We start from the raw sequence: 225809 nt of genomic DNA on the forward strand, positions 1-225809 counted from the left end.
CCCGCGCTTGAGGTGCCTCCCCAGTCGCAGCAGCGCGTCCTCGACCGGACCGTCGGACGTCGTCGTCATGCCGTGCCCCCGGCGCCTGCCGACGCGGTGGGCGCCACGCGCGCCCGCGAGGGCACGTGCACCGGCGACGCTGACGGCACGGACACGTACGACATACGAGCCTCCTGGGGCGAGCAGGGACGGCGGGGTCGGTCCACAGCCACTATGCCCAGACCGGGCGGATCGCGCGCGCGGAGCGCGTCCGCCCTGCGCCCGGCCGGGGACTGACCGGACGCGGCCCCGCGGATCGCTACCGTGGCGCCATGAGCGCACCCACCGGACGGCCCGCAGGCGCGACCGTCGCCGTCGTCACCGTGTCCGACCGCTGCTCGCGCGGCGAGGCGGAGGACCGCTCGGGGCCGTTGCTCGCGGGGCTCCTCGGGGCTGCGGGCTGGGCCGTCGTCACGGACCTCGTGCCCGACGGCGTCGCCTCCGTGCGCGACGCCGTCGCCCGGGCCGCGGCCGGGGGCGCGCGCGTCGTGCTCACGACCGGGGGGACCGGCGTCGGGCCGCGCGACCTCACGCCCGAGGGGACGCGCGAGGTCCTGGTGCAGGAGGTCCCGGGCATCGCGGAGGAGCTGCGTCGGCGCGGGGCCGCGCACGTGCCGGCTGCCGTGCTGTCGCGCGGGCTCGCGGGGATCGCGTCAGGCCCGGAGGGCCGGGTGCTCGTCGTGAACCTGCCCGGGTCGACGGGCGGGGTGCGCGACGGCTGGGCGGTCCTGGAGCCGCTCCTGCCGCACGTGCTCGCCCAGCTCGACGGCGGCGACCACTGACGGTGGTTCAGCCGCCGGCGAAGGGCGGCAGCACGTCGACGGTCTCGTCGGCGCCGACCGGGGTGGCGTCGGTGGACGCACGCACGCCGCCGACGAGGAGCGAGCAGCGCGGGAGCACGTCCGCGAGCGCCGCGTGGCGCGCGACGAGCGCCGCGTGGAGCTCTCCGACAGTCGCCGCGTCGACGGTCTCGGTCTCGGTGCCGGCGGCGTCGCGCGCCCCGGCGAAGTAGCGGACGGTCGCCATCTCAGTCCTGCGTCTCGGCCGGCGCCGCCGTGCCGGGCAGCTCGGGCTCCGGCGTCCACGCGAGCGCGAGCTCGGCCGCGCGGTCGAGGACGTCCTGCACGGTGCGGCCCGAGCCGTCGTGCGCGGCAAGCCCGGCGACGTAGCCCGCGACGAACGTCGTGAGCGGTGCGGCGGGACGCTCGATGCCGTGCGCGGCGTCGCGCGCGAGGTCGAGGATCGCGCCGATGTCCACCACCTGGGGGTCGAGGTCGAGGTCGCTCGCCAGCGCGTCGACCCAGCGCTCGAGGTTCGTCATCGTGGCCTCCTGCGGTCCGTCGGGGTGTCGTCGGGCGCCGGTACCGCACCCGCGCCCAGGCGGCGGTCCTGCTCGCGCGCATCCTCCCACGTGTCGACGTCGTCGGTGGCGCCGTCCTCGTCGGGGACGGCGAGCGCGGGCAGCCCGGCGAGCAGGCGCCGCACCGACGCGCCGTGCACCGTGGGGAGCGCCGCGAGCGCGACGGCGAGCGCCGCCCGCTCGTACAGCCCCACGAGCCACTGGTCGCGCCCGCCGCGTACCGCGTGCACCGCCACCTCGTCCGTCCGCCGGCGCGCGGCGGTGAGCAGCGCGGGCACCGCCTCCGCGGCCCGGGGGACGTCGCACGCGAGGACGAGCACCCAGGGCGCGCCGCCGTCGTCGGGCCCGGGGAGTGCGCTCAGCCCGGCCGCGATGCCCGCGACGGGCCCGCCGAACGGCGGGTCCTCGCGCGTCAGGGCGTACCGGGCGGGGTCGGCGAGCTCCTCCGGACCGACGACGACGGTCCGCCCCGCGCCGGCGGTCGCCGCGAGCGCGTGCTCCAGCAGCGGCCGCCCCCCGACGACGACGCCGGGCTTGGGCGTCCCCAGCCGCTCCGCCCGACCGCCGGCCAGCACGACGGCGTCGAACGGGAGGGACGGCGCCCCGGGGTGCCGACCCGGCGCGTCAGGTGCCGACCCGTCGTCGGGGTCGCGGCCGGTCACGGCTCGCGGTGCCAGTCGCCGGACTTGCCCCCGGTCTTGGCGACGAGGCGGACGTCCGTGAGCTCGACGGACTTGTCGAGACCTTTGACCATGTCGACGACCGCGAGCCCCGCGACGGCGACGGCGGTGAGCGCCTCCATCTCGACGCCCGTGCGGTCGGCAGTGCGCACGGTCGCGGTGACGTCGACGCCGTGGTCGCCCACGACGAGGTCGACGACCGCGCCGTGCACCCCGATCACGTGCGCGAGCGGCAGCAGCTCCGCCGTGCGCTTGGCGCCCGCGATGCCCGCGATCCGTGCGACGGCGAGGACGTCGCCCTTGGGGACGGTGCCGTCGCGCAGCGCGGCGACGATCTCCGGGGAGCACCGCACGACCCCGGTCGCCGTCGCGGAGCGGACGGTGGGCTGCTTGGCGGTGACGTCGACCATGCGCGCGTGGCCGCGCTCGTCGAGGTGCGTGAAGTCGTGCGTGGGGCTCATGGCGCCACTCTCGCACGCGCGACCCGCCGCGCGGACGGGCCGGAGGGCCCTCGCGTGCGGCCGGGTCCGGGAGCCGCGAGGATCGGTCCATGCGCAGCTCACTCCTCGACCACGCCGAGCGCTCCGTCGAGCCCGGCAGCTTCCAGCTCCAGAACGACCGCATGCTCAAGGTGGACCTCCGCGGCACGGGCGGGTTCTTCTTCGCCAAGCAGGGGTCGATGGTCGCCTACCAGGGCGACGTCGACTTCGCGTACGAGGGCAGCGGCGGCCTCGGCAAGATGTTCAAGAAGGCGTTCACGGGCGAGGGCATGTCCCTCATGAAGGTGTCCGGGAGCGGCGACGTCTTCCTCGCGCAGGAGGCGGACCAGGTGTTCGTGCTGCACCTGGAGGACGAGGGCGTGACCGTGAACGGCGCGAACGTGCTCGCGTTCGAGAGCTCGCTGACCTGGGACATCAACCGGGTCGAGGGCGCGTCGATGCTCAGCGGCGGGCTGTTCAACACGACGTTCACCGGGACCGGCGCGCTCGCCGTGACGGCGTTCGGCACGCCCGTCGTGCTCGACGTCGACGTCCCGACGTACGTCGACATGCAGGCCGCCGTGCTGTGGTCCACGTCGTTGCAGTCCTCGATCCGCAAGACGGCGAAGCTCGCCGCGGCGATCGGGCGCGGGTCGGGCGAGGCGTACCAGCTCGCGCTCTCCGGGCAGGGGATCGTCGTCGTGCAGGCCTCGGAGGGACACCCGCCGCCCGCGCAGAAGTGACCCCGCGGTCAGTCCAGGAGCAGCACCCGGACGGCGTCGCCGGGCTCGACGGCCGTGACGTCGGCCCCGACGACGGCGAGCGCGTCGGCGTGCGCGAGCGCGCTCACGCGGTGCGAGCCGGAGCCCCGCGCCTCCGCGGGGTCCGCCCCCCGGTCGCGGTGCCGGCCCGCGGGGACGACCTGACCGCCGTCGGGTGCGGTGTGCCGCACGAGCACCAGCTGCTCGCGCCCGGGCGGCGACGACCAGCCCTCCCCGGCGACGCGTCCCACGAGCGCGCGGCCCGTGCCGGGGACGCCCCGGAGCCGGTCGAGGACGGGCCGCACGAACAGCTCGAAGGAGACGAACGCGCTCACCGGGTTGCCGGGCAGCGCGAGCCAGGGGACGCCGCGCCAGCACGCGATCCCCTGCGGCTTGCCGGGCTGCATGCCGACCGCGACGAGCCGCGCGTCGTCGACCGCGCCCTCCCACGCGGTGCCGGCGCGCGTCGCGGGGTCGAGCACCTCGCGCACGACGTCGAACGCGCCGGCGCTCACCCCGCCCGTGCTGACGAGGAGGTCGGGCGGGGCGCCGTCGAACGCGGCCAGCAGGTCGTCGAGGGCCGTGACGAGCGCGGCGGCGGTGTCGCCGACAGCGCCCCGCCGCACCACGCGCGCTCCCGCCGCACGGGCCGACGCGGCGAGCAGGACGGAGTTGGAGTCGGGGATCCGGCCCGGGCCCGGAGCGGTCCCCGGCGCCACGAGCTCGCTGCCGGTGGAGAGCACGGCCACCCGTGGCGCGCGGTGCACGCGCACGGTCGCGTGCCCCGCGGACGCCGCGACGGACACGTGCCGCGCGGTGAGCACGACGCCTGCCGCGACGACGACGTCCCCGCGGCGCACGTCCTCGCCCCGCGCGCGCACGTTGCTGCGCGCCGCGTCGTGGATCTCGACGGTCGCGGCGCCGCTGCCGAGCGCCCCCGGCGTGAACCGCCCGGTCGACGTGCGCTCGACCGGGACCACGAGGTCGGCGCCGCGCGGCACCGGCGCCCCGGTCATGATCCGGACCGCCTCGCCGGCGCCGAGGAGGGACTCGAGGCCCGGCGCCCCCGCCGCGACGTCGCCGACCACGCGCAGCGCGACGGGCGAACCGGTCGCGGCGCCCGCCACGTCGGCCGACCGCACCGCGTACCCGTCCATCGCGGACGCGTCGAACGCGGGCGCGTCGAGCGTCGAGACGACGTCCGCGGCGAGGACCGTCCCGACCGCGTCCTCGAGCGGGACGTCCGTCGACGGCGTCGGCCGGACGAGCGCGAGCGCGTCGTCGGCGTGCTGGGCGATCGTCCGGCGCGGCTCGCGGGTCATGCCCCGCACCGTAGCCGAGCCCGGGTGCCGTCCGCCGGTGGGTGGGCTAGGTTGGGGACCGGAGTCATGAAGCGGCCCACCGCCCCCCGAACTTTGGGAGGACACCATGGCCTCGATCTCCGTGACCACCAACCACAGCCCTGAGCAGACCACGCCCGTGCGGCCCGCGGCCCTCGCCGAGGTGCTCGCCGTGGGCACGCACCTCCTCGTGGGGCAGTACCGCGTCGAGCTCGGCACGGGGACCTGGTGGTGGTCGGACGAGGTGTACACGATGCACGGCTGGACGCCGGGGGACGTCCAGCCGAGCCTGGACGCCCTGCGCTCGCGCAAGCACCCCGACGACCGCGCCCGCGTCGTCCGCGCCGCGACGGAGGCGATCCGCTCCGGCCGACCGTTCTCCTGCGCGCACCGCATCGTCGACGGGCACGGCAAGGCCCGCTCCGTCGTCGTGACGGGACAGGGACGCCGGGACGCCCGGGGCCGCGTCGTCGAGATCGCGGGCTACGTCGTCGACGTCAGCCCGACCCACAAGGAAGCGCTCGAGCGCGAGTCGCAGCGCGCCGTGACCCGTGCGTTCGTCAGCCAGGCCGCCGTCGAGCAGGTCAAGGGCGTCCTCATGGCCGTGCACGGCGTCGACGACGTCGCGGCGAGCCAGCTCCTCGCCGAGTCCGCCGGCGAGGCCGGCGTCCCGGTCCAGGAGACCGCCGCGCAGGTCATGCGCGCGCTGAGCAAGGCCGGCGGGGTGGGCCCGACGGCGGAGGCGACGCTCGCGGGGGCGTTCGCCGCCGTGCGCCCGGTCGCCCGGCCGCGAGCGCACGACGCGCAGCTCGCGCGCCGTCGCGAGCCGGCGCGCTCCTGACACCCCCGGTGACCGCACGTCGACAGGACGGAGGGACGAGATGACGGACGAGAAGGCCTTCCCGGCCCAGCAGCAGGAGCCGCCCGGCCTGACCGGGCCCATGGACCCCGCCCCCGACCACGGCGAGGAGTCGTACCGCGGCAGCGGGCGGCTCGAGGGGCGCCGCGCCCTCGTGACGGGCGGCGACTCGGGCATCGGGCGCGCCGTCGCCATCGCGTTCGCGCGGGAGGGCGCCGACGTCGCGATCGGCTACCTGCCCGAGGAGCAGGAGGACGCCGAGGAGACGGCGCGCTGGGTCCGCGAGGCGGGCCGCACGTGCGCCCTCCTGCCCGGCGACCTGACCGACGAGGCGACGGCGCGTGCCCTGCCCGGGCGTGCCGTCGCGGAGCTCGGCGGGCTCGACGTGCTCGTCAACAACGCCGGGTTCCAGATGGCGCGCCGCGAGTCGATCGAGGACGTCACGACGGACGAGATCGACCGCGTCCTCAAGACGAACCTCTACGCGCTGCTGTGGGTCACGCAGTCGGCGCTCGAGCACCTGGGGGAGGGGTCGGCGATCGTCAACAACTCGTCGATCCAAGCCTTCCAGCCCTCGACGTCGCTGCTCGACTACGCGTCGACCAAGGCCGCGATCAACAACCTCACGGTCAACCTCGCGGCCGAGCTCGGGCCCCGGGGCATCCGGGTCAACGCCGTCGCGCCGGGTCCCATCTGGACGCCGCTCCAGCCTGCGACCCAGCCCGAGGAGAAGATCGAGAAGTTCGGGCAGGACACGCCGCTGGGGCGGGCCGGACAGCCGGGCGAGGTCGCCCCGGCGTTCGTCTTCCTCGCCTCCCCGGCGGACGCGAGCTACGTCTCCGGCACCGTCCTCGGTGTGACGGGAGGAAAGCCCGTGTTCTAGGGCTGGGAGAGAGACCTCCCCGAGCGGGCCGCGGACGGATCGACCGAGGGCCGCGACCCGCCCGGGAGGGTCGGAGGGCGGGCGTGCGCGCCCGCCCGGGGGCGGGTCCGCCGCGAGAGCGACGGTGCCCGTGGGACCCAGCCGCCACGCCCTGTGCGGGCGAGACGGCCACCGCCCCCGACCCGCCCGGGCACCACGCCCGGGCGGGGCCTCCGGCACGATCGGTGAGGCGGGCCGCGCCGCGGTGCGCGGCCCGGTCGCCGGGTACCGGCCGCCGCGCGAGCGATCTACGCTGGGGCCGGGGAACCGTGAGGAGGCCGAGATGACGAGCATCGAGCAGAGCGTCGAGCAGGGGAGCGTCGGGATGCCGGCGGGCCCGGGTGCGACCGTCCCGACGCCGCAGGCCGAGACTGTCGCCGGGGTGCCGGAGGTCGTGGGCGGCACGCAGGAGCAGGGCGTCGCCGCGCTCGTCGCCGACGCCGCCCGGGCGCTCGCCGACGAGCCGACCCTCCAGCAGACCCTCGACCGCGTCGTCGAGCTCGCCGTGTCGATGGTGGACGGGTGCGAGTCCGCGGGCGTCTCGCTCGTCACGCGTGGGCGCATCGAGAGCCCGTCCGTGTCCGACCCGCTCGTCGCGCGCGGCGACGAGCTCCAGTACGAGTTCCGTGAAGGGCCGTGCCTGGACGCGGTGCACGACCACGCGCTCGTCGAGTCGGGCGACATCGAGACCGACGCGCGGTGGCCGCTGTGGGCGCCCACCGTCGCGCGCGAGCTCGGCGTCCGGTCGATGCTGTGCGTGCAGCTCTACACGTCGGAGAACGCGCACGGCGCCCTCAACATGTACTCGACGTCGCGCGACGCGTTCGACGCCGACGCCCACCACCTCGCGGCCACGTTCGCGGCCGTCGCCGCCGCGGCGATCTCGGCCGCGCGGACCGAGGAGCAGCTCCAGTCCGCGGTCCAGACCCGCACCCTCATCGGGCAGGCGCAGGGGATCGTCATGGAGCGCTACTCGCTCACGCCCGGGCGCGCGTTCGCCGTGCTGAGCCGCGTGTCCCAGGACGCGAACATCAAGCTCGTCGACATCGCGCGCCAGGTCGTGGAGACACGGCGCATCCCCGGGGTCGGGACGGACTGACACGCGGGTCGCGCCGGCGCTCGACGCGTCGGACGGCCCGGTCGCACAGCACCATCAGGCTGCGAGAGCGATCCTCACAGTCGGTCGAGCGCGCCCCGCGGCTCCTCGTCTCCCGCGTCGCCCGAGCCCTCGAGGAGCCGGTCGATGCGACGTCGGGCGGCGTCGTCGACCACCCCGGTGCCCGTGACCGACCCGTCGACGACACCCGCGACCAGCCGGCGCGCGAGCTCCCGCACGGGCACGTTGGCGTCGTTCGACCGACGGCGCAGCAGCTCGAACGCGTCGTCCGGCCCGATCGCGAACACCGTCATGAGGACGCCCTTCGCCTGCTCGATCACCGAACGGGACGCGTCTGCCGCGCGGATCGACGCCGTCGCCTCGCGGCGCGCCGCCTCCTCGTGCGCGGTCGTCAGGTCCACGAAGTACCCCACGACCGCCGCCCACGGCGCCCCGCCGTCGAGGCGGCGGCCCTGCGCAGCCACGGCGAGCGTGCGAGTACGTCCTGTCGCGTCCACGATGCGGTGCATGGACCCGAACGGTTCTCCGGTGCGCGCCGCCTGCGCGAGCTCGCTCGCGACGCGCTCGCGGTCCTCGGGGTGCTTGTGGGACAGGACGAGCGCCGTCGTCGGGACGACCTCGCCGGGCGCGAAGCCGTGCATCTCGTACACCTCGTCCGACCACCACCACGTGTCCGTGGCGACGTCGACGCGGAAGCGGCCGACCGGCTGGGGGTCACCCGGGCCGAGGGCGGCGAGGAGGTCGGCGAGAGCCGGAGGGACGACGTCGTCGGGTTCCGCGACGTCGGAGGGCAGGGCAGCGTCCATCGATGGGGGTCCCCGGAGATCGATCAGGACGGAGCCGATTCCTGACCCCAGCAGGAGGAAGATTATCCCAGCGGCGGCGAGACGGAGGACTCATGACCACGCAGGTCAGCGACGGACGTGACGAGTCGGCGGACGAACGGTCGGACCGCAACTGGGCCGAGCTGCTCCAGGAGCTGCGCGTCATGCAGATGGGCGTGCAGATCCTCACGGGGTTCCTGCTCACGCTGCCGTTCCAGCAGCGCTTCGGCGACCTCGACACGTTCCAGACCGGCGTCTACCTCACCCTGGTGGCGCTCGCCGTGCTCTCCACCGGCCTGTTCGTCACGCCCGTCAGCCTGCACCGCGCGCTGTTCCGCAAGCACCGCAAGACCGCGCTCGTCACGATGAGCGACCGCATCGCCCGCCTCGGCGTGCTCGTCCTCGCGTTCGTCGTCACCGGCACGGTGCTGCTCGTGGTCGACGTCGTCGTGAACCGCACCGCGGCGCTGTGGTCGAGCGGCTGCGCGCTCGTCCTGCTCGTCGGTCTCTGGTTCCTCCTGCCGCGTCTCGTCGCCCGGGGCCCGGCGTCTCCTGCCTCCGCCTGACCTCGCGAGCGAGAACCCTCGCCAGACCGGGGATCCTTCGGCACACCAGCGGTCGTGCTCGGGTGCTCAGGTCGAGGCGGCGGCGCGGGCCTGGACGCCGCGGCGGACGGGGCCGAGGGTGAACAACAGGGTGAGGAGCGCGGTGAGGGCGAGGAGGCCGAAGCCGAGGCCGTAGGTCCCCTCGAGCTGGTAGACGACGCCCATGAGCAGCGGCGGGATGAAGCCGCCGAGGCCGCCGGCCGCGCCGACGAGGCCGGTGACGGCCCCGACCTTCTCGACCGGCGCGACCCTCGAGACGAGCGCGAACGTGGCGCCCGACGACGCGCCCAGGGCCGCGGCGAGGCCGAGGAACGCGACCGTGCCGACCGGCACGAGCGAGGGCTGGAACGCGACGACCGCGGCGAGCGCCGTCACGACGGCGAAGCACGCGACGGAGACGGGCACGCCGCCGAACCGGTCGGACAGCGCCCCGCCCACGGGGCGCATGAGGACCGCGAGGACGACGAACCCGGCGGTGCGGGCGGCGGCGTCGGAGGCGGTGAGGTCGTAGGCGTTGACGAGGAACGTGGGCAGGTAGACGGAGAACGCGACGAACCCGCCGAACCCGACGGCGTAGAGCCACGAGAGCTGGAGGGTGGCGGGGAGGCGGAACGTCGCCCACGTGCGGGACCAGAACCCGCCGGCGGGGGCGGTCGCGCGGCCGGGCGGGACGCGCAGCAGCAGCCATGAGACGACGGCGAACACGGCGAGGACGGCGGCGACGAGGAGGAACGGCGCGGCGTCGCCCCACGCGTCGCGGATGCGGACGGTGGTGAACGCGGAGATCGCCGTGCCGCCCATGCCCATGCCGAAGATCCCGACGGCGGTGCCGCGGCGGGCGGGCGGGTACCAGGCGTTGACGAACGGGACGCCGACGGCGAACGCGGTCCCGCCGAGGCCGAGGAAGAAGCCACCGACGAGCAGCGCGACGAAGCTGTCCGCGACGAGCCCGACGAACAGCACGGGCACGATCGTCAGTGCGCTGACCAGGGGGAACATGATGCGGGCGCCGTACCGGTCGGTGAGCGCCCCCACCGGGATGCGGCCGAGCGACCCGACGACGACCGGGACGGCTACCAGCACGGACACCTGCACGTCGGTGAGGTCGTACTGCTGCCCGTACGCCGCACCGAGCGGGCTGATGAGCGCCCAGGCCCAGAAGTTCACCGCGAACCCGATGGTCGCGAGGACGAGCATGAGGGTCGGGGAGGTGGACCTCGACGTCGTCGTCGCGGCGGGTCCGACGGCCCTGCCCGCGTCCTGCTGCGCCATGGCGACTCCTGGGGGGAGGTGCCCGTCGTCGGGCACGGGGGAGATCGTTGCGTCGAGCACCTCCACGCTAACGACGCTCGTCGCGCCCCGCGCGGCGAACCCCCCGTACCGTGGGGGCGTGCTCGACTGGCTCTTCGGGGGCGTGGCCCTGCTCAACGTGTACGCGCTCGCCCTCGTGGTGCTGCGCGCCCCGCTCTACCGCACGCGGCTCTACCGGCCGATGCTGCTCAACATCGGGCTGTCGATCGCGCCGGTGATCGTGCTGGGCCTCGTCGTGCTCGTCGACGCGGTGCTCATCGCGGGCGGTGCCCCGTCCTGGGCGGTCGTGACGTGCGCCGTCCTCGGGTTCGGCGTCTGGCTGCTGCTCCTGCCGAACGCGGGCTACCTCGTCACGGAGCTGAACTACAGCCACCGCCAGGAGGGCGAGGAGGTCCCGCTCTGGTACGACATCGTGGCTGTGCTGACGCTCGCGCTGTCCGGGGTGATGAACACCCTCGTCAACGTGTTCCTCGCGCAGGCGCTGCTCGCGATCGTGCTCTACCCGGACGACGACGCCCCGTTCCGCCGGCCCGTGTCGTGGGTCGTGGTGCTCGTCGTCCTGGCGCTGGTGTCGGTGGGCATCTACCTGGGCCGGTACGTGCGCTTCAACAGCTGGGACCTGGCCCACCCGGTCCAGTTCGTGCGCAAGCTCGTGCGCCACTTCCGCGCCCGCGGCGCCGTCCGGGACGCGCTGCTCTTCGTGCTCCTGCACACGCTGTTCTTCGCCGTGATGTACGCGATCGTCATGGGGCCGGTCACGACGCTCCTCGTCCGCGGGGCCTGACGGGACGCCGCCCGCCCCGTAGGATGCGCGCCGTGACGTCGACCGCGCCGAGGGCTGCCCGCAGCGTCCCGCTGCTCCGCGCGGTCGTCGGGACGTGGCCGCGCCGCATCGCGCTGGCGGTCGTGCTCGGCCTCGTGGCGGGGACGGCGGCCGCGGGCGGGTTCGCGCAGCACGTCGCCGCCGAGGCGGGCCCGGCCCACGCCGCCGCGGGGGAGCCCGTCCCGACGGGACCGCTCGACCTGACGGTGCGGTCGTGGTCCGTGACGGACGCGGTGCAGGTCTCCGCTCTCGAGGACTCCGGCGCCGACGCGTGGCTGGTCGTGGTCGTGGGCGCGCTCGACACCGACCGGGAGCCGCGCCGTCTGGACCGCACCGCCGTGACGCTCCCGGACGAGCTGCCGGGTGGCCTGGCGCTGGCGGGCGACGCGGAGCCGGACCGTCCGGACCCGACGCTCCTCGTGCGCGACGCCTCGGTCTACCCCGTCCTCCAGCCGGGCCTGCCCGAGGACGTCGCGCTGCTGTGGCCGGTGACCGTCCCGGAGGGCGGCGCCGCGTCCGCCGCCCCGGACGAGCCGCTCACCGTCACCGTCCCGACGTTCCGCTACCGCGACATGACGGTCGGCGGCGGACGCCGGTGGGCCGAGACGGGCACGGTGGTGCTCGTGGACGTCCCGCCCGGGGACGTCCCGCCGGAGATCGTGGACCCGCCCGAGGACGAGGAGGCGTGGTGACCGAGCCCACCGTGGAGACGACGACCACCACGGCTGCGGCGGGCGAGCCCGCCGCAGCCGCGCGCCCGCGTCGGGCGGACGCGCTGGTGACCGTCGTCCTGCTCGTCCTCGCCGTGGGCGTCGGTGCGGCCGTGGCGCGCGTCGACGCGTGGTGGCCCACGCTCACGGCGACGACGTCGCGTGGCGACGTGGGCGACGTCGTCACCGCCGGCCCGCTGCGGGTGCGGGTCGACGACGTGCGCACCGGCGCGGTGCTCGAGGACGGGTTCGACACCCTGACGACCGACGGCGTCTGGGTCGCCGTCGACCTCGCGGTGTCCGGCACCACGACGGAGGCCGGCATCGAGGCGCTCGAGCTGCGCGACGCCGAGGGGCGCGACCACGCTGCGACGCACCGGGCGAGCAGCTCGATGATGAGCACGTTCGTGGACCCGGACGTCCCCGAGGCCGGGACGGTCGTCGTCGAGGTGCCGGCACGCGCGCTCGAGGGCGCCGTCGTGCTGAGGGTGCTCACGGAGCACGACGACGCGGACATCGACCGTCCGCAGGCGGTCGCCGAGATCGACCTCGGCCGGCTCGAGCTGCCCGCGGCGGACGCCGTCGTCGAGGTGCTGCCTCCCGCGCTCGTTCCCGGGGGGTGGGGCGGATGAGCGGGAGGCCGGGCGCGAGGCCGGGCGTGAGGTCGGGCGGGGGATCGAGCGTGGGATGGTGGCGCGCGAACCGCTGGTGGCTGGTCGTGCTGGCGGGAGCGCTCGCGGCGCTCGGCACGCTCACCTGGCGCTCCGACGCGGTACAGGGGTGGTGGGCGTCGGAGCCGCACCGCGCGCACACGGCCGACGCCGAGGGCTGGGCGCAGGTCGGCGACGTCCGGGCGCGTCTGGCCGGGATCGAGGAGGTCGACTGGCTCGACGACGGGTACGGGGGCCGCATCGAGGCCCCGGAGGGTTACACGCTCTGGGCCGCCGACGTGTCGCTGCGGTCGGACGCACCCGCCGCCCCGGCGAGCGAGGAGGAGACGTACTCGTCGTGCGAGGTCATGCTGCTCGACGCCGCCGGGCGCGAGTTCACGGCGGGTGCGTCGGCGCTGCCGGGCATGCCGTTCCCCGAGGCCCCGGTGTGCACGGGCGCCGTCTCGAGCCGCAGCACGCAGTACTTCCTCACGCCCGACGACGCCCGGCCGGCCGAGGTGCGCCTCGTGGAGCCGGAGCTGCTCCCCGCCTACTGGTCGCTGCCCGCACCCTGATCGGGTGCTCGATCCTGCCGGGCCCGCTGACCGAGCAGGACCTTGCAGGAACGGGCGATCGGGTCGAGCATCCGAGCCCGCAGCGCGCCGGCCGCGGGCTCGCCACGCTCGGCCTCGGCACGGAACGTGTCTGTCATCGCGTCGGGGAGCCGCTCGGCGAGGTCGAGAACCCTGCCGGTCACGGCGTCGGGGTCGAGGTCCGCCTCCCGGGCGAAACGGCTCCATCGGTCGAGGCCGATCTGCACGAACTCCCGCCGACCGCCGACGGCCATCGCCGAGGTGCGTAGGCCGGTCTGGTGCGTGGAGTCGTATGGAGCACCGGAGGCGACGTCGTACAGCGGGGCCAGCCTGACGGCGCTCTCAGCGAGGAGGACCGAGTAGTTCTTGGCGTGCGCGTCCGGTGCCTGGATCAAGACGTTGAAGGCGAGCGCATCGACGAACGCGTCCAGGTTGGCCTGGCGGAAGCGGCGCGTGCTCTGGGTCCGCAGCAGGTCGACGATCTGCACCGCCCGGGGACCCCCGTCGGACTCGTACTTGTCCGCTGGGTAGGTGCCCGTGGCCTGGCAGAGGTCTTCCTGGTGCAGGCGCCCGAGGGTCCCGGCGTCGTCACGTCGGCGGTCGTAGCGCTCGACGATCAGCGCCGTCTCGCCGCGGAACCGCTCGAAGCGCGAGAGGGCCGCCGGCAGGCCCGCGCGCCGCGCGGTCTGGAGACAGATGTGCTCGTTGAGCGCCTGGGAGCGGAAGCCGTCCACGCAGGGTTTGACGATGTGGGTGGTCGCCTCGGCGCCCGTGGCCTCGTACCAGGCGTCTCCTTCCCGTCGCAGCGCGAACTTGGCTTGTGCCCCGGCCAAGGACCATCGCTCGCGTGGGGCGAGCCAGCTGGCGCCGGGATTGGTCCGCAGCGTGGACAGCCGCTCCTCGATGTCGTCGTCGCTGAGCGCGACGAGGGTGCCTCGGCGGGCCAGGACGTCTGCTACCTCGTCCTCGCCGCAGAACTGCACGGCACCGGCGCAGTCCAGTCCCATGTGGGCCAGGAGGGCGAAGGGGTTGCGGGCGGACACGTCGAACTCGCGAGACATGGCCTCTCGGGCGGCCTGACGCTCCGGCAGCAGCCCGTCGAGGAACGGGTCGACGACTCGCTGGGCGAAGGGGCCGCCTGCGAGGGGCATCGTCAGGGAGATCGGCGTCGACCCCGGGTCTGAGCGGTAGCTCAGCAGGTGTTGTCCGCCCCGGGTCTGCTCGAGGTCGGCGACGTGCCGCCCGTAGAGCAGCACGGCCAGGTGTCGGTTGCTCACAGGTCCTCCAGGAGGTCCGCGAGACTGCTCGTCGCGCGCGGTGTCGTGGACACGGTGAGGTCGAGCCCGAGCGTGTCGAGCGTGTCGAGGACCTTCCCGAGCTCGGCACGCTCCGAGTGCCCGCTCTCGAGTGCGATCAACCATCGGCGGCTGACCCCGGCGCGCTCGGCCAGCTGTTGCTGGGTCAGGCCCGCACGCCTCCGGGCGCTGCGGATCGCTGCGCCGATCTGGGCGGGTGTCGTGAGCGCGATGCCAGCCATCGTGTCATCGTACGTGCACATTTGACCCAAGTGCAAGAACGGTGACGCCGCGCAGATGTGCACGATCGATAACATGGTGCGCAGCCGGAGGCCCGCCGCTGAGGCTGAGCCGCTTGACGGCGCGTAGATTATTGATCATAGTGCATGATCAATGCTCTCTCTCGGAGGTGGACATGAGCTGGGTGTCGTGGATGCTGGGGAACCCGTTGCCGTTCCCGGTCACCCTCGCGGTCGACGTCGCGCTGCTCGCCGCGGCCGTCGTCGCCGCGCTCCTGTGGTGGGACGGCCGACGTGCCGTCGTCCCGAGCTCGGCGGGGCGGCGCGCGGTGCGGCACGCGGCCGGCACGAGCGCCGGCGCGGGGATGCTCGTCGCCGCGGGGATCCTGCTGCCGCCCCTGTACCTGTTCCTCGGGCTCGTCCCGCTCGGCGCGAGGACGACGGCGGGGCTGCCGCTCGTCGCGCTCGTCGGCGCCCTGGCCGTCCACGCGGTGGGCGAGCTCACGTGGCCGCGCCCGACGCACCGCCAGCGCGAGGCGCGGCTCGTCGCGCGCTCGACGGCGGACGTCGTCCCGACGCTCACCCGTCGCCTGGCGTGGTCCTGGGCCGCGAGCGTCGCCGTCGCGAGCGTGGCGTTCGGCCTCCTGTCCGACGGCCCACGCTCGATCTCCCGCGTCGTCGGCCGGTACGAGGCCTACACCGTCGCACCCTTCCCCGGGTGGCTGTGGACGGTGCCGCTCCTGGTCGGGGCGGTCGTCGTCGTCGTGGCCTCGGAGGTGGTGCTGCGCCTCGTCGCGTCGCGACCGGCGGTCGAGGACGTGGACGAGCAGTGGGACATGTGGCTCCGCCGCCGGGTCGCCCGCCGCGTCGAGCGTGCCACCCAGCTCGTCCTGGGCCTGACGCTCGGCGGGCTCGTCGCGCTGGCCGGGCTCTCGCTGCGTTGGCTGGGGCTGGGGAACGGCGACGGCGTCAGGATGGGCCCCGGGCTCAGCCCGGGCCACGTCCAGGCCGGGAACGCCCTGCTCCTCGTGGCGCTGGCCGTCGTGGTCGTGTCGCTCGTGGTCCTGCTCTGGCCTGCTCGTGACCCCGCGCCGACGGCGGCGTCGGTGCGCGAGCCTGCGGCGGCGGTCGCGTGAGCCGCGCCGTCCGCATCGACCTGGACTCCCCGACGCCGCACTACGAGCAGCTCCGCGCCCAGCTCGCGGCCCTCGTCGCGGCGGGCGACCTCGCCGACGGGCAGCGCCTGCCCACGGTGCGGGCTCTCGCGAACGACCTGGGCATCGCGCCGGGCACGGTCGCGCGGACCTACCGCGACCTGGAGTCTGCGGGGCTCGTCACGACGCGTCGACGGGTCGGGACGCTCGTGACCGCACCGGCTGCGACGCTGTCGCGCGCGGCGGTGACGGACGCGGCGGCGCGCTTCGTGCGCCTGGCCCGGGACCACGCGCTGACGGACACCGAGATCCGTGACGTCGTCGCGGCGGCCCTGCTCGTCGAGGGTCGGCCAGACGACGACCGGTCCGGCGACGACCGGTCCGCGACGGTCTCAGCCGGCTGACGCGCCGTCCGCCGTCGTGCCGGCCACGGTGCTGACCTCTGCGCCGACCTCCACACCGGTCTCGGCCCCGACCCCGGTGCCGACCGCTGTCCGCGACCTGGCCACGCGCCGCGTGCGCAGCGCCGACGGCAGGCCGAGGCTCGCGAGGAGCGCGTCTGCGGCGGCCGCGAGCAGCACGGTCGTGAGCACCTGCACGACGACCGTCGCGACGATCTCGAGCGGGCCGACGAGCGCGCGCCAGGCGACGATCCCGGGCTGGCCGACGACGGCCTGTGCAGCCGTGTAGACGACCTGCTCGCCGAGCGTGAGGAGGGCGAACGCGACGCAGAAGAGCAGCACGGCGCTCCACCGGCTGCGCCACAGCATGCCGACCGCGCCGACGAGGCCGCCGAACCGCCGGCCGGGGTCGAGCATGAGCTCCCACGCCTTGCGCGCGCCGCTCTCGCCGAGCGCCCGGTTGAACCGGTCGACGACGCGCGTCGCGCGACCCGTGGGCTCGCCGCCGCCTGGCGTCGCGTGGGCCGGGTCGACGACGTCGATCGCCTCGACGCCGTAGACGATCGTGCCGAGGGTGAGCCAGGCGAGCGGCACGACGAGGCCGGTGACGACGCCGGCGAGGAGGAGGGACGTCGTCGGGCCCAGGGCGTCGACGAGCGGCTTGAGCACGTCCACGCGCGCGACGACGCCGTCCCACCACGTGGTGGTCTCGACGACGACCACGCGCGACGTCCACCACTCGCGCACCCGCCCGACGACGGCGGTGACGGTGAACGCGCCGACGACGATCCACACGACCTCGCAGTACCCCGCCGCGATGCGGACGGCGGCGGAGCGCGCGCTGCGCCGGGCGTCCCCGCCTGCCGCGGAGATGCCGCGGTCGACGCGCTTGGCGAGACGCTCGAGCAGCGTCCGGGCGAGCAGCGCGCCCGCGACGACGAGCACGACGGTGAGTCCGAAGCCCTCGGGGATCGGGCTCGCCGTCTCGATCCCGGAACCGGCCGCGAACGCGTGGTCGAGCGCCGCGGAGTCGATGTAGGACTGCCAGTCGGACGACAGGCCACCGTAGAACTCGTAGATGACGAGGTACGGGACCAGGACCGACGCGATCGAGCCGAGCAGCGCCCGGACCTCGAGCCGGTCGCGCTCGGTGCGCGGCTCGCGGCGCAGGACGTGCAGCATGACCACGATGCCGACCACGGTCGCGAGCGGCGAGAAGCACAGCACGAGCAGGCCGAGCATCCCGGACGACGGCGCGACGGCGAGCGCGGCCCGCAGCGCGAGCTCGTGGACGACCTCGGCGAGGACGGCGATGGCGACGAGCGCGGGCCAGTGCCGGGACAGCAGGCGGCCCGCGTCGGCGAGCACGCGCACGCCGGCTCGCAGCACGGAGTCCGAGTGGACCGTCGTCGCGCTCTCTGGGCTCTCAGGGGTCGCCGGTGGGGCCGTCACGCGCGCCAGGGTATCGGTGCGCTCCCGAACCCGGGGTCGTTCCCCGCGTCGTGGCGATCGTGAGGAACGACCCCGGGTTCGAGGGTGGTCTACGACGCGCGCGCCGCGAGGCGGGAGACGAACCGCTTGGCCTCCTTGCCGGCGAACCGGCGCGCGAGGACGCCGACGCCCGCGGCGACGGCGGCGAACGTGACGGCCGAGACGATGCCGACCTCGTCGTCGTCGAGGTCCTTGGGGGCGTCGTGACCGGTGACCTTCGCCCAGACGAACGTGACGAGCTTCTGCGCGGCCCAGCCCGCGGCGAAGGTGAGGGCGACGGTCCCGACCTTGAGGGCCAGGGTCTGCTCGGTCTCGGTCGTGTCGGCCACGAGGGTCCTCCGTGAGTCGGGGCGCCGGTCGGCGCGGGCGTGCTCCCACCGTAGTGCGAACCGTCGGCCCCTCGCCCGCCCGGCGCGCGTCGGGCGGGCGAGGGGACCCGTCACTCCTGGCTCACCGCGTCGAGCACGCGCAGCCGGGCCGCGCGCGTCGCGGGCCAGGCCGCCGCGACGACCCCGACGACGGTGGCGAGCGCGAGCATCGCGCCGAGCTGGGCCCAGGGCACCGCGAGGGTCGTGAAGCCCTCGTCCGCGAGGACGGACGGCAGCGCGGCGGCCAGGCCCGTCCCCACGACCAGCCCGGCCGCCGTCCCGAACACCGCGACGAGCACCGACTCGATGGCGATCGTCGTGGCGAGCTGGGCACGCCCCAGCCCGACGGCGCGCAGGAGCCCGATCTCGCGCGTCCGCTCGACGACGGACAGGGCCAGCGTGTTGACGATCCCGAGGACCGCGACGAGCACGGACAGGCCGAGCAGCGCGTAGACGATCGCGAGGATCGACTCGACCTGGGCCGCGACCTCTCCGGCGAACTCCTCGGCGTCGAGCACGCTCGCCACGACGTAGGGCGCGACGGCGTCCGTCACCGCGCCCCGCACGGCCGCGAGGTCGGCGCCCGGCTCGGCGTCGAGAAACAGCATCTCGGGTGTCGTCGCGCCGACGGCGGAGGCGACGTCCGGCGGCAGGAGCATGTCGACGGAGAACGCGTGGGAGTCGATCACCGCGCCGATGCGGACGTCGTGCGCCGGGAGATCGGGCCGGGTGGGGTCGGCGATCGTCACGACGTCGCCGAGCGCCCAGCCGTGCTCGTCGAGCGCGTCCTCCATGACGGCCGCCTCCCCGAGGGCGTACGCGCCGAGGTCGCCCTCGACCGCCGTCGTGCGGACCGAGCGGCCGAAGCCGTCGGCCGGGAACCCGACCACGAGCTGCGGCTCGTCGTCGACGAGGACCTGCCCGTACGTCGTGAGGTCGGCGGACGCGACGCCGGGCACGGCGCGGACGTCGGCCGCGACGCCCTCCGGGAGGTACGGGGTCGCCGACCGGACGACGAGGTCGGCGGCCGTCTCCTCGTCGACGATGCCGGTCACGGACTCGCGGGCCGAGAGCGCGAGGACCGACGTCGTCGACACGAGCGCCATGCCGACGACGAGCGCACCCGCGGTCGCAGCCGTGCGCCGCGGCTGGCGCGTGACGTTGCCGCGCGCGAGGCTGCCGAGGGGCCGGACCAGCGCGACGAACGGCGCGGCGAGGACGCCCAGCACGGGGCCGACCGCGAGGGGGGAGAGCAGCAGCACGCCCGCGATCACCCCGACCGCGCCGAGGCCGAGGAGCGGCGCGCCGCCGCTCCCGACCGCCGCGGCGCCCACCACGAGCCCGATGCCGGCGAGCAGGGTCAGCGTCCCCGCGACCACCCGGGCGACCCCTGGACCGGCGGGGCGCACGACGTCGGCCCGCATGGCCTCGACGGGCCGGACGAGCGCCGCGTGCCGCGCGGGCAGGGCCGCCGCGACGACGGACACCACGACCCCGACGACGAGGGGGACCACGATCCCGGCCGTCGTCACGGGCAGCGACCCGGCGAGCTCCATGCCCACCGCGCCGAGCCCGGCCCGCGCGAGCTCGGCGAGCCCGAACCCGGCGGCGACGCCCAGCACCGCCCCGACGACCCCGACGACCGCGGCCTGCCCCAGCACGGACGCGAACACCTGGGCCGGCGACGCCCCGACGGCGCGCAGGAGCGCGAGCTCGCGCGTGCGGCGGCGCACGTGCATCGCGAACGTGTTGGTGATGATGAACGTGCCGACGAACAGGGCGAGCGCGGCGAACACGAGCAGGAACGTCGACACGAAGCCGAGCTGGTCGGCGATCGCGCTGCTCGTCTCGTCGCGCAGGTCGGCACCCGTCACGGCCTCGGCACCGGCGGGGAGCGCCGTCGCGACGGCGTCGCGCAGCGCCTCGGGGGAGACGTCGTCGGCGGCGTGCAGGGCGATCGACGGCACCATGCCGTCCGGCGCGTACGTCGCGGCCGCGGTCGTCGCGTCGAGCAGGACGATGGTCGCGCCCGCCATCGGTGCGGACAGCGAGAGCTCGCCGACGACCCGCACGGGCCGCACCTCGTCCCCGAGCACGACGTCGGTCGTGTCGCCCACGGCGAGCCCGGACGCCTCGAGCGTCGCGGACTCGAGCGCGACCTCCCCGCCGTTCGCCGGTGCGCGGCCGTCGACCACGCGTGGCCCGGGGTCGCGCGGGTCGTACCCGACCGCCATGCTCGGCGCCTGGGTGCTCAGCACCGCGGTGCCGTCGGCGCCGACGAGGACGGCGGGGCCGCTCACCTCCGCGAGCGCGAGGTCGACGTCGTCGCGCGCGTCGAGCGTGTGGGCCAGGTCCGCCGGGACGAGGCTGCGGGTCCCGCCGAGCTGCGCCGGGTCCTCGAGCGCGGAACCGGCGGCGGTCCCGCCGCGCACGTACGCGTCGGCCTGGATCGACGACGCGACGATGCCGTCGAACGTCGACGCGAGCATCGCGCGCAGCGCGAACGTACCCGTGACGAACGCGACGCCGATCGTCACCGCGAGCACGGACAGCACGAGCTGTGCGCCGTGCGCGCGCACGCCGCGCAGCGCGATCCGGCCCATCATCGGGCGGCCGCCGGTGCGTGCGCCGGGTCGGTGGCGTGCGCGCCCGCGGGCGCGGGCGTGAGAGTACCGAGCGTGTCGAGGACGGCCTGCGGCGTGGGGTCGCGCAGCTCGGTGACGAGGCGGCCGTCGGCGAGGAACAGGACGCGGTGCGCGTAGGACGCCGCCGTGGGGTCGTGGGTGACCATGGCGACGGACTGGCCGAGGTCGTCCACCGAGGCGCGCAGGAAGCCGAGCACCTCGGCGGCCGCGCGCGAGTCGAGGTTGCCCGTCGGCTCGTCCGCGAACACGACCGCCGGCCGGGACACGAGCGCCCGCGCGCACGCGACGCGCTGCTGCTGCCCGCCCGAGAGCTCCGCCGGGCGGTGCCCGAGCCGCGGGCGCAGCCCGACGGCGTCGACCACCCGGTCGAACCACTCCTGGTCCACGGGCCGCCGCGCGATCGCGAGCGGGAGCACGATGTTCTCCTCCGCCGTGAGCGTCGGGACGAGGTTGAACGACTGGAAGACGAACCCGATGCGCGTGCGCCGCAGCCGCGTCAGGCGCCGCTCGCTCATCGCCGACACCGTCTCGCCGTCCACGACGACGGTCCCCGCCGTGGGGGAGTCGAGCCCCGCGAGGCAGTGCATGAGGGTCGACTTGCCCGACCCGGACGGGCCCATGATCGCGGTCAGACGTCCCCGCTCGAGGTCGACGTCGACGCCGTCGAGCGCACGCACCGCGGCCTCGCCGCGCCCGTACGTCTTCACCAGCCCGCGCGCGGTCGCGATCGCGGGTCGTGCACCGCCCTCAGCGCCTTCAGTGCCCTCGGCGCCCTCAGCGGGCGGGCCCTCGCGCGGGGTGCTCCGCTGTGCCGCACCTGTCGTCGTCACGTCCTCGTCCGTCCTCTCGTCGTGCCGCTGCGCGGGAGCGTCGTGGCTCGCCGGGCGGCGTCGTCCTGTGGCGGCCGCCGGGGCTCCCGGCGGTCGTACCGACCCTCCCGCGGCGCGCGTCCCCGCGGCATCGGGGGCGGGCCCCGAACCGTCCCTGGTCCGCGGTCGCTGGTGCTCAGGGTTCTCTCAGGGGACTCTCCGGGTGAGGGGCCGGTGTAGGCTCGCGGTGAACGACAGGGGAGCTCCTGGAGGAGCTGAGAGTGCGGACCACCGCAGACCCTCGAACCTGATCCGGTTAGCACCGGTGGAGGAAGTCGGGAATCTCGATCACCTGCTCGCGCGGTTCGTCGCGCCCACCCGGCGTACGGCTCGTCGGGCCGGTGGACCCCTCCTGAACGTCCAGGGAGGACACATGCAGCACACGACCACCGTCGCCCGCCGCGGCCGAGCCCTCGCGACCGGCGTGGGCGCGACGCTCGCGCTCCTCGCCCTCGCGGCCTGCTCGGGTGGTGACGGCGCCGGGGGCGACGACGCGTCGTCGGGCAGCGGGAGCACGGTCACGCTGGTGACCCACGACTCCTTCGCGGTGAGCGACGACGTGCTCGCCGCGTTCGAGGAGGAGAGCGGGCTCACCGTCGAGCAGGTCGCGCCCGGCGACGGCGGCGCGCTGGTCAACCAGCTGATCCTCACGAAGGACTCGCCCCTCGGCGACGTCGTGTTCGGGATCGACAACACCTTCGCGTCGCGCGCGATCGACGAGGGCGTCCTCGAGCCGTACACGCCCGCGGACGTCTCGGAGTCCGCCGCGTCGTACGCGGTCGGCGACGGCGGCGAGCTCACCGCCGTCGACCTCGGTGACGTGTGCGTCAACGTGGACCACGCGTGGTTCGCCGACGCCGGGATCCCGGAGCCCGTGACGCTCGAGGACCTGGCGAAGCCGGAGTACCGGGACCTCCTCGTCGTGACCAACCCCGCGACGTCGTCGCCGGGCCTCGCGTTCCTCCTCGCGACCGTCGGGGCGTTCGGCGAGGACGGCTGGGAGGACTACTGGGCCGACCTGCGCGCCAACGGCGTGAAGGTCGTGGACGGGTGGTCGGACGCCTACTACGTCGACTTCTCCGGCTCGGAGGGCGCCGGGCCGCGCCCGCTCGTGCTGTCGTACTCGACGTCGCCCGCCTTCACGCTCACCGAGGACGGCTCCGCGTCCACGACCGGCGCGCTGCTCGACACGTGCTTCCGCCAGGTCGAGTACGCGGGCGTGCTCGCGAACGCGAAGAACCCCGAGGGCGCGCAGCAGCTCGTCGACTTCCTCGTGAGCGAGGCGTTCCAGGCCGACGTACCGGGGCAGATGTACATGTACCCCGCCGACGACTCCGTCGCGCTCCCCGACGGCTGGGCCGAGTTCGCCCCGCTCGCCGACGAGCCCTTCGAGGTCGCCCCCGCCGACATCTCGGCGCACCGCGACGAGTGGATCAAGGCATGGACGGCGACGGTCGTCGACTGACGCCCGGTCCACGAGCGACCACGGCTCTACCTCGCGAGGTAGAGCCGTGGTGAGGGGCCGGGCCCTCTGGCGGGGCGGCGTCGGGCGCGCGGTGCTGTGGGGTCTGGCGGCGGCGGTGCCGCTGGTGTTCCTCGGGGTGTTCTTCGCGTGGCCGGTGGTCACGCTCGTGGCGCGCGGGTTCGTCGGGGACGACGGCGGCCTCGACCTGTCCGGGTTCGCGGAGGTCTTCTCCCAGCCGCGGACGTGGCGCATCCTCGGGCTGACGCTGTGGCAGGCCGTGCTCGGCACGGCGTTCTCGCTGCTGCTCGGCGTGCCCGGCGCCTACGTGCTGTACCGGTGCCGGTTCCCCGGGCGGCGGGTCGTGCGCGCGCTCGTCACCGTGCCGTTCGTGCTCCCGACCGTCGTCGTCGGCGTCGCGTTCCGGTCGCTGCTCGTGCAGGGCGGCCCCCTCGGGTTCCTGGGGCTCGACGAGACGTTCGCAGCGATCGTCGTCGCGCTCGTGTTCTTCAACTACTCGGTCGTCGTGCGCACGGTAGGCGGGCTGTGGGAGCACCTCGACCCGCGCGCCGAGCAGGCGGCGCGGGCGCTCGGCGCGACGCCGTGGCGCGCGTTCCGCACGGTGACGCTCCCCGCGCTGACGCCCGCCGTCGCGAGCGCCGCGTCGATCGTCTTCCTGTTCTGCGCGACGGCGTTCGGCGTCGTGCTCGTGCTCGGCGGCATCCGCTACGGGACGATCGAGACGGAGATCTGGATCCAGACCACGCAGTTCCTCGACCTGCGCACGGCCGCCGTGCTGTCGGTCGTGCAGCTCGTGGTCGTCGCGGCGGCGCTCACGGTGGCGAACCGCACGCGGGCCCGGCGCGAGCGCGCCCTGAACCTGTCGTCCTCGGCGTCGTCCGCGCACCCGCTGCGCCTGTGGCGCGACGGCCGCCCGACGGGCGACCTCGCGCCCGCGGCGCTCACCGCGGCCGTGGTCGTCGTGCTCGTCGGCCTGCCGCTCGGCACGCTCGTCGTGCGCTCGTTCCGCGTCCCGGGCGGCGGCTGGGGGCTCGACAACTACGCGAACCTCGGCACCACGGGCGGGCGCAACGCGCTGTCCGTGACGGTGTGGGAGGCGGCGGCCAACTCGCTGCGCACCGCCGCGCTCGCGACCGTGCTCGCCGTCGTGATCGGCGGGCTCGTCGCGCTCGTCGTGTCGCGGCGCCCGCGCTCGCGGGGCGGGCGACGGGCGATCTCCGTGCTCGACTCGGTCTTCATGCTGCCGCTCGGGGTCTCCGCCGTGACGGTCGGCTTCGGCTTCCTGATCACGCTCGACCGGCCGCTCGGCCTCGACGTCGACCTGCGTACGTCGGGCCTGCTCGTGCCGATCGCACAGGCGGTCGTCGCGATCCCGCTCGTCGTGCGGACGGTCCTGCCGACGCTGCGCGCGATCGACCCGCGCCTGCGCGAGGCCGCCGCGACCCTCGGCGCCGCGCCCGGTCGGGTGTTCCGCACCGTCGACGGCCCGATCGCCGCTCGCTCGCTCGGCCTCGCCGTCGGGTTCGCGTTCGCGGTCTCGCTCGGGGAGTTCGGTGCGACGTCCTTCCTCGCCCGTCCGGACAGCGCCACGCTGCCGGTCGTGATCTTCCGGCTCATCGGGCGCCCGGGGGCCGAGAACTACGGCATGGCGCTCGCGGCGAGCGTCGTGCTCGCGCTGCTCACCGCGACCGTCATGCTGCTCGCCGAGCGGTTGCGCGGCGACCGACCCGGAGGAGAGTTCTGATGGTGCAGACCGACCCCGCCCCGGCGCGCGCGGGCGCGCCGGAGCCGTCGCGCCCCGCCGCCGAGCCCGACGCGGCACCCGACGCCGTGCCCGGGGAGGGCGCCGGGCTCGCGGTGCGCGACGTCGTCGTGCGCTACGGCGGGGGTGCGCGCACGGACCCCGGCACGACGGCGGTCGCGGGCGTCACGCTCGACGTCGCGCCCGGCGAGGTGCTCGCCCTGCTCGGGCCGAGCGGCTGCGGCAAGTCGAGCCTGCTGCGCGCCGTCGCGGGGCTCGAGCCCGTCGCGGCGGGAGAGATCCGCTGGGACGGGCGCGACCTCACGGGCGTCCCCGTCCACCGGCGCGGGTTCGGTCTGATGTTCCAGGAGGGTCAGCTCTTCCCGCACCGCGACGTCGCGGGGAACGTCGCGTACGGCATCGCGGGGCTGCCCCGCGCCGAGCGCGACGCGCGCGTGACCGAGCTGCTCGACGTCGTCGGGCTCGCCGGGTACGAGCGCCGCGCCGTCGCGACGCTCAGCGGGGGAGAGCGCCAGCGGGTCGCGCTCGCGCGGTCGCTCGCGCCGCGGCCTCGGCTGCTCCTGCTCGACGAGCCGCTCTCCGCGCTCGACCGCGGGCTGCGCGAGCGCCTCGCGCTCGACCTGCGCGAGGCGCTGCGTGCCACCGGGACGACGGCCGTCTTCGTCACCCACGACCACGACGAGGCGTTCACCGTCGCCGACCGTGTCGCCGTCATGGACGCGGGCCGGCTCCTCCAGGTCGCGCCGCCGGAGGACCTGTGGCGCGCCCCTGCGTCGCTCCGCGTGGCGGAGTTCCTCGGCTACCAGGCGTTCGTCCCCCGCGGCGACGGGACCGTGCTCGCGGTCGGCCCGCGCGGGCTGCGGCTCGTGACCGAAGGTGTCCCCGCGTCGTCGGACGACACCTGGGCAGCGACCGTCGTCGGCAGCGTGTTCCGCCGGGGTGCGGTCGAGGTCACAGTCGACGTCGTCCTCCCCGGCGCCGACCACGGCGCACCGGTTCGCCTCGTGGCGCTCGCGGGCGGCGGCGCGGGGGGACTCGAGGAGGGGCCCGAGACCGGCGCCCGGGTGCACGTCGCGCCCGATCTGGCGGGCTGCGCCGTCGTCCCGGGCTGACGGCCCGCAGACGGAGCTCACAGACGATGCTCGCAGGTCGTGCGACGCGCGAGAGAGCCGGAGCCGACCTAGCGTCGAGGGATGAGCGACGACGTGACGGCGGGGACGCATCCCCCGGAGAAGACCGGCGGCAAGGCCGCGAAGATCCTCTACCGCCCCGTGGGGCTCGCCAGCTCGATCGTGGGCGGGCTGGTCGCGGGCCAGGTGTTCAAGCAGGTGTACAAGCGCGTCACCCCGGGGCACCGCTCCGACGCGCCCAAGCCGCTCGAGTCCGAGTACTCGCTGCGCGAGATCCTCGTCGCGGCGCTGATCCAGGGCGCGATCTTCGCCGCGGTGAAGGCGCTCATCGACCGCGGCGGCGCCCGGGCGTTCGAGCGCTGGACGGGGGAGTGGCCCGGCGACTGATCTCACCCTCTGGCCGAACACGACATGAGGGCCGTTATCGGGGGCAGAACGACCGCCAAGTCGTGCTCGACGGCGGGCCAAGTCGTGGTGGGCCACGGATCGGGTGGGAGGTCCGTGCTCAGTCCAGGCCGGCGGCGTGGACGAGCAGCGCGACCTGCGTCCGGTTCTCCAGGCCGAGCTTGAGCAGCACGTTCGACACGTGGGCCTTGACCGTCGGGACGCTGAGGAACAGGGCCGCCGCGATCTCCGCGTTCGCCGCGCCGCGGCCCAGCTCGACGGCGACGTCCCGCTCCCGGCCGGTGAGCGTGCCGAGCGCCGCCCGGGCGCGGTCGCGCTCGCCGCCCGCGTCTGCGACCGACGTCATGAGACGCCGCGCGATCTCCGGTGACAGCACCGGCTCGCCCGCGGCGGCCGCGCGGACGGCTGCCACGATCCGCTCGGGCGGCATGTCCTTGAGCAGGTAGCCGGCCGCCCCGGCGTGCAGCGCGCCGACGACCTCGTCGTCGCTGTCGAACGTCGTGAGCACGACGACGGCCGGGGCGCCCGGCCGCGACCGCACCCGCCGCGTGGCCTCGATCCCGTCGACCCGCGGCATGCGCAGGTCCATGAGCACGACGTCGGTCGGGTGCGCGTCGAGCACGGCCGGGACCTCGGCCCCGTCCGCGGCCTCGCCGACGACCTCGATGCCGTGGGCGCCGTCGAGCATGAGCCGCAGGCCGGCGCGGACGAGCGCGTCGTCGTCGACGATCACGAGCCGGGTCCGCGGCGCGTCCTGCGGGACCGCTCCGTCGTCGTGCCGATCGCGCACGCGGGCCCCGTCCCCGCGCCCACCCTGGTCGCTCACGCGTCCCACGGTAGCCGGACGTCGAGGACGAACCCGTCGTCCCGCGCCCCGGCGTCGAGGGTCCCGCCGAGCAGGGCGACGCGCTCGCGCAGCCCGACGAGCCCGGTGCCCGTCCCCTCGTCGGAGGCCACTCCGACGGCGCCGCCGACCGCGACGAGGCGAGGACCGCCGTCGGACACCGTGACGCGCACCTCGCCCGCCCGTGCCGCGACGCGCAGGACGACGGGGCTGCCGGGCGCGTGCCGGCGGGCGTTCGTCAGCCCTTCCTGCGCGACGCGGAAGGCCGCGACCTCGACGGTCCGTGGCACGTCCGCCGAGCCCGACCGCTCGTAGGTGACGTCGCCGCCCGCTTCGCGCGCCTCGGCGACGAGGCGGTCGACGTCGTCGAGCGTCGGCTGGGGGGCGGGGGCGCCCTCGACGTCGCCGGGTTCGGCGCGCAGCACCCGGACGACGTCGCGCAGGTCGCCGAGCGCGGAGCTCACCCCGGCCCGGACCAGGCCCGCGGCGCGAGCGAGCTGCGCCGGGTCGGCGTCGGGGCGGTACTTGAGCGCACCGGCCGTCGCGGCGAGGAGCGAGAGCCGATGGGCGAGGGTGTCGTGCATCTCGCGGGCGATCCGCGTGCGCTCCGCGACCCGCGCCTCGACGACGCGGCGCTCCTGCTCGCGCTCGGCGCGCCGGGCGCGGTCGCGCAGCGACCACATCAGCTGGGCCCGCGCCTGCCAGTACATGCCCCAACCGAGCAGGGCGGCGTGCACCGCGAGGTCGCACAGGAGCCACCAGCCGAGCGGCAGCGCCTGCGGCCGCCACAGCGCCTGCACGGCGTGGCCGACGAACCCGGCGACCGCGACCGGGACCGCCGTGCGTGCCGGGTACCAGCGCGCGACCTGGAGGGTCGCGACCGTCGAGGCGGGCGTCGCCGCGCCGGAGTACGCGGAGAGCGACGCGAGCACCAGGGCGCCGAGCACGGGGGCGTCGCGCGGGGACCGCGACCACAGGAGCGGGAGGGCCGCGAGGGCCAGCACCGCGACGGTGACGTCGATCGCGGGCTGCGCGCCGGGGTCGTCCTGGCCGACGATCCCGGCCGTCGCGAGCACGGTGAGCGCGGCGACGGCGAGCCACGCGACGGCGAACGTCCACCAGGGGACGAGCGGGCGGCTCCCGTCACGGCGGGCGGCGGCCGTCGCGAGGACGGGGCGTCCGGCGAGCGGAGGGCAGTCGGTCGGTGTGGTCATGCTCCGGACGCTAGGGCGCGGCGCGGCGGCCGACCACCGACCAAGGTCGGGGGTCGCCGTCCGGCGGGAGGGTCGGGGACCGACCGGGGTCGGGACGGCCGTCGACGTCCGGCCGGTGCGCCGGACGCGGCGCCGCCGCGAGCGTGGGGGACGTCGGCACCCTGCCGGCCGCGGCCCCGGCCGTGTGAGCACGCGGCCCTCGTCGCGTGACGAAGGAGAGGTCCCATGCCCACGACGCCGACCACCTCGAACGCCTCCCGCCACCCCGGCCCGTCCGCGGCCGACGGACGGCAGGTACCGGGCGCCGCGCCGGCCCGACGCCGCGTCCCCCGCTGGTCCGTCCCGCTCGTCGCCGCGGCGGTCGCCGCCGTCGTGCTGCTCGTCGGGACGGCGTTCGGCGTCGACCCGGAGGTGCGCACCGCGACAGGCACCCAGACCGTCGGCGTCGTCGCGGCGGTCGTCACCGCGCTCGTCGTCGGGTACGCCGCGTGGGGTGTGCGCGCCCTGCTCGGCCGGGTGTCGGCCCGTCGCCCCCGCCGGGGCGAGCCCGCGTGGCTGGTGACGTGCGCCGTCGCGCTGCTCGTCTCGCTCCTCGGCCCGCTCGGGGCGGCGACGCCCGGAGCGGTGGCGCTCCTCGCCGTCGAGCACCTCGCTGTGGGTGCCACCCTCGCGCTGCCCCTGCGCCGCTGACCCGCCACCCCTCTCCGCGCCGCGGACGACCCGCCGAACACGACATGGCGGTCGCTATCGCACGGATAACGACCGCCATGTCGTGCTCGACCGCGCGCGAGGTCGTGGTCGGCGGGACGATGAGTTCGGGTGGGCGCGAGGGTCTGCCCCGTCGTCTCGCACCCCGACCGGAAGGCCACACCCATGACCGCGACGCTCGTGTCCACCCTGTTCCTCTCGCTCGACGGCGTCGCCGAGATCGACCCGGCGTGGCACTTCCCGTACTTCGACGACAACATGGCCGCCGCCGTGGACGAGGACTACCAGGACGTCGACGCGCTGCTCCTCGGGCGGGTCACGTACGACAGCTTCGCCGGCGCATGGCCCGAGCGGGAGACCGCAGGGGGCGAGGACGCGTCGTTCGCGGCACGCCTCGGCGACATGCGCAAGATCGTCGCGACGCGCGGCGACCAGGAGCTCGGCTGGCGGCACGTCGAGCGGGTCGACGGCGACCTCGTCGAGGCCGTGCGCGCGCTCAAGGAGGAACCGGGCCTGGGCAAGGTGCTCGTCGCGGGGTCGATCTCGGTCGTCCGCCAGCTCCTCGCCGCCGGGCTGCTCGACGAGCTGCGGCTGCTCGTCCACCCCGTCGCGGCGCGCACGGGCGAGCGGCTCTTCGACGAGGGCGAGCCGTACTACCCGCTCACGCTCCTGCGGTCCGAGACCTTCCCGACGGGCGTCGTGCGCCTGGTCTACGCGCCCGCCGAGCCTCCGGCGGAGGTCACCTACGACGACGTCGCGGACAAGGTGCCGTCCGGGGACGCCTGACGCGCGACCGCCACCACGGCGACGTCGTCCTCGCGGCCGGGGTCGTCGAACGCGGCGACGAGCCGGTCGCACAGGACGGCGGGGCCGACGCCCGCGTTCTCGGAGGCGACCCGCGCCAACCGGTCGAGGGCGTCGACGAGCGACCCGCCGCGCCGCTCGACGAGCCCGTCGGTCACGAGCACCAGGAGGTCGCCCGGCCGCAGGACGTCGTGGTGGGCCGGGCGGTCGTCGGGCCTGGCCACCCCGAGGAGCCGCGAGCCGGACTTCGCCCGGTCGACGGTGCCGTCGGCCCGGACGAGGAACGCCGGCAGGTGCCCGGCGTCGGTGAGCTCCAGCGCACCGGAGGCCGGGTCGAGCACGCACACGCACACCGTGACGAACTCGGGGTGGTCGTCGCGCAGCGCCGCGTTGAGCAGGTCGAGCGCCGTGGCGGCCTCGTGCCCCTCGCGCAGGTACGCGCGGAGCGTCATGCGCACCTCGGCCATCACGGTCGCGGCACGCAACGAGTGGCCCTGCACGTCGCCGATGACCACGGCGACGCGCCCGTCCGGGAGGTCGAAGGCGTCGTAGAAGTCACCGCCCACGTCGAGGCGCGCGTCCGACGCCTCGTACCGTGCCGCCACCTCCACCCCGCCCCGCACGCGGAGGCTGGCCGGCAGGAACGCGCTCTGGAGCGCGAGGGCGATGCGGTGCTCCTCGGTGAACGTCCGCAGGTTCGCGAGGGCGACCGTCACCGCCTCGGCGAAGCGACCGGCGGCCTCGTGCTCCTCGTCGGACAGCGGCTCGTCACCGACCTCGACACCGAGCCCGCCGACGAGCGCCCCGGTGCCGTCGACGAGCCAGAAGGTGAACCACGACGAGCGACCGACCCCCGCCTCGGCCAGGAGCGGCCGCCACGGAGCGGGCACCTCGTCCGGCCCGAACAGGGCGGACGTCGCGCCCGTCGGCGGCAGGACCGCCGTCGGCCCCCGACCACGGACGAGCGCGGCGCCCTCCGTCGTGCACACGGAGCGCAGCACGACGCCGGCCTCGGCGACGACCATGGAGACGACCGCACGGCCGAGGACCGCGCACGCGCCGCGCGCCGCGTGGTCGGCGACGGCCTCCGGCGACCTGGCCTCGTGGAGGGGGACGAGCGCGTCCGTGAGCGCCTCGAGCCGCCGCGCCGTCCGGCCCGCGCCGCGCTGGGCGTCGACGCGCCGGCACAGGGCGCTGATGGTCGCCAGGAACTCGTCGCGGTCGAGCGGCTCCGGCAGGTAGGCGTCCGCCCCGCCCTCGAGCCCGGCGGTGCGGGCCGCGGCGTCGACGTCGGTCGCGGACACGTGCAGCACGGGGACGTGGGCCGTCGCCGGGTCGGCCTTGAGCCGGCTGCACACCTCGCGTCCCGGGACGTCCGGGAGGTTGACGTCGAGGACGACTGCGTCGACCTGCGCCGACGCCCGGGCCAGCGCCTCGCTCCCGGTGCCGGCCTCGACGACGTCGAACCCGGCGCGGCGCAACCAGCTCGCCATGACGTAGCGGTGCGCTGACGTGTCGTCGACCACGAGCACGGTGCGTTCGGCGGTCATCGAGCGCTCACCTCCCGGCGCAGGGTCGCGACGAGGCGGTCACGGTCGATGCCCGACTTCGCGAGGAACGGTGCGTCGCCGATCCCCGTGGGGGCAGGCGCGCTCGACATGAGCACCGTCGCCGTCGCGGGGTAGAGGCTCTGGATCGTCGACCGGAGGGCCAGCCCGTCCGTCCCCGGGAGGCACACGTCCAGGAGCGCGACGTCCGCCGCGCCGTCGTGCAGGAGAGCCAGGGCGTGCGACGCGTCGTGCGCGACGCTGACCCGCGCCGCGTCGTCGCGGAGCATCGAGGAGACGACGGAGGCGTAGGCGCGGTCGTCGTCGACGACGAGCACGTGCCCGAGGCCGCCGTCCGCCTCCTCGGGCTCGGGCCGCGGGTCCGTCGGGACAGCCTCGGCGACGGCCAGCGACGGGAGCCGGAGCGTGAACACGCTCCCCTCCCCGGGGCGCGACGCCGCGACGAGCGTCCCCCCGAGCGCCTCGGAGGTCCGGCGCGCGTAGGGCAGCCCGAGGCCCGTGCCCCGCACGGTCGGCTGGAGACGGTTGGGGACCTGGACGAACTCCTCGAACACGGCGTCGAGCTGGTCCGCGGGGATGCCGAGTCCGGTGTCGTGGACGTCGAACCGCACGACCTCCCCGTCGGCCTCGGCACGGAGCACGATCTCGCCGTGGTCCGTGAACTTCACGGCGTTCGTGAGCAGGTTGCGCAGCACGCGGGACAGGAGCCGGCGGTCGGTGACGAGCACGAGGCCGGGTGCGGCGACGGTCCGCAGCGCGACGCCGGGGCGCACCACGGGCAGCGTCGTGCCGCGCAGCTCGTCGAGCAGCTCCGCCACGTCCACCAGGCTGGGCGCGACGTCCTCGTGCCCGGCCTCGGCGCGCGCGAGGTCGAGCAGCTCGTCGACGAGGGTGAGGAGCGTCGCCGCGCTCTCCCGGAGGAACCCCACCTGCTGGGTCTGCTCGCCGTCGAGGTGGGAGTCGACGAGCAGCGAGGTCAGCCCGAGGATCGAGTTCACGGGCGAGCGGAGCTCGTGGCTCACGTTGCGCAGGAAGCGCGTCTTCGCCTCGTTCGCCGCGGCGAGCTCGCGCCCCCGCTCGTCGAGCTCGGCGTAGAGCGCGACGACGCCGGTGTTGGTCTCCTCGAGCTCCGAGGAGAGCTGGTCGTACATCGCGAGGACGCCCCGGTTCGTCTCCTCCAGCTCCACGTTCAGGCGCCGCTGCTCCTCCTGCTGGCGGGTGAGCTCGTCGAGGGTGCGGACGAGCTCCGCGTTCTGGACGCGCAGCTCGTCGACCGCGTCGGCCACGTGCGCGGCCGCGGTGGACCGCCGCACGGCCGCGAGCGTCACCTCGTCGGTGCGCGCGGTCGCGGGGAGCGCCTTGGTGAGCAGGACGCGCGTCCCGGTCGGGTCGACCTCGAGGCCACGGACGAGCCGGCGCGCCGCGGGGACGCCGCCGTCGCTCGAGTCGCCCTCGACGAGGAACGGCGTGCCGGCCACGATCTCGGCGCGCAGCGTCGCCTGAGGAAGACCGGGCAGGACCCCGACGACCACGTCCGCGGTGCCGGAGGCGACGGCGGACCGGCCGATCTCGGACAGCGCGGTCGCGACGCGGACCTGGTCCTGGGTGTCGAGCCCGAGCCGGTGGCAGATCTCCCGGCCCGCCCGCCGCAGCGCGATGACGTCGGAGTCGGAGCGGAGCTGGGTGACGAGGAGCGTCGTGCTCATGCCGCCTCCCGCCCGATCGGGAGCACGGCCACGCACGAGTCGTCCCGGCGCACCGCGTGGTCGCGCAGGACGACGCCGGCGACGACGAGCGGCGAGCGGGTCGCGAGCCCCGGGTAGTCGGCGAGGGACCACCGGTCGGTCAGCCCGTCGCTGTGCAGCACGACGACGTCCCCCGCCTCGACGGGGTACGTGGTCTCGCGCAGCGGGCGTCCCCGGGTGCCGGCGATGCCGGGATAGCTGACGAGCCCCCGCGTCCGGGTGCCGTGGACGGCCCCGGCGATGTTGCCCAGGCCCGCGTACCGCAGCACGCCGCCCCCTGCGAGCTGGGCGACGGCGACGGCGGCGCCGCGCGTGCCGCCGAGCGCCGCGTGCACGCGCTCGAGGAGGGCGACGGCCGACCCGGCCGGCGCGTCGAGGAACGCCCGCACGGCGGCCCCCGACGCCGCGGCGGCGAGCGGCCCGTGGCCCAGGCCGTCGGCGACGAGGAGGCTCGGGACGCCGTCGTCGTGGCGCACCGCGAGCGCGTCCCCGCACACCGACTGGCCCGTCATCGGCCGCGTGATGCCCGTGGGCTCGGCGAGCCCGACCACCGCCCCGTGCGCGGCGAACGTCGCCGCGATGACCGTCCCGCGGCCCGGCGACGTCCACGCGTCCCACGACGACGCGAGCCGCGGCAGCGTGCCCAGACCGATGCCGAGCGTGCCGCGGCTCGAGACGCCGTCGCGCATGGCGGCGCCGATGTCCCGCATGCCCGGGCCGGAGTCGACCGCGAGCACCTCCAGCGCGGTGTCGTCGCCGGTGCGTCGCACGCGGACCAGCATCGAGCCGGACCCGGCATGGCGGCACTGGTTGGTCGCGAGCTCCGAGACCACGAGGCCGATCTCGGCCGCGCGGTCGTCGTCGAGGCCGAGGCTCCGGGCCACGGTGCTCGCGCCGCGGCGCACGCTCCCGACCGCCGACGGGTGGTCGACGGTGTACCAGGTGCCGTCCTCGACGATGCTGCGGCGCTCGTCGGGACGGTCGGGGGCGGGGATCATCGGGACCAGGTAGCGATCTCGACGCGGGTGCCCGCACCCGGTGCGGTGTCGATCGCGAAGTGCTGGACGAGTCGGCGCGAGCCCGACAGACCCAGGCCGAGCCCGCTCCCGCTGGTCCAGCCGTCGGTGAGCGCGAGGTCGAGGTCCGGGATGCCCGGCCCCTCGTCCGAGAACACGGCGCGCACGCCGGTCCGCGGGCCGTCGGTGACGAGCTGGACCTCGGCCTCGCCGCCGCCGCCGTAGACGAGCGTGTTGCGCGCGAGCTCGCTGGCCGCGGTGACGAGCTTGGTCTGGTCGACGAGCGACAGGCGTGCCTGCTGCGCGAGCGTCCGGACGAGCTGGCGAACCCGGACGACGTCGGAGTCCGTGCGCACGGGCACGCGCTCGGCCGTCGACGTCGGCGGGGTCGTCGTCGTCATCTCTCCTCGCGCTCGGCGGCCGCGAGGAGCACGTCCTCGGCGGACCGCTCCTCGGGCGCGAGGAGCGCGAGGCCGCGCTCGACGTCGAGAGCCGTGCGGACGTCGCCGAGCGACAGCCCGAGCTCGACCATCGTGATCGCGACGGCGGGGCGCATCCCGACGACGACGGTCGTCGCGTCGAGCACGTGGGAGATGCCCGCGACGGACGCGAGCATGCGCCCGATGAAGGAGTCGACGATCTCCAGCCCGGAGATGTCGATGATCACTCCGCGCGCTCCGGTCTCCGTGATCCGCTGGGCGAGGTCCTCCTGGAGCCGCAGGGCGGTGTCGTCCTGGAGGTCGACCTGGATCGAGACGAGGAGCGTGGAGCCGATCTTGAGGATGGGGACGGCGTCGGTCATGCCGGGAGCCCGGCCCGCCGGGTGTCGCGGCCCGCGCGCAGCGCGTCCACGAGCGCGTCCGCGAGGCTCGCGCGCGTGCGGATGTCGCCGAACTCGATGCCGAGCGCGACGATCGTCTGGGCGATCTGCGGACGGATACCGCTGATCGTGCACTCGGCGCCCATGAGGCGTGCCGCGACGACCGTCTTGAGCAGGTGCTGCGCGACCTGGGTGTCCACCGCGGGGACGCCCGTGATGTCGATGATCGCGTGCTCGCTGCCCGTGTCGACGAGCGTGTTGAGCAGCTTCTCCATGACGACCTGGGTGCGCGCCGAGTCGAGCGTGCCGACGAGCGGCACCGCGACGATCCCCTCCCAGAGCTTCACGACGGGGGTCGAGAGCTCGAGGAGCTGCTCGGCCTGCTCGGCGATGATCGCCTCGCGCGCAGCGGCGAAGGTCTCGAACGTGAAGAGGCCGAGCTGGTCGACGAGGCGCAGGAGCGGGGTGACGTCCGCGTCCGCGTCCGTCACCGCGGCGAGCCGGTACAGGCCCTCCTTGAGCGCGAACACGCCGATCGCCGTCTCGCGCGGGGTGAACCCGAGGCGGGCTCGCGCGGAGGAGACGTCGGCGAGGATGCCGCGGAGCTGGTCGAACGCGGGGTCGGACAGGGAGCCGCCGCCCGACCGGAGACCGTCGAGGAGCGTGTCGAGGATCTCGCCCTGCTCCCGCTCGAGCTCGCCGCGCGACGTCCGGCCGTGCAGCTCGTGCGCGGCGGCCTCGAGCCAGGCGCTGCGCACGTCGTCGGCGTGCTCCGTCAGGGTGCGGGCGAGGGTTTGGGGTGTGGCGGCGTCGGCCATCGGTGTCCTTCCGGGTTGAACGACGCCGAACGGGCTCGCGGCTGTCGCGCCGTCAGTGTACGCAGGGCGCGCGCACACGCAGCACGACCGGAGGTCCGTCGTCCCGTGGACGACGGACCTCCGGTCGTGCTCGGCAGGGGCGGGTCAGTTGCGCAGGTCGAGGTAGCGGTCGATGAGGGCCGCGGTGGACGGGTCCTGCGCGGCGAGGGCGTCCTCGTCGCCCGCGACGGCGGGCGCGATCTCGAGCGCGAGCTTCTTGCCGAGCTCGACGCCCCACTGGTCGAAGCTGTCGATACCCCACACGACGCCCTGCACGAACGTGATGTGCTCGTAGAGCGCGATGAGCTGGCCCAGCACCGACGGAGTGAGCGCGGGGGCGAGGATCGACGTCGTCGGGCGGTTGCCCGGGAACGTCCGCGCGGACACGAGCTCCTCCGCCGTCCCCTCCGCGCGGACCTCGTCCGCGGTCTTGCCGAAGGCGAGCGCCTTGGTCTGGGCGAAGAAGTTCGCGAGGAACAGCCCGTGGACGTCCGCGCCGGGCTGGACGGCGCCGCCGTCGCCGACCTCGTCCGTGAGCGGGTGCGCGGGGTTCGCGACGGCGATGAAGTCCGCCGGGATGAGCCGGGTGCCCTGGTGGATGAGCTGGTAGAACGCGTGCTGGCCGTTCGTGCCCGGCTCGCCCCAGAAGATCTCGCCCGTCTCCGTGGTCACCGGGGAGCCGTCCCAGCGCACGCGCTTGCCGTTGGACTCCATGGTGAGCTGCTGGAGGTAGGCCGGGAAGCGGTGCAGGTACTGCGCGTACGGGAGCACCGCGTGCGTGTGGGCGTCGAGGAAGTTGACGTACCAGACGTTGAGCAGTCCCATGAGGACCGGCACGTTGCGCTCGAACGGCGTGCGGCGCACGTGCTCGTCGATCGCGTGGAAGCCCGCGAGCAGCTCGGCGAAGCGGTCGGGGCCGATCGCGATGGCGAGCGACGTGCCGATGGCCGAGTCGACGGAGTAGCGGCCGCCGACCCAGTCCCAGAAACCGAACGCGTTGGCCGGGTCGATGCCGAAGGCCGCGACCTTGTCGAGCGCGGTCGAGACGGCCACGAAGTGCTGCGCGACGGCGGCCTGCCGGGACTCGTCCGTGTCCTCGATCGCGCCGACCGCCGCGAGCTCCGTCCACAGCCAGTCGCGCGCGAGGCGCGCGTTCGTCAGGGTCTCGAGCGTGCCGAAGGTCTTGGACGCGACGATGAACAGCGTCGTGCGCGGGTCGAGGCCGGCCGTCTTCTCCGCGACGTCCGTCGGGTCGATGTTGGAGACGAACCGCACCTCGATGTCCTGGTGCTTGTAGGGCAGCAGCGCCTCGTACGCCATGACGGGGCCCAGGTCGGAGCCGCCGATGCCGATGTTCACGACCGTGCGCACGCGCTCGCCCGTGACGCCCGTCCACTCGCCCGAGCGGACCTTGTCCGCGAACGCGTAGACCTTCGCGAGCTCGGCGTGCACGTCCGCGTCCACGTCCTGGCCGTCGACCACGAGGTGCTCGTCGTCGCCCAGCGGCGTCGGACGGCGCAGGGCCGTGTGCAGGACGGCGCGGTCCTCGGTGACGTTGATGTGCTCGCCCGTGAACATCGCCTCGAGACGGTCGTCGAGGCGGACCTCCTCGGCGAGGCGCACGAGCAGCTCGAGCGTCTCGTCGGTGACGAGGTTCTTCGACAGGTCGACCGTGAGGTCGGCGGCCTGGTGCGTGAGACGGCGCGCGCGGTCCGGGTCGGCCGCGAACCAGGTGCGCAGGTCCGGCTCCACGGTGTCGCGGTGCACGGTCAGCGCGGTCCAGGACGGCGTGGTGGTGGGGTCGATCGGCGGCGGCACGGGCTGCGAGGTCATGACCACCAAACTACTGACCGACGTCGTCGCCCGCCCACCCCGACCGTCCCGCGGTCGATGGTCCGGTGGCCTCACGAACGGGCGCCGTCGGTCCCTGGACCTCGGCGCCGGGGCGAGCGTGGGCGGCACGCGCGACGATGGTCGGCGTGCGCCCGCGGGGCGCGCACCGGACGGCGACGGCGCCGCCGGGCCACCGACGGAACACCGGAGGAGGGGACCATGGCCGAGGTCGTGCTGTTCCACCACGTGCAGGGACTGACCGAGGGCGTGCGGACGATCGCGGAGTCGCTGCGGGGCGCGGGGAACGTCGTGCACACGCCGGACCTGTTCGAGGGGCGCACGTTCGCGACCCTCGACGAGGGGATGGCGCACGTGCAGGAGCTGGGCTTCGGCACCGTCCTGGAGCGTGGGCGGGCCGTCGCCGACGGCTACGACGCGGGCGTCGTCTACGCCGGGATCTCGCTCGGCGTGCTGCCCGCGCAGATGCTCGCCCAGACGCGCGCGGGCGCGAAGGGCGCGGTGCTCCTCGAGGCCTGCGTGCCCGTCTCGGAGTTCGGCGGGGCCTGGCCCGACGCCGTCCCCGTGCATGTGCACGGCATGGAGGCCGACCCGTCGTTCGCGGGGGAAGGCGACCTCGACGCCGCGCGCGAGCTCGTGGGCTCCACGCCCGACGCCGAGCTGTTCGTCTACCCCGGCGACCGGCACCTGTTCACCGACCCGAGCCTGCCGTCGTACGAGCCGGAGGCCGCCGCGCTCGTCACCGAGCGGGTGATCCGCTTCCTCGACGGCATCCGCTGAGCGGTCGACGTCGCGGCGGCCTCCTGGGTCAGAGGGTCGCGCCGGGCTGCTGGCCGGGCTCCGTGCCGGGTGCAGCGTCCAGCACGAGCTGCCACTCGGCGTCGACGCTCGCGGGCGTGAAGCCGAGCGCGACGTTGATCGCGAGCATGTGCGCGTTCTCCTGCGCGTTCCACGTGTGCACCCGGCGCGACGACGGGCGCGCCCGCGCGAGCTCGTCGAGCACGGCGACCTTGACGAGCATGCCGAGACTGCGGCCGCGGTGCTCGCGGAGCACGAGCGTGTCGTACTGGAAGACGACCTCCGGACGGTCGCGCGGGTACGAGACCATCGAGAACGCCGCGAGCGTGCCCGACGACGTGTCCTCCGCCGCGGCGATGACGTACCCCTGGCCGCGGTCGAGGATCTCCTGGGACGTCGTCCGGACGCGCTCGGCGTCCCACGGGTCCTCCTCGAGGTCGAGGCCACCGTTGGGGGCGTCGGTGCTCATGCGCGTCTCGAGCACCGCGAACTGGTCGATCCACTCTTCGGGGACCTCGTCCGTCCACACGTGCACCCGGTAGCCGTCGGACCGCTCCGTCGCGGCCGCGCGCAGCGGGTCGAGCACGCCGGGCGCCACCGGGAGGTCGAGCACCGAGTGGCGCATGACCTGCTCGAGCGTGAACCCGCGACGCAGCGCGAACGTCGTCCCGTCGTCGTGCGCCGGGACGCGGCCGCTGCCCGTCGGTGCCTCCAGCGCGTCCGGCCCCGGCGGCGGCTCCGGCGCGAACGACGAGTCGGACTGGATCACCCGCCGCCCCTCCGCGCGCGCGACCGCCAGCGCCGCGTCCCACAGCGCGGAGCCGACGCCCCGGCGCCGGTGCGCGGGGTCCACGCCCACGTAGACGACCGCCACGTGCGTGTTGCCCTGCTGCGGGAGCGCCACCATCGACCGCCCGACGACGTCCTCGGGTCGGGGCGCGGTGCCGTGCGGGGCGTCGTCGAGCACCGCGACCCAGCGCAGCACGCGGCGGTAGCCGGCGCTCGCCACCGTGCCCGCGACGGTCGCCGCGTCCAGGGCGAGATCCGTGTGGCCGTGGATCGCGCGGTCGATCGCGTCGCCCACCCGCACCGTGCCGTGGACGGCCCAGGCGCCCGGCGCGTCGAGGCTTCCCGGGACGGGCTCGATGCGCACGCGCACGTCGCGCGCGGTGGTCGCGGTCGGTCCTGCCTGCGGTGCGGTCACTCGCCGTCCTTCGGGGTCGTCCTGCGCTGCCACGCGGCCCACACGCCCGCGGGCCGGAACCCGAGAGCGACGTTGATCGCGAGCATGTGGTCGTTCTCCTGCGCGTTCCAGGTGTGGACGCGGCGGGTAGCGGGACGCTCGCGGGCGAGCGCGTCGAGGTTGGCCACCTTGACGAGCATCCCGAGCCGGCGCCCACGGTGCTCGCGGAGCACGAGGGTGTCCTCCTGGAACGCGAAGTCGTCGCGGTCGCGCGGGTACAGGAAGACGGTGAACGCGGCGAGCGTGCCGGTCGGCACGTGCTCCGCGGCGCTCAGGAGGAAGCCGTTCCGCTTCTCGACCTGCTCGCCCACCCAGGTGCGCACGCGCCGCGCGTCCCACGGGTCCTCGCCGTAGTCGACGCCTCCCGTCGGCGGGTCGGTGCTCATGCGGGTGAAGAGCACGGCCACCTGGTCGAGCCAGACGTCGGGGACCTCGTCGGTCCAGGTGTGCACCCGGTAGTCGGAGCCGGCGTGCTCCCGGGCGTCGGCGCGGTGCGCGTCGAGGGTCTCGGGGGCCACCGGGAGGTCGAGCACGGAGTGGCGCTCGACCTGCTCCAGCGCGTACCCGCGGTTGCTGAGGAAGCGCGGGCCCGGGGCGTCGGCGGGGACGCGGCCGGCGCCGGTCGTGGCGGCGAGCGCGCCCGGGCCGGGCGGAGGTTCCTCGCCGTGCGACGTGCTCGAGAGGAGCACCGTGCGTCCGGCCTCCGCGCCGAGACGCTCGGCGAGCGCGAGCAGGGAAGTCCCGACGCCGCGCCGGCGCTCGGACGGGCGGACGAGCACGAAGGACTCGCCGAGGCGCTCGTTGCTCGTGACGGGGTGAAGCACGAACAGGTGGGCGACGACGTCGCGCACCGCGGGAGGGACGCCCTCGGCGGTCAGGGCGCGGGCGGCCGCGGAGCGCACGACGACGAAGCGGCGCTTGGCCGCGTACTCCTGGTGGTCCATGCCCGAGAGCACGTCCCGGGGCCGGAGCGCGAGGTCGTCGTAGCCGTGGACCTCGAGCTCGTGCTCGCGCTCGAGGTCCGCGACGGCGTGGTACGCCCATGCGTCGGGGTCGTCGAGCGACGTGGGGTGCGGGGCCTCGACGAGCGTGTACCCCTCCGGGAGGGACACCTCGGGGGCGGTGCGGGCGACGCTGCTCATACCGTCCAGCGTTCCCGCGGCGACGGACGATGTCCACGTCTTTTGGTACGACGACGGCCCGGGCTCCCGCAGGAGCCCGGGCCGGGTGCGCCACCGGTCGTGGCGGTCGTCGCTGCCCTACTTGTGAGCCGAGCGTCGCGAGATCGCGCCCCAGATGAGCAGCACGAGCAGCGAGCCGACGAAGGCCCAGAACCACGTGGTGAGCGAGAAGAACTCGTCGTTGGCGTCCGCGCCGAACAGTGCGCCGCCGATCCACCCGCCGAGGAGGGCACCCAGCACACCCACGATCAGCGTGACGATCCAGCCTCCTGCTGCCTTGCCCGGCAGGATGGCGCGTGCGATCGCGCCCATGATGAGGCCGATGAGGATCCATCCGATGAAGCTCATCCCTGTCTCCGTTCTCTGGGGGACGAAACAGTCATAGAGGGCAACTGGCCCGTATGCCTGACTTCACGGTGGCACGGCGCCAGGCGGTTCGCACGCCGGGCGCCATGCTGCGGTCGTTAGGCTCGGGTGATGGCGACGACCGAGGCGACGAGCGCGCGCGTCGACAGCTGGCTCTGGGCGGTCCGGGTGTTCAAGAGCCGGTCGCAGGCGACGGCGGCGGTCAAGGCCGGGCACGTGCGGGTCAACGGCGAGCGCGCGAAGCCGGCGACGGGCGTCAAGGTGGGTGACCGCGTCGTCGTGCGGGGAGGTCCGGCGGAACGGATCCTCGTCGTCGAGAAGGTGCTGGTGAAGCGCGTCTCGGCGACCCTCGCCGCGCAGGCCGTGATCGACCAGAGCCCGCCCCCGCCGCCCCAGGAGCTCACCGTCCGCGTCGCCGTCCGCGAGCGCGGCGCCGGGCGCCCGACGAAGCGCGAGCGCCGCGACCTCGACCGCCTCCGGGGCCGCGGCTGACGCCGGTACACCGAGCGCTGCGTCTGCGCTCGAACGATGCGTTCACGGACGCAGCACTCGACTGTCGCCCTCGGTGCAGACCGGGGCGCGCGGCATGGGGCACCGTCCTCAGGGCGGGGGCCATCCGCCGGACGCGGTCGGCGACCTGCTGCTCGCTGCGCACGAGCGGAACGATGGCAGCGCCGCCGTGGCGATGCGGACGCCCTGTGGACAGAGCGGTCCTGTGGTCGGCGCAGACGGCCGGAGGTGGGCCGAACCGAGCCGGGAGCGAGAGATGCGTCAGCGGCCGACGGATGCGTCCGGGGACGCATCCGTCGGCCGCTGACGCAGCGTTCGGTGGGTCAGGTCAGCAGGCGCCGAGGTCCTTCCAGACGCCCCACTGGCCGCTCTGGGCGGGGTTCTCGCCCGTCGTCCACCACTTGGCCTGGTAGTTGCGGCCGTCGTGCGAGACGTTCGCGCCGCCGAGGTACACCCCGCCCGCGGTCCACGCCGGCGCCGTGCAGCTGCCGGGCTCCGGGTCGGTGGGCTCGGGGTCCGGGTCGCCCGGGTCCGTGCCGCCGCTGCCGATCTTCAGGTCGACGCAGTTGTAGAACGCGTTCACCGTGTTCGACACGTTCCAGCGCGCGAGGATCGTGTGGTTGCCCTCGGGCAGGCCGGTCAGCGTGTGGGAGATGTTGCTCGGGGGCTGCGCGCCGCCCTGGTTGAACGTCTTGAACAGCACGCCGTCGACGAAGTACTCCCACGTGCTCGTGTTGTGCGCCGCGGTGAGGTTCCACTGGAACGTCACCGACGTGCCGGTCTGCGTGCGCGGCCACGGCTTGCTCGCGTCGTCGAGGATGCTGAACCCGCTGCCGCCGGAACACTTCATCGAGCCCTTGGGGGCCTCGACGGACTGCGGCTCGTACTTGATGGACCCGCAGTCGAAGGACGTCGTCCCCTTCGCGCAGTGGTCCTGCCGGCTCGGCGGGGACGTGATCCAGCCGTGCGCGCTCGCGCTCGGGGCGATCGCCACGGGGGCGATGATCGCGACCGCGCCGACGACGGCCGCCAGGAGTACCGCTCTCAGTCTTCGCATGAGATGTCTCGCTCTCCATCCGGTGGTGCATGGGTCCTGCGGCGCGCTTCGTCGCGGGCCGCTCTCGGATCGGGCACTTTCGACGCTACGAAACGTGAGGAGTGCGGACAATTGGGCAAAGCCCGTACGTGCTTTCGCGTACCCGGCGCGCCGTCCACGCCCGGGACGCACGACGGCGGGTGCCCTCGCCCGTGCGGGCGAGGACACCCGCCGTCGCGGGACTCAGCGGGTCAGCAGGCGCCGATCAGCTTCCACGGACCCCATGCCTCGGAGCCGGGGACGTTGTTCTGCGTCCACCACTTCGCCTCGTAGACGTTGCCGTCGTGCGAGACCTTCGCGCCGCCCGTGTAGACGGAGGCCGAGGACCAGGCCGCGTCGGTGCAGGTGCCCGGCTCGCCGCCACCGGGGTTCTCGCCCTCGCCGCCGCCGGGGTTCTCCCCGCCGCCGGGGTTGGTGCCGTCGGCCGTGACGGTCAGGTCGACGCAGTTGTAGAACGCGTTCACCGTGTTCGACACGTTCCAGCGAGCGAGGATCGTGTGGTTGCCCAGCGGCAGGCCCTTCAGGGTGTGCGAGATGTCCTTGGGCGGCTGGACGCCGCCGCCGTCGAACGTCGCGAAGAGCTGGCCGTCCACGAAGTACTCCCACACGCTCGTCGCGTGGTTCGCGGTGAGGTTCCACTGGAACGTCACGTCGCGGCCGGTGGTCGTGCGCGGCCAGGGCTTGCTCGCGTCGTCGAGGATCGCGTAGCCGCTGCCGCCGGAGCACTTCATCGAGCCCTTGGGGGCCTCGACGGACTGCGGCTCGTACTTGATGGACCCGCAGTCGAAGGACGTGGTGCCCTTCGCGCAGTGGTCCTGCCGGGAGGCCGGAGAGGTGATCCAGCCGTGCGCCGAGGCGCTGGGGGCGATCGCGATCGGGGCGATGATCGCGGTCGCGCCCACGACGGCGGCGAGGAGCGCCGCGCGGAGTCGCTTCATGGGGGACTCGCTTCCTGTGTCGGGGAGGGCCGACACCGTGCGGAGCCCGCACCGTCGGCCGTGACGGGTGGACCGTAGGCAGCCGGCCGACGTCCGCTCAACGACTACGCACGACCGGCGTCGGGTACGGGAAGTCCCGTACCCGACGGGTCGATTCGCCGGGATCGTGCGCCTGCGCGGTCGAGCGTGCTCCCGCCGACGTGCCCGTTCGGACGCCTCGGCGGCCGAAACCATGTGGGGACCACGTATCCCCCGGGAACGCTCCGACGCCGGGCCCGGGTCGAGAGATGCGTCTGCGGTCGACGGATGCGTTCGGGACGCATCCGTCGACCGCGGACGCAGCGTTCGGTGGGTCAGGCGGCGGCCGCGTCCTCCTCGCGCAGGCGCGGCTCGGTGCGCAGGGCCGGGCGGAGGCCGGACTTGTCGGCGTAGAACGCGCGCACGACGTCCATGTCGGTGCGCACGTCGCCCGTGAGCTCGAGCGTCGGGCCGAGGCCGGTCGTCATGGTGGTGCGGTCGACGTACCCGAGGGTCACCGGCAGGTGCGCCTCGCGCGCGATCCGGTAGAAGCCCGACTTCCAGTACGACCCCGCGCCGCGCGTGCCCTCGGGCGTCACGACGAGCGAGAACACCTCGCCGGCCTGGAGGCGCGCGACGACGTCGGCCACGACCCGGCTCGGGTCGCGCCGGTCGACGGGGATGCCGCCGAGCGCGCGCATGAGCGGGCCTGCGGGGCCGGCGAACAGCGTGTGCTTGCCCAGCCAGCGCACGTGGATCCCCGTGCTCCAGGCGATGGCGAGCATGAGGACGAAGTCCCAGTTCGACGTGTGGGGGGCGCCGACGAGGAGCGTCGGGCGGCCGGTGTCGTACGGCTCGGAACGCAGGGACCACCGGCTGGTCGCCCAGTAGGCGCGGGCGAGGGCTCGGCGGATCACGACGCCACGGTACAGGGCCGTCCACCGGGAGACCGGTTGCCGTCGACAACCACAGGCAGCCCGGCTAGTCTCCGGGCGGGTAGGGAACTTCCCGCCCTACCTCCACGGCCCCGGACAAGTCGGCTCGACCCACCCACTGCTCGACGGAGACCAGATGGACACCACTCCCGCCGGTACACCCGCCCTCCTGCGCACCCTCAACGCGCGCGCCGTGCTCGACGTGCTCGGCACGGGCGCGCAGGTCGCGCGGCCCGACGTCGTCTCGGCGACCGGGCTGTCCAAGACGACCGTCGCGCAGACGCTGCGCGCGCTCGAGGCGACGGGCGTCGTCACGGAGGCCGGGCTCGACCGCGATCGCCGCGGGCCGGCCGCGACGCTGTACCGCGTGGACCCCGACTACGCGTTCGGGCTGGGGATCGACGTCGCGCGCGACCGGGTGCGGGTCGCGCTCGTCGACGTCACGGGCGCGATCCGCGCCCGTGCGGAGCGTCGGGACGTCAAGCCGACGACGACGGCCCGCGCGCGGGCGGCCGCGGAGCTCGCCCGCGCGTGCGTGAGCGACGTCGCCGCGCGGCTCCCCGAGGGCACCGCGGTCGAGGTGACGCGCGCCGTCGCGGCGGTCCCGCTGATCGTCGGGTCGGACCAGCGGACCATCCGCCGCGTCCCCGGCTACGAGAAGGGCGGGACCGACCTGGTCGAGGCGCTCGAGGACTCGCTGGGCTGCACGGTGTCGCTCGAGAACGACCTCAACCTCGCGGCGCTCGCCGAGCAGCGCGACGGGGTCGCCGTGGGCGTGCGCTCGTTCGCCGTGCTCGGTCTCGGCGACGGGTTCGGCGCGGGGCTGGTGCTCGACGGGAAGCTCCACCGCGGGTTCGCGGGCGGTGCCGGCGAGGTCTCGTTCCTGCCGCACCCCGCCCGGGCGCTGGGCTCGGAGGCGCTGGGTGCGTCGTCGCTCGCCGTGCTCGCGAAGGAGCACGGGCTGCCCGACGACGTGACGGTCAAGCAGCTCGTGGACCGCGCCGAGCACGGCGACGGCGCCTCGAACGATGCGCTCGACGAGGTCGCCGAGCGCATCGGGGTGGTCGCGGCGTCGGTCGCGCTCGTGGTCGAGCCCGAGCTGTTCGTGCTCACCAACCAGGCGGCGCGCGCGCCGATCGCGGACCGGGTGAAGCGCTTCCTCGCGGAGAAGATCGCCGTGCTCCCCATCCAGGTCGTGGCGTCGGAGCTCACGTGCGACGCCGTCGTCGTCGGCGCCGCGCGCTCGGCCAGCGACGCGCTGCGCGACGAGGTGTTCCGCTCCGCCGCGGCCCACCCGGCGTCGGGCGAGGGCGACGCCGCCGACGAGCGCGAGGAGGCGGCGTCGTGACCGCCGCCGCACCGGGTGGGGGGGTGCCGCCGTCGGACCTCGTCTCCCGGCTGGGCCTCCCTGCCGACGCGCGCGCCATCATCCTCAACGCGGACGACTACGGCATGTGCCGCGCCGCCAACCGCGCGGTCTCCGAGCTCCTCCTCGCCGGGCACATCGACTCCGCGACGGTCATGGTCCCGTGCGGGTGGGCCCCCGACGCGCTCGCCTTCGCGGCCGCGCACCCCGTCGACGTCGGGGTGCACCTCGTGCTGACGAGCGAGTGGACGCGGTACCGCTGGCGGCCGCTCACCGGGACGGGCACGTCCCTCGTCGACGACGCGGGCTACTTCCCGCGCGACGTCCTGTCCGTCGAGCGTCAGGCGCGCGTCGAGGACGTCGTCGCCGAGCTCACGGCCCAGCTCGACACGGCGCTCGCGGCCGGGGTCGACGTCTCGCACCTCGACAACCACATGGGCTCCGTCTACGGGCTCGAGACGGGCCGGTCGTTCCTGCCGCAGGTCTTCGAGCTCGCCGCCCGGTACCGCCTGCCGTTCCGGCTGCCCCGGACGACCGACGGGATGGTGCTGCCTCCTGGCGACTTCCAGCCCCTGCTCGACGAGGCGACGGCCGCCGCGGACGCGCTGGGCGTCGTCCTGATCGACCGGTTGTGGACCCACCCGTTCGAGCTCGACGGCGCCGGGACGGTCGAGGAGGAGGACTACGAGGACGTCCGGGCCGACTTCCTCGACCTGCTGCGCCGCGTCCCGTCCGGGGTGACCGAGATCTTCCTCCACCCGATGCTCGACGACGACGAGCTCGGCGACGTCGCCGACTACGGCGTCGCGAAGCGCGGCTTCGAGCGCCGCCTGCTCGCCGACCCGGCCGTGGCGGCCGTGATCGCCGAGGAGGGGATCGTCCGCGTCGGCTGGCGCGACCTGCGCGCGGTGCAGCGGGGCGAGCGGTGAGCGCCCCGTACGGGACGCCGGGTGCGACGGCCACGCGCGGGGGGCCGCTCGCACGTGTCCGGGACCGCCGGCTCATCGGTACGCCCTCGCGCGCGCAGACGGTCGCCTACGGCGCGTCCGCGTTCCCGTCGAACCTGCTCCTGCAGACGTTCTCCGCGTTCGTCGTCTACTTCTACGTCGACCACCTCGGCGTGCGCGCCGGCTGGGTCGCGGGCGCCATGGTCGCGCACGGCATCCTCAACGCCCTGCTCAACCCGCTCGTCGGCGCGGTCTCCGACCGTCGCCGCACGCGCTGGGGCCGGCGCGTCCCGTGGATCGTGCTGGGGATCGTCCCGCTCGTCGTCGCGTTCGCTCTCGTGTGGACGCCGCCCGCCGTGGGGCCGACCGGTCTCGTCGTGTGGTTCCTCGTCGTCGTGGCCCTGTTCGACGTCGCGTACGTCGTCGTCGCGCTCAACATCTCCGCGCTCTTCCCCGAGATCTTCCGCACGACGGCGGAGCGCGCCCGCGGCAACACGCCGCGCCAGATCTTCGGCCTGGTCGGGATGATCCTCGGCACCGCGGGCGCGCCGCTGCTGTACGGCACGCTCGGGTGGACCTGGATGGCGCTGCTGCTCGCCGTCGTGAGCCTCGCGTTCTTCGCCTGGTCGCTCGCCGGCATGGTCGAGCGTCCCGTCGACGTCGCGACGGTTCGCGAGCGCGAGGCCGCCGTCGGGCTGGGGGACCAGCTCCGGTACACGTTCGCCAACCGCGCGTTCGTCACCTACGTGCTCGGGTCGCTCCTGCTCCAGAGCACGACCGCCATCGTGCTCGCCGCGATCCCGTTCTACGTGCGCTACACGCTCGGCGGCGCCGAGGCCGACGCGACGCTCCTGCTCGCGCCGATCTTCGTCGCCGCGATCCCGTCGATCGTCGGATGGTCGTGGGTCGTGCGGAAGATCGGCCCGCGCTCGGCGATGCTGTGGGTCGTCGCGGTGTACGGCCTCGCGACGTGCCTCTACCTCGTCCCGTCCACCGTCCTGGGCGCCGCGCTCGCGGGGCTCGCCGTGGGTGTGGGCGTCGCGGGCCTCATGCAGGTGCTCGAGGTCGCGCTCGCGCAGGTCATCGACGACGACGAGCGCCGCACCGGCCTGCGTCGCGAGGGCATGTACTTCGGCGCCAACGGGTTCGTCGTGCGCGGGTCCGTCATCGTCCAGGCCGTGCTCGTCGCCGGCGTGCTCTCGGCGAGCGGCTACGTCGAGGGCGCGGGCGACGTCGCGCAGCCGGACAGCGTCGCGACGGGCGTGCGCTTCCTCCTCGGTGGCGTCCCCGTGGTCCTCGCCGCGCTCGCGTTCGTGTGCTTCTGGTTCTACCCCCTCCGCGGCCGCGACCCTGAGGACACCGACACCGCCCTCACCGAGGCCGACGCGTCACCGACCGCCGCGGACCCGCTCCCGAGGTAGCGCCCGCCCCCGCGAGGTAGAGCCCTGGTCGCGCGAGGTAGAGCCGTGGTCGCGCGAGGTAGAGCCGTGGTCGCGCGCGAGGTGCACCACGGCTCTACCTCGGCAGACCCTGCCTCTACCTGGGCGGGGTGGTGGTGCCGCGGAGGGTGTGCTCGGCGACGACGCACGGGTCGGTGCCGGCGTCGATGTCGCGGAGGCCGCACGCGACGCGGCGCATGAGGGTGCGGAAGGTGCCGCGCTCGTCGGGCGAGAGCATGTCGAGGAGCTCCTCCTCGGCGTCGTGCACGGCGGTGGCCCACCCGGCGAGACGACGGCGGCCCTCGGGCGTCGCGACGACGCGGCGCGCGCGACGGTCGGCGGGGTTCTGCTGCCGCTCGACGAGCCCCGCGGCGACGAGGTCGTCGACGAGGTAGGTCATGACGGTCCGGTCGATGCCGTGATGCTCGGCGAGCGCGAGCTGGGTGGGGTGGTCGCCCTGTGCGACGGTCACGAGGACCTGGTAGCCGCGCGTGCCGTGGGGAACGTCGTCGAGCGCCTGCTCGATCGTCGCGCGGTAGGCGCGCAGCAGCACGCCGAGGTGCCAGCCGAGGTCCTCGAGGCGGCCGGGGAGCTCGGCCGGGCCTGTCGCGGGTGCGGTCGTGGTGGTCGTGCCCATCGGCACAGCCTACCGCCGGGAATGCGGTTGCACCACCTATCTGTTACGGATATGTTCTGCACAGCAACGTATCTTGAGATCGCGAGGAGCCATGCCCGACTACGGCCACGACCTGCGCTTCGGGTCCTTCGTCACGCCCACCGCCGCGGCGCCCCAGCAGGCGGTCGCGCTCGCGCAGCTCTCCGAGGAGGTGGGGCTGGACCTCGTCACGTTCCAGGACCACCCGTACCAGGCGGCGTTCCTCGACACGTGGACGCTGATGTCCTGGGTCGCCGCGCGCACCGAGCGCATCCGGATCGCGGGGAACGTGCTCAACCTGCCGCTGCGCCCGCCGGCCGTGCTCGCGCGCGCCGTGGCGAGCCTCGACCGGCTCTCGGGCGGGCGCGTCGAGCTGGGGCTCGGCGCGGGCGGGTTCTGGGACCCGATCGTCGCGATGGGCGGCGAGCGCCTGACGCCGGGGGAGTCGGTCGACGCGCTCTCCGAGGGCATCGACGTCGTCCGCGGGCTGTGGGACACGTCCACGCGCGACCGCCTCGTCGCGGGCGGGGCGCACCACCGCGTCGACGGGGCCAAGCGTGGTCCGGCGCCCGCGCACGACGTCGAGATCTGGGTCGGCGCGCTCAAGCCCCGCATGCTGCGCCTCGTCGGCGCGAAGGCAGACGGCTGGCTCCCGTCGCTCGCGTACCTCCAGAGCTTCGAGGCGCTGGCGAAGGGCAACGCGACGATCGACGACGCCGCCGAGGACGCGGGTCGTGACCCGCGCGCCGTGCGTCGGCTGCTCAACGTCGGCGGCCGGTTCACCGCCGACGGCGGCGCAGGGTTCCTCCAGGGCTCGCCGCGCCAGTGGGCCGAGCAGGTCGCGGAGGTGACCCTCGAGCACGGCGTGTCCACGTGGATCGTCGCGGGCGACGACCCGACGACGCTCGCCGTCGTCGGTCAGGAGGTCGCCCCCGCGGCGCGCGAGCTCGTCGCGACCGCGCGCGGCACCGCGCCGGGCGGCCCGGCGTCGAGCACCACGACGGACGGCGAGGCCCGCGCATGACCGACTACGGCCACCCGCTCCGGTTCGGCACGTTCGTCACGCCCTCGGCGCAGGACCCGGAGGCGACGGTCGATCTTGCGCGCCTCGCCGAGGACCTGGGCTACGACCTCGTGACCTTCCAGGACCACCCGTACCAGCCGCGCTTCCTCGACACGTGGACGCTGCTGTCGTACGTCGCGTCCGCGACGGAGCGCATCCACGTCGCGCCCGACGTCGTCAACGTCCCCATGCGCCGGCCCGCCGTGCTCGCGCGCGCCGCGGCGAGCCTCGACCTGCTGTCCGACGGGCGCATCGACCTCGCCCTGGGCGCCGGCGCGTTCTGGGACGCCATGGTGTCGATGGGCGTCGAGCGGCTGACGCCGGGCGAGTCGGTCGACGCGCTCGCCGAGGCGATCGAGGTGATCCGGGCGATCTGGGGCGAGGACGGCGACGGCGAGCTGTTCGTCCCCGGGCGCCACCACCGGCTCGACGGCGCGACGCCCGGTCCGGGGACCACGCGGCGCATCCCGCTCTGGCTGGGCGCGCTCGGCCCTCGCATGCTGCGCCTCGTCGGCGAGAAGGCCGACGGCTGGCTCCCGTCTCTGGGCCGCGTCGGCCTGGACGGGCTGCGCGCGGGCAACGAGCGCATCGACGAGGCCGCGACCGCCGTCGGGCGCGACCCGCGCGAGGTGACGCGCCTGCTCAACGTGTCGGGCACGTTCGGAGACGCCCCCACGGCGTCGGGTCTCGGTGGCGTGCCCGACCTCGCCGGGCCGCCCGCGGCCTGGGTCGAGCGGCTCGTGCCGCTCGTCCTCGAGGAGGGTGTCTCGACGCTGATCCTCGCGACCGACGACGAGCGCGCGACGCGCCGGTTCGCCGAGGAGGTCGTGCCCGCGCTGCGCGACGCCGTCGCCGCCGGGCGAGCGTCGCACGGCACCGACACGTCGCGCGTCGTGCCGCTCGCGGTCCGCTCCGCGCGTCGCGAGGGCATCGCGTACGACGAGGTCCCCGCCTCGCTCGCCGACCGCGCGGTCGAGCCCGGGGACGCCGCGTACGCGGGCGTGCGCTCGAACTACCTGCGCGGCGGCTCGCCGGGGCTCGTGCTGCGGCCGCGCGACACCGCGGATGTCGTCGAGGCGCTCGCGTTCGCGCGCGCCCAGCCGGTGACGCGCCGGGTGCCGCTGTCCGTCCGCTCCGGTGGCCACGGGATCAGCGGACGCTCGACGAACGACGGCGGGATCGTCCTCGACCTCGGCGCGCTCGACGCGATCGAGGTGCTCGACGACGCCGCGCGCCTCGTGCGCGTCGGGCCCGGTGCGCGCTGGGGCGAGGTCGCGGCGGCGCTCGCGCCGCGCGGGTGGGCGATCACGTCGGGCGACTACGGCGGCGTGGGCGTGGGCGGGCTCGCGACCGCGGGCGGCATCGGCTTCCTCGGCCGCGCCCACGGTCTGACGATCGACCACGTGCGCGCCGTCGAGGTCGTGCTGGCGGACGGCTCGGTCGTGCGCGCGAGCGCGGAGGAGAACCCGGACCTGTTCTGGGCTGTCCGCGGCGCGGGGTCGCAGGTCGGCATCGTGACGGCGTTCGAGCTCGTCGCGGACGAGGTGTCTGCGGTGGGGTTCGCGCAGATGGTGCACGACGCGTCCGACCTCGCCGGGTTCCTCGAGCGCTGGGGCGCGACGGTCGAGGCCGCGCCGCGGGACACGACGAGCTTCCTGATCGTCGGGCGCCCGCGCCCCGGGCAGCCGGTCGTCGCGCAGTCCATGACCATGGTCGACTCCGACGACCCCGACACCGTCCTCGCCCGGCTCCAGCCGTTCGCGGCGATCTCGCCGCTGCTCGCTCAGGCGACGGCGCAGATCGTGCCGTACGACGCCGTCGTCTCCGCGCCCGCGCCCGGGCCGCACGGCGGCCAGGGGGAGCCCGTGTCGCGGTCCGGACTGCTGGAGCACCTCACGCCCGAGGCGTCGGCCCGGCTCGCGGGCCTCGTCGCGAGCGGCGACACGTACTTCTTCCAGATCCGCTCGACGGGTGGCGCGGCGTCCGACGTCCCCGCGGACGCGACGGCGTACGCGCACCGCTCGGCGAGCTTCTCCGTCGTGGCGATGGGAGCGAGCCGCTCGCGGCTCGACGCCCGGTGGGACGCGCTCGCCGACGTGTTCGAGGGCATGTACCTGAGCTTCGACACCGATCTGCGCCCCGAGCGCGTCGCCGACGCGTTCCCGCCCGCGACGTTGTCACGGCTGCGGGAGGTCAAGCGCCGCGTCGACCCGACGAACGTCTTCCGCGACAACCTGCCGGTCCTCGGGCCGGACCCGCTCGACCGGGAGCCCCGCGAGGCGGCACCGGCTCCCGCGAGGTAGAGCCCTGGTAGCGCGAGGTAGAGCCCTGGTAGCGCGAGGTAGAGCCCTGGTAGCGCGAGGTAGAGCCCTGGTCATGACCACGCCTCTACCTCGCGCTACCGGGCCTCTACCTCGCGCGGTGGGGTGTCGACCGGTGTCTCGGTCTCGCTCGGGGGCCCCGGTGCCCGACGGCGCACGGTGAGGACCGCGTGGACGGCCAGCCCGGCGAGGATCGCCCAGAACGCGGCGGCGATGCCCGCCACGACGACGCCGCTCGCGGCGACGAGGAACGTCACGACCGCAGCCTCGCGCCCGCGCGGTTCGGCGACCGCGCCCGCGACGGCGGCGCCGAGCGTGCCGACGAGCGCGAGACCGGCCGCCGCCTCGACGAGCCCCGCGGGCGCCGCGGCGACGAGCGCGGCGAGGCCCGCCGACCCGACGGCGAGCACGAGGTACGCCCACCCGGCGGTGTGGGCGGCGAGCCAGCGGCGTCGGGGGTCGGGGTGCGCCTCCGGCCCCGCGGCCAGCGCGGCGGAGATCGCCGCGAGGTTGATCGTGTGGCCGCCCGCGGTCGCTCCGGCGAGGGTCGCGAGCCCGGTGACGGTCATCGCCTCGCGCCACGGCACCCGATAGCCGAACGACGCCATGACGGCGACACCCGGCACGTTCTGCGACGCCATCGTCACGACGTAGAGCGGGACGGCGAGCCCGACGACGGCCTGCCACGAGAGCGTGGGCGCCGTGAGATCGAGGCGCGGGACGGCGTCGGACCAGGCGAGCGTGCCGCCGTGCACGGCCTCGTACCCGACGACCGCGAGAGTGACCGCGAGCGCGGCGGGCGCCGCCCAGCGCGGCGCGACGCGCAGCAGCACGAGCCAGGTGAGGATCACCGGCGCGACGAGCAGCGGCGTCGCGACGACCGCGCGCACGGGCGCGAGACACAGTGTGAGGAGCACGCCGGCGAGCATCGCCTGGGCGATCGGGGCGGGGATGGCGGCGACGAGGTCGCCGAGGCGCGGCCAGAGCGCGGTGAGCAGCACGAGCCCGCCGACGACGCAGAACGCCCCGACCGCGGCGGGCCACCCGCCCGCGACGGCGCCCGTGCTCACGAGCAGCGCGGCGCCGGGCGTGGACCACGCGAGCGTGAGCGGGGTGCGGTGCCGGGTCGTGAGCCAGAGGATGCCGACGGCCTGCGCGACGCACAGGGCCAGGAGCCCGGACGCGGCCTGGTCGGGCGTCGCGCCGACGGCGCGCAGCCCCGCGAGCACGACGGCGAACGAGCTCGTGAAGCCGACGAGGGCGGTCACGAGCCCGGCGAGGACGGGGCGCAGGCGGTCCGAGGCGGGGTCCATGCTGCTCCTGGCGGGCGGCGGAGGGAGAGCGTTCTGTTCACAGAACGCTACCAGAGGCCCCGCGATACTCGCGCCGGTAGGCTGCGGCCCGTGAGCGACGGGGCAGGGCGCGCGGAAGATCGGCCGGACGGGGATGCACGGGGAGTGCCCGGGCGCCCGCCGGAACGGGCCGGGGACGGGACGCTCGCGGCGGTCGCCGCACAGCTCCGCGCGCTGCGTGCCGAGCGCGGGCTCTCGCTGTCTGCCCTCGCCGCCGCGGCGGGCATCGGCAAGGGCTCGCTCTCCGAGATCGAGCACGGCGCGCGCAACCCCACGCTCGCGACCCTCTACGCGCTGGCCGGGGCGCTCGGCGTCCCGCTCGCGACGCTGCTCGCCGAGCGGGCCGGCACGGAGGTCTCGTCCGAGGGCGTCACCGCGCGCCTGCTCGACGCGCACCACCTGCCCGGCGGCACGGCCGTCGAGGTCTACCACCTGCACCTGGAGCCCCACGCGGACCGGACCTCGCCACCCCACGGGCCGGGCGTCGTCGAGCACCTGCTCATCACGCGCGGCCGCCTGCGGGCCGGGCGCCACGGCGCGGAGGCCGTCGTCGAGGAGGGCGACGAGCTGCGCTGGGTGTCAGACGCCGACCACTCCTACCGGGCGCTCGACGGCGCCCCGGTCGACGCGGTGCTCGTCATCCGGACGCCGCCCCGGGGCGGTGCGGGGTAGCCGTCGGCGGAGGCCGCCGGGCTAGTACGCGCCCTGGCCGGGCACCCACGCGTCGGTCGTGAAGCCGGACGGCGTGCCCGGCGACCACGGCGTGGGCGGCGGCTGCGGCGTCCGGACGAGGAACGCCCGGCGTGCCGTGAGCATGAGCTGGAGCAGCGCGCGGCGCTGACCCTCGACGCGCCACGCCTCGACCGCGCCGCGCGCGACGCGGTCGTGGAGCAGCGCGAGCTCCGTCGCCGCCTGCTGGTAGTCGCGCATCGCGTGCGCCGCGCCGGCGCCGCCCGTGCGGCGCGCCCAGTCGCGGGCCTGACGTCGCGACGCGAGCGTCGAGAGCATCGTGAGGTCCGCGGGCGTGACCAGGCCCGTCGGGACGTACGGGACGAGCTGTCGCTGGATCGTCGCGACCGTGCGACGCCGGTCCCGCACGAGCAGCACGATCAGCGTGATCAGGACACCGAGCCCGGCGAGGTAGGCGACCCCCAGCGCGAGGGTCCCGAAGCCGGTCGAGGCGTTCCACAGCATGTGGAGCGCGATGGCCGCCGCGAGGCCGCCGATCGGCGCGAGGACCCGGCGCGGGCCGGGCGGGCTCGTGGCCGCGCTCGCCACGCCGAGGCCGGTGAGCGCCGTGCACAGCGGGTGCAGCAGGGGAGTGACGAGCGCGCGGAGCACGAACGTCGGGCCGAGCGTGCCGTCCTGCGCGGCCATGATGAAGTAGGTGACGTTCTCGACCGCCGCGAACCCGAGCGCGACCATCGCCGCGTAGATGACGCCGTCGGTCCAGCCGTCGATCTCGTGCCGGCGGAACCACAGCATCCCGAACAGCACCGCGCCCTTGAGGATCTCCTCGACGAACGGGGCCCCGAACGAGGCGACGACGTACCAGCCCACCTCCTCGCCGAACAGCGGCGCGGTGAGCAGCTCGAGCCCGAGCGTGTTGAGGATCCCCGCGACGAGGGTCGCGATGCCCGCGCCCCACAGGAACGCCACGACGAGCGCGCTCGGCGGCTCCGGCTCGAGACGGTCGAGCGCGAGCACGACCGGCACCCAGATGCCGAGCGGCACGAGCGCCAGCAGGAGGCCGACCGTGAACGTCCCGACCCCGGACAGCGCCGCGAGCACGAGGCCGACGAGCAGGCACAGGCTCGCGACCGCGATCGTCACGATGACGCCGACGCGCGCCCGGCCCGGCGGTCGACCCTCCAGGACCGCGCGCGGGTCGAGCGGCACCGCGGCGCCCGCAGGACCCTGCGGGTGCGGGGGCACCGGCGTCGGCTGCGGGTGCGGCGGAGGGGCGGCGGGGCCGTGCGGCGGGTACGTCACGGGCGGTAAGGCTACGCACCCGGTCGCCGCGGGGAAAGGTGTCCACCGGCGATGGCGCCGAACCCGGGGTCACGGGCGGCGCCGTCGCCCGAACCCGGGAATGTCGCCGGGCTCGGCGCGGGACCCGCCGACGACCCAGGACACGCCGTGCGGGAAGAAGCGTCGGGCGGGCCGGGCCCGCCCGAGAGGGGTGGGCGCGTGCGGGTCGCTAGGCGGCGACGTCGTACCCGGAGCGCACGCCACCCCGGCGGCGCACGGTGGCGTCGTCGGGCACGATCTCGTCCGGCGGGACGACGGCGCCCGGCTCCACGAGCACGCGCCGCCCGACGCGCGCTCCGCTGCTCACCCGGGCGCGGTCGCCGACCCGGGTCTCGGGGGAGAGGCGCACGTTGTCGCCGATGCGGACGTCACGGCCGAGGACGACGTCGCGGTCGATCCAGCTCCCGGCGCCGAGCTGGCAGCCGTGCCCGACGACGGCCCCCTTCTCGACGTACGTGCCCGATCCGACGGGCACGGACTCGGGGACACGGGCGTGCGGCGACACGAGGCCGCCGCCGGTGTGGCGCTCGTAGTGCAGGATCTCGCCGTAGTCGTTCTCGACCTGGACGCGGCGTGCGAGGCGGGCCATGCGACCTCCTCAAGGTCTGTCGGCAGTGGTACTGCTGACATAACGTCGAGGAGGTGCCCAGGATTCCATCGCCGCTGACCTCGAGTGCGGACCCCGTCCGCGCGAGGTAGAGCCGTGGTCGCGTGAGGTAGAGCCGTGGTTGCGCGAGGTAGAGCCGTGGTTGCGCGAGGTAGAGCCATGGTCACCCTGCCCGGCGTCGTCTCACCCTGGTCGCCACGCACTCGGGCGGCCGCAGGGCTCCCGCGTGACCAGGGTTCTTTCTCGGCCGACCAGGGTTCTACCTCGGGTGACCAGGGCTCTATCTCGGCCGACCACGGCTCTACCTCGGTCGACGAGGGTTCCAGCTTGCGGTCGGCGGCCCGAAGGTCCGACGTCAGAGGGGACGGGTGGTGCCGCGGACGACGAGGGTCGTGGGGAGGCGGACGTGGGGTTCGCGGGCGTTGCCCTCGACGAGGTCGACGATGAGTCTCAGGGCTTCGGCGCCCATGCGGTGGATCGGCTGGTCGACGGTCGTCAGGGGCGGGGTGGTGAGCGCTGACTCGGGGACGTTGTCGAACCCGACGACCGAGACGTCGTCGGGCACGCGCAGGCCGAGCTCCGCGGCGACCTCCATGGTGCGGATCGCCGAGAGGTCGTTGGCGGCGAAGATCGCGGTGGGGCGCGCGGGGAGCGACAGCAGCTCGTGCGCGGGGGAGTCGGCGAGGTCGGGGCGGTAGCCGCCGACGCGCACGAGGTCCGGGTCGAACGGCACGCCGGCGTCGGCGAGGGCCTCGCGGTAGCCCTGCTCGCGCAGGCGCGCAGACTCGAGGTCCGGACGTCCGGCGAGGAAGCCGATGCGGCGGTGCCCGAGGGAGAGCAGGTGCTCGGTCGCGGCGCGGGCGCCGGCGAGGTTGTCGGAGTCGACGGTGGGCGGGCCCGAGGGGCCGCGGTGCGGGTCGACGGCGACGACGGGGATGGAGTTGCCCGGCGCGACGACGGTCGGGGTGACGAGGATGGCGCCGTCGATGAGGGTGCCGCCGAGGCGCGAGAGGTAGCGCTGCTCCCACCCGACGCGGTCGTCGCGGCGCAGCCCGCCGGAGTAGGCGAGCAGTTCGTAGCCCGTCCCGTCGACGGCCTCGGAGATGCCCTTGAGCAGCTCGGTCGAGAACGGCTCGAACTCGGCGACGAGGATGCCGATGACGTTCGTGCGGCTGCTGCGCAGGCTGCGCGCGACGATCGACGACTCGTACCCGAGCTGGTCGATGACCTCCTGGACGTGGCGGGAGGTCTCGAGGGCGACGCCGTAGCGGCCGTTGATCACCTTGGAGACCGTCGCGACGGAGACGCCGGCGGTCCGCGCGACGTCGCCGATCGTGACTCTTCCCGTGGAGCGCATGGGGAGACAGTAGCCCGTGCCGCGGTGCCTCGGCGGCGCACCGCCGAGTGCTCGTCCTGGTCGGTGGGCGCGTGGCGGGCTCGCGTGCGCACTCTCGCGCCGGCGCCCGTGGCCGCTCGCCCCGCATCGTATGTAAAACGTTATCGATAACGATTGACACGCCACCCTCTCGTTTGCCAGAGTCGCCCTGGCGGCACCGACGCGGAGCCGGCCTGGCGCGCTCGAGGCAGCGTGCGCCCTGTGCGACTCGACGAAGAGGACGGAACGATGAAGTCTCGGAAGCTCCTGGCGGCGACTGCCGTCGCGATGGCGGGCACGCTCGTGCTCTCGGCCTGCGGAGGCGGGGGCGACTCCGGCTCGGACGACGGCTCGGTCTCGATGACCTTCTGGCACAACTCCACGACCGGCCCCGGCATGGACTACTGGAAGGAGACGGCCGCGGCGTTCGAGGACGAGAACCCCGGCGTGAAGATCACGATCCAGTCGATCCAGAACGAGGACATGGACGGCAAGCTCCAGACCGCCCTGAACTCGGGTGACGCGCCCGACATCTTCATGGCGCGCGGTGGCGGCAAGCTCGCGGACGTCGTCGAGGCGGGTCAGGTCAAGGACCTGACCGACCTCATCGACCCGGCGGTCGAGGAGGCGGTCGGCGGGTCGCTGAGCGCGCTCTCGGTCGACGGCAAGGTCTACGGCATGCCGGTCTCGATCCTGCCCGGTGGCATGTTCTACAGCACCGACCTGTTCGACCAGGCCGGCATCACCGAGACCCCGGGGACGATCTCGGACCTCGAGGCGGCGACCGAGCAGCTCAAGGCCGCGGGCATCGCGCCCATCGCGCTCGGTGCCAAGGACGCGTGGCCCGCCGCGCACTGGTACTACTTCTTCGCCCTCCGGTACTGCTCCCAGGACGCGATGAACGAGGCCGCCGACACGCGGACGTTCGACGACCCGTGCTGGCTCGACGCCGGCAACGCGCTCGCGGACTTCGCGGCGACGGAGCCGTTCAACGAGGGCTTCCTCACCACGTCCGCGCAGCAGGGCGCCGGCTCGTCGGCCGGTCTGCTGGCGAACCACCAGGCGTCGATGGAGCTCATGGGCGCGTGGGACCCGGGCGTCATCGCGTCCCTCACGCCGGACGAGCAGCCCCTGCCCGACCTCCAGTGGTTCCCGTTCCCCGAGGTCGAGGACGGTGACGGCGAGCCCGGCGCGATGATGGGCGGCGTCGACGGCTACTCCTGCTACGTGGACGCCCCGGACGCGTGCGCCGACTTCCTCAACTTCGCCATGTCGAAGGAGTCGCAGGAGGCCTACGCCACCGCGTTCCAGACGCTGCCCGCGAGCAAGGAGGCCCAGGGCGCGGTCGTCGACCCGGCCCTCGTCTCGATCCTCGAGGCGTACAACGAGGCGCCGTACGTCTCCGTCTGGCTCGACACGCTCTACGGCCAGAACATCGGCAACGCCCTGAACACGGCCGTCGTCAACCTGCTCGCCGGCCAGGGCACGCCCGAGGACATCGTCACCGCGGTCAACGACGCGGCCGCCAAGGAGTAACCACTTCCATGAACGTGTCCCAGGGCGAGATCTCGCCGAGCACGACGACGCCCGAGGACAGGGCCGGGGGCGGCGTCACGCCGCCCCCGGCCGCCCCGGTCGCCGCGCGGCGCCCCCCGCGCGGCGGCCGGTGGGCGCAGCGAGCCGAGATCGCCGTGCTCGCCGGGCCCGCGCTCGTCGTCTTCCTGACGTTCGTCATCGTCCCCGTGGTGATGGCGGCGTACTACGGGTTCTTCAAGTGGAAGGGCTTCGGGCCGCCGACGGAGTTCGTCGGGTTCGACAACTACCTCATCATCTTCCGCGACCCCGAGTTCCTCGCGGCGCTGGGGCACAACGCGTTCATCGTCATCATGTCGCTCGTGCTCCAGGGCCCGGTCGCCGTGGTCGTGGCGCTCATGCTCAACCGGCGCATCCGCGGCCGCTCGGTGATCCGCGTGCTCGTGTTCGTGCCGTACGTGGTGTCCGAGGTGATCGTCGGGACGGGCTTCAGCCTCATGCTCGCGACGACGGGCGCCGTGAACGACCTGCTGGAACGCATCGGTCTCGGGTTCCTCACGGTCGACTGGCTCGCCGACCCGGACGTCGCGATCTGGACCCTGATGCTCATCATCACGTGGAAGTACATCGGCTTCGCCGTGATCCTCTTCCTCGCAGGCCTCCAGGGCATCCCCGACGAGCTGGGCGAGGCGGCCGCGATCGACGGCGCGTCGTACTGGAAGACGCAGCGCTACGTGACGCTCCCGCTGCTCGGCCCGACCGTCCGCATCTGGGCGTTCCTGTCGATCATCGGCTCGCTCCAGCTCTTCGACCTCGTCTACATCATCTGGGGCCAGTACGTGGCCTCGACGGCGGGGACGTCGACCATGGCGACCTACATGGTGGCGAACGGCCGCAACGCGGGGAACTACGGGTACGGCAGCGCGGTCGCCGTGGTGCTGTTCCTCATCTCGCTCGCGGTGGCGCTCGTCTACCAGCGGTACGTCCTGCGCCGTGACACCGAGGGCGCGATCACGGAAGGGAAGAAGTGATGGCCACCGTCACCGCGGCGCCCGCGCCCGAGCGCGCCCCCGACGCCCAGATCCCGAAGGAGCCGCGCGGCTCCGGCATCGGCCGGGGCGGTCCCCTGACCTACGTGGTCGCGTGGCTGCTCGTGGGCGTGTGCCTCGCCCCGATCGCATACATCGTGATCGGCGGGTTCCGCACGAACGCGCAGATCACGGCCGACCCGTCGGGCCTGCCCGACCCGTGGCAGATCGAGAACTACGTCGGTGTCCTGACGAGCTCGCTGTTCTGGCAGCAGCTCGGGAACTCGCTCGTGGCCGGGCTCCTCACGACCCTCGGGGTCGTCGTCCTCGGTCTCATGGCGAGCTACGTCATCGCGCGCTACTCGTTCGCCGGGCGCGGGGCGCTGTACGCGCTGTTCGCCGCGGGCCTCATGTTCCCCATGACCGTCGCGATCACCCCGCTCTACATCATGATCCGCTCGCTCGGGCTGATGAACTCGGTAGGCGGACTGGTGCTGCCGCAGATCGCGTTCGCCCTCCCGACGACCGTCATCATCCTCGTCCCGTTCCTGCGCGCCATCCCGCGCGAGATCGAGGAGGCGGCGTCGATCGACGGGGCGAGCCGACTCGGGTTCTTCTTCCGCATGGTCGTGCCGCTGTCCCTGCCAGGGGTCATCACCGTGGGGATCCTCGCGTTCGTCGCGAGCTGGAACAGCTACATGCTCCCGCTCTTCATCCTCAACGACGAGACGTCGTACACGCTCCCGCTGGGCGTGCAGGCGTTCGCGTCGCAGTACTCCGTGGACACCGCCCGCGTGCTCGCCTTCACCTCCCTGTCGATGATCCCCGCGCTCGTCTTCTTCTCGTTGTTCGAGCGGCGCATCGTCGGCGGCCTCTCCGGAGCCGTGAAGGGCTGACCGCCCGCCCCGTCCGCGCACCCCGTCCCTGCCCCGCGCCACGCGCGGGGCAGGGCCACCCATCGAAGGAGAACGGTCCCGTGACCGACGTCGTCCCTGCCGTCCCGACGGCACCCACCGGCTCCACGGAGCCGGCCGTCCAGGCGCCCCGCAGCGCGCGCCCGGCACCGCCGCACCCGCCCACGGTCTCGGAGCGCGTGCGCGCGCTGCACGCCCGCATGACGCTCGACGAGAAGCTCGCGCAGCTCGTGGGCTACTGGCTCGACCAGAACGGCACCGTCGCCCCGATGCAGTCGGAGATGACGGCGGGCCAGCAGGACGGCGGCCGGCTCGCCGAGATCACGCGGCACGGCATGGGCCACTACACGCGTGTCTACGGCACGCGGCCCGTCGAGCCGGCGGAGCGCGCCGCGTGGCTGTGGGCCGAGCAGCGCCGCCTGAAGGCGGAGACCCGGCTGGGGATCCCTGCGATCGTGCACGAGGAGTGCCTCACGGGTCTCGCCGCGTGGAAGGCCGCGACGTACCCGACGCCGCTCGCGTGGGGCGCGTCGTTCGACCCCGCGCTGGTCGAGGAGATGGCGCGCGAGGTCGGGGAGTCGATGCGCGCGCTCGGCGTGCACCAGGGCCTCGCGCCCGTGCTCGACGTGGTGCGCGACCCTCGCTGGGGCCGCGTCGACGAGTGCGTGGGCGAGGACCCGTACCTCGTGGGGACGGTCGGGACGGCATACGTGCGCGGCCTCCAGGACGCGGGCGTGCACGCGACCCTCAAGCACTTCGTCGGGTACTCGGGCTCGCGTGCCGGGCGCAACCACGCGCCCGTGAGCGCGGGCCCGCGGGAGCTCGCGGACGTCTACCTCCCGCCCTTCGAGATGGCGGTGCGCGACGGCGGCGCCAGGTCGGTCATGGCGTCCTACGTCGACGTCGACGGCGTGCCGCTGCACGGCAGCACGGAGTACCTCACCGAGGTCCTGCGCGAGCGCTGGGGGTTCGACGGCGTCGTGGTCGCCGACTACTTCGGCGTCGCGTTCCTCGAGGTCATGCACCGCGTCGCGGCCGACCGCGGCGAGGCCGCGGCACAGGCGCTCGAGGCCGGCCTCGACGTCGAGCTGCCGACGGGCGACGCCTACCTCGCGCCGCTCGCGGAGCGCGTGCGCTCCGGCGCGCTCGACGAGGCGTGGGTCGACCGCGCCGTCCTGCGGCTCCTCAACCAGAAGGAGGAGCTCGGCCTGCTCGACCCGGCCGCCTACGCGGAGGAGCCGCCGACGGCGGTCGACCTCGACACGCCGCGGCAGCGCGCGACCGCTCGTCGCCTCGCGCAGGAGTCGCTCGTGCTCCTCGCGAACGACGGCGTGCTGCCGCTCGTGCGCGGGCGTCGCGACAGCGCTGACGGCGCGGCGTCCGCCCCGCGGCGCGTCGCCGTCGTCGGGCCCAACGCGGACTCGTCCGAGGCGCTCATGGGCTGCTACTCGTTCGTCAACCACGTGCTCGCGCACCACCCCGGCACCCCTGCGGGCATCGCGTTGCCGACCGTCCTGGAGTCGCTGCGCGACGCGCTCGCCCCGACCGGCGCCGAGGTGACGTACGCCGTCGGCTGCGCGATCGACGACGACGACGTCTCCGAGATCCCCGGCGCGGTGGACGCGGTACGCGCCGCGGACGTCGCCGTGGTCGTCGTCGGCGACGAGGCGGGCCTGTTCGGGCGCGGCACGGTCGGCGAGGGCAACGACGTCGAGTCGCTCGAGCTCCCGGGCGTGCAGCGGCGGCTCGTCGAGGAGGTCGTCGCCACGGGGACGCCCGTCGTGCTCGTGCTGCTCACCGGTCGCCCGTACGCGATCGGCTGGGCGCTGGGTGACGACGCGGGGACGAACGGTGCGACGGCCGGTCGTCCAGCCGCCGTCGTGCAGGGCTTCTTCCCCGGTGAGGAGGGCGGGCGTGCCGTCGCGGACGTGCTCGTCGGCGCGGTGAACCCCTCGGGCCGCCTGCCCGTGTCGCTGCCCCGTGCGGGCGGCGCGCAGCCCTACTCGTACCTTCACCCGGTGCTCGGGGGGCCGTCCGACGTGACGTCGACCGACCCGACGCCGGTGCGGCCGTTCGGGTTCGGGCTGTCGTACACGCAGTTCGCGTACGCGGACCTCGAGGTCGACGCGACCGTCGCGACGGGCGGGACGTTCCGCGCCGTGGTCACCGTGACCAACACGGGCGCGGTGGCCGGGACGGACGTCGTGCAGCTCTACGCGCGCGACGTCGTGGGCTCCGTGCCGCGTCCCGTCGCGCAGCTCCTCGGGTACGCGCGCGTCGACCTGGCCGCGGGCGAGTCGCGTCGCGTGACCTTCCGCGTCCCGACGACGCGCCTCGCGTTCTCCGACCGTCGCCTCGTGCGCGTGGTCGAGCCGGGCGACGTCGAGGTGTGGGTCGGGGCGCACGCCGGCGCGTTCGACGCCGCGCCCGGCACCGACGACCTCGGGTCGACGACCGGCGGCGCGATCGTCAACGAGTCGGCACCGGCCGAGCGCCGGGTCGTGCCCGGTGCGGCGACGGCGCGCGCGACGCTCGCCGTCTCCGGGACGGTGCACGAGGTCACGGCCGCGGACGAGCGGCTCGTCGCGGTCGAGGTCTCCGAGCGGGTCGAGGCGGGGGAGCGCGCATGACCCTCGTCCCGAACCCGATCCTGCCCGGCTGCTTCCCCGACCCGTCGGTCTGCCGCGTCGGCGACGACTTCTACCTCGTCACCTCGACGTTCGAGTACCTGCCCGGCCTGCCCGTGCTGCGCAGCCGGGACCTCGCGACGTGGGAGCACGTCGGGGACGTCGTCGACCGGTCCGGTCAGCTGGACTACGACGGCATCCGGTCGTCGGGCGGCCTGTACGCGCCGACGCTGCGTCATCACGACGGCACGTTCTGGCTCGTGTGCACGCTCGTGGACCCGGAGGACGACTCCCGCGGCGGCAACTTCGTCATGACCGCGACCGACCCGGCCGGGCCGTGGTCCGACCCGGTGTGGCTGCGCGACGAGGACGGCGAGCGGGTCGCCGGGATCGACCCGTCGATCTTCTTCGACGACGACGGCCGCGCCTGGCTGCACGGGACGCGGCTCGCGGCGGAGCCGGAGTGGTTCCACCAGACCGAGGTGTGGGTGCGCGAGCTCGACCTCGCGACGCTCACGCTCGTCGGCCAGGAGCACGTCGTGTGGACGGGCGCCGTGCGGGGCGCGGTGTGGGCCGAGGGGCCGCACCTGTACAAGGTCGACGGAACGTACTACCTGCTCGCGGCCGAGGGCGGCACGGACTTCCACCACGCGGTGTCCGTCGCGCGCGCGTCGTCGGTCACGGGGCCGTACGAGGGCAACAAGGCCAACCCCGTGCTCACGCACCGGCACCTGGGCCGCGGCGTCGACGTCGTCGGCGTGGGCCACGCCGACCTCGTCCAGGCGCTCGACGGCTCGTGGTGGGCCGTGCTGCTCGCGATGCGCGTCTACGGCGGCTACCACTACCCGCTCGGGCGCGAGACGTTCCTCGTCCCCGTCGTGTGGGAGGACGGCTGGCCCGTCCTCGCGCCCGGCGAGGGGCGCGTGCCCGACGCCGTGAAGGTCCCGTTCGCGAGCGCGGCGGCCCGGCCGGCGATCCAGGGCGGGGCGAGCGGCGTCGTCGGCCCCGACGACCCGCGCTGGACGGCGGTGCGCGCCCTGCCCCGCGACGTCGCGACCCCGGCGGGCGAGGGCTGGGACCTCCCGGTGCGCCCGGCGACGCTCGCCGAACGGACCGCGCCGGCGTTCCTCGGGGTGCGCCAGCAGCACCGCGACGTCGACGTGACGGTCACGCTGCGCGTGCCGGACGCCGCGGGGGAGCGGGCGGGCGTCGTCGTGCGCCAGTCGGAGCGCGACCACGTGCGGCTGCTCGTCGAGGGCGGGCCGGGGGGCTCGCGGCGCGTCGTGGCCGTGCACCGACGTGGCGGCACGGACGAGGTGGTCGGCGAGACCACGGTGGTTGCCGCACCCGGCGAGCCGGTCGCCGTCGGGCTGCGCGTGCGCGGGCAGGACTACGGGCTCGTCGCCGGTCCGGCGGGGGACGAGTCCGGTGGCTCGCTCGAGCGCGTCGCGACGGTGGACGGCCGCACGCTCGACAGCGCCTCGGCGGGCGGGTTCCTCGGGCTCTGGCTCGGGGTGCACGCGACGAGCGAGGGCCGGCGTGCGACGTCCGTCGTGCGCGTGGAGCGGTTCGCGTACGAGCCCGTGGGCTGACGCGGCCGTCCCGCGTGCGGGACCGTCCGGCGGGGCTACGGTCGGGGCATGTCGAGCGAACGGACGCGTACCGAGGTGGACCTGCTGGGACCGAAGGAGGTCCCGGCGGACGCGTACTACGGCGTCCACACGGTGCGGGCGATGGAGAACTTCCGGATCTCGGGGACGACGGTGAGCGACGTCCCCGAGATGGTCCGGGGCATGGTCATGGTCAAGAAGGCGTCTGCGCTCGCGAACAGCGAGCTGCGCACGATCCAGCGCGACGTCGCCGACGCGATCGTCGCCGCGTGCGACCAGATCCTCGACCACGGGCGGTGCCTGGACCAGTTCCCCGTGGACGTGTTCCAGGGCGGTGCGGGCACGAGCGTCAACATGAACACCAACGAGGTCGTGGCCAACCTCGCGCTCGAGCTCGCCGGGTTCGAGAAGGGCCGCTACGACGTCATCAACCCCAACGACCACGTCAACCGGTCGCAGTCGACCAACGACGCCTACCCCACGGGCTTCCGGCTCGCGGTGCACGAGCTCGTCGGCGCGCTCCAGGGTGAGGTCCGACGGCTCGAGCGCGCGTTCGACGAGAAGGCGTCGGAGTTCGCCGACGTCCTGAAGATGGGCCGGACGCAGCTCCAGGACGCCGTCCCGATGAGCCTCGGCCAGGAGTTCGCGGGGTTCGCGGTGAACGTCGGCGAGGAGATCCGACGCCTCGAGGTCGCGGGCGAGCTGCTGCTCGAGGTCAACCTCGGCGCGACGGCGATCGGCACCGGGCTCAACACGCCGCCCGGCTACCCGAAGGTCGCGACGCGACGCCTCGCCGAGGTGAGCGGGCTCCCGACGGTCCCGGCCGAGAACCTCGTGGAGGCGACGTACGACAACGGCGCCTACCTCGCGGTGCACTCCGCCCTCAAGCGGCTCGCGGCCAAGCTGTCGAAGATCTGCAACGACCTGCGCCTGCTGTCCTCGGGGCCGCGCGCGGGGCTCGGGGAGATCAACCTGCCCGAGCTCCAGGCCGGGTCGTCGATCATGCCCGCCAAGGTGAACCCGGTGATCCCCGAGGTCGTCAACCAGGTGTGCTTCAAGGTCATGGGCAACGACGTGACCATCACCCACGCGGCCGAGGCCGGGCAGCTCCAGCTCAACGTCATGGAGCCGGGGCTCGCGCAGGCCATGTTCGAGTCGCTGCGCCTGCTCACCAACGCGTGCGTCGCGCTGCGCACCAAGTGCGTCACGGGCATCACCGCGAACGTCGAGGTGTGCCGCCGCCACGTGCTCGACTCGATCGGCATCGTCACGTACCTCAACGAGATCATCGGCCACCGCAACGGCGACCTCGTGGGCGCCGAGGCGGCGCGGACGGGCGCCTCCGTGCGCGACGTCGTCGTGGCGCGCGGCCTGCTCACGCCGGAGGAGGTGGACGCGGTGCTCACGACCGAGAACTTCCTGCGCCCGCGCTACACCGGCCGCTACTACGCCCCCGACGAGCGCGGCCTCCCCGTGGGTGGGGACGAGGGCGAGGCGTCACGCGTCGTGGAGTCCGACGACGCCACGGGCGCACCCCCAGAACCCGAGGCCTGACGCCGAGATCGACCTGCCCGTCGCCGGCCGGGTCGCGGGCCGGCACCGGGTCACGACCCCGCGAGGGCGCGCACCGCGCGCTCGATGGCGGGGCGCAGGTCGAGGCCGGGGTCGACGGTGAGCCGGTGCAGGAGCAGCCCGTCGCCGAGCGCCATGAGGGCCCGGGTGGCCGGGACGGGGTCGGCGATGCCGACGGCGGCCACGATCTGCTCGGTCCACCGCTCGAACGCGCGGCGCTGGCGACGCAGCGGCTCGCCGAGCTCGGGGTCGTCGGAGAGCTCGAGGAAGAGGGCGTAGCGCGCCCGGGTCCGCGCCGCGAACGGCCCGGACTGCGCCTCGGTCATGGCGCACAGCCCGTCGACCAGTGCGTCGACGCTCGTGATCGCCGGCATCGCGGTCACGTCGAAGTCGGCACGCTCCTGCTCGGCGATCCGGTCGACCACGCCGGCGAGGAGGGCACGGCGGGTGCGGAACCAGTTCGACGTCGACCCGGGCGGGAGGCCGGCCCGGCGGTCGACCCGCGCGTGGCTCAGCGCGCGCACGCCGTCCGCTCCGAGCACCTCCACGGCCGCGTCCAGCGCTCGTTCTCGGGTGGCTGCGGCCATGGACTCCCTCTCGCGACCGATCTACTATGAACATAGTAGTCGCTTGCACGAAGGAGTCGCCATGACTACGCCCCAGCCCCGCACCCCCCTTCCCGCCGGCGCCGCCGCATGGTCGCCCCCGCTCCCGGACGCACCGGGCTTCGACCACCTCGTGGTCGAGACGCCCGGCCTGCGCACCCACGTCGCGACCATCGGCGCCGGCGACCCGGTCGTGCTGCTGCACGGCTTCCCCGAGCACTGGTGGCAGTGGCACGAGGTCGCTCCCGTCCTCGCCGCCGCCGGCCACCGCGTCCTGTGCCCGGACCTCCGTGGCGCCGGGTGGACCGCCGCGGACGACCCGCGGATCGAGCGCGAGACCCGGCTCCACGACCTGCTGGCGCTCTTCGACGCACTCGGCGTCGAGCGTGCCCACCTCGTCTCCCACGACATGGGCGCCATCACGGCGATGCAGCTCTGCTACGACCACCCTGAGCGCGTCCGCACCGCCGTGCAGCTCTCCGTCCCGCCGGGCTTCTTCACCTTCAGCCCGCGGCTGCTGCCGGCCTTCCAGCACCTGCCGCCGTTCATCTGGCACCGGCCGGGCGCCTCGCTGCGCGGGACGTTCTCCGCGCGGTATGCCGCCCGGCCGATGTCCGCGGCGACGGTCGACGCGCACCTGGCCCCGTTGCGCCGGCCCGAGATCGACGCCGCGGTGCGTCCGCTCACCCGCCGGATGATCCTGCCCGAGGCGCTGCGCATCATGCGGGGTGCCTACCGTCGTCGTCGGCTCACGGTGCCGACGCTGGTCGTCTACGGCCGGCGCGACTACCCCACCACGGAGGAGCTCATGGGCCGCATCTGCCGCCGTCCGGAGCGCTACGCGGACCGCATCGAGTTCGCCTGGGTCGACGACGCGGCGCACTTCATCACCGACGACGCCCCGGGGCCGGTCGCGGAGCTCGCGCTCGACTGGTTCGACCGGGCCGCGTGACGGACCGATCCTCCGCGCCACCAGATCGACCCGTACGCCCGAGGTCGGCCCCCGGGAGGTCGACCTGGCGACGGGCGGGCCGACCTCGCGTCACGACCGCACGCGTACCGCCCGGAGGGCGACGCCTACCGCCAGCACCGCCGCTCCCGCCGCGACGCTCGTGAGCGGGAGCGTGGCGACGAGCGTGACGCACCCCAGAGCGCCCAGCACCTGCAGCGCGCGCGGGTACAGCCTGTGCGGGGCGGTCTGGCGCAGCGCGGACAGGTTCGCCACGAGGTAGTACACGAGCACGCCGAACGACGAGAACCCGATCGCCCCCCGCAGGTCCGTCGTGAGGACGAGCGCCACGACGACCGCCCCGACCGCGAGCTCGGCCCGGTGCGGCACCCGGTGCACGGGGTGCACGGCCGCGAACCACCCGGACAGGTCGCCCGTGCGCGCCATCGCGAGGCCCGTCCGGCTCACGCCCGCGAGCAGGGCGAGGAGGGCGCCGGCGCTCGCGGCGACGGCACCGACGCTCACGACCGGGCCGGCCCACGCCCACGACCCCGCGGCGACCGCGTCGGCGAGCGGCGCCGTGGACGCCGCGAGCCCGTCCGGCCCCAACACCGCGAGCAGGACCACGGCCACGACCGCGTACAGCACGACGACGGCCCCGAGCGACACGAGGACCGCGCGCGGGATCGTGCGGCGCGGGTCGCGCACCTCCTCGCCGAGGGTCGCGACGCGTGCATACCCCGCGAACGCGAAGAACAGCAGCCCGGCGGACTGGAGGACGCCGTACCAGCCGCCGTGCGCGCCGCCGGGGTCGAGCACCCCGGACCACGCGGGCGCCGTGCCCGCGAGGCTCGCGACGACGGCCGTCGCGATCGCGAGGAGCGCCACCGCGACGATCACCCGGGCGAGGCGCGCCGTCCGCGTCACGCCCCGGTAGCCCACGGCCGTGAGCAGCACGACCGCCGCGGCGGCGACGGGGCGCTCCCACCCGGGAGGGGCGGCGTAGGCCGCGAGCACGAGCGCCATGGCCGCGCAGCTCGCCGTCTTGCCGACGACGAACCCCCACCCCGCGAGGTAGCCCCACCAGGGGCCGAGGTGCTCGCGCCCGTACACGTACGTGCCGCCCGACGTGGAGTGCTGCGCCGCGAGCTGGGCCGACGACGTCGCGTTCGCGTACGCGACGACCGCCGCCAGACCCAGGCCGACGAGCAGCCCCGTCCCCGCGGCGGCGGCTGCCGGGGCGAACGCGGAGAACACGCCCGCACCGATCATCGACGCGAGCCCGACGATGACCGCGTCCGTCGTGCCGAGGCGTCGCACGAGCGAGGGTTGGCCCGGGGTGGTGGTCACCCGGACAGCGTGCCAGGGCAAGGTGTCCGGGAGGTGTCGACGCCCGTCCCGGCCAGTGGTCGGCGCGCCGTCCGGGAGCGGGTACAGTTCCCGCCGGCGTCGTCGTGCTGCTCGTCCGGCGCCGCGCACGACGTCGCGCGCAGCCCGAGGGCGAGCCCGCCGTCGACGGAGACCGGCCGGACGACGCGACGCCCGCCGACGACGGAGCGCGCCCGCTGAGGACGGAGCGCCCGCGGACGAGGAGCCGGAACCGGTGAAGGCGTAGCCCTCAGGGCGGTGAGACGCGAGAAGTGGCCTCCCGGAACACGCACCGAGGGGCCACTTCTCACCTCTCGTCCGAGGGCGGCGCGCGGTGACGGCATGCCGGCCAGGTGGGCGTCCACCGAGGTCGCGGTCACGACGGCCGGGTGCGGGACGGGCGTCCCCGGCGCGGTGTTCGTCAGGTGCTGCTCGCGGCGGACGCCGGGACCTGGGGGACAATGGGTGCCAGCACTGCCTGCCAAGACGAGGAGTACTCCGTGCCCCAGGGAACTGTCCGATGGTTCGACGCCGACCGAGGGTTCGGCTTCATCGACCTCGGGAACGAGGCGGAGGACCTGTTCGTCCACGCGTCGGAGATCGTCGGCGAGGACGGGCCGAAGCAGCTTCGCGAGGGGCAGGCCGTCGAGTTCGAGGTGGGCGAGGGTGACCGCGGCCCGCAGGCGCGCCGCGTCCGCGTCACGGGCGACCGGGCCGCCGACGCGCCGCTGGGCGTGCTCGGCACCGTCGCCTGGTACGAGCCGACCAAGGGGTACGGCTTCGTCACGCCCGACGGCGACAGCGCCCAGATCTTCCTGCACAGCTCGGCCATCGTCGGGGGCGGCGTGGTCTCCGAGGGCCAGCGGGTCGCGTTCCTCGTCGTCGAGGGGGAGAAGGGCCCGCAGGCGGACCACCTGCTCCCGCTCGGAGCACAGGCCGCGCAGCCCGCGACCGACGGCGCGGACGGCACCGTCTCCTGGTACGACGACGTCAAGGGCTTCGGCTTCGTCGTCCCCGACGGGGGCGGCGACGACGTCTTCGTGCACGTCAGCGCCCTGGGCCGTGGGCTGACCGAGCTCGCCGAGGGCGCGCGCGTGACGTACGACGTCGTCGCGGGCGACAAGGGGCCGAACGCCCGCAACGTGCAGCTCGTGCGCGGGTCGCGGGGTGCCCGGCCGGGAGCGGACCGCGGTCGTCCGGGCCGCTCGGCGAGCTCGGGCCGTCCCGCGTCGGGCAGGCCCGCGCGCGCAGGGGAGGGGACCGTCGCGCGCTACGACGAGGACCGCGGCTTCGGCTTCATCACACCCGACGCCGGGGGCGAGGACCTGTTCGTGCACGTCTCCGTCCTGCGGGACGAGACGTTCCTGGAGGAGGGCGACCGGGTCCGGTTCAGGATCCGCCAGAGCGACCGCGGGCCGCAGGCCGACGACGTCGAGCTGCTGTAGGGCCGGGGCCCTCCGGGGCGGTGTATTGCCCTGGAAGGTGGCGGGAGCGGTCCCTAGGGTCGTGGAGATGAACGCCCAGGAGATCCGCTCGGCCTATCTCGAGTTCTTCGCCGCACGAGGGCACGCCGTGATCGAGCGAGCGCCCCTGGTGCTGCGCGAGGATCCGACGACGCTGTTCACGGGTGCCGGGATGCAGCCGCTGATGCCCTACCTGCTGGGCGTCCGCGAGCACGACGCCGGACCCCTCCTGGTCGACTCGCAGCCGTGCGTGCGGGCGCAGGACATCGACGAGGTCGGGGACCGGCGGCACACGACCTTCTTCGAGATGCTGGGCAACTGGAGCCTGGGGTCGGCCGACGTGGAGCAGCAGGTCCGCTGGTTCGTCGAGTTCCTCGCGCACGTCGGCGTCGACCTCGAGCGCCTGTACATCACGTGCTTCCGCGGGTCGCCCGAGCACGGGATCCCTCGTGACGACGACGCGGCGCGGGCCTGGGTCACGGTGCTCGCGGAGCACGGGATCGCGGCTCCGCTCGTGGACGTGGGATCCCGTGCCGACGGCGACCGTGACGGGATGCGCGGCGGTCGGGTCTTCCTCTACGACGCCGAGGAGAACTGGTGGAGCCGGGGAGGGGGCCTGGACGGCACCCCCGTCGGCGACCCCTGCGGGCCTGACTCGGAGGTCTTCTACGACCTCGGCCCCGAGCACCACGACCCGTCGACCGGTGAGCCGCACCCCGCGAGCGAGGGCGGGCGGTTCGTCGAGATCGGCAACCAGGTGTTCATGCGCTACCGCCGCACGGGCGAGGGGTTCGTCCTCCTCGACGAGCCGAGCATCGACTTCGGGGGCGGGCTCGAGCGCATCGCCGCGGCCGCCCTGGCGACCTCCGACGTGTTCGACGTGAGCCTCCTGCGCCCGCTGGTCGACCGCCTCGAGGCGCTCAGCGGTCGCACGTACGAGGACGACCCGCGCCCGTTCCGCGTCATCGCGGACCACGTCCGGGCCGCGACGTTCCTCGCCGCCGACGGGGTGCGCCCGAGCAACAAGGCGCACGGGTACGTCCTGAGACGGCTCGTCCGCCGGGCCGTGGTGCACGCCGTCCGGCTCGGGCTGGAGGAGCGGTTCGCCGACGACCTCGTCGCCGTCGTGGCCGAGGTGTACGGCGACACGTACCCGGGCCTGGTCGAGCAGCGCGAGGAGCTGAGCACGGTCCTGCGTGACGAGGAGTCGCGCTTCCGTCGCACGGTGCACCGCGGGCTCCGGGAGCTCGAGAAGCTCCGGGGCACGACGGCCACGGGTGAGGACCTGTTCGTCCTCGCGGACACCTGGGGCTTCCCCGTCGAGCTGGCGGTCGACGAGGTCCGCCGCCGCGACATGGCTCTCGCCCCGGACTGGCGGGAGGGCTACGCGCTCCACCGCGAGCGCCAGCGGGCACGGTCGCGCGCGGCCGCCACGACGCGGGAATAGTTCGCCTCGAGTGAAGGTTGAGCCTGGTGGACTCAAGTTCTGGCGGGCGGGGTTGCGCGCGAGCGCACCGCGTGCCTACCTTGAGTGAAGCAGACTCAACCCGGTGTGTCCGGGCGCGCGTGCGCCGTCGGGCACCCCATCCACAACGGAGGCAGCACACATGGCACGAGCAGTCGGGATCGACCTCGGCACCACCAACTCGGTGGTCGCCGTCCTCGAGGGCGGAGAGCCCACCGTCATCGCGAACGCCGAGGGGTCGCGCACGACGCCGTCGGTGGTCGCCTTCTCCAAGACCGGCGAGGTCCTCGTCGGCGAGGTCGCCAAGCGTCAGGCGGTCACGAACGTCGACCGCACCATCAGCTCGGTGAAGCGCCACATGGGCACCGACTGGTCGGTGGAGATCGACGACAAGAAGTACACCGCGCAGGAGATCTCCGCGCGCATCCTGGGCAAGCTCAAGCGCGACGCCGAGGAGTACCTGGGCGAGCCCGTCACCGACGCGGTCGTCACCGTCCCGGCGTACTTCAACGACGCCGAGCGCCAGGCGACCAAGGACGCCGGGCAGATCGCGGGCCTCAACGTGACGCGCATCGTCAACGAGCCCACCGCGGCCGCGCTCGCGTACGGCCTGGAGAAGGGTAAGGAGGACGAGCTCATCCTCGTCTTCGACCTGGGCGGCGGCACGTTCGACGTCTCGCTCCTCGAGGTCGGCAAGGACGAGGACGACTTCTCCACGATCCAGGTCCGCGCGACCTCGGGCGACAACCGCCTGGGTGGCGACGACTGGGACCAGCGGATCGTCGAGCACCTCATCAAGCAGGTGAAGAACAGCTCGGGCGTCGACCTGTCGAAGGACAAGATCGCGCTCCAGCGTCTGCGCGAGGCCGCCGAGCAGGCGAAGAAGGAGCTCTCGTCCGCGACGAGCACCACCATCTCAATGCAGTACCTCTCGATGAGCGAGAACGGCCCCATCCACCTGGACGAGAAGCTCACGCGCGCCCAGTTCCAGCAGATGACGCAGGACCTGCTCGACCGGACGAAGGCCCCGTTCCACAAGGTCATCTCCGACGCCGGCGTCTCCGTCTCCGACATCGACCACGTCGTGCTCGTGGGTGGCTCCACCCGCATGCCGGCCGTGACCGACGTCGTCAAGGAGCTCACGGGCGGCAAGGAGCCCAACAAGGGCGTCAACCCGGACGAGGTCGTCGCCGTCGGCGCGGCTCTCCAGGCCGGCGTCATCTCGGGCGACCGCAAGGACGTCCTGCTCATCGACGTGACCCCGCTGTCCCTCGGCATCGAGACCAAGGGCGGCGTGATGACCAAGCTCATCGAGCGCAACACGGCCATCCCGACCAAGCGCAGCGAGATCTTCTCGACGGCCGAGGACAACCAGCCGTCGGTGCTCATCCAGGTGTTCCAGGGCGAGCGCGAGTTCGCGCGCGACAACAAGCCGCTCGGCACGTTCGAGCTGACCGGCATCGCGCCGGCCCCGCGCGGCGTGCCGCAGATCGAGGTCACCTTCGACATCGACGCGAACGGCATCGTCCACGTCGGCGCGAAGGACCGCGGCACCGGCAAGGAGCAGAAGATGACCATCACGGGTGGCTCGGCGCTGCCCAAGGAGGACATCGACCGCATGGTCAAGGAGGCCGAGGAGCACGCGGCCGAGGACAAGAAGCGTCGCGAGGAGGCGGAGACCCGCAACCAGGCCGAGGCGTTCGTGTACTCGACCGAGAAGCTCGTCTCCGAGAACAAGGAGAAGCTCCCGGCCGACGTCGTCACCGAGGTCGAGGCCGACATCGCGTCGGTCAAGTCCGCGCTCGAGGGCGAGGACGCCGACGCCGTGAAGACCGCGCACGAGAAGCTCGTCGCGTCCTCGCAGAAGATCGGCCAGGCGCTCTACGCCTCGGCCGAGCAGGAGCAGGCCGCCGGCAACCCCGGCGCCGCGCAGGACGACGCCACCGCCGCTGCGGGCGCGACGTCCGCTCCGGACGAGGACGTCGTCGACGCCGAGATCGTGGACGACGAGGACGACAAGAAGTGACGTCCCCCGAGGACCGGGGCCCCGAGGAGCAGGCCGGGCGCGAGCCCGGCCAGGGCCCCGAGGACAAGCCGTTCCAGTTCACCGACAAGCGCAAGGTCGACCCGGAGACCGCCCAGCCCCGCCCCTCGGGCGAGGCCGCGGCCGGGTCGGCCGGTGACGACGCGGAGACGGACCCGCTCGCGGGCCTCGACTTCGAGCCGTCGGACGAGGCCGAGGTCGACGCGGCCGTCCTGGCCGCGAAGGCCGAGGCGGCCGAGCACCTCGACGCGCTCCAGCGCGAGCGGGCCAGCTTCACGAACTACCGCAACCGGTCGCTGCGCGACCAGGAGGCCGCGCGCACGAAGGGGATCGAGGACGTGCTCACCGCGCTCCTCCCGGTCCTCGACGACATCGACCGCGCGCGGCAGCACGGCGAGCTGACGGGGCCGTTCGCGGCGATCTCCGACAAGCTCGACCAGTCGCTCGAGAAGTTCGGGATCGAGCGCTACGGCGCGGTCGGGGACGAGTTCGACCCCACCGTCCACGAGGCGCTCATGCACCAGCCCGACCCCGAGGCCACCGTCACCACGGTGAACCTCGTCATCGAGCCGGGCTACCGGATCGGGGAGCGGATCGTGCGCGCCGCGCGCGTCTCGGTCGTCGGCCCCGAGTAGGCCGGACCACCGGAGACCCCCACGTGCCCCGACGGCGCGGCGCACCTCCCGCGCGGAGGTGCGCTCCGCCGTCGGGCACGCGAGGATCACCAGCAGCAGCAGCACGACGACAGCAGCGACGACACGAAGGACCAGGACCACGACCACCGACAGGAGGGAGGCGCCGTGACCGGACAGGACTGGATGGAGAAGGACTTCTACGCCGCGCTCGGCGTCCCCAAGGACGCCGACGACGCCGCGATCAAGAAGGCCTACCGCAAGCTCGCGCGCAAGTACCACCCCGACCAGAACCAGGGTGACGCGAGCGCCGAGGCGAAGTTCAAGGAGATCGGCGAGGCGTACGCCGTGCTGTCGGACCCCAAGGAGCGCGAGCAGTACGACGCGATCCGGGCGATGGCGGGCGGGGGCGCGCGCTTCTCCGCGGGCCCCGGCGGTGCCGGGGGAGCGGGCTTCGAGGACGTGTTCGGCGGCATGTTCGGCGGCGGGGGCCCGGGTGGCACCCGGGTCCGGTACTCGACCGGTGGCCAGGGTGGCGGGTTCGAGGACATCCTCGGCTCGATGTTCGGCGGTGCGGGCGCGCAGCAGTTCGGCGGCGGACCCCGCCCGCGGGCCGGCGCGGACGTCGCCGCGGCCACGACCCTCCCGTTCCGCCAGGCGGTCGAGGGCTCGACCGTGACGTTCACCGTCGACGGCCGCAGCGTCACCACCCGCATCCCGCCGGGCGTGCGCGACGGCCAGAAGATCCGGCTGCGCGGCAAGGGCCGCCCGGGCATGGCCGGCGGTCCCGACGGCGACCTCGTCGTCACGGTGCACGTCACCCCGCACCCCGTCTTCTCCCTCGACGGCACCAACCTCCGCGCGACCGTCCCGGTGACGTTCGCCGAGGCCGCGCTCGGGGCGACCATCAGCGTGCCCACGCTCGACGGCTCGACCGTCAAGGTCAAGGTGCCGGCCGGGACGCCCTCGGGGCGCACGCTGCGCGTCAAGGGCCGGGGCGTGAAGACCGCGAAGGCGACCGGCGACCTGCTCGTCACCGTCCAGGTCGCGGTGCCGCAGAAGCTCTCGAAGGCCGCCCGCGAGGCGGTCGAGGCGTTCGCCGCCGAGACGGACGGTCAGGACGTGCGCGCCGACCTGGTCCGCCAGGCCGCGGAGTGAGGGAGGCCGTGATGGCCTACCAGAAGACTCGTCACCCGTCGGTCGGCGAGGACGCACGGAGCGCCGCCGGACGGGCTCCCGGAGGTGACGTCGACCAGGACGCCCCCGTCCTCGTCATCTCCCAGGCCGCGGCGCTCGCGGGCATGCACCCGCAGACGCTGCGTCAGTACGACCGCCTCGGCCTCGTGGTGCCGCGCCGCACCGCGGGCCGGGGACGGCGCTACTCGCTGCGCGACGTCGCGAAGCTGCTCGAGGTGCAGCGGCTCAGCCACGACGAGGGCATCAACCTCGCGGGCATCCAGCGCATCCTCGCGCTCGAGTCGCAGGTCGAGCGGCTGGAGCGCCGCATCGAGGCGCTCTCCGCGCGCGTCGAGCCCGGCGGCCGGGTGTTCGCGGCCGCGGCGAGCGGCGACGTCGTCGTCGTGCCGCGCGGGCGCAGCGTGCGCCGCGGGGTCGAGGAGGCGCTGCGCGAGACGCTCGTCGAGCACGGCGAGGCGCGTGCGCTCGTCATCTGGCGGCCCCGGCCCGACGACGCGGGGTCCTGACCTCGGCCGTCCCGCCCGGGTCTCAGCTCCGGCGGGCCTCGCGCGCGACGAGCGCCGCGGCGGCGGGGACGAGCGCGACCTCCGGGGGATCCAGGCCCGGGTCCGCGGCGCGGGTCCGCGCGGCGGCGTCGAGGTGCCGCAGGAGCACCGGGTCGGCGAGGTGGAGGAACGCGTCCAGCAGGACCCGTGCGCCCGGCGCGAGCTCGTCGTCCTCGTCGGCGGCGACCTCCGCGAGGACGACGGCGGTCACGGCGAGGTCGAGTCCGGCCGGTCCGAGCCGGGCGTTCGTCCAGTCGAGGACGGCCGGGCCGTCCGCGGTGAGCACGACGTTCGCCGGGTGCAGGTCGAGGTGCACGACGCACGGCGACCCGGAGGGCGCGTCGAGGGCCGCGAAGGACGGCGCGGTGAGCGCCGCGTACGCGGGCTCGTGCGGCGCCGGGGGCGGGACGGCGTGCAGCGCGTCGTGCAGCGCGACGAGGGTCCGGGCCGATCCGGCGAGCGACGTCCGCCCGCCGAGGATCGACTGGAGGAGCGTCGGGCCGCGCAGGAGCTCCATGGTGAGGTCGCCGTCCGTCGCGGCGTCGACGCGCGGGGCGGGGAAGCCCGCGGCACGCACGTGCCGCATGACCTCGGCGGTGCCGACCGTGTCGGCCCCCGAGCGCGAGCGCCGCAGGACGCGGTCGGCGCCGACCGCGTACAGGTCGGCGTCGGCACCCGAGAACAGCGGCGCGCCGAGCGAAGGGGCCATGAGCCGACGCTACGCCTCTCCCGCCCTCCTGACGAGGGTCGGGGCATCGGCCCTGGTCACGCATTTCCGCAAGAATGTCGTGCGCTAATACGGCGCTATTCCTGCATTTCTTAGCAAGGCCTTCCTTGCTATACATCGCGGAATTCCGGGAATACCGTGGACACGGAAGCCCGGCCCCCGAGGGGTCCTCGGAGAACAGGAGATCGCGATGAGCAGCCTCACGGAGATGCCCCAGGTCGTCGAGTGTTCCATCGACGGCTGCGGCTACAACCACGACCACGGGTGCCACGCCGGCGCCGTGACGATCGCCGGTCACGCGGGCGACGCCGAGTGCGCGACCTTCATCCCGCTGGGGACCAAGGGCGGTCTCGAGAAGGTGCTCGCGCACGTCGGCGCCTGCCAGCGCACCGAGTGCGTCCACAACTCCTCGCTCGAGTGCTCGGCCCCGTCGATCCGCGTGGGCGCGGGCGCGTCCGGCGAGGACAAGGCCGACTGCCTCACCTTCACCCCGCGCTGACGCCGACCGCGGACGCCCCCCGACACGACACGCCCCGGACCACGCGCTCACCCGCGTGGCCGGGGCGTCGTCGTGCGGTCAGCGCTGGAGCGCGTCGAGGAGCTGCACGGCGGCGGAGTGGGTGCGGGGGAGCGGTTCGAGCCAGACGCGGGGCGGTCGGCGCAGGATCGCCGTGACTCCCAGCGCGAGGCCCGTGCGCTCGATGTTGTGGCGGAGCACGGTGCGCAGGGTGTCGTCGTCGGCGCCGCGCTCCCCGAGCACGACGAAGAGCCCGTTGCCGAGGGAGGCCATCGGGTGGCCGTCGCCGAACGTGTGCGTGAGCGCGCGGCCCATCGCTGCCGACCGCGCGAAGCGCTGCCACCCGGTCAGGTGGTCGAGCGCGACGTCCACGACGAGCAGGCCGTGCGACGCCGCGGCGTCGACCCCCGCGCGCTGCGCGACGCCGTACGTCTCCCGGAGCCGTTGGACCAGGTACTGGGACGTCGCGAGACCGGACTCGGGGTCCATCACCTCGGGCGTCACGGGCGTCGCCTCGTAGCCGTCGGACCACCCGACCGCGACCGCGCGGAGCAGGTCGGTCCCGGGCTCGCGGTCGTGCGACCGGTACAGGCACACCACGTCGTCGATGGCCTCGCCGATCCCGACGCCCGCCTCGGCCCGCACGCGGCCGAGCCGCTCGGCGGCCGGTGCCCCGTCCCGCCCCTCGCACAGCGCCTCGGCGAGGGCGTCGACGGCAGGGTGGTACCAGTCGCCCGGTCGCAGCCAGACGCTCTCGGCGCTCGCGCGACGCCAGCGCTCGCGCACGGCGTCAGGAGCGGGCACGGTGTACCCGTGGAGGTGGTCCATGTAGATGAGACGGGCGAGCGGCCGATCCATGACGCGGGTCGGCGAAGGAGTTTCCGGGACGCCGGGTTCGGGGTGAAATCGGGCGAACAGGGACGACTCCGGCCGTTACCGTTCCGTCGTCGGAAGCCCTCTGCCCTGAAGTTGGACGGGCGTCTACTATGGCCACCGTACGCCTCGGAGCGGGGCGGTCTCCGGGGCGGGTGACATGACGCAGGCGCAGGAACGGGTGTGGAGCGAGGCGTTCAGCGACGCCGAGCTCATCACAGCCGTGCGCGAGGGCGACACGAGCGCCTACGGCGCGCTGTACGAGCGCCACGCCGCCGCCGCCCGCACGGTCGCGCGCCAGTACGTCCGCTCGACCGCCGACGCCGACGACGTCGTCTCCGACGCGTTCGCCCGCACGCTCTCCGTGCTCCAGGGCGGGGGCGGCCCCGACGTCACCTTCCGCGCCTATCTCTTCACGGTCGTCCGGCGCCTCTCCTACGACCTCGTCAACGGCGCTCGACGCACCCAGCCGACCGACGACGAGCGCACCTTCGAGACCGCGTTCGGACCCATGGCGTCCACGGAGGACCCGACCCTCGAGGGGTTCGAGCGCTCGACGGTGACGCGCGCCTACCAGGACCTCCCCGAGCGGTGGCGCGCCGTGCTCTGGTACACGGAGGTCGAGAACCTCTCGCCGGCGGACATCGCGCCGATCCTCGGCCTCACCGCGAACGGCGTCTCCGCGCTCGCCTACCGGGCGCGCGAGGGGCTGCGGCAGGCGTACCTCCAGCAGCACCTGACGTCCGTCCCCGCCGAGGAGTGCCGCACGGTCAACGCGCTCCTCGGCTCGTACGTGCGCGGCGGGCTCGCCAAGCGCGAGACGGCGCGCGTGGAGTCTCACCTCGAGGGCTGCGGCGAGTGCCGCGCGCTCGTGCTCGAGCTGGGCGACGTGTCGCACGGCATGCGCGCCGTCATCGCCCCGCTGGTCCTCGGCGTCGGCGCGCTCGGTCTCGTCGGGACCGCCCTCCCGACGTTCGGCGGCGCGGCCGTCGCCGGAGGCGTCGGTGCCGCCCTCCAGGGTTCGTCGAGCGGGGGCGCGGGATCGGCGGGCGGGTCCGCTGCCGCAGGCGGCTCCGGCGGTGCGGGCGCGAGCGCCGGCGGAGGCGCGGCCGGGACCGGTGCCGTCGGTGGCGCGGGTGCCGCTGCAGGCGCGGCCGGTGGTTCCGGCGGTGCGGTCGGGGCGGGAGCGGCGTCCGTCGGTGGCGCAGCGGCCGCGGCCGGCGGTGCGGCGGCCGGCGGCGGCGCGCTCGCCGCGGCCGGTGCCGGCGGCCTCGTCGCCCTCGTCACGTCGGCGCCGCTCGCTGCCGCGGCCGTCACGGTCGGCGTTCTCGCGGTCGCCGGGCTCGGCGTCGCGGGCGCCCTCGGCGTGTTCTCGCCGGAGCCCGCACCCACCCCGACCGCACAGACCTCCCCGTCCCCGTCCGAGTCGCCGACGCCGTCCACGGGGACCACGACGCCGGACCCGACCACCGACCCGACGTCGCCCACGAACATCCCGCCCGCCCCGACCGACGGGACCGCCGCCGGGGCGAGCGACACGACCGGGACCGGCGGTGGCTCGCCGACGGACGGCACCACGCCCGTCGGGTCGACGCCGGGCACCACGACGCCGGGCGGGTCCACCGACCCGGGCACCGGCACGCCGACGCCCCCCGACCCAGGGACCGGGACGCCCGGGCCGACGGACCCGGGAACGCCCGAGCCCGCCCCGGCGACCCTGGACCTCGCGCTCGGTGCGGACGTCGTCCTCGTCGCGCGACAGCCCGCCGACGTCCGCATGACGGTCTCGAACTCCGGAGGGCGCGCGGCGCAGAACGTCGCCGTCGAGGTCGACCTGCCACCGGGCGTCGAGACCGTCAGCTCGGCGCTCGTCCCCCGGGGCACCTCGTTCGTGCCTGCGCTCCGGACGGCGGCGCTGCCCTGCGGGCCGACGGCCGGTGGCGGCACGCTCACGTGCGCCATCGGCGCGCTCGCGCCCGGAGAGGTCCGAGACCTGGTCGTCACGGTCACGGCCCGGGGCGGTGGCGCCTACGAGTTCCCCGCGCGCGTGACGGCGGACGGGCTCCCGACGGTCAGGACCAGCCTGAAGCCGCCCCCGCTCGAGTACGTCGGCACCGAGGTCCGGCTGGACGAGGAGCGCGTCTCGGTACCGGCGAACCCGGGGGTCACGCCGCTCACGCTGACGGCGACCAACACAGGCGACCGGGCCGCCCGCGGCGTGAGCTTCACGGTGCCGCGGTTGCCGGAGGGCTTGTCCGTCCGGCCGGCGAGCGACGCGTGGACGTGCACCACCCAGGACTGGTCCCGCTCGCTGACGTGCGAGCGCGACGTCCCCCTGCCGGAGCCCACGCGCGGTGCGGGAGCGGGGCCCGAGGTGAGCCTCGACCTCGAGCTCAGGGCCGACGGGAGCTACGTGCCGTCCGCCCGGCAGGAGGCGGACGGGTCGATCCGCGTGGAGCCGGCCTCGTTCCCGGTGCAGGTGCGCGCGGGCAGCGCGAGCGCGGGCGTCACCGCGGAGCGGACGATGAGCGCGGCGGTGCCGCTCGCGTGGCTCGGCGCCGAGGACGTCCACGTCCGTGCGGAGAACGTCGGCGGCGAGGTGCGGTACGTCGCGGAGGTCGTGAACACGACCGGGGCCCCGGTCACGGTCGACGTCGTCGTACCCGACACCCCCGCGTGGTCGGACGCCGAGGTACCGGGGCGCACGAGCGTGGACGAGAAGGCCGGACTGACGGTCGACGTGAACGCGGCCGCGGTCCCCGAGAGCATGATCCTCCTCACCCAGGAACGGCTCCTCGCCGGCGACCCGGTTCCCGCCCGGCCCGCGAGCGACCTCGCTCTCACGCTCCCACCGCAGGCGATCGCGCCCACGGCTCCGGCACCGTCGGTCGGGCAGTGCGTGTTCGACCCCGCGACGGACACGTCGTCCGCGCCCGTGCGCCTGACCTACGACAACTCGGCGTCGACCCTGCCGGTCGTGTTCTCCGTCGACGGCCGGCCGGGCCTGACGGCGACGGTCGCGGGCGGGGAGACGCAGGTCGTGGACCTGCCGCGCGCCGGGGCACAGGCCGCCGCCTACACGGTGCGTGCCGACGGCCGCGAGCTCGGCACGCGCACGGTGGGCGCCGTCGACTGCTTCGAGTGGTCGGTGACGGGCAGCGCGACGGCGCGCTGGTCCGCGGAGACCCGGTCGGTCGTGGTGCAGGGCGAGCTCCGCAACGGTCACGCGGCGACGACGCTGCGCGTCACCATGGACGGCGGTGCGCTGGGCGTCACGAAGGCGGTGGACGTCGCACCGGGCGAGAGGGTGACGCTCACGCTCGACACCGGATCGCGCGAGGTGGCGGCCGGCAAGGTCGTCCTCCACGCGACACGGCTCGACGGGTCCGGGCGGTCGCACTCCGTGACCGCCTCGTACGACGCGGTCCGGCACGCACCCGCCGTGGGCTCGCCGGTCGTCGGGAAGTGCGTGCTCGACCCGAAGACCGAGCTGTCCTCCGCGACGGTCTCGCTGCGGTACGACAACACGCGCTCGACCGTCCCGGTCGTCTTCTCGGTCGAGGGGCGCGAGGACCTGAACCGGACCGTCGACGGCGGCGCGGCCGTGACGGTCGACGTGCCCGGAGGCGTGGCCCAGTCGCTGCTGCGGCTCGCGGTGCTCGCCGACGGCGCGCCGCTCGCCAGCCACGACGTCCCTGCCGTCGACTGCTTCGACTGGAAGAAGGTCGCGCACGCGGCCGACGCTGAGACGTCCTGGGCGGTGGCTCCCGGGACCGGCGTCGGCACTTCCGTCGTGACCGGCACGTTCCACAACCCGTACGCCGCGACGACGCTCCGCGTCGGGATGTCGACCCCGCACGGCGACGCCGCGCCGGTCGACGTCGCGCCGGGTGCCGAGGCGACGTTCACCGTGGACGCGAAGGCGCTGTCCGTCCCCGCCGGGACGGCGACGTTCACGGTCGAGCGCGCGGCGCCGTCGGGCCCGGGCGGGGAGGCGGTCGAGGCCCGCTACGGCGCCCTCGAGTACAGCCCGGAGTGGGCCCGGTCCGCGACGGTCGACGCGCGCTGGCAGGACGGCTCGGTCAAGCTCGTCGGCACGCTGACCAACGACTCTCCGGAGACGATCGACGTGGTCATGTCGGCCGTCGGCCACGGGGACTCGGCACCCGCGCGGCAGGTCGCGCCCGGCGCGACCGCGACGTTCACCGTGGACACGCGCGCGCTCGACGTGAAGCCCGGCTCCGTCACGTTCCGCCAGTCGCGAACCGTGCTCGGCACGACCTTCGCGGACGCACGCCTCACGGCGAGGTACCAGGGCGACCGGTACCAGCCCGACTGGACCGCCACCCCGACGGTGGTCGCGCAGTGCGCCGCCGGGAGCGACGGCGTCGTCCTCTCCGTGACCCTGCGCAACGACTCGCCCGAGGCGATGCACGTCGTCGCCCGCACGCCGTTCGGCGACCGCGACCTGGGCGACGTCGCCCCCGGCGCGAGCGTGCGCGAGGACGTCGCGGCGGACGCGCTCGCCGTCAAGGCCGGGAAGGTCGAGCTCGAGCTCTCGCGCACGGTGCTCGGGGTGTCGTTCACCGAGACCCTCTCGGAGCACTTCGACGCGGTCGACTGCACGGTCGAGGCGCCGACGGCGAGCCTCGTCCTCGGCGACCCGTACTACGACGCCCAGCGCGGCCACTCGTACCGCCCCGTGTCGATCCTGCTCGACAACTCCGGCTCGAACGTCCCGGTGACGTTCCGCGTCACGGGGCAGGCCAAGGGCGAGTGGACCGTCGCGGCCGGGGAGCGGCGCACGGAGGGGCTCGGTGAGGCGCCGTGGTCCGGGGCGTCCTACGTCGTCCACGCGGGCAGGTGGACCGGGCAGCTCAAGGTCGACGACTTCAGCGCGGCCCCCGCCTGCTACCCGGAGTGGGAGGCGGGCGTCTGGTACGACCACGACGCCGAGGTCTCCTACCGTGGCTGGAACTACACGGCGCGCAACGCCAGCGTCCTCGTGCGACCGGACCGCGACCCCCTCGGGCTGTTCTGGCAGCGCGGTTCGCGCTGCGGCGAGGGCTGACGGACGTCGTCGCCCCGGACGGCCACGCCGGCGGGGTGGGGCGGTCCGGCTACGGCAGGACGTCCGCGAGCGCGTCGTCGACGGGCTGGTCGCCGCCGACGAGATCGAGCACGAGGCCGGCCGACCGCGGTTCGTGGAGGACGGCGGCGAGCACGAGCGCGACGTCGTCGCGCGTCACGTCCGACCTCTCGCCCACGGCAGCCCCGGGCTTGCGTCGCTTGCCGCGCGGCTTGTCGCCGTCCCCGACGGGCGCGAGCGCGACGAGGCCGACGCCGGGGTCGTCGGTGAGGTGCCCGGGCCGCACGATGGTCCAGGCGAGGTCGGTCCGCGCACGCAGGTCGTCCTCGGCTGCTGCCTTGGCGCGCAGGTACGCCCAGAACACGTCGTCGACGTCGTCGGGCCGCTCGTCGGCACGCGCCGCCTCGACGCCGCGGGAGGAGAGGAGCACGTAGCGTCCGACGCCCGCGCGCTCGGCGGCGTCGGCGAGCAGCGCGGCGCCGGCCCGGTCGACCGCGTCCTTGCGCGGCGCTCCGCTGCCGGGACCGGCGCCGGCCGCGAACACGACGGCGTCCACGCCCTCCAGCTCGAACGACACCGCGACGGCGTCGTCCTTCTCGAGGTCGATGAGGGCGACGTGCGCGCCCAGCTCGGTGAGGTCCGTGATCTGCGCGGCGGACCGCACGAAGGCGACGACGTCGTCTCCGCGCTCCACCAAGGTTCGGGCCAGGCGACGGCCGACCTGGCCGTGACCTCCCGCGATGACTGTGCGCATGGGCCGAACGTATCGCCGTGGGGGCGTCCGCGCCCGGCGAAGCGGCGTCGGCCGGGTGCCTCGACGGCGTGCCGGCGGGCCGGGCCGGGCGGGGGTTGCGCTGCCGGGCGCGTGGTCCCCCACGTACCCCCACGTCGACCGCGGCCCGGCAGCGCTGGTCCTCAGGCGGCGTCCCCCGTGCCGCCGAGGACGACGGGGGTCTGCGGGTCGAACCGGTAGCCGAGCCCGCGGACCGTGGTGATGACGTGCTCCAGCCCGAGCTTCTCGCGCAGGCGGCGCACGTGGACGTCGATGGTGCGGCTGCCCGCGGCGACCTCGTGGTCGGCCCACACGGTCTCGAGCAGCTCGGCCCGGGTCACGACGCGGTGCGCCGTGCGGGCGAGGTAGGACAGGAGCTCGAGCTCCCGGAACGTCAGGCGCGCGGACCGGCCCTCGACCGTGACGGTGCGGCCCGCGGGGTCGATGACGACGCGCGGCACGGGGGAGAGCGTCGCGAGCCGCTCGCGGAACGCCGCGATGTCCTGCACGGGCGACGACGTCGCGGTCGTGGGCTCGGCGAGCGCGAGGGCCGTGTAGGTCTCGGCGCTCGGCAGCCAGTCGCGGGCGAGCTCACCCAGAGCCTCGGCGAGCTCGACGAGCTGTGCCTGGGGCTGCTCGCCCGGCGCGGCGTCCACGCCGACGTAGAGGACGAAGCCGGGGTTGCGGCGGGGCGCGGCGTCCGGCGCGACCGTGGCGTGCGGCGCGGCAGGGCGCTGCGGTGCGAGGGTCCGGGGTGCGGCGGCGCGCGTCGAGGTGCGGCGGGCGGGGCGGGTAGCGGTGAGCGTCATGGGTGGCTCCGGGTGCGTCGGGCCGACGGCGTCGCCGGGGAACCGGCGGGTCGGCAGGGGTCGAGGGCTGAACCGAGGTGCGGGAGAGGGTTCAGGCCTGACAACAGACGCACATGACCGCGCCCGGGAGCGCGCCGGACGGCGCGCTGGCGGGACGGGTCGAGGTGCTCACGGGAGCGAGCATGGCAGCGCACCGCGCGGTACGCCAAGGGGAGCGCGGGAACTTCTCAGCATGCGGAACGGCCGAGTCTCGCGTTCCGGGCTCGGGGGCCGACGGCGACCGGCGCGGCCGGGGTCGGCCACGCGTGTCCGCACAGGTGGGAGGCTGTCAGACGACGCCGTAGAGGCGGTCCCCGGCGTCGCCGAGGCCGGGGACGATGTACGCCTTCTCGTTGAGGCGCTCGTCGACCGCGGCGACCACGAGCTGGACGTCCACGCGGTCGCCGACCGCGTTCTCCAGCACCTGGATCCCCTCGGGAGCGGCGAGCAGGCAGACCGCCGTGACGTCGCGCGCCCCGCGCGCGAACACGTAGTCGATCGCTGCCACGAGCGTGCCGCCCGTCGCGAGCATCGGGTCCAGGAGGAACACGTGCCGACCCGTGAGGTCGTCGGGGAGGCGGTTCGCGTAGGTGACCGCCTCGAGCGTCTCCTCGTCGCGCTGCATGCCGAGGAACCCGACCTCCGCCGTCGGCAGGAGGCGCGTCATGCCCTCGAGCATCCCCAGGCCCGCGCGCAGGATGGGGACGACGAGGGGGCGGGGCTCCGCGAGGCGCACGCCGACCGTCGTCGTCACCGGCGTCTCGATCTCGTGCGGCTCGACCCGCACGTCGCGCGTGGCCTCGTAGGCGAGCAGCGTGACCAGCTCGTCGACGAGGAGCCGGAACGTCGGGGACGCCGTCTCCTTGTTCCGCAGGACGGTCAGCTTGTGGGCCACGAGCGGGTGGTCGGCGACGTGCAGGCGCATGGCGACAACGGTATCCGACCGCGGGACCTCCCGTACCGCCCGGTAACCGGCCGGGTCCGCCAGTTGTCAGGGCTGCACCGGTCTATAGCCTGGTGAGGCGCTGACGGCTCTCCGTACGTACCGCAGAGCGGTCAGCACCTCGTCGCGGCCTGGCGCGACGAGCCGCTGACACCTCGGAGGTCCCGTGCCCGACGACGTCGCTCACCTGCCGTGGGCGGACGGGACGTTCCCGCCGGCCACGGTCGCGGCCCGCCGCCAGGTCTGGGACGCGCTCATGGGCCTCGCGCTGCACGAGGCGACCCACGCGCTCGCGAGCGACGACGTGCCGGTGGGTGCGCTCGTCGTCGGGCGGGACGGGCGCCTGCTGGGCGTGGGGCGCAACCGGCGCGAGGAGACCGGCGACCCGACCGCGCACGCCGAGGTGCTCGCCCTGCGCCAGGCCGCCGCGACGCTGGGCGAGTGGCGGCTCGAGGGGTGCACGCTCGTCGTCACGCTCGAGCCGTGCGTCATGTGCGCCGGGGCGCTCGTGCTCGCGCGCGTCGAGCGGCTCGTGCTCGGCGCGTGGGACCCCAAGGCCGGCGCGACCGGCTCGGTGTGGGACCTCGTGCGCGACCAGCGCGCCAACCACGCCGTCGAGGTGGTCGGCGGAATCCGCGAGGACGAGTGCGCCCACCTCCTGCGCGCTTTCTTCGCCGCCCAGCGCTGACGGTCACCCCCGCACCCCGCCGAGCACGACATGAGGGTCGTCATCGAGCGGATGACGACCCTCACGTCGTGCTCGACGCGGGCTCGTGTCGTGCTCGTGCTCGGCGTCAGTGCGGGAGCGACTCCGCGAGCGTCGTGAGGGTCTCGGTGGTGCCGGCGTCGACCTTGAGCGTCGCGAGCGGGTCGCCGCGCGTCCAGCCGCGGTTGACGATGACGACCGGCTTGCCCGCCTTCGCCGCGTGCCGCACGAACCGCAGCCCGCTCATCACCGTCAGTGACGAGCCCGCCACGAGCAGCGCGTCGCCCTCGTCGACCATCGCGTACGCCCGGTCGACCCGCTCCCGCGGCACGTTCTCCCCGAAGTACACGATCTCCGGCTTGAGCACCCCGCCGCAGAACTCGCACGGCGCCGGGCGGAAGTGCGACGTCTGCTCGATCACGGCGTCCGCGTCCGGCGCGATCTCCACGTCCGCGACGTCGCCGATGCTCTCGATGAACCCCGGGTTGAGCGCCGTCAGCCGGTCGGCGAGGTGCTCGCGCGAGATGACGCGCCCGCACTGGAGACAGATCACGCGGTCGTAGCGGCCGTGCAGGTCGATGACGTTCCGGCTGCCCGCGTCCTCGTGGAGCAGGTCCACGTTCTGCGTGATCAGCCCCACGAGCACGCCCGCGTCCTCCAGTCGCGCCAGCGCGCGGTGGCCCGCGTTCGGCTGCGTGCGGTGCACGTGCTGCCAGCCCACGTGGTTGCGCGCCCAGTAGTGGCGCCGGAACGCCTCGTCCTGCACGAACTGCTGGTACGTCATCGGGTTGCGCGGCGGCGAGTCCGGGCCGCGGTAGTCCGGGATGCCCGAGTCCGTGGACAGACCCGCGCCCGTGAGCGCCGTGACCCGCAGCCCGCGCAGGAGCCGCACGGCGTCCTCCGCCGTCCCCAGCGGCGGCGCCGGCTCCGTGCCCGACGGCGGCGGCTGGCTCGGACGCCACGCGAGCCGCGAGGTCAGGGTCGGGACGGCCGACGGCGGCAGGTCCGCGGAGGACGTGGCCACGTGCGCGGGGGACGCGGTCGAGGGTTCGGTGGAGTCGCTCGGGTACGGCGCGGTCGGGTCGGTGGGCACGTCTCCCACGGTACGACGGTGCGCGAGGTAGAGCCGTGGTTGCGCGAGGTAGAGCCGTGGTTGGCCGAGGTAGTGCCGTGGTTGGGCGAGGTAGTGCCGTGGTTCTTGGGCTCGACGGCGTGTGGTTGCGTTGGGTGGTCGGGGTGGGTGGTGGTGCCGCGTCTACCATCCGCCGCTCGTTCCTCGCGGCTCCCGCCAGGCCCGCCACGACGCGGCACCACCACCCACCCCGCCCGGCGTCGTCTCGGCCCGGTCGGTGCTCACCCGGGCGACCGCCCGTGGTGCCGTCTTCGCCTCGCCTCGCCTCGCCTCGCCTCGCATGCCATGCCATGCCATGCCGAAGGCCAGCGCAGTCCTGGCCGAGCCCGTCAGCCCGCCGTCGTGCGAGAGACGAGCTCACCGCGGTGGGCGATCGACCGTCGTCGAGCACGCGCCGGGTTGCGCTGGACGCGAGCACGGCACGACTGTTCGAGAAGGGCTCTACCTCGCGCGACCAGAGCTCTACCTCGCGCGACCAGGGTTCTACCTCGCGCGACCAGGGCTCTACCTCGCGCGACCACGGTTCTCCCTGGCGCAACGGGGGGTCTACCTGGCGCAACCGGGGCTCTACCTCGCGGGACCAGGGTTCTACCTCGGCGGGCGGTGCTCTGCCCGGTGGCCGTGGTGGCCACCGGGCAGGGTGGTCGGGTCCGTCCGGCGTCGGGTCAGGACTCGGTGGTGCCGTCCTGGGTGCCCGGGCGGCCCCCGCCGGTCCGGCCGCCCATGCCGCCGCCGGTCCACTCGCCCGCGACGGCGGTCACCGCGCCCGCGGGGGTGGTCACCGTGTAGGTCTCGCCGGCTGTCACGTCGGGCGTGGAGACGACGACGTTCGCGGTGTCCTTGGTGACCGCGTACTCCGTGAGGACGGTGCCGTCGGCGGTCGCGACCGTGACGGTGTCGCCCGCGCTCGCGGACACGTCCGCCGCGAGCCAGCCCTGCTCCGAGTCGGTCGACGGCACGACGACCATGCCCGCGCTGCCCGCCGCGAGGAGAGACCCGCCGCTGATCGTGAACGTGCCGTTGACGTCCAGCGCGCCGTTGCCGTCGTTCGTCGGACCCTGGACGACGATCTCGCCGCCCGTGACGGTGAGCGAGCCGTTCGAGTCGATGCCGTCGCCGCCGGCGTCGACGGTGAGGGTGCCGCCGGAGATCGTCAGCGTCGAACCGTCGTCGGTGTCCATGCCGCCACCCATGCCGCCGCCGGGGCCGCCCTGGGGCATCTCCGTGCCGTCGGGGAGCTCGCCGCCCTGCGGAGGCTCCGGCATCTGGCCGTCGGACGGCATCTCCGGCGGGGTGCCGCCGGCCGCGGCGCCGTCCCGGGGCTCGGGCGTCGTGCCGTCCGCGGACGCGGTCCCGTCGGGCGCCGACCCGGCCGCGGCGTCACCGTCGGTCGAGCCGTCACCGTTCGTGGAGCCGTCACCAGCCGTCGAGCCGTCGGCGCTCGTCGCGCCATCGGCCGCGGTCGCCGTCTCGTCGGTCGTCGACCCCACGGTCGCGTTGAGGCCGTCGTCGCTCGCCGTCACGTCGGCGTCGCCGCCGGAGATCGTGATGGCTGCGCCCTCGATGCCCTCGACGGACGTCGTGACGGTGAGGTCGCCGCCCGAGACGGTGACGTCCCCGTCGGCGTGGACGCCGTCGTCGCCGGACGACAGCTCGACGGTCCCGCCCGAGACGGAGACGGCGCCGTTCGAGTGCAGCGCGTCGTCGGCGGCGTCGACCGTGACCGCCGCGTCGTCGCCGACCACGACGCCGACGTCGCCCTGGAGGCCCTTCGCGGAGGCGTCCTCGGCGACGGTCGCGCCGGCACCGCCCGCGGCGGTCACGGACAGCGCCCCGCCGGAGACGATCACGTCGGTGACGGCCTGCACACCGTCGTCGCCCGACGCGACGGTGATCGTCCCGCCGCGCACGTCGACGAACCCGAGGGTCTCGTCGCCGTCCTCGGTCGACTTCAGCCCGTCCTTCGCGGCGGTGACGTCGAGGGTCCCGCCCGTGACGACGAGGTAGTCCTTGCCGCGGATCCCGTCGTCGCCCGCGTCGACCGTCAGCTCGCCGCCCGCGACGACGAGGCCGTCCTTGGAGACGATGCCGTCGTTCGCGTGCGACGTCACGGTGAGCGCCCCGTCGCCGCCGATCAGGAGGTCGGCCGTCGAGAAGAGCGCGCCGTCGGGCTCGCCGTCGGCGTCCTGGGCGGAGTACGTCTCGGCGTCGGTGAGGCTGTTGCTCGACCCGTCCGCGAGGACCACGGCGACCTTCTCCGCGTCCTGCACGTTCACGGCGGCGTTGGTCGTCGAGGTGATGTCCGCGCCGTCGAGCACGAGCTGGACCAGCCCGTCCTCCGCGGTGTCCACGACGACCTGCCCCTCCAGCGTGCCGCTCAGCACGTACGTGCCGGGGGCGGTGATCGTGACGGTCGAGCCGTCGACGGTCACGCCGTCGCCGTCCGACGTCGCGGTGTCGCCGTCGAGCGCGACGGTCTCCGCGGAGGACTCGTCGTACGCGAGGTCGCCGTCGTCCACCGTCACCTCGGCGTTGTCCGCGCGGGCCTCGTCGGGGGTCAGCCCGGCGACGGCGTCGGAGACGACGCTCGCGGTGGTCGTCGCGTTCGTGTCGGTCGAGGCGGTGTCGGTGGTCGCGCTGCTGCCCAGCACGGAGCAGCTGGCGAGGACGGCGGCCGCCGCGGCGGCGGTGAGAGTGGTCAGGGGTCGGCGGATGCGCATCAGAGGCTCCTGTCGTCGTGCCCGGGGGTGCAGGCGGGAGGGGTCGTGGTCCCCGCGGGCGCTGTCGCGCCGGGGGAGGGGGAGAGGTGGCGGCGGATCACGCGCCGCCACGGTCCGTCGGGCAGGTCGGGGCGCAGGAGCGCCAGGCCGGTGCCGTACTTGGAGAGCCGCTCGGGCCGGTGGCCGTGCCGCCACAGCAGGCGGTCGAGGTCCGACGGCGTCGAGCCGCCCTTCGTCTCGACCACCACCAGGTGCGGGACGGACCAGGAGAGCGGCGCGTGCGCGCCCGGCTGCTCGAGCTGCCACGCGAGGCCGGTGTCGACGGTGGCGCGCGCCGCGCCGTCGGCCCGGGGGAGCAGGAGCGTCGTGCGGCGGTACCGCGACACGAGGCCGGGGGCGAGCGCGTGCTCCGGGACGCCGTCGATGCCCTCGGCCGCGAGAGTCCGGCCGACGAACGTGCGGCCCGCGCCGAGCGCCGTCGGGCACTCGTCGTGCGCGACGCGCTGCTTGAGCGTCGTGCCGCGCGCGGCGCGGGTCTTGACCTCGAGGAAGCTCGTGCCCGAGTCCAGGTAGGTGCGCGTGCGGACCTTGAACCGCCGACGGCGTCGCGTCGCCGTGAGGCGGAACGACGCGAGGTCGGGGGTGTCGAAGTACACCGACTCGTACGCCGAGCTGCGCGCGCCGTCGATCTCGAGGACGCGGGCGGCGGTCGCGCGGGCGAGCGCGTCGAGGACCTCCACGGCGTCGTCGACCGGGAGGACATACTTGCGGTCGACCCGGGTGAGGAGCGCGGCAGCGTCTACGAGCTCGTCCAGGCCGATGCCGTCGAGCGGGTAGAGGACGGCGCGGACGCGGTCGTCGGCCGTCACGGTCCGGGGGCTCACGCGCGCACCCCGGTCCGCTCGGGAAGTGCAGCCTGTGCGGTCGCCCGGGTGAGGGGCGCGGAGGGTGCGGCCTCGCGCGAGGCCGGGAGCGCGGCGTCGGGCACGGGGAGGGGTGCGGCAGCCGCCGGGGTGGGCACCGCCGTCGCCCGACGGCGGGCACGCGGCTCGGTGTAGCGGACGTCCACCCAGGTGGTGTCGTTGACGAGGTCGAGGCGCTGGACGCTCACGCCGCGGACCTCGGCGCCGAGGAGCTCCTCGAGGTAGCGGGTGAGCTCGGCGCGGTCGGTGAGGGCGCGGTCGACGACGACGGTCTGGCTCTGCGCACGGCGCAGGACCCGCGGGTGGTCGACGACGGCCATCACGCCGACGACGAGCGCCATGCCCGCGAGGGACAGCCAGCCGGTCGTCGCGCCGAGGCCGCCGAGGAGGCCGAGCGCGAGGGCGGCGAAGTAGTAGGCGACCTCCGTCTGCGACAGCTCGGTCGAGCGGAGCCGGATGATCGACAGGACGCCGAAGAGCCCGAGCCCCAGCCCGGCGCCGACGCTGCTCGTCGCGAGCGTCGCCGCGACCGCGAGCACCCCCACGTTCACGCCGAGGTACGCGACCACGAGGTCGCGCCGGCGGTGCCGGGGGAAGTAGAGGCCGAACGCGAGGACGGTGACCGCGACGAGGTCGACGAGGTACAGGACGGGCTGGGACACGAGGCCTCCGGGTGCCGGGGCGCTGGGCGCCGTGGTCGAGGACGTTCCCATTCCGCCGGGGGAGTCTGTGCGGTCGCTGTGGAGGGCACGGGGTGCGTGTATGAGTCCCGTTCGGCCGGGCGTCGGCCGGAGCTCACGCGGGCCGCAGCGGCGCTCGCGGCCGCGTGACCGGGGTCACGGCCGCGCGCACAGGGGGCGATGTTAGCCTCACCTAAGTCACCGACGAGAGGTTGTCATGTCGACCACCACCGCGCCCGCACCGCGGCGCGCCCGCCCCCAGACGGTCCTCGAGGTCCTCGAGACCGCGTGGCTCTCCCCGCACCTCGTGCGCGTCGTCGCCGGGGGCGACGGGTTCGCCGCGTTCACGACGAACGAGCACACCGACAAGTACGTCAAGATCTACTTCGCCAAGCCTGAGCTCGGGCTCGAGCCGCCCTACGACCTCGCGGCGCTGCGCGAGACGCTCGCGCCCGAGGACGTGCCCGTCACCCGCACGTACACGGTGCGGTGGGTCGACGAGGCGGCGCAGCGGCTCGCGATCGACTTCGTCGTGCACGGCGACGAGGGCCTCGCCGGGCCGTGGGCCGCACGCGCCAAGCCGGGCGAGCGCATCGTCCTCTCCGGCCCCGGCGGCGGGTACGCGCCCGACCCGGCCGCCGACTGGCACCTGCTCGCGGGCGACGACTCCGCGCTCCCGGCGGTCGCCGCCGCGCTCGAGGCCATGCCGCGGGACGCCGTCGGGCACGCGATCCTGGAGGTCGGCTCCGAGGCGGACCGCCTCCCGCTCGAGGCGCCCGCCGGCGTCGAGGTCACCTGGGTGCCGCGCGGCGACGCGCCCGCCGGGACGACGACGCTCCTGCCCGACGCCGTCGCCGACCTCGCGTGGCGCGCGGGCCGCGTGCACGTCTTCGCGCACGGCGAGCGCGAGGCCATGAAGGCCCTGCGCCGCGTGTTCGCGGAGCGCGGCGTCCCGCGCGCTGACCTGTCGCTCTCCGGCTACTGGGCCTACGGCCGCGCGGAGGACCGCTTCCAGGCGGAGAAGCGCGAGCCCGTCGGCCAGATCTTCGAGGACTGAGGAGTTCCATGCACCGCACCGCACGCACCGTCCGCACCCGCCGCACCCTCGTGGGTGCGGTCGCCGTCGCGACGCTCGCCCTCACCGCCGCCTGCTCGGGCACCGACTCGGGCGGCGACGCCGACCAGGGCGACCCGTCGCCGTCGGACGCCGAGAGCGCCGAGGCGTTCCCCGTCACCATCCCCACCGCGTTCGGCGACGTCGAGATCCCCGAGGAGCCGGAGCGCGTCGTCGCCCTCGGCTGGGGCGACGCCGAGACGGCGCTCGCGCTCGGCGTCCAGCCCGTCGGGGCGAGCGACTGGCTCGCGTTCGGCGGCGACGGCGTCGGCCCCTGGCTCGACGGCGCGTACGACGAGTCGCCCGAGATCATCGGCACGCTCGAGCCGTCGTACGAGCAGATCGCCGTGCTCGACCCCGACGTCATCCTCGACGTGAAGTCGTCCGGCGACCCCGAGCGGTACCAGCGGCTCTCCGAGATCGCCCCGACCGTCGCCATCCCCGAGGGCGGCGAGGCCTACCTCACGCCCATGGAGGACCAGGTCGGCATGATCGCCGCCGCCCTCGGACGCAGCGAGGCCGGCGACGAGCTGCTCGCCGAGGTCGACGACGCGTTCGCCGCCGCGCGCGACGAGCACCCCGAGTTCGCGGGCAAGACCGCCGTCATCGGGTCGTACTGGGCCGAGGGCTTCGGTGCGTACGTCTCGACGTCCAGCCGCGGCGAGTTCATGCAGGGCCTCGGGTTCGAGACCAAGCCCGAGATCGACGAGGCCGCCGGCGAGGAGTTCTCCGCGAACCTCGGCACCGAGAACGTCGACCTGCTCGACGCCGACCTCACGGTGATCCAGCCCATCGGCTTCACCGCCGCCGACGTCGAGGCGCTCCCGATCTTCCAGACGGTGCCGTCCGTCGCCGACGGCCGCTACGTCGTGTTCGACGACAAGGATCTCTCCAACGCCTTCTCGCTCGGCACGCCCACGGCCGTGATCTACGCGATCGACAACGTCACCCCGCTGTTCGCCGAGGCGCTCGGCGGGAAGTGACGCCCGTGCCTCCGGCGGGTGCGTGACGCCCGCGCGGTCCGGCGGCGGGTGTTGCTCGACGGCGCGGGGCGGGCCGGGTGGTCCGGCTCCGCGCGGGCGTCGAGCGGGGCGTGAGTGACCCGGCGCAGGACCGGCTGACCGGCCGATTCGGTGTCCGGGGGTGTGACCAGGTATCCTTCCTGGGCCGGGTATCCCGGCGAGGTAGCGTGTCCGAGCGGCCTAAGGAGCACGCCTCGAAAGCGTGTGTGGGTGAAAGTCCACCGTGGGTTCAAATCCCACCGCTACCGCCACCCGAAGGGCCCCACCCGCAGAATTCTGCGGCTGTGGGGCCCTTCGTCATGTGGAGGTCACCGGAAACTCACCTGTTTGGCGCTCGGTGGTCGTCGCCCCCATCGCCGAGATCAGCTGGTCGATGACGACCCGCGGGTCCGGCGCCACGTGGGTGCGCTTCACGTAGTGCCGGACGGTCGTGCCCTCGTCGGCGTGGCCGAGCAGCGCCGTCGCGTTGCCGATTGTCGTCGAGTTCGCGACCTGCGTCGCCACGGTCCGGCGGAAGTCGTGCGGGGTGACCGTGGTGCCGATGGACGCCTGCGCCTCGCGGAGCTGGTCGCGCACTCGGCTGGGGGAGCGCGGAGTGGCCCGCGTGGACGGGAACATCAGGGCGTCCGGGCCGCCGTCCAGCCCGAGGTCCAGCGCCTCGCGGATCGCGGTGACGACGAACGCGGGGAGCGTGATCGTGCGCCGCGACGAGTCGGACTTCGGCTTGGGCTGCCGCACGAGCCGACCCTCGGCCCGGACGACGGTCCCGGTCACGGTGAGCGTCGGGACCTCGGCGTCGAGGTCGACGTCCGCCTCCCGCAGCGCCAGGCACTCCCCGATCCGCAGCCCGGTGCCGAGCATCGTGTCGACGATCTGCGGCAGGAGCGTGACGTTGCGTCGACCGCGCGCGAGGGCGGGGCGGTCTTCCCACTCGCGCACGGCCTTGCGCAGCAGCGCGATGTCCTCGAGCCCGAGCGTGCGCACCTCGGCCCGGCGCGGCTTGCGGACGGTGACCGCGTCGCGGACGGGGTTGAACGGCGCGGCCCCGTAGCGGACGCACAGCATCATGACCTGGGACATGACGTTGCGCGCCTGCCGAGCGGTGTCGAACTTCTGCGCCGTGCTCAGCGCCATGAGCACCCGGTTCACCGCCACGGGCGTGACCTCTCGGACCCGCAGCAGGCCGAACGCAGGCCGTAGGTCGCGTTCGAGGACGCCGCGGTACGTCTCCAGCGACTGCATGGTGATTTGGCCCTCGACGCGCTTCTCGGCGATCCAGTGGTCGAACACGACGCCCATGCGGGTCGCCGGGGTGATGGTCGCCGTCCCGGGGACAGTGGCCTCGCTGCTCGCTTGGTGCAGCTTGTCCTCCAGAGCCCGCTGCGCTGCCGCTCCCGAGGGTCCACGCGACTCGTACTTGTGCAGCACGCCAGCGAAGTCCCGGTACTGCGCCTGTGCCCGCCACACGCCGGGCGAGATCTCCTTGCGGCTGATCCGGCCCCACCGACCGGGCTCGATGGGCTTGCGTGCCATGCCTCAGCCCGCCGTGCCGGAGTCCGTCACGCGGTCGAGCCACTGCTCGACGTCGGCAGGCCGGTACCGGAGTCGTGCGCCGACCCGCACGACCTTGGGACCGCCGCCGCGGCTGGACCACGCGTACACGCAGTGCAGGCTCACGCCGAGGTACTCGGCCAGCTCCTCGGGCGTCATGAGCCGTGGCCTGCCGCTCGGCCTGTCCATCGTCGGGGTGTTGGTGGTGGTGCTCGTCATCGTGCTGCCTCCCTGCTTCCGTTCCGAACCGATGCCGTCGTGTGCGCCTTCCACTGCGCGTACTCGCGGGCGCGTGCTGCGGCCGCGTCGGCCAGCGCCTTGTCGCCCGGGTTGGTCCACCCGGAGCCTTCGTAGATCCAGGAGCCGACGACGAGGGTCGTCTCGTCGTCCTCGGCTAGCAGGCGCGCTTCAAGGTCGGCGACGTCCATCGGCGTGCCGTCGCGCTCGGCGTCGGCCTTGAGCCGCTGGAACCTCATGCGAGCGCGGCGCAGCCGCCCGAGCGGGATCGAGTAGCGCCGCGACTTGCTCGAGAAGTGGCCGCGGAAGCCCAGCATGTGCGCCCACTTCGCGAGCAGCCGGTACGGGCTGTCCGCGCACTGCCCGCAGACGCAGCCGTCGTCGTCCTCCGGGTCCGGCCCAGCGAGACCACGGCAGGCGGTGCGGGCGCGCTCGGCGAGCCACCGGCACGTGCGGACCATGCGCTGGTGGTGCGGGCGCGGTGCCGCGAGATCCGTGCCTGTGCCCTTGGTCGAGTACTTCGCGAGGTAGCCGGCCACCTGCTCGGGTCGAAGGTCGTCGGAGCCGTCGTCGTTCACCGGTACGCCAGTGCGCACGCACCGCACGTCGAGCTGCGTACCGAAGCGCAGCACGCGCGGGACGTCCGCACCGTCCACCGGAGGAGCCGTGACGGCCACCGCCCGAGCGGCAGCCCGCGTCGCGTGCGCGAGGGTCGATCCGTCGAGGGGAGCGGGGCTGCCCGGGCCGTCGCGACCGTCGAGGCGGATGAGGGCGTGGAAGTGCACGAGGCCGCGCACCTGGTACTCGGCGACCTTCGCGAACTGCACCGAGGCGACGGTGCCGAGCGTCGACTCGCGCACACCCAGGGCCTCGGCGACCTGACGCCGCAGCGCGATCGTGAAGCGCCGCCACAGCTCCGGGGCGTGCCACTGCCACACGACGGCCGAGTGCCAGTCGTAGCAGGCCTCGCACAGCGGCGACCCGACGACAGGGTCGCTGTCCGCGTGGTGAGCGGTGCATGCGCGCGGGCGACCGTGCGCGCACGTCTCGGTGCCGTGCGGACGGCAGCGCGCGGACCTGCCGTGCTTGGCGCGGGTGCCGTGCACGTGACCGAAGGACGGCGCGGTGAGCGTCGCGAAGACGAGCGGGTTGTCTGCGACGGTCGTCGGGACGGTCTTGCCGCCCAGGAGGCCTGCCCGGATCATCTCGAAGGTGTCACGCGCGTAGACGCGGGAGCAGGCCGGGCAGACGGACTCGCGCCGGTTGCCGCACGCGCGGTACAGGACGCCGAGCGGCGCGTCGTCGGAGCTGAACTGCGACAGCACCTCGCCCGTGGCCGCGTCGACGGTGGTCGAGGAGCCGCGCAGCCGGATCGGGTGAGAGCAGAAGCCCGTGCGGGCGGCGGCGTCGGAGAACGCGGCAGCGGTGCGGTCGCGCAGCCGTGCAGCGATTCCGGCGACCGCCGCCGGGGTGAGGTTCCCGAGGTCGAGCGGGGCGTCCAGCCCGAACCCCGGGAACCCACCCTGCGCGGGAGCGACGTCAGTCATCCGACGCCTCAGCGGCGGACGTGGTGCGGGTCGCCGTCTCGCGCGGCTTGCGGGGAGACCGCGGCTTGCGCGGCGCCCGCGGGGCCCGCTGCTCCTCGGCCGGAACCCGCGTGGGCGTGGTCGCCTTGTCGTCGGCGTCGGGAGTCGGCGGTCCGACGAAGATCGGCGGCGGCACGTACCGGTCGGGCGCCGGGTAGGTCTCGGCGACCATCCGGATGAACGTGTCCTCCCAGAAGTCCGCCCGCACCCGCTCCACATTCCCGTCGTCCGCGACCACGTAGCCCGTGCCGGGGTGGGCCGGGCTGATCTGGTGTGCGGGCGCGACATCGGCCATGCCCTCGCCGAGCACCATCGCCGTCTCGGACGCCGACCGCAGCCGCAGCGCGACGGTCTGCGTGAACAGGCCACGCATCGCCACAGTCTCCTTGCGCGGGTCCTGCACGAACGCGACGACGAGCACGCCGAGCGCCCGGCCTTGCGTGAGGACGCGCCGCAGCAGGTCCGACGCCTCGCTCTGCACCTGCTTGGACGCGTACGCGGTGAGGACGGCGAGCTCGTCGATGAGGAGTACGTGCACCGGGTCCCCGGGTGTCGGCACGAAGTCCCGCGTCCGCCCGTACATGGCCCGCTGCCGCTGGTCGACGACGGCGAGCAGGTCGCGCAGCGCGTCCACGGCCTGGTGTTCGTCCGTGCTGACCCGGTAGAACAGGCGGTCACCCATGCCGATCTCGATGCCGCCCTTGAGGTCGATGCCCCACAGCCGCACGAGGCTTGCCTGAACGGCCGGGGCGAGGTTCCCGGCGATGCCCCAGAAGATGGACCCCTTGCCGGAGCCGGAGCAGCCGACGACGAGCGTTTGCAGGCCGCGCAGCGTGAGCCGCCACCGGTTGCCGTCCTGGATACGGCCGAGCTGCACCCCGGTCGGGTCGACGTCGTTCGGGACCGTCGCGTAGAGCGGCTGGTCGAGCAGGTCGGCCATCGTCAGCACGATGTCGAGCACCCCGGGCCGCACGCGACGGCTTGTCGAGGCCTCCGCTCCCATGATCGTGCCGACCGCCTCGACGGCACCGCGCAGGTCGTCGAGCGTCTGACCGGAGCGAGCGCGAACTCGGATGGTCAGCGTGTTGTCGCGTGCTCGGACACGAAGCAGCCGCGGGACGGTTCGGTTCTCTCGGACGACGCGATCGGCGAGCCCGCAGGACTCCGCCATCGACGGCCACTGCCGACGCACGTACCGGCGCCACCGATGACGACGCAGCGGGCCGCCGAGCAGCGGTTCGTACGTCATCGGGCTGAACACCGCCCAGAACGCGCGGGCCAGGTTCCACACCGGGACAGACCAGTAGAGCGCCACCGACAGCCCGTCGTAGCCAAGTAGGCCGACCACGCCGCCCATGAATAGCGTCGCCGCGATCCACCGCCACGCCCGCACGGTCCACCGCAGCGCGAGCCATAGCGCTGCGAGGACTCGGCGAACCCCCTGCCAGAGCCGCGCGGTGATCACGCCGCGGCCTTCGGGGTCGTCTTCGAGGCGTCGCGGGCCTGGCCGGGCGCGACGAGGTCGGACGCGCGGAACGACCAGGCGATGCGGGGCCGCATCCCGTTGTCGTCGACGTAGGGGAGGGCCGTGAGGCCCACGAACTCGACGGGCGTCCACGGGAACCCGGACTTGTTCTCCGGCGGAACCGGCTGGTACTTCGCCGCGAACTTCACCGTCACGCCGATCTCCTTGCGGCCGGCGTCCTCGTCGCCGTCGATGACGACGCACTGCCACAGCGGCAGGCCCGTCTCCTTGTCGTGCTGCTGCGGGCGCGTGCCGTCCGGTCGCTGCGCCGCGTTAAAGTCCGCCACGGGCTCGACCTCCCCGCGCAGGAACGCACCCTTCGGGAACGCCACCGAGTGCTCGATGTCGAACCGCTGCTTCATCGCCATGCTGGCCACCTCCGTTTATGCCCCTAAACCCTGAGGTCGAGTGCCTACGAGGTGAGGTATAGGGGTCTAAACGAGAGGCTAGGGCTCTGCGGCGCCCGCGTCAAGGGGTCTAAACTCGGGGCGTGTCATCCACGGACGAGTTTGCCGACGTGCGGCGGGATCCTGACCCGATCCGCCGGGGCCGTCGCGCGACCGAACTGCTCGCTCTGTACCAGCAGCGCTCGACGGAACTCGCTCGCCTGCGCCGCGAAGCCCTAGAGGAGGCGCACCGGGATCTCGGATTGCCGTATAGCCAGATCGCGACCTCGCTCGGGATCACGAAGGGGCGCGTCACGCAGATCCGATCGACCGCGCCCGCTGCGGCACGCGCCCTGTTCGGCGTCGGGCCGGTCACGATCGTGACTCCTTACCGCTACCAGGTGACCGACCGTGAGCGTCCGCTCCTTGCCGCGGAGGACGTGGCCGCAGGCGAGGCAGCGAAACAACTCCTAGAGTCGTTCGACTTCGTCACGCGCTCGGCACAGGTGGGCCCGGACGACACCGAGCTTCCGAGCGGTGACCTCTTCGTCATCTGTGGACCGAAGTCGTCGCCTGCTGTCAGGCAGCTGCTCAACACCGATCCTCGCCTCACCATCGCCCAGGATGAAGACGGTTGGTACATCAAGGACCGCCAGGCACAGGTACGCCACCACTCGCCGAGCGACACAGGACGCGAAAACGCCGACGTGGCCTACGTCTCCCGGCGTACCGAGGGGGGACGGACGATCACTCATGTGGCGGGGCTTCATGCGATCGGCTCTCTCGGAGCGGTCGAGTACCTGACCGCCAACGCCGCGAACCTCTACGCCGCTTCCGCAGGCGACGACTTCTCGCTCCTGGTCGTGAGCAACTTCGACGGGCTCGCCATCATCGGGAGTGCGGCGACCAGTGAACCGCTGTGGTGGGATCGCTGATGCGGACCGAAACAGCAATGCTCCCTGACGCCAGTTCGTCACAAGACCGCATCTTCACGACCCCAAACGCTGTGATCATTCTTGATGGGGCCTCGGCCTTCGTCCCGGTAGACGTGTCGCCGTCCGCGTATGTCGACACGCTCGGGCGTTTCCTCGTCGAGGGGCTCATGAGCGAGCCGCGAATCTCCCTCACCGACGTGCTGGCACAGGCGATCGAGGAGTCAGCCCTTCTACTCGATCTCCGCCCAGGATCCGCACCGTCGAGCACCGTCGCCATCGCACGGCAGGACTACGACGCCCTCGACCTCCTCCTCCTGGGGGATAGCCAGATCGCAACGCCCCGCGGAGTCTACTCTGACGATAGAATTGCAAGTATTGGGTCCGACCTACGGAGCGCGTACCGTTCACGCCTCGCGGCGGGGCATGGGTACGACGGAACCCATCGCGAAATTCTCAGGGCACTGCAGGTCGAGCAGGCTAAACACCGAAACGTCGACGGTGGATACTGGATCGCAGAGGCTGTTCCAGAAGCGGCCCGCCACGCGATTACGTTGCGCGAAAGCTGCAACGCAATACCCTGGCTCGTCCTTTCTACCGACGGCGCCTATCGACCTATGCAACACCTCATGCTAGACGACTGGCACGTTATCGCCGGAAAGAACCAAAGCGAGCTGAATCGTTTGCTGTGCACACTGCACCAATGGGAAGCGCATCAGGACCCAGGCGGCATACTCCTGCCACGGGCCAAGCTCCACGACGACATGGCCATCGCAAGCGCAGGACTCATACTGAGAGGGCCCAAATTGCACCGGCCGGAAGAACAGGAGTGAACAACCCGCATGAAACTAACGCAGGTTCGCATTAAGGACTTCCGGAGTTTCGCCGGAGAGCACATCTTTGAAATAGGCGAAAACGCTAACTTCTTCGTCGGCCCAAACAACTGCGGGAAGTCGAATCTCATCGCTGCTATCGAGATGTGTCTCGACACCGGAGTGCAGTACGTTGCGCAGCGAGACAGGCCGGCAATGGCAAGTTCGATGGGAGCGCCGCGCAAAACCCGCATTACGCTAACCTTCAAGGTCGGAAAGACGCAACCAGAAAAGACCCTGATCGACCGGGCGAGAAGGTATGAACTGGCGGTGATCGCCCAGCGCGCGCCAGGCAAGGAGACTACGGCCAAGACCTTTTCTGACGATTCAGAGGTCCGACTTGTCACGACGTTCGATAAACTCGGGGCGCGTATCACGAGCTTCGGCGTAGCAGGCGCGGGCGCCGCATCCCTCGCCACCTCGGACGAGAAGCACCTCAAACTCGAAAGCCAATTCAGGGATACGGTGCGATTTGCTGTTGTTCACAGCGGTGAGGATCTCCAGAGTCTCCTGCGCGGCAAATTCCGCGAAATCCTTCATCTGGTCATCCAAGATCATCTCGGGGCCGAAATGGCCGCGGCGGAAGCGGCGCGCCAAAAATACCTTGACGAACTCAAACTGCAACTGCTCGAGCCGCTTCGAGGGCAAATCGAGTCACGTGTCTCAAGTCTCTTCTCCGAAATTGGCATCGCGACACTAGTCCCCGACGTCCCAACGCTGGCGGAGACGCTATCGGCCGTCGACGTCCAGCTTAGCGACATCGCTACAACGCAGTTGCAAGGTAAGGGAACCGGCGTGCGGGGCACGGTCCTCTTGGCCATGCTCCAGTACTTGGCTGAACAGAGCAGGCGGTCGCTTGTGCTCGCGATCGAGGAACCAGAGGCATTTCTCCACCCGGGCGCTCAGGAGTCGATCCGTGATCTTCTCGATGAACTCGCTGGCAGGCGGGAGGTTTCGCTGCTCGTAACGAGTCACTCGCCCTACGTCATCTCGCGAAGCGACGGCGCGCTCGTAACTGAGCTGACGAAGTCGGGTGCTGGCGAGACATATGGGAAAGCCGTGTCTAAGGGACGCGAAGACCGTTGGCAGGTGCTTTCCTCGCTCTACCGAGACTCGGGATTGTCGCAAGTTGTCGAAAGGAGTCTCAGCGTCCCTCAAGAGGCTAGTGCCGTGCTTGTCACCGAGGGATACACCGATGGGCTATTCCTAGAACATGCCTGTAGGGCGGCAGGTAGGGCCGATCTAGTCGAGAATCTTCACATTGTCCCGGCTAACGGAGCCTCGAAGCTGGTGCCAATGGCCGTGCTGACTGACGCGGCAACATCCCTCCCCGTCGTCGCACTGCTTGACTTCGACGAAAACGGACGCGCAGCCGAATCTAAGCTCAAGAGCTTCAACTGGAGCGATAAAAAGGGCGTGCTGTCGCTCAAAAAGTCTTCGGCATGGTGCTCGAAGCACGATATCGAAATTGAGGATCTGCTGCCAGCTGCGTTTGTCAGTGGAGTGATCGATGCTATTGGCGAGGATCGAGCGCTCGACGGAAAAGTTAAATGCGGCGACGAATGGCATTACAGGTGCAGTGAGGAGTGGAAGGAACTGGCGATACAGCGAATCTCGCAGTTGACAAGCGAGCTCGATCTTTCCGCGCTCGTTGAGCTTGGCGAAATCATTGGTAAGCGTGGCGATTCGATGCGTGCATCGGCCTAACTCAGCTAGGCTATTCTGCGACGCCGTGCGGCTCGACTTGCGATCCGGAATGCGGCGCGATCCAGTCGGACGGCACCGCGATGTAGTATTTTCGCGACCGAGGACGTGGCGCCGCCAACGGATTCTGGCCAACGCGGCGAGTGGCTCCTTCCTGCCTCGTTGTCGTCGCCACACGTGTCTATGTTGGGCCCGGTGACGAGCACGAGCAGCGCTGCAGCGCGGAGCGTCAAGGCCGCTTGAAAGGCTGACGCGTGACCGAGAAGACCGTGAGCCGCGTCGTCGCGGAGGTTCATGCCATGTGGGCCTAGCAACGCGTACCGCAGGAAGTGGGCCCAATCCGGATCGAGGGCTGCTTGCTCCAACCCTTCGAGTAGCCCATAAAGTCCTATGTATGCCCCTTTACTCTTTCCTTGTTGCGTTCGGTATATGGCGATATCATACTCGCGCAAGAGCGATCTCGCGGCCGTCTCGATTCGAGGCACTGCTACATAAAGCGCGCTATCGAAATCGCGATTCCAATAATGACAGATTGCCCGCGCGAGGGCATCGGCCAATTCGATGTTCTCGGCACCGCGTTCCACTAAATGCCGTCGGACGTCAGCAGTTTCTGGGACCCCGTAGGTCTCAGCGACTCGAGAGAGACCAGAAGCTAGAAGTTCACCGAAAACTGCCACGGCGAAACTGGTGTGCCATCCGAGTGCGCGACCGTAGTCATTCCCGGGGCTAGAATAGTAGGGAAGTCCCTCGTTCGTCAGGCTGACGCTTTGGAAGAGGGTGTGCAGGTGTCCCTCTGCAAGGTACTCCCGCGTTCTCTTCTCGAGGTCTGCCTTTGAGCCGGTCGGCGATGGTGAGAAAAGAAACCGATCGAGCCCGTCGCGCCACGAACGCCCGCGTGTGTATCTGTCGAGCAATGACTCGCGCTCGTGAATCGGAACTTCTTGAATGGTCTCGATCCGCTCGAGTCCTAGGTCTTCCGCGTCGATATTCTGTAGCGCGACTGTCGCCCTGGTCGCAAGATCGGTATACCCGTACCTGCTGGCCACAGCGATCGCGTCCTGCAGTCGAATTTGTTTCAAAATTCCGTCAGGTGTCGTCTCCGCGAGCTGGACGAGCATTTCCGAATGGTGGCGCCGGATTCGATCGAGATCTGCTTCGTCCGACGCAGTCCGTTCCAAGAGGCGGCTAACGCGGCTGGAGTCGTGCATCATGTAGGCATGCAGAGCCTTTTCGAGGAGTTCCCGAGTTTTGGCTGTTTGGCCCTCCGGGTGCACCATCCCTTTCATAGGCTGGCTTGTAAGAATCTCGAGTAGCGGCAGCGTTACTCCCGGAATGTACTCACCACTTTCGATCCCAGTTTCTGCAGCGGAGATTGCCATCTTCTCGGCGGCGGCCACCCGCGGCCGATCGCGGAGCTTTCGGGCGATGTCCCATGCGCGCAGGATGGTCTCAGTCTGGTGCAGGCCCGGTTCGCGATCCTCGGCGTCTTCAAGATATGCGTCCACGGCACTCTTGCCATAAATGTGTCGAGTGCCTTCCGCATGTGTCCAAAGCAGGTCGTGGACGCGGGCCCTGGCTGCTGGCCCAGAGAGAAGGGGCGTCAGGTGCGCCCAGAATTGGAGGACCTCGGGCGTGATCGCGTCCACGAGTCGCGCGAGCGGAACCAGCTCGGTGGCCGTGGTTGGTTCCCCCACTAGTCTTATCTGGTGGTACCCAATCCTGACAGTCTCGACTGCCAGCGGCTCGCCATCAGGAATCCCGAGGCTCGTGAACTGACTCTGGATCTCCCGTGCGACGTGCCAGCGTTCAGCCGTTTGGAAGCCAGCCTCGACGGCAGGTGCGGCGATGCGCGCGTGCTCCGGGTCAAAGATGTAGGAGCGGGGGTTTGGCGTTTCCTCGCTGGCGTCGTCAGGGGATGAGGTCTCGTGCGCGGTCACGTGTGGAGGGTCCCATGCGCATCCCACGTGCGTGTAGGCGGGCCCACGTCGGGCGCGCGGGGTGATCCGTCCGTGACAACTTTCCATACTGTCTCAAGGAGCGCGCGCCCCGAGCTCGGCGCCCGCTCGGCGTCGTCCACGGACAGCGAGACGACGCGCGGCGGCTTGCCGCGCGTCGTCCATGGGTATTTGGTGGCGCCCCCGCCATCGTGCCGAAGGCGACGACGTCGCGACGGCCAGTTGCGCGGCCTCCCGGTGGGGCCCCGCGCTCCGCTCGCTGCGCTCGCTACGCGCACCCCACCGCTCGACCGCGCTGCCCGACCGCCGCGTCGTCGTCGCTGGGGAGCGGTACCGGGGTTGCGCTCCGTAACCTGCGGACGGTCACGGCGGGCGGCACCCGTAGCCCCGTGCGTGCCGCTGCCGCCTACCAACCGCCCGCGCGTCGGAGCCTTCGAGCTCCGGAAGCCATGGGTATTTGGTGGCGCCCCGTGTGCCTGAGGGGTTCCGCGATGCGTCTCCGCAGGTCAAGCCATGTTCATTTGGTGGCGCCCCACCTTGCTCCGGAGCCGGATGCCGGAAGATCGGGGCCACCGGACCGTGGGCGACGCGCACCGCCATGTCTCTTGCGCGACCCTTCTGGATCACGCTCGCCCCCATGTACATCTGGTGGCGCATCGCGAGGGCGACGTGGCCCGATCTCCGGTATATGCGCAGGTCGGGCCATGGGTATTTGGTGGCGCCCCCGGGCTTCGCCCCGAAGCCGGGGCGCCGCTCCGCAGGGGCGACCGGCTCTGCTTCCCTCCGGCTGTAGCCGGATGCCTCACCTCTTTCCCTCCGTTTTGGCGACAGATCCCGTGCCCCAAGACGCAGACCAGTCCAGACTGCTCCTGAGTATCGCCGCAGGTCAGCTGCGTTTCCTTCCGGGTTCGACCTACGACGTCGAAGGCGACCATCCAAGCCCACCGCTACCGCCACCCGAAGGGTCCCACCCGCAGAATCCTGCGGCTGTGGGGCCTTTCGTCGTACCCGAGCCGAACTCGACGAGCTTTCGTCGGCGTCGGGCTGGATCGACAACTGAGCCGTGTGACCTCCTGGAACTCCCGCGGGGCCGCGCTCAGGCTCTTCCGGCGAAGAGGTGGTGGAGGTGCTGGTCGATGGCTGCCATTGCGGCTTGGGGCTTGATCACCTCGAGCTCGAGCAGCGGAGTGAACCCGGTCAGCGCGAGGAGAAGATCCGTCTCGATGTCCGGGTCGCGGTCCGGTGCGATCTGGCCCTGGGTGATCGCGTCCCGGACGAGCTGTGTGACCAGGGCGCGGCCGTCGCGGAGCCCGAGGCTCGCCTGCTCGCGCAGTGCGGGGTCGTGCAGCGCCTCCAGGACGTACGCGGCGCTCATGCGACTCGACGCCCGCGCGTCGGGACCCAACGGAAGCATCTCGACGAGGACCAGCCGGAGCACGTCCCGCGGGTGCGGGGGCTGGTCGAGCGCGGCCAGCCCGCGTGCGACCCGGTCGGCGGTCTGCTCGGCGGCGAACTCCATCGCGAAGGTCAACAGCTCGGTGCGTGATGCGAAGTAGTGCTGCACGTGCCCCAGCGAGACTCCGGCTTCGCTCGCGACCTCGCGCATCGTGGCCTTGATCCAGCCCTGCTGGTCGACGACGCGCCACAGCGCACGCGCGATCGCCGCGCGACGCTCCTGGTGGTCCACCAGTTTCGGCACTCAGACCCTCCCTCGTTGACGATACCCGTGACACAATACAGCCGTATGGTCAATGACGGAACGGAGGAGCGATGACCGACCCGCACCCACCCCCGGCGTTCTTCAACCCCTACGCGGTCGCCATCGACGACGAGGTGGCGATCGCCCTGCTGGCCGACATGCACGTCCGCAGAGCGATCGAACGCGGCGAGTTCGACGACCTCCCAGGCAGCGGCAAGCCGCTCCCCATGCCCGACCGCTACGACCCCGACTGGTGGCTGAAGAACCTCGTCAAGCGCGAGCGGCTCGTGGTCCTGCCACCGTCCATCGAGCTGCGCAGAGAAGACGCCGCGCTCGACGAACGCCTCGACGAGATCTGGGTCGAGGAAGACGTGCGGCACGAGGTCGAGGAGTTCAACCGGCGCGTGCTGCGCGGCCGCTATCAGCCGCCCGCCGGCCCACCCCTGGTCACCATGCCCCGGGACGTCGACGAGACGGTCGCCGCATGGGCACGCCGCCGGGCGGCACGTGCCGCTGAGGCGGAGGCGAGGGCGCGCGCGAACGCGCCTGCCAAGGGTCGACGTCGTCGTCGGCGCTTACTGGCACGGCCCCGTTAGGGCACGTTCGCCTCAGAGACCGACCTCAGCCGCCGCGGCGCGCAGTGCGTCGGCGGACCGGTGTAGCGCGGTGAGCTCGGCGTCGGACATGGGCGTCGGTAGCAAGGTTCCGGCGCCGTCGTGGCTGACCATGGTCGGGACGGAGAGGCACACGTCGTCGATGCCTCGGTACCCGCTCACGAGCGAGGAGACCGGCATGATGCGGTGCTCGTCGTTGGTGATCGCCTCGACGATGCGGGAGGCCGCGAGGCCGATCGCGTAGGCGGTCGCGCCCTTGCCCGCGATGATGTCGTAGGCGGAGTGGACGACGTCGTGCGCGATGGCGTCGCGGACCTCCTGGGTCAGGGGTCCCCGACCGTCGAACGGGTCGAGCTCCAGGAGCGGCACGCCGCCGATCGTCGCGGACGACCACAGCGGCACGGCGGTGTCGCCGTGCTCGCCCGCGACGTAGGCGTGAACGTTCTGCACGGCCACGCCGACGTGGTCGGCGATGAGGTAGCGGAACCGCGAGGAGTCCAGCACTGCGCCGGAGCCGAGCACCTGCGCGCGCGGCAGCCCGGAGAACCGCAGGGCGGCGTAGGTGACGACGTCCACCGGGTTGGTGACCATGAGGTACACGGCCTGGGGTGCGACCTCGACGAGCTGGGGCATGAGCGTGCGCGCCAGGCCGACGGTCCGGGCCGCGAGGTCCATGCGCGTCTGGCCGGGCTGCTGCTTGGCGCCCGCCGTGACGACGACGACGTCCGCACCCGCGCACACCGCGACGTCGTCGGAGCCCTCCACGCGCGCCATGGGCATGAACTGGATGCCGTGCGCGAGGTCGAGGGCCTGTGCGCGGACCTTGGCCGTGTCGACGTCGTACAGCGCGACCTCGCGCGCCGCCCCGCGGATCAGGACGGCGTAGGCCAGGGTTGCCCCGACCGAGCCAGCCCCGACGACGGCGACCTTCGCCGTCGTGCCTGTCTGGATCCCGCCTGTCCCGGTCCTCGTCTCGCCGGTCTGGATGTCGCTCCGCTCCTGCCTCACCGCAGTCACTCCCTCGTCGCGTGCGTCGCATGAGAAGTACGGGCCGCTTCCAGGCTAGGTCGTCTCGGCGGACGGGCACGGGGAGCGTGTGATCGGCCGTCGGCCGTGCAGGCGCCCGTCGACTCCTGGACGGGTGTCCACCGGCCCCGAGTCGGCGGTCCAACGCAGCAATCTCCGCGACGCGAATTTCGTTCGGACTCTGGCGTAAACACCTCTGTCCAGGTACGTTGCAGGAGACCGAACAAATCCCGGGATCCCCAGCCCGGGCCGAAGAGCAACGAGGCCTTCATGAACGATCGATCGACACCCAGCGCGGCCTCCTCGGGCCGCTCGCTCGCCAAGACCTCGCCCGCACCGACCGCCCGCTCGCGCGTGGTCGCCGCCACCGCCGTCGCCGGGGCGCTCGCCCTGACCGCGGCCACCTTCGCGTCGCCAGCCGTCGCGGCGCCGCAGCCCACGGCCAAGCCGGCGGCGTCCGTCGCCGGACCGTCGGACATCAACGGGTTCCGCAGCGTCGGCTACGTCATGGCCGACTCGCGCGTGACCCGCGACTTCCACGTGGTCGACCTCCTCCGCACCGGCGCGATCGAGGACCTCACGCACATCAACTACGCGTTCGGGAACGTCACCACCGACCTGGTGTGCGACATCGCCGACGTCCCCGGCGAGGGCGACCCCCTCAACGACTTCGTCGCGCAGGTCGCGGCCAAGGACTCCGTCGACGGCAAGGCCGACAAGCCCGGCCAGAAGCTCGCGGGCAACTTCAACCAGCTCAAGAAGCTCAAGGCCGTCAGCCCCGACACCAAGATCCTCATCTCGCTCGGCGGCTGGACCTGGTCCGACAACTTCTCCGAGGCGGCGTCCACGGCCGAGGGCCGTACGGCGCTCGTCGACTCGTGCCTCGACCTGTACATCGACGGCGACCTGCCGGTCGTCGACGGCAAGGGTGGCCCGGGTGCCGCGGCCGGCATCTTCGACGGCATCGACATCGACTGGGAGTGGCCGGTCACCGGCGGCGAGACGGCGAACGCCCGCCCCGAGGACAAGGAGAACTTCCTGCTCCTCATGGAGGAGTTCCGCACCGAGCTCGACGCGCGCGGCGCGGCGAACGACGAGGACTATCTCCTGACGGCGTTCGCGCCGGCGGGTGGCTGGAACGCCGGGCAGGGCGGCTGGCTCGACCCGCGCCTGTTCGCGGTCGTGGACTTCCTCAACGTGCAGGGCTACGACTTCCACGGCGGCTGGGTGCCGAACCAGACGGGCCACCAGGGCAACCTGCACCCGGACGGCACGCAGAACTGGGGACTCGGGCTCGACGGCGCGCTCGGCATGTACGTCAACGCGGGGGCGGACCCGTCGCAGGTCAACGCCGGCCTCGCCGCCTACGGGCACGGCTGGTACGGCGTCGAGGACGGCACGCAGGGCTGGCAGCCCGCCGCCGGGTACGTCGGCACCAAGACGTACGCCGAGCTGCGCTCGTTCGGCGGGAAGAAGTTCTTCGACTCGGAGATCGGCGCGAGCTGGCTTTACGACGGCGACCAGTGGTGGAGCTACGACGACCCGGCGTCGGTCACGGCCAAGGCCGAGTTCGTCGCGACGCAGGGCTACGGCGGCGCGATGTGGTGGGACCTCTCGGGCGACTACCGCAACGAGCTGGGTGACGCGCTGGGCTCGACGCTCCGCGCAGCGACACCCGGCCCGGGCGTGGCCGACGAGTGCGCCGTGCCCTGGTACGGCACCGGCGTCTACACCGGTGGCGAGGTCGTCTCGCACGAGGGGTCGGAGTACAAGGCCCAGTGGTGGACCCGCAACCAGGAGCCCGGCGCGAGCAGCGCCTGGAAGAAGATCGGCCCGTGCGGCACGGCGCCCGAGGTCGCGGTCGCGGACTGTGCTCCCGCCTGGTCGCGCGAGGCCGTCTACACCGGCGGCCAGACCGTGTCCCGCGCGGGTGTGAACTACACGGCCCAGTGGTGGACCAAGGGCGAGCTGCCCGGGTCCGTGACGTGGGGCTCGTGGGACCCGGTGGGTCTCTGCGAGTGACCTGACGGGTCGCCGGGCGCGCGCATCGCCCGGACGGCCACCGCACGACGACGGCGGGCCCGGTCCTGAGACCGGGCCCGCCGTCGTCGTACGGGGACAGGGCGCACAGACCAGGTCTCTACCTCGTCAGACCAGGCCTCTACTTCGTCCGACCAGGGCTCTACCTCGTCCGACCAGGCCTCTATCTCGCGCGTCCGGTTTACTTCGCGCGGACGTCGCGGCGCAGGTAGTTCCAGGCGAGCACGCAGCAGACGATGCCGTTGATCAGGCCCACCACGACGTCGGCCGGGCCGTGGGCGCCGCGGTAGAGGCGGGACAGGCCCACCGCGAGCGGCACGAGGCAGCACAGGACCGTGACGACGACGCGCAGGACGGGGTGGGTGATGCGCTGCGCGAGCAGGGCGAGGGTCAGGTAGAACGCCGCGGAAGCACCAGTGTGGCCGCTCGGGAAGCTCGACGTGGGCGGCGCCTCGTCGAGCCGCGAGACGTCCGGGCGCTCGCGCCCCACGACGATCGACGACGTGAGGAAGATCAGGGCCTGGAGCGCGACGGCGAGCGCGGGCACGACGGCGAACCACCACTGCCGGGTGCGCCACCAGACGAGCAGGATCGTGAGCACCGTCCCGCCGATGATGAACTCGGTGGTCCCGATGAGGGAGAACAGGTCGGTCACGGTGTCCCAGAAGGGCGTGCGCCGCTCCTCCAGCCAGCGGTTCACCCCGACCTCGCCGGGCAGGTCGCCCAGCGGGCCCGTCACGAGGAACCCGGTCGCGACGATGAGCACCCACAGGACCGCGCCGGGGAGGAACGCCCGGAGCCCGACGTCGCGCAGCACCTCCTTCGCGGTGGGTCGGGTCGTGTCGAGCTCGTAGCGGTGCACGAAGGGATGCATCAGACCTCGTTCCTGGGAGCGGAGCCGGAAGAGCGGGCAGTCCGGGCGGACGTCCACCCGTGGTAGCCGACGGCGGACGCCCCCGCGACGGCGCCGCCGAAGAGGATCCCGCCGACGACGTCGGACGGGTAGTGCGCGCCGAGCAGCACACGGTCGGCCGCGGTGACGAGCGCGAGCACGGTCGCGCCGCTCACCACGGCGACGCGGCCGCGCCGCCCGAGCAGGGGCCACACCAGGACAGTGAGGCTCACCCCGACGGCGGCGGCGTTCATCGCGTGCCCGGACGGGAAGCTGGACCCGGGCACGACGGTCACTGCGTCCTCGACGACGGGCCGCGCGCGGTCGACGAGCTCCTTCGCGCCGAGGCTGAGCGCCCACGCGCCCCAGATGGTCCCCGCAGCCCAGGCCGCACGCGACCCGAGGCCGCGGCGTCGCCAGGCCCAGAGGCACACGCCCATCGCTGCGAGGTTCATCCACCGAGCGGCGAGCACCTCCTGGCCCACGAGCAGCGTGCGTTCGAACGCGGGCCGCTCGCCGGTGAACCGGGTCGCCGCAGCGACGGCAGCCCGGTCGGCGTCGACGACGAGCCCCGACTCCGCGCGCACGAGCCACGCGAGCACGAGGACGGGGACGGACGCCGCGACCCCGTACGCCGCGGCCCGACCCAGGGCGCGCCCGAGCGAGCGGCGTGGGGCAGGCTCGGCGGGCACCCCCGGACAGTAGCGGGGGGCGCGGAACCACGCCCGTGGAGACGGGGTCAGGTGAGGGGCGTCACGGCCGGAGTGCCGCGACCGCCTCGATCTCGACGAGCGCGCCGGGTCGGCCGATCCCGACCCGCAGGACCGTCACGGCGGCCGGGTGCGGGCCCCAGACCTCGCCGACGGCGGCGAAGCCCTCCATGAGGTCGGCCTCGGGGTCGAGGTAGACGGCGAGCCGCGCGACGTCCTCCGGCCCGGCGCCGGCCTCGGCCAGCACGGCGAGGACGTTGCGCAGCGCCTGCGCCGTCTGGGCCGCGATGCCGCCCTCGACGATCGCGCCGTCCGCGTCGGTGCCGTTCTGGCCGCCGACGTAGAGCGTGCGACCGGTCTCGACGATCGTGCCCTGGGAGAACGCCGGATTGCGGTGCAGCCCGGCAGGGTTGAGGTGCGTGACGCTCGGCGTGGTCATGGTCGTCCCCTCCTGCGTTCTGGTCCTGAGACGGCCGACGCTACGCCGCGCCACCCACACGCTCCGGGCGGGCGCGCACCGGTTCTGCGCCCCGGACCGGGCTCGCGGCTCACCCGCCGACGGGGCGGCGACCCGGCCCCGACGGGCCGTCCCGCCGTCGGCTGTGTAGGAAGGAGGGGTGAAGCAGTCAGCAGGGCTCGTGCTCTACCGGTTCCGTGACGACGTCGTCGAGGTGCTCCTCGGGCACATGGGCGGTCCGCTGTGGGCGCGCAAGGACGCGGGCGGCTGGACGATCCCCAAGGGCGAGGTGGAGCCGGGCGAGGACGGCCACGCCGCGGCGCTGCGCGAGTTCGCGGAGGAGCTCGGCGTCTCGGCCCCCGCGGCGGAGGCGCCTGACCTGGACCTCGGCACCGTGCGCCAGCGCGCCGGCAAGCTCGTCGCGGCGTGGGCGCGCGAGGCGGACCTCGACGTCACGGCGATCTCCAGCAACACGTTCGCGCTCGAGTGGCCGCCGCGCTCGGGGCGGATGCAGGAGTTCCCCGAGCTCGACCGGGCCGGCTGGTTCCCGCTCGCTCGAGCCCGCGGGCTCGTCGTCGCGGGCCAGGTCCCGCTGCTCGACCGCCTCGAGGAACGGCTCGCGCTGCGGGCACCGGGTTCGGCACGGCCGGGCGCCACGCCGGACGTCTGAGGAGCGCCCGACCCCCCCGGGGCGTACCGCGCGGGGGAGGGGGCGTACTGTCAGGCGATGGACTCCGCATGAGTGTCATCGAGAAGTGGGTCGGCGTGACGTGCCCGGACTGCGGTGCGCCTGCGCGCGCCCGCGTCCTGCACATCATCGCGTGGGGTGCGATCCCGGGTTCCGCGGTCCCGCACCACGTCAGCATCGTGTGCGAGCACCTGTGCCGGGTCACCGGCATCGCCGCGAGGGAGACCGTGTGCCTCTGCCCGCACTGCCGGGCTTTCATGGGGTGACGTCCGTGCGCGGGAGACCGCGCAGCTTCGCGACGGCCGACGTCGAGACACTGGACCGGCTGCAGCCGGTCCAGCGCCTCAACGGGCTCACGTCTGAGCCCCGGCAAGGGGCCCGAAGCCTCTTCTCAACGACGAGACCGTCACCACGACGATCCTTGCACGGCCCGCCGCCCCACACCGCGCTGGGCCCCGCCGTCGGCGGGTGGCCCGAACGTCAGCCGAGCAGGTACGGCGCGGCGGCGAAGCCGGCGGCGAGCCCGACGAGCGCGACGGCGACCGCGGACAGGTGCGAGTGGCGCGCTCGGCTCGCGGTGCGGCGGGCTGCCTCGGTCACGGTGGTCATGACGGTCCTCTCGTCGGGGGTGGTTCCAGGGAGAGAGACCGCGCCCGACGCGATCCATGACGCGGTTTCGGCCGACCTCGGCGCGATCTGCGTCACACCGCGGCGACCGAAGCGCGCCAACCCTGGTGCAGCATCGTGCACCAGGGTCGGATCGTTCGCGCGGGCAAGCGCGTGGGGCGGGATTGCGCTGCGCCCGACGAGGGCGTCAGGCGCGCAGGATCAGCGCGTCGCCCTGCCCGCCGCCGCCGCACAGCGCCGCCGCGCCGACGCCGCCGCCACGGCGCTTCAGCGCGAGCGCGAGGTGCAGCGCGAGGCGCGCGCCGGACGCGCCGACGGGGTGGCCGAGCGCGATGGCGCCGCCGTCGGTGTTCACGACGTCCGCGTCGATGCCGAGGTCCGCGACCGACTGCAGCGCGACGGCGGCGAACGCCTCGTTGATCTCCACGAGGTCGAGGTCCGCGGCGGCGATCCCCTCGCGCTTCACGGCGGCCTCGATGGCCCGCGCAGGCTGGGAGTGGAGCGAGTTGTCGGGTCCCGCGACCTGGCCCGCCGCACCGATCTCGGCGAGCCACTGCAGGCCGTTGCGCTTCGCGAAGGCACGGCTCGCGACGACGACCGCCGCGGCGCCGTCGGACAGCGGCGAGCTCGACCCGGCGGTGATGGTCCCGTCCTTCACGAAGGCGGGGCGCAGGCGCTCCAGGGCCTCGAGCGTGGTGTCGGCGCGCACGCCCTCGTCGTGCTCGACGACGACCGGCTCGCCCCGCCGCTGCGGCACCTCGACGGGCGCGATCTCCTCGGCGAGCCGCCCGGCGTCGCGCGCGGCGGCGGCCCGCTGGTGCGAGCGCAGCGCGAACGCGTCCTGCTCGGGGCGGCCGATGCCGCGCGTCGTGCAGCCGCGGTCGGTGAGCTCGCCCATGACCTCGCCGCTGAACGGGTCGTTGAGGCCGTCGTGCGTGAGCGAGTCCGCCATCGTCACGTCGCCGAACGCGAACCCGGCGCGCGACCCGACGACCAGGTGCGGCGCGTTCGTCATGGACTCCTGCCCGCCCGCGACGACGACGCTCGCCTCGCCGGTGCGGATCAGTCGGGCCGCGTCGATGATCGCCGTGAGTCCCGAGAGGCACAGCTTGTTGATCGTCACGGTGGGGACGTCCCAGCCGAGGCCCGCGAGGATCGCGGCCTGGCGGGCCGGCCCCTGCTTGGCGCCCGCCTGCACGACCTGCCCGACGATGACGGTGTCCACCTGCTCGGGCGCGACGCCCGACGCTGCGAGGGCGCCGCGGATCGCGTGCGCGCCGAGCTCGGCGGCCGAGAGCGAGGCCAGGCCCCCGCGGAAGCGCGCGAACGGGGTGCGCGCGCCGTGCAGGAGGACCGGGGTGACCTCGTCCTCGGGGGTGACGGCGGCGGCGTCGGGCAGGGGGGTGGCGTCGGTGCTCATGGGGCTCCGTCCGGGGAGAAGGCGGGAGGTCAGGGGCGAAGAGGGAAGCCCCGGCGCCGCGAGGAGGGGCGAGCGGCGCCGGGGAGCTGGGGAGGGCGTGCGCCCTCGGGGTCGTCAGACGAACGCGGAGACGCCTGTGATGTCGCGCCCGACGATGAGCGCCTGGACGGACTCGGTGCCCTCGTACGTGTGCAGGGCCTCGATGTCGGCGAAGTGCCGCGCGACGCGGTTCTGGAGCAGGATCCCGTTGCCGCCGAGCAGGTCGCGCGCGCTCGCGGCGACCTCGCGGGCGCCGCGCGTGCACGTGTACTTGGCGAGCGACGCCTGCGGCCCGGTGAGCGTCCCCGCCTCGTCGAGCCGCGTCATCTGGGCGACGAGGAGCTGGAGCTGCGTGATCGTCGAGAGCATCCGGGTGAGGCGCTCCTGCACCATCTGGTTCGCGGCGAGCGGGCGCCCGAACTGGACGCGCTGCTTCGCGTACGCGACCGCTGACTCGTAGCAGGCCACCGCGTGCCCGACGGCGGCCCACGCCACCCCGAGGCGCGTCGCGAAGAGCACGCGCGAGGTGTCCTTGAACGACCGTGCGCCGGGCAGCGCGTTCTCGGCCGGGACGAACACGTCGTCGAGCACGACGTGCGCCTGCCAGATCGCGCGCAGCGACACCTTGCCGGTGATGGTCGTGCCCGTGTAGCCCGGGGTGTCCTGCGGCACGACGAACCCGTGCACCTGGCCGTCGGCTCCGTCCTCGGCGTCGCCGACCAGCCGCGCCCACACGACCGTGATGTGCCCCGACGACCCGTTGCCGATCCACTTCTTCTCGCCGTTGAGCACGTAGCCCTCGACGCCGTCGCGCGTCTCCTTGCGCGCCGTCGTCTCGAGCGAGACGGAGTCCGAGCCGTGGGTGGGCTCGGTGAGCGCGAACGCGCCGAGGATCTCCCCGCGCGCCATGGGCTCGGCGTACTTCGCCCGCTGCTCGTCGGAGCCGAGCATCTGGATGCTGCGCAGCGCGAGACCGCCCTGGACGCCGCAGATCGTCGCGACGGAGCCGTCGCCGCGCGACATCTCCATCGCGGCGAGGCCCGCGCCGAGCAGGCTCACGCGCGGGCGGCCCTCGACGTCGACGCCGTCGCGCAGCAGATCGAGCTCGCCCATGCGCTTGACGAGGTCGAACGGGACCTCGGCGCGCTCCCAGTAGTCGTCGATGACCGGGAGCACCTCGTCCTGGACGAACTGCCGGACGCGCTGCTGGTGGGCGCGGTCCTCCTCGGTCGCGTCGGCGAACGCGCCGGCGTAGTCGAGGTCGAGCGGGGTCGCGAGGTCGTAGGTGGGCTCGGTGACGCCGGGCATGATCGGGGTGGTGGGCATCGGTGCTCCCCTGGGAGGGCGGCTGCGGTCGGTCCTGCGCGACCGTCCCCGGCGCCGGGGGTCCCGGGTGCGGGCCCGGCGTCGGCGGCGGTCTCTCCCATAGTGCAGCGATACCGGGTATCAGTCAATCTGAGACGGCGTATCGCCTCGGCGCTCGCAGCGCCGTGCGGGCACACGGCCCCCGTCCTACCGTCGAGAGATGGCCCTCGACCTGTTCGTGACGATGCACGTGCGCGACCACGACCCCGCGCGCGACTGGTACGTGCGCCTGCTCGGGGCGGAGCCGACGTTCGTCGCGACGCCCACCGAGTCCGTGTGGGAGCTCGCCGAGCACCGGTGGCTCGTCGTCGAGCAGGTGCCCGAGCACGCCGGGCACGGCGTCGTCACGGTGTTCCGTGAGGACGTCGACGCCTTCGTCGCCGCAGCGGCGGACCGCGGGATCGAGCCGGAGCGTCGGGAGACGTACGACGGCGGGGTCGTGAAGATCGTCTTCCGCGACCCCGACGGCAACGAGGTCGGGCTCAGCGGCGCGCTCCCGTCGTCGTAAGGTGCGCGCGTGACGATGACGGCCGGTCGGGTGACCTGGGACGACGACGCCTCCGCGGGCGCGTGGATCGCGGAGCGGCTCGGGGAGTTCGGCCCGCGCGTCGACGGCACGGTCCCGCGCGGGTTCGCGGCGTACGCGTGCGTCCCGCACCCGGGCTGGGACGACGACGTCGCGCTCGCGGCGCGCACCGACGCCCTGGCCGGGGCGCTCGCACCCTTCACGGGCGCCCAGCCGGTGCACCTCGCCCTGTGGACGGGCCACGCGTTCCTCTACGACCACGGCACCGACCCGCGCGCGAGCTCGGGCGTCGCACCGTTGGTCGGGTGGCCCGAGGACGAGCCGCGCCCGACCGCGGCGGAGATCGAGCGCGCGGTCGCCGAGGCGTGGGAGCACCTCGCGCCGACGCTCGTCGAGCGCCCGGCCGCCCCGATGCTCCTGCTCCCGCACCGCGAGTACCACCTGTGGACGGGGACGCTCACCGACGCCGACGCGTTCCGCGACCACGAGCAGCCGCCCAACCTGTGGTGGCCCGAGGACCGCTCGTGGTTCGTCGGGACCGAGATCGACGCCGCCGCGACCTACGTGGGCGGGAGCGGCGCGCTCGTCGAGGCGCTGTGCGCGGACCCGGCGCTGCGCGCGAGCCGGGTGGCGCCGTCGGACCCGATGCTGTTCGAGGACTGACCCGCGACCGCTGTCCGGGCCGCGGGCCCGGGTCAGGCGGGCGCGCCCGCCGCCTCTGCCTCGGCCGTCGCGCGACGGTTGACGCGCCACCACACGAAGAACCCGACGAGCGTGAACGCGCCGTAGAACACGTACATGAACGCCGACGCGTAGAAGCCGGCCGAGATCAGCAGCGGCACGCCCACGACGTCCACCGCGACCCAGATCAGCCAGAACTCGACCCAGCCCTTGGCCATGCCGTACGTCGCGAGCAGCGAGCCCATGAAGATCCAGGCGTCGGCCCAGACCGGCTCGTACGACTCGAGCGCGCGGAACACGGGGGTGAGCAGCGCCGTCCCGCCGACGAGCGCGACGACGAGGAACGCACGCTGACGCCACGACGCCCAGCGCGGCACGACCGCGACACCGTGGCTGTCCGCGTCGGCGTCGCCGAGCCGGGCCTGGGTCTTGCGCCACTGCACCCAGCCGTAGACCGACACGACGACGAACATCACCTGGCGTCCCGCCTGGCCCAGCAGGTTGACGGGATTGGGTGTCGCGAACACCGCGCCGAGGAACACCGTGAGCAGCAGCAGGTTGCCGACGATGCCCACCGGCCACGCCCACACCTTGCGCCGCATGCCGCCCAGCGCCGACGCCAGGCCGAACCCGTTGCCCACGATCTCGCGCCACAGCAGGTGCTGGTCGCCGATCGTCAGCTGCGCGTCGAACAGCGCGTGGATCAGGTCCATCGGATGTCCTCGTCCTCCCGGGCACGTCGGGCTCCGGGGTGAGGGGCGGGCGGCGGGGCCGGGCCACGAGGGCCCGACGGCGTCGCTCGCCACGGCGAGCCCGCGCCCCGTCGCGCGGGCTCGCGAGAGCCCGGCCGAGGACGGCCGCGCCGCACGTGCTTCCTCCCATCCGGACTGTCACCGTCGGTCCTGGAGTTCCACCAGGTCAACCGCGCGTGGGCGCGGGTCGCGGACTGTCACCGCCGGCTCGGAATTGCACCGACCCCGGAGCACGTTCGTGCGTACTGCGTTCTGCAACCGCCGATGCTACCTGCGCATTCCCCGACGCCGCGGCGATCGGTCACTCGACGCGACATCGGCACGTCCGACCGAGGTCGGCAGTCGCGATGACCGAGCTCGGCAGAAGCTGCCGATCTCAGCTGGTCACGCGAGCGCGTCGCGTACAGCGCGCGCGACGTCGTCCGCGACGCCCTGGGCGTCGGCCCCGGCGTCGACCACGGTGACGACGACGCGGCGCGCCGGGCCCCCGCCGTTCCCGGTGCTGTGCCGCTCGGCCGAGCCGCCGTCGCCGTCGGTCGCGGCGTACCGGCCGACGGCGGCGCGGCGCAGGTCCGCGAACGCCTCCTCGAGCTGGGGGCGCAGGTCCTGGTCAGGGGAGCGCAGCCACCGGCGCAGGAGCGCGTTGTGCACGGCGACGACCGACGCGGCGAACGCGATGGACGCGGTGGAGCGGCGCTCGTCCGGCGGGAGCGCGTCGCGCAGGTACGCGGTGAAGGCGCGCTCGTAGCGGTGCGTCGTGACGAGCTCGCGGTCGCGCAGCGCCGGCACCTGCTGGAGAAGCTGCCAGCGGGCCAGCGACGTCTCGCGCTGTCCCACGTGGTGGTCGAACACGAGTCGCGCCGCGCGGCAGACCTCGACGTACGGGTCGACGGCGGGGTCCGGCGTGAGCCGGCCCTCGGCGTCGGGCACGGGCCGAGTCGCTGCGAGCATGACGACGACCTCGTCGAGCAGGAGCTCGTGGTCCGCGAAGACCACGTCCTCCTTGGACCCGTAACGGCGGAAGAAGGTGGCGCGGCTGACCTGGGCGGCGTCGGCGATCTCCTCGACGGTCGTCTGCTCGTAGCCCTTGCGGGTGAAGAGCTCGATCGCTGCGTCGACGGCCTGGGCATGGGTGCGGCTGCGGACGTCGGTCATGCACCGGACGGTACACCGGTACCCGTCGCTCGCCCCGCCCAGGAGGTCAGGGCACGAGCCGGTAGAACCGGAAGAACGAGAAGTCATCCACGGGCAGCACCGCGACGTCCGCGAACCCGGCCTCGCGCGCGTAGCGGCGCAGGGTCGCAGGGCGCATGACGGTCCCGGTCCCGACGGACGGCCGCGACGACAGCCCGTCGGGCAGGCACACGAAGAGGCTGTACCCGTACATGACCCGGTCGACGTCGTCGGCGGGCGCGGTGAACTCCTCGCCGACGGCCTCGTCCATGACCACCACGACGCCGTCGGGCCGGACCGCGCGGCGCACGGCGTCGAGCACCGCGGCGGGGCGCGGCATGTCGTGGACGCACTCGAACGCGAACGCGGCGTCGAACGGCAGACCGGCCGGCTCGACGAGGCCGAGCTCGGCGGCGTCGGCGAGGTGGAACGTCACGCGGCCCGCGAGCCCCGCCTCCTCGGCCGCCGCGCGGGCCGCCGCGACCGACGGGCGGTCCACGTCGACGCCGTGGAGCACCGCGTCCGGGTAGGCGCGTGCGAGCGCGAGCGTCGACCACCCGAACCCGCACCCGACGTCGACGACCCGGGCCCCCGGCCGGCGCAGCACGTCGTGGACCGCCGGGACCCGCGCGAGCGTCGGGGCGAGCTCGCGCTCGAACCACGGCCGGTTGACCTCGGCCTGGGCCTCGCGCGCGTCGTCGCCGAGCTGGTCCCAGGAGACGCCGCCCCCCGTGCGGTAGGCGTCGAGCAGGTGCGGGAGCTGCGGGCCGATCGCGCCGACGAAGCGTGCGAGCGGTGCGACGTACGCGAGCGAGGTCGTGTCCGTGAGCACCTCCGCGTGCGCGGCCGGCAGGGCATACAGGCGCTCGCGGGCGGCCGCGACGGGGTCGGCCGCGAGCGCGGGCCCGGCGCCCGGGTCCTCCGCGGCGAGGATGCCGCTGGCCGCCTGCTGCTCCAGCCACTCGCGCGCGTACCGCTCGTGGGTGCCGGTGCGCTCGGCGAGCCCGGTCGACGTGAGGGGTCCGGCGTCGACGAGCGCGTGGTACCAGCCGAGCCGGTCGCCGACGTGGACGGCCAGGACGTCGATCGCGCCGAGCGTCGCGGCGAACAGGCGGTCGGCGAACGCGTCGGCGTCCGACGGCGCCGGGTCGCCCCCCGCGGGGTCGTCCCCCGGGCCCGGGGGTCCGTTCTCGGCTGTGGCGACCATGCGCGGCCTCCGGCTGGACGTTGGCCGGGCGCGTGCCGTGGGCAGCGGCGCCCGTGGTTCGACGGTAGACCTCCGGAGCGCCCGCGTCGATGGGTGGAGCGGCTGAAACGTGGACCGTCCACAGGGCGCTCGTCCGTCCACAATCCCGGTGCCCCGACCGGCGGCGGATGACACCATGACGGCCATGCTCATGACCCTCGCCGCGACGGCGTCCCCGGGGACGCTCGACGACGCCACCGACCTCGGGTTCCTCCTGCACAAGCACCCGGACCGCGCGCAGGTGTTCGACCTGCCCGTGGGCCGCGCGCACGTGTTCTACCCCGAGGCGACGGCGGAGCGGTGCGAGGTCGCGCTGCTGCTCGAGGTCGACCCGGTGGGGATCGTGCGGAACAAGCGCTTCGGCGGCGGGGACGCGTTCGCGCTCGCGCAGTACGTCAACGACCGCCCGTACGCGGCGTCGTCGATGGTCGCCGTCGCGCTGGGCAAGGTGTTCGCGACGGCGATGGCGGGCCGGTGCGACGCCCGGCCGGACCTCCCCGACGTCGAGCTCCCGCTCGACGTGCACGTCCCGTCCCTGCCCTGCCGCGGCGGCGCCGACCTGGCGCGCCGGCTCTTCGAGCCGCTGGGCTGGCACGTGACCGCGACCGCGGAGCCGCTCGACCCGACCGTCCCCGCGTGGGGCGCCTCGCGGTACGTCGACCTGCGCCTGCGCGGCACGCGTCGGCTCGCCGACGCGCTCGCGCAGCTCTACGTGCTGCTGCCCGTGCTCGACGACGCCAAGCACTACTGGGTCTCCACGGACGAGGTGGACAAGCTCGTGCGCGCGGGCGGCGGCTGGCTCGCCGACCACCCCGAGCGCGCGCAGATCCTGCGCCGCTACCTCGCGCACCAGCGCCGCTACGTCGAGGACGCGACGGCGCGCCTCGCCGCTCTCGACGGCGCCGCGCCCGCGGACGTCGCCGAGCCCGACGGCGGCGGCTCGTCCGACGCTGCGACGTCGCCCGAGGCGGACGCGGCGGAGCCGCCGCTCGCCCGGCAGCGCGCGGACGCGGTGCTCGGGGTGCTGCACGAGGTCGGCGCGCGGACCGTCGTCGACCTCGGCTGCGGGGAAGGCGCGCTCCTGCGCCGCCTCGCCGCCGACCGGACGTTCACGCGGGTCCTCGGCACCGACGTCTCGGCGCGCGAGCTCGAGCGCGCGGCCGCGCGGCTGCGCCTGCACGACGCGAGCGACGCCGAGCGCGAGCGCGTGCGCCTGCTCCAGTCGTCCCTCACGTACACCGACGACCGGGTCACGGGGTTCGACGCCGCGGTGCTCATGGAGGTCGTCGAGCACGTCGACCCGTCGCGCCTCGACGCCCTGGCGCAGGCGGTGCTGGGGCACGCGCGACCACGCGTCGTCGTCGTCACGACGCCCAACGCGGAGTACAACGTGCACTACCCGAACCTCCTGGACGGGCCGGGCGGGAGCCGGGTGCGGCACCCCGACCACCGGTTCGAGTGGACGCGCGCCGAGCTGCGCGCGTGGGCGGGCGCCGCCGCGCGCCGGTACGGGTACGCGGTCGAGCACCGCGACGTCGGGCCGCTCGCGCCGGACGTCGGCGCCCCCACGCAGCTGGTCGTCCTCACGCTGGACGCGACCACCCCGCCCGGTGGGACGGCCGCGGCACGTCCCGGCACGCACGACGGAGGGGAGGCGCGATGAGCGAGCACGTGACCGAGCAGGCCACCGAGCCGACGACCGAGCGTGCGACGGCGACGCGCGACCTGCGCGTCCCCGCGTCGAGCCTCGTGGTGCTCGTCGGCGTCTCCGGCTCGGGGAAGTCGACGTTCGCGCGCGCGCACTTCGGCCCGTACGAGACGGTGTCGTCGGACGTGTGCCGCGGCCTCGTGTCGAACGACGAGAACGACCAGGCGGCCACCAGGGCCGCGTTCGAGGTGCTCGAGACCATCGTGTCGAAGCGCCTCGAGGCGAACCTGCTCACCGTCGTCGACGCGACGAACGTGCAGCGCGAGGCCCGCAAGACCCTCGTCGCCCTCGCGCGCGCCCACGACGTGCTGCCCGTCGCGATCGTCCTCGACGTGCCCGAGAAGGTCGCGGTCGACCGCAACGCGGCGCGTGCGGACCGCGGGTTCGGCGCGCACGTCGTGACGCGTCAGCGCGCGGCGCTGCGGTCGTCGCTCAAGAGCCTGTCGCGCGAGGGGTTCCGCACCGTCCACGTCCTGCGCGGGGAGGAGGAGGTCGCGGCCGCGCGGATCGTGCGCACGCCGCTGCTCACCGACCGTCGCGACGAGCACGGCCCGTTCGACGCGATCGGCGACGTGCACGGCTGCCTCGACGAGCTGGTGACGTTGCTCGGAGACCTGGGCTACGCCGTCGTGCGCGACGACGCCGGCCGGCCCGTCGATGCCGCGCACCCTGCGGGGCGGCGCGTGATCTTCCTCGGGGACCTGGTCGACCGCGGCCCGGACTCCCCGGGCGTGCTGCGCCTCGCGATGGGCATGGTCCGGGCGGGCCACGCGCTCGCGGTGCCGGGCAACCACGAGCACAAGCTCGTGCGCGCGCTCGGCGGGCGCGACGTCAAGGTGTCCCACGGCCTCGAGGCGACGCTCGCCCAGCTCGCCGAGGAGCCCGACGAGTTCCGCCGCGAGGTCGCGGAGTTCTGCCGCGACCTCGTCTCCCACCTCGTGCTCGACGACGGCCGCCTCGTCGTCGCGCACGCCGGGCTCAAGGAGTCCTACCAGGGCCGGGCGTCCGGGCGGGTTCGCAGCTTCGCGCTCTACGGCGACACCACGGGTGAGACCGACGAGTTCGGGCTCCCCGTGCGCTACCCGTGGGCGGACGACTACCGGGGCAGCGCCACGGTCCTGTACGGCCACACGCCGACGCCCGAGGCCGAGTGGGTCAACAACACGATGTGCCTCGACACGGGCTGCGTGTTCGGCGGGAAGCTCTCCGCGCTGCGCTACCCGGAGAAGGAGGTCGTGCAGGTGGCGGCCGCGCGCGAGTACTACGCGCCCGCGCGCCCGTTCCTGCCCGACGGCTCGGACGGCTCGGCCTCGCCCGCGCGCGAGCCCGACCTGCTCTCCGTGTCCGACGTGCTCGGGCGCCGCGTCGTCGAGACCTCGACGCACGGGCGCGTGACCGTCGGCGAGGAGCAGGCGGCGGGCGCGCTCGAGGTCATGAGCCGGTTCGCCGTCGACCCGCGCCTGCTGCTGTACCTGCCGCCGACCATGAGCCCGGTCGCGACCTCGACCCTGCCCGGCCTGCTCGAGCACCCCGACGGCGCGTTCGCCGCGTACGCGCGCGACGGCGTCGACCGGGTCGTGTGCGAGGAGAAGCACATGGGCTCGCGCGCGGTCCTGCTCGTCGCGCGCGACTCGGGGCCGGACGGCTCGCGCGTCGTCGCCGAGCGGTTCGGCATCGAGGCGCCCGGCGCGGTGCACACGCGCACGGGGCGGTCGTTCCTCGACGAGCCGACGACGGCGCTGCTGCTCGGACGCGTCGCCGCGGCCCTCGACGCGGCCGGGACGTGGGACGCGCTCGGCGCCGACTGGGTGCTGCTCGACGCCGAGGTGCTCCCGTGGTCGCTCAAGGCCGACCAGCTCCTGCGCGACCAGTACGCGAGCGTCGGCGCGGCGGCGCGGGCCGTCATGCCGTCCGCGCTCGCGGCCTTGGCCGCCGCGGAGGCGCGCGGCGTCGACGTGGGCGAGCTGCGCGGTCGGACCGCGCGGCGCGCGACCGACGCCGAGCTGTTCGTCGAGTCGTACCGGCGCTACCGGTGGGACACGGGAACCGCCGCGGCCGGCGGCGACACGCTCGACCTGCTGCGCGGCGTGCAGGTCGCGCCGTTCCAGGTGCTCGCGAGCGGGATGTCCGCGCGACCGGGGTCTGCGGAGGCGACCGGGACGACGTACGCGGAGCGCGACCACCTGTGGCACCTCGACGTCGCGGACGGCCTCGTCGCCGCTGACCCGGCTCTGTTCCGCACGACGCGGCGCGTCGTCGTCGACCTCGCGGACGACGCGTCGCGCGCAGAGGGGACGGCGTGGTGGGAGGAGCTCACAGCGGCCGGGGGAGAGGGCATGGTGGTCAAGCCGCTCGCGAACCTCGTGCGGCGGCGGGGCGCGGCAGGCAAGGGCGGCGGGCTCGTGCAGCCCGGGCTCAAGGTCCGCGGCCGGGAGTACCTGCGCATCATCTACGGCCCCGAGTACACGGAGGAGAGCAACCTCGAACGGCTGCGTGAGCGGTCGCTCGGGCGCAAGCGCTCGCTCGCGCTGCGCGAGTACGCGCTCGGCATCGAGGCGCTCGACCGGGCGGCGCGCGGGGAGCCGACCTGGCGCGTCCACGAGCCGGTGTTCGCCGTGCTGGCGCTGGAGTCGGAGCCCGTCGACCCGCGGTTGTGAGCCGGGGCGTGCGAGGTCGTCAGCCGCCCATGAAGGCGTTCATCGCGAGGACGGAGAAGAGGACCGCGGCACCGAGCACCGCGACCGCGACGAGCCAGCCGTTCGCCCGCTCGACCGGCGGGACGGCCGGGCGCTGTGCGGGGTCGGCCTCGCGTCGTCGCGCACCGCGGCGCGCGGTGACGCGCAGGCCGCGGGCGGCCGCGCGCGCAGAGGGCTGCTCGGGGGACCGCGCGGGGAACTGCTCGGGGGACTGCTCGGGGAACGTAGCGTCCCGGGCGGGGGTCGGGGTCGTCACGGAGCGCCTCCGGGGTTCTCCGGCGCCGCTGCCCGACGCCGTACCGCCAGTCTTCCCGGCGACCCGCCCCCAGCGCGTCGCCCGTCCGGTGGATCCTGGGGTCCACCGGGGTGCGACCTCCGGATGACGAGCGGTCCCTCCCCGTGGGCCGCGCGGTCCACGCCCCCGGACTCAGCGCGGTGCGTTCTCCTGGTAGCGGGGTCGGCCGCCGCGCGCGGCGCGCTGGAGGTAGCGGACCTCGCGGAGCGCGACGGCGGCGGCGACGAGGAGCGGGAACCACGCCCAGACGCGGCCGCGGAGCACGAGGACGAGGCACACGACCGCGACGGCGACACCACCGAAGACCGTCGCGACGCTCGCCCAGCGCACGCCCGTGCGCACGTCGTCGGCACGCTGCCACCAGCGCCGGAGGCGCTCGCCGAGGCGGGGCCGCGGGGTCGGGCTCGGTGCGGGGCTCACGGGCGGGCCTCGCGGGCGAGCGCGACGCCCTCGATGCTGCGGACGGCCATGCGCAGCGCGTCGGCGCGCGTCGCCTCGCCCTCGTCGTGCATCGCCCAGGCGTTGAAGAGCATCCACCAGAGGGTGCGGACCAGCCACGACACCGTGAGCTGGTCGTCGAACACGCCCTCCGCCTGGCCCTGACGCAGGAGCTCGCGCACCGGCTCCTCGGCGGCTTCGGACTCCGCCCAGAACTCGGGTTCGCAGTCGGACAGCTCGTTGGACAGCACCATGTACCAGGGGCCGAGGTCGAAGTACTCGAACGCGAGGCGGCGCAGTGCGGCGACCGGGTCGCCGTCGTCGAGGCGGGCCGCGGTGATCGCGGCGCGCGTGCGCTCGACCGCCTCGGAACCGATCGCCTCGACGAGGTCGGCGCGCTCGGGGAAGTAGCGGTGCAGCGTCGTGCGCCCGACCTGTGCGGCCTGGGCGACGTCGCCGAGCGACGCGGACTTGTCCGTGCTGAGCACGGCGACGGCGGCGTCGAGGATCGCGCGCCGCGTGCGCGCGCGGGTTCCGCTCTCCGCGGGCACGCCGTCGTGCGCCGCTGCGGGGGCCGGCGCGGTGGTGGCGTCCCGCGCGCTGGTTCGTGCCGTCACGCGGCCCACGATAGCTCGCGACGCTGTGGAACACCTCTTGCCACTAGTGGAACAATCATGTTCCACTAGTGGCCAATCTCGTTCCACCTCGGATCCGCCCCCGCGTCAACCACGGTTGACACGAGAGAGGATGTCAACCATGGTTGACGCCATGTCCACGACCGACGCCCCCGGCCCGCCGACCACGCCGTCCGCCACGACCGACGCTCCGAAGGGCCCGTTCCTCCCGCGGCTCAAGGTGCTCTGGGAGTTCGTCCGACCGCACCGCCGCACGCTCCTGCTCGGGCTCGTCCTGGGGCTGGGCACCACCGCCGCTGCGCTGGCGACCCCGATGGTCACCAAGTGGGTCCTCGACACCCTCGGGACGGGAGAGTCGCTGACCCCGGCGGTCCTCACGCTCGTCGGGCTGCTCGTCGTGGGCCTCGTGCTCGGCCTGTGGCAGTGGGTCCTGCTCGGCACGCTCGCCGAGCGGGTCGTGCTCGACGCGCGGTCGTCCATGGTCCGGCGCTACTTCCGCGCGCGGATCGGCGCGCTCACCGGGCGCCCGACGGGCGAGCTCGTCACGCGCGTCACCTCGGACACCGTGCTGCTGCGCGAGGCCGCGTCGTCCAGCATCGTCAACCTCGTCAACTTCGCCGTGTCGCTCGTCGGGACGATCGTCCTCATGGGCGTGCTCGACATCGTGCTGCTCGGCACGACGCTCGGCGCGATCGTCGTCATCGCCGTGCTCGTGGGCGCGCTCATGCCGCGGATCGCCAAGGCGCAGGAGAAGGCGCAGGAGTCGCTCGGCAGCCTCGGCGGGACGCTCGAGGGCGGCCTCCGCGCGATCCGCACGATCAAGGCCAGCCGGGCCGAGGGCCGCCAGATCGACCGCGTGCTCGACGACGCGCAGGCCTCGGCGCGGCACAGCGTCCGGGCCGTGCGCACCGAGGCGGTCGCGTGGACCATCGCGGGCGGCGGGATCCAGCTCGCGATCATCGTCATCCTCGCGCTCGGCGCGTGGCGCGTCGACGAGGGGCTGCTCGCCGTGTCGAGCCTCGTCGCGTTCCTCCTCTACGCGTTCCAGATCGTCGAGCCCGTCACCGGCCTCACCATGAACGTCACCCAGCTCCAGGCCGGCATCGCCGCCGCGGGCCGCATCAGCGAGGTCCAGGCGATCGAGCCGGAGGAGGACGACGACGCGGCCCGGCCCGGGCGGGCCGGCTCGGCGCCGCTCGACCCGACCCGTGCGGAGGCGGGGCGGCCGGCGGAGGCGGTAGCGGCGTCGGGCACCGACGGGACCGAGACCGGGACGCCGCGGCTCTCCCTGCGGGGCGTCACGGCGCGCTACCTGCCGGGCGGCGAGCCCGTGGTCCGCGACCTCGACCTCGACGTGCCCCACCGCGGGCAGGTCGCCATCGTCGGGCCGTCCGGAGCGGGCAAGACCACGACGTTCTCGCTGCTCCTGCGGTTCCTCCAGCCCGAGTCCGGGCAGATCCTGCTCGACGGCGTGCCCTACGACGACCTCACGTTCGACGACGTCCGGCGCCGGTTCGCCTACGTCGAGCAGGAGACGCCCGTCGTTCCTGGCACGATCCGCGAGAACCTCCGGCTCTCCGACCCGGACGCGACCGACGAGGCCATGTGGGCGGCGCTCGCGAAGGTCCGCCTCGAGACCAAGGTGCGCTCGCTCGCCGACGGGCTCGACACGTCGCTCGTCGGGACGACCGTCTCGGGCGGCGAGAGGCAGCGCGTCGCCCTCGCGCGCGCCGTCCTGCACGCGCCTGACGTCCTGCTGCTCGACGAGGCGACGGCCCAGGTCGACGGGCTCACCGAGGCCGCCGTGCACGCGGTCATCGAGGACCTCGCGCGCGACCGCGCGGTCGTGACCATCGCGCACCGGCTGTCCACCGTGATCGACGCCGACCTCATCCTCGTCATGGAGGACGGCCGCGTCCGCGCCCGCGGCACGCACGCCGAGCTCCTCGCGACCGACGAGCTCTACCGCGAGCTCGTCGCCGCCCTGCGCATCGCGACCGAGGAGGCCGCCACGTCGAGGCAGGGGGTGCGATGAGTTCGACCGCCGGGGCCGGTCCGAGGTGTCGTCAGGTGGTGGACGACGGCGGCCGCGGATCGCGGACGCGGACGCGGAGGATGAGGGTGGCATGGGGAACGTGACGTGCGACGTGGCGGTGTCGGTGGACGGGTTCTCGTCCCGGCCCGACCAGACGCTGGAGCACCCGTTCGGCGAGGGCGTGGACCTGCACCGGTGGATGTTCGAGACGGCCGACGAGAACCGCGCGGAGCTCGACGCGATCCTCGCTGCGGGCGCGTTCGTGATGGGGCGCAACATGTTCAGCCCCGGCCGCGGCGAGTGGGACCTCGACTGGCACGGGTGGTGGGGGCCGGAGCCGCCGTACCACGGGCCGGTGTTCGTCCTCACGCACCACCCGCGCGAGCCGCTCGTCATGGAGGGCGGGACGACCTTCTTCTTCGTCACCGACGGCATCGAGTCCGCCGTCGCGCAGGCGCGAGAGGCGGCGGGGGGCCGCGACGTCTCGATCGCCGGCGGCGCCGCGACCATCAACCAGGCGCTCGCGGCGGGTCTCCTCGACGAGCTGCGGCTGCACGTCGTGCCGCAGGTCCTCGGGCACGGGGACCGCGTGCTCGACGGCGTCCCGCCCCTCGCGCTCGAGACGGTCGCCGTCCGCGCGGCGTCGCTCGTCACGCACGTGACGTACCGGGTGCTGGGGCCGCTCGGCTGACGGGACTCGTCGCCGGCGGTACCTCAGCCGAGCACGGCGAGCAGGAGCGGCGCCGCGACGACGAGCACGACGACGGCCCCGACGACGAGGACCCGGCGCCACGGCCCGGTGTCCTCCGACGCGCGGCGCGCGCGGGTGCGGTCGGTCCATTCCGCGCCGTCGTACCAGCGCTCGCTGCCCGATCCCGGCGCGTCCGCGTACCATCCCGCCGCTGCCTTGCCCACGTCGCCTCCTCGCGTCGCGTCCCGTGAGCCCCCTCGTACGGAACATGTGTCACGGGACCCCCACCTCTTACACGCAGCGGGGCGCTCGCAGGTTCCCTCGACACGATCGAAGGTCCCGCAACCGAGACGTCGAGCCGCTGGCACACTGTGCGGGTGGAGGACGGTCGAGAGGCGCGGCACAGCCGTGGAGACGACCCCGTGGCGGCCTGGGGTCTCGTCGTCAGCCTCGTGCTGGGCGCGGTCGCGGCGGCGCTGTCGGTGGCCGGCTACCTGGTCGACCTGCCGATGTGGCTCGTCGGAGTCTCTCTGGGCGCCGCGGTCCTGGGCGGGGTCGCGGCCGCGGTCTTCGCGGCCCGGCAGGCCCGGCTCGAGCACCGGTCCGCAGGACGCATCGTCTGGGAGACGGCGACCGCTCCGTTCCGGTTCCTGCTGGACGTCCTCTTCTAGCGGCTACAGCCCGCCGACCCGCGCGGCGCCGTCCGTCGCGATCCGTTCGAAGACGCGCTGGTCGGCCGCGAACTGCGTGCCCGGGATGGGCCAGTGGACGACGATCTCCGTGATCCCGGCCTCCGCGTAGCCGTGCGCGGTCTCGACGAACGCGTCGACCGACTCCAGCGCGGGGTCGGGCGTGAATCCCGTGAGCAGGATCCGCTCGACCGACGCGGGGTCACGCCCGGCGTCGGCGCAGGCGCCCTCGAGCCGCTCGACCTGGTCGCGGACCGCCGCCCGCGACTCCGCCGGGGTCGCGTCGTCGCCCAGGCGGCCGTCGCCCGTCGTCACCCACGCCTGGCCGTAGCGCGCGGCGAGCCGCAGCCCGCGCGGTCCCGTCGCGGCGATCGCGAACGGCACGCGCGGGGACTGGACCGGGCCCGGGATCGTCCGCGCCTCGTGCGCGCGGTAGTGGCCCTGGTCGTGCGTCACCGCGGGCTCGGTGAGCAGCCGGTCCAGCAGGACCGTGAAGTCGCGCAGCCGGTCGGCGCGCTCCCGGGCCGACCACGGCTCGCCGCCGAGGACGGTCGCGTCGAAGCCCGTCGTCCCCGCGCCGAGGCCGACGGTCACGCGCCCGCCCGACAGGTCGTCGAGCGTCATGACGTCCTTCGCGAACGTCACGGGCTCGCGGAAGTTCGGCGACGACACGAGCGTGCCCAGCCGCACGCGCTCCGTCACGCCCGCCGCGGCGGCGAGCGTCGGGACGGCGCCGAACCACGGCCCGTCACGGAACGTGCGCCACGACAGGTGGTCGTACGTGGAGGCGGCGTGGAACCCGAGGTCGTCGGCGGACCGCCACACGTCCCGGCCCTCGCGCCACGGGTAGATCGGCAGGATCACGGTGCTCACGCGCATGGTCGCCAGCCTAGGGTGGGGGAGTGATCCAGCACACCGTCGCCTTCCGCCTCGTCCACCCCGCCGGCAGCGCCGAGGAGGCCGAGTTCCTCGGCACCGCGCGTCGCACGCTCACCGCGATCCCGGGGGTGCGGGACTTCACGGTCTCGCGCCAGGTGAGCGCCAAGAGCCCGCTGACGTTCCAGTTCTCCATGGTGTTCGACGACGACGCCGCGTACGCCGCGTACGACGCCCACCCGGACCACCGCGGCTTCGTCGCCGACCGCTGGGTCCCCGAGGTCGCGGAGTTCCAGGAGCTCGACCTCGTCCCCCTCGCTGACTGATTCCGCGGCGCCCTCGCGCCGAGGTAGAGGCGTGGTCATGACCAGGCCTCTACCTCGCGCCACCAGGCCTCTACCTCGTGGGACCAGGGTTCTACCTCGCGCGACCAGGCCTCTACCTCGTGGGACCAGGGTTCTACCTCGCGGCATGGGGTGAACGCCCGGTGTGGCAGGGTGACGGCATGACCCAGATCGACCTGCGCATCTTCACCGAGCCCCAGCAGGGCGCGTCCTACGACGACCTCCTCGCGGTCGCGAAGGCGACGGAGGACCTCGGTTTCGACGCCTTCTTCCGCTCCGACCACTACCTCGTCATGGGCGACGGCGACGGCCTGCCCGGCCCGACCGACGCGTGGACGACGCTCGCGGGCCTGGCCCGGGAGACGAGCCGTATCCGGCTCGGCACGCTCGTGTCGTCGGCGACGTTCCGGCACCCGGGCGTGCTGGCGATCCAGGTCGCGCAGGTCGACCAGATGTCCGGCGGTCGCGTGGAGCTCGGGCTCGGCGCGGGCTGGTTCGCGCGCGAGCACGAGGCGTACGGCATCCCGTTCCCGGAGAAGCGGTTCGGGATCCTGGAGGAGCAGCTCGCGGTGATCACGGGGCTGTGGGAGACGCCGGTCGGCGAGACGTTCTCGTTCGGCGGCGAGCACTACACGCTCACCGACTCCCCGGCGCTGCCCAAGCCCGCGCAGGCGCGCGTCCCCGTGATCGTCGGCGGCCACGGTCCGCGGCGCACCCCGGCGCTCGCGGCCCGGTACGCGAGCGAGTTCAACGCCGCGTTCCCCGACCCGGGTGTGCTGCCCGAGCGGTTCGAGAACGTGCGCGCCGCGTGCCTCGACGCCGACCGTGACCCCGACTCGCTCGTGTACTCCGCCGCGTTCGTCGTCGCGGTGGGCAAGGACGAGGCGGAGTTCCGCCGTCGGGCCGAGGCGATCGGCCGCGAGCCCGACGAGGTGCGGCGCAACGGCCTGGCCGGGACGGTCTCCGAGGTCGCGGACAAGGTCGCGGCCGCCGCCGAGCAGGGCGCCACCCGGTTCTACCTCCAGGTGCTCGACCTGCACGACCTCGACCACCTCGACCTCATCGCGAGCGAGGTCGTGCCGCAGCTTCCCTGACGCCCACACCCGCGTCGCGATGGGCGGCCCGTCGCGACGCGGGGAGGGGTGCGGCCGCACCAGCGCGGCCGACGTCGACCGGGTGGTCGCTCAGCCCGCGGTGGTCGGCCCGTAGACGGTGGCCTGGAAGCTGCCGCCGACGACCAGGTCGACGCGTGCACAGGTGACGCTCTCGTCCGGCACGCTCGTCGTCGGGAACGGGCCGTCGACCGCCGTCAGGGCGTCGTCGGCGACGACCCGGGCCTCGTCGAGCGAGACGCACCGGTCGGTGATCCCGCTCCTCAGCGCTGCCACGATCCCGGCGACCAGCGGGTCCTCCAGGATCCCGTCCGAGCCCGTCGTCCCCCCGACGACGATCGCGCGCCCGCCGACGTCGACCGCCACCTCCGCGCAGACCTGCGCCTCGCCCACCGGCTCGGGCAGCGCGTCCCGCTCTTCGACGGACCAGTCGTCCAGGCCGAGCCGGTCGAGCTCGTCCTCGGCCCAGGCGACGCCCTCGGCGACGGTGCGGCACGTGCTCGCCCCGCCGTCGACCCGGTCGGTCGCGCTCTGCTGGAGCTCGACCACGGCGGGATCCAGTGCCGAGCGGCCCTCGAGCCGCTCGACGCCGTCGGGCACCTGGTCGGCCGGGGCGACGTACGTCTGGCCGTCCCAGGCGAAGGCCACCGGGTCATCGATCGGCGGCAGGCCCTGCTCCGCGAGGAGCGTGGTGCAGTCCGCGTACGGGTCGCCGGTGAGCCAGGGCCCGGCCGCGTCGACGTCGAGCCCGTCGGCGACGTCGGGGCTCCAGGCGCTCACGCAGGTGACGCCCTCGCCCGACGAGCCGCGGAACGCCTGGACCGCCGCGTACGCGACGCCCCCGCCCGCGAGCACCGTCGCCAGGCCGAGCGCGACCGCGCCGCGGCGCCCGAGCCGTCGCCGACGTGACGGGGGTGCGGCGGGTGCGGTGGTCGCCGTATCGAGCGTGGTGGTCATGAGGATCTCCTCCCGCAGGGCGGCGAACGCCGCCTCGTCCACGGCACCGAGACCCGCACGCCGAGCCGGGTCTACGCTGCGCAGCTGCATCATCGGGTCCGTCATCGTGCCTCCTCGGTTCCGGGGCGGGGTCGTCCCCACCCGGTGACCACGTGTCCGGTCGGGTCGTCCCGTTTCCGCTGCGGCGCTGACGCCGGTGCGCCGGGTGTGCCGGGCGCCACGAGTCCGTCGAGCTGCTCGGCCAGCCGCCGGCGCGCCCGGTGCAGGCGCACCCGGACCGCGGCGCGCGAGATGCCGAGCACCAGGGCGATCTCGTCGCGTGCGAGCTCCTCCCACGCCACGAGGCGCAGCAGCTCCTGGTCGTCGGGGCCGAGCCGCGCGAGCGCGCGCTCGACGTCGCTCACCTCGCCGGTCGGCGGCGGGACCGCTTCCGCGACCTCGGCGCGGAGCCTGTCGGCGAGGGCGAGCCGGCGCCGCGCGCCCCGGTGGAGGTTGGCCAGGACCCGGCGTGCGACGCCGAACATCCACGGTCGCGCGTCGTCTCCGACGGGGACGTCGTCGAGGCGTCGCCAGGCGACGAGGAACGCCTCGGCGACGACGTCGGCGGCGTCGGACGGGTCGGCCACGCGCCGCACCGCGTAGGCGAGCAGGGGGCGGTGCGTGGCCTCGAACAGGGCGGTGAACCGGGCCGCGCGGTCCTCGTCCGGCGGTGGGGCCGGCGGGATCCGCTCGGGCGGGCGGTCAGGGGCGGGCATCCGGGGTCCTCTCGACCGGGTGACGTGGACGACCGTCTCATGTCCGGTGCTCGCCGGTGCGTTACACCCTCCCCGTGCGTGGCGGTGACCGTCCTGCGGTGCGCGACGGCGCGACCCCGGTGGACGACCGGCTCGCCCTCCGGGGCGTCCGCCCGTCGGACGCGTGGCGCGTCGGCGCCGTGAATTCTCCGTTTCCGTCCGTGAACGGTGCGTTTCCGGGCCGTGCGGACCGCCGCTCGGGTGAGCGCTCACCGCGTGGGGCGGGACGGCGTCGGGCGGGGACGGGAGCGGCGCCGCGCCAACGATCCGGGCCGCGAGGACGGTGCAGCGCCGGGTCTCGACCGGTCCGTTCACATTCGCTGCCACGCGCCGAGACGGTGGCGGCCACCGCTCGCGCGACCCGTGACAACGACCGCCTCGTACCGCTACCTTCGGCGCAGACGACGAGGTGGCCCGCTCCGAGCGGGCCACCTCGATCCGTCTCCGGGCACCTCCGCGCGAGGGCGCCTGGCAGGGGGCTCGACAGAAGTGCCACGCACGCACTCACGACGCCGACGACGTCGCCGCACCCGGGCTCGGGAGCCGGCCGGCATCTGCCCGCCGACTCCCCCGTCCACTGCCCGACCCCCGGGGTCCTGCACGGGACCCGTCGAGAGCCGAGGACCCGCGATGGCCGTCTCCGAGTTCGACCGCCTGGTCGTCACCCCGCGCCGCACGCAGCACGTGCGGCCCGCCCCGTTCGGCCCGCGGGCCGACGCCGACCGTCCGACCGGCCCGCCGCGCGACGAGAACTCGGCCGCACGCTCGCCGTCGCTCGTCATGATCATGCTGCTCGCGACGCTCGGCGTCCTCGCGTACGCGGTGTTCCTGCTCAACCCCGCGAACCGCGGCGACGCGCTGCCGTACGTCATGGTCATCACGGCCGAGACGGTGCTCGTCGCCCAGGCGCTGCTGGCGATGTGGACCGTGCTGTCGAGCGGGCACGACCCGCGCGGGTTCTCGTTCCACCACGCCAAGGACCGCCTGTTCGACGTCCCCGAGATCATCCGCGACGGCGCCGAGGACGACCCGACGCGCTGGAACCTCTACCTCCACGACCGCCCCGTCGCCGTCGACGTCCTCATCACGACCTACGGCGAGGACCTCGACACCATCGCGCGCACGGTCCGCGCCGCCGTCGCGCTGCGCGGCACGCACCGCACGTGGGTGCTCGACGACGGCCGGTCCGACGACGTGCGCGACCTCGCCGCCCAGCTCGGCGCGCGGTACGTGCGGCGCCTGTCGAGCAACGGCGCGAAGGCCGGCAACGTCAACCACGCGCTCGCCATCGCCAAGGGCGACTTCTTCGTCATCCTCGACGCCGACTTCGTCGCGAGGCCCGAGCTCCTCGTGGAGACCGTGCCGTTCTTCGTCAAGGACGACGTCGCGTTCGTCCAGACGCCGCAGACGTACGGCAACCTCGACAACCTCATCTCGCGCGGCGCCGGGTACATGCAGGCCGTCTTCTACCGGTTCGTGCAGCCCGGCCGCAACCGCTTCAACGCCGCGTTCTGCGTCGGCACCAACGTGATCTTCCGCCGTGCCGCGATCGACGACATCGGCGGCATGCACACCGACTCCAAGTCCGAGGACGTGTGGACGTCGCTGATGCTCCACGAGCGTGGGTGGCGCACGATCTACATCCCCACGACGCTCGCCGTCGGCGACACCCCCGAGACCGTCGAGGCGTACACCAAGCAGCAGCTGCGCTGGGCGACCGGTGGGTTCGAGATCCTGCTCCAGCACAACCCGCTCAGCCCGCGCCGCACCCTCACGCTCGACCAGCGGCTCCAGTACACCGTCACCGCGACCCACTACCTCGCGGGCATCGCGCCGCTCGTGCTGCTGCTCGTGCCGCCGCTCCAGATCTACCTCGACCTCACGCCCATGAACCTCACCATCTCCTGGGGCACGTGGCTGCTCTACTACGCGGGGTTCTACGTCCTCCAGATCGCCATCGCGTTCTTCACGCTCGGGTCGTTCCGGTGGGAGGTGCTCATGCTCGCGTCCGTGTCGTTCCCCATCTACACCAAGGCCCTGTGGAACGCCCTGACCGGCAAGGAGCAGGCGTGGCACGTGACCGGCAGCAAGGGCAAGGTCACGTCGCCGTTCAACTACATGATCCCGCAGGTGCTGTTCTTCGCGTTCCTGCTCGTGACGTCGGTGGTGGGGGTCTGGAAGGAGTGGGGCGACCCGATGCCGAGCCTCGCGCTCGCGTGGAACGTCACCAACACTCTGATCCTCGGGGCGTTCGTCGTGACGGCTGGGCGTGAGTCGCGTGCTTCGCGGCGTGCTGTGCGTTCCGTCCGGCGGCGGGGAGGGGAGGCCGCGCCGGGTCTACCATCCGGCACCTCGTCCCTCGGCGCCTCCCGCCAGACCCGCCACGACCCGGCGCGGCCTCCCCTCCCCGCCGCCTCGAGGTCGAGTCACCCGGCGTCGTCCGCCCTCCCCGCCGCCACGCTGTCGTCTCACCTCGAGACGCACGGTCCCCTCGGAGGTGTCGCATGACCTGGTCGAACCGGTTCCGCCTCGTGGGCGGGCTGCTCGTGGTGGTGCTCGCGTGCGCGGCGCTCACGCTCGTGATGAACCGACGGCTCGGGCAGGCGACGAGCACGACGGCCACCATCCGGGCGGAGGTGCTCGACGTCGGCAGCGACTACGCGGGGACCGTCACCGCGGCGGAGGTCGCCGAGGGGGACGAGGTCGCCGCGGGCGACCCCTTGTTCACCGTGAGCAGCCTGACGCTCCAGCACGACATCGCGCTCGGGCTCGTCAGCGCGGACACGTCCGCGTACCAGGTCGCGCCCGACGGGACGATCACGCTCGTCGCTCCCTACGACGCCGTCGTCACCCACGTCGCGGCCCGCGAGGGCGGGTTCGTCCAGGCGGGAGAGGTCGTCGCGTCGCTCGAGCGGGAGGGGTCGCTGTTCGTCGACGCCCGCCTGACGCTCGACCCGAGCGACTTCGCGCGCGTCCGCCAGGGCGCGGAGGTCACGGTCGTCCTGCCGAACCAGGCGGAGGTCGCGGGCGAGGTCGCCTCGGTCGCGGTGCAGAACACCGCCAACCAGGCGGAGGCCACGGTCGAGGTGACGAGCGACGCGCTCGTGCGCGGGGCCGAGCACGGCCTCGTCGCGTCGGGCACGCCGGTCACGGCGAGCATCGAGCTGCACGACGACGGCCCGCTCGCCGGGGTCGACGAGTCGTTCGGCGAGTTCCTCCGCAAGGTGGGGCTGTGACGCCCCGCCGAGGACGGCCCCGCGCCGGGGCGGCCGTGGCGGTGCTCGCGTCGGCCGCGCTGGCCGCCGGGTGCGGGCTGTTCGAGACGGACGCGTCGCCCGCGGCGACGGGGCCGCCCGGGGCGGGCGCCGCCGTCGGGCACGCCGCCGCGGACCTGACCGGCACCGTGCCCGACGTCGACCCGTCGATCCTGCCGCAGGAGTCGGTCGCGCCGATGCCCGCCGCGCGGCTCGCCGACGGGCTCGTCCCGCCGACGAACCGGTGGTTCTCCGGGCTCGTCTTCGGTGACTCGCCGCTGCCCGTGTTCCCCGTGCCGCTCGCGTTCGGCGTGACCGACGGCGGCTACGCGTTCGGGTTCCCCGACGTCCAGGTCACCGAGCAGTCGATCCTCGGGCCGTACGTGCCGCAGGTCGGCGTGGACGTCGGGGCGTCGTCGGTCGTGGTCACCGCCTACGACACCGCGTCCGTCACGCTCGACCTGCTCGACGGCGCGGGCTCCGTCCTGGGGGCGGTGACCCTCGTCGAGGGGTCGCCCGTGCTGCGGTACACCGCCGCGACGGACCAGACGGCGGCGCTCACGGTCGCCTTCGCCGCGACGGAGGGGCTCGTGAGCGCCGAGGCCGGCGGGCGCGAGTACGTGCTCGTCGGGGCGGACGACGCGCTGTCGGACGGCGGCCGCTCGCTCGACCTTGCCGAGGGCGACTCCGTGGCCTGGTTCCCCGTGCCCGACGACGCCCCGGACGGCGCGGTCGCGACGCTCGCCGAGGCGGCGGCGAACCCCGTGACGGGCACGACGCTCGCCTACGGCGTGGCGGACGACGCCGTCACCACGGCGATCACGTACGAGACGGGAGACGACCCTTCCGGCGCGGCGACCGTCGTCGTGCGGCTGCCGCACCAGCGCGAGAGCGAGGGTGCCGCGTGCGGACTCGGCACCTACGCGACCGTGCGCGGGACGGTCGACGTGTGCACGGCGAGCACGCTCGCCTGGGCGAGCCCGGCCGTCGAACCTGCCGGGGCGCTCGACCTCTCGGGGCTGGGCGAGGACGCGCGGACCGAGCTCGCCGAGCAGGTGCGTGCCGACGCCTCTGGGCTCGAGCCGCGCCCGTCGGACACGTACTTCGGGGGCAAGGCCCTCGCGCGCGACGCGAACCTGCTCGCGCTCGCCGAGCAGCTCGGTCTCGACGACGTCGCGGCCCCGCTGCGTGACGACCTCGCCGCCGCCCTGCGCGAGTGGGCCGAGCCCTCCGGCTGCGAGGCGCGCGACGCGCGCTGCTTCGTCTACGACCCCGAGGTGCGCAGCGTCGTCGGCAGGACGCCGTCGTTCGGGTCGGACGAGCTCAACGACCACCACTTCCACTACGGGTACTTCCTCTACGCCGCGGGCGTGGTGGCGGCCGACGACCCGGCGCTCGCGGCCGACCTCGCGCCCGTGCTCGACCTGCTCGCGGCGGACGTCGCGTCCGGTGCGAGCGGCGAGGACTTCCCGGCGCTGCGGGTGTTCGACGCGTACGTCGGTCACTCCTGGGCGTCGGGGTACGCACCCTTCGCGGACGGGAACAACCAGGAGTCCGCGTCCGAGGCGGTGTCCGCGTGGAACGGGCTGGCGCTGTGGGCGCAGGCGTCGGGGGACGCGACGCTCGAGGCGCAGGCCCGCTGGCTGCTGTCCGCCGAGGCGGCGTCGGCGCGCGCGTACTGGACCGACTTCGACCGCGACGACCCGGCGATCGACGGCTTCGGGCACACCGTGACGTCGCTCGTGTGGGGCGGGAAGCGCGACTGGGCCACGTGGTTCAGCGCCGAGCCGAGCGCCATGCTCGGCATCCTCGTGCTGCCGATGCAGCCCGTCGCCGGGTACCTCGCGGGCGACCCGGAGCGCATCCGTTCCAACCTCGACGAAGCGCTCGCCGGCCCGCGCGACGACCCGGCGTCGTGGGACGTGCTGTTCGGCGACCAGCTGCTCATGTACGCGGCGCTCGCGGGCCCGGACGACGCCGCCGCAGCCCTGAAGGTCGCCCGCAGCCTGCCCGCCGAGCGCATCGACGACGGCAACACCCGCAGCTACCTCCTCGCGTGGCTCCAGGTGCACGCGGCCCCGTAGCACCGCCGACCGCCGAACCCGTGGTCGTCGCCGGCTCGGCGACCTGGCGCGCGACAAGCCCGGGTTCGGCGGGCACTACCCTGCTCCGGGGGTCTTCACACGAACTTCACGGACGGGAGAGACATGAGCGCCATCGGGTGGCGGTTGCACGGGAACGGGAAGACGGTCGCGCCGGGGGACGTCGTCGACCCGGACGAGCGGCTGACCTGGCCGCGGACCATCGGGATCGGCATGCAGCACGTCGTCGCCATGTTCGGCGCGACGTTCCTCGTGCCGCTGCTCACCGGGTTCTCGCCCGCGACGACGCTGTTCTTCTCCGCGATCGGCACCGTCGGGTTCCTGCTCATCACGCGCAACCGGCTGCCGAGCTACCTCGGGTCGAGCTTCGCGTTCATCGCCCCGATCGGCGCCGCGACGGCGTCGCAGGGCCAGTCCGTCGCCGTCGGCGGCATCCTCGTCACCGGTCTCGTGCTCGCCGCGGTCGGTCTGCTCGTGCACGTCGCGGGCGCGCGGTGGATCGACGTCGTCATGCCGCCGATCGTCACGGGCACGATCGTCGCGCTCATCGGTCTCAACCTCGCCCCCGCGGCGTGGGGAAACTTCCAGAAGGCGCCGGTCACGGCCGTCGTCACGCTGACCGCGATCATCCTCGTGAGCGTCCTGTTCAAGGGCATCATCGGGCGCCTGTCGATCCTCGTGGGGGTGGTCGTCGGGTACGTCGTCGCCGTGCTCCAGGGCGAGGTGGTGTTCGACGCGGTGCGCAAGGCCGCCTGGATCGGGCTCCCCGAGTTCGTCACGCCCACGTTCGACGTCGCCGTGCTCGGCCTGTTCGTGCCGGTCGTGCTCGTCCTCATCGCGGAGAACGTGGGGCACGTGAAGTCGGTCGCGGCGATGACCGGCAAGAACCTCGACGACCTCACCGGCCGCGCGCTCTTCGCGGACGGCCTCGCGACGACGTTCGCGGGCATCGGCGGCGGGTCGGGAACCACGACGTACGCCGAGAACATCGGCGTCATGGCCGCGACGCGCGTGTACTCGACGGCGGCGTACTGGGTCGCGGCGGCGACCGCGCTGGTGCTCTCGCTCTCGCCGAAGTTCGGCGCGCTCATCGCGACCATCCCCGAAGGGGTCCTGGGCGGCGCGGCGACGATGCTCTACGGCATGATCGGCATCCTCGGCGCGCGGATCTGGGTGCAGAACAAGGTCGACTTCTCCAACCCCGTCAACCTCACGACCGCCGCCGTGCCGCTCGTCGTCGGCATCGCCAACTTCACCTGGGCCGTCGGCGACCTGACGTTCGAGGGCATCGCGCTCGGCACCGCCGCGGCGCTCGTGATCTTCCACCTCATGCGGACCGTCGCGCGGTGGCGCGGCACCACCCAGGAGCCCGCCAGCCCGGCGTCGGCCCCCGGCGGCGACGAGCCGATCGTCCACGACGCGGTCGAGGATGCCCGCTGACGGAGCCTCCTCCTGATGCCGAACCCGGGATCTCTCCCCAACTGAAGCCTTCGCTGAGGAGCGGTCCCGGGTTCGGCGTCCTGACGTCACGCTGCACGACGGCGTCCCGTCGACAGGAGCGCGCGGCGGACCGTGGTCGCGGTGCGGCCCGGCACGCGGGTGTCCGCGGAGGTGAACCGAAGCACCGCAGCGACGTCCGCGGTCACGAGGTCGTTGTGACGTTCCCGGTCGGCGAACGCGGCGTTCGGCGTGTCGTGGAACTCCGCGCCGTCGGCCTCTGCGACGAGCCAGCGGCCGTCGTCGAGCACCCAGCCCAGGTCGCCGCGTCGTTCCCGTCCGCTCGACCCGACCAACGGGACCTGGAGCGTGTCCGGCGGGACACCGCCATCGACGCAGTCGAGCCGTACCCAGGTCTCCAACGGTGACTCCGCACGACCGTCCGCGAGATCCCACCACGAGTGCGTCCGCGCGACACCGCGCCGACCACGGGCGTGGTCGTGCGCGCGGTCGAGACCTTCGGTCGACACCCGCCCGAGGTGGAGAGCGGAGTCCATGACCGCCACGGCCCAGGGCCGGTCGAGCTCGGGCACCGCCTGGGCCAGAGCCCACTCGGGGGCGGCGACGTACCGGTCGCCCACCCGCACGACCGTCATCCCGTCGTCGAACATGCGCAGCCTGATGCCGTCGCGCGACTCGAGCCCGCTGGCACCGGGCAACGTCGCCTGCGGGACGACGCGTGAGGGCAGGCCGGCGACGCCGAGCAACGCGAGCGCGCACGGCCCGACGGCGATCGCTTCGGGACCGAAGGCGAGCAGCGCCGCCCAGGCAGCGCGGCGGCGTCGGGAGTCGGGCGGCCGGGTGGGCGGGGGTGTCGGGTCGAGGTCGTACACGCCGGCGGTGATCCGTGCCCAGGACCCTGAGCGGACGAGGCGGGTCAGCACGTTCGGACCGATCCCGACGTCGAGGCACTGCCTCGTGCAGACGAGCGACGCCTGCTGGGCGGCGACGGCGCGGAGGGCTTCCGGTACTGGAGAGCGGGGCGGCATGGGTCGCATCCCAGCGCACCTGACGTCGTGGCAGGAACACGCGGGACGGCCCTGTGGAAGGGACCCTCGGACCGAGGGACTGTGGAAGCCGACGACGGCGGGCCTGCCTCGCAGGAGGAGTGCCGAACCCCTGGATCGCTCCTCAGGCGGGCGCGTCGGTGGGGAGGGATCCAGAGTTGGGCGCCAACCCTGGATCTCTCCCCAGGTCGAGCCGCACGTGAGGAATGGTCCCGGGCTCGGCGCCGGGGAGAGTGGGGGCGGGGCGGGGGGCCCAGGACCGGGTTAGAGGCGGAGGCCTAGGACCAGGCCCTCCGTGACGTCGAGGCGGGTGAAGCCGAGGTGCTCGTAGAAGCCGATCGCGGAGACGTTGTCCTCCGAGACGCCGAGGTGGACGCCCGGGGCCCCGGCGGCGCGCAGGGCGTCGAACAGGGCGTCCATCAGCCGGCGGCCGTTGCCGCCGCCCTGCGCGGCGGGCAGCAGGTCGACGTGGAGGTGCGCCGGGTAGTCGGGGAGCACCGAGGGGTCCGTGAGGTGCGGGCGGTGGATCTGACGGACGAGCGCCTCGTCGCGAGAGCCCTCCGGAAAGCTGCCCAGCGGGTACCGCTCGCGCAGCGGTGGCCACCACTCGCGCTCCGACCGCGCCTCGAACGCGGCGGTGTCGCGCGCACCGAGCACGTAGCCCGCGGCGACGCCGTCGACCTCGACGACGAACGCGAGCGACGGCTCGAGGGCGAGGTACGCCCCGAGGTAGACCTCGCCGAGCAGCCGCGGGTCGGCGTACAGCGCGGTCGCGTCCGCGCCGGACGCGCCGGTCCGGAGGCAGATCTCGTACAGGCGGTCGACCTCGTCGGGGTCGGTGGTCCGGGCGGGCCGGAGGGGCAGGGTGCTCATGGGTACCGTTCGGCGGTCGTGAGGCTCGGCGGGGCGCCGGGCGAGGGACGTGCTCAGCCCTCCGCGGGCGGCACGGGCAGCGGCTGGGGGGTGATCTCCTCGATCGCGACGCACCCGGCGCGGCTCTCGAGCGGCACGTCGCCGGACAGGCCGACGAGCTCGGGGTCCACGACGTCCTCGAAGTCGGCGCCCACGTAGAGGTCGACGGTCGCGTCCTCGCGGGCGTCGAGCACGAGGCCGGGGTTGTCGTAGTGCGCGGCGAGCGTGTACGCCTGCGCCAGACCGGCGGCCCCGAAGTGGATCTGCGTCTGCGCCACCACGTCCGACTTCCCGTCGCCGTCGAGGTCTGGCGCGTTGCCGGTGGAGATCACGGCGAAGCCGCGCGACGTGAGGAGGTCCTGGTTCAGCCGCCCGAGGGGGGCGTCCTTGCCGGACGCGTTGTAGACGTTGACCTGGATGTCACCGGTCGCCACGGGGAGGGTGCCCTCGGGGAGGCAGGGGGCCTTGACGCCCGCGAGGTCGTCGACCGCCTCGGGCGACGACAGCGGCCGGTCGAACGGGGCGTCGATCGCCCCGGTGTAGACGGCCAGCGCACCGAGCCCGACGACGGCGAGCGCGGCGATGAGGAGCCCGAACACGACGGCCTGGCGCTCGTGCATGCGTCGGCGACGCTCGGCGCGTGCGGTGTCGGGGCGGGTGGTCACGCCAGAAACCTACCGGACCCCGCGCTCATCGCACGGTCAGGACGCGGGCGTGCAGGATGGCGCGCTGCTGGAGTGCGGCGCGCACCGCGCGGTGCAGTCCGTCCTCGAGGTAGAGCACGCCCTCGTACTCGACCACGTGCGCGAAGAGGTCGCCGAAGAAGGTGGAGTCCTCAGCGAGGAGCGCGTCGAGGTCGAGCGTGCGCTTGGTGGTGACGAGCTCGTCGAGGCGCACCTGACGCGGGGGCACCTCGGCCCAGTCCCGGGCGGTCACCCGACCGTGGTCCGGGTAGGGGCGCCCGTCGCCGACGGCCTTGAAGATCATGCGGCACATCCTAGAGGCCCGACGGCGTCCCTCGCCCCCGTCTGCGGGGTGCCGGTCACGCAGTCGTCACGATCTCCCCACGAGGAGCACCCGCGTCCTTCGCGTCAGCGGGGGTGCTGCCCGGCCGGGCCCGGCCGCCGACGTCCCACCCGGTCTCCCGGCCGGCGTCCCAGCCGACGTCCCAGGTGGAGCTGGACGAACAGGGTCACGACCCCGGCGACGAGCAGCCCGGCGACGTTCACGAGGAGCTGGACCCCCGCGCCGAGCGCCTCGTCCCACGCCCCGACGGCGAGGGTCAGCCCGATCGCCCCCACGGCGGGGACGGTCGTGATGGAGATGAAGACGCCGACGAGGGCCGCCGACTTGGAGGTGGTGAGAGAGAGCACACCCGCGACGCCCGCGAGGAGCGCGATGACGAACGACCACGCGTCGGGCGACACGATGAACTCGGTCTGCGGACCGGTCGTCGCCTGCTCGTCGGTGATGAGACCCGCCGCGTAGGCGAGGCTCCACACGGCCCACGCGACCGCCGCGCAGCCCGCGAACCCGCCGAGGAGCGTCGCCAGCGCCGACCCGGCGATCCCGCGCCGCCGCCGGACGACCGCGTAGCAGATGGCGGCGATGGGGGCGAACTCCGGCCCGACCACCATGGCCCCGATGATGAGGATGGGCTGGTCCAGCAGCCGCCCGATCCCCGCGATGAGTGTCGCGAGCAGCAGGAAGACGAAGAACGTGGCGGAGGGACGAGAGTCCTCGCGCGACGTGTCCGCGAGCTGCGCCCACAGGACCCCGTCGGCGGGGTGACCCGGGGCAGCCTCCTCGGCCGCGACCGCGGCGTCCGACACGACCGTCACCGGCTCCGTGACGACGATGCTCCCGTCGGCCGGGACGCCGGCGTGCCGGAGGGTCCGCATGACGTTGTTCGCGTTCTCGCGCGCCATCTCGAACCAGAGGACGTCGCCCCGGCCGTCGAGCGCCGCGCCGGGCAGGACCGCCAGGTCGCACACGGTCGGGTCGGCGTCGAGGACGGGACGCAGACGTTCGGCGAGGTCGTGCCCCGCGGTGACCCGGACGCTCAGCATGGCGCCATCGTGCCAGCCGGGAGCCGCCCGTCGGGCACGTGTCCCGTCAAGGTTCCGGCAGAGGGCGTCAAGGTTCCGTCAGAGCCCCGTCCGGGGCCCTCCCGCCGGGCGTAGAACGGCAGTGCGCCCGGGTTCCGGGCGCCGGCACCACGCCCCGCCGCGGGCGCCCGCCGACCCTCGTCGAGAAGGCGTTCCCACCATGGCCGACCTGGCCTTCCTCCTCCTCACCGTCGCGTTCTTCGCGACGGTCGCGCTCGTCGCGCGTCGTCACGGCTCCTCCGGAGGTGCCCGGTGATGGTCCTCGACTGGATCGCGCTCGGCGCCGTCGTCGCCGTGCTGGGCTACCTCTTCGTCGCGCTGCTCCGCAGCGACCGGGCCCGGTGAGCGCCGTGCCGACGACGGTCGACGCCGCGGTCGTGTGGGCGGCCGTGGGTCAGGTCGCGCTCCTCGTCGCGGCGCTCGCGGCGGTGCACGCGCCGCTCGGTGCGTACATGGCGCGCGTGTACACCTCGTCGCGCCACCTGCGGGTGGAGCGTGCGGGATACCGGCTGGCGCGCGTGGACCCCGACGCGGAGCAGCGGTGGAGCACCTACCTCTTCTCGCTGCTGGGCTTCTCGCTCGCCTCGGTCCTCCTCCTCTACGCCCTGGGCCGCCTCCAGGACCACCTGCCGATGAACCTCGGGTTCACGGGGCTGGACCCCGCAGGCGCCTGGAACACGGCGGTCTCGTTCGTGACGAACACGAACTGGCAGTGGTACTCGGGCGAGGCCGCGGCGGGCCACCTCCTCCAGATGGCAGGGCTTGCCGTGCAGAACTTCGTCTCGGCCGCCGTCGGGATGTCGGTCGCGATCGCGCTCGTGCGCGGGTTCGCGCGCTCCGGGACCGACGCGCGGATCGGGAACTTCTGGACCGACCTCACGCGGTCCGTGGTCCGGATCCTGCTCCCGATCGCGTTCGTCGCGGCGGTCGTGCTCGTGGCGAACGGCGTGATCCAGAACCTCGGCCCGCACACCGCGGTCGAGACGCTCGCCGGCGGGACGCAGCACGTCCTCGGCGGTCCCGTCGCATCCCAGGAGGCCATCAAGGAGCTCGGGACCAACGGCGGCGGATTCTTCAACGCGAACTCGGCGCACCCGCTGGAGAACCCGAACCCGTTCACCAACATCTTCGAGATCTTCCTCATCCTGCTGATCCCGTTCACCCTCCCGCGCACGTTCGGCCTCCTGGTCGGCGACCGCCGCCAGGGCTGGGCCGTCCTCGGCGCGATGGCCGGGCTGTTCGCCGTCGCGCTCGCGCTGACCACCTGGGCGGAGCTCGCCGGGCCGGGTGCCGCCCCGCAGGCCGCGGGCGCCGCGCTCGAGGGCAAGGAGACCCGGTTCGGCCTCGCCGCGAGCGCCCTCTTCGCGACCGCGACGACCGGCACGTCGACCGGCGCGGTCAACGCGATGCACGACTCGCTCACCGCACCGGGGGGTGGCGTGGTCCTCTTCAGCATGCTCCTCGGCGAGATCGCCCCGGGCGGCGTGGGCGCGGGGCTGTACGGGATGCTCGTGCTCGCCGTCGTCGCGGTGTTCGTCGCGGGGCTCATGGTCGGCCGCACGCCCGAGTACCTGGGCAAGAAGATCGGCCGCCAGGAGATCACGCTCGTCGCGCTGTACGTCCTGACGACCCCGGCGGTCGTGCTCGTCGGTACGGCGCTGTCGGTGGTCCTGCCCGACGGCCTCGCCGGGCAGCAGGAGGGTGGCCCGCACGGGCTGACCGAGGTGCTGTACGCGTTCGCGTCGGCCGGGAACAACAACGGCTCCGCGTTCGCGGGGCTGTCGGCCGGGACGCCGTACTACAACACGCTGCTCGGGCTCGCGATGCTCGTCGGCCGCTTCGTCCCCATCGCGCTCGTCCTCGCCCTCGCCGGTCGGCTCGCCTCCCAGCGGTCCGTGCCGCCGTCGGCCGGCACGCTGCCGACCCACCAGCCGCTGTTCGTCGGCCTGCTCGGCACGGTCGCGCTCGTCGTCGTCGGCCTCACGTTCGTCCCCGTCCTGTCCCTCGGTCCTGTCGTGGAGTCCCTGTCATGAGCACGCCGCTCGCTTCCGTCCCTCAGCTGCCCGGCACCCCGGCGTCCCCCGCGGGTGCGCCCGACGGCGGCCCGCACGGCGACCGTCCCGGCGGCGGCGGCCGTCGTGCCCCGCGGGCGCTGTCTCTCGCACAGGTGGGCGCGGCGCTTCCCGCCGCGGTGCGCAAGCTCGACCCGCGGGTGCTGTACCGGTCGCCGGTGCTGTTCGTCGTGGAGCTCGGCGCGGCCGCGACGACGGTGCTCGCGGCGTTGGACCCGGACCTGTTCTCGGTCCTCGTCGCGGCGTGGCTGTGGGCGACGGTCCTGTTCGCGACGCTCGCCGAGTCGGTCGCGGAGTCGCGCGGCAAGGCGCAGGCGTCGAGCCTGCGCGCGACGCAGCGCAGCACGACGGCGCGTCGCGTGGACGCACCGACCGACACGCTCGCGGCCGGGTCGAGCCTGCACCTGCTGCCGACGGTCGACGTGCCGTCGTCCAGCCTGCGGGTGGGCGACGTCGTCGTGGTCGTCGCGGGGGAGACGATCCCGGGTGACGGCGACGTGATCGAGGGCGTCGCGTCGGTCGACGAGTCGGCGATCACGGGCGAGTCCGCGCCGGTGATCCGCGAGTCGGGCGGCGACCGCTCGGCGGTCACGGGCGGGACGGTCGTCCTGTCCGACCGCATCGTCGTGCGGATCACCGCCCCGGCCGGCCAGACGTTCGTGGACCGGATGATCGCGCTCGTCGAGGGCAGCGAGCGCCAGCGCACCCCGAACGAGATCGCGCTCAACGTGCTGCTCACGTCGCTGACGATCGTGTTCGTCCTCGCGGTCGCGACGCTCCAGCCGTTCGCCGTCTACTCGGGTGCGCGGCAGTCGCTCGTGGTGCTCGTCGCGCTCCTCGTGTGCCTCATCCCCACGACGATCGGCGCGCTGCTGTCCGCGATCGGCATCGCGGGCATGGACCGCCTGGTCCGGCGCAACGTGCTCGCGATGTCCGGGCGCGCGGTCGAGGCGGCGGGCGACGTCGACGTGCTGCTCCTCGACAAGACCGGCACGATCACGCACGGCAACCGGTTCGCGACCGAGGTGCTGCCGGTGGGCCACGTGAGCGCGGCCGAGCTCGCCGACGCGGCGCGCCTGGCCTCGCTGTCCGACGAGACCCCGGAGGGGCGCAGCATCGTCGACCTCGTGACGTCGCTGGACGGGCGCCCCGCGAGCGACCTGGCGCGCGAGACGACGGGCGCGGAGTTCATCCCCTTCACGGCCCAGACCCGGATGTCGGGCGTGGACCTGCCGTCGCCCGACGGCGGCGTGCGGCGCGTGCGCAAGGGAGCCGGTTCGGCGGTGCAGCGGTGGGTGCACTCCACGGGCGGGAGCGTGACGGGGCCTGAGACGGACGAGCTCGCGGCCCACGTGGAGACGGTCAGCGGGCAGGGCGGCACGCCGCTGGTGGTCGCCGAGCAGGTGGGTGACGGCCCGGCGCGCGTGCTCGGCGTCGTCCGGCTCAAGGACGTCGTCAAGGACGGGCTGCGCGAGCGGTTCGACCAGCTCCGCGCGATGGGGATCCGCAGCGTCATGGTGACGGGCGACAACGCGATCACGGCGCGGGCCATCGCGGTCGAGGCGGGCGTGGACGACGTCCTTGCCGAGGCGACGCCGGAGGACAAGCTCGCCCTCATCCGGCGCGAGCAGGAGGGCGGGCGCCTCGTCGCGATGGCCGGCGACGGGACGAACGACGCGCCCGCGCTCGCGCAGTCCGACGTCGGGGTCGCGATGAACACGGGGACGACCGCCGCCAAGGAGGCGGGCAACATGGTCGACCTCGACTCGAACCCCACGAAGCTCCTGGAGATCGTCGAGATCGGCAAGCAGCTCCTCATCACGCGCGGCGCGCTGACCACGTTCTCCGTCGCGAACGACGTCGCGAAGTACTTCGCGATCCTGCCCGCGATGTTCCTGGGTGCGTTCCCCGCGCTCGAGGTGCTCAACGTCATGCACCTGTCGAGCCCTCAGTCCGCGATCCTCTCCGCGGTGATCTTCAACGCGCTGATCATCGTGGTCCTCGTCCCGCTGGCGCTGCGCGGGGTGCGGTACCGCCCGGCGTCCGCGTCGGCGCTGCTCCGGCGCAACCTGCTGGTCTACGGGCTCGGCGGCCTCGTGGCGCCGTTCGTCGGGATCAAGCTCGTCGACCTCCTCGTCTCCCTCCTCCCGGGCTTCTGAGCCCGGTGCCGAAAGGAACTCCCGTGCCCATCTCCTCGCAGGTCCCGTCCGGCGCCCGTCCGTCGACCGCCGGCGGCGCCGTCTCCTTCGTCCGGCAGTCGTGGGCGGGGCTGCGCGTCCTGCTCCTGATGACCGTCCTGCTCGGCGGGCTGTACCCGCTCGCGGTCACGGGGGTCGGCCAGGCCGCCTTCGGGTGGCAGGCGAACGGCTCGCTCGTCCGCGCGGACGGCACGCGTGCCGCGTCGGTCGACGACACGGGGGTCGACGGCGCCCCGGTCGTCGGGTCCGCCCTCGTCGGTCAGGCGTTCGGCGAGCCCGGGACCGCGCCCGAGTGGTTCCACGGTCGCCCGTCGGCGGCAGGGGACGGCTACGACACCCTTGCCTCTGCCGGGTCGAACCTGGGGCCGAACAACCCCGACCTGGTCGACGCGATCGAGGCACGCCGTGCGGCCGTCGCCGCGGAGGACGGCGTCGACCCGGCGAGCGTCCCGCCGGACGCGGTGACGGCGTCGGCCTCGGGCCTCGACCCGCACGTCTCGCCCGCCTACGCGGACCAGCAGGTCGAGCGCGTCGCCGCGGCGCGCGGGCTCGACCCCGCGACGGTGCGCGCGCTGGTCGACGAGGCCGCGGCCGGGCGCGTGGCCGGCGTGCTGGGCGACCCGCGCGTGAACGTCCTCGCGCTCAACCTCGCGCTCGAGAGCCTCGCGCCCGCCGGCTCGGACGCGTCCTGACGTGCGGCGTGATGGACTGCGCACATGAGTGCCGACACGCCTGACGGGCGGCGCCGGGGGAGGCTGACGGTCTACCTCGGCGCCGCGCCGGGCGTCGGCAAGACGTTCGCCATGCTCGACGAGGCACAGCGCCGTCGGTCCCGCGGGACCGACGTCGTGGTCGGCCTCGTCGAGACGCACGGGCGCCCGGCCACGGCCGCGAAGATCGGCGACCTCGAGGTCGTGCCGCGCCGCGCCGTCGGGCACCGGGGCGTCGAGCTCACCGAGCTCGACGTCGACGCCGTGGTCGCGCGCGACCCGGACGTCGCACTCGTCGACGAGCTCGCGCACACGAACGCGCCCGGCTCGCGCCACGCCAAGCGGTGGCAGGACGTGCACGACCTTCTCGCGGCGGGGATCGACGTCGTGACGACGGTGAACGTGCAGCACCTGGAGTCGCTCACGGAGGACGTCGAGGCGATCACGGGTGTGCGCCAGCGCGAGACCGTCCCCGACCGCGTGGTGCGCGAGGCCGACCAGATCCAGCTCGTCGACCTCTCGCCGCAGGCGCTGCGGCGCCGGCTCGCGCACGGCAACGTCTACCGGGCAGAGCAGATCGACGCGTCGCTCTCGTCCTACTTCCGCGAGGGCAACCTCACCGCGCTGCGCGAGCTCGCGCTCCTGTGGCTCGCGGACCGCGTGGACGACGCCCTCACCCGGTATCGCGCGGACCATGCGATCTCCGGGACGTGGCCGGCGCGCGAGCGCGTCGTCGTGGCCGTCACCGGTGGGCCGGAGAGCGCGACGCTGCTGCGCCGCGGCGCCCGCATCGCCGAGCGGGCGGCCGGGTCGGAGCTGCTCGCCGTGCACGTCCTCGCGACCGACGGCCTGCCCACCGCCTCGCCCGCGGCGATCGCGGCCGACCGCGCGCTCGTCGAGTCCCTCGGCGGCACGTTCCACACCGTCGTCGGGGAGGACGTCGCGTCGGCCGTCGTCGACTTCGCGCACGGCGCCAACGCGACGATGGTCGTCGTCGGCGTCTCGCGGCGCTCGCGGTGGCGCGAGGCCTTCCTCGGCTCGACGAGCGCGGAGATCGCCCGGCTCTCCGGCTCGCTCGACGTGCACCTGGTCACGCACGAGCGGGCCCGCTCGGGACGGGTCGCGCGGCGCGGCTGGAGCCCGTTGTCCGCCCGGCGGCGCGTCGCGGGGTTCGCGCTCGCGGTCGCCGGCCCCGTGGGTCTCACCGCCCTGCTCGACGCCGCCAGGGACGCGGTCGGGCTGCCGACGCAGGTCATGCTCTTCCTCGCCCTGTCGGTCGGGGTGGCTCTCGTCGGCGGCATGTGGCCTGCGCTGGCCTGCGCCGTCGTGTCCTTCGTGTGCCTCAACTGGTTCTTCACACCGCCCACGGGGCTGCTCACCGTCGCAGACCCGGAGAACCTGCTCGCCCTGCTCGTGTTCGTGCTCGTCGCGGCCGCCGTCGCGTCGGTCGTCGACCTCTCGGCACGCCGCACGGTCCAGGCGTACCGGGCGCGGGCCGAGGCGTCGACGCTCGCGGCCCTGTCCCGCTCGGTGCTGTCCGGGGAGGACACCGCCGAGGCCGTCGTCGGCCGCCTGGCCCAGACCTTCCAGCTCCGCCGCGTCGCGCTGGAGGAGCGGGCGCGCACGGACGGGCGCGCGCGGGAGTGGTCGACCATCGCGGTCGCGGACCGCGCGGTCGACACCGGGGGACCGGCCGGGAGCCGGTCCCGACGGCGCCCCGGGGGCGGTGACGAGACCCGGACCGTGGTGGGCGTCGACGACGACCTCCGGCTCGTGCTCGACGGCCGCCCCCTGCCCGCGGGCGACCGCCAGGTGCTCGAGGCGTTCGGGGCGCAGGCGGGCATCGTGCTGGAGTACCGCCGGCTGCGCGAGGAGGCGGCCCGCGCCGCGGTCCTGGCCGAGGCGGACGCGACCCGCACGGCCCTGCTCGCCGCGGTGTCGCACGACCTGCGCACGCCGCTCGCGGCGATCCGCGCCGCCGTCGACGGGCTGCGTTCGCCGGAGGCCGTCCTGGAGCCCCAGGACCGGACCGCGCTCGTCGAGACCGCGGCGTCGGAGACCGAGCGGCTGGAGCAGCTCATCGACAACCTGCTCGACCTCTCCCGCCTCCAGACGGGGTCGGTCGCCCCGGTCCTGCGGGACGTGTCGCTCGAGGAGATCGTGCCGGTCGCCGTCGAGCCGCACGGCGCGCGCGTCGCGCTCGACGTGCCCGAGGACCTGCCCCTCGTGCGCACGGACCCCGGGCTCCTCGAGCGCGTCGTCGCGAACGTCGTGGCCAACGCCGTGCGGTTCGCGCCCCCGGACGAGCCCGTCCACGTCCGGGCGTCCGCCTCGGGCGGGATCGTCGAGGTGCGGGTCGTCGACCTCGGGCCGGGGGTGCCCGACGACGCCAAGGAGCGGATGTTCGAGTCCTTCCAGCGGCTCGGGGACGCCGGCGGGCACGGCGTCGGGCTCGGGCTCGCCGTCGCGCGCGGGTTCTCCCGCGCCGTCGGTGCGACCCTCGTCCCCGAGGACACCCCGGGCGGAGGTCTCACCATGGTCCTGACCGTCCCCGTCGCGCCGCCGCGCGACCCGGCACGCACCGAGCGGGAGGAGCGCGCGTGAGCGACGACCCGACGACCCACCACGTCCTCGTCGTCGACGACGACCCCGGCCTGCTGCGTGCGATCGCCATCACGCTGCGCACCCACGGCTGGAAGGTCAGCACCGCCACGTCGGGCGGGGCGGGCATCGACCTCGTCGCGACCGACACCCCTGACGTGATCCTGCTCGACCTCGGCCTGCCCGACCTCAGCGGGTTCGACGTCATCCGGGCCGTGCGGGCCTGGAGCACGGTGCCGATCGTCGTGCTCTCCGCGCGTCACCTCGGCGACGACAAGGTCGACGCACTCGACGCCGGCGCCGACGACTACGTCACCAAGCCGTTCGCGATGCCCGAGCTCATGGCGCGGCTGCGTGCGGCCGTCCGGCGGTCGGCGGGCAGCACCCGCGACGGGTCCGCCGTCGTCGAGGCGGGCGACCTGCACGTCGACCTCGCCCGACGCCGCCTCCTGCGTCGCGGCGCCGAGGTGCGGCTGAGCCCCACGGAGTGGGCGCTCCTCGAGATCCTCGTCGCGCAGCGGGGCCGCGTCGTCGAGCGCGAGCACCTGCTGCGCGAGGTGTGGGGGCCGACCGCCACGCGCGACACCCACTACCTGCGCGTCTACCTCGCGCAGCTGCGCCGCAAGCTCGAGGACGACCCGGCGGCGCCGCGCCACCTCATCACGAGCCCCGGCATCGGCTACCGGTTCGAGGAGTGACCCGCCGCGTCGTCCACGAGGCGCGCGAGCTCACGCACGACGGCGCCCGGCAGCGCGGGCGGGAACAGCAGCGCGCGCTGGAGCTCGCCCGCGCGCCAGCCGTCGCACGCGAGCGCCGCGAGCACGAGCGACGACGGCGCGCCCTCCTCGCGCCACGCGCGCAGCACGAGCGCGTGCACCGCGTGCTGCCCCTCGGGGACGTCGTCGCGCGCGACCCCGCCCAGCGCGTACAGGCGCAGGAGCGCGGCGGCCTTGCGCGAGTCGTCGAGCGCCGCGACCGACGCCGCGACCGCCGCGCGCGACGGGTCGAGGCGCAGCGGCGAGAGGTCGTCGAACCCGGACTGGAGGACCTCGAGCGCGACGTCGTCGACGAGCGTCTCCGCGTCGCCGAACATCGAGCGCAGCGTCGACTCGCTGCGCTCGCAGCGGCGCGCGACCGCGGCGAGCGTGAGGTTCTCGACCCCCTCCTCGAGCGCGACCCGCAGCACGGCGTCCACGAGCGGGCGCTCGTCGTCGCGGAACGGGTCCTCGTCGAGGTCCACGTCGCGGAAGACGACGGCGCTCGCCGGTGGCCGCACGTCGGCGTACCGGGAGAGGTCGCCGATCAGGTCCTCCCACTCGGCCTCCGTGAGGTCGTACGCGTCCTGGTAGAGACCGAGCCACGTCCCCTCGAGCGCGAGCGCCGCGACCCAGGTGCGCGGGTCGGGGGCGCCCGAGGCGCCGTCCGGCTCCTGGGTGGGGATCGCGGCGACCCACTCGTGCAGGGTGGCCCTGGCCGAGCGCGTCGCGTCGCTCTGGTCGGGCGTGGACATGACCGTCACCTCCGTGGTCGGGCACAGTGGATCGAGCCTAACCGGAGGCCCCCACGGCGACGCGAGGTAGAGCCTTGGTCCGCCGAGGTAGAGGCGTGGTCAGGGGTATGGGTCGACCAGGCCTCTACCTCGCGCTACCAGGCCTCTACCTCGGCGTCAGAGGCGGGGGACGTCGCGGCGGCGGAAGCCCACCAGGCCCAGCGCGACGAGCACGACGGCGAGGAGCGAGAGCCAGACGAACGGCCACGGCTCGACGTCGGCCCCCGGGAGCTGGGGGACGTGCCAGAACGGCGAGACGCCGCTGGCCCAGGACGGCAGGTCGAGCAGGGCGCCGAACATCGTCACGACGAAGGAGTACGCGAGGAGCGTCCAGGCGAGCGCCGCAAGGCCCGGCCGCCAGCCGAACGCGGCGACGGCGACGCCGGTGACGACCGCGATCGCCGGGAGGTAGGCGAACGACGCGGCGAGGTAGTCGCCGAGCCCGAAGGTGTCCTCCCCGACGCTCAGCGCGCCGAGCCACAGCCCGACGGCGCTCACGGCGAGCAGCACCGACGTCCCGACCAGGGTCACGACGAGCTGGGACCCGAGCCAGCGGACGCGCCCGACCCCGGTCGCGAGCACGGGCTCGAGCCGCCCCGCCGTCTCCTCGCCGCGGGCGCGCTGCGCCGACGCGACCGCGAAGCCGCCCGCGCCGAGCCCGAGGAACAGGGCCATGACGGCGACGAACCCGCCCACGAGGTCGGAGGCGTCGCCCAGCATCTGCGCGATCTCGGGGTTGTCGGCGACCATGTCGCCCACGGAGTCGACGAACGTCCCGCACGCGAGGGCGGTGACGCCGATCCCGACGCCCCACGCGAGCACGGACGCGCGCTGCTGGCGCCACGCGAGGGCGAGCGGGCTCGCGAGCCATGCGCCGGCGTCGGGCCGGCCCGCGCGCGGCGGCACGAGCCCGGCGCCGAGGTCGCGCCGCGCGGCGAGCGCCGCGCCCAGGGCGAGGAGCAGCGCGACGAGCGCGACCGAGAGGCCGAGGGGCCACCAGCGCAGGTCGACGAACGCGCGGATCTGCTGCGCCCAGCCGATGGGGGAGAGCCACGAGACCCAGCTCCCGTGCTCCTCCTGGACGTCGCCGACGGCGCGGAGCAGGAACGCGACGCCGAGCACGGCGAGCGCGAGACCGCTCGCGGCGCGCGCGTGCTCGGTGACCTGGCTCGTCACGACGGCGACGGCGGCGAACACGAGCCCCGTGACGCCCACGGCGGCGCCGAGCGCGAACGAGTCGACGGCGGTGAGCCCGGTGGCGACGAGGACCGCGCCGGTCGCGAGGGCGATGGCCGCGTTCGCGACGAGCGCCGCGACGAACGCCGCCGTCGCGGGGGCGTGGCGCCCGACGACGCCGGCCCGGACGAGCTCCGCCCGCCCCGTCTCCTCCTCGGCGCGCGTGTGCCGCACGACGAGGGAGATGCTCATGATCGCGACGGCGACCATGACGGTGAGCGCCATCTCGTTCGCGATCATGGCGCCGAGCGTGTAGTCCTCGATCCCGTACTGGGGCCCGGACAGCATGATGCCGGCGGGGCTGGACACGAGCGCGGCACGCGCCTGGCGGTCGGCCGCGGTGGGGTAGAGCGTGTCGAGCGCGACGGCTGCGTACCCGAAGAGGAGCGCGACCGACGCCGTCCACACGGGGATGCGGACGCGGTCACGACGCAGCACGAAGCGCAGCAGCGTGGTCCAGCCCGTGGCCGCGCGCCCGCGCCGGTGCGGCTCGGGCCCGACGACGGTGGCGCGCCGCCCGCGCGGTGGTGCCGCCGTGCGGGCGGTCCCGGGGGCGCTCACAGCGCGCCCGCCCCGTCGAGCACGGCGAGCTCGTCGCCGTAGTGGCGCAGGAAGAGCTCCTCGAGGGACGGCGGGTTGACCGTCACGGAGCGCAGGCCGAGGTCGGTGAGCGCGCGCAGGACGGCCTCGACGTGGTCGTTGTCGACGTCGAACCGGGCCCGCGTCCCGTCCCCGCCGGGCTCGACGACGAGGTCGTGCACGCCGTCGAGCGCGTCGAGCGCCGACGGGTCGCGCTCGGTCACGGCGGTGACGGACGAGCGCGTGAGGTGCCGCAGCTCGGTGAGCGTCCCCGACTGGACCGTGCGGCCCGCGCGGATGATCGTGACGGTGTCGCACAGCTTCTCGACCTCCGCGAGGATGTGGCTCGAGAGCAGGACCGACCGCCCCTCCGCCGTGACCTCGCGCACGCACTGCGTGAACACGGACTCCATGAGGGGGTCGAGGCCCGACGTCGGCTCGTCGAGGACGAGCAGCTCGACGTCGGACGCGAACGCCGCTACGAGCGCCACCTTCTGCCGGTTCCCCTTGGAGTAGGTGCGCGCCTTCTTCGACGGGTCGAGCTCGAAGCGGTCGAGCAGCAGCTTCTTGCGCTGCGGGTCGACGCTCCCGCGCAGGCGGGTGAGCAGGTCGATCGCCTCGCCGCCGGTGAGGTTGGGCCACAGGTTGACGTCGCCGGGCACGTACGCGAGGCGCCGGTGGAGGTCGACGGCGTCGTGCCAGGGGTCGCCGCCGAGCAGCCGGGCGCTGCCGGAGTCGGGCCGCAGCAGCCCGAGCAGCACGCGGATGGTGGTGGACTTGCCCGCGCCGTTCGGTCCGAGGAACCCGGCGACCTCGCCCGCGCGGACGGTGAGGTCGAGGCCGTCGAGCGCCTGCACGTGGCCGAAGGCCTTGCGCAGGTCGTGCACCTCGACGGCAGGGGTCGTGCTCGTCATCGCGTCTCCTCCTGGTGGGTGGTGTGCTGCACGTAGGCGTCGAGCAGCGTGGGTTCGACGAAGAGTCCTTCGGTGAAGACCTCGAGCGCGGGGAGCATCACGCGCTCGACGTACTCGCGGAGGTCCGCCTCGGGGTCGCGCGGCTCGCTCCGCTCGCGCAGCGCGCCGTCGATCAGGAGCGAGCCGAGCGAGAGGGAGACGAGGTAGCGCGCCCGGGCGGCCTCGTCTCGGCTGGGGCGGATCACGCCGGCGGCGACGCCGGACTCCATGTACTCGAGCGTGACCTGCGTGAGGTGCTCGACGAACGACCGCGCGAGGTCCCCGCCGGCCTGGAGGCTGCGCAGCGTGTACTCGAACACGGGCGCGTAGTCCTCGATGCCGGCGAGCTGGGTGAACAGCGCCATCGGACCGGCGGCGGGGTCCTGGGGCGAGATGGCGTCGGTCTTGGCGGTGCGCACGGCGTCGAACACGTAGTCGTCGCACGCGCGGCGCAGCCCGTCCTTGGACCCGAAGTGGTGCACGACGAGCGCCGCGCTCACCCCGGCGTCGGCGGCGATGGTGCGCAGCGGGGCGCCGAACCCGTCGCGCGCGAAGCGCGAGATCGCGGCGTCGCGGATCCGGGCGCGGGTCGTGAGGTCGTCGGTGGCCGACGGCGCGGGGCGGGCGCGGCCGGTCGCGGAGGGTTGGTCTGAACGCACGTTCAACAGACTAAACACTCGTTCAACGCCTGTCCACCCACGGGGGAGCGCTCTGCCGTGGCTCACCCCTTGACGCCGTTGGCCGAGGCCGGTTGAGTGGAGGTCGCGACGCGATGGGAGCGCTTCCATCCGTCGTCCCGCACCCCGTGTCGATCGAAGGAGATCCGCATGAGACGTCGTGCCGTCCTGTCCGCCGTCGCCGGGCTCGCGCTCGCGACCCCGCTGCTCGTCGCCGGCGGGAGCGCCGGCGCCGCCCCCGTCCCCACCTCCGCCGCGCCCCCGGCGACGGCCGCCCCCGCGGCGGACGACGTCGTCGGGCCGGGGACCCGCCTCTACGTGGACCCCTTCTCCACGACCCTCCAGGCCGCCGCCACCCTCACGGGACAGGCGCGCGCGGACGCCCAGCTCCTCGGGTCGTTCCCGTCGGCCTCGTGGTTCACCGGCGGCACGCCCGACGAGGTGCGCGACGACGTCGCGTCCGTCGTGCAGGCGGCCGCGACGGACGGCGCGGTGCCCACCGTCGTCGTCTACAACCTGCCGTTCCGCGACTGCGCGCAGTACTCCGCGGGCGGCGCCGCGGACACGGCCGCCTACACGGCGTGGGTGGACGCCGTCGCCGAGGGGATCGGCGACGACCCGGCGATCGTGATCCTCGAGCCGGACGGGCTCGGGATCATCCCCTGGTACACCGACATCAACGGGAACCCCGAGTGGTGCCGCCCCGCCGAGCTCGACCCGGAGACCGCAGCGGCGGACCGGTTCGTCCAGCTCAACCACGCCGTCGACGCGCTCACGGCGCTCCCGGCCACGTCCGTGTACCTCGACGGGACGCACAGCGGGTGGCTCGGGGTCGGCGACATCGCCGACCGCCTGATCAAGGCGGGCGTCGAGCGTGCCGACGGCGTGTTCGTCAACGCGTCGAACTACGTCGAGACCGAGCGCCTCGTGAAGTACGGGACGTGGGTCAGCGACTGCGTCAACCTGTCGGTGAACAGCTGGTGGGAGCCCGCGTGGTGCGCGAGCCAGTACTACCCGGCGAACCCGGACGACTTCTCCACCTGGGAGCTCACCGACGCCGCGTACGCCCAGGCGTACGCGGACACGGGCGTCGTGCGCGACCCGGCGGCGCAGAAGCACGTCGTCATCGACACGAGCCGCAACGGCCAGGGTCCGTGGACCGCGCCGCCCGGCGCGTTCCCCGACCCGGAGGTGTGGTGCAACCCGCCCGACCGAGGCCTCGGCGAGCGGCCGACGACGGACACCGGCGACCCGTTCGTCGACGCCTACCTCTGGATCAAGGTGCCGGGGGAGTCCGACGGCAAGTGCTACCGCGGCACCGGCGGCCCGCTCGACCCCGCCCGCGGCATCGAGGACCCCGCCGCGGGGCAGTGGTTCGTCGAGCAGGCCGCGGAGCTCCTCGCGCTCGCCGCGCCCCGCGTCGAGCGTCCGACCTGCGAGGTCGCGTACACCGTCCACGGGACGTGGCAGGGCAAGAAGGGCAGCGGCTTCATCGCCCAGGTCGAGCTCCGCAACACCGGCACGGCACCGCTCGACGGGTGGGAGCTGCGCTGGACCCCCGACGGTGACCAGCGGCTCACCGACGTGTGGGGCGCCCAGGCCGGGCGTGACGGTGACGCGGTCACCGCGCACAGCCTGTCGTGGAACGCGACCGTACGGCCGGGCGCGACCACGACGTTCGGCTTCGTCGCGTCGGGCACCCCGGGTGCGGACCCGCAGCTCGTGACCCTCGGGGGGCGCCCGTGCCACGTCGTCTGATCCCTCGCCAGGGACTCCGGGCGGCCCAGGTCGTACAGATCACGGGCACTGGGGACGCGAGACCCCTGCCGTTCCGGGCCAGACACCCGTAGGCTGGGGGTAGCCGTCGGCGGCACCGCCGGCGCCACGTCCCGGCGCGTCGGACCGTCGGGACGTCGAGAGGCCCGTCGCACTCGTGCGACGGGCCTTTTCGTTCGGGTGCCCTGAGGGGGTGCGGCGGACGACGACGAGGGGCCCGCCGCGAGTGCGGCGGGCCCCTCGGTCTGCGGAGGATGGGGGATTCGAACCCCCGAGGGCTGTTAACCCAACACGCTTTCCAAGCGTGCGCCATAGGCCACTAGGCGAATCCTCCTGGTGCGACGGCCGGACGCGCACGGGGCGCACCGACAGCAGCGCAACGAGGATACCGGACCGCGGCGCCCGGGCCGAATCGCCCTCACGGGAGCGGGTTTCTGGTGGGGCGCCGACCTGGGCTAGGGTGGGCGCAGACCCCTCGTGCGGCATCATCTCGCCGAACTCCCCCAGGGCCGGAAGGCAGCAAGGGTAGGTGAGCTCTGGTGGGTGTGCGAGGGGTCCTTCACGTCTCCGGGTGCCGACGGCCCCGACGGGTCGAGGTGCAGTGCCGGTCCGGGCGTGGTTCCCTGCCCGTGTGACCGGGGAGCCGCAGCGCCCGCTGTCGACGATGAACCTGGTGCGCCTGGTCGTCCCGGCGCTCCTGGTCGGCGTGCTGTGCGCCCTGACCCTCGTCGCGCTCTCGGCGCTCGCGACCTGGATCCAGGACCTCGTGTGGGACCACCTGCCGACGGCGTGGGGCGTCGCCACGACCGAGACGTGGTGGACGGTCCTGGTGCTCACCGTCACAGGCCTGCTGGTCGGCGCGACGATCCGATGGGCACCCGGGCACGCAGGAGTCGACCCCGCGACCACGGACCTCGTGACCGCACCGCTTCCGCTGCGCGCGCTGCCCGGGCTCGCGGTCGCGCTCGTCCTCGGTCTCGCGGGCGGCGTCAGCCTCGGGCCGGAGAACCCGATCATCGCGATCAACGTCGCCCTCACGGCCTGGATCCTGTGCCGCCCGCGGCTCGGCGTGCCCGTGCAGGGCGCCGTCGGGCTGGCCATGGCCGCCACGATCGGGGCGATGTTCGCGACGCCGCTCGCCGCGGCGCTCATCCTCACCGAGACGTTCGCCGAGGGTGGCGACCGCTCCGGCCCGCTGTTCGACCGGCTCTTCGGGCCCCTGGTCGCCGCGGGTGCGGGGGCCGTGACGATGGTCGCGCTCGAGGCCCCGACCTTCGCCGTCGACCTCCCTGCGTACCCGGGTGTCCACGTCGGCGACGTGCTGAGCGCCGCGGTCGTGGCCGTCGCCGCGGCCGTGCTCACGCTGCTCGTGGTCCTCGCGTTCCCGGTCGTCCACCGGTTCTTCCACGGGTTGCGGCACCCCGTGCTCGCGCTCGGCCTGGGAGGGCTCGTCCTCGGGCTGCTGGGCGTCCTGGGCGGTCCGCTCACGCTCTTCAAGGGCCTGGACCAGATGAAGGAGCTGTCCGCCGACGCCGCGGACATGACCTGGACGGCGATCCTCGTCCTGGCCCTCGTCAAGCTCGCGGCCCTGCTCGTCGCGGCGGGAGCGGGGTTCCGGGGCGGGCGCATCTTCCCGGCGGTGTTCATCGGCGTCGCGGTCGGGTTCGCGGCGTCGTCGCTCGTGCCGAGCGTCCCCGCCGCGGTCGCCGTCTCGGCAGCGGTCCTCGGGACGGTGATCGTCGTGAGCCGCAGCGGTTGGCTCGCGCTGTTCATGGCCGCCGTGGTGGTCGACGACGCGCGACTGATCCCCGCGCTGTGCATCGCCGTCGTGCCGCTCTGGCTGGCGGTGCGCAGCATGCCGCCGTTGCGGGTCGAGCCACCTGCCGGCGGCGCGCCCGAGTTCGCCTCCCTGGCCCGCCGTGAGCACGGTGTGGCGTAGATCTCACCGACCGGGACCTCGGCAGGCTCGTACCCGCCGCCCGGTGCCCGCTCTGTCCGGGTTTGCGGCACGGGATTCCCGCCATGCGACCATTTCGGCGTCCACATCGTGGACGATCTGGCCCGGTGATTGGCGCGCGCGGCGCCGCCGTGCCCATGATGTCGGCATGGCCCGGAACCACGTCCTCACCACGACCCCGCGCGCAGCGTCCTGCGCCGGCGCGTCGTGCTGTCGTGGCGTGCGTACCGGGCGAATGTGCGGCTGCTGACGCCGTCGTGACCTGCAGGGAGACCTGCGCCGCACCCGCCGCGTCGTCCTGACGACGCCGCCCCGCTCGCCGCGTGGCTGATGGCCCGCCGGAAGCACCCGAACCCCACCGCCTCGCAGGGCCGCCCCTGCACCCCGGCCGCGCCGGTCGCCACCCGTGACCGTCGTCGCCGTCACCGGAAGGAAACCCCATGTCGTTCTCGACCACCCGCAAGCGTCTGACCTGGACCGCGATCGCCGCCACGGTCGCCCTCACCCTCACCGCCTGCGGCGGCGGCGACGACACCGCGGGCGGCGCCGCGAGCGGCGACGCGGCGGACCCGATCCGCGTCGGCGTCGTCGGCGCGTCCGACGACAAGTGGGCCGTGTTCCAGGAGCAGGCCGAGGCCGAGGGCATCGAGATCGAGCTCGTCGACCTCCAGGACTACACGCAGGCGAACCCGGCGCTGTCCCAGGGGGAGCTCGACGTCAACCAGTTCCAGCACCTGCAGTTCCTCGCGGGCTACAACGTGGATGCGGGCGACGACCTCCAGCCGATCGGCGCGACCGCCGTCTACCCGCTCGGCCTGTACTCGTCGAAGCACGCGTCGCTCGAGGAGATCCCCGACGGCGGCCAGGTCGCCGTGCCGAACGACCCGACCAACCTCGCCCGTGCGCTCCTCGTGCTCCAGGAGGCCGGCCTGGTCGAGCTCAAGGACGGCGGGAGCTCCATCTCCACCGAGGCCGACGTGCTGCCCAGCTCCAAGGTGACGGTCACGCCGGTCGACGCCGCGCAGACCCCCATCCAGCTCCAGTCCGTCGACGCGTCGATCATCAACAACGACTTCGTCGAGGACGCGGGCCTCAAGCCCGAGGACGCGCTGTTCCAGGACGACCCCGACTCCGACGCCGCCAAGCCCTACATCAACGTGTGGGTCGCGCGGGCAGAGGACTCCGGCGACGAGACGCTGCTCAAGCTCGCCGAGATCTCCCACTCGCCGGAGGTCGTCGAGGCGGAGAAGAAGGCCTCGGGCGGTACCGCCGTCATCAAGGAGAACTCGCCCGCCGAGCTCCAGGAGATCCTCGCCGGCATCGAGGACGACATCCGCAACTCCTGATGCCGTCGCCGCGAGGGCGGGCGCGCACGTCGCGTCCGCCCTCGCGCGCCGTCGTGCCCGGGGGAGGACGATGGCAGGCGAGCTGCACACCCCGACAGGCGGCCCTGACGACATGCCTGGTGATCCCAGGTGACCCAGGCCGCCCCGGCCCGGAGGCCCGGCCTCCGACGAGAGGAACCCGACGTGACCGACGTCCCCCGCGACGAGGGCGGTGACGAGCAGCCCGCGATCGAGCTGCGCCACGTGAGCAAGACGTTCGGCGAGGGCGACGGTGCCGTGCACGCCGTCGACGACGTCTCGCTGAGCATCCGCCGCGGCGAGATCTTCGGCGTCATCGGCTACTCGGGCGCCGGCAAGTCGACGCTCGTGCGGCTCGTCAACGCGCTCGAGACGGTGACGAGCGGCGAGGTCGTCGTCGACGGCCAGGTGATCACCGGGCTGCCCGAGCGGCGCGTGCGCGCGGTGCGCTCGCGCATCGGCATGGTCTTCCAGCAGTTCAACCTGCTGTCGTCGCGCACCGTCGCCGGCAACGTGGCCTACCCGCTCAAGGTGGCCGGCTGGCCGCGCGAGAAGCGGGCCGCGCGCGTCGCCGAGCTGCTCGCGTTCGTCGGCCTCGCGGACAAGGCGAAGGCGTACCCGCGCCAGCTCTCGGGCGGGCAGAAGCAGCGCGTCGGCATCGCGCGCGCGCTCGCCGCGCAGCCGACGATCCTCCTGGCCGACGAGGCGACGTCCGCGCTCGACCCCGAGACGACGCGCGAGGTGCTCGCGCTCCTGCGGCGCGTCAACGCCGAGCTCGGCATCACGATCGTGGTCATCACGCACGAGATGGAGGTCGTGCGCTCGACGTGCCACCGCGTGGCCGTCATGGAGCACGGCAGGGTCGTCGAGACGGGCGACGTGTACGACGTCTTCTCCGCGCCGAGCGCCGACGCCGCCCAGCGGTTCGTCGGCACGGCGCTGCACGACCGTCCGTCGCGCGAGACCCTGGCCCGCCTGCGCGAGCGCCACCCTGGCCGGCTCGTGACGGTCGGCGTGCGCGAGGGCGCGAGCACGGGGACGGACCTGTTCCGCCTCCTGCGCGAGCACGACGTCGACGGGTCCGTCGTCTACGGCGGCATCTCCGAGGTGGGGGAGCGCCCGTTCGGGTCGCTCACCGTCGAGCTCGACGCGCCCGAGGACCGCATCGCGCCGTTCCTCGTCGCGCTCGGCGAGCGCGCCGACGTCGTCGACCTCGGGACGGCGGAGCACCCGCTCGACGACCCGCGCGTCGCGCGCCTCGCCGCGGCTCCGGCCGACGAGGACGCCCCCGACCCGACCGACGACGACCCGGGCGACCCGTACGGCCTCGCCCGCGACACCCTCTTCCGTCACGGCAACCTCGGAGGTCGTTGATGAACCGCGACTGGTCCACGCTGTGGCCCATCCTCTGGGAGTCCTTCGGCCAGACGCTGCAGATGGTGTCGGTCGCGCTGCTCACGGGCGGGCTGGCGGGCCTCGCGCTCGGCATCGCGCTCTACGTGACGCGGCGGGGCAACCTGCTCGACAACCGCTGGGTGTTCGGCGTGCTCAACGTGCTCGTCAACATCGTGCGGCCCATCCCGTTCATCATCTTCGTCACGCTGCTCGGGCCGGTGACGCTCCAGGTGGTCGGGACCACGCTGGGCACCGAGGCGTTCATCTTCCCGCTGTCGGTGATGACGGCGTTCGGCACGAGCCGCATCGTCGAGCAGAACCTCGTGGGTATCGACCCGGGCGTCATCGAGGCGGCGCGGGCCATGGGGGCGTCGTCGTGGCGCATCATCACGACGGTGCTCGTCCCCGAGGCGCTCGCGCCGCTCATCCTCGGGTACACGTTCCTCTTCATCGCCGTGCTGGACATGTCCGCGATCGCGGGGATCATCGGCGGCGGCGGGCTCGGCAACTTCGCGATCGTCTACGGGTACCAGCGCTACAACTGGGGTGTCGTGGTGGTGACGGTCCTCGTCATCATCGGGATCGTGCAGGTCGCGCAGCTCCTCGGCAACTGGCTGGCCCGCAAGGCGCTCCACCGCTGAGGACCGGCCTCGTGCGTGTGGGTCGCGGCGTCTAGAGTGACCGGGGTGAGCACCGCCCTGTACCGCCGCTACCGGCCCGAGACCTTCGCCGAGGTGATCGGTCAGGACCACGTGACCGCGCCGCTCATGCAGGCGCTGCGCAGCGGTCGGGTGAACCACGCCTACCTCTTCTCGGGCCCGCGCGGGTGCGGCAAGACGACGAGCGCGCGCATCCTCGCGCGCACGCTCAACTGCGCGCAGAACACCCCGGACAACCCGATCGACACGCCCTGCGGCGAGTGCCCGTCGTGCGTCGACCTCGCACGCGGCGGCCCGGGCAGCCTCGACGTCGTCGAGATCGACGCGGCGTCGCACGGTGGCGTCGACGACGCGCGCGACCTACGTGAGCGTGCCACGTTCGCCCCCACGCGCGACCGCTACAAGATCTTCATCATCGACGAGGCCCACATGGTCTCGCCGGCGGGGTTCAACGCGCTGCTCAAGATCGTCGAGGAGCCGCCGGAGCACGTGAAGTTCGTCTTCGCGACGACGGAGCCGGACAAGGTGATCGGCACCATCCGCTCCCGCACGCACCACTACCCGTTCCGCCTCGTCCCCCCGGACGTGCTCGGCCCGTACCTCGAGCAGCTGTGCGCCGCGGAAGGGGTCTCGGTGGGGTCGGGCGTGCTCCCGCTCGTCACCCGCGCGGGCGGCGGCTCGGTCCGCGACTCGCTCTCGGTCATGGACCAGCTCATCGCGGGCGCGGAGGGCGGCGCGGTCGGCTACGAGCGCTCGGTCGCGCTGCTCGGCTTCACGCACGCGACCCTCCTCGACGACGTCGTGGACGCCCTCGCCGCGCGCGACGGCGCGAGCATCTTCCGGGTCGTGGACCACGTCGTCGCGACGGGTCACGAGCCCCGGCGCTTCGTCGAGGACGTGCTCGAGCGTCTGCGCGACCTCATCGTCATCGCCGTCTCCGGCGACGAGGCGCAGGCCGTGCTCCGCGACCAGCCCGCCGACCAGCTCGCGCGCATGCAGGCCCAGGCGCAGCACCTCGGCGTGGCCGAGCTCTCGCGCGCGGCCGACCTCGTCAACGCGGCGCTCACGGAGATGACGGGCGCCACCTCGCCGCGACTCCACCTGGAGCTCCTCATGGCGAGGCTGCTCCTTCCCGGGGCCGACGACGGCGCGGCCGGGTTCGCGGCGCGCCTCGACCGCCTCGAGCGCGGAGGGCTGGGCACGGTCGCTCTCGCCCCGGCGGCCGTCTCGACGGGGGCGGGAACAGCCGCTGGTCCCGGGGGTCCGGAGCCCGACGGCGCGGGGTCGGCCCTCGCCGCGACCGCACCGGCGTCCGGGCTCACCGGTGCTGCCGCCGTGCGCGCCGCCCTGCGCCCCACCCGGTCCACCCCGTCCGCACCCGCTGCGCAGCCGTCGGCCGTCACCGCCGCGCCGACCGACGCGCGGCCCTCCGCCGAGCCGGCCGAGCCCGGCCCCGCCGCGGCCGTCCCGGCAGGGACCGTCGAGGACGAGCAGGCCTCGGCGCCGGCACCCGGCGCCCCGTCGGCACCGGACACCCGGTCCGTCCCGAGCGGGGGCGACGTTCCGTCGGGCATGACCCAGCCCGCGCGCGCGGACGCCGCGCCGCCCGCCGTGACCACGTCGGCGTCGACCGCGGAGTCCGGCGGCGGCGCGTCGCAGGCGGCGCCGTCCGTCGAGCAGACCGGTCCCGCACATCGGACCGGCGAGCCGACCGGTCCGGCCGAGCAGGTCGCGGCGCACGCCGGTCCGGCGGCGCGGGACGACGCGGGCGCCGATGCAGCGACGCAGGACGGTGCCGTGTCGTCGACGAGCGAGGAGGCGGTGCCTCCCGCCCGTGCCGAGGCTGCCCCCGCGGAGCCGGCGGCCGGCCGTCCGGCACGGCCGACGGCGGCCGCCCCGTCCGGCGACGCGAGCCCGGCGCTCACGACCGAGGAGCTGCGGCGGCGCTGGCCGGAGGTCCTCGAGAACCTGCGCGCCAACCCCGTGACGTGGTCCCTCGTCAGCGCGAACGCGCAGGTGGCAGAGCTCGGCCCGGACGTCCTCTACCTCGCGTTCCCGTCGCCGGGGCTCGCGCGGACCTTCTCCTCCGCGCGGCACACGAGCGCGGTCCAGGACGTCGTCTACCAGACGCTCGGGCTCCAGGTGCGCGTCGAGCCGCGCCTTGACGAGGGCGGTGCGGGCGGTGGCGGTCCGGCCCCGGCCCAAGGCCCTGCCACCCCGGCACCGGGGTCTTCCGCTCCGGCTCCCGTCGCACCCGGACCCGGCGGATCGCGCCCCGAACCGGGTCCGGGGGAGAGCGGTGCGGACGTGCCCCTCGCGTCGGTCAGCGCACCGAGCCGTGTCGTGGCGTCGGGCGCGGGCACGGCCTCGACCGCGCTCGCTGCGGGAGCGGCCGCACCGCGCGGCGCCGTCGCGTTGCAGGAGCGGCCGGCCGCGACCGAGGCCGCCGCGGGCGACGACGGCGGCGTGCCGGTCGTCGACGCCGCGGACGAGGCCTGGCTCGCTGGAGCGTCCGTGCCTGCGTCCGTGCCTGAGCAGCGCATCGACGCGGCGGACGAGGCGTGGCTCGCCGGCGCGCCCGCCGAGCCGCCGGCCGACCTCGACGACGGCCCCGAGCCGGAGCCCGTCCTCGAGCGTGCGCCGGAGCGCACGACGTCCGCCGCCCAGGCACCGGTCTCGTCCGCCCGCCCCGCCCCGGCCACGCCGGCGACCCCGCCGCGGCAGGAGCCCCCTGCCCGTGCGGCGGCCCCCGTCGCTCCGGTGGACGCGGCGGGTGCCCCGTTGCGCGGGGTCTCCGCGGCGCGTGCGGCGATCGCGGCGGCCACGACGGCCCGCGTCTCTCGGCCTGCCGAGGCGCCCGCCCGGCGGGACGCGTCGTCGACGGTCGACCCGATGGACGACCTCCCCTCCGCGGACGACCCCGACATCGTCTCGACAGGACTCGTCGGGACGGCACTCGTCGTGAGCCTGCTCGACGGCAAGATCATCGAGGAGATCCAGGACCAGGTCTGACGCCGCCGGCGCGACGTCGTGGCGGTGACGCTCCGGCTCGCCGACGGCACGGCGGTCGAGACCACGCTTGCGGACGGCGTCTTCGTCGCCTGGTGGCCGGGCGAGGTCTTCGACCCGGCGATGGTCGGCGGCCTCAGCGGACAGGGCGGCCCGGAGCCCGCGATCACGTGCGAGGCGACGTACACGGTCGGGACACGCAGCCGGTGGCGCCCGAGTTCCCGGGACGATCGCCGGCCGTGCGTGGGCCCGGCCCGACGGCGGCGGGCCGGGCCCGGCGTGTGGGCCGCGCCCCGTAGGCTGGGGGGCGTGTACGAAGGCGCTGTCCAGGACCTGATCGACGAGCTCGGCCGACTCCCCGGCGTCGGGCCCAAGAGTGCGCAGCGCATCGCGTTCCACCTGCTCGCCGCGGACGCCGCGGACGTGCGCCGGCTCGCCGACGCGCTCACCGAGGTGAAGGCGCGCGTGCGCTTCTGCGAGACGTGCGGCAACGTCGCGGAGTCCGAGCAGTGCCGCATCTGCGCCGACCCGCGCCGGTCGCCCGAGGTGATCTGCGTCGTGGAGGAGCCCAAGGACGTCGTCGCGATCGAGCGCACACGCGAGTTCCGCGGGCGGTACCACGTGCTCGGCGGCGCCATCAACCCGATCGAGAACGTCGGTCCGGGCGACCTGCGGATCGCCGAGCTCATGGCCCGGCTCGCCGACGGGCAGGTCACCGAGGTGATCCTCGCGACGGACCCCAACGTCGAGGGCGAGGCCACGGCCACGTACCTCGCGCGCATGCTGGGCCCGATGGGCCTGCGCGTGACCCGTCTCGCGTCCGGGCTGCCGGTCGGGGGAGACTTGGAGTACGCGGACGAGGTGACGCTCGGCCGGGCTTTCGAGGGCCGACGTCTCGTCGGCGGCTGACGAGAGGTGACGACCATGGGGGAGATCGAGAACGACCCCGACCTGCGAGAGATCGCCGAGGGCATGGCCGCGCAGGCGCGCGCGTTCCTCACGACCGCGACGCAGGTCGCGTCGGGGGCCGCGCCCGGGGCCGTGCTGCCGCTGCTGCTGCTTGCGCTGTCCGACGCGCTCGCCGCGGGCGCACGGCTCGGGGCGATGGGCGACGTCGTCCCGGTCGAGCGCTTCGAGCCCGACGCCGGCCGCGACACCGACGTGGACCCGCTGCGGACCGCGCTCTCCCAGCTCTTCGACGGGTTCGACGACTACGCCGAGATCACGGACCCGCTCGTGGGCGCCGAGGTCGGGGCCGCGTCCCTCTCGGGCGACCTCGCGTGCGTCGCCGAGTGCCTCGCGAAGGGCCTCCAGCACTACGACGGCGGCCGCGAGCTCGAGGGCCTGTGGTGGTGGCAGTTCTCCTACGTCTCGCTCTGGGGGGAGCGCGCCGCGAGCGCGCTGCGCGTCCTGCAGCTCGCGCTCGCGCACCTGCGTCTCGACGTCGAGGACGACGTCGCGACCGAGGCGGAGTACGACGCCCTCCAGTCCTGAGGCACGCGTCGCAGCCGTGCGCCACGATCAGGCCGGTGCGCCCGCCGAGCCGTAGTGCGCCGCGAGGGCGGGGTAATAGCTGTCCCACACGACCGTCGCGGGGTCGCGCCCGGCGCGGGCCGCGGCCAGGCGGTCGAGGTAGTACTCCCATCCGGGGCCGATCGACCCGGCGTCCTCGTCCGGGGCCAGCGCCTGGCGGAACACGAGGGCGGTGGTGCCGCCGTCGTCGTCCAGGTCGACCTCCAGGTGCCACGACGTCTCGCCGACGGCGGTCTCGACCACGAGCCGGTGCGGTGGGTCGCAGCGCAGGACCCGGCACTCGTCGCCCTCCGTCGCGCCCTCGGCGGTCATGACGAAGCGGACGCTCCCCGTGGTCGGGTCCCCGTCCCACGTGCCGATCCAGGGCTCGAGCCCCGCCGGCTCGGTGAGGCTCGCCCAGACGTCGGCGACGGGTGCGGCGAAGGTCCGGCGCAGCACGATCCACCGGCCGTCGTCCTCGCGCACGACGGAGCCGGTCGGCTCGACCTCAGGGTGCTCGGTCATCACAGCAGCGTAGGCAGACCCGGGCCCCCGGGGAAGGGTGCGGCGTGGTACCACTAGGGGGTGCTGCCCGCCTTCTCCCTCCCGGTCTCCGGCGGGCTCGAGATCGACGGCCTGACCGTCGTCCTGCTCGTCCTCGCCGCTCTCACGGCGGGGTGGATCGACGCCGTCGTCGGTGGCGGCGGTCTGGTCCAGCTCCCCGCGCTGCTCCTCGTGCCCGGCATCAGCCCGGTCCAGGCGCTCGCGACGAACAAGCTCGCGAGCATCATGGGCACCTCGGTGAGCGCCGCGACGTACTACCGGCGGGTCGGACCCGACCTGCGGACGGCCGGCCCGATGGCGCTCGCGGCGCTGGTCGGGGCGATCGGCGGCGCCGCCCTCGCGTCGCGCATCCCGGCCGAGCTGTTCAAGCCGATCATCCTCGTGGTGCTCGTCGGGGTCGCGGCCTACACGATCGCGAAGCCGAAGCTGGGGCACACGACGAACCTGCGCTGGGAGGGCAACGGCCACCGCTGGGCCGCGGCCGGGATCGGCCTCGTCATCGGCACGTACGACGGCCTGCTGGGCCCGGGCACGGGCACGTTCTTCGTCATCGCGCTCGTGAGCATCCTCGGGTACGCGTTCCTGCCCGCGTCGGCACTCGCGAAGATCGCGAACTTCGCGACGAACGCGGGGGCGCTGATCTTCTTCGTGCCGTACGGCGCGGTGCTGTGGGGGCTGGGCCTCGTCATGGGCGCGGCCAACCTGCTCGGGGCGTACGTGGGCGCCCGGATGGCGGTCGCCAAGGGCAGCGCGTTCGTGCGCGTGGTGTTCGTGGTCGTCGTCGGCGCGCTCATCGTCAAGCTCGGGTACGACGTCGTCCACGACCTCACGGCCTGAGATCCCGGCGTCTCGAGGCGGGTGCCACCCGTGGTGTCATCGTGTTGTCGTCCAGGGGTTGTGGTGACACCACTTGTGGTGCCATGATGGCGTCATGGACCTCACCCCGTACGTCGACGACCTCCAGGACCGCCTCGCCGCTGCTGCGGACGCCGCCGGTGACGACGGCCGTCGGCTCGCCGAGCGCCTGACCGCCCCGCTGGACGCGGCCGTGCGCCTCGTCCTCCTCGACGCGCTCTCCGCCGCGGCGGGAGAGATCTCCGCGGAGCTCGCCCCCGGGTCGGTGGACGTGCGGCTGCGCGGTGGTACCCCTGAGTTCGTGGTCGCCGTCCCCGCCGTCGCGCCCGCCCCGACCGAGGCGCTCGTCCCGGCGAGCACCCCGGCCGCGCCGGCCGGCCCCGCGCCGGCCGACGTCGAGGCGGGGGCCACGACCCGCACGACCCTGCGCCTGCCCGACCACCTCAAGACGCAGGCCGAGACCGCCGCCGCGCGCGACGGCGTCTCCGTCAACACGTGGCTCGTGCGCGCGGTCGCCGCGGCGCTCGAGCAGTCCACCGGACGCCCTGCCGCGCAGGCCCGCCCGCAGCAGCGCGGCTCCGCCCGCGTCACCGGCTGGGTGCGCTGACCGCCTCGGTCCCCGCCCCGCCTCCTCCGACCGCACCTGACACCACCACGACACCACTCCTGGAGCTTCGTCATGCCCACTTTCTCCGCCCCTCAGCCCCTGCCCGTCGTCGTCGACGTGCCGTTCGCCCAGCTGCACGTGGTCGCCGGGGACCGCGACGACGTCGTCGTCACGGTCCTGCCGACCGACCCCGCGAAGTCCGGCAGCGTCCGCGCCGCCGAGGCGGTCCGCGTCGACGGCGACGGCAGCGCCCTGACGATCTCCTACCCCGGGTCGTGGAAGCAGTACGTGCTGCCGTTCGCGTCCGGCACCGCCGACATCACCGTCGAACTGCCCGCGGGCTCCGACGTGCGCGGCAAGGCGGGCTCGCTCTACGCCGAGGGCAGCCTCGGCACCGTCGAGATGGCGCTCTCCGCCGGGGACGCCCGCGTCGAGGACGTCGACCGGCTCGACGTCAAGGCCTCGGCGGGCTCCGTGGCGGCGCGCCGCGTGCGGGGTTCGCTGGACGCCCGCGTCAGCGCCGGGTCGGTCCGCGTCGAGGAGGTCCGTGGCGAGGGCACCATCAAGGCGACCAACGGCACGACGACGGTCGGCGCCGTCACCGGCTCGCTCGCCGTGCACGGCGCGCACGGCGACATCGCGGTGGCGCGCGTGAGCGGCACGCTCACGGCCAAGTCCGCGCACGCCGGCATCCGGGTCGAGCGCCTGGAGTCGGGGAGCGTCACCCTCGCGACGTCGTACGGCTCGATCGAGGTGGGCGTGCCCGAGGGCACCGCCGCGTTCCTCGACGCGAGCTCCGAGCACGGCAGCGTGCGCAACCACCTCACGCCCACGGAGGGCCCCGTCGAGGACGAGGCCACCGCGGAGATCCACGCCAGCACCGGGTTCGGCGACGTCGTCGTCCGCCGGCCCTGACCACACCGGAGAGAGACGGAGGCCTGGACATGTCTGTCGACCAGACCCTCGCACCCGCGGTACGGGTACGAGACATCGAGAAGTCGTTCGGCGACCTGCGCGTGCTGCGCGGGGTCGACCTGGAGGTGGCCCCGGGGAGCATCTTCGCGCTGCTGGGGTCCAACGGGGCGGGCAAGACCACGCTCGTGCGGATCCTGTCCACGCTGCTCGCGCCGGACGCCGGGACCGCGAGCGTCCACGGGCACGACGTCGTCGACCAGCCCGGGCAGGTCCGGGAGTCGATCTCCCTGACCGGGCAGTTCGCCGCGGTCGACGAGGTCCTCACGGGCCGGGAGAACCTCGTGCTCGTCGCCCGCCTGCGCCACCTGAAGGACCCCGGCCAGGTCGCGGACGATCTGCTCGCCCGCTTCTCCCTGACCGACGCGGGCTCGCGCCGGGCGGGGACGTACTCGGGCGGCATGCGCCGCCGCCTCGACATCGCGATGAGCCTGATCGGCGACCCGCCGGTCATCTTCCTCGACGAGCCGACGACCGGCCTGGACCCCCAGGCCCGCATCGAGGTCTGGGCCACGGTGCGCGAGCTCGCCCAGGGTGGCACGACCGTCCTGCTCACCACGCAGTACCTCGACGAGGCCGAGCAGCTCGCGGACCGGATCGCGATCCTGCACCGCGGCACCATCATCCAGAACGGCACCCTGGCCGAGCTCAAGGCGCTCCTGCCGCCCGCGCAGGTCGAGTACGTCGAGAAGCAGCCGTCCCTGGAGGACGTGTTCCTCACCCTCGTCGGCGAGACCGGCGAGGACCCCACGACCCCGACGACCGCCGAGGGCACCCAGCCCGCCGGAGAGGAGCTCCGATGACCACGCACGTCCTGGCCGACACCCGTGTCCTGACCGGCCGCTCGCTGCGCCACATCCTGCGCAGCCCGGACACGATCATCACGACCGCCGTCACCCCGATCGCGCTCATGCTGCTGTTCGTCTACGTCCTCGGCGGCGCGATCGACACCGGCGCCGCCGGGTCGTACATCGACTACATGCTGCCCGGCATCCTGCTCATCACCGTCGCCTCGGGCGTCGCGTACACGTCGTACCGGCTGTTCCTCGACCTCCAGGGCGGCATCTTCGAACGCTTCCAGTCGATGCCCGTCGCGCGGTCCAGCGTCCTGTGGGCGCACGTGCTGACGTCGCTCGTCGCGAACCTCGTCTCGGTGACGATCGTCGTCGGCGTCGCGCTCCTCATGGGGTTCCGCACCGGGGCGTCGGTGGGCGCGTGGCTCGCCGTGCTGGGCATCCTCGTCCTGTTCACGCTGGCCCTGACGTGGCTCGCGGTGGTCGCCGGCCTCTCGGCCAAGACGGTCGACGGCGCGTCGGCGTTCAGCTACCCGCTGATCTTCCTGCCGTTCATCAGCTCCGCGTTCGTCCCCACGGACACCATGCCGGCGCCCGTCGCGTGGTTCGCGGAGAACCAGCCGGTCACCGCGATCGTCGACACGCTGCGCGCGCTGTTCGGCGGGCAGCCCGTCGGCTCCGACATCTGGGTCGCGCTCGCGTGGCTCGTCGGGATCCTCGCCGTCGCGTACGCGTGGGCCGTCGCGATCTACCGGCGCAAGATGCGCTGACCCGGGGGACGCGAACGGTCCCGGCACGGTGGAGGCGTGCCGTCCGAGCCAGGGGCGTGGCGCGGACGGCGTCCCGTGCCGGGACCGTCTGCCGGTGAGGGGCCGTGGTGCGGCCCCTCACCTGTCTGTGCGGCGACCGCTACGCGGAGCGCTCCGGCCGGCCGGCCGGAATCACGTCCGGTCCGCCGGTCGCCTGGTCGGCCTCCGTCACCGCACCGATGTCGTCCCCGTGCACCGGTGCGCCCGGCAGGTCGACGTGCGGGGAGTCGGGCGGGGGCGGGGTGACGCTGCCCTCGAGCAGGTCGGGGCGGTCGGCGACGGTCGTGATGCCGCTCGAGACCTTGTAGCCCTTCTTGCGCATGGCGCGCGCCCGCTCGCCGGCCGAGCGGAGGCGCGGGTTCACGTACTCGTCGATCCCGAAGTTGATGAGCGACAGCGCCATGCCGAGCAGCGCGATGCACAGACCGGCGGGGACGTACCACCACCAGTAGTCGGGGAACGCGCCGTTCTGCTGCGCCCAGAAGAGGATCGTGCCCCAGTTGAGGTTGGTGATGGGGATGACCCCGATGAAGGCGAGCGTCGTCAGGCCAAGGACCGCGGCGGTCACCGTGCCGACGAAGCTCGATGCGATGATCGCGGTGAGGTTCGGCAGCATCTCGACGGCGATGATCCGGTGGATCGGCTCGCCGTTCGCCCGTGCCGCCTGGATGAAGTCGCGGTTCCGGAGCGACAGGGTCTGCGCCCGCAGGACGCGCGCGCCCCAGGCCCAGCCCGTGATCGCGAGCACCGTGGAGACGAGCAGGAGGCTCGGGTTCTCCTGCTGGGACGCCACGATGATCATGAGCGGCAGGCCCGGGAGCACGAGGAACACGTTCGTGAGCGCCGAGAGAGACTCGCTGCGCCAGCCCGCGATGTACCCGGCGGTCACCCCGATGATCACCGCGACGAGCGTCGCGATGATGCCGGAGACGAAGCCGACGACCAGCACACCCCGCGTGCCGTAGATGATCTGGCTGAGGACGTCCTCGCCCATGTGCGTCGTGCCGAGCAGGTGCTGCGCGGACGGCGGCTGCTTGAGCGCGGTGAAGTCCTTCTCGAGCGGGCCGTAGGGCGCGAGGAGGCCGCCGAAGATCGCGACGAGCGTGAACACGCCGAGGATGATGAGGCCGGTGAGCGACTTGCCGTTGCGGAACATCGCGAACGACGCCCCGGCGCGGCTCGCGAGGCCGCGTCCGGAGGATCCGCCCGGGGTGGCCGGCGGGGTCGCGGGCACGGTGGCCTCGCTCGTCGCGGTCGTGGTGGTGGACGTCATGGCTCAGGCCTCCGTCTGACGCGTGCGCGGGTCGAGGGCGGCGTAGGCGACGTCCGCCAGGATGTTCGCGACGAGGACCGAGAGCGTGATGACGAGGAAGAGTCCCTGCATCAGCGGGTAGTCCTTCGCGTTGGTGGCGTCGAGCAGCAGCTTGCCCACCCCGGGGTAGGAGAAGACGAGCTCCATGACGAGCGTGCCGCCGACGATGAAGCCGAGCGACAGGGCGAAGCTCGACAGCTGCGGCAGCACCGCGTTGCGAGACGCGTAGCGCGTGAGCACCTTGCGGGGCGGGAGGCCCTTGGCCTGGGCCACCGTCACGTAGTCCTCGTCGAGGACGGTGATCATCATGTTCCGCATCCCGAGCACCCAGCCCCCGAGCGACGCGACGACGATGGTCAGGGCGGGCAGCGTGCCGTGCTGGATCACGTCCCAGGCGAACTCCCACGACCACTCGGGCGACGCGCCCTTGCTGTACGCGTGGGATGCCGGGAACCAGCCGAGCATGCTCGAGAAGACCGCGATGGCGATGAGGCCCATCCAGAAGTACGGGACGGTCGAGAAGAACGTCGAGATGGGCACGATCGCGTCGGCCTTGCTCCCGCGGCGCCAGCCGATGATCGCGCCGAGGCCGCTGCCGAGGAAGAAGCTGAGGATCGTCGCGATGCCGACGAGCCCGAGCGTCCACGGCAGGGCGGCCGCGATCACGTCGCCCACGGGGGCGAGCCCCTTGGAGAACGAGCGGCCGAGATCGCCGCTGAGCATGAGGCCCCAGTAGTCGACGTACTGCTGGAAGAGCGACCGGCCGTCGTCGAGCCCGAAGAGGGTGCGCAGCGACTCGGCCGCCTCGGGGCTGATCTTCCCCTGGTTCTTCGCGAGGTACGCGGAGACCGGGTCGCCCTTCATCATGCGGGGCAGGAAGAAGTTGATCGTGATCGCCGCCCAGGCGGTGAACAGGTAGAAGGCGGTGCGGCGGGCGAAGAATCGCAACGGGATCAGCTCCTCGACGATGCGGCGCCGGTGCCGGAGAAGTGGACCTCCGGGTTGGGCGAGGCATCGCGTAGCGCGCGGGTGTAGGGATGCTGGGGCTCGAGGATCACGTCGTCGGCCGGGCCGTGCTCCACGACCTTGCCGTGGTGCAGGACCATGATCTCGTCGCTGAAGTGGCGTGCGGTCGCCAGGTCGTGCGTGATGTAGAGGACCCCGAGGTTCGCCTCGCGCTGGAGCTCGGCGAGGAGGTTGAGGACGCCGAGGCGGATCGACACGTCGAGCATCGAGACCGGCTCGTCCGCGACGAGCAGCGACGGGCGCGACGCGAGGGCGCGCGCGATCGCGACGCGCTGGCGCTGACCGCCGGACAGCTCGTGCGGGCGGCGTTCCACGACGCCGCCGTCCAGGTGGACGCGGTCGAGGAGGCGGTGCACCTCGGCGTCGACCTCGTCCTTCGGGACCACGTGGTCGAGGCGCAGCGGGCGCTCGAGGTGGTGGCGGATGGTGTGGTACGGGTTGAGCGACGCGAACGGGTCCTGGAAGACCATGCGGATCTGCTGCCGGTAGCGGCGCAGCGCCCGTCCCCGGCGGGGGATGGGGGCGCCGTCGAGCAGGATCTCGCCGGACGTGGCGCGCTCGAGCTGCGTGAGGATCTTCGCGATCGTCGACTTGCCGCTGCCGCTCTGCCCGACGAGCGCGATGGTGCGCCCCGAGGTGAGCGTGAAGCTGACGTCGTCGAGCGCGAGCAGGTCGCCGGAGCCCCGGACCTTGTACTTCTTGCTGACGTGCGAGAACTCGAGGGTGGTCATCAGGCCTGGCCTCCTGCGCTGGTCGTGGCAGTGCTCGCGGCCGTGGCTGCGGGCTCCGACCGGCCGCGCACGAACCCGCCCCGCTCCCCGGTGAGGCTCGGGAACGAGCCGAGGAGCTTGCGCGTGTACTCGTGCTGGGCGTGGTGGTAGATGTTCGACGCGGTGTCGAGCTCGACGATCCGGCCCTGTCGCATGACCGCGATCCGGTCGGAGATCTCGAGGAGCAGCGGGAGGTCGTGCGTGATGAAGATGACCGAGAAGCCGAACTGCTTCCGCAGGTCGGAGATCTGCTGGAGGATCTCGCGCTGCACGAGCACGTCGAGCGCCGTCGTCGGCTCGTCCATGATCATGAGCTGGGGCTTGAGCGCCAGGGCCATCGCGATCATGACGCGCTGGCGCATGCCGCCGGAGAGCTCGTGCGGGTAGGAGCGCAGCCGGTCGCGTCCGACGCCGACGAGGTCGAGGAGCTGGGCGCTCTCCTCGGTCCGCTCGGCCTTGCTCATGCGGGGGCGGTGCGTCTCGAACACGTCGCCGAGCTGCTTGCCGATGTTGGCGACCGGGTTGAGCGCGTTCATCGCCCCCTGGAACACCATCGACGCCTTGTCCCACCGGAACCGGCGCATCGCGTCGTCGTCGAGCGCGTTGAGGTCGACGTCCTCGCCCGACTCGTCGTGGAAGATCGCCGAGCCCGAGGGGATCACGGCCGGCGGCTTGAGCAGCCGCTGGATGCCGTACGCGAGCGACGTCTTGCCGCAGCCGGACTCGCCGGCGAGGCCCAGGATCTCCCCGCGGTGCAGCGTGAGGGAGACGTCGCTGACGGCCTCGACGGGCGGGTCGACGTCGTAGACCACGCTGAAGCGCGAGACGGTCAGCAGGGGTTCGGTGTTCACGGGTCCTACCTGTTTCTGTGCTGGGGCCGGGCCGCACCGAGGCTCGCGCGGCGCGCGCCGCGCGAGCCTCGGTGACCTCACTCGGCCGGCTTGAGCTGGGTGAGGATCAGCACCGCGGTCGGCTGCGTCGGGTCCGCGTTGATGTACGGGTCGTCGTCGCTCGGCCAGCCGACGTAGTTGCGCGTGTTGAACTCCGTGATGAACGGACGCGTGCCGATCGGCATGACCGGGACCTGGTCCACGAAGATCTTCTGCGCCTCGGCGATGGCCGTCGCGCGGTCCTCGTCCGTCGTCGCCGCGAGGTACGCGTCGAGGGCGGCCGTGGCCTCCGGGCTGTCGAAGCGGCCGAAGTTGTAGTCCGCGGCCTCGCCGATCGGCTTGAGCCAGCGGGCGTCCATCGTGTCGCTGTAGATGTCGTACGGCGTCGCGCCGGTCTCGGTCCAGTGCAGGATCGCGTCGAAGTCGCCCGTGCCCTTGGCGGCCCACCACGAGTCCGAGTCGGGCGTGTCGACCGTGGCCTCGACGCCGATCGCCTTGACCGACTCCGCGATGAGGCTGATGCCGGTGACGTAGTCGTTCCAGCCCTGCGGGACGCTGAGCTGGAAGGTGACGGGCTCGCCGTCGGGGTCGATCAGGGCGTCACCCTCGAACGTGTACCCGGCGTCGGTGAGGACCTTCTTGGCACCGTCGACGTCGACCTCGTACTCCTCACCCGCGAACTCGTCCGAGATGAACGGGTCGCCGGCCGGGGTCGGCAGACCCGTGACGGAGGTGAGCAGCGGGACGCCGCCCTCGCGGGCGATCTGCTGGTGCTGCTCGCGGTCGATGACCATGTTGACGGCCTGGCGGAACGCGACGTCGTCGAACGGCTTCTTGGTCGTGTTGACGAACATCGCGTCGATGCCCAGGCCGGCGGGAGCCCAGTACACGTTGTGCTCCGGGTCCTTGTCGACGAACGCCGACTGCACGTTCGGGAGGAACGCCTGCGCCCAGTCCGCGTCGCCGTTGGCGAGCGCGGTCGTCAGGGCGCTGTTGTCGTTGTACGACACGTAGTACAGCGTCGGGACCGCGAGCTCGCCGCCCCAGTAGTCGTCGCGCGCGTCGAGCTGGACGCTCTCCGTGCTGAAGCTCGTCAGCGTGTACGGGCCGGTGCCGACGGGGTCGGGGTTCGTCTCCGTCGTCGGGTCGGCGACGCCCTCCCACACGTGCTTCGGGACGACGAACCGGTGCAGCACCTTGTCCTGCTTGGCGAACATCGGCGTGCCGAACGTGACGGTGACCTTGTCGCCGTCCACGGCGACGTCCTTGATGTCGAGCGCCGCGGTGTTGAGCTCGGGCGTGTCGACCAGGATCTGGTACGAGTACGCGATGTCGTCGGCCGTGAGGTCCTTGCCGTCGCTCCACTTCACGCCCTCGCGGGTCGTGAGCGTGACCGAGGTGTAGTCCTCCGACCACGTGATCTCGGACGCGAGCCAGGGGCGGACCTCGTCCGACGGGTTGACGACGTTGACGATGCCGACGGGCTCGTAGATGGCGTTGACGTAGCCGAGCTTGAGCGCGGACGAGTCGCCGATCCACGGGTTGTTCGACTCGGTCGCGATCGCGCCGTCCGGCTTGGCGATGGTGAGGGCGGCGCCCGCGCCGGAGCCGGTCGTCTCGTCGTCGTTGTTGCCGCCCGTCGACGAGCAGCCGGTCAGCACGAGTGCTGTCGCGATGCCGAGGGCGATCGCGGAGGCCTTCAACCTCATGAATCTCTCTCCTTCGAGGGAACATCGTCCCCGGCGCGGTGCCGGGGCGGTGGAGCGTACGGGTGAAACGGAAGGGTGGCGTGGGGCGCTGGGTCACCCCGCGTGGACCGCGGTCCGGGCTACTCCTGTTCGGTGGTGCTCTCCTGCACCCGGACCGCGGTGTCCAGGCGGAGGTCGTGGACGGAACGCCCCACCCGGAGCCGGTAGGTCCCGGCCGGGAGGTGCCAGCGTCCGCCGTCGGTGTCCCACACCTCGAGCTGACGGCGGGGGACGGTCACGGTGACGTCGGCGGAGGCCCCCGCGGCGACGTCGACGACGGCGAACCCGCCGAGCCAGCGGACCGGGCGGTCACGCTCGGCGACCGGGGCCGACGCGGGCGCGACCGGGGGTTCGACGTAGACCTGGACGACCTCGCGGCCGTCGCGGGGCCCGGTGTTGGTGACGCGGACCGTGAGGGTCGCGTCGCCGTCGGGCGTGCGGACCGGGTCGGACGACGCGTCGTACGACCACGACGTCCACCCCAGCCCGTGCCCGAAGGGTGCGGCGGGGACGGCGCCCGAGCGCTCCCACGCGCGGTAGCCGACGTGGACGCCGTCGGCGTACTCGACGACCCCCTGGTCGGGGACCGCGTGCGGGACGGGGACGTCGGCCTCGGCGGCCGGGAGGGTCCAGGGGAGGCGGCCCGCCGCCTCGACGTCGCCCGCGAGCACGTCCGCGATCGAGTGCCCGGCCTCCTGGCCGGGGAACCAGACCCACAGCACCGTGCGCGCGCGGTCGAGCCAGGGGAGCAGCACGGGCGCGCCCGCGTTCACGACGACGACCGCGTCCGGGTCGACGTCGAGGACGCGCTCGACGAGCTCGTCCTGGCGGCCCGGCAGCACGAGCGACGTCCGGTCCCAGCCCTCGGACTCGACCTCCTCGTTCGTCCCGACGACGACGACGGTCAGGTCGGCGCCGCGGGCCGCCTCGACGGCGTCGGCGATCTCCTGCTCGACGCTCGGCGCGGGGACGCGGTGGCGCAGCTCCGCGCGGACGAGGTTGCCGTAGCCCTGGGCGCGGGTGACGAGGAGCGACGCGGTGATCCGCACGCGGCGTGGCGCGTCGACGTGCACGGTCGTGGGGACGCCCGCCGGGTTGTTGATCGACGAGTCGAGGATGACCTCGACGCCGGAGCGACGGTCGTCCTTCGCGACGACGACGCCGTCGATCTCGATCGTGTGGCCCGGGACCGTGCCGACCTCGAGCACGTGGTCGCCGGGCTCGCCGAGCAGGACGTCGACGTCGAGCACGACGGTGTCGACCTCGGCGGGCAGGTCGCGCAGGAACCCGTCCCAGCGGGGCAGGACGGACTTGCGGAGCGTCGTGCCCTCGGCGTCGAGCCAGGTCACCGCGACGGCGGCGCCGTCGGCGCTGCGTCCTTCCACGTCGAGGCGGGGGGCGAACCGGCGCGCGTCACCGCCGCGGGCGACCGTGAGCGTGGCGTCGGGCCAGCGCGCCGCCAGGCCCTCGGCGGGGGTGACGACGTGCGCGGGGTTGACGGTCGAGCTGCCGCCGCCGAGCACGTGCGGGCGCACGGCGTTGGGGCCGACGAGCGCGATCGACCGCGGCGCGGGCCGGTCCCAGACGGGGTTCTCGGCGTCGGAGCGCAGGACGACGGTGCCCGCGGCGGCGGTGCGGCGCACCAGGGCCCGCAGGTCGCCGTCGTGCGTGACCGGGCGGGCGGGCTCGTCGAGCGCACCGACGCGGCGCGCGAGCAGGAGGATGCGCGCGACCTTGTCGTCGATCTCGCTCTCGGGGACGCGGCCGTCCTCGACCGCGCGGACGAGGGCGTCCTCCCACGGACCGCCCGGGCCGGGCATGACGACGTCGAGGCCGCCGTTCGCGGAGAGCTCGGTCGTGTGCGTCGCGACCCAGTCGGAGACCACGGCGCCGTCGAACCCGAGCTCGTCCTTGAGGACGTCGGTGAGCAGGTGCCGGTGCCCGGTCATGGGGCCGGACTCCACGCCGTCGTCCACCTGGTTGTAGGCCGCCATGACGGACCACGCGCCCGCCGCGACCGCGTCCTCGAACGGTGCGAGGTAGACCTCGCGCAGCACGCGGGGGTCGACGTGCGACACGTAGGTCGTGCGCTGGGTCTCGGAGTCGTTGGCGACGTAGTGCTTGACGCACGCCGCGACGCCCTGGTCCTGGAGGCCGCGGACGACGCCCGTGCCGATCTGGGCCGTGAGGTACGGGTCCTCCGAGTAGCACTCGAAGTGCCGGCCGCCGACGGGCGTGCGCTGGATGTTGACCTGGGGGGCGAGGACGACGTCGACGCCGTGCGTGCGCGCCTCGCGGGCGAACGCCTGACCGGTCTCGTGCGCGGCGGCCCGGTCCCACGTCGCGCCGATCGCGCTGGGGGAGGGGAAGAGGATCGAGGTCTCGCCCTCGACCTCGCTCGTGCCGCGGACCCCGACGGGGCCGTCGGACATGACGACGGGGCGCAGCCCGAGCTCGTCCTGGGCGTGCAGGCGCCACATGGACTGGCCGGTGAGGAGGCGGACCTTCTCGCGGAGGGTCAGCCCCTGCGCACGGGTGCGCAGGGTGTCGAGCTCCGCGGGGTCGCGCTCTCCCGCGAGGGACTGCGATGTCACGAACGTGCTCCTCGTCGTCGAGTCGTCTGTCGAGCGGAGAACTTACCGTGCAGTCAGTAAGTTGGCAAGAATCTACGTTTCCGCAGGTCAGATCGATATCTCACCGTGACCTTGGGCGGGAGCGTGGCTCGGAGGTGTCGTCGCGTGCGTAGGATCACCCCCGGACGGCGACGGCCCGAGGACGTGCTCGGTGCCGGGGCGCCGACGTCGGCGCCGACGGTGGCGCACCGGGCACCACGACGAGGAAGTGACGAGGCGATGACCACGAGCAGGCGGCGCCCCCGCGTGCGGGAGGAGACCCTCCGGCGCCGCGAGGAGATCCTCAAGGCCGCCATGGCGACCTTCGGGAGCAAGGGCTACCACAACGGCCCCCTGGCGGAGATCGCGGAGCAGGTCGACATGACCCACGCCGGGATCCTGCACCACTTCGGGTCCAAGGACCACCTCCTCCTCGAGGTGCTGCGCTACCGCGACGAGAGCGACGTCGCCGGCCTCGACGGGCAGCACATCCCGGGCGGCATCGACATGTTCCGCCACCTGGTCCGCACGGCGTTCCTCAACGCGCAGCGCGCCGGGATCGTGCAGACGTACGCCGTGCTCTCCGCGGAGTCCGTGACCGACGACCACCCCGCGCGTGCCTTCTTCGAGGGCCGGTACCGCACGCTGCGGAGCGAGGCCGTCGAGGCGTTCGAGGCGCTGTGCGCGGAGCGGGGCGTCGCCGTCCCCGCGACCGTCCGGCACGCGTCGGCGTCGATCCTCGCCGTCATGGACGGGCTCCAGGTCCAGTGGCTCCTCGATCCCACGCAGGTGGACCTCGGCGAGGCGAGCCAGTTCGCGATCGAGGCGATCGTCGCCGCGGTGCTCGACCCGCGCCCGTCCCCGCTCGGCCTCGACGGCACGAGCGGCGGAGAGCAGCCCGTGGCGCTCGACGGCGTCGTGCCCGCCGAGGCGGCCGGGCAGCCCGTGGGGGCCGTGGGGGCCTGACCCCGGGGCGCGGCGCCCCGTCGCCCGCGGACCTTCGGTCCCGCGTGGTCACGACCACGGACCCTGTCCGGGCCGTCCGGCGACGGCGAGGATCGAGGTCGTGCAGACCCTCGCCCAGGCGTTGACCACTCAGTCGGAGGCGGCCCGGAAGAAGGTCGGTTCGGCGAGACGTCCGGCGCGCTACATCGTCGCCGCGATGCTCGCGGGCGCGTACATCGGCGTCGGCGTCGTGCTCATGGTCGCGACGGCCGGGCCCTTCCTCGCGGCCGGGTCGCCGGGGGAGCGGCTGGTCGCCGGGGGCGTGTTCGCCGCGGCGTTGACCCTCGTCGTGTTCGCCGGGGCCGAGCTCGCGACGTCCGCCATGATGATCCTCGCCCAGGGCGTCGCGACGCGCGCCGTCCGGGTGCGCGACGCCGTCCTCACCCTCGCCCTGTGCCTCGTCGGCAACCTCGCCGGCTCGATGCTCTTCGCGTTCGCCGTCACGAGGGCCGGCGTCCTGCACTCCAACGCGGCCGCAGGGGAGATGGTCGCGTCCATGCTGCGCGCGAAGGCCCACGAGACCGGCGGCGAGCTCTTCTTCCGCGGCGTCCTGTGCAACCTTCTCGTGTGCGCCGCGATCTGGGCCTGTGGTCGCCTGGCCTCCGAGGCGGGCAAGGCGATCGTCCTGTTCTGGGCGATCCTCGCGTTCATCGCCTCCGGGTTCGAGCACGTGGTCGCCAACATGACGACCTTCTCGCTCGGCCTCTTCGGCGACCTGGGCCCGACGACGTGGGCCGACTTCGCCCGCAACCTCACCTGGGTCGGCCTCGGCAACCTCGTCGGCGGCGCCCTCGTCGTCGGCCTCGCCTACGTCGTCGTCGCGGGCCCGACGCGAGACGCCGAGCGCGGTGCGCCCTCGACGGACGCGACCCCCCGGCCGGTCGTGCTCCCCGTGCCGGCGATCCGGCGCGCGACCGCGCCCCTCGACCGGAGCCACCGCGCGGGCTGACGCCGCGCCGCCCGGGCCCGCATGGCGGGACGGGCTTGGCCGGAACGCGGGACGCGTGCGTATCATCGATCGACCCACAAGCACCCGGCGGGCCGTTGAGAGAGACGGAGGCCGGCGACAGATGGAGCAGCACGTGGCACTTGTCGTGCAGAAGTACGGCGGTTCGTCGGTCTCGGACGCCGAGAGCATCAAGCGCGTGGCCAAGCGCATCGCGCAGACCAAGCGGGCCGGTCACGACGTCGTCGTCGTGGTCTCGGCGATGGGCGACACGACGGACGAGCTCATCGACCTCGCGCAGCAGGTCACCCCTCTCCCGCCGCAGCGCGAGATGGACATCCTCCTCACCGCGGGCGAGCGCATCTCGATGTCGCTGCTCGCGATGGCGATCAACAGCCTGGGCGTCAAGGCGAAGTCGTTCACGGGCCAGCAGGCCGGCGTGATCACCGACGCCGTGCACGGCAAGGCGCGCATCGTCGACGTCGTCCCGCACCGCATCCGGGAGACGATCGAGCGGGGCCAGGTCGCGATCGTCGCGGGCTTCCAGGGCGTCACGCAGTCGACGAACGACGTGACGACGCTCGGTCGCGGCGGGTCGGACACGACCGCCGTCGCGCTCGCGGCCGGTCTCGACGCCGACGTGTGCGAGATCTACACCGACGTGGACGGCATCTTCACGGCCGACCCGCGCATCGTGCCGAACGCACGCAAGATCGACCGCATCACGTACGAGGAGATGCTCGAGATGGCGGCGAGCGGGGCCAAGGTCCTCGCGCTGCGCTGCGTCGAGTACGGCCGCCGGTACGGCGTGCCGATCCACGTGCGCTCGTCGTTCAGCGGCAAGGAAGGCACGTTCGTCAGCGCGGACGCCTACTCCGCGCCCCGGCCCGCCGGCGCCGCTCCCAGCCCCGCAGACCTTCCCGAGGAGACCGTCATGGAAGACCCGATCATCTCCGGCGTCGCGCACGACCGCAGCGAGGCCAAGATCACCGTCGTCGGGGTGCCCGACGTGCCCGGGACGGCCGCGCGCATCTTCGAGGTCGTCGCGGGCTCGGGCGTGAACATCGACATGATCGTGCAGAACGTCTCGGCCGCCCGGACGGGCCTGACCGACATCTCGTTCTCGCTGCCCGAGGGCGACGGCCCGGCCGCGATGTCGGCGCTGTCCGCGCTCCAGGGCGAGATCGGGTTCGACTCGCTCCAGTTCGACGACCAGATCGGCAAGCTCTCGCTCGTCGGGGCGGGCATGAAGTCGCACCCGGGCGTCTCCGCGAAGCTCTTCGGTGCCTTGCGCGACGCAGGCATCAACATCGAGATGATCTCCACCTCGGAGATCCGCATCTCCGTCGTGACCCGCGAGGACTCGCTCGACGATGCGGTGCGCGCCGTGCACACCGCGTTCGAGCTCGACGCCGCCGACGGCGAGGCCGTCGTCTACGCCGGCACCGGCCGCTGAGAGGACGAGGAACCATGAGCACCGAGAACCGTCAGGGCCTGCACGTCGCCGTCGTCGGCGCGACCGGCCAGGTGGGCGCCGTCATGCGCCGGCTCCTCGACGAGCGCGACCTCCCCGTCGCGAGCATCCGCTACTTCGCGTCCGCCCGCTCCGCCGGGTCGACGCTCCCGTGGCGCGGGACCGACGTCGTCGTGGAGGACGTCGCCGCGACCTCGACCGACGACCTCCGGGGGATCGACGTCGCCCTGTTCTCCGCGGGCGGCGCGACCTCGAAGGCGCAGGCGGAGCGCTTCGCCGAGGCGGGCGCCGTCGTGATCGACAACTCGTCCGCGTGGCGCATGGACCCCGACGTCCCGCTCGTCGTGTCCGAGGTCAACCCCGCCGCACTGCGCGAGGCGCGCAAGGGCATCATCGCCAACCCGAACTGCACGACCATGGCCGCGATGCCGGTGCTCAAGCCGCTCGCGGACGAGGCCGGGCTGGAGCGCCTGATCGTCGCGACGTACCAGGCCGTGTCCGGCGCCGGGCTCGCCGGCGCGGAGGAGCTGCGCGCCCAGGCCGTCGCGGGGGCGGCGGCCGAGGGCACGGGCGCCGGGCTCGTCGGGCTCGTGCACGACGGCGGCGCGGTCGCCTTCCCCGAGCCCGCCGTCTTCCCGCGCAACGTCGCGTTCAACGTCGTCCCGCTCGCCGGGTCGATCGTCGACGACGGGCAGGAGGAGACGGACGAGGAGAAGAAGCTGCGCAACGAGTCGCGCAAGATCCTCGGCCTGCCCGAGCTCGCGGTCGCCGGGACCTGCGTGCGCGTCCCGGTGTTCACCGGCCACTCGCTCGCGATCCACGCCGAGTTCGGCGCCGCGATCACGCCCGACCGCGCGCGCGAGATCCTCGCCGCCGCGCCGGGTGTCGTGCTCGCGGACGTGCCGAACCCGCTCGAGGCGGCCGGCCAGGACCCGTCGTTCGTCGGCCGCATCCGTACCGACCAGTCCGTCCCCGGCGGGCGCGGCCTCGTGCTGTTCGTGTCGAACGACAACCTCCGCAAGGGCGCCGCGCTCAACGCGGTGCAGCTCGCCGAGCTCGTCGCGCAGGACCTCGACGCCGTCCGCGCGGCGTTCACCCCGGCCCTCGCGAAGTAGAGCCCTGGTACCGCGAGGTAGAGCCCTGGTACCGCGAGGTAGAGCCCTGGTCATCGACCAGGGCTCTACCTCGCGGCAGAAGGTCCGGGACTCAGCCCTCGACCATGCGAGCCATGTTCTCGCCGTCGGCGAGGCCGACGATGTTGCCGGCCGGGTCGGTGAACCAGGCTCCGTCGCCGCCCTCCATGAACCCGCGCACGATGCCCTTCTCGTCCTGGTCGAACCCCTCGTAGCGCTCGAACGTCACGCCCTTCGCGGTGAGCTCGTCGACGACCTGGTCCACGTCGTCGACGGTGAGGTGCATGACCGTGAAGGCGGCCGGCCGATGGTCCTCCTTCGGGTAGACGAACACGTCCGAGCCGCCGCCCAGGTGGAGCACCAGACCGCCCCCGTCGTCGAGTGCCGTGACGGGGAGCCCGAGGGTGCTCCCGTAGAAATCGCGCGCCGCGTCGAGGTCGTCCGCCGAGAAGCTGGAGAACCCGCGCCGAATGTTGACCATCGTCGTCTCACTCCTTCGTGACCGCCGGCGGCCGGAGGGCGTGACCCGCCGCGGACGCCGGATCTTTCCAGGGTCCCACCGGAGAGCCGCGGTGGGTACCGCACAGAGCGGGTGAACGGTCCGCCGTCAGGACGTCGTGCGGGTCCCGAGCGTCGGGGCGAGCAGCCACAGCGCGGTCGCGGCGAGCACGTGCCAGACGGCGTGCCCCTGGAGCGTGACGCCGAGCGGCCCGCCGGCGTCGCACAGCGGCCACCCGGGGCGGCTGAGCGTCCCGACCCCACCGCCCACGGCGAGCAGCACGAGCGCGGTGACGGTGCGGCGTCGGACGGCGGGGCGACGCCACGCCCGCAGGGTGCTCGCGCCCACGGCCACGACGGCCGCGACCACCTGGGCCGTGGTCGACCACGGGGGCGCCACGGCGGCGAGCGGCACGCCCAGCAGCGTCGGGGCGAGCCACCACCACGTCCGCAGCCGGCGCCCGGTCAGGTCCGCGACCGCGTCCGCGGCGACGAGCGCGAGCGCGCCGAGCAGCGGCGGGTCGTGCACGACCGGGTTCCACGACGGTGACGGCCCGTGCTGGACCACCGAGCCCGCGCCGACCAGGGCGACCAGGACCCCGAAGGCGACGTGCAGGCGTGTCGTCGCTGCGTCGTCGGGCCGGAGCGTGCCCGACGACGGCCCCGGGCGGGGGCGCAGCGCCGCCACCACGACGGCCGTGCCCGCGACGACGAACGCGAGGCTCGTCCAGGTGCTCAGCGGCTCGGCCCAGGGCGCCCCGCCCGCAAGCTCGCACGCTCCGTCCACACCGCCTCCCGCGAGGTAGAGCCCTGGTCACTCCCAGGGTGCCTCCTCGCGTGACCAGGGCTCTACCTCGCGAGACCAGGGCTCTACCTCGCGTGACCAGGGCTCTACCTCGCGAGACCAGGGCTCTACCTCGCGGAGGGGGTTGCAGGATCGATTGCATCTATGGTTCATTGGTGGAGTAATGAACCACAGAACACGCGAGGCGGGAGAGGATGGGGCCCATGTTCGACGGACCGGAGCCCATCTACCTCCAGATCGCGCAGATGATCCGGGCGCAGGTGCTCGCGGGCGAGCTCGCGGAGGAGGAGCAGGTCATGTCGACGACGCAGTTCGCGACGACGTTCCGCATCAACCCGGCGACGGCCGCCAAGGCGTTCGCCGGCCTGGTCGACGAGGGCGTCCTCTACAAGCGCCGCGGGCTCGGGATGTTCGTCGCGCCGGGGGCGCGGGAGCAGCTCCTCGCCGACCACCGCGCCCGGTTCTTCGACGAGGTCCTCGCGCCCGCGCTCGCGCAGGCCGACCTCCTCGACATCCCGACGGCCGAGATCGTGGACTACGTCCTCGGCCGGCCGCGACCCGCCGGCTCGTCCGGCGACCCTCGTACCGGCCCGACTACCGACCCCGCCCCGAGGTGAGACCCGTGACCGCCCGGCCCACCCGCCGCACCCCCGACCAGAAGCCGCCCGCCCCGACCGCGACCACGGCCCCGGCACCCTTCGCCGCCGAGGTGCGCGACGTCGTCGTGCGCTACCCGCGCAGCGACGACGTCCCCGCTCTGGACGGCGCGACGCTCACCGTCCGTCCCGGCGTCATCACCGGCCTGCTGGGGCGCAACGGCGCGGGCAAGACGACGCTCGCCGCCCTGCTCGCTGCCTTCCGCCGGCCCACCGCCGGGACGGTGCGCGTGGGCCGGCCGGGCGAGCTCGAGGACCCGTTCGAGAACGTGTGGGCGACCATGCACACCCAGCTCGTCCGCGAGAGCGGCGACGTGTGGGAGACGGACAAGGCGCGCGACACGCTCGAGTACTACGCCGACCTGCGCCCGCACTGGGACGCCGATCTCGCCGCGCGCCTGCTCGACGAGCTCGAGGTGGACGTCCGCAAGAAGCCGACCGAGATGTCGCGCGGCAAGCGGTCCGCGCTCGGCGCGGTCGTCGGCCTCGCGTCGCGCGCGCCCCTGACGATCTTCGACGAGGTCTACCTCGGCATGGACGCCCCGAGCCGCTACGCGTTCTACGACGCGCTCGTCGCCGACTACGCCGAGCACCCGCGCACGGTCCTGCTGTCGAGCCACCTCATCACCGAGGTGGAGCGCGTCTTCGAGGACGTCGTGATCATCGACCGAGGACGCGTCCTGCTCGCCGAGAACGCCGACGACGTCCGGGCCCGGGGCGTGAGCCTCACCGGCCCGGCCGAGGTCGTCGAGCGGCACGTTGTCGGTCGCGAGGTGCTCGCCCGGCAACGGCTCGGCGGCACGGCCCAGGTGACGCTCTTCGGCACGTTCGCCGAGGACGAGCGTGCCGCCGCGGTGGAGGCCGGGCTCGAGGTCGGCGCCGTGCCCGTGCAGGACCTGTTCGTCCACCTGACGCGCACCGGGCGCCCGGGTTCCGAGGCCGGGACGGAGACGACGCGATGACCGCCACGACCCGGCGCAGCGCCGAGCGCCGCGCCCTCGAGTCCGCCGCCCACCGGCGCGGCGTCAGGGCGGTCGCCTGGTACTTCATCGGCGGCACCTGGTACGTCGGGGTCTGGTTCTGGGCGATCGCGCTCGCCGTCGGAGCGCTGATCCTCTGGATCATGGAGCGCAACGACGACGTGAGCATCGAGGCGGTCGGGGGAGTCGCCGGCTCGGCGAAGTTCTTCCTCTTCGTGATGGGCATCATCCTGCCCCTCATGACGATCGCCGTGCACGTGGCGTCGGGCGGCACCCGCCGCTCGTACACGCACGGGCTGTGGATCGGCGCGGCCGTGTCGGGCATGACGTTCGGCGTCGCGACGGCGCTCGTGAAGTGGGGCGAGTGGGCGCTGTTCCGCCGCTCCGGGTGGGCGACCGAGCCGGAGCTCGCGCAGCTCTACGTCGACGGCTCGCAGGTGGGTCTGACGGTCCTCGTCGAGGGGCTCTTCTGCGTCGTGTACTACCTGGCCGGGATGGTGATCGCCGCCGGCTTCTACGGGTTCGGGTTCCTGCGCGGGGTGCTCCTCGTGCTCGTGTCGCTGGTGCCCGTGGTGATCAGCGAGATCTTCCTGCGGTCCGGGTTCTTCGGCCACGCGCTCGCGCGCGTCGTCGGTCTCGACGGCACCCCCGTCGCGCTCGCCGTCCTCGGCGGGGCGCTCGGGGTCGTGCTCGCCGCCCTGCTCCTGCGCGTCGTCCTGCGTGGCGTCGCGATCCAACCGGTCGAGTTCGCCGCCAGCGCGAGCGCCTGACCGGCCCGCAGCACCCCACACCGAAGCCCTCCCGGGCGGCGCGCCGCGCCGTCCGTGGGTGGCGCACACCCTCCAGGAGGCCACCATGAGCACCGCTCCACCGCCCGCCGGCGCCGCGACCTCCGCGTCGCCCGTCCCGACCGCCGTCGCGCTCGCCGAGACCGCGCCTGTCGTCGAGGTCCGGAACCTGCGCAAGACCTACCCGGGGCCCCGTGGCTCCGACGCCCGCAAGGTCGCCGTCGAGGACGTGAGCCTCTCCGTCGCGCCGGGCGAGATCTTCGGCATCCTCGGCCCGAACGGTGCCGGCAAGACGACGACCGTCGAGTGCCTCGCCGGCCTGCGCGAGGCGGACGGCGGCGCGATCCGCGTCCTCGGGGTCGACCCGCAGGCCGACCCGGCCGCGGTGCGCGACGCCGTCGGCGTCCAGCTCCAGGAGGCCGCGCTCCACGAGAAGATCACGGTCGAGGAGGCGCTGCGCCTCTTCGCGTCCTTCTACGAGGCGCCGTCGGACGTCGAGGAGCTGCTCGACCTCCTCGACCTCGCCGAGCACCGCCGCGTCGCGTTCGGCAAGCTCTCGGGCGGGCAGAAGCAGCGCCTGTCGATCGCCCTGGCGCTCGTCGGCGACCCGCGGGTCGCGGTCCTCGACGAGCTGACCACCGGCCTCGACCCGGCCGCCCGCCGGGCGACCTGGGAGCTCGTCGAGCGCGTGCGGGACCGGGGCGTGACGATCCTGCTCGTCACGCACTTCATGGAGGAGGCGGAGCGCCTGTGCGACCGGCTCGTCATCATCGACGGCGGCCGCGTCGTCGCGCAGGGCACGCCCGCCGAGCTCATCGACTCCGTCGACACGTCGCGCACGGTCCGCCTGCGCGTGCCCCCGGCCGACCACGACCTGACGCTGCACACGCTCGCCGGCCTGGCCGACGTCGAGCACGTCGAGGTGGACGGGCGCGAGATCGAGGTGACCGGGACGCGCCGGGTGCTGCTCGCCGTCGTGCTCGCGCTCGCCGAGCAGGAGGTCGTGCCCGACGACGTCCGGACCGTCACGCGGACGCTCGAGGACGTGTTCGTCGCCGTGACGGGCCGGACCTACGACCACGCCGCGGACTCCGTGGCCCTGCCCGAGGGAGCCTCCCGATGACCGCCGCGACGACGACCCTGACCCGCGTCCCCGCCACCCGGTCGGGGTGGCGCGGCTTCGGGACGCTCCTGCGGACCGAGGCCCGCCTGTTCCTGCGCGACGGCACGGCCGTGTTCTTCGCGCTCGTCTTCCCCACGGTCCTGCTGGTCGGCGTCGGGCTCGCGATCCCGGGCATGCGGGAGCCGATCACCGGGGCGGGCGCACCCTGGGACGGTCTGACGGCGATCGCGACCTACGTGCCGATCGTCCTCGCCGCCGCGGTGGCGACGCCTGCGCTGACGACGATGCCCGTGACCTTCGCGACGGCCCGCGAGAAGGGGCTGCTCCGCCGGCTGTCGACGACGCCGATGCGCCCGCAGGGCGTCGTCGTCGCCCACCTGCTCATCAACCTCGGCGCGATCGCCGTGTCCGCGGTGCTCGCGCTCGTCGTGGGCCAGGTCGTGTTCGGCCTCGCCGCGCCCGTCAGCCCGGCGACGGTCGTGCTGGCCTTCGGGCTCACCGTCCTGTCCATGCTCTCGCTCGGCATGGTCGTCGCGGCGGTCGCCGCCAAGGGGAGCACCGCGTCGGCGATCGGGAACCTCGTCTACTTCCCGATGCTCTTCCTCTCGGGCATGTGGACGCCGGGGCCGATCATGCCCGACGTCGTGCGGGACATCGGGCAGTTCTCCCCGCTCGGGGCCGCCGCCCAGGCGATGTCGGCGGGCTGGTTCGAGACGGAGGTCCCCACGCTCCAGCTCGTCGTGATGGTCGCGTGGACCGCCGTGCTCCTCCCGCTCGCGGTGAAGCTCTTCCGCTGGAGCTGAGCCTCAGATCGCCCGCGGGCCCAGCTCGCGGGCGATCTCGGCGAAGGCACGGACCTCGGGGGTCTCTCGGTCGCGCGACCAGACGAGCACCCACTCGGTGTCGGGGACGTCGACGATCGGCACGTACACGACACCCGGGTGCGTGTAGTACCGCCGGACGTGCGCGTTGAGCGGGGTGACAGCCACGCCCGAGGCGACCACGGTGAGCACCTCGTGGAACGTGCGCGCGACCGGCCCGCGCAGCACGGGTCGCCCGGCGGGCGTGCGGCGGGGCAGCATCGCCTCCTCCCAGTACGCGGGGACGCCGGTGCCGAGGTCGAGCACGGTGTGGTCCCCGAGGACCTCGATCGAGACCTCGTCCTCGCCCGCGAGCGGGTGGCCCGCCGCGACGGCGAGGACGCGGCCCTCCGTGAGCACGCGCGGCCCCACGACGACGTCGGGCTCGCGCACGGGCGTCCACGTCACCTGCAGGTCGGCCACGCTCTCGCGCAGCGACCCGAACGGGTCCGAGAAGTGGAACTCGCGGCGCTCGACCGAGCACCCCGGGTGCCGGGCGGTGAACTCGTCGACCACGGGCTGGAGCTCGTGGCCGACGATGCCCATCGCGGCGACGCGCAGGACCCCGGCGGGGGGCTCGCCGGTGCGGCTGGCCGCGGCGATGCCGGACTGGATGAGCTCGTACCCCTGGCGCAGGTCGTCGCGCAGGCGGGCGCCCACCGGCGTGAGCTCGACGCGACGGCTCGTGCGCTCGAACAGGGTGGTCCCCATGCGGCGCTCCTGCCGGCTGATCGCCTGGCTGACGCGCGCGGGGGAGACGTGGAGCCGCTCCGCGGTCCGGCCGAAGTGCAGCTCGTCCGCGAGCGTCAGGAAGATCTCGATGTCCCTCAGGTCCACGCAGCCACCTCTGCCTCCGTCTCCGCGCACCGTTCACGCCGGGTGAACGATCGCCCCAGCATGCGTCATTGATCACGTATCGGCGGAATCCGAGGCTGGAGCCATGAGACGACTCACCTACTTCGTGGCCCTGTCCATCGACGGCTTCCTCTCCGGTCCCGACGACGAGGTCGACTTCTACCCGTCCTCCGACGCCTACAGCGCCCGGATGATCGACACGTTCCCGGACGTCCTGCCCACGCACGGCCGCCGCCAGCTCGGGGTCGACGACCAGCCCAACCGGACGTTCGACACCATCGTCATGGGCCGGCGGACCTACGAGCCCGCGCTCGACCTCGGGATCACGAGCCCGTACGCGCACCTGCGCCAGTACGTCGTCTCGTCGTCGCAGCCCGAGCTCGACCCGGCGGTGACGATCGTGCGGGACGACCCGGTCGCGCTCGTGCGCGCGCTCAAGGCCGAGGACTCCTCGCTCGACATCTGCCTCGCGGGCGGCGGCGTCCTCGCGGGCGCGCTCCTCGACGAGATCGACCGGCTCGTCGTCAAGCTCTACCCGGTGGTCGCGGGCGCCGGGCGGAACGCGTTCGGCGCGGCCGCGTTCCGGCCCACGACCTACGACCTCACCGACGTCGCCACGTTCGACGGCGGCAACGCCGTCCTCACGTACGACCGTGCCTGAGCGCGTCCCGGCGCGCGTGCTCCGGCGTCGTGCGTCGCTCTTCACGGCTCGTGCGGTCGTGACGGTCCGGCTCCTGCGGCCGCACTGCCGGCGTCGTAAGCGCCGTCGGCACGGGGCGGGCGACGTCGCCGCCGTCGGCGGGCTCGACGACCTGGGCGAGCGGCCCCGGCGCGGACCTGCGCCCACCGCGGGCGTGGGCGCGCCCACGTGCCTAGCCTGACGCGCATGAGGCCGTTCCTGCTGCTCGCGTCGCGGGCGGAGGACCCCGCCGCGGACGGCGAGCACGCCGCCGTGCTCCGGTACTCCCGGCTCCGTCCTGACGCGCTGCACCGCGTCCGGATGGAGGCCGGGCCGCTGCCGGCGATCGACCTCGACGCGTACTCCGGGGTGATCGTCGGCGGCAGCCCGTTCGACTCGTCGCTGCCCGAGGCGGACAAGTCGACGACCCAGCGCCGCGTCGAGCGCGAGCTCGCGCCGCTCCTCGACGAGATCGTCGAGCGCGACGTCCCGTTCCTCGGCGCGTGCTACGGCGTCGGGACGCTCGGTCTGCACGAGGGGGCGGTCCTCGACGGCACCTACGCCGAGCCCATCTCGCCCGTGACGATCCGGCTCACCGCCGAGGGCCGCGCCGACCCGCTGCTCGCCGACCTGCCCGACGCGTTCGAGGCGTACGTCGGGCACAAGGAGGCCGTGCGGGAGCTGCCGGCGCACGCGGTGCTGCTCGCGACGTCGGACGCCTGCCCGGTCCAGATGTTCCGGGTGAAGGAGAACCTCTACGCGACGCAGTTCCACCCCGAGCTGGACCTGGAGGGGATCCTCACGCGCATCGGCGTCTACCGCGACTACGGGTACTTCGCGCCCGAGGCGGCAGGGGACGTCGAGGAGACCGTGCGCCGCGGCGACGTCTGGGCTCCGCACCGCATCCTGGCCGCGTTCGTCCGTCGCTACGCGCGCGACTGACGAGCATGCGCTCGGCGTGGGCCGGGTCAGCGTGCGGCGGGCTCCGCCTGCGGCTCGGGAGCGGTGGCCACCACGTCCACGGACGGCTCGGCGGCCTCGACCGGCTCGGTGGCAGCCAGGGCGACGGCGCGGCGGTGCGCCCGGACAGACCACGCGACCGCGGCGGCCCACACGACGGCGACGAGCCCGAGCGCGACGCCCTGGACGGCGCCGCTCGCGTCGACCCAGTCGGAGCGCAGCAGCGTGCGGACGTTGGTGAGGACGATGACGCCACCGACCGCCGAGCCGAGGATCCGCGGCGGCAGGAGCCGCACGAGCCAGGCCGCGATCGGCGCCGCGACCAGGCCGCCGAGCAGCAGCGCGCCCACCCACAGCAGGTCGATGCCCTGCGAGCCCAGCGAGACGAGGAACCCGAGCGACGCGGCGATCGCGACGAGGAACTCGCTCGTGTCGATCGAGCCGATGACCTTGCGCGGCTCGATGCGTCCCGACGCGAGCAGCGCCGGCGTCCCCACCGGGCCCCAGCCGCCACCGCCCGTGGCGTCGACGAAGCCCGCGACCAGGCCGAGCGGAGCGAGGAAACGCTTGCGCAGCGGCAGACCCTGGCGCCCCTTCGGCAGCCCGACGAACGTGAACCGCGACAGCACGTACACACCGAGCGCCAGGAGGAGCAGCGACATGACCGGCGCGGCGAGCTCCGTCGACAGGTTCGACAGGAACGTCGCGCCCGCGAACGCGCCGATCGCGCCGGGGACGCCGATCCGCACGACGACCTTCCAGTCCACGTTCCCGAACCGCCAGTGCGCCGCACCCGACGCGAGCGTCGTCCCGATCTCCGCCAGGTGGATCGTCGCCGACGCCGCCGCGGGGTTCGTGCCGATCGCGAGCAGGAGCGTCGTGGACGTCACGCCGTACGCCATGCCGAGGCTGCCGTCGACGAGCTGCGCACCGAGGCCGACGAGGGCCAGCAGGATGAGGGTCCGCACCGCGTCTCCTTGCTCGGGTGGCCGGGGCGGCCCCGACGTGTCCTGACAAGGTTGACCGAACGAGTCCAGTATGTGAAGCGCCGACCACATCGTGGGCCAGTGTTAACGGGGGCGTCTCGAGGTCGTCCGGTGGGCGACCAGCGTGGACCGGCCGCGGCGGCTGAGACCCGTGCGCGTGACGACGAGATGCGAGAAATGGCCCCTCGGACAAGGTTCGGAAGGGCAACTTCTCGCATCTCGGCTGGGACCACCCAGCACCGGGCGCCACCACAGCCCCGCGCCGGGCGCGACCCGAGCCGACCGGCGGACCGGACCCTGCGGCCGGAGGAGCCGTCGGACCGCGGGCTCAGCGGGTCAGGGGTTCTCCCAGGCGTCGGCGCGGGCGGCGAGCGCGTGGACGTCGTCGGGGAGGTCGCGGCGGACGACGTCGTCGATCGTGACGCGGTCGAGCACGTCACGGACGCTCGCCCGCAGGGCGACCCAGACCTCGAGGAGCGCGGCGGCGGAGCCCTCGTACTCGAGGCTCGGGGGGCGCTCGTCGCGCACGGTGACGAGCGGTCCGTCGACGGCACGGAAGACGTCGGCGAGGGTGATCTCGGACGCGGGGCGGGCTAGGCGGTGGCCGCCGGAGCGACCGCGGACGCTCGCGACGATGCCGGCGCGGCGCAGGTCGCCGAGGATCCGTTCGAGGAAGCTGACGGGCAGGCCCTGGCCCGCCGCGAGGTCCTCCGCCCGCACGGGGTCGCCGTGGGGTGACGCCGCGAGCTCGGCGCACGCCCGCACGGCATAGTCAGCCTTCGCCGAGACACGCATGAGGACATTGTGCCGTGCGCGGGGTGGCCGACCGCCGTGCCGGGCCCGGGCGGGAGCGATCTCACCCGCGCCTGCCCTGCTCTCCCGTTCGGGTTCCCCTCTACGCTGTGACCCGTGGACGTGCGCGAACGCAACAACGTGCGTGTCGCGGGGCCGTCGGGCGCACCGACGATGGTCCTCGCGCACGGCTTCGGTTGCGACCAGTCGATGTGGCGCTTCGTCGCGCCCGTCTTCGCGGCGGACCACCGGGTCGTGCTCTTCGACCACTCGGGGTGCGGCGCGTCCCACCCGGCGTCGTGGGACCCCGCGCGGCACGGGGAGCTCGCGGGCTACGTCGCGGACCTGGTCGAGATCGTGGAGGACGTCGCGGACGAGCCGGTGATACTTGTGGGCCACTCGGTGAGCGCGGTGATCGCGCTCCTCGCCGCGGCGGACCGGCCCGACCTCGTCGACCGCCTCGTGCTCGTCGGGCCGAGCCCCCGGTACATCGACGACGAGGGGTACCGCGGCGGGTTCACGGCGGAGGAGATCGACGAGCTCCTCGAGACGATGGACGCGAACTACCTGGGCTGGACGCAGGCGATGGCGCCGGTGATCGTCGGGAACCCCGACCGTCCGGCGCTGGGCGACGAGCTCGCGGAGGTCTTCCGCCGGAACGACCCGGCGATCGCACGCCAGTTCGCGCGCGTGACGTTCCTCGGGGACAACCGGGCGGACCTGGCGCGGGTACGGACGCCGAGCCTCGTCGTGCAGAGCCGGGAGGACGTCATCGCCCCGCCGACGGTGGGTCGGTACGTGCACGAGCACCTGCCGGGGAGCGAGCTGGTCGTCATCGACTCCGTCGGGCACTGTCCCAACCTGTCGCACCCGGCGCTCCTCGTCGCGGCGATGCGTGACTGGCTCGGGGGGCCTTGATGGTGATGTCGCGCGGCGAGCGCTGGGTGCTCGCGCCCGTCGCGCTCCTGCTCCTCGACGCGGAGGGGCGGGTGCTCGACGCGAACGACGAGCTCCTGCGGCTGCTGGACGTGCCGGACGTGGAGGCCGTCGCCGGGCGACGGCTCGCGGACCTGCTCACGGTGGGTGGCCGCATCTACTGGGAGACGCACCTGGGCCCGCGTCTGCACATCGAGGGGCGGGTCGACGAGGTCGCGGTCGAGCTGCGCACGCCGCGGGGCCGAGAGCCCGTGCTGCTCACGGCGATCGGGCGCGAGGCCCGGGGCGAGCGCCTCGTCGAGGTCGCCATGCTGGGGGCGCGCGAGCGGTCCCGGTTCGAGCAGGAGCTGGTGGGGGCGCGGCGCGCCGCGGAGGAGGCGGAGCGCCGCGTGCGCCTGCTGCACGGGATCGCCGCCGACCTGGCGAGCGTCGCCGGGCTCGACGGCGTCGCGTGGGTCCTGCTCCGTGCCGCGGTGACGATGCTCGGGGCGGGCGACGCTGCCCTCTGGACGCCTCAGGAGGGCGGGCCGCTCCGTCGCTGGGGCGGCGCGGCGGGGGTGACCGCACCGACGATCGACGAGCTGGCCGAGGCGGGCGTGCGCGCGGACGGGACCGTCGTCGTCCCGCTGCGCACGGCCGGGGCGCTGCTGGGCGTGCTCGCCCTGGAGCCGCGCCGGGCGGCGGGCTCGGACCCTGTCGACCTCGGCACGGCCGCCGCGGCCGGGCAGCTCGCGGCGCTCGCGCTGGCCCGGGCGACGACCCACGAGCAGAGCGTGTCGGTCGCGAGCGAGCTCCAGGGAGCGATGCTCTCGGACGGGATCGTCGCCGACCCCCACGTGGAGATCGCGGCCTGCTACCGCCCGGGGGTCCACGACCTCCAGGTCGGCGGCGACTGGTACGACACGTTCCGCGTCGCCCCGGACGTCGTCGCTCTCTCGGTCGGGGACGTGGTGGGGCGGGGGCTCAAGGCCGCGACCGCGATGGGGCAGCTCCGGACGGCGGTCCGCGCGGCGTCGGACACGGGCCTGCCGCCCGAGGAGGTCGTGGAGCGGCTCGACCGCTTCGTCGACCGGACCGGGACCGGCTTCATGGCGAGCCTCGTGTACGGGGAGCTCGAGCTGCTCGAGGGGGTGCTGCGCTACACGTGCGCCGGTCACCTGCCGCCCCTGCTCGTGCGCGCGGACGGGTCGGCGGGCTACCTGTGGGAGGCACGCTCCACCCCGCTGGGCGTGCGGGGGACGACCCCGCGCGTCGCCGACACGGTCACGCTCGCACCGGGCGACCTGCTGCTCCTCTTCACCGACGGCGTCGTCGAGCGCCGCGACCGACCGCTCGCGCTCGCGCTCGACGAGCTCGCGGAGATCGTCACGAACGCGCTCGGGGCCGGGCTGAGCGGCGCGGAGCTGCTGGAGGCGGTCGTCGCGCGCGCGCCGGAGGACGACGACGCGTGCCTGCTCGCGGTGCGCTGGCTCGGCCCGGCGCCGTCGGGCGCCCCCGCGACGGAGACGTCGCGCGTGGCGTCAGCGGACGAAGAAGGGGCCCACTGAGGGGTCGGCGAGCCGGCCCAGCGCGTGGCCGAGGCGCTCGACGGTGGAGCGCGCGAGGTCGCCCGGCAGGTCGTCCGGGGCGAACCACGCGACGGCGAGCGACTCGTCGTCCGCGACGTGCGCCGCCGCCGCGGCGGCGGGGGAGACCGGCCGGCACAGGAACGCGAGGTCGAGGTACTGCGAGCGGTCCCCGTTCGGGTACTCGACGGGCTCGGTGACGGTCACCGCGACGAGCGTGTCGACGACGACCTCGACCCCCGTCTCCTCGCGCACCTCGCGCGCGAGCCCGACCGCGGGGTCCTCGCCGGGCTCGAGGATCCCGCTGATCACGGCCCACTGCCCGGTGTCCGCCCGCTGCCCGAGCAGCAGGCGGCCGTCGTCGTCCACCACGACGGCGGACACCCCCGGCATCCACAGCAGGTCGGTCCCGACGCGGGAGCGGAGGGCGGCGACGAACTCGGGGATCGGCATGTCCCGAGCCTAGGCTCGCTCGCCGGTCCCGACCGACCGGCACGTGAGACGCGCTGTCCGACCCGCGGAGCCCCTGTGCTACGGTCACCTGGTGACTTCTCAGTGGTATTGGCGCTTTACGCAGGCTCCCGGTGGGGCCGTGCGGGCGTTCGCCTGACCACAGATCACCACCCGGAGCCAGCACAGGGCCTTGGACGCGGACCGCGTCCGGGCCCTTCGTCGTGAGACGGGCCGTTCCGGGACCACGGGCGGCAGCAGGCCGGTGAAGCGCCGCTGGGCACCGCTGAGCACTCCGATCTCACGGCGGCCCCCGACCACCGCCGCACAGACCAGGAGCCTCCCGTGACCAGCACGACCACCCAGCCCGAGACCGCGACGTCCGCAGCGTCGTCCGCCGCGTCGTCCGACCCGGTGACGAGTACCGTCGACCCCGTGGACAGCCCCGAGCTCCAGGCCCGCACGAGCGACCTGCGGGTCCGCGCGCTCGACGCGCTCCCCGCCCCGCGCACGATGCTCGCCGACCTGCCGCTCGGTGCGACGCGCAGCGACCTCGTGACGACGTCGCGCCGCGAGGTCCGCGACGTCCTCGCGGGCGACGACGACCGCCTCCTCGTCATCGTCGGCCCCTGCTCGGTGCACGACCCCGAGGCCGCGCTCGAGTACGCGGGCCGCCTGGCCGCCGTCGCGCACGAGCTCGCGGACGACCTCATGGTCGTCATGCGCGTCTACTTCGAGAAGCCGCGCACGACCGTGGGCTGGAAGGGCCTCATCAACGACCCGCACCTCGACGGGTCGCACGACGTGCACCACGGCCTGCGCCTCGCGCGCGAGGTGCTGCTCGGCGTGCTCGACGCCGGTGTCCCGGCTGCGTGCGAGTTCCTCGAGCCGACGAGCCCGCAGTACATCGCCGACGCGGTGTCGTGGGGCGCGATCGGCGCGCGCAACGCCGAGTCGCAGGTGCACCGCCAGCTCGCCTCGGGCCTGTCCATGCCCGTCGGGTTCAAGAACGCGACCGACGGCGACGTGCAGATCGCGGTCGACGGCTGCATCACCGCGGCGAGCGAGCACACGTTCTTCGGCATGGACTCGCTCGGCCGGGCCGCCGCCGTGGAGACCGCGGGCAACCCCGACTGCCACGTCATCCTGCGCGGCGGGCGCTCGGGCCCCAACTACGGGGCCGACGACGTCGCGGCGGCGCTCGCGGTCGCGCGCACCTCGGGCCGCGGCGGGGTCACGGAGCACGGGCTCGTGGTCGACGCGTCGCACGGCAACTCCGGCAAGAGCCACGTGCGCCAGGCGGAGGTCGTGCGCGAGGTGTCCGCGCGGCTGGCCGAGGGCGAGCAGGGCATCACGGGCCTCATGATGGAGAGCTTCCTCGTGGCGGGCGCGCAGAAGCCCGCGCCGAGCGGCCTCGTCTACGGGCAGTCCGTCACCGACGCGTGCATCGACTGGGACACGACGGCCGACCTCCTGCACGAGCTCGCGGCGGCGGTCCGCACCCGGCGCGCGCTCTGACCGGTGCCCGCGGGGCGAGGACCCATCCGTCCGCGCGTCGGCGTCGAACCCAGGGTGTCCCGGACGGACCGGGACGGCGCTGGCGACGGGAGGTCGGGTGCCGAGAGCCGTGGTCGACGCGCCGCAGCGCGTGGGGGAGGCGCCCGTGCTGCACACTGACCGGGTGCCACCTCCCGTGACGACGAACCCGACGGTCGACGCCGCCCTCGCGGCGTGCGCCGGCGGTGACCCTGCCGCGTTCGCGCCCGTCTACGACGCGCTCGCGCCGGTCGCGTACGGCACGTGCCTGGGAGTCCTGCGGGACCCGGACCACGCGGCGGAGGTCGTGCAGGAGGTGATGGTCGAGGTGTGGCAGACGGCGGCGCGCTACGACGCGACCCGCGGCTCGGCGCGCACGTGGGTCGCGACGCTCGCGCGGCGGCGCGCGGTGGACCGCGTGCGGGCGGAGCAGGCGCGCCGCGACCGCGACCAGCGCGACGTGGACGCCTCGACGGCCGCCGCACCGCGGGACGTGGTGGTGGAGGACGTCGAGCGGCGTCTCGAGGGCGCGGTCGTGCGGCGGTGCCTGGACTCGCTCACGGCGACGCAGCGGGAGGCGGTCGTGCAGGCGTACTACGGCGGGCTCACCTACCGGGAGGTCGCGGAGCGGCTCGACGCCGCGCTGCCGACCGTGAAGTCCCGCATCCGGGACGGGCTCCTGCGGCTCCGCGACTGCCTGGGGGTGCGTCGTGGCTGACCCGACCACGCCCCGCGGCGACGGCGCGGACGAGCGTCCGGACGTCCGCGACCTGCTGCCCGTCTACGCGCTCGACGCAGTGGACGACGTCGAGCGGCGCGCCGTCGAGCGCCTGCTCGCGACCGACCCCGACGCGCGGCGCGAGCTCGACGAGTACCGCGACGTCGTGGCGGCGTTCGCCGTCGAGAGCGCCCCGCCGCCCGCGCTGCGGGACGCCGTGCTGGCGCGGGTGGCCGCGTCCGCGGACGCGGTCCCGTCCGCCGGGGAGAGCACAGGCGGTGTGGTCGTCGACCTCGCGGCGGCGCGCCGCGCCCGCCGGCGGCGCTGGACCGGGCTCGCGGCGGCGGTGGCCGCGGTGGTCGCCGTGGCGGTCCCGACGACGGTCGCGGTCCGCGCGACGCAGGAGCAGTCGCGCCTGGAGGCGCGGGCTGATGCGATCGAGCGCATGCTCGCTGACCCCGACGCGACGATCCTGCACGGCGACGTGGCGGGCGGCGGGCAGGCGTCCGTCCTCGCGGCGGGCGACGACATGTACTTCCGCGCGTCGGACCTGCCGGACGCGGGCGACGACCGGGACTACCAGCTCTGGGTGGTCGAGCCCGACGGCGCCGTCGTCTCGGCGGGCGTCCTCGACGTCCAGGACGGCAGCACGTCGCGCCTCGTCCAGGGCGAGCCGGGCGTCGGCATGGCCGTGACGGTCGAGCCGGCGGGCGGCTCGGAGCAGCCCACGACGGACCCGGTGGTCGCGCTCGTCGGCTGAGCGCCGCGGCCCGGAGGGGTCGGGACGCGCGCGGGAAAACTCGTGCCGATCCCGACCCATCCGCCCGGGGCGACGCTCCGAACCCTCGGCATGACGCCCCGCACCGGCGGGGCGACGACCCGAGGAGAGACCGATGAACGTTCGCACCCGCACGTCGTACGCCGTCGCCGGCATCGCCACGCTCGCCGTGCTCGGCCTGTCCGCGTGCAGCTCGGACTCGGACACCGGGGCCGACTCGACGACGACCGACTCCCAGACCGACACCATGACGGACGACTCGACGTCCGACGACATGACCGACGACTCGACCGAGGGCTCGGACGACATGGCGGCCGACCCGGCCGCGAACCTCGTGGGTCCCGGCTGCGCGGCCTACGCGGAGCAGGTCCCCGACGGCGCCGGGTCGATCACGGGCATGTCGACCGACCCCGTCGCCGTGGCGGCGTCGAACAACCCGCTGCTCACGACGCTCACCGCGGCCGTCTCGGGTGAGCTCAACCCGGACGTCGACCTCGTCGACACGCTCAACGGCGGCGAGTTCACCGTGTTCGCCCCCGTCGACGACGCGTTCGCGAAGATCGACGCTGCGACGCTCGACTCGCTGAAGACGGACTCCGACACGCTGACGAAGATCCTCACGTACCACGTGGTGCCCGGCCAGCTCACGCCCGACCAGGTCGTCGGCGAGCACGAGACCGTCGAGGGCGGCACGGTCGAGGTGACCGGCTCGGGCGACGAGCTCATGGTCAACGACGCGGCCGTCGTGTGCGGTGGCGTGATGACGCAGAACGCGACCGTGTACCTCGTCGACTCGGTGCTCATGCCGACCATGTGACCCTCCCGGCGCGTCCAGAAGCGGGCGCGCGGTGGACTCGTGACAACGGGTCCCGACGGCCCCGACCGGACGGTCGGGGCCGTCGTCGTGCGCCCGGCGACGTGCCCTCGGTGCGTGGCGAACCCATCCGCGCGGGCCGCCGGTCCGAACCCCGGGCATGGAGACGCTCATCGTCATCGGCCTGCTCGGGGGACTCATCACGGGGATCTCGCCGTGCATCCTGCCCATGCTGCCCGTCATCTTCTTCGCGGGCGGCGTGCAGGGTGCGCGCACGGGGGAGGCGCCGTCGGGCACCGCGGAGACCGGGACGGGCGGCGTCTCCCCGGGGCTGTTCGCGGGCGTCCCGGACGCGGTCCGCGTCGGCGGCCGCCCGGCCGCGGGGTTGCGCGGCCGGGGCGGCCCGGGTGGGGCGCCGGAGGACACCGGGGCGCGGGAGGTCACGGCCCGGCCGACGCGCGGCGGGACGCTCGCGCTCGACCTGTCGACGGACGACGGGTCGCGTCCCGCCGTCCCGGCCGACGGCCGGCCCGGTCGCCGCGCGACCCGGCGGGCCGCGCGCCGCTCGTGGCGCCCCTACCTCGTCATCGCGGGCCTGGTCCTCAGCTTCAGCGTCTTCACGCTCCTCGGCTCCCTCCTGCTGACCGCGCTCGGGCTCCCGCAGGACCTGCTGCGCTGGGCGGGCATCGTGCTCCTCGTCGCGATCGGCGTGGGGATGATCGTGCCGCGCGTCGAGGAGGTCCTGGAGCGGCCGTTCCGGCGGATCGCGGCGCTCGGGGCACGGCGCGGCGCCGCCCGCCAGGACCGCGGGGCGTTCGTGCTGGGCCTCGGACTCGGCGTGCTGTACGTGCCGTGCGCCGGTCCCGTCCTCGCGGCGATCACCGTGGCCGGGGCGACGGGGAACATCGGCCCGGGCACGGTCGCCCTCACGGTGTCGTTCGCGGTCGGGGCGGCGGTCCCGCTCCTGGTCTTCGCGCTCGCGGGGCGCCGCGTCGCGGAGCGGGTCCGCGGGTTCCAGCGGCACACGCGCGGCATCCGCGTCACGGGCGGCGTCGTGATGATCGCGCTCGCGGGCGCGCTCGCGCTCAACCTCCCCGCCGCCCTCCAGCGGGCCCTGCCCGACTACACGGGCGCGCTCCAGCAGCGGGTCGACGAGAACGACGCCGTGCGCGAGGCCCTCGACCTCGGCGGGCTCGTCACCGACGAGAACCGCGAGCTGTCGAACTGCTCGAACGGCGCACCCGTGCTGGAGGACTGCGGCACCGCCCCGGAGCTGCGCGGCATCGACACGTGGCTGAACACCCCGGGCGGCGAGGCGCTGACGCTCGAGGGGCTGCGCGGCAAGGTCGTGCTCGTCGACTTCTGGACCTATTCCTGCATCAACTGCCAGCGCGCGATCCCGCACGTCAACGCCTGGTACGACCGCTACCGCGACGTCGGCGCGGGGTTCGAGGTCGTCGGGGTCCACACGCCCGAGTTCGCGTTCGAGCGCGAGACGCGCAACGTCGTCGCCGGCGCGCAGGACCTCGGCGTCACCTACCCCGTGGCCCAGGACAACGCGTACGCGACCTGGACCGCCTACCGGAACCGCTACTGGCCCGCGCAGTACCTCGTCGACGCCGACGGGACCGTGCGTCACATCCGCTTCGGGGAGGGCGGGTACGAGGACACCGAGCGCCTGGTGCGCGAGCTCCTCGAGGACGCGAACCCCGGCGTCGAGCTGCCCGCGCCCACCGCCGTCGGCGACACCACGCCGCAGGAGGAGACGACGCCCGAGACCTACTTCTCCATCAAGCGCGTCGTCAACTACGCGGGCGAGCCGCGCTACGCCGCGGGGCAGCAGGACTTCACGCTCGCCGACGACCAGCGGCGGGACACGTTCTCGCTCGGTGGCACGTGGGACGTCGACTTCCAGGGCGCGACCGCCGTGTCCGACGACGCGCGCGTGCGCCTCGCGTACCGCTCGACCGACGTGTTCACGGTGCTCGGCGGCGAGGGCACCGTCACGGCCCGCGTCACGACGGACGGTCGGACCACGACCCGCGAGATCGACGTCTCCGGCAGCCCGACGCTCTACCCCCTCCTGGAGGGCGACGGCCCGACCGAAGGGATCGTCGAGCTCGACGTCCCTGCCGGCGTCCAGGTGTTCACCGCCACCTTCGGGTGACGCGTCAGCTCGCGAGCTCCCGCGCGGGCGTCCACGACCCGATCGTCGCGGTCCCGCCGCCGAGCAGGTCGAGGCCGTCCCCGACGCCGGGGATCCCCGCGAGCCCGACGACGGACTCGGTGTCGCCCGGGTGCGGGGCCACGAGCAGCGTCGTGACGAGCGGCGGGTCGTCGGCCGTCGACCCGCCGCGCCACGAGAGCGCGGCCCAGGCGGTGGCGCCGGGTGCGAGCGCGAGCGGGGCGAGGCCGTCGTCGTCCGGCTCGAGGAGCACGTCCGTCTCCGCGCCGTCGTCCGCGACGAAGCGCACCGCGGGCGCGCCCGCGAGGACGCACTCCGCGCCGCCGTCGTTGCGGGCCGAGAGCGTGAGGAACCGGCGCCCCGCCGCGGCGTCGAACCCGAGGGCCCCGAGCGCGAGGTCGCCGGGCGCGCACGCGCCCGCGGGGCGCGTCCCGGCGGTCGGGGCGACCCCCGCGACGAACCCGGAGCGCGTCGCGGTCGCGCCGCCGTCGGTCGCGCCGTGGACCTGGTACGCGAGCACCGGGCCGGGGTAGGCCGCGCCGTCGAGGACGCGCGCGACCACGGCCGCGTCGCCCGAGGTGACCACCGTGAGCAGGGGGTGCTGCGGGAACGTGTCGCGGACGGCGTCGTGCACGACCTGCGTCACGCCGGGCTCCGTCGCGACGTCGGCCAGGAGCGTGAGCAGGGCGTCGTCGGGGACGGTCAGCCCGTCGCCGTCGTAGGTGCCGACACCGGAGCCCTGGACGCCGAGGCTCGTCAGCCCGCGGTCTTCGGCCCGCACGAGCGCGGCGACGGGGACGAGGTCGTCGGCCGAGCGGACGTCGACCGAGGCGGCGCCCGGGGCGAGGTGCACGCGTCGCACGGAGTCGTGGGCGACGAGGCGCACCGCGTCGGCGACCGCGTCGGCCCCGAGGAGGTCGGGGCGCGGCTCCCCGGTGACCGGGTCGACGTCGGGGACGGTGGGAGCTCCCGGACCGTGCTCGACGGCGAGCGTCCCGCCGCCGGTGCCCGTGCCCTCGACGCGGAGCGACCACGCGCCGCCGCCGGGTACGGCTGCGACGATCGCGCTCGCGTCCCTGGCGGTGCGCTGCGCGGCCTCGGGGGACGGGAGCGGTGTCACGAGCGTGATCTCGGCCGACGTGCCCACCCTTCCGTTCGTCTGCGCGTCCTCGACGCCCGGCAGGGCGAGGAGGAGCGCGATCATGTCCTCCGTCCCCTGTTCCGGATCGCCCGACCCGGGCGGCGTCGCCGCCGGCCCGTCCGGCGACGACGGGAGCGCGGCCGGGCCGACAGCACCGGCGGCGTCGAGGACCGCGGGGGCGAGGAGCGCGGCGACGACCGCGAGGCCCACGCCGGCGACCGACGCGACGACGGCGACCGTGCTCGGTGGGACCCGGTGCGCTCTCGCGGGTCGAGATCCGTCGGTGCCGTCCGCCGTCGGTGCGGTGCGCTCGTCGTCCACGGCCGAGACGCTACCCACGCGGGCGCCCCGGCGTGGCCGCGCCGACGCGGTCTGCGCGGGCTCGCCCCCGAGTCTTCACACCCGCCCGACGGCGGGCGGACGAGCGGCAGCCGGCGGTACGCAGGAGCCCTTCCGAATCGGTCTTTCAGCCCATCGGGGGACCTGCCGGGCGCCGCTTCATAGCAGGACTCCTGGATACCGGCAACATCTGGCATGATCCGGCCATGGCAGTGAGGACGGCAGCGGAGCTGGCGGCGGTCGACGACCCCGCCTGGCCGACGCTCTCCCGCATGCTCGGGCGCGGTGGCGTGGAGGTCGTCCCGGCCCCGGCGTGGTCGCTCGAGGTCCTCTTCCGGCTCCAGGTCACCGTCCGCTCGACGCTGGGCGCGCTCGCGCTGCACACCGGCGGGGTGCTCGTCGACGGCGGGTGGCTGCGGATCATCGGCGGGGGCGGGGCCGGGCTGCCCGACCTCGCGACCGTCAACGGGCTCGGCGAGCCGGGGGACGACAGCGTGGCGCCGTCGGTCCTCGTCGTCGCGTACGACGTGCTCGGCGGCACGTTCGCGATCAACGGCGGCGGTCTCCCGGGCCAGCTCGGCAACGTCAACTACTTCGCGCCCGACGCGCTCACGTGGGTGGACCTCGGGTTCGGCCAGGCCGCGTTCCTCGAGTGGGCGGTGAGCGGCGGGACGACGGAGTTCTACGCATCCGTCCGGTGGCCCGGCTGGTACGACGAGATCGGGGCGGTCCGCCTCGACGAGGGGCTGAGCCTCTACCCGCCGCTGTGGTCGGAGGAGGGGCGCGACGTCGCGCGGTCGTCGCGCACCCCCGTCCCGCTCGGCGAGCTGGTCGACTGGCACTTCGAGATGGCCGAGCGCATGACGCCGGTCGACGACTACGTGCGCGACGCCGACGAGCACCTCGACGGCTACGGCGGCTGGCCGGCCGAGGGTTACCGGCCGTAGCGGGTCAGGGCCACCACGGGCCGGCGTCGTCGAGGAGCCCCGGCGGCACCGTGCTCAGCTTGTCGGGGTTCCGCACGATGTCGAGCGCCGCGATGCGGCCGTCGGCGACCGTGAACGCCAGGACCGTGAGCACCCCCGAGCCGTCGACGAGCGCGAGCCCCGGACTGCCGTTGACGTCGACGGCCCCCGCGCCGCGCGGCCGGTTGCGGAGGTAGGAGAGCAGGACGTCCCCGACGCTCTGCGCCCCCTGGACGGGGTGCCGCAGCGCGCGGACCTTGCCGCCGCCGTCGCCCCGGAGCGTCACGTCGGGGTCGAGCAGGCCGAGCAGCGCCGGCAGGTCGTCGCCCGCGCACGCCGCGACGAACGCCTCGACGACGCGCTCCTGCTCGGCGCGCGACGTCCGACCGCGCGGCCGTCCCGCCTCGACGTCCTTGCGAGCGCGCGACGCGAGCTGGCGCACCGCCGCGGGGGAGCGCCCGACGACGTCGCCCACCTCCTCGAACGGCAGCCCGAAGACGTCGTGCAGGACGAACGCGACGCGCTGCGCGGGGGAGAGGCGCTCGAGCACGACGAGCAGGGCCATGCTCACCTCCTCGTCGAGCGTGGCGCGGTCGGCGGGATCGGCGGCGTCCAGCGCGGTCGCGGCGGACGACGCGACCGGGGAGCGCGCGCCGGGCGCCGTGACGACGGGTTCGGGCAGCCACGTCCCGACGTAGCGCTCGCGCCGCACGCGCGCGCTGCCGAGCACGTCGAGCGCGAGGCGGCCGACCGTCGTCGTGAGCCACGCCGCGAGGTTGCGGATCGACGCCGGGTCCTGGGTGCGCAGGCGCAGCCACGCGTCCTGCACGCAGTCCTCGGCGTCCGACCAGGACCCGGTCGTCGCGTAGGCGAGGCGCAGGAGGCGCGGCCGCTCGGCCTCGAAGGCGTGCGCGAGGTCGTCGGTGCTCATCGCGCGGCCGCCGCGGTGGGCTGGGCGGCGAGCCAGTCGCGGAAGGTCGTCGTGCCGCGCGCGTCGGGGTGCGGGTCGGTGAGGCCGCCCGCGCGCAGCGCGCGCCCGAGCTTCCCGGGCAGCGGGACCCGGACGGGGAGCGCCCGCGAGCCGGTCGCCGCGCGCCAGGTGCGCGCCGCGTCCCGCAGGTCCAGGACCTCCGGCCCGGCGACGGTCGTGGCCGAGCGGAGCGGCTCGCGTCCCGCGGCGTCGGCGACGGCCGAGGCCGCGTCCCGCGCCGCGACCGGCTGGACCGGCGCGCGCAGCAGCGGCAGGACACCGCGGCGCGCGGCGCCCGCGAGCGTCCCGGCGACGAACTCGTGGAACTGCGTCACGGCGACGACCGTCCACGGGACGTCGCCGGCGGCGACCGCCCGCTCCTGCTCGACTTTCACGCCGTAGTAGGCCATCGGCACATCGTGGCATCCCACGATCGAGACGAGCACGTGGTGCCGCACCCCGGCGTCGTGCTCGGCCGCCAGGAGCCGCCGCGTCCCGTCGACGAGCGTCGCGCGCGCGTCCGCCGTCGACGACGACGCGTTGCTCGCGTCCACGACCACGTCGACCCCGGCGAGCGCGGTGGAGAGCCCGGTGCCCGTCGTGAGGTCGACGGCGTACCGCTCCGCGTGCCGGCTCAGCGCGCGCACCTCGTGCCCGCGCGCGGTCAGCGCCGCGACGACGTGCCGACCGATCGTCCCTGTCCCACCTGTCACTGCGATCCTCATACCCGTACGACGCCACAGCACCCTCGAGTTGTGACATCGCCGCTCGCGGAGGCACTTGTATACAAGTGCGCAGGGCGTGTGGCACGATGGCCGGGTGACGACGACGCCCGACCTGCGCGCCGCCGTCGGGCAGGCCACGACGGCGCCCGGCGACGCGGGCCTCGCGCGCCGACAGTCCGGCGCCCGCGCGGTCTACGACCTCCTCCGCGACCGCATCATCGACGGTTCGCTCGCACCCGACGCACGCCTCACCGAGCCCGTGCTGTCCGCCGAGCTCGGCGTCTCCCGGACCCCGGTGCGCGAGGCGCTGCGCCTGCTCCAGGCGGAGGCGCTCGTCGTCGAGCTGCCTACCGGGGGAGTGCGCGTCGCGCCGCTCGACGTCGCGGACGCACGTCGCGTCTACGACGTGCGCGCCCGCCTCGAGGGCCTGCTCGCCCGGGACGCGTGCGAGCGCGCCACGCCCGACGACGTCGCCCGCCTCGTCCGGCTCGTGACGCTCATGGACGCCGTGCGCGACCACGAGGACGAGGTGCTGCGCGTCGGCGCGCAGTTCCACGGCGAGATCGAGACCCTCGCCGACAACCGCTGGGGGTCGGCGCTCCTGCGCCAGATCCGCGGCCACGTCGACCGGTACCGCGCGCTCGCCGCGCGTCGCCGCGTCGGTACCACCGACCACGTCGACGAGCACCGCGCCGTCGCCGACGCCATCGCGAGCCGCGACGCCGCCGCCGCCGAGGCGGCGATGCGCGCCCACATCGAGCGCAGCGCCGCCCTCGCCGAGCAGTCGCTGCGCGGCGCCGGGTCGGCGACCGACGACCTCCCCTGACCACCGCCCACCGCACGACGGAGACACCGATGCCGTACACCCACCACCTGCGCGTCTACCCCAGCGCGGAGCCGCTCGACCGCACCGACCAGCTCGCGTGGAAGCTCGCCGAGCTCGCGACCGACCCCGTCGAGGTCACGCCCGAGGTCGTCGACATGGTGATCAACCGGGTCATCGACAACGCGGCCGTCGCCGCGGCCAGCCTCACGCGCGGCCCCGCGGTCGCGGCGCGCGGTCAGGCGCTCGCGCACCCGTACACCCCGGGGTCGACGGTGTTCGGCTGCGGCCTCGACACCCGTACGAGCCCCGAGTGGGCGGCGTGGGCGAACGGCGTCGCGGTGCGCGAGCTCGACTTCCACGACACGTTCCTCGCCGCCGAGTACTCCCACCCGGGCGACAACATCCCGCCGATCCTCGCCGTCGCGCAGCACGCCGGGTCCGACGGCGCCGCGGTCGTGCGGGCGATCGCGACCGGCTACGAGATCCAGGTCGACCTCGTCCGCGCGATCAGCCTCCACAAGCACAAGATCGACCACGTCGCGCACCTCGGGCCGTCGGCCGCCGCGGGCATCGGGACGCTGCTCGGCCTCGACACCGAGACGGTGTTCCAGGCGATCGGCCAGGCCCTGCACACGACGACGGCCACGCGCCAGTCCCGCAAGGGCCAGATCTCCACGTGGAAGGCGCACGCCCCCGCGTTCGCGGGCAAGGTCGCGGTCGAGGCCGTCGACCGGGCGATGCGCGGCCAGACGTCGCCCGAGCCGATCTACGAGGGCGAGGACGGCGTCGTCGCCTGGCTGCTCGACGGCCCGGACGCGGCGTACGACGTCGTGCTCCCGGCCCCCGGCGAGCCGAAGACGGCGATCCTCGACACGTACACCAAGGAGCACTCCGCGGAGTACCAGTCGCAGGCGCTCATCGACCTCGCCCGGGCGCTGCACGACGAGCACCCGTGGCTCGCCGACCCGGACAACGTGACGAGCGTCGTCATCCACACGAGCCACCACACCCACTACGTCATCGGCTCGGGCGCGAACGACCCGCAGAAGTACGACCCGACGGCGTCGCGCGAGACGCTCGACCACTCGATCCCGTACATCTTCGCGGTCGCGCTCCAGGACGGCGGCTGGCACCACGTCGACTCGTACACGCCCGAGCGCGCGAGCCGACCCGACACGGTCGCGCTGTGGACCAAGGTCACGACGGCCGAGGACCCGGAGTGGACGCGCCGCTACCACTCGACGGACCCGGCCGAGAAGGCGTTCGGCGGGCGCGTCGAGATCGAGCTCGCCGACGGCGGCCGGCTCGTCCGCGAGATCGCTGTCGCCGACGCGCACCCGCTCGGCGCGCGGCCGTTCGGCCGCGATCAGTACGTGAAGAAGTTCCGCACGCTCGCGGCGGGGGTCCTCGAGGACGCCGAGATCGAGCGCTTCCTCGACCTCGCGCAGCGGCTCCCGTCGCTCACGCCGGCCGAGGTCCGCGAGCTGACGATCGTCGGGCGGCCCGGGCTCCTCGACTCCGTCCCGACCCCGACCGGCCTGTTCGAGCTCGGGCGCGACGGCACCCCCGCGCACCCTGAGGTCGAGGGCGAGGGGTTCACCATGCACGAGGCCGACGAGACGACCGAGGGAGAGGCGCGCTGATGCTGTACAGCCAGGTGACGGCGTCGGACAAGCGGCGCGCGTTCCGCGCGGCGCTCGACGCCGCGGCGACCACGGGAGATCCGCTGCGGCTCCCCGGCGCGTTCAACCCGCTGTCCGCGCGCCTGATCCAGGACAAGGGCTTCGAGGGCGTGTACGTGTCCGGGGCCGTGCTGTCGGCGGACCTCGGCCTGCCCGACATCGGCCTCACGACGCTCACCGAGGTCGCGGGGCGCTCGCAGCAGATCGCGCGCGTCACGGACCTGCCCGCGCTCGTCGACGCCGACACCGGCTTCGGCGAGCCGATGAACGTCGCGCGCACCGTCCAGGCGCTCGAGGACGCGGGCGTCGCGGGCGCGCACGTCGAGGACCAGGTCAACCCCAAGCGGTGCGGCCACCTCGACGGCAAGGAGGTCGTCGGGCTCGAGGAGGCGGCCAAGCGCGTCCGCGCGGCCGCCGACGCGCGCCGCGACCCGGGCTTCCTGGTCATGGCGCGCACCGACGTCCGTGGCACGATCCCCGGCGACGCCGGGCTGCGCGCCGCGATCGACCGTGCGAGGGCGCTCGTCGACGCGGGCGCCGACGCGATCTTCCCCGAGGCCATGAAGGACCTGTCGGAGTTCGAGGCCGTGGCGTCCGCCGTGGACGTGCCCGTGCTCGCCAACATGACCGAGTTCGGCAAGTCCGAGCTCTTCACGCGCCGCCAGCTCGGCGACGCCGGCGTCCGGCTGATCATCTACCCCGTCACGCTCCTGCGGGTCGCGATGGGCGCCGCCGAGCGCGCGCTCGACGAGATCGCCGAGGCCGGCACCCAGGCGGGGCAGGTCGAGGGCATGCAGACCCGCGCACGGCTCTACGAGCTGCTCGACTACGCCGCCTACAACACCTTCGACGAGGGCATCTTCACCTACCGGCCCTGACGACCGGCCGGTGCCGCGCGCCCGTCGGCCGCGGCACCGGCATCTCCCCGCGACCCGTGCTGCACGAAGGAGTGACCGCATGACCACCACCGCACCGACCACCGACGCGCCCGAGATCCGCAAGGGCCTCGCAGGCGTCGTCGTCGATGTCACCGCGATCTCGAAGGTCAACCCCGAGACGAACTCGCTCCTGTACCGCGGCTACCCGGTGCAGGACCTCGCCGCGCGCCGCAGCTTCGAGGAGGTCGCCCACCTCCTGTGGCACGGCGAGCTCCCGACGCCCGAGCAGCTCGCCGAGCAGACCGCCGTCGAGCGCGCGCACCGCGCCCTGCCCGGCAACGTGCGCAACGCGATCCTCGAGCTGCCGACGACGTGCCACCCCATGGACGTCGTCCGCACCGCGATCTCCCAGCTCGGCGCGCACGACCCGGACGCCGAGGACTCGTCGCCCGAGGCCGAGCAGGCCAAGGCCGTCCGCCTGTGGGCCGTGCTGCCCGCCGCCGTCGCGCTCGACCAGCGCCGTCGTCGGGGCCAGCAGATCGTCGAGCCGCGCGACGACCTCACGTACGCCGAGAACTTCCTGTGGATGACGTTCGGCGAGGTCCCCGAGCCCGCGGTCGTGCGCGCGTTCGAGGTCTCGATGGTGCTGTACGCCGAGCACTCCTTCAACGCCTCGACCTTCACCGCGCGCGTCATCACGTCGACGCTGTCGGACCTGCACTCCGCCGTGACCGGCGCCGTCGGCGCGCTCAAGGGCCCGCTCCACGGCGGCGCGAACGAGGCCGTCATGGCGACGTTCGCCGAGATCGGGACCGCTGACCGGGCCGAGGCCTGGCTCGACGACGCGCTCGCGCACAAGCGCAAGATCATGGGCTTCGGGCACCGCGTCTACAAGCACGGCGACTCGCGCGTGCCGACCATGCGCGCGACGCTCGACGACCTCGTCGCGCACTACGGCCGCCAGGACCTCCTCGACCTCTACGTCGCGCTCGAGGCCGCGATGACCGAGCGCAAGAACATCCTCCCCAACCTCGACTACCCGGCGGGCCCCGCGTACCACCTCATGGGCTTCGACACGCAGATCTTCACCCCGCTGTTCGTCGCCTCGCGCGTGGTGGGCTGGACCGCGCACGTCATGGAGCAGCGCGCCGCCAACGCCCTCATCCGCCCGCTCAGCGAGTACGTCGGCCCGCCCCAGCGCGACCTCCCCTGACACCGGGGCAGAACCCTGGCCGCGCGAGGTAGAGCCCTGGTCTGCCGAGGTAGAGCCGTGGTCGCGCGAGGTAGAGCCCTGGTCGGCCGAGGTAGAGCCGTGGTTCTTGTGCGCGACGGCGTGTGGTTGCGTCGGGTGGTCGCCCGGCGTCGTCTCGCCGTGGTCGTCGCTCACCCGGGCGGCTGCCCGCGGTGCCGGTCGGTTCCCGCCGTGCGGTGAGGGCGCGGGTCGGCGGGTCGCGACGGGAGATCCGGCTGGGGCGGCCGACCCGTCGCTGTCGGGCATGACCACGGCTCTACCTCGGCCGACCACGGCTCTACCTCGGCCGACCACGGCTCTACCTCGGCAGACCACGGCTCTACCTCGGGGGGTCAGATGGGCCTCTCGTTCAGCCGACGAACGACTCCAGCTCGGAGCGGTCGACGGCGTCGCGGTGGATGAGGGCCTTGACGTCCTCCATGCGGTCCCAGACGTTGACGGCCATGCCCGCCTCGACGCGGCCGTCCTTGACCCAGAACGCGACGAGCTCGCGGTCGGGGACGGAGCCGGAGACCACGACCTCGTCGTAGGCGTCGGGCCCGGCGACGAAGCCGAGGTACTCCATGCCGACGTCGTACTGGTCGGAGAAGAAGTAGGGCAGCTCGGGGTAGGGGTCCGTCGCGCCGAGCATCGCGCGCGCGGCGTGCGGGCCCTGGTTGAGCGCGGTCGCCCAGTGCTCGACGCGCACCGACCGCCCGTAGCGCGCGGTCGGCACGCTCGCGATGTCGCCGGCGACGAAGACGTCGGGCTCGGTGGTCTGGAGCGTCGTGGAGGCGACGACGCCGCCCGTCGCGGAGTCGAGCGCGAGGCCCGCGTCCCGGGCGAGCGCGACGTTCGGGACCGCGCCCACGGCGACGAGCACCAGGTCGGCGGCGACGTGCGTCCCGTCGGCGATGTCGACGCCGGTCGCCCGGCCGCCCTGGCCCGAGATGCCCGTGACCTGGGCGCGGCGGTGGAGGTGGACGCCGTGGTCGGTGTGGACCTGCCCGTACAGCTCGCCCATCTCCGGTCCCAGGACGCGCTCGAGGGGGTGGGTGCCGAGCCCGATCACCGTGACGTCGAGCCCCAGCGAGCGGGCGGAGGCCGCGACCTCGAGCCCGATCCAGCCGTCACCGACGATCGCGAGCCGGCCTGCGCCGCCGTCGTGGGCAGCACGCAGCGCGGCGGCGAGCGCGTCGCTGTCGTCGAGCGTGCGCAGCTCGTGGACCCCGTCCAGGTCGAGGCCGGGCATCTGGATCCGGCGCGGGTCCGAGCCGGTCGCGAGCAGCAGCTTCTCGTACGGCAGGTTCCGGCCGTCGGCGAGGGACACGCTCCGCCCCGCGAGGTCGACGGCGGTCGCCTCGGTCCCGGTGAGGAGCTCGACGTCGTGCTCGGCGTACCAGTCCGCGGAGAGGGGGAACACCGACTCGCGCTCGGCCTCGCCGCGCAGGTAGTCCTTGGAGAGCGGCGGCCGCTCGTACGGTCGGTGCGGCTCGCGCGCGACGACGGTCAGCCCGCCGTCGTAGCCCTCGTCGCGCAGCGTCTCGACCGCCTTCGCCGCGGCGAGCCCTCCTCCGACGACGACGTGACGACCAGCGCTCATGGCGACCTCCGCGGTGACTCGGGGGCCCGGGACTCGGGCGGACTGCCTCAGTCTCGCGCGATCTCGTGCGCCGTGCGAGGTGCGGGGCAGGTGCCGGGAGGCCCCTGGGCGCGGCGGACGCCAGGTCGCGACGCCACGCTGCCCCGGCGTTCATGCGTTTCGCGTGACGACCCCGCGCGGTGCCCCCGGGCAGGCTGGCCAGGACAGCACCCGCCGTGCACCGTGCGGCGGTTCCCGCGCGGAGGAGGTGCCGTGAGCATCGTCGTCGGCGCGATCGTGACCGTCGCCGTCGTCGCGGTGGCCGTCGGGGCGATGCTGCTCGTCCGGCGGCGCGCACCCGCCGGGAGCCGGTTCAGCGACGGCGACCGGGCGTCCGGGGTCTTCGGCGTGGTCGCCACCGGCTTCTCGGTGCTCCTGGGCTTCATCGTGTTCCTCGCGTTCGAGTCGTACGACGAGGCGCGGAGCGGCGCCGAGTCGGAGGCACGGATCGTCGTGCAGCAGCTCGAGACCGCGCAGTTCTTCGCCCCCGACGACGCGGCGCGGCTCTCCGGCGAGCTCGTCTGCTACGCCCGGTACGTCGTCGCGGATGAGTGGGAGCAGATGGCGGACGGCGAGCTCGGCGAGGCGGTGAACCCGTGGGGGGTCGCCCTCTACCGGACCGTCCGCGACGTCGTCCCCGCGTCGGACACCCAGCAGTCCGCCTACGACCGGTGGATGGACCAGACCGCGGCGCGCGAGGACGCACGCCAGTCCCGCGTGCACGGTGCGGAAGGCCTGATCCCCCTGCCGTTGTGGCTGGTGCTCTTCGTCGTCTCCGGGACTGTCTTCGTCTTCCTGCTGTTCTTCGCGGACTCCGCGGAGCGTGCCGCGACGCAGGGCCTGCTCATGGGCAGCGTCGCACTCGTCGTCACGCTCCTGCTGTGCCTGCTCGCGTTCTTCGACCACCCGCACGGGCACCAGGTCGGCAAGCTGCGCCCGACGGCGATGGAGCGCAGCCTCGTCCTCCTGGTGGGGGAGTCGGCGGCGGCGGGGGTGGAGATCGACCCGCCGTGCGACGACTCGGGGACGGCGGCCTAGCCTGCGGGCCTGCCAGCACCCGCCGCCTGACATGACGAAGGCCCGGAATCGTTGCGATTCCGGGCCTTCCGCCTGGTCGGGGTGACAGGATTTGAACCTGCGACCTCTTCGTCCCGAACGAAGCGCGCTACCAAGCTGCGCCACACCCCGGTTGCTCGTCCGCGCGATGGTCGACGAGGAGGCCTCGTCTTCCGCGCGGGAAGCCTGCCCAGAATAGCCGACGAAGTGCCGTGCCACGAAACTCGATCCCCGTGACCCCCGCGACACCCGCTGCGCGCGCCCGCGGGGACAGGATGTGCGGCCCGATCAGCGTGCCGCGAGGGTGAGCAGCGTCGCCTCGGGGCGGCACGCGAACCGCACCTGCGCGTACGGCGAGGTCCCCGCCCCGGCGGAGACGTGCAGCCACGTCGAGTCCTCGCCACCGGGGGCGTCGGGCCGAGCGCCGGGCCAGCCGTGCAGTCCCTTGGCCCGCTTGCGGTCGATGTCGCAGTTCGTCACGAGCGCCCCGAACCCCGGCACGCAGAGCTGCCCGCCGTGGGTGTGGCCGGCGAGGACCAGGTCCGCGGCGTCGTCGTGCATGGCGTCCAGGACGCGCCGGTACGGCGCGTGCGTGACCCCGACGCGGAGCACCGGGCCGTCGCTCGACGGCGTCTCGGAGCCGGCGCGGGGCGCGTCCGGCGCGGCGGGAGCAGGAAAGACGTCCCGGTCGAGGTGGGGGTCGTCCACGCCGACGAGGTCGAGGCGGACCCCGCCGACGTCGAGGACGTCGCGACGGTTCGTGAGGTCGACCCACCCTGCGTCACGCATCGCCGCCGCCAGCTCGCCGGCAGGGAGCAGCCGGGCCTCGCGGGCGAACGGAACGCGCGCGTCCGGCAGGAGGTACCGTGCGGGGTTCTTGGGGACGGGTGCGTAGTAGTCGTTCGACCCCATGACGAAGGCGCCGGGGGTGGACAGGAGCGGCTCGAGCGCGTGCAGCAGCGGGTCGAGGGAGTCGACGTGCGCGAGGTTGTCGCCCGTGTCCACGACGAGGTCCGGCTCGAGCTCGGCGAGCGAGCGCACCCACTCGATCTTGCGGCGCTGGCTGGGGACCAGGTGGAGGTCCGAGACGTGGAGCACGCGCAGGTCGGGCGTGCCGGCGGGCAGCACGGGCACGGTCACGCGGCGGAGCGTGAAGAGCTTGGTCTCGACGTGCGCGTACGCGACGCCCGCCGCACCGACAGCGGCGAGCGCGCCGAGCCCGCGCAGGGCCCGGCGCCGGCCGACGGCGCTCAGCCGTTCCCCCCGCCGTCGAGGTTGTCGAACCACTCGCCGAGGTCGACGTCGTCGCGGCCGGCCCCGTTCCCGCGGTCACCGCGGTCGCCACGCCCTCCACCGGCCTCGGCGTCGGGCTCGTCACCGCCGCCCTGGTCACCGCCACCGCCCTGGTCGCCACCGCCCTGGTCACCGTCGCCATCGTCCGGGTTGGAGGGCGCCGTGGGCGGCGGGGCTGGGGCGTTCACGCGCTTCCAGTCCGGGTCGGCGAAGCCGGGTGCGGGCTTGCCGGCGAGGATCTGGTTCATGTAGTCGCGCCAGGTCGGGGCGGCCAGGCTCGAGCCGTACCAGAAGGACCGTGACTTGCCGTTGATCGTGAACCATCGGCCCGTGTCGAGCATGTTCATCGGGATGTCGCTCTCGGCGTTGCCGATCCACACCGCGGTGACGACCTGCGGCGTGTACCCGATGAACCACGTGTGCGTGTTGTTGTTCGCCGTACCGGTCTTGCCGGCGGCGGGACGCCCGTCAGCGAGCTGGTTGCCCCGCCCCGAGCCTTGCGTGAGGACCTGCTGCAGCGCGTACGTGACCGTGTTCGCGATCGCCGGGTCGATGGCGTTGGGCTGGCAGTTCGCGGACGGCACGGGCAGCTCCTTGCCGTCGGAGTCGAGGACCTTGGTGATCGCGACGGGCGAGCAGTAGGTGCCGCCGCTCGCGAACGTCGCGTACGCCGCGGCCATCTGGAGCGGGGACGAGTTCTGCGTGCCCAGGATCATCGACGCCTGCACGTCCACGACCCCTTCGTCCTTGAGCATCGACGGCTGGAAGCCGGCGGCCTTGGCGGTGTTCGCGATGCCGCACAGGTCGAGCTGGCTCGCCATCGTCGTGTACGCGGTGTTGACCGAGTTGTACGTCGCCTTGAGGACCGACATGGAACCGCTGCCCGGGCCGTCGGAGTTGGCCGGCGTCCACTTGTCGGTGCCGAGCCGCTTGCAGCTCGCGTGGAAGTCGCGGTTGATGGTCCACGTGCGCTTGTTGGCGCTCACCGTCTCGTAGAGCGAGTGCCCCTGGTTGAGCCACTCGGCGAGCACGAACGGCTTCCACGTCGAGCCGGGGGAGAACCCGTTCGACGATCCGTGAGCCTGGTCGACGCTGTAGTTCACCGCGGTCGTGTTCGGTGCCGGGTCCTGGGTGTTGTCGAACGCGCGGTTCTGTGCCATGGCGAGGATCTTGCCGGTCCCCGGCTCGACGGTGACGATCGCGTCCTCGATCTTGCTCGGGTCGTCCGCCGGCACGGCCGCCGCCGCGTGCTGCTGCGCGGCCTTCTGCATCGCGGGGTCGAGCGTCGTGTAGATGTCGAGCCCACCCCGGTAGAGCCGCGTCTGGCGCTCCTCCTTGGTCTCGCCGAAGACCGGGTCGGACATGATGATCTTCGTGACGTAGTCGCAGAAGAACGCGGCGCCGTCCTGCGCGGCCTGGCAGCCGGCCTCGAGCGGCTGGATGGCCAGGGTGTCGGCGATCGGCTGGGCGCGGCCCGAGTCGTACTCCTCCCGCGTGATGTACCCCTGCTGGTACATCTGGTTGAGCACGATGTCGCGCCGCTTCTGGGCGTTCTCCGGCTGCGTCGTCGGGTCGTACGTGGACGGGGCCTTCGTGATCCCCGCGATCGTCGCGGCCTCGACGAAGTTCAGGTCGATCGCGCTCTTGTTGAAGTAGTGCCGCGCCGCCGTCTCCACGCCGTAGACCGAGCGGCCGAACTGCGCGATGTTGAGGTAGCCCTGGAGGATCTCCTCCTTGGTCATCTTCTTCTCGAGCGCGATGGCCAGCTTGGCCTCGCGCGCCTTGCGCCCGAGCGACTTCTCGTTGGCCTCGTAGAGGGCCATGGTGTCGTCCTCGCGGACCGCCTGCTCGATGAGCACGTTCTTCACGTACTGCTGCGTGAGCGTCGAGGCACCCTGGGTGTCGCCGCCCGTGATGTTGTTCACGACCGCGCGGGGGAGTCCCTCGACGTCGACACCGCCGTGGTCCCAGAAGCGCTTGTCCTCGATCGCGATGACCGCGTTCTTCATCGCGTCCGAGACCTGGTCCAGCGGGACCACGATGCGGTTCTCGGTGTAGAACGTCGCGAGGCGCGTGGTGCCGTCGTTCGCGTAGATGCGCGACTGCTCGGACAGCGGGCCGGGCTCGAGGTCCGCCGGCAGCTCGTCGAAGACCTCGACCGCGGTGTCGGTCGCCGTGTTCGCACCGGCGGCGAGCGGGACGAGCAGCCCGGCGGCGAGCACGCCGCCCACACCGGAGACCAGCACGAACGCCAGGAAGAGAGCGACGAGCTGGTACGCGTTGATCTGCCGGCCGCGAGGACGCACAGGGGAAGCCATGGTGACAACCCTACGGGAGCGACCCTGGGAGGGCCCCGGGATCCCGGGGCTCGTGGGTGTGCGGGTTGTGTAAGCATCCCGCGGCGGTGCTCGCGGGTGGCGCCCGCGGCGGCCGACTACGCTCGCCCCATGGCAACCACGTGGGAGTACGCGACCATCCCCCTCATCATCCACAACACCAAGGCCGTCCTCGACCAGTGGGGCTCCGACGGCTGGGAGCTCGTCCAGGTCGTCACCGGCCCCGACGGCAACGGCCTCGTCGCCTACCTCAAGCGCCCGACCGGGGAGAAGTAGTGGCGGGGTTCCCCACCGGGACGATCGCCGCGCGCCTGACGGAGCTCGGCCTCGCCCTCCCGCCGGTGGCGGCGCCCGTCGCCGCCTACGTCCCCGCGGTGCGCTCGGGCCGGTACGTCTACACGTCGGGTCAGCTCCCGTTCGTGGACGGCGCGCTACCCGCGACGGGCAAGGTGGGTGACGGCGAGGGCCTCGTCGCTCCCGCGGACGCCGCGGCGCTGGCCCGGCAGTGCGCGCTGAACGCGCTCGCGGCCGTGCACGACGTCGTCGGGAACCTCGACCAGGTCGCGCGCGTCGTGAAGGTCGTCGGGTTCGTCGCGAGCGACCCGTCGTTCACGGGCCAGCCCGCCGTGGTCAACGGCGCGAGCAACCTCCTCGGGGAGGTCTTCGGCGAGGCGGGCGTCCACGCTCGCAGCGCCGTCGGCGTCGCGGTCCTGCCGCTCGACGCCCCGGTCGAGGTCGAGATCGTCGTCGAGCTCGCGGAGTAGCACCTCTCCAGCACGAGAACGGGGTCGGCGGCCAGGTCCTCGTGGACCGGGTCGCCGACCCCGTTCTCGTCGGTGACGGTCGGTCAGCGCGCGCGGCGCTCCAGGCGGTCCATGTCGAGCAGGACGACGGCCCGGCCCTCGCGGCGGACCCAGCCGCGCGTCGCGAAGTCGGCGAGCGCCTTGTTCACGGTCTCGCGCGACGCGCCAACGAGCTGCGCGAGCTCCTCCTGCGTGAGGTCGTGCGCGACGCGGGTGCCCTCGTCCGTCTCCTCGCCGAAGCGGGTCGAGAGGTCCAGCAGCGCCTTGGCGACGCGGCCGGGGACGTCCGAGAAGACGAGGTCGGCCAGCGTCTCGTTGGTGCGGCGCAGGCGCCGCGCGAGGGCGTTGAGCAGGTGCTTCGCGACGCTCGGGTGCTTCTCGATCCACTCGACGAGCTGGTCGTGGCCGAGCTCGTAGATCACGGAGTCGGCGACGGAGCTCGCGGTCGCGGTGCGGGGGCCCGGGTCGAAGAGGGAGAGCTCGCCGAACATCTCGCCGGGGCCGAGGATCGACAGGAGGTTCTCGCGGCCGTCGTTGGAGCGGCGCCCCAGCTTGATCTTGCCGCTCGCGATCACGTAGAGGCGGTCGCCCGGCTCGCCCTCGCGGAACAGCACGTCTCCGCGCGAGAGCTCGATCTGCTGCATCGACTCGAAGAGGGTGCGCGTCTCGTCCGCGTCCATCGTCGCGAACAGGGGGGCGGAGAGCACAACGTCGTCGTCCACGCGGGGTGTCCTATCGTCTCGTCCTCGGAAATGTTCCAGGACAAGTCTGCCCTACCGCTGCAACTCGGGTGTCGGGGGCGGCGGCTACGGTGGGTCCGTGACCACCACGGAGCAGGCCCGCGCGGGGGCGCCGAAGCCCGAGTCGCACCTCGCCCTGGTCCGGCGCGCGCGCCGCACCAACCGCGAGCTCGCCGTCACCTATCCGGACGCCCACTGCGAGCTGGACTTCACGACGCCGCTCGAGCTGCTGATCGCGACGGTCCTGTCCGCGCAGACGACGGACAAGCGCGTGAACCTCACGACCCCCGCGCTGTTCGCGCGCTACCCGGACGCCGCGGCCTACGCGGGTGCCGACCGGGAGGAGCTCGAGGACCTGCTGCGTCCCACCGGCTTCTTCCGGGCGAAGGCGCAGTCCGTCATCGGCATCGGCCAGGCCCTCGTGGAGCGGTTCGACGGCGAGGTGCCCGCGCGACTGGAAGATCTCGTGACCCTGCCCGGTGTCGGCCGCAAGACGGCGAACGTCGTGCTCGGGAACGCGTTCGGCGTGCCGGGGCTCACCGTGGACACCCACTTCGGCCGCCTCGTGCGCCGCCTGGCGTGGACCACCGAGGAGGACCCGGTCAAGGTCGAGCAGGTGGTCGGCGGGCTCGTCGAGAAGTCCGAGTGGACGATGCTCTCGCACCGGCTGATCTTCCACGGCCGCCGGGTGTGCTTCGCGCGGAAGCCCGCGTGCGGCGCGTGCACGATCGCCCGGTGGTGCCCGTCGTTCGGCGTCGGCGAGGTCGACCCGGTCAAGGCGGCGAAGCTCGTCAAGACGGGCTGAGGGTCAGCGCTCGCGCTCGGCCCGCGCTGTCGTCGGGAGCCAGTCCAGCAGCAGGTCCGTCACGGCGTCGGGCGCCTCCTCGGGGAGGAAGTGGCCGGCGTCGTCCACGACCTCGAAGCGGAAGTCGCGGGCCAGCGCGGCACCGTCGGCGTCGGCGAGGTCGCGACGCACGAGCCCGTCCTTCTCGGCGTGGACCTGGAGCGCGGGGACCTCGACCGGCCGGCGGAGCGCGGCGAGGAAGCGACGGCCGTCGGGGCGGGGCGTCGACCGCACGGCCCAGCGCAGGGACTCCATCGCGGTGTGCGCCGCGAAGGGGATGCGCATGACGGTGCGGTAGGTCTCGACGACGTCGGGTGCGAAGGGCGTCGCCGCACCGGCCGCGAGCACCTCGGCCACGAGGTCGCCGCGGACGAGCGCCCGCTCCGGCAGGGTGGGCACCTGGTAGAACGCGAGCTGCCGCAGCGCGGCGGGCGTGAGCAGACGACGCGCGGAGGTGTGCATCCGTGCGGGGTGCGGGGCGGAGAAGGCGGCGACGCCGGCCGTGACGGCGGGCTGGAGCGCAGCCATCGCCCAGGCGAGGCTGCCGCCCGTGCCGTGCCCCACGACGACGGCGCGCCCGGACCCGAGGGAGCGCACGACCCCCGCGATGTCGCGCGTGCGGGTCGGGGCGTCGTAGCCGATCGGCGGCTTGTCGGAGGCGCCGACCCCGCGGATGTCCATCGCGGCGACGCGGTAGCCCGCGGCCGCGAGCGGCTCGATCTGGTGGCGCCAGGCCCACCAGAACTGCGGGAAGGAGTGCAGCAGGACCACGAGGGGCGGTCCCGGGTCGCGCACGCCGCGGTCCTCGGGACCCGCGAGCGCGACGTGGAACCGCGCGCCGTTGGCCGGGACGAACTCATGTCGCCACGGGCCGTCGGGCAGGGCGGACGTGAAGTCGGAGGGGTCGGGCGTCACCCGGACGAACCTACCGGGGTCCCGGGTCCGCTGTCGGCCGACGAGCCGGCGGAGTCTGCCCCGGCCTCGCCGGCGCCCTCGGCCGGGCGGCGGTCCTTCGGCGGGTCGAACCGGTACCCGACGTTGCGCACGGTCCCGATGAGCTGCTCGTGCTCGGGGCCGAGCTTGGCGCGCAGGCGCCGGACGTGGACGTCGACCGTGCGCGTGCCGCCGTAGTAGTCGTAGCCCCAGACCTCCTGGA

209 protein-coding genes, 3 tRNA genes, 1 other RNA gene and 2 riboswitches (1 of these 215 running past the window's edge) are annotated in these 225809 nt (G+C 73.9%); of the genes, 112 read left to right on the plus strand and 101 right to left on the minus strand.

The annotated features are described in order from the left end of the window. Positions 1-311: 311 nt before the first annotated feature. The gene (locus tag AC6CH9_RS11225; protein WP_498154960.1) at positions 312-821 is read left to right on the plus strand and encodes a MogA/MoaB family molybdenum cofactor biosynthesis protein; all 510 of its coding nucleotides are present in this window, start codon (positions 312-314) and stop codon (positions 819-821) included. A 7-nt stretch (positions 822-828) separates the two neighbouring features. Here AC6CH9_RS11225 and AC6CH9_RS11230 read toward each other — a convergent pair whose 3' ends face one another. The 4 genes from AC6CH9_RS11230 to moaC are packed head-to-tail and all read right to left on the minus strand — an operon-like array spanning position 829 to position 2540. Further along, the gene (locus AC6CH9_RS11230) at positions 829-1065 is read right to left on the minus strand and encodes a MoaD/ThiS family protein (protein WP_498154961.1); all 237 of its coding nucleotides are present in this window, start codon (positions 1063-1065) and stop codon (positions 829-831) included. A 1-nt stretch (position 1066) separates the two neighbouring features. Continuing rightward, positions 1067-1360 carry a DUF6457 domain-containing protein gene (locus AC6CH9_RS11235; RefSeq protein WP_047233670.1) on the minus strand — a complete coding sequence of 98 codons (294 nt, stop codon included), beginning with the start codon at positions 1358-1360 and terminating at the stop codon, positions 1067-1069. Continuing rightward, positions 1357-2061 (minus strand): molybdenum cofactor guanylyltransferase, encoded by a 705-nt coding sequence (gene mobA, locus AC6CH9_RS11240; RefSeq protein ID WP_498154962.1) that lies wholly within the window; start codon positions 2059-2061, stop codon positions 1357-1359. Before mobA ends, AC6CH9_RS11235 begins: the two co-directional genes overlap by 4 nt. Then, entirely contained in the window at positions 2058-2540 is a 483-nt protein-coding gene (gene moaC, locus AC6CH9_RS11245) for a cyclic pyranopterin monophosphate synthase MoaC (protein WP_047233669.1), read from the minus strand. The genes mobA and moaC overlap by 4 nt, the downstream gene beginning before the upstream one ends. An 89-nt stretch (positions 2541-2629) precedes the next feature. Between moaC and AC6CH9_RS11250 the strand changes: the two genes are divergently transcribed. Then, positions 2630-3301: an AIM24 family protein gene (locus tag AC6CH9_RS11250; RefSeq protein WP_047233668.1), complete on the plus strand. Its 672-nt coding sequence runs from the start codon at positions 2630-2632 to the stop codon at positions 3299-3301. Positions 3302-3309: 8 nt separating this feature from the next. On the opposite strand, the gene AC6CH9_RS11255 is transcribed toward AC6CH9_RS11250, so the two are convergent. Continuing rightward, on the minus strand, positions 3310-4641 hold the full coding sequence (locus AC6CH9_RS11255; RefSeq protein WP_498154963.1) for a molybdopterin molybdotransferase MoeA: 1332 nt from the start codon (positions 4639-4641) through the stop codon (positions 3310-3312). 106 nt (positions 4642-4747) lie between these two features. Here AC6CH9_RS11255 and AC6CH9_RS11260 point away from each other — a divergent pair, with 106 nt between their 5' ends. The 3 genes from AC6CH9_RS11260 (at position 4748) to AC6CH9_RS11270 (ending at position 7539) form a co-directional block, all read left to right on the plus strand. Continuing rightward, entirely contained in the window at positions 4748-5500 is a 753-nt protein-coding gene (locus tag AC6CH9_RS11260) for a PAS and ANTAR domain-containing protein (protein WP_498154964.1), read from the plus strand. A gap of 40 nt (positions 5501-5540) precedes the next feature. After that, positions 5541-6401 carry an SDR family oxidoreductase gene (locus AC6CH9_RS11265; protein ID WP_498154965.1) on the plus strand — a complete coding sequence of 287 codons (861 nt, stop codon included), beginning with the start codon at positions 5541-5543 and terminating at the stop codon, positions 6399-6401. 322 nt (positions 6402-6723) lie between these two features. Continuing rightward, complete coding sequence (locus tag AC6CH9_RS11270; RefSeq protein ID WP_498154966.1) at positions 6724-7539, plus strand: GAF and ANTAR domain-containing protein; 816 nt, start codon at positions 6724-6726, stop codon at positions 7537-7539. 74 nt (positions 7540-7613) lie between these two features. On the opposite strand, the gene AC6CH9_RS11275 is transcribed toward AC6CH9_RS11270, so the two are convergent. After that, positions 7614-8363: a PAS and ANTAR domain-containing protein gene (locus tag AC6CH9_RS11275; protein WP_498154967.1), complete on the minus strand. Its 750-nt coding sequence runs from the start codon at positions 8361-8363 to the stop codon at positions 7614-7616. 92 nt (positions 8364-8455) lie between these two features. On the opposite strand from AC6CH9_RS11275, the gene AC6CH9_RS11280 reads away from it, so the two are divergent. Continuing rightward, entirely contained in the window at positions 8456-8947 is a 492-nt protein-coding gene (locus tag AC6CH9_RS11280) for a DUF6328 family protein (protein ID WP_498154968.1), read from the plus strand. A 66-nt stretch (positions 8948-9013) separates the two neighbouring features. Here AC6CH9_RS11280 and AC6CH9_RS11285 read toward each other — a convergent pair whose 3' ends face one another. Continuing rightward, positions 9014-10258, minus strand: coding sequence for an MFS transporter (locus AC6CH9_RS11285; RefSeq protein WP_498154969.1), 1245 nt, complete (start codon positions 10256-10258; stop codon positions 9014-9016). 118 nt (positions 10259-10376) lie between these two features. Between AC6CH9_RS11285 and AC6CH9_RS11290 the strand changes: the two genes are divergently transcribed. The 4 genes from AC6CH9_RS11290 to AC6CH9_RS11305 are packed head-to-tail and all read left to right on the plus strand — an operon-like array spanning position 10377 to position 13055. Next, positions 10377-11081: a DUF1361 domain-containing protein gene (locus AC6CH9_RS11290; RefSeq protein ID WP_498154970.1), complete on the plus strand. Its 705-nt coding sequence runs from the start codon at positions 10377-10379 to the stop codon at positions 11079-11081. Between the two features lie 32 nt (positions 11082-11113). Continuing rightward, positions 11114-11812, plus strand: a complete 699-nt coding sequence (locus AC6CH9_RS11295; RefSeq protein ID WP_498154971.1) for a hypothetical protein — start codon at positions 11114-11116, stop codon at positions 11810-11812. Next, complete coding sequence (locus AC6CH9_RS11300) at positions 11809-12462, plus strand: hypothetical protein (protein ID WP_498154972.1); 654 nt, start codon at positions 11809-11811, stop codon at positions 12460-12462. Before AC6CH9_RS11295 ends, AC6CH9_RS11300 begins: the two co-directional genes overlap by 4 nt. 50 nt (positions 12463-12512) lie before the next feature. Beyond that, the gene (locus AC6CH9_RS11305) at positions 12513-13055 is read left to right on the plus strand and encodes a hypothetical protein (RefSeq protein WP_498154973.1); all 543 of its coding nucleotides are present in this window, start codon (positions 12513-12515) and stop codon (positions 13053-13055) included. Here the strand turns inward: AC6CH9_RS11305 and AC6CH9_RS11310 are convergent. Together AC6CH9_RS11310 and AC6CH9_RS11315 are read right to left on the minus strand one after the other, a co-directional pair. Further along, positions 13031-14350, minus strand: a complete 1320-nt coding sequence (locus AC6CH9_RS11310; protein ID WP_498154974.1) for a type II toxin-antitoxin system HipA family toxin — start codon at positions 14348-14350, stop codon at positions 13031-13033. The two genes, AC6CH9_RS11305 and AC6CH9_RS11310, sit on opposite strands and share 25 nt — an antisense overlap. Next, positions 14347-14610: a helix-turn-helix domain-containing protein gene (locus tag AC6CH9_RS11315; protein WP_498154975.1), complete on the minus strand. Its 264-nt coding sequence runs from the start codon at positions 14608-14610 to the stop codon at positions 14347-14349. Before AC6CH9_RS11315 ends, AC6CH9_RS11310 begins: the two co-directional genes overlap by 4 nt. Positions 14611-14783: 173 nt before the next feature. Here AC6CH9_RS11315 and AC6CH9_RS11320 point away from each other — a divergent pair, with 173 nt between their 5' ends. Both AC6CH9_RS11320 and AC6CH9_RS11325 read left to right on the plus strand, forming a co-directional pair. Then, positions 14784-15743 (plus strand): hypothetical protein, encoded by a 960-nt coding sequence (locus AC6CH9_RS11320; protein WP_498154976.1) that lies wholly within the window; start codon positions 14784-14786, stop codon positions 15741-15743. Beyond that, positions 15740-16165 carry a GntR family transcriptional regulator gene (locus tag AC6CH9_RS11325; protein WP_498154977.1) on the plus strand — a complete coding sequence of 142 codons (426 nt, stop codon included), beginning with the start codon at positions 15740-15742 and terminating at the stop codon, positions 16163-16165. The genes AC6CH9_RS11320 and AC6CH9_RS11325 overlap by 4 nt, the downstream gene beginning before the upstream one ends. Here the strand turns inward: AC6CH9_RS11325 and AC6CH9_RS11330 are convergent. From AC6CH9_RS11330 to AC6CH9_RS11345, 4 genes are all read right to left on the minus strand, one after another. Further along, positions 16154-17614: a hypothetical protein gene (locus AC6CH9_RS11330; protein ID WP_498154978.1), complete on the minus strand. Its 1461-nt coding sequence runs from the start codon at positions 17612-17614 to the stop codon at positions 16154-16156. The genes AC6CH9_RS11325 and AC6CH9_RS11330 overlap by 12 nt on opposite strands. 89 nt (positions 17615-17703) lie before the next feature. Beyond that, positions 17704-17982, minus strand: a complete 279-nt coding sequence (locus tag AC6CH9_RS11335; RefSeq protein WP_389355197.1) for a DUF4235 domain-containing protein — start codon at positions 17980-17982, stop codon at positions 17704-17706. A gap of 110 nt (positions 17983-18092) precedes the next feature. After that, entirely contained in the window at positions 18093-20627 is a 2535-nt protein-coding gene (locus AC6CH9_RS11340; RefSeq protein WP_498154979.1) for an ABC transporter permease, read from the minus strand. After that, positions 20624-21496 carry an ABC transporter ATP-binding protein gene (locus AC6CH9_RS11345; protein ID WP_498154980.1) on the minus strand — a complete coding sequence of 291 codons (873 nt, stop codon included), beginning with the start codon at positions 21494-21496 and terminating at the stop codon, positions 20624-20626. The genes AC6CH9_RS11340 and AC6CH9_RS11345 overlap by 4 nt, the downstream gene beginning before the upstream one ends. A gap of 225 nt (positions 21497-21721) precedes the next feature. Beyond that, a riboswitch (TPP riboswitch) is annotated at positions 21722-21826 on the plus strand. Positions 21827-21908: 82 nt separating this feature from the next. Here AC6CH9_RS11345 and AC6CH9_RS11350 point away from each other — a divergent pair. From AC6CH9_RS11350 to AC6CH9_RS11365, 4 genes are all read left to right on the plus strand, one after another. Next, a complete protein-coding gene (locus AC6CH9_RS11350) occupies positions 21909-23000 on the plus strand; it encodes a thiamine ABC transporter substrate-binding protein (RefSeq protein ID WP_498154981.1) in 1092 nt (363 codons plus the stop codon). Between the two features lie 46 nt (positions 23001-23046). Next, positions 23047-24762, plus strand: coding sequence for an ABC transporter permease (locus AC6CH9_RS11355; protein WP_498154982.1), 1716 nt, complete (start codon positions 23047-23049; stop codon positions 24760-24762). Positions 24763-24764: 2 nt separating this feature from the next. After that, positions 24765-25892, plus strand: a complete 1128-nt coding sequence (locus AC6CH9_RS11360; RefSeq protein ID WP_498155187.1) for an ABC transporter ATP-binding protein — start codon at positions 24765-24767, stop codon at positions 25890-25892. Positions 25893-25973: 81 nt separating this feature from the next. Then, positions 25974-26297: a DUF4235 domain-containing protein gene (locus AC6CH9_RS11365; protein WP_205206757.1), complete on the plus strand. Its 324-nt coding sequence runs from the start codon at positions 25974-25976 to the stop codon at positions 26295-26297. Between the two features lie 118 nt (positions 26298-26415). Here the strand turns inward: AC6CH9_RS11365 and AC6CH9_RS11370 are convergent, their stop codons facing one another. Then, entirely contained in the window at positions 26416-27048 is a 633-nt protein-coding gene (locus AC6CH9_RS11370) for a response regulator transcription factor (RefSeq protein ID WP_498155188.1), read from the minus strand. Between the two features lie 89 nt (positions 27049-27137). Continuing rightward, complete coding sequence (locus AC6CH9_RS11375) at positions 27138-28373, minus strand: sensor histidine kinase (protein WP_498154983.1); 1236 nt, start codon at positions 28371-28373, stop codon at positions 27138-27140. A gap of 225 nt (positions 28374-28598) precedes the next feature. Here AC6CH9_RS11375 and AC6CH9_RS11380 point away from each other — a divergent pair, with 225 nt between their 5' ends. Together AC6CH9_RS11380 and AC6CH9_RS11385 are read left to right on the plus strand one after the other, a co-directional pair. After that, positions 28599-29063, plus strand: a complete 465-nt coding sequence (locus tag AC6CH9_RS11380; protein ID WP_498154984.1) for a DUF6069 family protein — start codon at positions 28599-28601, stop codon at positions 29061-29063. Positions 29064-29246: 183 nt separating this feature from the next. Next, positions 29247-29867 (plus strand): dihydrofolate reductase family protein, encoded by a 621-nt coding sequence (locus tag AC6CH9_RS11385; protein WP_498154985.1) that lies wholly within the window; start codon positions 29247-29249, stop codon positions 29865-29867. Here the strand turns inward: AC6CH9_RS11385 and AC6CH9_RS11390 are convergent. The 7 genes from AC6CH9_RS11390 to pgi form a co-directional block, all read right to left on the minus strand. Beyond that, positions 29825-31435 carry a SpoIIE family protein phosphatase gene (locus AC6CH9_RS11390; protein WP_498154986.1) on the minus strand — a complete coding sequence of 537 codons (1611 nt, stop codon included), beginning with the start codon at positions 31433-31435 and terminating at the stop codon, positions 29825-29827. The two genes, AC6CH9_RS11385 and AC6CH9_RS11390, sit on opposite strands and share 43 nt — an antisense overlap. Continuing rightward, complete coding sequence (locus AC6CH9_RS11395) at positions 31432-33159, minus strand: ATP-binding protein (protein ID WP_498154987.1); 1728 nt, start codon at positions 33157-33159, stop codon at positions 31432-31434. Before AC6CH9_RS11395 ends, AC6CH9_RS11390 begins: the two co-directional genes overlap by 4 nt. Then, on the minus strand, positions 33156-34196 hold the full coding sequence (locus tag AC6CH9_RS11400; RefSeq protein ID WP_498154988.1) for an ATP-binding SpoIIE family protein phosphatase: 1041 nt from the start codon (positions 34194-34196) through the stop codon (positions 33156-33158). Before AC6CH9_RS11400 ends, AC6CH9_RS11395 begins: the two co-directional genes overlap by 4 nt. Next, on the minus strand, positions 34193-34615 hold the full coding sequence (locus tag AC6CH9_RS11405) for an ATP-binding protein (RefSeq protein WP_498154989.1): 423 nt from the start codon (positions 34613-34615) through the stop codon (positions 34193-34195). The genes AC6CH9_RS11400 and AC6CH9_RS11405 overlap by 4 nt, the downstream gene beginning before the upstream one ends. Beyond that, a complete protein-coding gene (locus AC6CH9_RS11410; RefSeq protein ID WP_498154990.1) occupies positions 34612-35016 on the minus strand; it encodes an STAS domain-containing protein in 405 nt (134 codons plus the stop codon). Before AC6CH9_RS11410 ends, AC6CH9_RS11405 begins: the two co-directional genes overlap by 4 nt. Further along, the gene (locus AC6CH9_RS11415; protein ID WP_498154991.1) at positions 35013-35852 is read right to left on the minus strand and encodes an STAS domain-containing protein; all 840 of its coding nucleotides are present in this window, start codon (positions 35850-35852) and stop codon (positions 35013-35015) included. Before AC6CH9_RS11415 ends, AC6CH9_RS11410 begins: the two co-directional genes overlap by 4 nt. A gap of 144 nt (positions 35853-35996) precedes the next feature. After that, positions 35997-37724, minus strand: coding sequence for a glucose-6-phosphate isomerase (pgi, locus tag AC6CH9_RS11420; RefSeq protein ID WP_498154992.1), 1728 nt, complete (start codon positions 37722-37724; stop codon positions 35997-35999). 57 nt (positions 37725-37781) lie between these two features. On the opposite strand from pgi, the gene AC6CH9_RS11425 reads away from it, so the two are divergent. Beyond that, the gene (locus tag AC6CH9_RS11425) at positions 37782-38522 is read left to right on the plus strand and encodes a dienelactone hydrolase family protein (protein WP_498154993.1); all 741 of its coding nucleotides are present in this window, start codon (positions 37782-37784) and stop codon (positions 38520-38522) included. Between the two features lie 28 nt (positions 38523-38550). On the opposite strand, the gene AC6CH9_RS11430 is transcribed toward AC6CH9_RS11425, so the two are convergent. The 3 genes from AC6CH9_RS11430 to AC6CH9_RS11440 form a co-directional block, all read right to left on the minus strand. Next, a complete protein-coding gene (locus tag AC6CH9_RS11430; protein ID WP_498154994.1) occupies positions 38551-39744 on the minus strand; it encodes a GNAT family N-acetyltransferase in 1194 nt (397 codons plus the stop codon). Further along, the gene (locus AC6CH9_RS11435) at positions 39741-40925 is read right to left on the minus strand and encodes a GNAT family N-acetyltransferase (protein ID WP_498154995.1); all 1185 of its coding nucleotides are present in this window, start codon (positions 40923-40925) and stop codon (positions 39741-39743) included. The genes AC6CH9_RS11430 and AC6CH9_RS11435 overlap by 4 nt, the downstream gene beginning before the upstream one ends. Positions 40926-41042: 117 nt before the next feature. Then, positions 41043-41312, minus strand: coding sequence for a GlsB/YeaQ/YmgE family stress response membrane protein (locus AC6CH9_RS11440; protein ID WP_389273204.1), 270 nt, complete (start codon positions 41310-41312; stop codon positions 41043-41045). A gap of 129 nt (positions 41313-41441) precedes the next feature. Between AC6CH9_RS11440 and AC6CH9_RS11445 the strand changes: the two genes are divergently transcribed. Beyond that, positions 41442-41822 (plus strand): RNA-binding S4 domain-containing protein, encoded by a 381-nt coding sequence (locus tag AC6CH9_RS11445; RefSeq protein WP_498154996.1) that lies wholly within the window; start codon positions 41442-41444, stop codon positions 41820-41822. A gap of 346 nt (positions 41823-42168) precedes the next feature. Here AC6CH9_RS11445 and AC6CH9_RS11450 read toward each other — a convergent pair whose 3' ends face one another. The 3 genes from AC6CH9_RS11450 to AC6CH9_RS11460 form a co-directional block, all read right to left on the minus strand. After that, positions 42169-42897: a lytic polysaccharide monooxygenase gene (locus AC6CH9_RS11450; RefSeq protein WP_498154997.1), complete on the minus strand. Its 729-nt coding sequence runs from the start codon at positions 42895-42897 to the stop codon at positions 42169-42171. Between the two features lie 230 nt (positions 42898-43127). Further along, positions 43128-43874 carry a lytic polysaccharide monooxygenase gene (locus AC6CH9_RS11455; RefSeq protein WP_378229360.1) on the minus strand — a complete coding sequence of 249 codons (747 nt, stop codon included), beginning with the start codon at positions 43872-43874 and terminating at the stop codon, positions 43128-43130. A gap of 353 nt (positions 43875-44227) precedes the next feature. Then, entirely contained in the window at positions 44228-44809 is a 582-nt protein-coding gene (locus tag AC6CH9_RS11460; RefSeq protein WP_498154998.1) for a 1-acyl-sn-glycerol-3-phosphate acyltransferase, read from the minus strand. A gap of 154 nt (positions 44810-44963) precedes the next feature. Between AC6CH9_RS11460 and AC6CH9_RS11465 the strand changes: the two genes are divergently transcribed. From AC6CH9_RS11465 to AC6CH9_RS11475, 3 genes are read left to right on the plus strand one after another with little or no spacing between them, the layout of a single operon-like run. Then, entirely contained in the window at positions 44964-46175 is a 1212-nt protein-coding gene (locus AC6CH9_RS11465; protein ID WP_498154999.1) for an ROK family transcriptional regulator, read from the plus strand. Further along, on the plus strand, positions 46172-47122 hold the full coding sequence (locus AC6CH9_RS11470) for a polysaccharide deacetylase family protein (protein WP_498155000.1): 951 nt from the start codon (positions 46172-46174) through the stop codon (positions 47120-47122). Before AC6CH9_RS11465 ends, AC6CH9_RS11470 begins: the two co-directional genes overlap by 4 nt. Next, positions 47119-48561 (plus strand): MFS transporter, encoded by a 1443-nt coding sequence (locus tag AC6CH9_RS11475; protein ID WP_498155001.1) that lies wholly within the window; start codon positions 47119-47121, stop codon positions 48559-48561. The genes AC6CH9_RS11470 and AC6CH9_RS11475 overlap by 4 nt, the downstream gene beginning before the upstream one ends. Positions 48562-48676: 115 nt before the next feature. Here AC6CH9_RS11475 and AC6CH9_RS11480 read toward each other — a convergent pair whose 3' ends face one another. Further along, entirely contained in the window at positions 48677-49216 is a 540-nt protein-coding gene (locus AC6CH9_RS11480) for a MarR family winged helix-turn-helix transcriptional regulator (RefSeq protein ID WP_498155002.1), read from the minus strand. A gap of 91 nt (positions 49217-49307) precedes the next feature. Between AC6CH9_RS11480 and AC6CH9_RS11485 the strand changes: the two genes are divergently transcribed. Next, positions 49308-50258, plus strand: a complete 951-nt coding sequence (locus tag AC6CH9_RS11485; protein ID WP_498155003.1) for an LLM class flavin-dependent oxidoreductase — start codon at positions 49308-49310, stop codon at positions 50256-50258. After that, positions 50255-52600, plus strand: coding sequence for an LLM class flavin-dependent oxidoreductase (locus tag AC6CH9_RS11490; protein ID WP_498155004.1), 2346 nt, complete (start codon positions 50255-50257; stop codon positions 52598-52600). Before AC6CH9_RS11485 ends, AC6CH9_RS11490 begins: the two co-directional genes overlap by 4 nt. A gap of 95 nt (positions 52601-52695) precedes the next feature. On the opposite strand, the gene AC6CH9_RS11495 is transcribed toward AC6CH9_RS11490, so the two are convergent. Further along, entirely contained in the window at positions 52696-53931 is a 1236-nt protein-coding gene (locus tag AC6CH9_RS11495) for a benzoate/H(+) symporter BenE family transporter (protein ID WP_498155005.1), read from the minus strand. 90 nt (positions 53932-54021) lie between these two features. Between AC6CH9_RS11495 and AC6CH9_RS11500 the strand changes: the two genes are divergently transcribed. Next, positions 54022-54642 carry a helix-turn-helix domain-containing protein gene (locus AC6CH9_RS11500; RefSeq protein ID WP_498155006.1) on the plus strand — a complete coding sequence of 207 codons (621 nt, stop codon included), beginning with the start codon at positions 54022-54024 and terminating at the stop codon, positions 54640-54642. Between the two features lie 21 nt (positions 54643-54663). On the opposite strand, the gene AC6CH9_RS11505 is transcribed toward AC6CH9_RS11500, so the two are convergent. The 3 genes from AC6CH9_RS11505 to AC6CH9_RS11515 form a co-directional block, all read right to left on the minus strand. Further along, positions 54664-55962 carry a PrsW family intramembrane metalloprotease gene (locus AC6CH9_RS11505; protein ID WP_498155007.1) on the minus strand — a complete coding sequence of 433 codons (1299 nt, stop codon included), beginning with the start codon at positions 55960-55962 and terminating at the stop codon, positions 54664-54666. A 208-nt stretch (positions 55963-56170) separates the two neighbouring features. Further along, on the minus strand, positions 56171-56590 hold the full coding sequence (locus tag AC6CH9_RS11510) for a transferase (RefSeq protein WP_498155008.1): 420 nt from the start codon (positions 56588-56590) through the stop codon (positions 56171-56173). Positions 56591-56963: 373 nt separating this feature from the next. After that, positions 56964-57965 carry a LacI family DNA-binding transcriptional regulator gene (locus AC6CH9_RS11515; protein WP_498155009.1) on the minus strand — a complete coding sequence of 334 codons (1002 nt, stop codon included), beginning with the start codon at positions 57963-57965 and terminating at the stop codon, positions 56964-56966. A 267-nt stretch (positions 57966-58232) separates the two neighbouring features. Between AC6CH9_RS11515 and AC6CH9_RS11520 the strand changes: the two genes are divergently transcribed. From AC6CH9_RS11520 to aspA, 6 genes are all read left to right on the plus strand, one after another. Continuing rightward, positions 58233-59519 carry an ABC transporter substrate-binding protein gene (locus AC6CH9_RS11520; protein ID WP_277513914.1) on the plus strand — a complete coding sequence of 429 codons (1287 nt, stop codon included), beginning with the start codon at positions 58233-58235 and terminating at the stop codon, positions 59517-59519. Between the two features lie 8 nt (positions 59520-59527). After that, the gene (locus tag AC6CH9_RS11525; RefSeq protein ID WP_498155010.1) at positions 59528-60547 is read left to right on the plus strand and encodes a carbohydrate ABC transporter permease; all 1020 of its coding nucleotides are present in this window, start codon (positions 59528-59530) and stop codon (positions 60545-60547) included. Beyond that, positions 60547-61440 (plus strand): carbohydrate ABC transporter permease, encoded by an 894-nt coding sequence (locus AC6CH9_RS11530; RefSeq protein ID WP_498155011.1) that lies wholly within the window; start codon positions 60547-60549, stop codon positions 61438-61440. The genes AC6CH9_RS11525 and AC6CH9_RS11530 overlap by 1 nt, the downstream gene beginning before the upstream one ends. 80 nt (positions 61441-61520) lie before the next feature. Next, a complete protein-coding gene (locus AC6CH9_RS11535; RefSeq protein ID WP_498155012.1) occupies positions 61521-64088 on the plus strand; it encodes a beta-xylosidase/alpha-l-arabinosidase in 2568 nt (855 codons plus the stop codon). Further along, positions 64085-65677, plus strand: coding sequence for a glycoside hydrolase family 43 protein (locus tag AC6CH9_RS11540; protein ID WP_498155013.1), 1593 nt, complete (start codon positions 64085-64087; stop codon positions 65675-65677). Before AC6CH9_RS11535 ends, AC6CH9_RS11540 begins: the two co-directional genes overlap by 4 nt. Before the next feature lie 48 nt (positions 65678-65725). Continuing rightward, on the plus strand, positions 65726-67249 hold the full coding sequence (aspA, locus tag AC6CH9_RS11545) for an aspartate ammonia-lyase (RefSeq protein WP_498155014.1): 1524 nt from the start codon (positions 65726-65728) through the stop codon (positions 67247-67249). 50 nt (positions 67250-67299) lie between these two features. Here aspA and AC6CH9_RS11550 read toward each other — a convergent pair whose 3' ends face one another. After that, on the minus strand, positions 67300-67854 hold the full coding sequence (locus tag AC6CH9_RS11550; protein WP_498155015.1) for a TetR/AcrR family transcriptional regulator: 555 nt from the start codon (positions 67852-67854) through the stop codon (positions 67300-67302). A gap of 61 nt (positions 67855-67915) precedes the next feature. On the opposite strand from AC6CH9_RS11550, the gene AC6CH9_RS11555 reads away from it, so the two are divergent. Further along, positions 67916-68824 carry an alpha/beta fold hydrolase gene (locus AC6CH9_RS11555; protein ID WP_498155016.1) on the plus strand — a complete coding sequence of 303 codons (909 nt, stop codon included), beginning with the start codon at positions 67916-67918 and terminating at the stop codon, positions 68822-68824. 90 nt (positions 68825-68914) lie between these two features. Here AC6CH9_RS11555 and AC6CH9_RS11560 read toward each other — a convergent pair whose 3' ends face one another. Then, positions 68915-70093 carry an APC family permease gene (locus tag AC6CH9_RS11560; protein WP_498155189.1) on the minus strand — a complete coding sequence of 393 codons (1179 nt, stop codon included), beginning with the start codon at positions 70091-70093 and terminating at the stop codon, positions 68915-68917. 596 nt (positions 70094-70689) lie between these two features. Here AC6CH9_RS11560 and AC6CH9_RS11565 point away from each other — a divergent pair. The 6 genes from AC6CH9_RS11565 to AC6CH9_RS11590 all read left to right on the plus strand — a co-directional run bounded on the left by AC6CH9_RS11565 (position 70690) and on the right by AC6CH9_RS11590 (position 77496). Further along, positions 70690-71634, plus strand: coding sequence for a cold-shock protein (locus tag AC6CH9_RS11565; protein ID WP_498155017.1), 945 nt, complete (start codon positions 70690-70692; stop codon positions 71632-71634). A 67-nt stretch (positions 71635-71701) separates the two neighbouring features. Next, positions 71702-73099, plus strand: coding sequence for an alanine--tRNA ligase-related protein (locus tag AC6CH9_RS11570; RefSeq protein WP_498155018.1), 1398 nt, complete (start codon positions 71702-71704; stop codon positions 73097-73099). A 160-nt stretch (positions 73100-73259) separates the two neighbouring features. Beyond that, positions 73260-75143 carry a molecular chaperone DnaK gene (gene dnaK, locus AC6CH9_RS11575; RefSeq protein WP_047234439.1) on the plus strand — a complete coding sequence of 628 codons (1884 nt, stop codon included), beginning with the start codon at positions 73260-73262 and terminating at the stop codon, positions 75141-75143. After that, positions 75140-75796, plus strand: coding sequence for a nucleotide exchange factor GrpE (grpE, locus tag AC6CH9_RS11580; protein ID WP_498155019.1), 657 nt, complete (start codon positions 75140-75142; stop codon positions 75794-75796). The genes dnaK and grpE overlap by 4 nt, the downstream gene beginning before the upstream one ends. Positions 75797-75961: 165 nt before the next feature. Beyond that, positions 75962-76951, plus strand: coding sequence for a DnaJ C-terminal domain-containing protein (locus AC6CH9_RS11585; RefSeq protein ID WP_498155020.1), 990 nt, complete (start codon positions 75962-75964; stop codon positions 76949-76951). Between the two features lie 143 nt (positions 76952-77094). Next, positions 77095-77496 carry a heat shock protein transcriptional repressor HspR gene (locus AC6CH9_RS11590; protein ID WP_440674888.1) on the plus strand — a complete coding sequence of 134 codons (402 nt, stop codon included), beginning with the start codon at positions 77095-77097 and terminating at the stop codon, positions 77494-77496. Between the two features lie 22 nt (positions 77497-77518). On the opposite strand, the gene AC6CH9_RS11595 is transcribed toward AC6CH9_RS11590, so the two are convergent. Then, on the minus strand, positions 77519-78244 hold the full coding sequence (locus AC6CH9_RS11595) for a phosphotransferase family protein (protein ID WP_498155021.1): 726 nt from the start codon (positions 78242-78244) through the stop codon (positions 77519-77521). Between the two features lie 208 nt (positions 78245-78452). Here AC6CH9_RS11595 and AC6CH9_RS11600 point away from each other — a divergent pair, with 208 nt between their 5' ends. Continuing rightward, positions 78453-78761, plus strand: a complete 309-nt coding sequence (locus AC6CH9_RS11600) for a DUF1540 domain-containing protein (protein WP_047234443.1) — start codon at positions 78453-78455, stop codon at positions 78759-78761. A 78-nt stretch (positions 78762-78839) separates the two neighbouring features. Here the strand turns inward: AC6CH9_RS11600 and AC6CH9_RS11605 are convergent, their stop codons facing one another. Further along, positions 78840-79637, minus strand: a complete 798-nt coding sequence (locus AC6CH9_RS11605) for a hypothetical protein (RefSeq protein WP_498155022.1) — start codon at positions 79635-79637, stop codon at positions 78840-78842. A 175-nt stretch (positions 79638-79812) separates the two neighbouring features. On the opposite strand from AC6CH9_RS11605, the gene AC6CH9_RS11610 reads away from it, so the two are divergent. Next, positions 79813-84723, plus strand: a complete 4911-nt coding sequence (locus AC6CH9_RS11610; protein ID WP_498155023.1) for a sigma-70 family RNA polymerase sigma factor — start codon at positions 79813-79815, stop codon at positions 84721-84723. Positions 84724-84772: 49 nt separating this feature from the next. Here the strand turns inward: AC6CH9_RS11610 and AC6CH9_RS11615 are convergent, their stop codons facing one another. From AC6CH9_RS11615 to upp, 3 genes are all read right to left on the minus strand, one after another. Then, positions 84773-85495 carry an SDR family oxidoreductase gene (locus AC6CH9_RS11615; RefSeq protein ID WP_498155024.1) on the minus strand — a complete coding sequence of 241 codons (723 nt, stop codon included), beginning with the start codon at positions 85493-85495 and terminating at the stop codon, positions 84773-84775. Between the two features lie 161 nt (positions 85496-85656). Beyond that, positions 85657-86322 carry a winged helix-turn-helix domain-containing protein gene (locus tag AC6CH9_RS11620; RefSeq protein WP_498155025.1) on the minus strand — a complete coding sequence of 222 codons (666 nt, stop codon included), beginning with the start codon at positions 86320-86322 and terminating at the stop codon, positions 85657-85659. A 328-nt stretch (positions 86323-86650) separates the two neighbouring features. Then, positions 86651-87286: a uracil phosphoribosyltransferase gene (upp, locus tag AC6CH9_RS11625; RefSeq protein WP_047232332.1), complete on the minus strand. Its 636-nt coding sequence runs from the start codon at positions 87284-87286 to the stop codon at positions 86651-86653. A gap of 274 nt (positions 87287-87560) precedes the next feature. On the opposite strand from upp, the gene AC6CH9_RS11630 reads away from it, so the two are divergent. After that, positions 87561-87992 carry a nucleoside deaminase gene (locus AC6CH9_RS11630; protein WP_498155190.1) on the plus strand — a complete coding sequence of 144 codons (432 nt, stop codon included), beginning with the start codon at positions 87561-87563 and terminating at the stop codon, positions 87990-87992. 106 nt (positions 87993-88098) lie between these two features. On the opposite strand, the gene AC6CH9_RS11635 is transcribed toward AC6CH9_RS11630, so the two are convergent. The 4 genes from AC6CH9_RS11635 to AC6CH9_RS11650 all read right to left on the minus strand — a co-directional run bounded on the left by AC6CH9_RS11635 (position 88099) and on the right by AC6CH9_RS11650 (position 93447). After that, entirely contained in the window at positions 88099-88923 is an 825-nt protein-coding gene (locus AC6CH9_RS11635; protein WP_498155191.1) for an NAD-dependent protein deacetylase, read from the minus strand. Between the two features lie 884 nt (positions 88924-89807). Then, the gene (locus tag AC6CH9_RS11640) at positions 89808-91862 is read right to left on the minus strand and encodes a carbohydrate-binding domain-containing protein (RefSeq protein WP_498155026.1); all 2055 of its coding nucleotides are present in this window, start codon (positions 91860-91862) and stop codon (positions 89808-89810) included. After that, positions 91862-92746 (minus strand): polyphosphate polymerase domain-containing protein, encoded by an 885-nt coding sequence (locus AC6CH9_RS11645; RefSeq protein ID WP_498155027.1) that lies wholly within the window; start codon positions 92744-92746, stop codon positions 91862-91864. Before AC6CH9_RS11645 ends, AC6CH9_RS11640 begins: the two co-directional genes overlap by 1 nt. Further along, positions 92743-93447: a DUF4956 domain-containing protein gene (locus AC6CH9_RS11650; RefSeq protein ID WP_498155028.1), complete on the minus strand. Its 705-nt coding sequence runs from the start codon at positions 93445-93447 to the stop codon at positions 92743-92745. Before AC6CH9_RS11650 ends, AC6CH9_RS11645 begins: the two co-directional genes overlap by 4 nt. A 235-nt stretch (positions 93448-93682) precedes the next feature. On the opposite strand from AC6CH9_RS11650, the gene AC6CH9_RS11655 reads away from it, so the two are divergent. The 3 genes from AC6CH9_RS11655 to AC6CH9_RS11665 all read left to right on the plus strand — a co-directional run bounded on the left by AC6CH9_RS11655 (position 93683) and on the right by AC6CH9_RS11665 (position 95852). Continuing rightward, positions 93683-94522: a siderophore-interacting protein gene (locus AC6CH9_RS11655; RefSeq protein ID WP_498155029.1), complete on the plus strand. Its 840-nt coding sequence runs from the start codon at positions 93683-93685 to the stop codon at positions 94520-94522. An 8-nt stretch (positions 94523-94530) separates the two neighbouring features. Further along, a complete protein-coding gene (locus AC6CH9_RS11660; protein ID WP_498155030.1) occupies positions 94531-95562 on the plus strand; it encodes an iron-siderophore ABC transporter substrate-binding protein in 1032 nt (343 codons plus the stop codon). 200 nt (positions 95563-95762) lie between these two features. Next, positions 95763-95852: transfer RNA gene (locus tag AC6CH9_RS11665), tRNA-Ser, on the plus strand. A 46-nt stretch (positions 95853-95898) separates the two neighbouring features. Here AC6CH9_RS11665 and AC6CH9_RS11670 read toward each other — a convergent pair. The 5 genes from AC6CH9_RS11670 to AC6CH9_RS11690 all read right to left on the minus strand — a co-directional run bounded on the left by AC6CH9_RS11670 (position 95899) and on the right by AC6CH9_RS11690 (position 100868). Next, positions 95899-97134, minus strand: a complete 1236-nt coding sequence (locus AC6CH9_RS11670) for a tyrosine-type recombinase/integrase (RefSeq protein WP_498155031.1) — start codon at positions 97132-97134, stop codon at positions 95899-95901. 3 nt (positions 97135-97137) lie between these two features. After that, entirely contained in the window at positions 97138-97371 is a 234-nt protein-coding gene (locus AC6CH9_RS11675) for a helix-turn-helix transcriptional regulator (protein ID WP_082379835.1), read from the minus strand. Next, a complete protein-coding gene (locus AC6CH9_RS11680; RefSeq protein ID WP_498155032.1) occupies positions 97368-98936 on the minus strand; it encodes a replication initiator in 1569 nt (522 codons plus the stop codon). Before AC6CH9_RS11680 ends, AC6CH9_RS11675 begins: the two co-directional genes overlap by 4 nt. After that, positions 98929-100332, minus strand: coding sequence for an FtsK/SpoIIIE domain-containing protein (locus AC6CH9_RS11685; RefSeq protein ID WP_498155033.1), 1404 nt, complete (start codon positions 100330-100332; stop codon positions 98929-98931). The genes AC6CH9_RS11680 and AC6CH9_RS11685 overlap by 8 nt, the downstream gene beginning before the upstream one ends. Before the next feature lie 104 nt (positions 100333-100436). Beyond that, positions 100437-100868, minus strand: coding sequence for a plasmid replication, integration and excision activator (locus AC6CH9_RS11690; protein ID WP_498155034.1), 432 nt, complete (start codon positions 100866-100868; stop codon positions 100437-100439). 122 nt (positions 100869-100990) lie between these two features. Between AC6CH9_RS11690 and AC6CH9_RS11695 the strand changes: the two genes are divergently transcribed. The 3 genes from AC6CH9_RS11695 (at position 100991) to AC6CH9_RS11705 (ending at position 104397) form a co-directional block, all read left to right on the plus strand. Beyond that, positions 100991-101821: a hypothetical protein gene (locus AC6CH9_RS11695; RefSeq protein ID WP_498155035.1), complete on the plus strand. Its 831-nt coding sequence runs from the start codon at positions 100991-100993 to the stop codon at positions 101819-101821. Positions 101822-101892: 71 nt separating this feature from the next. Next, positions 101893-102651: a hypothetical protein gene (locus tag AC6CH9_RS11700; protein ID WP_498155036.1), complete on the plus strand. Its 759-nt coding sequence runs from the start codon at positions 101893-101895 to the stop codon at positions 102649-102651. Between the two features lie 9 nt (positions 102652-102660). Further along, positions 102661-104397 carry an ATP-dependent nuclease gene (locus AC6CH9_RS11705; RefSeq protein WP_498155037.1) on the plus strand — a complete coding sequence of 579 codons (1737 nt, stop codon included), beginning with the start codon at positions 102661-102663 and terminating at the stop codon, positions 104395-104397. Between the two features lie 5 nt (positions 104398-104402). Here AC6CH9_RS11705 and AC6CH9_RS11710 read toward each other — a convergent pair whose 3' ends face one another. Next, a complete protein-coding gene (locus tag AC6CH9_RS11710) occupies positions 104403-106331 on the minus strand; it encodes a DUF7380 domain-containing protein (protein ID WP_498155038.1) in 1929 nt (642 codons plus the stop codon). Between the two features lie 1114 nt (positions 106332-107445). Continuing rightward, entirely contained in the window at positions 107446-108048 is a 603-nt protein-coding gene (locus AC6CH9_RS11715) for a TetR/AcrR family transcriptional regulator (RefSeq protein WP_498155039.1), read from the minus strand. A 71-nt stretch (positions 108049-108119) separates the two neighbouring features. Here AC6CH9_RS11715 and AC6CH9_RS11720 point away from each other — a divergent pair, with 71 nt between their 5' ends. Further along, entirely contained in the window at positions 108120-108644 is a 525-nt protein-coding gene (locus AC6CH9_RS11720) for a DnaJ family domain-containing protein (protein ID WP_498155040.1), read from the plus strand. A gap of 12 nt (positions 108645-108656) precedes the next feature. On the opposite strand, the gene AC6CH9_RS11725 is transcribed toward AC6CH9_RS11720, so the two are convergent. Then, positions 108657-109649, minus strand: coding sequence for an L-lactate dehydrogenase (locus tag AC6CH9_RS11725; RefSeq protein ID WP_498155192.1), 993 nt, complete (start codon positions 109647-109649; stop codon positions 108657-108659). 309 nt (positions 109650-109958) lie between these two features. On the opposite strand from AC6CH9_RS11725, the gene AC6CH9_RS11730 reads away from it, so the two are divergent. Continuing rightward, complete coding sequence (locus AC6CH9_RS11730) at positions 109959-111710, plus strand: glycosyl hydrolase family 18 protein (protein ID WP_498155041.1); 1752 nt, start codon at positions 109959-109961, stop codon at positions 111708-111710. Between the two features lie 199 nt (positions 111711-111909). Here AC6CH9_RS11730 and AC6CH9_RS11735 read toward each other — a convergent pair whose 3' ends face one another. From AC6CH9_RS11735 to AC6CH9_RS11745, 3 genes are all read right to left on the minus strand, one after another. Further along, positions 111910-112602 (minus strand): phosphatase PAP2 family protein, encoded by a 693-nt coding sequence (locus AC6CH9_RS11735; protein ID WP_498155042.1) that lies wholly within the window; start codon positions 112600-112602, stop codon positions 111910-111912. Then, a complete protein-coding gene (locus tag AC6CH9_RS11740; RefSeq protein ID WP_498155043.1) occupies positions 112602-113312 on the minus strand; it encodes a phosphatase PAP2 family protein in 711 nt (236 codons plus the stop codon). Before AC6CH9_RS11740 ends, AC6CH9_RS11735 begins: the two co-directional genes overlap by 1 nt. A 61-nt stretch (positions 113313-113373) precedes the next feature. Continuing rightward, entirely contained in the window at positions 113374-113769 is a 396-nt protein-coding gene (locus AC6CH9_RS11745; RefSeq protein WP_047232322.1) for a RidA family protein, read from the minus strand. A 178-nt stretch (positions 113770-113947) separates the two neighbouring features. Here AC6CH9_RS11745 and AC6CH9_RS11750 point away from each other — a divergent pair, with 178 nt between their 5' ends. Both AC6CH9_RS11750 and AC6CH9_RS11755 read left to right on the plus strand, forming a co-directional pair. Then, a complete protein-coding gene (locus AC6CH9_RS11750; RefSeq protein ID WP_053371812.1) occupies positions 113948-114457 on the plus strand; it encodes an NUDIX hydrolase in 510 nt (169 codons plus the stop codon). A gap of 68 nt (positions 114458-114525) precedes the next feature. Continuing rightward, positions 114526-114741 (plus strand): hypothetical protein, encoded by a 216-nt coding sequence (locus AC6CH9_RS11755; protein WP_047232320.1) that lies wholly within the window; start codon positions 114526-114528, stop codon positions 114739-114741. A 214-nt stretch (positions 114742-114955) separates the two neighbouring features. On the opposite strand, the gene AC6CH9_RS11760 is transcribed toward AC6CH9_RS11755, so the two are convergent. From AC6CH9_RS11760 to AC6CH9_RS11770, 3 genes are all read right to left on the minus strand, one after another. Continuing rightward, positions 114956-115084: a hypothetical protein gene (locus AC6CH9_RS11760; RefSeq protein ID WP_255318705.1), complete on the minus strand. Its 129-nt coding sequence runs from the start codon at positions 115082-115084 to the stop codon at positions 114956-114958. A 205-nt stretch (positions 115085-115289) separates the two neighbouring features. Continuing rightward, positions 115290-116522, minus strand: a complete 1233-nt coding sequence (locus AC6CH9_RS11765) for an acetyl-CoA C-acyltransferase (RefSeq protein ID WP_498155044.1) — start codon at positions 116520-116522, stop codon at positions 115290-115292. A 114-nt stretch (positions 116523-116636) separates the two neighbouring features. Next, on the minus strand, positions 116637-117887 hold the full coding sequence (locus tag AC6CH9_RS11770; RefSeq protein ID WP_498155045.1) for an acyl-CoA dehydrogenase family protein: 1251 nt from the start codon (positions 117885-117887) through the stop codon (positions 116637-116639). Positions 117888-118086: 199 nt separating this feature from the next. On the opposite strand from AC6CH9_RS11770, the gene AC6CH9_RS11775 reads away from it, so the two are divergent. Then, the gene (locus AC6CH9_RS11775) at positions 118087-118434 is read left to right on the plus strand and encodes a VOC family protein (protein ID WP_498155046.1); all 348 of its coding nucleotides are present in this window, start codon (positions 118087-118089) and stop codon (positions 118432-118434) included. A gap of 9 nt (positions 118435-118443) precedes the next feature. Then, positions 118444-119115, plus strand: a complete 672-nt coding sequence (locus AC6CH9_RS11780; protein WP_498155047.1) for a hypothetical protein — start codon at positions 118444-118446, stop codon at positions 119113-119115. Between the two features lie 32 nt (positions 119116-119147). Here AC6CH9_RS11780 and pnuC read toward each other — a convergent pair whose 3' ends face one another. From pnuC to AC6CH9_RS11795, 3 genes are all read right to left on the minus strand, one after another. Next, complete coding sequence (gene pnuC, locus AC6CH9_RS11785; protein WP_047232316.1) at positions 119148-119846, minus strand: nicotinamide riboside transporter PnuC; 699 nt, start codon at positions 119844-119846, stop codon at positions 119148-119150. Between the two features lie 152 nt (positions 119847-119998). Then, positions 119999-120122: riboswitch (FMN riboswitch) on the minus strand. A 147-nt stretch (positions 120123-120269) separates the two neighbouring features. Further along, on the minus strand, positions 120270-121040 hold the full coding sequence (locus tag AC6CH9_RS11790; RefSeq protein WP_498155048.1) for a TetR/AcrR family transcriptional regulator: 771 nt from the start codon (positions 121038-121040) through the stop codon (positions 120270-120272). 46 nt (positions 121041-121086) lie between these two features. Further along, positions 121087-122265: a class I SAM-dependent methyltransferase gene (locus AC6CH9_RS11795; protein WP_498155049.1), complete on the minus strand. Its 1179-nt coding sequence runs from the start codon at positions 122263-122265 to the stop codon at positions 121087-121089. Positions 122266-122449: 184 nt separating this feature from the next. Between AC6CH9_RS11795 and AC6CH9_RS11800 the strand changes: the two genes are divergently transcribed. Both AC6CH9_RS11800 and AC6CH9_RS11805 read left to right on the plus strand, forming a co-directional pair. Continuing rightward, the gene (locus tag AC6CH9_RS11800; protein WP_498155193.1) at positions 122450-123967 is read left to right on the plus strand and encodes a 3' terminal RNA ribose 2'-O-methyltransferase Hen1; all 1518 of its coding nucleotides are present in this window, start codon (positions 122450-122452) and stop codon (positions 123965-123967) included. Next, the gene (locus AC6CH9_RS11805; protein ID WP_498155050.1) at positions 123964-126669 is read left to right on the plus strand and encodes a polynucleotide kinase-phosphatase; all 2706 of its coding nucleotides are present in this window, start codon (positions 123964-123966) and stop codon (positions 126667-126669) included. The genes AC6CH9_RS11800 and AC6CH9_RS11805 overlap by 4 nt, the downstream gene beginning before the upstream one ends. Before the next feature lie 19 nt (positions 126670-126688). On the opposite strand, the gene AC6CH9_RS11810 is transcribed toward AC6CH9_RS11805, so the two are convergent. The 3 genes from AC6CH9_RS11810 to AC6CH9_RS11820 all read right to left on the minus strand — a co-directional run bounded on the left by AC6CH9_RS11810 (position 126689) and on the right by AC6CH9_RS11820 (position 128058). Then, complete coding sequence (locus tag AC6CH9_RS11810; RefSeq protein ID WP_498155051.1) at positions 126689-126964, minus strand: hypothetical protein; 276 nt, start codon at positions 126962-126964, stop codon at positions 126689-126691. A gap of 171 nt (positions 126965-127135) precedes the next feature. Continuing rightward, on the minus strand, positions 127136-127423 hold the full coding sequence (locus AC6CH9_RS11815; RefSeq protein ID WP_498155052.1) for a hypothetical protein: 288 nt from the start codon (positions 127421-127423) through the stop codon (positions 127136-127138). Next, positions 127420-128058 (minus strand): TetR/AcrR family transcriptional regulator, encoded by a 639-nt coding sequence (locus AC6CH9_RS11820; RefSeq protein ID WP_498155053.1) that lies wholly within the window; start codon positions 128056-128058, stop codon positions 127420-127422. The genes AC6CH9_RS11815 and AC6CH9_RS11820 overlap by 4 nt, the downstream gene beginning before the upstream one ends. Positions 128059-128209: 151 nt before the next feature. On the opposite strand from AC6CH9_RS11820, the gene AC6CH9_RS11825 reads away from it, so the two are divergent. After that, positions 128210-130111: an ABC transporter ATP-binding protein gene (locus AC6CH9_RS11825; protein WP_498155054.1), complete on the plus strand. Its 1902-nt coding sequence runs from the start codon at positions 128210-128212 to the stop codon at positions 130109-130111. 91 nt (positions 130112-130202) lie between these two features. Next, positions 130203-130802: a dihydrofolate reductase family protein gene (locus tag AC6CH9_RS11830; protein WP_498155055.1), complete on the plus strand. Its 600-nt coding sequence runs from the start codon at positions 130203-130205 to the stop codon at positions 130800-130802. A 23-nt stretch (positions 130803-130825) separates the two neighbouring features. Here AC6CH9_RS11830 and AC6CH9_RS11835 read toward each other — a convergent pair whose 3' ends face one another. After that, positions 130826-131026: a DUF2510 domain-containing protein gene (locus AC6CH9_RS11835; RefSeq protein ID WP_498155056.1), complete on the minus strand. Its 201-nt coding sequence runs from the start codon at positions 131024-131026 to the stop codon at positions 130826-130828. Positions 131027-131179: 153 nt separating this feature from the next. On the opposite strand from AC6CH9_RS11835, the gene AC6CH9_RS11840 reads away from it, so the two are divergent. Continuing rightward, on the plus strand, positions 131180-131473 hold the full coding sequence (locus tag AC6CH9_RS11840; protein ID WP_498155057.1) for a hypothetical protein: 294 nt from the start codon (positions 131180-131182) through the stop codon (positions 131471-131473). A gap of 3 nt (positions 131474-131476) precedes the next feature. On the opposite strand, the gene AC6CH9_RS11845 is transcribed toward AC6CH9_RS11840, so the two are convergent. Continuing rightward, positions 131477-132370 carry an LLM class flavin-dependent oxidoreductase gene (locus tag AC6CH9_RS11845; protein WP_498155058.1) on the minus strand — a complete coding sequence of 298 codons (894 nt, stop codon included), beginning with the start codon at positions 132368-132370 and terminating at the stop codon, positions 131477-131479. A gap of 23 nt (positions 132371-132393) precedes the next feature. Here AC6CH9_RS11845 and AC6CH9_RS11850 point away from each other — a divergent pair, with 23 nt between their 5' ends. Next, positions 132394-132693, plus strand: a complete 300-nt coding sequence (locus AC6CH9_RS11850; protein WP_253054032.1) for a Dabb family protein — start codon at positions 132394-132396, stop codon at positions 132691-132693. Positions 132694-132881: 188 nt separating this feature from the next. Further along, entirely contained in the window at positions 132882-133805 is a 924-nt protein-coding gene (locus AC6CH9_RS11855; protein ID WP_498155194.1) for an LLM class F420-dependent oxidoreductase, read from the plus strand. 90 nt (positions 133806-133895) lie between these two features. Here the strand turns inward: AC6CH9_RS11855 and AC6CH9_RS11860 are convergent, their stop codons facing one another. Together AC6CH9_RS11860 and AC6CH9_RS11865 are read right to left on the minus strand one after the other, a co-directional pair. Continuing rightward, on the minus strand, positions 133896-134885 hold the full coding sequence (locus tag AC6CH9_RS11860) for a hypothetical protein (RefSeq protein ID WP_498155059.1): 990 nt from the start codon (positions 134883-134885) through the stop codon (positions 133896-133898). After that, positions 134882-135535, minus strand: coding sequence for an RNA polymerase sigma factor (locus AC6CH9_RS11865; protein WP_498155060.1), 654 nt, complete (start codon positions 135533-135535; stop codon positions 134882-134884). Before AC6CH9_RS11865 ends, AC6CH9_RS11860 begins: the two co-directional genes overlap by 4 nt. 669 nt (positions 135536-136204) lie before the next feature. Between AC6CH9_RS11865 and AC6CH9_RS11870 the strand changes: the two genes are divergently transcribed. From AC6CH9_RS11870 to AC6CH9_RS11885, 4 genes are all read left to right on the plus strand, one after another. Then, a complete protein-coding gene (locus AC6CH9_RS11870) occupies positions 136205-138082 on the plus strand; it encodes a glycosyltransferase family 2 protein (protein ID WP_498155061.1) in 1878 nt (625 codons plus the stop codon). After that, on the plus strand, positions 138079-138810 hold the full coding sequence (locus AC6CH9_RS11875) for an efflux RND transporter periplasmic adaptor subunit (protein WP_498155062.1): 732 nt from the start codon (positions 138079-138081) through the stop codon (positions 138808-138810). Before AC6CH9_RS11870 ends, AC6CH9_RS11875 begins: the two co-directional genes overlap by 4 nt. Continuing rightward, complete coding sequence (locus tag AC6CH9_RS11880) at positions 138807-140912, plus strand: glycosyl hydrolase (protein ID WP_498155063.1); 2106 nt, start codon at positions 138807-138809, stop codon at positions 140910-140912. Before AC6CH9_RS11875 ends, AC6CH9_RS11880 begins: the two co-directional genes overlap by 4 nt. A 123-nt stretch (positions 140913-141035) precedes the next feature. Continuing rightward, on the plus strand, positions 141036-142370 hold the full coding sequence (locus AC6CH9_RS11885) for a uracil-xanthine permease family protein (protein ID WP_498155064.1): 1335 nt from the start codon (positions 141036-141038) through the stop codon (positions 142368-142370). 86 nt (positions 142371-142456) lie between these two features. Here AC6CH9_RS11885 and AC6CH9_RS11890 read toward each other — a convergent pair whose 3' ends face one another. The 5 genes from AC6CH9_RS11890 to AC6CH9_RS11910 form a co-directional block, all read right to left on the minus strand. Next, positions 142457-143425, minus strand: coding sequence for a type IV toxin-antitoxin system AbiEi family antitoxin domain-containing protein (locus AC6CH9_RS11890; RefSeq protein ID WP_498155065.1), 969 nt, complete (start codon positions 143423-143425; stop codon positions 142457-142459). A gap of 273 nt (positions 143426-143698) precedes the next feature. Beyond that, on the minus strand, positions 143699-144307 hold the full coding sequence (locus tag AC6CH9_RS11895; protein WP_498155066.1) for a GNAT family N-acetyltransferase: 609 nt from the start codon (positions 144305-144307) through the stop codon (positions 143699-143701). Between the two features lie 53 nt (positions 144308-144360). Beyond that, positions 144361-145011, minus strand: a complete 651-nt coding sequence (locus tag AC6CH9_RS11900) for a LytR C-terminal domain-containing protein (protein ID WP_389278001.1) — start codon at positions 145009-145011, stop codon at positions 144361-144363. A 25-nt stretch (positions 145012-145036) separates the two neighbouring features. Then, a complete protein-coding gene (locus tag AC6CH9_RS11905; protein ID WP_024841670.1) occupies positions 145037-145333 on the minus strand; it encodes a type II toxin-antitoxin system VapB family antitoxin in 297 nt (98 codons plus the stop codon). 104 nt (positions 145334-145437) lie between these two features. Beyond that, positions 145438-146415, minus strand: coding sequence for a DUF389 domain-containing protein (locus AC6CH9_RS11910; RefSeq protein ID WP_498155067.1), 978 nt, complete (start codon positions 146413-146415; stop codon positions 145438-145440). A gap of 294 nt (positions 146416-146709) precedes the next feature. On the opposite strand from AC6CH9_RS11910, the gene AC6CH9_RS11915 reads away from it, so the two are divergent. Genes AC6CH9_RS11915 through AC6CH9_RS11940 form a run of 6 tightly spaced genes read left to right on the plus strand, consistent with a single transcriptional unit; the run spans position 146710 to position 154733 of the window. Further along, positions 146710-146799, plus strand: coding sequence for a potassium-transporting ATPase subunit F (locus AC6CH9_RS11915; RefSeq protein ID WP_141389068.1), 90 nt, complete (start codon positions 146710-146712; stop codon positions 146797-146799). 5 nt (positions 146800-146804) lie between these two features. Further along, complete coding sequence (gene kdpA, locus AC6CH9_RS11920; RefSeq protein ID WP_498155195.1) at positions 146805-148487, plus strand: potassium-transporting ATPase subunit KdpA; 1683 nt, start codon at positions 146805-146807, stop codon at positions 148485-148487. Next, the gene (kdpB, locus tag AC6CH9_RS11925) at positions 148484-150685 is read left to right on the plus strand and encodes a potassium-transporting ATPase subunit KdpB (protein WP_498155068.1); all 2202 of its coding nucleotides are present in this window, start codon (positions 148484-148486) and stop codon (positions 150683-150685) included. The genes kdpA and kdpB overlap by 4 nt, the downstream gene beginning before the upstream one ends. Before the next feature lie 29 nt (positions 150686-150714). Then, complete coding sequence (gene kdpC / locus AC6CH9_RS11930) at positions 150715-151416, plus strand: potassium-transporting ATPase subunit KdpC (protein WP_498155196.1); 702 nt, start codon at positions 150715-150717, stop codon at positions 151414-151416. Between the two features lie 24 nt (positions 151417-151440). Beyond that, the gene (locus tag AC6CH9_RS11935; protein WP_498155069.1) at positions 151441-154038 is read left to right on the plus strand and encodes a DUF4118 domain-containing protein; all 2598 of its coding nucleotides are present in this window, start codon (positions 151441-151443) and stop codon (positions 154036-154038) included. After that, positions 154035-154733 carry a response regulator gene (locus tag AC6CH9_RS11940; protein ID WP_498155070.1) on the plus strand — a complete coding sequence of 233 codons (699 nt, stop codon included), beginning with the start codon at positions 154035-154037 and terminating at the stop codon, positions 154731-154733. The genes AC6CH9_RS11935 and AC6CH9_RS11940 overlap by 4 nt, the downstream gene beginning before the upstream one ends. Here the strand turns inward: AC6CH9_RS11940 and AC6CH9_RS11945 are convergent. The 4 genes from AC6CH9_RS11945 to AC6CH9_RS11960 form a co-directional block, all read right to left on the minus strand. Then, positions 154715-155545: a hypothetical protein gene (locus tag AC6CH9_RS11945; protein ID WP_498155071.1), complete on the minus strand. Its 831-nt coding sequence runs from the start codon at positions 155543-155545 to the stop codon at positions 154715-154717. The two genes, AC6CH9_RS11940 and AC6CH9_RS11945, sit on opposite strands and share 19 nt — an antisense overlap. Positions 155546-155701: 156 nt before the next feature. Beyond that, positions 155702-157381 (minus strand): ABC transporter permease, encoded by a 1680-nt coding sequence (locus AC6CH9_RS11950; protein WP_498155072.1) that lies wholly within the window; start codon positions 157379-157381, stop codon positions 155702-155704. Further along, complete coding sequence (locus tag AC6CH9_RS11955) at positions 157378-158313, minus strand: ABC transporter ATP-binding protein (protein WP_498155073.1); 936 nt, start codon at positions 158311-158313, stop codon at positions 157378-157380. The genes AC6CH9_RS11950 and AC6CH9_RS11955 overlap by 4 nt, the downstream gene beginning before the upstream one ends. Next, complete coding sequence (locus AC6CH9_RS11960) at positions 158310-159011, minus strand: TetR/AcrR family transcriptional regulator (protein WP_498155074.1); 702 nt, start codon at positions 159009-159011, stop codon at positions 158310-158312. The genes AC6CH9_RS11955 and AC6CH9_RS11960 overlap by 4 nt, the downstream gene beginning before the upstream one ends. A 168-nt stretch (positions 159012-159179) precedes the next feature. Between AC6CH9_RS11960 and AC6CH9_RS11965 the strand changes: the two genes are divergently transcribed. Continuing rightward, positions 159180-160787 carry a glycoside hydrolase family 6 protein gene (locus AC6CH9_RS11965; protein ID WP_498155075.1) on the plus strand — a complete coding sequence of 536 codons (1608 nt, stop codon included), beginning with the start codon at positions 159180-159182 and terminating at the stop codon, positions 160785-160787. A 266-nt stretch (positions 160788-161053) separates the two neighbouring features. Here AC6CH9_RS11965 and AC6CH9_RS11970 read toward each other — a convergent pair. Beyond that, positions 161054-161139: transfer RNA gene (locus AC6CH9_RS11970), tRNA-Ser, on the minus strand. Positions 161140-161271: 132 nt separating this feature from the next. On the opposite strand from AC6CH9_RS11970, the gene ffs reads away from it, so the two are divergent. The 8 genes from ffs (at position 161272) to AC6CH9_RS12010 (ending at position 170683) form a co-directional block, all read left to right on the plus strand. Then, positions 161272-161368: signal recognition particle sRNA small type (ffs, locus tag AC6CH9_RS11975), an RNA gene on the plus strand. A gap of 68 nt (positions 161369-161436) precedes the next feature. Further along, positions 161437-162744 carry an ion channel protein gene (locus AC6CH9_RS11980; protein ID WP_498155076.1) on the plus strand — a complete coding sequence of 436 codons (1308 nt, stop codon included), beginning with the start codon at positions 161437-161439 and terminating at the stop codon, positions 162742-162744. 458 nt (positions 162745-163202) lie between these two features. Continuing rightward, a complete protein-coding gene (locus AC6CH9_RS11985; protein WP_498155077.1) occupies positions 163203-164108 on the plus strand; it encodes a MetQ/NlpA family ABC transporter substrate-binding protein in 906 nt (301 codons plus the stop codon). Between the two features lie 183 nt (positions 164109-164291). Continuing rightward, positions 164292-165500, plus strand: a complete 1209-nt coding sequence (locus tag AC6CH9_RS11990) for a methionine ABC transporter ATP-binding protein (protein ID WP_498155078.1) — start codon at positions 164292-164294, stop codon at positions 165498-165500. Beyond that, positions 165500-166162 carry a methionine ABC transporter permease gene (locus AC6CH9_RS11995; protein WP_498155079.1) on the plus strand — a complete coding sequence of 221 codons (663 nt, stop codon included), beginning with the start codon at positions 165500-165502 and terminating at the stop codon, positions 166160-166162. Before AC6CH9_RS11990 ends, AC6CH9_RS11995 begins: the two co-directional genes overlap by 1 nt. Positions 166163-166207: 45 nt before the next feature. Beyond that, positions 166208-169192: a DNA polymerase III subunit gamma and tau gene (locus tag AC6CH9_RS12000; RefSeq protein ID WP_498155080.1), complete on the plus strand. Its 2985-nt coding sequence runs from the start codon at positions 166208-166210 to the stop codon at positions 169190-169192. A gap of 306 nt (positions 169193-169498) precedes the next feature. Continuing rightward, complete coding sequence (gene recR, locus AC6CH9_RS12005) at positions 169499-170098, plus strand: recombination mediator RecR (protein ID WP_024841680.1); 600 nt, start codon at positions 169499-169501, stop codon at positions 170096-170098. Between the two features lie 15 nt (positions 170099-170113). Further along, positions 170114-170683 (plus strand): DUF5063 domain-containing protein, encoded by a 570-nt coding sequence (locus tag AC6CH9_RS12010; protein ID WP_498155081.1) that lies wholly within the window; start codon positions 170114-170116, stop codon positions 170681-170683. 27 nt (positions 170684-170710) lie between these two features. On the opposite strand, the gene AC6CH9_RS12015 is transcribed toward AC6CH9_RS12010, so the two are convergent. Next, positions 170711-171226 carry an SRPBCC family protein gene (locus AC6CH9_RS12015; protein WP_498155082.1) on the minus strand — a complete coding sequence of 172 codons (516 nt, stop codon included), beginning with the start codon at positions 171224-171226 and terminating at the stop codon, positions 170711-170713. 60 nt (positions 171227-171286) lie between these two features. On the opposite strand from AC6CH9_RS12015, the gene AC6CH9_RS12020 reads away from it, so the two are divergent. The 5 genes from AC6CH9_RS12020 (at position 171287) to AC6CH9_RS12040 (ending at position 175263) form a co-directional block, all read left to right on the plus strand. Continuing rightward, on the plus strand, positions 171287-172102 hold the full coding sequence (locus AC6CH9_RS12020) for a TSUP family transporter (protein ID WP_498155083.1): 816 nt from the start codon (positions 171287-171289) through the stop codon (positions 172100-172102). A gap of 94 nt (positions 172103-172196) precedes the next feature. Beyond that, positions 172197-172727, plus strand: a complete 531-nt coding sequence (locus AC6CH9_RS12025; RefSeq protein ID WP_498155084.1) for a histidine kinase — start codon at positions 172197-172199, stop codon at positions 172725-172727. A gap of 72 nt (positions 172728-172799) precedes the next feature. Next, the gene (locus tag AC6CH9_RS12030; protein WP_498155085.1) at positions 172800-173642 is read left to right on the plus strand and encodes a DUF4097 family beta strand repeat-containing protein; all 843 of its coding nucleotides are present in this window, start codon (positions 172800-172802) and stop codon (positions 173640-173642) included. Between the two features lie 29 nt (positions 173643-173671). Beyond that, complete coding sequence (locus AC6CH9_RS12035; protein WP_498155086.1) at positions 173672-174502, plus strand: ABC transporter ATP-binding protein; 831 nt, start codon at positions 173672-173674, stop codon at positions 174500-174502. Further along, on the plus strand, positions 174499-175263 hold the full coding sequence (locus AC6CH9_RS12040) for an ABC transporter permease (protein ID WP_047232285.1): 765 nt from the start codon (positions 174499-174501) through the stop codon (positions 175261-175263). Before AC6CH9_RS12035 ends, AC6CH9_RS12040 begins: the two co-directional genes overlap by 4 nt. Positions 175264-175402: 139 nt before the next feature. On the opposite strand, the gene AC6CH9_RS12045 is transcribed toward AC6CH9_RS12040, so the two are convergent. The 6 genes from AC6CH9_RS12045 to AC6CH9_RS12070 all read right to left on the minus strand — a co-directional run bounded on the left by AC6CH9_RS12045 (position 175403) and on the right by AC6CH9_RS12070 (position 183642). Beyond that, positions 175403-176575, minus strand: a complete 1173-nt coding sequence (locus AC6CH9_RS12045; protein ID WP_498155087.1) for an ABC transporter permease — start codon at positions 176573-176575, stop codon at positions 175403-175405. Positions 176576-176578: 3 nt separating this feature from the next. After that, entirely contained in the window at positions 176579-177562 is a 984-nt protein-coding gene (locus AC6CH9_RS12050) for an ABC transporter permease (RefSeq protein ID WP_141389086.1), read from the minus strand. A gap of 5 nt (positions 177563-177567) precedes the next feature. Next, the gene (locus tag AC6CH9_RS12055) at positions 177568-178371 is read right to left on the minus strand and encodes an ABC transporter ATP-binding protein (RefSeq protein ID WP_498155088.1); all 804 of its coding nucleotides are present in this window, start codon (positions 178369-178371) and stop codon (positions 177568-177570) included. Next, positions 178371-179261 (minus strand): ABC transporter ATP-binding protein, encoded by an 891-nt coding sequence (locus tag AC6CH9_RS12060; protein WP_498155089.1) that lies wholly within the window; start codon positions 179259-179261, stop codon positions 178371-178373. The genes AC6CH9_RS12055 and AC6CH9_RS12060 overlap by 1 nt, the downstream gene beginning before the upstream one ends. Before the next feature lie 77 nt (positions 179262-179338). Continuing rightward, complete coding sequence (locus AC6CH9_RS12065; protein WP_498155090.1) at positions 179339-181009, minus strand: ABC transporter substrate-binding protein; 1671 nt, start codon at positions 181007-181009, stop codon at positions 179339-179341. Positions 181010-181128: 119 nt separating this feature from the next. Next, positions 181129-183642: a beta-glucosidase family protein gene (locus AC6CH9_RS12070; RefSeq protein WP_498155091.1), complete on the minus strand. Its 2514-nt coding sequence runs from the start codon at positions 183640-183642 to the stop codon at positions 181129-181131. 258 nt (positions 183643-183900) lie between these two features. Here AC6CH9_RS12070 and AC6CH9_RS12075 point away from each other — a divergent pair, with 258 nt between their 5' ends. The 4 genes from AC6CH9_RS12075 (at position 183901) to AC6CH9_RS12090 (ending at position 188200) form a co-directional block, all read left to right on the plus strand. Next, complete coding sequence (locus AC6CH9_RS12075; RefSeq protein ID WP_498155092.1) at positions 183901-184626, plus strand: TetR/AcrR family transcriptional regulator; 726 nt, start codon at positions 183901-183903, stop codon at positions 184624-184626. A 100-nt stretch (positions 184627-184726) separates the two neighbouring features. Then, the gene (locus AC6CH9_RS12080) at positions 184727-185614 is read left to right on the plus strand and encodes a formate/nitrite transporter family protein (RefSeq protein ID WP_498155093.1); all 888 of its coding nucleotides are present in this window, start codon (positions 184727-184729) and stop codon (positions 185612-185614) included. A 133-nt stretch (positions 185615-185747) separates the two neighbouring features. Beyond that, on the plus strand, positions 185748-187067 hold the full coding sequence (locus tag AC6CH9_RS12085) for an aspartate kinase (protein WP_378233516.1): 1320 nt from the start codon (positions 185748-185750) through the stop codon (positions 187065-187067). 14 nt (positions 187068-187081) lie between these two features. After that, on the plus strand, positions 187082-188200 hold the full coding sequence (locus AC6CH9_RS12090) for an aspartate-semialdehyde dehydrogenase (protein ID WP_498155094.1): 1119 nt from the start codon (positions 187082-187084) through the stop codon (positions 188198-188200). 91 nt (positions 188201-188291) lie between these two features. Here the strand turns inward: AC6CH9_RS12090 and AC6CH9_RS12095 are convergent, their stop codons facing one another. Together AC6CH9_RS12095 and AC6CH9_RS12100 are read right to left on the minus strand one after the other, a co-directional pair. Beyond that, complete coding sequence (locus tag AC6CH9_RS12095; protein ID WP_498155095.1) at positions 188292-188699, minus strand: VOC family protein; 408 nt, start codon at positions 188697-188699, stop codon at positions 188292-188294. Between the two features lie 126 nt (positions 188700-188825). Then, on the minus strand, positions 188826-189503 hold the full coding sequence (locus tag AC6CH9_RS12100) for a hypothetical protein (RefSeq protein WP_498155096.1): 678 nt from the start codon (positions 189501-189503) through the stop codon (positions 188826-188828). A gap of 221 nt (positions 189504-189724) precedes the next feature. Here AC6CH9_RS12100 and AC6CH9_RS12105 point away from each other — a divergent pair, with 221 nt between their 5' ends. The 5 genes from AC6CH9_RS12105 (at position 189725) to AC6CH9_RS12125 (ending at position 193871) form a co-directional block, all read left to right on the plus strand. Beyond that, positions 189725-190138 (plus strand): GntR family transcriptional regulator, encoded by a 414-nt coding sequence (locus tag AC6CH9_RS12105; RefSeq protein WP_053371777.1) that lies wholly within the window; start codon positions 189725-189727, stop codon positions 190136-190138. 5 nt (positions 190139-190143) lie between these two features. Further along, complete coding sequence (locus AC6CH9_RS12110; protein WP_498155097.1) at positions 190144-191139, plus strand: ATP-binding cassette domain-containing protein; 996 nt, start codon at positions 190144-190146, stop codon at positions 191137-191139. After that, a complete protein-coding gene (locus AC6CH9_RS12115) occupies positions 191136-191927 on the plus strand; it encodes a hypothetical protein (protein ID WP_498155098.1) in 792 nt (263 codons plus the stop codon). Before AC6CH9_RS12110 ends, AC6CH9_RS12115 begins: the two co-directional genes overlap by 4 nt. 85 nt (positions 191928-192012) lie before the next feature. After that, positions 192013-193068, plus strand: a complete 1056-nt coding sequence (locus tag AC6CH9_RS12120; protein ID WP_498155099.1) for an ABC transporter ATP-binding protein — start codon at positions 192013-192015, stop codon at positions 193066-193068. Next, positions 193065-193871, plus strand: a complete 807-nt coding sequence (locus AC6CH9_RS12125) for an ABC transporter permease (RefSeq protein WP_498155100.1) — start codon at positions 193065-193067, stop codon at positions 193869-193871. The genes AC6CH9_RS12120 and AC6CH9_RS12125 overlap by 4 nt, the downstream gene beginning before the upstream one ends. A gap of 3 nt (positions 193872-193874) precedes the next feature. On the opposite strand, the gene AC6CH9_RS12130 is transcribed toward AC6CH9_RS12125, so the two are convergent. Then, on the minus strand, positions 193875-194765 hold the full coding sequence (locus AC6CH9_RS12130) for a LysR family transcriptional regulator (RefSeq protein ID WP_498155101.1): 891 nt from the start codon (positions 194763-194765) through the stop codon (positions 193875-193877). 103 nt (positions 194766-194868) lie between these two features. Between AC6CH9_RS12130 and AC6CH9_RS12135 the strand changes: the two genes are divergently transcribed. Then, positions 194869-195444, plus strand: coding sequence for a dihydrofolate reductase family protein (locus AC6CH9_RS12135; protein WP_498155102.1), 576 nt, complete (start codon positions 194869-194871; stop codon positions 195442-195444). Positions 195445-195669: 225 nt separating this feature from the next. After that, on the plus strand, positions 195670-196404 hold the full coding sequence (locus AC6CH9_RS12140) for a glutamine amidotransferase (protein WP_498155103.1): 735 nt from the start codon (positions 195670-195672) through the stop codon (positions 196402-196404). Positions 196405-196430: 26 nt separating this feature from the next. On the opposite strand, the gene AC6CH9_RS12145 is transcribed toward AC6CH9_RS12140, so the two are convergent. Together AC6CH9_RS12145 and AC6CH9_RS12150 are read right to left on the minus strand one after the other, a co-directional pair. Beyond that, positions 196431-197390, minus strand: a complete 960-nt coding sequence (locus tag AC6CH9_RS12145; RefSeq protein WP_498155104.1) for a sulfite exporter TauE/SafE family protein — start codon at positions 197388-197390, stop codon at positions 196431-196433. A 354-nt stretch (positions 197391-197744) separates the two neighbouring features. After that, on the minus strand, positions 197745-198203 hold the full coding sequence (locus AC6CH9_RS12150; protein ID WP_498155105.1) for an RrF2 family transcriptional regulator: 459 nt from the start codon (positions 198201-198203) through the stop codon (positions 197745-197747). Positions 198204-198317: 114 nt separating this feature from the next. On the opposite strand from AC6CH9_RS12150, the gene AC6CH9_RS12155 reads away from it, so the two are divergent. After that, positions 198318-199118, plus strand: a complete 801-nt coding sequence (locus AC6CH9_RS12155) for an alpha/beta fold hydrolase (RefSeq protein ID WP_498155106.1) — start codon at positions 198318-198320, stop codon at positions 199116-199118. Then, positions 199118-200683 (plus strand): SpoIIE family protein phosphatase, encoded by a 1566-nt coding sequence (locus AC6CH9_RS12160; RefSeq protein WP_498155107.1) that lies wholly within the window; start codon positions 199118-199120, stop codon positions 200681-200683. The genes AC6CH9_RS12155 and AC6CH9_RS12160 overlap by 1 nt, the downstream gene beginning before the upstream one ends. On the opposite strand, the gene AC6CH9_RS12165 is transcribed toward AC6CH9_RS12160, so the two are convergent. Continuing rightward, complete coding sequence (locus AC6CH9_RS12165; RefSeq protein WP_498155108.1) at positions 200657-201154, minus strand: NUDIX hydrolase; 498 nt, start codon at positions 201152-201154, stop codon at positions 200657-200659. The genes AC6CH9_RS12160 and AC6CH9_RS12165 overlap by 27 nt on opposite strands. A 411-nt stretch (positions 201155-201565) precedes the next feature. Between AC6CH9_RS12165 and AC6CH9_RS12170 the strand changes: the two genes are divergently transcribed. The 5 genes from AC6CH9_RS12170 to AC6CH9_RS12190 all read left to right on the plus strand — a co-directional run bounded on the left by AC6CH9_RS12170 (position 201566) and on the right by AC6CH9_RS12190 (position 207164). Beyond that, complete coding sequence (locus AC6CH9_RS12170; protein ID WP_498155197.1) at positions 201566-202669, plus strand: 3-deoxy-7-phosphoheptulonate synthase; 1104 nt, start codon at positions 201566-201568, stop codon at positions 202667-202669. Between the two features lie 97 nt (positions 202670-202766). Then, on the plus strand, positions 202767-203405 hold the full coding sequence (gene sigK / locus AC6CH9_RS12175) for an ECF RNA polymerase sigma factor SigK (RefSeq protein ID WP_498155109.1): 639 nt from the start codon (positions 202767-202769) through the stop codon (positions 203403-203405). Beyond that, positions 203398-204165, plus strand: coding sequence for an anti-sigma factor (locus tag AC6CH9_RS12180; RefSeq protein ID WP_498155110.1), 768 nt, complete (start codon positions 203398-203400; stop codon positions 204163-204165). The genes sigK and AC6CH9_RS12180 overlap by 8 nt, the downstream gene beginning before the upstream one ends. Positions 204166-204298: 133 nt before the next feature. Beyond that, positions 204299-205000, plus strand: coding sequence for a fasciclin domain-containing protein (locus tag AC6CH9_RS12185; RefSeq protein WP_498155111.1), 702 nt, complete (start codon positions 204299-204301; stop codon positions 204998-205000). Positions 205001-205157: 157 nt separating this feature from the next. Then, positions 205158-207164: a cytochrome c biogenesis protein DipZ gene (locus tag AC6CH9_RS12190; RefSeq protein ID WP_498155112.1), complete on the plus strand. Its 2007-nt coding sequence runs from the start codon at positions 205158-205160 to the stop codon at positions 207162-207164. 4 nt (positions 207165-207168) lie between these two features. Here AC6CH9_RS12190 and AC6CH9_RS12195 read toward each other — a convergent pair whose 3' ends face one another. Further along, complete coding sequence (locus AC6CH9_RS12195; protein WP_498155113.1) at positions 207169-208644, minus strand: DUF4232 domain-containing protein; 1476 nt, start codon at positions 208642-208644, stop codon at positions 207169-207171. Between the two features lie 224 nt (positions 208645-208868). Between AC6CH9_RS12195 and AC6CH9_RS12200 the strand changes: the two genes are divergently transcribed. After that, positions 208869-209609: a DUF2625 family protein gene (locus AC6CH9_RS12200; protein WP_498155114.1), complete on the plus strand. Its 741-nt coding sequence runs from the start codon at positions 208869-208871 to the stop codon at positions 209607-209609. 4 nt (positions 209610-209613) lie between these two features. Here the strand turns inward: AC6CH9_RS12200 and sigJ are convergent, their stop codons facing one another. Both sigJ and AC6CH9_RS12210 read right to left on the minus strand, forming a co-directional pair. Continuing rightward, positions 209614-210558 (minus strand): RNA polymerase sigma factor SigJ, encoded by a 945-nt coding sequence (gene sigJ / locus AC6CH9_RS12205; RefSeq protein ID WP_498155115.1) that lies wholly within the window; start codon positions 210556-210558, stop codon positions 209614-209616. Further along, positions 210555-211310, minus strand: coding sequence for an SDR family oxidoreductase (locus AC6CH9_RS12210; protein ID WP_498155116.1), 756 nt, complete (start codon positions 211308-211310; stop codon positions 210555-210557). The genes sigJ and AC6CH9_RS12210 overlap by 4 nt, the downstream gene beginning before the upstream one ends. Positions 211311-211416: 106 nt before the next feature. On the opposite strand from AC6CH9_RS12210, the gene AC6CH9_RS12215 reads away from it, so the two are divergent. From AC6CH9_RS12215 to AC6CH9_RS12230, 4 genes are all read left to right on the plus strand, one after another. Next, positions 211417-212148 (plus strand): GntR family transcriptional regulator, encoded by a 732-nt coding sequence (locus AC6CH9_RS12215; RefSeq protein WP_498155117.1) that lies wholly within the window; start codon positions 211417-211419, stop codon positions 212146-212148. A gap of 29 nt (positions 212149-212177) precedes the next feature. Beyond that, positions 212178-213791 carry an MmgE/PrpD family protein gene (locus AC6CH9_RS12220; RefSeq protein ID WP_498155118.1) on the plus strand — a complete coding sequence of 538 codons (1614 nt, stop codon included), beginning with the start codon at positions 212178-212180 and terminating at the stop codon, positions 213789-213791. Then, positions 213791-214708, plus strand: coding sequence for a methylisocitrate lyase (prpB, locus tag AC6CH9_RS12225; protein WP_498155119.1), 918 nt, complete (start codon positions 213791-213793; stop codon positions 214706-214708). Before AC6CH9_RS12220 ends, prpB begins: the two co-directional genes overlap by 1 nt. A gap of 79 nt (positions 214709-214787) precedes the next feature. Next, positions 214788-215921, plus strand: a complete 1134-nt coding sequence (locus tag AC6CH9_RS12230; protein WP_498155120.1) for a bifunctional 2-methylcitrate synthase/citrate synthase — start codon at positions 214788-214790, stop codon at positions 215919-215921. A 388-nt stretch (positions 215922-216309) separates the two neighbouring features. Here the strand turns inward: AC6CH9_RS12230 and AC6CH9_RS12235 are convergent, their stop codons facing one another. Next, positions 216310-217542: an NAD(P)/FAD-dependent oxidoreductase gene (locus AC6CH9_RS12235; protein WP_498155121.1), complete on the minus strand. Its 1233-nt coding sequence runs from the start codon at positions 217540-217542 to the stop codon at positions 216310-216312. 252 nt (positions 217543-217794) lie between these two features. On the opposite strand from AC6CH9_RS12235, the gene AC6CH9_RS12240 reads away from it, so the two are divergent. Beyond that, positions 217795-218619: a bestrophin-like domain gene (locus tag AC6CH9_RS12240; protein ID WP_498155122.1), complete on the plus strand. Its 825-nt coding sequence runs from the start codon at positions 217795-217797 to the stop codon at positions 218617-218619. A 73-nt stretch (positions 218620-218692) separates the two neighbouring features. Here the strand turns inward: AC6CH9_RS12240 and AC6CH9_RS12245 are convergent. The 3 genes from AC6CH9_RS12245 to AC6CH9_RS12255 form a co-directional block, all read right to left on the minus strand. Beyond that, positions 218693-218769 (minus strand) — tRNA-Pro (locus tag AC6CH9_RS12245). A gap of 156 nt (positions 218770-218925) precedes the next feature. After that, positions 218926-219924 carry a metallophosphoesterase gene (locus AC6CH9_RS12250; RefSeq protein ID WP_498155123.1) on the minus strand — a complete coding sequence of 333 codons (999 nt, stop codon included), beginning with the start codon at positions 219922-219924 and terminating at the stop codon, positions 218926-218928. After that, complete coding sequence (locus AC6CH9_RS12255; protein ID WP_498155124.1) at positions 219888-222248, minus strand: transglycosylase domain-containing protein; 2361 nt, start codon at positions 222246-222248, stop codon at positions 219888-219890. Before AC6CH9_RS12255 ends, AC6CH9_RS12250 begins: the two co-directional genes overlap by 37 nt. A gap of 129 nt (positions 222249-222377) precedes the next feature. Here AC6CH9_RS12255 and sp36 point away from each other — a divergent pair, with 129 nt between their 5' ends. Both sp36 and AC6CH9_RS12265 read left to right on the plus strand, forming a co-directional pair. Beyond that, positions 222378-222542 carry a Sp36 family protein gene (sp36, locus tag AC6CH9_RS12260; RefSeq protein WP_021481786.1) on the plus strand — a complete coding sequence of 55 codons (165 nt, stop codon included), beginning with the start codon at positions 222378-222380 and terminating at the stop codon, positions 222540-222542. Beyond that, positions 222542-223030, plus strand: a complete 489-nt coding sequence (locus AC6CH9_RS12265) for a RidA family protein (protein ID WP_498155125.1) — start codon at positions 222542-222544, stop codon at positions 223028-223030. Before sp36 ends, AC6CH9_RS12265 begins: the two co-directional genes overlap by 1 nt. Before the next feature lie 83 nt (positions 223031-223113). Here the strand turns inward: AC6CH9_RS12265 and AC6CH9_RS12270 are convergent, their stop codons facing one another. Continuing rightward, complete coding sequence (locus AC6CH9_RS12270) at positions 223114-223791, minus strand: Crp/Fnr family transcriptional regulator (RefSeq protein WP_426309629.1); 678 nt, start codon at positions 223789-223791, stop codon at positions 223114-223116. A gap of 97 nt (positions 223792-223888) precedes the next feature. Here AC6CH9_RS12270 and nth point away from each other — a divergent pair, with 97 nt between their 5' ends. Further along, a complete protein-coding gene (gene nth, locus AC6CH9_RS12275; protein WP_498155126.1) occupies positions 223889-224614 on the plus strand; it encodes an endonuclease III in 726 nt (241 codons plus the stop codon). 3 nt (positions 224615-224617) lie between these two features. Here nth and AC6CH9_RS12280 read toward each other — a convergent pair whose 3' ends face one another. Both AC6CH9_RS12280 and AC6CH9_RS12285 read right to left on the minus strand, forming a co-directional pair. Next, complete coding sequence (locus AC6CH9_RS12280; RefSeq protein ID WP_498155127.1) at positions 224618-225568, minus strand: alpha/beta fold hydrolase; 951 nt, start codon at positions 225566-225568, stop codon at positions 224618-224620. Further along, positions 225565-225809, minus strand: partial view of a winged helix-turn-helix transcriptional regulator gene (locus tag AC6CH9_RS12285; protein WP_498155128.1) — the final stretch only. Its footprint extends 526 nt past the window's final position; the window shows 245 of its 771 coding nt (coding positions 527-771); its start codon lies beyond the right edge, outside the window; its stop codon occupies positions 225565-225567. Before AC6CH9_RS12285 ends, AC6CH9_RS12280 begins: the two co-directional genes overlap by 4 nt.

This window comes from Cellulosimicrobium sp. GQ32, from assembly GCF_059758455.1.

Coding starts and splice junctions, on each gene's coding strand:
- AC6CH9_RS11790 (WP_498155048.1), bottom strand. CDS start 121,040: ATGACCGACGTCCGCAGCCGCACCCATGCCCAGGCCGTCGACGCAGCG.
- AC6CH9_RS11435 (WP_498154995.1), bottom strand. CDS start 40,925: ATGAGCAGCGTCGCCCGCACCGCCCCCGAGGTGTCCCTCCCGGAGGGG.
- AC6CH9_RS11825 (WP_498155054.1), top strand. CDS start 128,210: ATGTCCACGACCGACGCCCCCGGCCCGCCGACCACGCCGTCCGCCACG.
- AC6CH9_RS11395 (WP_498154987.1), bottom strand. CDS start 33,159: ATGAGCACGACGCTCCTCGTCACCCAGCTCCGCTCCGACTCCGACGTC.
- AC6CH9_RS12035 (WP_498155086.1), top strand. CDS start 173,672: ATGTCTGTCGACCAGACCCTCGCACCCGCGGTACGGGTACGAGACATC.
- AC6CH9_RS11720 (WP_498155040.1), top strand. CDS start 108,120: ATGACCGACCCGCACCCACCCCCGGCGTTCTTCAACCCCTACGCGGTC.
- AC6CH9_RS11440 (WP_389273204.1), bottom strand. CDS start 41,312: ATGAGCTTCATCGGATGGATCCTCATCGGCCTCATCATGGGCGCGATC.
- AC6CH9_RS12230 (WP_498155120.1), top strand. CDS start 214,788: ATGACCACCACCGCACCGACCACCGACGCGCCCGAGATCCGCAAGGGC.
- AC6CH9_RS11910 (WP_498155067.1), bottom strand. CDS start 146,415: ATGCTGAGCGTCCGGGTCACCGCGGGGCACGACCTCGCCGAACGTCTG.
- AC6CH9_RS12150 (WP_498155105.1), bottom strand. CDS start 198,203: ATGCGTGTCTCGGCGAAGGCTGACTATGCCGTGCGGGCGTGCGCCGAG.
- AC6CH9_RS11640 (WP_498155026.1), bottom strand. CDS start 91,862: ATGCGCATCCGCCGACCCCTGACCACTCTCACCGCCGCCGCGGCGGCC.
- AC6CH9_RS12095 (WP_498155095.1), bottom strand. CDS start 188,699: ATGGTCAACATTCGGCGCGGGTTCTCCAGCTTCTCGGCGGACGACCTC.
- AC6CH9_RS12030 (WP_498155085.1), top strand. CDS start 172,800: ATGCCCACTTTCTCCGCCCCTCAGCCCCTGCCCGTCGTCGTCGACGTG.
- pgi (WP_498154992.1), bottom strand. CDS start 37,724: ATGACCTCGCAGCCCGTGCCGCCGCCGATCGACCCCACCACCACGCCG.
- AC6CH9_RS11525 (WP_498155010.1), top strand. CDS start 59,528: ATGAACGTGTCCCAGGGCGAGATCTCGCCGAGCACGACGACGCCCGAG.
- AC6CH9_RS12075 (WP_498155092.1), top strand. CDS start 183,901: ATGACCACGAGCAGGCGGCGCCCCCGCGTGCGGGAGGAGACCCTCCGG.
- AC6CH9_RS12160 (WP_498155107.1), top strand. CDS start 199,118: ATGGTGATGTCGCGCGGCGAGCGCTGGGTGCTCGCGCCCGTCGCGCTC.
- AC6CH9_RS11450 (WP_498154997.1), bottom strand. CDS start 42,897: ATGCGAAGACTGAGAGCGGTACTCCTGGCGGCCGTCGTCGGCGCGGTC.
- AC6CH9_RS11670 (WP_498155031.1), bottom strand. CDS start 97,134: ATGGCACGCAAGCCCATCGAGCCCGGTCGGTGGGGCCGGATCAGCCGC.
- AC6CH9_RS11775 (WP_498155046.1), top strand. CDS start 118,087: ATGGCCCTCGACCTGTTCGTGACGATGCACGTGCGCGACCACGACCCC.
- AC6CH9_RS12125 (WP_498155100.1), top strand. CDS start 193,065: ATGACCGCCGCGACGACGACCCTGACCCGCGTCCCCGCCACCCGGTCG.
- AC6CH9_RS11495 (WP_498155005.1), bottom strand. CDS start 53,931: ATGGACCCCGCCTCGGACCGCCTGCGCCCCGTCCTCGCCGGGCTCGTG.
- AC6CH9_RS11685 (WP_498155033.1), bottom strand. CDS start 100,332: ATGGGCGGCGTGGTCGGCCTACTTGGCTACGACGGGCTGTCGGTGGCG.
- AC6CH9_RS12200 (WP_498155114.1), top strand. CDS start 208,869: ATGGCAGTGAGGACGGCAGCGGAGCTGGCGGCGGTCGACGACCCCGCC.
- AC6CH9_RS11865 (WP_498155060.1), bottom strand. CDS start 135,535: ATGCCCGCCCCTGACCGCCCGCCCGAGCGGATCCCGCCGGCCCCACCG.
- AC6CH9_RS11520 (WP_277513914.1), top strand. CDS start 58,233: ATGAAGTCTCGGAAGCTCCTGGCGGCGACTGCCGTCGCGATGGCGGGC.
- AC6CH9_RS11885 (WP_498155064.1), top strand. CDS start 141,036: ATGAGCGCCATCGGGTGGCGGTTGCACGGGAACGGGAAGACGGTCGCG.
- AC6CH9_RS11225 (WP_498154960.1), top strand. CDS start 312: ATGAGCGCACCCACCGGACGGCCCGCAGGCGCGACCGTCGCCGTCGTC.
- AC6CH9_RS12090 (WP_498155094.1), top strand. CDS start 187,082: ATGAGCACCGAGAACCGTCAGGGCCTGCACGTCGCCGTCGTCGGCGCG.
- AC6CH9_RS12255 (WP_498155124.1), bottom strand. CDS start 222,248: ATGGCTTCCCCTGTGCGTCCTCGCGGCCGGCAGATCAACGCGTACCAG.
- AC6CH9_RS11610 (WP_498155023.1), top strand. CDS start 79,813: ATGACGCAGGCGCAGGAACGGGTGTGGAGCGAGGCGTTCAGCGACGCC.
- AC6CH9_RS12165 (WP_498155108.1), bottom strand. CDS start 201,154: ATGCCGATCCCCGAGTTCGTCGCCGCCCTCCGCTCCCGCGTCGGGACC.
- AC6CH9_RS11590 (WP_440674888.1), top strand. CDS start 77,095: ATGCACCCGCAGACGCTGCGTCAGTACGACCGCCTCGGCCTCGTGGTG.
- AC6CH9_RS11510 (WP_498155008.1), bottom strand. CDS start 56,590: ATGGCCCGCCTCGCACGCCGCGTCCAGGTCGAGAACGACTACGGCGAG.
- AC6CH9_RS11280 (WP_498154968.1), top strand. CDS start 8,456: ATGACCACGCAGGTCAGCGACGGACGTGACGAGTCGGCGGACGAACGG.
- AC6CH9_RS11615 (WP_498155024.1), bottom strand. CDS start 85,495: ATGCGCACAGTCATCGCGGGAGGTCACGGCCAGGTCGGCCGTCGCCTG.
- AC6CH9_RS11655 (WP_498155029.1), top strand. CDS start 93,683: ATGTCGACCACCACCGCGCCCGCACCGCGGCGCGCCCGCCCCCAGACG.
- AC6CH9_RS11765 (WP_498155044.1), bottom strand. CDS start 116,522: ATGAGCACCGACGCCACCCCCCTGCCCGACGCCGCCGCCGTCACCCCC.
- moaC (WP_047233669.1), bottom strand. CDS start 2,540: ATGAGCCCCACGCACGACTTCACGCACCTCGACGAGCGCGGCCACGCG.
- AC6CH9_RS11860 (WP_498155059.1), bottom strand. CDS start 134,885: ATGACGGACCCGATGATGCAGCTGCGCAGCGTAGACCCGGCTCGGCGT.
- AC6CH9_RS11340 (WP_498154979.1), bottom strand. CDS start 20,627: ATGATGGGCCGGATCGCGCTGCGCGGCGTGCGCGCGCACGGCGCACAG.
- AC6CH9_RS12025 (WP_498155084.1), top strand. CDS start 172,197: ATGGACCTCACCCCGTACGTCGACGACCTCCAGGACCGCCTCGCCGCT.
- AC6CH9_RS11660 (WP_498155030.1), top strand. CDS start 94,531: ATGCACCGCACCGCACGCACCGTCCGCACCCGCCGCACCCTCGTGGGT.
- AC6CH9_RS11550 (WP_498155015.1), bottom strand. CDS start 67,854: ATGGCCGCAGCCACCCGAGAACGAGCGCTGGACGCGGCCGTGGAGGTG.
- AC6CH9_RS11560 (WP_498155189.1), bottom strand. CDS start 70,093: ATGATCGGTGCGGGCGTGTTCTCCGCGTTCGCCCCGGCAGCCGCCGCC.
- AC6CH9_RS11490 (WP_498155004.1), top strand. CDS start 50,255: ATGACCGACTACGGCCACCCGCTCCGGTTCGGCACGTTCGTCACGCCC.
- sigJ (WP_498155115.1), bottom strand. CDS start 210,558: ATGAGCACCGACGACCTCGCGCACGCCTTCGAGGCCGAGCGGCCGCGC.
- AC6CH9_RS11895 (WP_498155066.1), bottom strand. CDS start 144,307: ATGAGCACCCTGCCCCTCCGGCCCGCCCGGACCACCGACCCCGACGAG.
- AC6CH9_RS11405 (WP_498154989.1), bottom strand. CDS start 34,615: ATGACGACGACGACCCCGCCGACGTCGACGGCCGAGCGCGTGCCCGTG.
- AC6CH9_RS11285 (WP_498154969.1), bottom strand. CDS start 10,258: ATGGCGCAGCAGGACGCGGGCAGGGCCGTCGGACCCGCCGCGACGACG.
- AC6CH9_RS11945 (WP_498155071.1), bottom strand. CDS start 155,545: ATGTCCACGCCCGACCAGAGCGACGCGACGCGCTCGGCCAGGGCCACC.
- AC6CH9_RS11705 (WP_498155037.1), top strand. CDS start 102,661: ATGAAACTAACGCAGGTTCGCATTAAGGACTTCCGGAGTTTCGCCGGA.
- AC6CH9_RS11365 (WP_205206757.1), top strand. CDS start 25,974: ATGAGCGACGACGTGACGGCGGGGACGCATCCCCCGGAGAAGACCGGC.
- AC6CH9_RS11830 (WP_498155055.1), top strand. CDS start 130,203: ATGGGGAACGTGACGTGCGACGTGGCGGTGTCGGTGGACGGGTTCTCG.
- AC6CH9_RS12135 (WP_498155102.1), top strand. CDS start 194,869: ATGAGACGACTCACCTACTTCGTGGCCCTGTCCATCGACGGCTTCCTC.
- AC6CH9_RS11955 (WP_498155073.1), bottom strand. CDS start 158,313: ATGACGAGCACGACCCCTGCCGTCGAGGTGCACGACCTGCGCAAGGCC.
- AC6CH9_RS12015 (WP_498155082.1), bottom strand. CDS start 171,226: ATGACCGAGCACCCTGAGGTCGAGCCGACCGGCTCCGTCGTGCGCGAG.
- AC6CH9_RS11380 (WP_498154984.1), top strand. CDS start 28,599: ATGCCCACGACGCCGACCACCTCGAACGCCTCCCGCCACCCCGGCCCG.
- AC6CH9_RS11415 (WP_498154991.1), bottom strand. CDS start 35,852: ATGGCCGACGCCGCCACACCCCAAACCCTCGCCCGCACCCTGACGGAG.
- AC6CH9_RS11755 (WP_047232320.1), top strand. CDS start 114,526: ATGAGTGTCATCGAGAAGTGGGTCGGCGTGACGTGCCCGGACTGCGGT.
- AC6CH9_RS11620 (WP_498155025.1), bottom strand. CDS start 86,322: ATGACGCTCACCGCTACCCGCCCCGCCCGCCGCACCTCGACGCGCGCC.
- AC6CH9_RS11735 (WP_498155042.1), bottom strand. CDS start 112,602: ATGCATCCCTTCGTGCACCGCTACGAGCTCGACACGACCCGACCCACC.
- AC6CH9_RS11845 (WP_498155058.1), bottom strand. CDS start 132,370: ATGCGCGTGAGCACCGTGATCCTGCCGATCTACCCGTGGCGCGAGGGC.
- AC6CH9_RS11760 (WP_255318705.1), bottom strand. CDS start 115,084: ATGACCACCGTGACCGAGGCAGCCCGCCGCACCGCGAGCCGAGCGCGC.
- AC6CH9_RS11600 (WP_047234443.1), top strand. CDS start 78,453: ATGAGCAGCCTCACGGAGATGCCCCAGGTCGTCGAGTGTTCCATCGAC.
- AC6CH9_RS12220 (WP_498155118.1), top strand. CDS start 212,178: ATGCCGTACACCCACCACCTGCGCGTCTACCCCAGCGCGGAGCCGCTC.
- AC6CH9_RS11570 (WP_498155018.1), top strand. CDS start 71,702: ATGAACGCCCAGGAGATCCGCTCGGCCTATCTCGAGTTCTTCGCCGCA.
- AC6CH9_RS11540 (WP_498155013.1), top strand. CDS start 64,085: ATGACCCTCGTCCCGAACCCGATCCTGCCCGGCTGCTTCCCCGACCCG.
- AC6CH9_RS11935 (WP_498155069.1), top strand. CDS start 151,441: ATGAGTGCCGACACGCCTGACGGGCGGCGCCGGGGGAGGCTGACGGTC.
- AC6CH9_RS11485 (WP_498155003.1), top strand. CDS start 49,308: ATGCCCGACTACGGCCACGACCTGCGCTTCGGGTCCTTCGTCACGCCC.
- AC6CH9_RS12120 (WP_498155099.1), top strand. CDS start 192,013: ATGAGCACCGCTCCACCGCCCGCCGGCGCCGCGACCTCCGCGTCGCCC.
- AC6CH9_RS11515 (WP_498155009.1), bottom strand. CDS start 57,965: ATGCGCTCCACGGGAAGAGTCACGATCGGCGACGTCGCGCGGACCGCC.
- AC6CH9_RS12190 (WP_498155112.1), top strand. CDS start 205,158: ATGGAGACGCTCATCGTCATCGGCCTGCTCGGGGGACTCATCACGGGG.
- AC6CH9_RS11805 (WP_498155050.1), top strand. CDS start 123,964: ATGAGCGAGCACGTGACCGAGCAGGCCACCGAGCCGACGACCGAGCGT.
- AC6CH9_RS11235 (WP_047233670.1), bottom strand. CDS start 1,360: ATGACGAACCTCGAGCGCTGGGTCGACGCGCTGGCGAGCGACCTCGAC.
- AC6CH9_RS11985 (WP_498155077.1), top strand. CDS start 163,203: ATGTCGTTCTCGACCACCCGCAAGCGTCTGACCTGGACCGCGATCGCC.
- AC6CH9_RS12105 (WP_053371777.1), top strand. CDS start 189,725: ATGTTCGACGGACCGGAGCCCATCTACCTCCAGATCGCGCAGATGATC.
- AC6CH9_RS11425 (WP_498154993.1), top strand. CDS start 37,782: ATGGTCCGGTGGCCTCACGAACGGGCGCCGTCGGTCCCTGGACCTCGG.
- AC6CH9_RS11995 (WP_498155079.1), top strand. CDS start 165,500: ATGAACCGCGACTGGTCCACGCTGTGGCCCATCCTCTGGGAGTCCTTC.
- AC6CH9_RS11745 (WP_047232322.1), bottom strand. CDS start 113,769: ATGACCACGCCGAGCGTCACGCACCTCAACCCTGCCGGGCTGCACCGC.
- sp36 (WP_021481786.1), top strand. CDS start 222,378: ATGGCAACCACGTGGGAGTACGCGACCATCCCCCTCATCATCCACAAC.
- AC6CH9_RS11270 (WP_498154966.1), top strand. CDS start 6,724: ATGACGAGCATCGAGCAGAGCGTCGAGCAGGGGAGCGTCGGGATGCCG.
- AC6CH9_RS11260 (WP_498154964.1), top strand. CDS start 4,748: ATGGCCTCGATCTCCGTGACCACCAACCACAGCCCTGAGCAGACCACG.
- AC6CH9_RS12040 (WP_047232285.1), top strand. CDS start 174,499: ATGACCACGCACGTCCTGGCCGACACCCGTGTCCTGACCGGCCGCTCG.
- AC6CH9_RS11230 (WP_498154961.1), bottom strand. CDS start 1,065: ATGGCGACCGTCCGCTACTTCGCCGGGGCGCGCGACGCCGCCGGCACC.
- dnaK (WP_047234439.1), top strand. CDS start 73,260: ATGGCACGAGCAGTCGGGATCGACCTCGGCACCACCAACTCGGTGGTC.
- AC6CH9_RS11250 (WP_047233668.1), top strand. CDS start 2,630: ATGCGCAGCTCACTCCTCGACCACGCCGAGCGCTCCGTCGAGCCCGGC.
- AC6CH9_RS12045 (WP_498155087.1), bottom strand. CDS start 176,575: ATGACGTCCACCACCACGACCGCGACGAGCGAGGCCACCGTGCCCGCG.
- AC6CH9_RS11890 (WP_498155065.1), bottom strand. CDS start 143,425: ATGCGACCCATGCCGCCCCGCTCTCCAGTACCGGAAGCCCTCCGCGCC.
- AC6CH9_RS11555 (WP_498155016.1), top strand. CDS start 67,916: ATGACTACGCCCCAGCCCCGCACCCCCCTTCCCGCCGGCGCCGCCGCA.
- AC6CH9_RS11350 (WP_498154981.1), top strand. CDS start 21,909: ATGCAGCACACGACCACCGTCGCCCGCCGCGGCCGAGCCCTCGCGACC.
- AC6CH9_RS11870 (WP_498155061.1), top strand. CDS start 136,205: ATGGCCGTCTCCGAGTTCGACCGCCTGGTCGTCACCCCGCGCCGCACG.
- AC6CH9_RS11465 (WP_498154999.1), top strand. CDS start 44,964: ATGGACACCACTCCCGCCGGTACACCCGCCCTCCTGCGCACCCTCAAC.
- AC6CH9_RS11265 (WP_498154965.1), top strand. CDS start 5,541: ATGACGGACGAGAAGGCCTTCCCGGCCCAGCAGCAGGAGCCGCCCGGC.
- AC6CH9_RS11690 (WP_498155034.1), bottom strand. CDS start 100,868: ATGGCGATGAAGCAGCGGTTCGACATCGAGCACTCGGTGGCGTTCCCG.
- AC6CH9_RS11800 (WP_498155193.1), top strand. CDS start 122,450: ATGCTCATGACCCTCGCCGCGACGGCGTCCCCGGGGACGCTCGACGAC.
- AC6CH9_RS11730 (WP_498155041.1), top strand. CDS start 109,959: ATGAACGATCGATCGACACCCAGCGCGGCCTCCTCGGGCCGCTCGCTC.
- AC6CH9_RS11320 (WP_498154976.1), top strand. CDS start 14,784: ATGAGCTGGGTGTCGTGGATGCTGGGGAACCCGTTGCCGTTCCCGGTC.
- AC6CH9_RS11480 (WP_498155002.1), bottom strand. CDS start 49,216: ATGGGCACGACCACCACGACCGCACCCGCGACAGGCCCGGCCGAGCTC.
- AC6CH9_RS11630 (WP_498155190.1), top strand. CDS start 87,561: ATGGGCCTCGCGCTGCACGAGGCGACCCACGCGCTCGCGAGCGACGAC.
- AC6CH9_RS11680 (WP_498155032.1), bottom strand. CDS start 98,936: ATGACTGACGTCGCTCCCGCGCAGGGTGGGTTCCCGGGGTTCGGGCTG.
- AC6CH9_RS11375 (WP_498154983.1), bottom strand. CDS start 28,373: ATGACCACACCGACCGACTGCCCTCCGCTCGCCGGACGCCCCGTCCTC.
- AC6CH9_RS11400 (WP_498154988.1), bottom strand. CDS start 34,196: ATGATCCCCGCCCCCGACCGTCCCGACGAGCGCCGCAGCATCGTCGAG.
- AC6CH9_RS12055 (WP_498155088.1), bottom strand. CDS start 178,371: ATGACCACCCTCGAGTTCTCGCACGTCAGCAAGAAGTACAAGGTCCGG.
- AC6CH9_RS11410 (WP_498154990.1), bottom strand. CDS start 35,016: ATGACCGACGCCGTCCCCATCCTCAAGATCGGCTCCACGCTCCTCGTC.
- AC6CH9_RS11675 (WP_082379835.1), bottom strand. CDS start 97,371: ATGACGAGCACCACCACCAACACCCCGACGATGGACAGGCCGAGCGGC.
- prpB (WP_498155119.1), top strand. CDS start 213,791: ATGCTGTACAGCCAGGTGACGGCGTCGGACAAGCGGCGCGCGTTCCGC.
- AC6CH9_RS11385 (WP_498154985.1), top strand. CDS start 29,247: ATGACCGCGACGCTCGTGTCCACCCTGTTCCTCTCGCTCGACGGCGTC.
- AC6CH9_RS11255 (WP_498154963.1), bottom strand. CDS start 4,641: ATGACCCGCGAGCCGCGCCGGACGATCGCCCAGCACGCCGACGACGCG.
- AC6CH9_RS12185 (WP_498155111.1), top strand. CDS start 204,299: ATGAACGTTCGCACCCGCACGTCGTACGCCGTCGCCGGCATCGCCACG.
- AC6CH9_RS11605 (WP_498155022.1), bottom strand. CDS start 79,637: ATGGATCGGCCGCTCGCCCGTCTCATCTACATGGACCACCTCCACGGG.
- AC6CH9_RS11875 (WP_498155062.1), top strand. CDS start 138,079: ATGACCTGGTCGAACCGGTTCCGCCTCGTGGGCGGGCTGCTCGTGGTG.
- AC6CH9_RS11905 (WP_024841670.1), bottom strand. CDS start 145,333: ATGATCTTCAAGGCCGTCGGCGACGGGCGCCCCTACCCGGACCACGGT.
- AC6CH9_RS11915 (WP_141389068.1), top strand. CDS start 146,710: ATGGTCCTCGACTGGATCGCGCTCGGCGCCGTCGTCGCCGTGCTGGGC.
- AC6CH9_RS12235 (WP_498155121.1), bottom strand. CDS start 217,542: ATGAGCGCTGGTCGTCACGTCGTCGTCGGAGGAGGGCTCGCCGCGGCG.
- AC6CH9_RS11530 (WP_498155011.1), top strand. CDS start 60,547: ATGGCCACCGTCACCGCGGCGCCCGCGCCCGAGCGCGCCCCCGACGCC.
- AC6CH9_RS11275 (WP_498154967.1), bottom strand. CDS start 8,363: ATGGACGCTGCCCTGCCCTCCGACGTCGCGGAACCCGACGACGTCGTC.
- kdpB (WP_498155068.1), top strand. CDS start 148,484: ATGAGCACGCCGCTCGCTTCCGTCCCTCAGCTGCCCGGCACCCCGGCG.
- AC6CH9_RS11595 (WP_498155021.1), bottom strand. CDS start 78,244: ATGGCCCCTTCGCTCGGCGCGCCGCTGTTCTCGGGTGCCGACGCCGAC.
- AC6CH9_RS12140 (WP_498155103.1), top strand. CDS start 195,670: ATGAGGCCGTTCCTGCTGCTCGCGTCGCGGGCGGAGGACCCCGCCGCG.
- AC6CH9_RS12065 (WP_498155090.1), bottom strand. CDS start 181,009: ATGAGGTTGAAGGCCTCCGCGATCGCCCTCGGCATCGCGACAGCACTC.
- aspA (WP_498155014.1), top strand. CDS start 65,726: ATGTCGAGCGAACGGACGCGTACCGAGGTGGACCTGCTGGGACCGAAG.
- AC6CH9_RS11795 (WP_498155049.1), bottom strand. CDS start 122,265: ATGGTCGCCACAGCCGAGAACGGACCCCCGGGCCCGGGGGACGACCCC.
- AC6CH9_RS11315 (WP_498154975.1), bottom strand. CDS start 14,610: ATGGCTGGCATCGCGCTCACGACACCCGCCCAGATCGGCGCAGCGATC.
- AC6CH9_RS11445 (WP_498154996.1), top strand. CDS start 41,442: ATGGCGACGACCGAGGCGACGAGCGCGCGCGTCGACAGCTGGCTCTGG.
- upp (WP_047232332.1), bottom strand. CDS start 87,286: ATGCGCCTGCACGTCGCCGACCACCCGCTCGTGGCCCACAAGCTGACC.
- pnuC (WP_047232316.1), bottom strand. CDS start 119,846: ATGGACCTGATCCACGCGCTGTTCGACGCGCAGCTGACGATCGGCGAC.
- AC6CH9_RS12010 (WP_498155081.1), top strand. CDS start 170,114: ATGGGGGAGATCGAGAACGACCCCGACCTGCGAGAGATCGCCGAGGGC.
- AC6CH9_RS11390 (WP_498154986.1), bottom strand. CDS start 31,435: ATGACCGCCGAACGCACCGTGCTCGTGGTCGACGACACGTCAGCGCAC.
- AC6CH9_RS11770 (WP_498155045.1), bottom strand. CDS start 117,887: ATGCCCACCACCCCGATCATGCCCGGCGTCACCGAGCCCACCTACGAC.
- AC6CH9_RS11455 (WP_378229360.1), bottom strand. CDS start 43,874: ATGAAGCGACTCCGCGCGGCGCTCCTCGCCGCCGTCGTGGGCGCGACC.
- AC6CH9_RS12115 (WP_498155098.1), top strand. CDS start 191,136: ATGACCGCCACGACCCGGCGCAGCGCCGAGCGCCGCGCCCTCGAGTCC.
- AC6CH9_RS11965 (WP_498155075.1), top strand. CDS start 159,180: ATGAGACGTCGTGCCGTCCTGTCCGCCGTCGCCGGGCTCGCGCTCGCG.